We start from the raw sequence: 228,382 nt of genomic DNA, 5'->3' as shown, positions 1-228,382 counted from the left end.
AAGACGATCCGGCTCAGCCAGTGGTCGGGTGCGGTGAACCACTCCATCGCTTCCAGTATCGGCCCGGGATCACGTCCTGACGAGGCGCCGCAGGGTCCGGCCCAGGTGACGTGCGTACGCCCGCTGGAGGAGGGGGATCACGGGGCCGCCGAGCCGGGTGTACCAGGAGGCGGGGCGGCTGAACGCGGTGACCGCGAACCGGACCGTGCCGTCGGGCTCCAGGTGGACCATGAAGGACTCCTCGCCGCACTCCGGGTGCCCGGTGAGGGTGCCGTAGGCGAAGCCGATGCGCTGTTCCTCGTACGCCGTCCAGATCACCGAGCAGGGGGCGCCGAGCCGGAGCGGGCCTAGGCCCGCCGATATCTCGACGGCCACGCCGGGTGCGGCGCGGTCGGAGTCGGCGACGAGGCGCGCGCCGGTGGCGCGGTGCATCCGCCAGGTGGTGACGGCGGCTCCGGCGGCCTCGAAGGCGGCCCGGCCGTGGCCGACGACCGCGCTGTGCCGCAGGTGGTGGTAGCCCTCGGGGAGGGCGGCCGGGTTGCGGGTGGCGGCGACCTCGCGGTAGCTGAGGGTCGGGCGGGGGCGGTCGGGCCGGGACAGGCTGTTCATCAGGCGGGTCATGCCGGAAGCTCCGTTCGCGGGCGGGCCGTGGGGGCTGTGGGGGCTGTGGGGGCTGAGGAGGTCGCGCGGGACGTGTGGGATGTGCGGGGCCTGCGGGTCGGATGGCTCGTGGTCGGATGGGTCGGCGTCGGGTGGTCCGAGCGGAGGCGGCGGTGGGCGAGCAGCGCGCAGACCGCGAAGCCCAGGGCGTTGCCCAGTCCGTGGGTCGCGGCCGTCCAGGTCAGGTCGAGGTGCGGAAGGCCGGTCGCCTCGCCCAGCGCCCAGCTCAGCGCCAGCAGCATGGTGACGAAGAGGACCAGGGCCGAGACGGCGAGCAGTCCCCGGGTGAGGCGGTCGGCCGCCAGGGTGCGGCGCTCGCGCAGGGTCAGGACCGCGACCGCCGTCATGCCGGCCGTCAGGACGACGGCGCCGAGCAGCTCGGCCCAGTCGTCGACGAAGTAGCCGAGCAGGACGAGCAGGGTGCCCGCGGGGACGCTGAGCGCGGCGAAACGGGCGGTGGGGCCGTCGGAGACGCGGCAGAGGAGACCGGCGACCAGGGCGGCGGCGAAGCCCGCGAAATGGAAGTGCGGGACGGTCAGCGCCAGGATGTCGAGGTCGAAGCCGAAGAGCGGGTACGAGGCCCGTTCCGCGACCAGCGCGAGGCCGGCGACGGAGGGCGCGACCAGGGCGGTGAGGACCGCGACCTCGCCCGGCGCGAGGGAGCGGGTCAGGACCAGCCGGGCCGGGGCCTGGAGCGCGAGGGCCAGTGTGGCGAGGGCGTAGACGGCGGCGAGCGCGGTCGAGAGCCCGGAGCGGGGCAGCCACAGGGCGAGAGCGCCGGCGGCGGCGAACAGGGGCCAGGCGCGCCGCAGCGGGTCCCATCCCGGTGGCCGGGGGCCGTCGAGGAGCGCCAGCCCCGTCGGGACCACCCAGAACATGCCGATGGTGACGACCGTGCCCACCAGGACCGACAGTGCGGTCATTGCACATCCCCCCACTTGAACACGTTCAACTGTCGATCCCGAGCGTAGAGGGTTTCTTGAACGCGTTCAAGTGGGGGTGCCGACACGGTCGGCGGCCCTCCGCTTGCGGGGCCCCACGCACTGCGACAGACATGAAGGACTGGCCGGAACCGGGCGCCGTGGCCCGGGGGAGAGAAAGCGGGAGAACCAGTGCGCTCACCCCTCAGCCGGACGCGGCGAACCCCCACCGCTCCCGGCGCGACCCACCCGACCGCTCTCGACGCGACCACCTCCCTGGCGGCTCCGACCACTTCTCGAGCGGCTCCGACCACATCCCCTGCGGCTCCGACCACTTCCCGAGTGGCCCCGCGCGCGGCCGTGGCGCGTTCCGCGCTCGCGGCGCTCACCGCGTCGCTCCTCCTCGCGGGGTGCAGCTCCGTCTGGGAGGGGTCCCACGGCGGCGCCCAGCCCGCCGCGGCCGGTTCGGCGCAGGACGTCTTCCTCCAGCCGCTCGCCGCCCCGGGCCCCGACCCCTTCACCGAGTCCTCGGCCCGGGTCACCGCGCAGACGTCCTCCCCGCCCCGGAGGGGGAACCCCGAGGCCGAGCAGGTCCGCGAGATCACCGGCTCCACCCCCGGTCTCTACGGCGGCACGCGCGCGGAGGGCAGCTGCGACGTCGAGCGGCAGGTCGCGTTCCTCTCCGCAGACCAGGACAGGACCCGTGCCTTCGCCGAGGCCGCCGGAATCCCCGAGACCAACGTCGCCGACTGGCTGCGCGGGCTGACCCCGGTCGTCCTGCGCTCCGACACCCGGGTCACCAACCACGGCTACCGCGACCGCAGGGCCAACGCCTTCCAGTCCGTCCTCCAGACCGGTACGGCGGTCCTCGTGGACCAGTACGGCTCCCCACGCGTCCGCTGCGCCTGCGGCAACCCGCTCCGCACCCCGGCCGCGATCCGGGACGGCATCCACCAGGGCGACCCCTGGGACGGCTTCGACCCCGACCGCGTGATCGTCGTCCGGCCGACCACCACCGTCGTCACCAGCCTGGTCATCGTCAACGCCGCCGACCGCAGCTGGATCGAGCGGGCCACCGGCAGCGACGGGGCCGAGGACCGCAAGCCCGCCGTCGAGCCGGACTGCGACCCGGACGCGTGCGCCCTCGCCGACGCGGCGCGGCCCGACCCGGCCAGGCCGGACGGCGCCACACCCGACCCGAGCGCCCCCGACCGCCGCACGGCCCCCGACTCCGCCTCCCCGGACACCCCCTCCCAGGCGCCCGTCCCGCCCGCTCCGGTCCCCCCGGCCCCGGAGAACCCGCTGCCCGACGCCTCCGGGACCGGGGGCACCGGCACCGACCCGAGCCCGGCCGACCCGAGCCCGGCCGACCCCGACCCGTACCCCGTGCCCGACGAGGATCCGTACCAGGACCCGAACGCCGACCCCCCGATGTGGCCGGACCCGGCCGACCCGTACGCGGAGCCCCCCGGCGAGCAGACCGTGCCGGACGGCGAGCTGCCGCCGGACGAGCTCTTCCCCGCCGAACCGGTCCCGGACCAGCCCGAGACCTTCGAAGGGTGAAACGGATCTTCATGGTGCGCACGGGCGGGGCTGCGCCTAGCGTGGCCCCATGAACGCGGGCAACGGGGGCGGGGATGCGGTCGAGCGGCTCAGCCGCGTCCTTGAGGGAGCGGGCGCCGGGACGGCGCGGATCCTGGCCGAATTCGGTACGGCCTTCCGGATGGGCGGGTTCGACTGGGATCTCACCACCGGCACGATGATCATGGACGAGGCCGCCCTCGACGTCTTCGACCTGGACCGCGCGGAGTACGACGACCGCCCCGAATCGCTCGGCTCGCGGGTCCTGCCGGACGAGGGCCGCCGCCTCGACACCCTGGTCGCGCAGGCGCTCAAGGACGGCAGCGCGGAGTACGGCGCGTACTTCCGCATCCGCCGCCGCGACGGCGGCCACCAGTGGACCCACACCCAGGGCATCGTCCACCGCGACGACACCGGCCGCCCGGTCCGTATCGTCGGCGTCGTCCGGGACGCCACCCATGAACTCACCGAGTCCGCCGCCCGGCTCGGCCTCGACGAGGGGCGGCGCCGACGCGCCGGGGTCGTCGAGGGCACCACGGCCGCCCTCGCCTACGCGCGGACCGTGCAGGACGTCATCGACCTGCTCAACGACTCCCACGCGCTGGAACACTTCGGCGCCGCGAGCCTCGTCATGGGCCTCCTCGACGCCGGCCGCATCCATCTGGTCGCCGAGGGCCCCGAGGGCGCCTTCGTGCCGGGCACCCGGTTCACCCGGGTGGACGAGCCGTACCCGATGAGCGAGGTGATCCGCACCCTGCGGCCGCGCTTCATCGACTCGGCCCGGGACTTCGCCGCCTCGTTCCCGGTGCTCTGGCCGCACATCAGCGGACTCGGCATCACCGCCGCCGCCTATCTGCCGCTCATCGCCCAGGCCCGGCCCATCGGCGCGCTCGGCCTCCTCTACAGCGACAAGACCGGCTTCAGCGAGGACGAGCGGACCCTGCTCGTGGCCCTCGGCAGCAGCATCGCCCAGAGCCTCCAGCGGGCCATGCTGTACGAGCAGGAGCACGACCTCGCCGAGGGGCTCCAGCAGGCGATGCTGCCGCGCCGGATCCCCGACGTGCAGGGCGCCCAGACGGCCGTCCGCTACCGCTCGGCCCGCCTCGGCCGGGACATCGGCGGGGACTGGTACGACATCATCCCGCTCCCCGGCGGGCGGGTCGGCGCCGTCATCGGGGACGTACAGGGCCACGACACCCACGCGGCGGCCGTGATGGGCCAGCTGCGGATCGTGCTGCGCGCGTACGCCGCCGAGGGGCACACCCCGGCCACGGTGATGGCCCGCGCCTCCGTCTTCCTGCACGAACTCGACACCGAACGCTTCGCCACCTGCACGTACGCGGAGGTCGACCTCGGCACCGGAGTCGTCCAGGTGGTGCGTGCCGGCCATGTCGACCCGTTGATCCGGGAGATGGACGGGCGCTGCCGCAGGATCCCCGTGGAGGGCGGACTGCCGCTCGGGCTGTCCGCCGAGTTCGGCCGGCTCGACTATCCGGTGACCACGCTGGAACTGGACCCCGGGCAGACCCTGATGCTCTACACCGACGGTCTGGTCGAGAAACCCGGTTCCGACCTCGACGAAGGCCTCCAATGGCTCTCCGCCCTCGTCCGGCGCGGGCCCGCCGACCTCCAGGAGCTCGCCGACCACCTGTGCGACGTGGTCGCCGACCGGGGTGGCGAGGACGACGTCGCGATCCTGCTCCTGCGCCGCCGGACCGCGACCGCCGCCCACGGGGCGGGCCGGTTCCAGCAGCACGTGGCCCAGAACGACCCCGAGGCACTCAGCTCGGCCCGGCATATGATCAGGGCCGCGGTCCAGGCCTGGGGCGCCGAGGAGCGGGCCGACGAGATCGAGCTGGTCGCCGACGAGCTGATGACCAACGCGCTGATGCACACCGACGGCGGGGCCATCGTGACCCTGCGGATCCTCGGCGGCGCCGAGCGCCGGCTCCGGGTCGAGGTCGAGGACCGCTCCAGCGCGCTGCCCCGGCGCCGCGAGGCGGGGGAGGCGGGCGTGTCCGGGCGCGGGCTCCTGCTCGTCGACCAGATCTCCGACGTGTGGGGAGTGGAGTCACGGGGGAGCGGCAAGTGCGTGTGGTGTGAATTCACCGTGCCGAACTGAGCCCGTCACGGAGAAGTGCGACCGTTAACAGAAGAGTGCGACTGTTAACAGAGCGTGCACTGATCATACTTGACCGTAACTGTCGGTGCGCGATTGACTTCGACTTCCGCTCTCCGCGCAGCACGTACGTGAGGACACCCGTGAGCAGCGAGCTACTGGCACCACTGGACCTGGCCTTCTGGCACCTGGAATCCACCGCGCACCCCCTGCACCTCGGGGCGCTCGCCCACTTCGGCCCCACCCCCACGGACAGCGGCCAGGAGCCGCCGGACGTCCTCGGCCTCCTCGCCCGCCGCGCCGCCGCCGTCCCCCGGCTCCGCATGCGCGTCCGCGACGTCCTGCTGCCCGTCGGCGGCGCCGCCTGGAGCGCCGACCCCGACTTCGACGTGAGCCGCCACGTCCACGAGATCACCCTCCCCGGCGCCGACTTCTCCGCCGAGGCCGCCCGTCTCGCCGCCGAACTCATGGAACGTCCCGTCGCCCGCGGTCTGCCGCCCTGGGAGATGTACCTGCTCAGCGGCGCCCCCGACGGTTCCTTCGCCGTCCTCGTGAAGCTCCACCACGCCCTCGCCGACGGCATGCGCGCGGTCGCCATCGGCGCCGGGATCTTCGACGAGATCGCCGCGGGCCGCCGCCCCGCCGGCCGCGTCCGGTCCGTACCCCCACGCTCCTGGTTCCCCGGGCCCGGACGGCTCCTCGGCATGGCGCGCGACCGGCTCGGCGACCTCGGCCGGGCCGTCGAGGTCGGAGCCTCCGTCGTCCGCGCCAGCCGCCTCGACGGGCGGCCCACCGCCGCACTCGCCGCCGAGTCCAGCGGCACCCGCCGGATCGCCACCGCCTCGCTGCCCCTGGAGCGAATCCACCGGATCCGCCGCACCACCGGCGGTACGGCCAACGACGTCCTCCTCGCCCTCGTCGCCGGGGCCCTCCGCCACTGGTTCGACGGGCGCGGGCTGCCCCTCCCCGCAGCCGACCCCCGGGCCCTCGTCCCCGTCTCCCGGCGCCGGCCCGGCACCCCGCCCGGCCCCGGCAACAGCCTCTCCGGCTACCTCCTCGACCTGCCCGTCACCGAGGCCGACCCGGCGGCCCGGCTCGCCGCCGTCCGGAGCGCCATGGACCGCAACAAGGCCGCGGGCCCCCTCAGGGGCGCCGGGGCCGTCGCCCTCCTCGCCGACCAACTTCCCCCGCTCGCCCACCGCTTCGGAGCCCCCTTCGCCGCCGGCGCCGCCCGGCTCCTCTTCGACCTCCTCGTCACCCAGGTGCCGCTGCCCCGCTCCGCGCTCTCCCTCGGCGGCGCGCCGCTGCGCGCGCTCTTCCCCATGGCCCCGCTGGCCCGCGGCCAGTCGCTCGCCGTCGCCATGTCCCCGTACGGCGGGCAGGTCCACATCGGACTCGTCGCCGACGGCGAGGCCGTCCCCGACCTCGACGCGCTGGCCGACGCCCTCACGGCCGAACTCGACCTCCTGGACCCGCCCGACACGCCGTAGGGGGTGTCCGGACGGCCCCGCCCGGTCCGCGCGGGGGTGTCCGGCAAGCCCCGCCCGGTCCGCGCCGGACACGACCCCCAGGGTGTCCGGCGCGCGGCCCCGCCACCCGTGCGGCAGGGTGGAACCATGCCCGAACTCCCCGAGGTGGAAGCGCTCCGCGCGTACCTCGACACGCACCTGGTGGGCAAGGAGATCGCCCGCGTGCTGCCCGTCGCGATCAGCGTCCTCAAGACGTACGACCCGCCCCTCAGTGCCGTCGAGGGCGCCGAGGTCACCGCGGTCGGACGGCACGGGAAGTTCCTCGACCTCACCGCCACGGGACCCGCCGGCGAGCTGCACCTCCTGATCCATCTCGCCCGCGCGGGCTGGCTCCGGTGGCAGGACCCGCTGCCCTCGGGCCCGCCGAGGCCCGGCAAGGGCCCGCTGGCGCTGCGGACCGCGCTCACCGGCGGCGACGGCTTCGACCTCACCGAGGCGGGCACCACCAAGCGCCTCGCCGTGTACCTGGTGCACGACCCGCAGGAGGTGCCGGGCGTCGCACGGCTCGGACCCGATCCGCTCGCCGAGGACTTCGGCCCCGAGGAGTTCGCCGCGCTGCTCTCCGGCGAACGGCGCCAGATCAAGGGCGCCCTGCGCGACCAGAGCCTCATCGCCGGCATCGGCAACGCGTACAGCGACGAGATCCTCCACGCCGCGAAGACATCACCCTTCAAACCCACCCAGAACCTCACCCCGGAGGAGACCACCGCCCTCTACACGGCGATGCGGACCACCCTCCACGAGGCCGTCGAACGCTCCCACGGCCTCGCCGCCGGCAAGCTCAAGGCCGAGAAGAAGAGCGGCCTGCGCGTCCACGGCCGCACCGGCGAGCCCTGCCCCGTGTGCGGGGACACCATCCGCGAGGTCTCCTTCAGCGACTCCTCCCTGCAGTACTGCCCCACGTGCCAGACCGGCGGCAAACCGCTCGCCGACCGCCGTCTGTCCAAGCTCCTCAAGTAGCCCGACGCCGCGGAGGTGCTCGCGGCCGCCCGTTACACTCCGCCGCATGCTGCGCGTACTGGCCGTCGACGACGAGGAACCCGCCCTCGGGGAGCTGCTCTACCTGCTGCGCGCCGACCCCCGCGTCCGCTCCGCCGAGGGCGCGGGCGACGCCACCGCCGCCCTCCGCAGGATCGGGCGTGCCCTGGAGACCGGACCGGACGGCGACGACGCCGTCGACGTCGTCTTCCTCGACATCCACATGCCCGGCCTCACCGGACTCGACGTGGCCCGGCTGCTCGCCGGGTTCGCCCGCCCGCCGCTCGTCGTCTTCGTCACCGCCCACGAGGGCTTCGCGCTCCAGGCCTTCGACCTGAAGGCGGTCGACTACGTCCTCAAGCCCGTCCGTCGCGAGCGCCTCGCCGAGGCCGTCCGCCGTGTCCATGACCTCGTGCACGCCACCGCGGCCCCGGTCCCGGCGGCGCCCGCCGCACCCGCCGCACCCGAGCAGATCCCCGTCGAACTGGGCGGGATCACCCGCTTCGTCTCCGTCGACGACATCGCGTACGTCGAGGCCCACGGCGACTACGCCCGCCTGCACACCGACCACGGCAGCCACCTCGTCCGCATCCCGCTCTCCACCCTGGAGGAGCGGTGGGCCGCCCGGGGCTTCGTCCGCATCCACCGCAGCCATCTCGTGGCCCTCGCCCGGATCGACGAGCTCCGCCTCGACGGCGGCGCCACCTCCGTACGGGTCGGAGACACCGACCTGGCGGTCAGCCGGCGGCACGCCCGCCCCCTCCGGGACCTGCTGATGCGCCGGGCCGGAGGCTGAGCCGGTCCTGCGCCGCCCCCTACCGCAGGTGCTCCCACCTGCGTAGACTCCACGCGACCCGGGCCCCGAGGGCCGCAAGTCCGACGGAAGCGGACGCCGATGTCCGAGCAGCACCCTCCCCCCGCCTTCGGCCGGGGGGACTCCCAGCGCCGGCCCCGCCGCGAGACCGTCACGTACGCCTCCGCCCACGGCGCCGGGACGACCGTGCCGGGCCCCGCCCGGCGCCGCCCCGTCCACCCGCCGGCCCGCTCCGAGATCGACGAGCAGACCACCCTCGGCCACACCTACGTCCGCTCCCTGATGCGCAGCCAGCTGCGCGCCGCCCTCACCGCCCTGGGGGCGCTCGCCCTGCTCGTCGGCTCGCTGCCGCTGCTCCTCGCGCTGCCCGCGCCCGAGGCCTTCGTCTGGCTCGCCCTCGGTGTCGGGGTGTATCCCGTCGTCTGGGGGATAGCCCACTGGTACGTACGGCGCGCCGAACGCAACGAGCGGGACTTCACCGGCCTGGTCGAACGGTGAAGCACTCCGCGTGAACCAGACCTACGCCGTCGCGGCAGTGACCGCCGTCGTCCTCGCCACCGTCCTCATCGGCGCCCTCGGCCTCCGGATCTCCCGGACGACCTCCGACTTCTACGTGGCCTCGCGCACCGTGCGGCCCGGCCTCAACGCCGCCGCGATCAGCGGCGAGTACCTCTCCGCGGCCTCCTTCCTCGGCATCGCCGGGCTCGTCCTCGTCCAGGGCCCCGCGATGCTCTGGTACCCAGTCGGCTACACCGCCGGCTACCTCGTCCTGCTGGTCCTCGTCGCCGCCCCGCTGCGCCGCTCCGGGGCGTACACCCTCTCCGACTTCGCCGAGGCCCGCCTCGAATCCCCGCAGGTGCGCCGCCTGGCCAGCCTCTTCGTCGTCGGCATCGGCTGGCTCTATCTGCTGCCCCAGCTCCAGGGCGCAGGGCTCACCCTGGAGATCCTCACCGGCGCCCCCGACTGGGTGGGCGGGCTGCTCGTCGCCCTCGTCGTCACCGGCACGGTCGCCGCGGGCGGGATGCGCAGCATCACCTTCGTGCAGGCCTTCCAGTACTGGCTGAAGCTGACCGCCCTGCTCGTCCCCGTCCTCTTCCTGCTCGCCGCCTGGTACGGCGACGGGGCGCCCAGGGCCCGCTTCGACGCCCCTGCCGTGCTGCGCGGCCACACCGTCGTCAAGGTCGCCGACACGGTACGGATCGGGCTCGACGCCCCGCTCACCCTCACCGTCACCGGCAGCGTCGACTCGGTCCCGTACGAGCGGGGGACCGTGGTCCTCGCCCCCGGCACGCATCACGTCCTCGGCGGCACGACCCTCGCCTTCGCCCCGGGAGCGGCCCTGCCCGAGAGGGTCGCCAGCGGTACGGATCCTCTCGGCTGGTCGCAGCCGCTGGCCGGCGGCCGCGACGGACACCAGCTGTACGCCACGTACGGACTGATCCTCGCGACCTTCCTCGGCACCATGGGCCTGCCGCACGTCGCCGTCCGCTTCTACACCAGCCCGCACGGCCGCGCCGCCCGCCGCACCACCCTCGTCGTCCTCGGACTCGTCGGCGCCTTCTACCTGCTGCCGCCGCTCTACGGCGCCCTCGGCCGGATCTACGCCCCCGAGCTCGCCCTCACCGGCTCGGCCGACGCCGCCGTGCTCGTGCTGCCCGACCGCATCCTGGGCGGGCTGCTCGGCGACCTCCTGGGCGCGCTCCTCGCCGGCGGCGCCTTCGCCGCCTTCCTCTCCACCGCCTCGGGGCTCACCATGTCCGTCGCCGGGGTCCTCACCCAGGACGTGCTGCCGTCCCGGGGCGTACGGCACTTCCGCCTCGCTACGCTGCTCGCCACCGCCGTACCGCTGGCCGTGGGGGTGGTCGCCTCGAAGGTGCCGGTCGCCGACGCCGTCGGCCTCGCGTTCGCCGTCTCCGCCTCCTCCTTCTGCCCGCTGCTCGTCCTCGGCATCTGGTGGCGGCGCCTCACCCCGCCCGGCGTGACGGCCGGACTGCTGCTGGGCGGCGGCTCCGCGCTCGCGGCCGTGATGGCGACCCGGGCGGGGCTCGCCCCCGAGGGCTGGCCGCACACCCTGATGGCCTGGCCGGCGGTCTGGTCGGTCCCGCTCGGCTTCCTCACCATGGTCCTGGTCTCCCTGGCCACACCCCGCCGCGTCCCGCCCGGCACCCCGGCGCTCCTCGCCCGTCTCCATCTGCCGGAGGAGATCGCCGGCACCGTCCCCGCTCCCGCCCAGGAGGTCCGCCGATGAGCGGCATCGCCCTGGCCGCGGCGGCCGCCGCCGGGGCCGTACTGCTCGCCGCGGGCTTCGTCCTCGGGCGGTTCGCCGCCCGGCGCGGTGGCCGCGCCGCCGATCCCGACCTCGGCACTCCCGTCGAACGGGCCACCTTCCACACCCTGCACACCGCCTCCCTGGCCGCTCCGCCGCTCCGCGCCGGACTCACCGAGGAGACCGCGCGCAGGGCGGCCGGCACCCTCCGCTCGCTGCTCGGCACCGAGGCGCTCTGTCTCACCGACCGGGGCGCCGTCCTCACCTGGGACGGACCGGGCGAGGACCATCACCGGGCGCACGTCCCGGAGCAGGCCGCCGAGACCCTGGAGACCGGCCGCAGCAGGTCCGTGCACACGGACTGCGCCGACCCCGCCTGCCCGCTGCGCTGGGCGGTGATCGCCCCGCTCACCGGGGAGGACGGGGTGCTCGGCGCGCTCGTCGCCTACGGCTCGCGGGAGTCCGCCGTCCTGGTGCGGGCCGCGACCGAGGTGGCCCGCTGGGCCTCCGTACAGCTGGAGCTCGCCGAACTCGACCGCTCGCGCACCCGCATCGTGGAGGCCGAGATCCGTGCGCTGCGGGCGCAGATCTCCCCGCACTTCATCTTCAACTCCCTCGCCGCCATCGCCTCGTTCGTCCGCACCGACCCGGAACAGGCACGCGAACTCCTCCTCGAGTTCGCCGACTTCACCCGCTACTCCTTCCGCAAGCACGGCGAGTTCGCCCAGCTCGCCGACGAACTACGCTCCATCGAGCAGTACTTGGCGCTCGCCGGGGCGCGCTTCGGGGAGCGGCTGAAGGTGACGCTGCAGATCGCCCCCGAGGTGCTGCCGGTCACCCTGCCCTTCCTGTGCCTCCAGCCCCTCGTGGAGAACGCCGTGAAGCACGGCCTGGAGGACCGGGAGCGGGGCTGCCGGGTCACGATCGCCGCCCGCGACGCGGGTGCGGAGGCCGTGGTGACCGTCGAGGACGACGGCATCGGCATGGACCCGGAGCTGCTGCGCGCGGTCCTGCGCGGAGAGCACCCGGCCGGCTCCGGCATCGGCCTGTCCAACGTGGACGAGCGGCTGCGCCAGGTGTACGGGGCGGAGTACGGGCTTGTCATCGAGACCGGGGTCGGCGCGGGGATGAAGGTGACGGTGCGCATCCCCAAGTACCGCCCGGGCGTGCACCGTTCATCGCCCTGACCGCGCACGGACCGGCAGGGACCGGGCAGGGACCGGTCAGTCAGCGCAGATGCAGGGAGAGATGGGCGAGCGGCAGGCCCAGCTTCCAGGCGGGCAGCCAGATCTGCTCCTCCTCGTCGACGGGGCAGCCGGACGCGTCGTCCGTCCGGCCGTCGAGGTCGGCGGCGCGGACCCAGGTGTCCCGCAGGCCGCGCCACGCGGTCTCCGCGAGCGCCAGGTCGGGGCTGTCGCCGCCGGCCGAGCGCCGCGCGGCGAGCCGCTCCTCGACCCAGGGCGGCCAGGGCCGGTCGTACGCCGTGTGCCGCAGCCACTCGTCGATCCGGCAGGCGGGCCGGCCACCCACCGGCCCGTCCGGTTCCTCCGCGAGGTGGACGGTGAGGGCGAGCGCCTGGAGGCCTGCCCGGTACTCCAGTGAGCCGGGCGCCACGAGGGCGGCGGCCCGCAGCACCTCGTCGGCCAGGTACTCGGCGCACAGCCAGGCCATCGGGACGGCGAGTTCGCCGCCACTCGTGCCGCCGGCGCCGTTCGTGCTCTCGGGGCGCAACGCTCCCACCTTCTCCCGGACATCGGGGGACCCGGACGTGTGGGACCCGGGGAGAGCTTCCTCCGTGGAGGGCGCCCGCGTGTCCCGCTTTGCTCAACTCGCCCGTGTGGTTTCGGATACGTTTCCCGGCCGGATCGGTGCCGGTGGGATTACTGATGTCCGGGGAGGTGTACGGGGCGGGGGAGGCGTCCGGACGGCGGGCGCGCCCGCTCCGACGGCCGCCCGCTCCGACGGCCGCCCGCTCCGACGGCCGTCGGGGTGGCGGCCCCGGGAGGTGGGGCGGCTCAGCCGAGGAGTGCGTACACCGCGGTCGCGTGGGCCGCGGTCTCCTCCGTGCCCTCGGCCGTCATGGCGATGTCGGCGAAGGCCATCCGCTTTCCCGCCTTGGTGAGCCGGGCCCGCACCAGGACGTCGGCCCCGACGACCGCCCGCTGGAAGCTGATGGACTGCTGGACGGTGGTCATGGGCACGAAGCCGCCCCGGGCCGCGGCGACCGCGATCACGGTCGCCGTGTCGGCGGCGGCCATGAGGGCCTGGCCGGACAGGCCGCCGCCCTCCCGGGCGAGCCGGTCCGACCACGGGAGCCGGAGCAGGGCCTCCTGGCTGTCGACCGATTCGACGGTCAGCCCCAGATCGAGCACCCAGGGCGCGAAGTTGTCGGCGAGGATCTTTTCGGCGGCGGCGAGTGTCAGCGTCACGGCGTCATTGTGGGGCCGTGACACGGGGCCGGGCAACGGCCGCGCGGTGCGGCCGGTAGCCGGGCAGCGAGCGGCCCAGCTGCCGCAGCGCGTAGTGGGAGCGGGACTTGACGGTGCCGGCCGGGATGCCGAGGTCGACGGCGGCCTCGTTGACGGTCAGGCCGTGGAAGTAGATCCGGACCAGGACCGCGCGGTGCTCGGGGCTCAGTTCGCGGACGGCCGCCCGTACGTCGAGCGCGGCCTCGGCCGAGGCGGTGGCGTCGTCGGGGTCGGGGGTCACGGCGAGGACGCCGTCCCCGATCTCGGCGGGCCGGGCGAGGCGTGAGCGCCGGGCGTCGATGGCGAGGCGGCGGGCCACGGTGAAGAGCCAGGGGCGCATCGAATCGTAGGGGCCGTCGAAGGCCTCGGGGTGGAGCCAGGCCCGTACCAGGGTCTCCTGGACGAGGTCCTCGGCCCGCTGGCGGTCCCCATAGGTGAGGCCGAGCAGGAAGGAGAGGAGCGCGGGGCCGTGGTCCCGCTGCAACTCCTCGAGGGTCCGTTCGTCGGTGGTTGCCGTTGTCATGCTCCCCGCCTCTCCTGCGGCTCGTCGTCCGGGGCGTATCGGAACCCATTCGGACGGCAAGGGACAGGGAACGGACATCGGTCTGCGACGAACGGTCGCACCGAGCGGCGAGTGGTACGCCGAGCGGTCGCGAGGCGGTCGACCGGAGTCATTGCGTCCGTTTCAGCGTGGTTCCTGACGCTCTGCGGCCTTGACCCTTGACTGCGGCTTTCCCGCGAGATGAATTCGTATGAACAGATGTTCATCCCATGAATCGGGCGGAGTGCCGTACATGACCTCACGCACCAGACCCGCGGGCGTCGCGGCGCTCGCCGCCGTCCTGCTCGCGGCGGCGACCGGCTGCACCGACGGGAGCGGCCCGGCCGGCGGAGCCCCCAGCCCCGAGGCCGCGACCGGGCGACCGGGATCCGCGCGGCCCGCCGCCCCGTCCGCCGCACCCGGCGGGGCATCCGCGCCCGCCGGGTTCACCCTCGTCGCCTCCGGAGACGTCCTCCCGCACGACTCGATCATCCGCCGTGCCGCCCAGGACGCGGGCGGGGACGGCTACGACTTCACGCCGATGTTCTCCGGGGTGAAGCCCGTCGTCTCCCGTGCCGACCTGGCCATCTGCCACATGGAGACCGTGTACGGGAAGGACGGCGGGCCCTACACCGGCTATCCCGCCTTCAAGTCGCCGCCCGAGGTCGCGGCCGCGCTCAAGGCCACCGGCTACGACTCCTGCTCCACCGCCTCCAACCACACCCTCGACGACGGCGCGGCGGGCCTCGGCCGCACTCTCGACGCCCTGGACCGGGCGGGTGTCCGGCACGCCGGGTCGGCCCGAACGGCCGAGGAGGCGGCGCGGCCCACCCTGCTCAAGGCGGGTGGTGCCACCGTGGCCCAGCTCGCCTACACGTACGACACCAACGGCTATCCGATGCCCGAGGGGCAGCCCTGGGCCGTGCAGAAGCTCGACGAACAGAAGGTGATCGCCGACGCCCGCGCCGCCCGCGCGGCCGGCGCCGACGTGGTCGTGGTCAGCGTCCACTGGGGCAGCGAGTGGCAGACCGAACCCGACCAGCGGCAGCTCACGCTCGGTCGCTCGCTCACCGCCTCGCAGAGCGGCGGCCGCCCCGACATCGATCTGATCATCGGAACGCACGCCCACGTGCCGCAGGCCTACGAGAAGGTCAACGGCACCTGGATCATCTACGGGATGGGCGATCAGATCGCCGGCGACATGATCAACCACGCGGGCGCCTACGACCCCCGCGGCAACCAGGGCAGCATCGGCCGCTTCACCTTCGGCCCGCCCAGGACGCCCGGCGGGCGCTGGGAGGTCACCAAGGCCGAGTTCGTCCCCCAGTGGTTCGACACCGCGCGCGGCCGGGTGGTCAACCTCGCCGCCGACGGCTCCGATCCGCACCGCACCGAGATCCGGGACACGATCCGGCAGGTGGTGCTCAGCCGCGGCGCGGCCGAGGACGGCCTGGTGATGGGCAAGTAGCCCGCCACCGACCGCGCGGGCCGGTCAGGGCGGCGACGGGTCCGGTCAACGGCGACGGGCTGGTCGCGGTCGCGGCGAGCCGGTCACGGCGGCGGCCGGCCGGTCACGGTACGACGGTGACCGGCCAGCGGCCCGCCTTCACGAGCCGGACGGCCACGGAGCCCACGAACCGGTGGCCGGCCGACTCGGACGCGCCCACGACCACGGCGTCCGCCGTCAGCTCCTCCGCCGCCTGGACCAGGCCCGCGTAGGCGTCGCCCCGGAAGGTGTGGAACTCCCACCGCATCCGCCAGAGGTCCTTCACCCGCTCCGCGGAGGCGCGGATCTCCGCGACCAGGTCCTGGGCGATCTCCTCGGTGGTCCCGGCCGTCGGCGCGCCCATGGCGGCGCCCGCGGTGATCAACGGCTGCACGTAGACGAGCGCGAGCAGGGCGTTCTGCCGCCGCGCGAGCCCGGCCGCGTAGGCCGCCGCGCGCAGCGAGGAGGCCGAGCCGTCGATTCCCGCCATGATCACTTTCGGACCGTCGGTACCCCGTTCGAACCGACCGGGCTGCTGTTCGCTCACCCTTCGAGGCTATCGGCTCATCGGGTGCTTTCGATGGGGCGGTCGGTGTCGATGAGCCGCGCAGGCTCTCATCCGTATGAACCATTGGTCATGAAAAAGGATCAGATGCCCAACGGGCGCCGTGCGGTGCTGCGGCTCGCCGCCGCCCTCGGGGCCACCGCCACCGTCGGAGTCATCGCGGCGGACCGGCTCGCGGCGCCCGAGCGGGCCGGCGGGACCGCCGCGCCCCCGGCCCCACCCCGCCGGGGAGCGGGCCCCGCCGCGGGCCCGCAGGCGCAGGCCGCCCGGCTGCGCCCCACCTCGTACCGCCTCCAGCCGATGACCGCGTACGCGCCCCCGGCGTACCGGCGGGCCGTGCCCCCGGTCCGGCAGCGGCCCTTCCTCAGCATGTCCGGGGTCGGCCGTTCGATGGTGCTCAGCTTCGACGACGGCCCCGACCCCCGCTACACCCCGGGCATCCTGGAGACCCTGCGCCGCCACGACTGCCGCGCCATGTTCTTCGTCTGCGGCGAGATGGCCGTCGAGAACCCGGACCTGCTGCGGGAGATGGCCGCGGACGGGCACGTCGTCGGCAACCACTCCTGGTCGCATCCCCTCATCCCCAAGCTGCGGCCCTCCCGCATCCGCGACGAGCTCGGCTCCACCAGCGAGGCCGTCGAACGGACCCTGGGGACGGCCCCGCTCTGGTACCGCGCGCCCTACGGGGCCTGGAACCGGCACTCCTTCGAGATCGGGGCCGAGCTGGGCATGGAGCCGCTCGCCTGGACCGTCGACACCCTGGACTGGAAGGAACCCGGGGCCGACACCATCGTCCGCCGCGTCCTCGACGGTGCCGCGCCCGGCGCCGTCGTCCTCTCCCACGACGCCGGCGGCGACCGCGCCCAGAGCGTGACCGCGCTCCGTCGCTATCTGCCCGAACTCCTCGACGCGGGCTACCACATCACCGTCCCCCGACGCTGACCCCTCAGGTACGGGCTCCGGGACGGCTCCGGTAGGGGCTTCGGTACGGGCTCCGGTACGGGAAAGGGCCCCGGCACCACCAGGTGCCGGGGCCCTTCGCCGTACCCGCTAGCGGGTGCCGACCATCCGCGCGTACACGACGACGTTCCCGTCGTAGCCACGCGCGCGCGTGTAGCCGCCGCCGCAGGTGATGACCCGCAGCTCGGGCTGGCCGGTGTCGGCGTACACCTGCACGCCCGGGAAGTTGTCCTTCGAGTACACCTCGAGCCCGTAGATCTCGAAGACCGCGACCCGGCCGTCGTACCGCTCGACCTCGATGTGCTGGCCCTTCTCCAGGGAGCCCAGACCGTAGAAGACCGCGGGGCCCTGCGCGTTGTCGACATGGCCGACGACCACCGCGGTGCCGCGCTGGCCGGGGGAGATGCCGTTCTGGTACCAGCCGGCGAGGTTGGCGTCCTCCGGCGGCGGGGCCGCCACCCAGCCGTCCGGGTCCAGGCCGACGTCCATGATCGGGGCGGCGACCCGGATCGCCGGGATCTTGATCCGGGAGGCGGGGGCGAAGGTCAGCGGCTCCAGACCCTCGGTCGCCCCGTCCTGCGGCGGGGCGACGGGGCGCGCCACCGGACGGGCCGCCGCGGCGGGCTGCGGGGGCCCCAGCGCGACGTCCACTCCGTTGCGCATCATCGCGATCCCGGACAGCATGGCGAGGGCCAGGACGCCCCAGGGTTGGCGTCTCCTGCGCTGGAAGACGCGGAAGTCCTTCGGGGGCATGGTTCTCCCTTCGTGGCGTCGTCAGAACGGTAAAGGCGACCTGACGGACCGTCGCGCCGGGCGGTGCGAACGGGTGGGGGCCGCGTCCGGACGGGTGGCGGGGTCGGGGTACGGGGGTGTGCCGACGGACGGCACGGCAGGCCCGGGCGGGCGGTCCTGCAGACGTCGACGGAGAGCCGGCGGGCAGGGGCGGACCGTCTGCGGGAGCCGACAGGCGGGTGACAAGGGGCTGACCCATCCGAGTAATCGTCAGATAAGCAGCCCACTCCGCCCTGACCTGCGGTTCTTCCTCCTCCGACGGTCCGATTCCGGGCGTGTCGCCTCACCGGGGTGGACCAGTGCCGAAGTGCGCAGCTCGTCATGACTTGTGATGGTTCGTCATGGAAGGCGTACTCGTCGAAACTCCCGGAGCACCGCTTTGGGGCGCCTTCCACTGGAGGTTCAACCATGCGTGCTGCACGCACTCTGGCGGTGACCGCCACCGCAATCGCTGCGGTCGGGCTCGCGGCTCCTCTCGCCGTCGCCACCAACGGGCCGAGCAATGTCCAGGTCAACCCGTTCGACGTTCACGCGGGGTCGACGATCACGATCACCGCCAAGGGCTGCGGTCACGGTGGCACCGTCACGTCCAACGCCTTCCCGGAGACCAACCTCTCGGTCAACTCCAACGGGCTCTCCAGCGCCATCGCCCGTGTCTTCAACAACGCCACTCCGGGCAGCTACAACCTCGCCGTCAAGTGCAGCGACAACTCTCGGGTGGTCACGCACCCGTTCCGCGTCCTCTCCGGCCGCGGCGCGCAGGGTGGCATCGGCGGTTCGCTGGCGCCCAGCTCCACGGAGATGGCCGTCGGCGGCAGCCTGGTGGCCGCGGCCGCGCTCGGCGGTGGTCTCTTCGTCGTCCGCCGTCGCCGTATGACCGGCGCGGGGGTCTGACCGGCCGAACCTCCCGGTCCGGCCCGCTACGCCCGTCGCCCCCGAGTCCCCGGCAGGGACCCGGGGGCGACGGGCATCCGGGGCCCTGCCGGGGGCTCAGTGGCGACGGGTCGCGCCGGAGCGGCGGCGGAGCACATACACGCCGCCCGCCGTGGCGGCCAGCACGAGCGCGCCGCCGGCGGCCAGTTCGAGCGGCTCGAAGCCGCCCACGGAACCGCCGAGACCGCCCTGCACGCCCCGTGGGGGAGTGAGGATGGTGGAGCTGATGGTCGGGGTGGCGGTGGGCGTGCCGCTGATCGTCAGGTTCACGGTGTCCATGATCCCGCCGGTGCAGTTGAACGACACCGTGTACACGGCGCCGCGGCGGGCGTCCCAGTCCACGGTGGCGGTCGCCGCCGACCCCGGTGCGATGGTGACGGTGTCGAAGATGCCGGCCGAGGCCGTCGCCGTACTGGCGCAGCCGGGGGCGCTCAGCGTCACCCGGCCGCCCGGGGCGACGACCGAGGGCGACACGACGAAATCGCCCGGTGCCTTGGCCCGTGCCGCTCGCGGGTTCGGTGCGGGAGCACCGTCCGCCGCGACGGCGGTGGGGGCGGCCAGGGCGAGGGCGGCCGCCCCCAGCAGGGCAGTGGACGCGGCACGTATCGCGCGCATGGTGAATCCTCCGGGTCCCGAGGGGCAGCCGCGGAAGGGGGTTTCCGCGAAAGACCGTGCGTACACCTCGATGTCCGAAACGCTAGAAGCGCACTACCACAGCCGCGATCCCAGGCGTGCGAATGGGGCACGCATGTCCCCCGAGTGGCCCACCCCGGCCGTGTCGCCTCACGGTGTGACCTGCGGGAAGAGATCGGTGAACGGCGCGGCGGTGGCCGAGATCCCCCGGCCGAACGGCGCGTCGAAGTCCCAGATGAGGAACAGCAGGAAGGCGATCAGCACGCTGAAGAGTCCGGCGAGCAGCAGTTCGCGTCCGGTCCTGCGGATCTGCAGGGTGAAGATCAGGCCGACGGTCACCAGGGCGCCGATGATCAGGCCGAACCACACCACGCCCGGCATGGTCGCCCCCGCGTTCTGTCCCCGGGCTCCCCGGGCGTCGTCGGCCACCGCCACCTGGTCGACCAGGGGCTGGTACGCCTGTCCCTCGAAGTCGTTGGCAGGCTGGTAGTCGGTGACGCTGCGCCGCACCTTCTCCAGGAGCGCGGTGCCCTCCTCGCTCAGCTCGCCGTGGTCCGCCATGTACGTCCACTCGTCGTTGACCACAAAGCCGACGTACGCGTCGACATCGGCGCGGATGCGCTCGCGGACCGCCTGCGGGTAGACCTCGACGCGGGCCGAGATCTCGTGCATCGCCTGCGCCTCCTGCCGCACGGTCTCCTGCGCGGCGCCGCGGGCCTCCCAGACACCGGCGATGGCGAGACCGAGGACGATGGCGTAGATCACGCCGATCATCATCGTCATGTACTCGATGACGTCCGGGGTCTCGCTGGGGTCGTCGTCCTCGGTGATCCGGCGGTTGTTGATGACGACGATGGTGACGACGACGGCGCACGCGGCGGCCATCGCAAGGGTGAGAACAAGCCATTCAGACATGGATTTACTCCGGTAAGGATCAGCGGGAGCGGGGGCGCAGGATGGCGGTCGCGAGCACCGCGGGAGCGATGATCACCAGCGTCATCGTGACGACGGACGTCCGGCCGGTCGGCTGGGGGCGCGAGGTGCGCTTGTAGTGGGGGAGCGCCACGGGTCCCGCGGCGGGCGGCCGTGGCTGGGTGGCGGGAGACGCGGGAGGCGCGGGCGGCGCGGGAGCGGGAGGCGGCGCGGGCGCCGGAGCGCTCTCCGGCGGCTCCGGGGCGGGCGGCACGGGCGAGGCCGACCCGGGGCGCGGTACCGGCGGGGTGGCCGGGGGAGCGGGCGGCGTGGTGGTCCGTACGGGAGGCGGGGGTGGCGCCGGGACGGAAGGGGGCCGCGGCGCGGGCGTCGTGGGCCGGGGCGGCGCGGGCGTCGTGGGACGCGGGGGCGAGGGCGGTGGCGGGGTGGGGGTGGGCGAGCAGGCGCCCGGCCCGATGACCGCCACCGAGGTGTTCGAACCGTCGGGCCCGGTGGTGGCATAGGCGCAGGAGTCGGCGGCGGCGGGCACGGGGGTGGCGAGAAGCCATACCAGTGCGAGGGCCGCCAGCGGCCGAGCGAGGAGTGATCCGTACAGAGACACGCCGTCGAGCTTGATCACAGACGCGGCCCGCCGGGGCGGAATCGAGCGGGATTCGCCGGATGGAGCGGATCTCCGGACGCACCGGTTTGACGTTTCGCCTCGCTCGAAGCCGGCCGGGGCGACTCGGCGGGGTCAATGCCCGTGTATCGCGGCCCGGATGGATTCCGGAAGACGGCGGACCGGGTCCGTTCCGGCCTCGGATCGATAACTGTCCGGTTGTCGCCCTGTCGGACGGGAAGGAGAAGGGGGCATCCTGCACCGGCGACCAGACCCCTCAGACGGCAACAACCGAGGTACGGACGGGACCTGGGCGTCCACCGCGGGGAGCCGCACTCGGCCGAAGAGCCGACGCACACTCATATGCACGTGAATTTGCACAGCCTGAAGGCGTGAACTCTTCGTTCCCGAGAGCACGTGCCAATGGCGTGTGACCAAGAACGGACCGCGAATTTCCGTTTCTACTCGCTCTCTCGGCGGGCGATCAGTAGCCTCACCTCGAACACCGGCCGCGAACACCTGGCCGCATCCCCCATGGCGACTTGTTGGAGACATTGATGGAGCGTCCCGCCTGGGCTCCGCCTGGTATCGACATTTCGATGCCGAGCGTGTCCCGTATGTACGACTTCTATCTGGGCGGCTCGCACAATTTCGAAGTGGACCGGGAAGCGGCGCGCAAGGCCATGGAGTTCATGCCTGGCCTGCCCAAGATCATGCAGGCGAACCGTGCCTTCATGCGGCGCGCCGTCCGCCACGCCGTTGACAACGACGTCACCCAGTTCCTCGACATCGGCTCCGGCATACCCACCTTCGGCAATGTGCACGAGGTCGCCCGGACCGCCGACCCCGCCGCGCGCGTCGTCTACGTCGACCACGACCCGGTCGCCGTCGCCCACAGCCGCGCCGTCCTGGAGGGCGACGAGGGCGCCGCGGTCGTCGCCGCCGACCTGCGCAAGCCGGCCGACATCCTCCACAGCCCCGAGGTGTCCCGACTCCTCGACCTGGAGCGGCCGGTGGCGCTGCTCCTCGTCGCCGTCCTGCACTTCCTGGAGGACGAGGACCGGCCGCACGAGGCCGTCACGGAACTGCTCGACGCCCTCGCGCCCGGCAGCCTCCTCGTACTCACCCACGCCTCGTACGAGGGCATCCCGCTCTCAGAGGAGCAGGCCGGCGGCACCGTCGGGGTCTACCGGAACATCCGCAACCCGCTGGTGATGCGCTCCGGCGCCGAGATCACCCGCTTCTTCGAGGGCACCGAACTGATCGAGCCCGGCCTCGTCCCGATGCCCCACTGGCGTCCGGACAGTCCGGTCGAGGAGGAGGACCCCTACGCCTTCTCCGGTTTCGCAGGGGTGGGGCGCAAGGCGTGAAGGTCCCGTCTCAGCCGTCCGGCAGCCTTGCCGAAGCCGACGGCCCGGAGGACAGACTCAGGCGGTTCGTCACCATCTGGAGCCGCGCGATCTTCCCGGTGACCGCCACCTCGCTGACCCGCGCCGAGTTCGAGGGCCATCTGCTGCCGCTGGCCCGCACCCTGTACGACGCGCTGCACGCCCGGCCCTTCGACACGGCCCCGGCCCAGCGCGCCGGCGCGGCCCTCGTCGCCGCCCACTGCACCGACCCGGACGCGCTCGGCCGCAGCCTCGGGGTCGTCGACTCGTACCTGGTGCTCTACTGCGGTACGGAGTCGGACCTGCCGGCCGAGGAGCTCCGGGCCCGCTGTTCCCGGCTCCAGCACGCCATGGCCACCGGCTACGCCCAGGCCCTGCGCGAGCGGACAAGGGCTGAGCAGGAGGCCATCGCACGCTCCGCGCTCTCCGCCCGCAGCGCCGCCGAGATCGCCCTGCACGCCACCGAGAGCCGCTTCCGCGCGGTCTTCGACGGGGCGGCGATCGGCATCGGCATCGCCGACCTCGACGGCAACGTCCTGGAGGTCAACGAGACCCTCACCCGCATGTTCGGCGGGATGGAGGGACCGCTGCGGAGCCGGAAGGTCAGCGAGTGGGTCCACCCGGAGGACGGCCCGCACGTCTGGAAGCTGTACGAGGAGCTGGTCCGCGGCGACCGGGAGTCCTACCGGGTCGAGAAGCCGTACTACCGCGGTGACGGAACGGTTCTCTGGACCAATCTCACCGTCTCGCTCCTCCGCGACGCCGAGGGCAACCCGCAGTACCAGCTGGCCCTCATGGAGGACACCACCGAGCGGCGCCTGCTCCATCTGCGCCTGCGGTACGAGGCCACCCATGACGCGCTGACGGGACTGCCCAACCGCACGCTGTTCTTCGAGCGGCTCGAAAAGGCCCTCGCGCCCGGCGAGAACGCCCGCTTCGGCCTCTGCTACCTGGACCTCGACGGTTTCAAGGTCATCAACGACAGCCTCGGCCACTCCACCGGCGACCGGCTCCTCGTCGAGGTCGCCGACCGGCTGCAGAGCTGCGTCACCGGGCCCGGCGAGATGGTGGCCCGGCTCGGCGGCGACGAGTTCGTCGCCCTCACCACCGGCGCCGGCGGCGAGCAGGACGTCACCGAACTCGCCGACCGCATCCTCGCCGCCCTCGCCACCCCGCTCCGCATCGACGGCCGTGAACTGACCGTCCGCGGCAGCCTCGGCGTCGTCGAGGGCCCGGCCGGCGAACGCACCCCGGCCGAGGTGCTGCGGAGCGCCGACATCACCATGTACCGGGCCAAGTCCGCCGGCGGCAACCGCTTCGAGCTCGCCGACCCGGAGGCCGACGCCCGCGCCATCACCCGGCACGGCCTCACCACGGCCCTGCCGACCGCCCTGGAACGCGGCGAGTTCTTCATCGAGTACCAGCCGCTCGTCCACCTCGGCGACGGCAGCGTGCACGGCGCGGAGGCGCTCGTCCGGTGGTGCCACCCGCAGCACGGCGTACTCGGCCCCGACCGGTTCATCCCGCTCGCCGAGGACACCGGGCTCATCGTGCCGCTCGGCCGCTGGGTGCTCCAGGAGGCCGTACGACAGGCCCGGTTCTGGCAGGCCCGGCACGCCGACGGCGGACCGCTGCGGATCAACGTCAACCTCTCCCCGACGCAGCTGCACCACCCGCGCCTGGTCGCCGACACCGTCGACGTTCTGGAGCGGTCCGGGCTCGAACCGGGCGCGCTCTGCCTGGAGGTGACCGAATCGGCGCTGATCGGCGCCGACGAGGACCTGCTCAAGCCGCTGCGGCAGCTCGCCGAGATGGGCGTGGACATCGCGCTCGACGACTTCGGCACCGGTTACTCGAACCTGGCCAACCTGCGCCGGCTGCCGGTGAGCGTCCTCAAACTCGACCGCTCCTTCACCCGGGGCATGCAGCAGCACCCGGTGGACCCGGTCGACCTCAAGATCGTCGAGGGGATCGTCTCCCTGGCGCACAGCCTGGAACTCGCCGTCACCGTCGAGGGCGTGGAGACCGGAGCGCAGGCCCGCCAGCTCCGCGACCTCGGCTGCGACACGGCCCAGGGCTGGTACTACGCCCGCCCCGGCGCCCCGGACCGCATCCACTCCCTGCTCCTGGCGGACGCGGTCTGAGACCCGGACACACGCAACCGGCCTCCCCGCGCGAAGCGGGGAGGCCGGGACGAATACGGGGGAGGAAAGCGGAGAGGCTATTTCAAGGAGTGGGTAGAAGGAAGCCTCTCCATGGCCTCGCCCCGGAACGACCGTAGCACTCAGGCGGGCAGCAGGTCGCGCAGATTTTCCGGGGTGAACACCCGCGAACCGGGGGCGAGGCCCTCCGGCCGCTCCAGACCGATGTACGTGACCGGTCCGTCCGGCACCGTACGGCCGTCCCACAGCGTCGTCTCCGCCCCCGACTCCTCCATCAGGCCCACAAGATGACGCAGCGTCAGGTGTGTGCGTCCGAGCAGGGCGCGCATCACGACCGAGATCGTCACCCGGTGCCCCTCGACCCGGTTGGCCGACGGCGCTCCCCGCAGATACAGGTGGAGCCAGTGCGCGTGCCAGCGGCCCTCGTCGTCCCGCCGGAAGGCGAGCGGCAGTGCCACCTTGCCGGGGCCGCGCAGATCCGACTTCATCCGGACGGTACGCGGCTCGAACGGCCGGCCCTTCTGCTCGGCCTCGCGCAGCATGTACCCGAAGAAGCCCTCCGCCACCTCGTCGAAGCCCTCGCCGGAGAAGACGTACACCTGCGGGACGATGAACGTGCCCCGCACCGCACCGAGCCGCAGATCGATGAACTCCGAGGCCCCGTCCGGCGCTTCGGTGATGTCGCCGGAGTGCCGGCCCTCGACGTCGGTCAGCGCCGTGTACGACAGCCACGTCACCGTCCCGTAGTCCTCGTCCAGGACGAGCGCCGACAGGTCGAGGTCGGTCGTGTACCGCGCCTGCCGCCAGTACGTGAAGAAGCGCAGCAGCTCCCCCTCGACCGGCGAGACCGAGCCGCGCGGCAGCACCCCGAACCCCGCCGAGGCCGCCCGGCCGCTCAGCGGCAGAGCCGTGTCCAGGACGTCGGGATCGATCAACAGGCGCCCCGGGGAAGGGAGTCGACGCCGGGTCTCGGCGTCGAGGACCGCGATGAGCCGCTCGCGGGCCGCGTCCTCCAGCGGCGCACGCGTGTCCTCGGCGGTCCAGGCCTTGGCCTCCCGGTTCACGAACACCCGGCGATCCCCGCCGCTCCCGCCCGCACGGTTCTGGAGGTGCTCGCGCACCGACAGGACCACCCGGCCCGACACCTCCGGCGCGGCCCGCTCGACGGCGGCGAGGACCGCCTCCCGCTCCTTGCCCTCCGCCGCGGTGCGCAGCAGCCGGTCCAGGGCGCGGAAGAGGCGCCCGGGAGCCGCGGCGGCGAGCAGGTCCGCCGCGGCCGCGACCTCGCCCCGACCGAGCAGCTCCTCCACGCGGCTGTCGAACGACGGCGCCCTCCGCTCGCCCCGGGCGACGGCGAACACCTCGGCGGCGTGCGGCCAGTGCGGGTACTCGTGGGGATGCAGCCGCTCCCCGAGCCGCTTCCACGCCTCCTCGTGCGCGGACACGTCCGACAGCTTGGCCGGGGACGCGGCCACGACCGCGTCGAGCCCCGCGAGCAGGGCGCGGCGGTGCGGGCGGGACAGTGCGCGGAATCGGGTGGGCTCGCGCAGGGTGACATCGCCGTCCGCGAGGGCGCAGGCCAGCCGCAGCACATCGGTCACGGTGTCGAGCAGCGGGGCCGCGCCCACCCGGAGCCGGGCGCGGTTGACGACGGCGCGGTTCTCCCGGACCGGCATCTCCGCGGGCTGGGGGCCGTCCGCGCCGTGCTCGGCGAGCGCGGCCAGATCGCGCAGGTGCTCCTCGCCGAGCGGGGTCGTGCTGCCGGCCAGGGCCAGATAGAGCGCGGTCACCTCGGTGTCGCCGTCCGCGCCGAGGTGCAGCACGGTCAGCCGGTCACCCGCCGCCGCGATCAGCTCGTCGTGCGCGGCGAGCATCTCCTCGTACGTGTGCCGGTACCGACCGTACGACGGGAGGGTCAGCAGGTCGAGGACGCCCGCGTCCAGCTGGTCGAGGGTCGCGTCGCGGGTGTCACGGTCCTCCAGTGCCTCGGCGACGCAGGTCATCCAGAATTCGAGGGTGTCCGGCACGTTGGCCGGGAAGTCGACGAAGTAGACGTTGTGCTGGACGTGGTCGCCGACGATCTCGCGGACCGTGGCCAGGGTGTGGACGGCGGTCTCGACGACCGTCGGCTCGGCGAACCCCGACAGGCGCTCGATCAGCTCGGCCGAGAGCTTGAACCCGGCGGTCATCAGGGCCGCGTCGAACCGCCGCACGGCGGCGGCCCCGTCTCCGGCCGGGCCGGTGGGGCAGGGGAGACGACGGGTGTGCCGGACGACCAGGGGTGCGAGAGCGTGGACCATACGGGCATGCTCGCAGCCGCCGTGCGCCCGCCGCACGCGGATTTCGTCGCCTCAGGCCGGGGCGGCCGCGGCCCGGTCGGGCCCGCCCCGGCGGGAGGCGAGCAGCATCCGCTGGAGCTCCCGCGCCGCCCTCGGCGGTGCCACGTCGCTCCGGTGGGCCAGCGCGATCGTCCGGCGCAGCCCCGGCCGGGCGAGGGCGGTGACGCGCAGGTCCCGGCCCGCCCGCGACGCCACCATCGCGGGGACGACCGCGAGCCCGAGCCCGGCCCGTACGAAACCGAGGACCGCGTCCAGCTCGCCGCCCTCCACGGTGAAGGTGGGCTCGAAGCCCTCCGCCCGGCAGGCCGCCACGGTCAGTTCCCGCAGGTCGTAGCCGTGCCGGAACATCACGAGCGGCTGGTCCCGCAGGTCGGTGATCCGCACCGGGCGCCGCGGCGCCTGAGCCGAAGCCGAGGAGACGACCACCAGGTCCTCCCGGAGCAGCTCCACCGTCGTCAGGGCCGGTGACGGGCTCGGCAGCGGCAGCACGACCAGCGCCAGGTCGAGGGCCCCGCGGGCCAGCTCCCGTACGAGATCGTGCGAGCCGCCCTCCTCGATGAGGAGCTCGATCCCCGGGTGCAGGTCGTGGAAGGCGCGCAGCACGTCCGGGAGCAGGCCCGTGCACAGGCTCGGGGTCGCGCCGAGCCGCACCCGGCCCCGCTTGAGCTGGGCCAGCTCCTGCACCTCGATCCGGGCCGTCTCCGTGTCGGCGAGGATCCGGCGCGCGAGCGGCAGCAGGGCCTCGCCCGCGTCGGTGAGCGTGATGTTCCCCCGGGCGCGGCTGAACAGCTCGGCGCCCAACTCCTGTTCCAGGGCCTTGATCTGCTGGGAGAGCGAGGGCTGCGAGACATGGACACGCTCGGCGGCCCGGGTGAAGTGACGGGTCTCGGCCACGGCGACGAAGTAGAGGAGCTGCTGGAACTGCATGGACCCACCCTAGGCGACATTCATAGGGAAGGCCTATCGAGATCAGCCGGACCATGTCTTGGACCTCTCGGGCCCTTCGGCCCTAGCGTCATGAGCATGGCTCTGGCACCCACGAGGGACCGGACGACGGGCCGCCCGCCGTCCCCCACACCGTCACGCGGATTCCTGTCCTCGACCCTCGGCAAGAAGACGGTCATGGCAGTCAGCGGGCTGCTCATGCTCGGCTATCTCGTCGCCCATGTCGCCGGCAATCTGAAGGTCTTCTTCGGCCCCGAGGAGTTCAACGCCTACGGCCACTGGCTGCGGGTCATGGGCGCCCCCGTCCTGCACCACGAGTGGGCCCTCTGGCTCGTCCGGATCGTGCTCCTCGCCGCCGTCGTGGCCCACGCCGTCTCCGCGTACCAGCTCAGCCGCCGTGACGTGAGGGCCCGCCCCACCGCGTACGTCCACCGCCGCAAGCGCTCCTCGTACGCCACCCGCACCATGCGCTGGGGCGGGATCATCCTCGCCCTCTTCATCGTCTGGCACGTCCTCGACCTGACCACAGGCACCGTCCACCCCGGCGGCTTCGAGGAGGGCAAGCCCTACCAGAACGTCGTCGACACCTTCTCCACCTGGTACGGCAACGTCATCTACATCGTCGCCATGCTCGCCGTCGGCCTTCACGTCCGGCACGGCTTCTGGAGCGCCGCCCAGACCCTCGGCGTCGGCAGCGCCCGCCGCGAGCGCCTCCTGCGACGCCTCGCCGACACCCTCGCGCTCGTCCTGACCGCGGGCTTCATCTCCGTCCCCGTCGCCGTCATGACCGGAGTGGTGAGCTGACATGAGCTTCCTCGACTTCACGACCGGGGAACCGGTCGCCGACGACAAGGCCCCCACCGGCCCCGTCGCCGAACGCTGGGACACCCGCCGCTTCCAGGCCAAGCTGGTCAACCCGGCCAACCGCCGCAAGCATCGCGTCATCGTCGTCGGCACCGGCCTGGCCGGTGGCTCGGCCGGTGCCACCCTCGCCGAACAGGGCTACCACGTCGTCCAGTTCTGCTTCCAGGACTCCCCGCGCCGCGCCCACTCCATCGCCGCCCAGGGCGGCATCAACGCCGCCAAGAACTACCGCAACGACGGCGACTCCATCCACCGTCTCTTCTACGACACCGTCAAGGGCGGCGACTTCAGGGCGCGCGAGTCCAACGTCCACCGCCTGGCCCAGATCTCCGTCGAGATCATCGACCAGTGCGTCGCCCAGGGCGTCCCCTTCGCCCGCGAGTACGGCGGACTCCTCGACACCCGCTCCTTCGGCGGCGTCCAGGTCTCCCGCACCTTCTACGCGCGCGGCCAGACCGGCCAGCAGCTCCTCCTCGGCGCCTACCAGGCCCTGTCCCGGCAGATCGCCGCCGGAAACGTCGAGATGCACGCCCGTACGGAGATGCTCGACCTGGTCGTCGTCGACGGGCGGGCCCGCGGCATCGTCGCCCGCGACCTGATCACCGGTGAGATCTCCACCCACTACGCGGACGCGGTGGTCCTCGCCAGCGGCGGCTACGGCAATGTCTTCTACCTGTCGACGAACGCCATGAACTCCAACGCCACCGCCGTCTGGCGGGCCCACCGGCGCGGCGCGTACTTCGCCAACCCCTGCTTCACCCAGATCCACCCCACCTGCATCCCGCGCACCGGCGACCACCAGTCGAAGCTGACGCTGATGAGCGAGTCGCTGCGCAACGACGGCCGCATCTGGGTCCCGAAGGCCAAGGGGGACACCCGGCCGGCCGTCGACATCCCCGAGGACGAGCGCGACTACTACCTGGAGCGGATCTACCCCTCCTTCGGCAACCTCGTCCCCCGCGACATCGCCTCCCGGGCCGCGAAGAACGTCTGCGACGAGGGCCGCGGCGTCGGCCCCGGCGGGCAGGGCGTCTACCTCGACTTCGCCGACGCGATCCGCCGTATGGGCCGGGCCGCCGTCGAGGAGAAGTACGGCAACCTCTTCGACATGTACGCGCGGATCACCGCGCAGAACCCGTACGAGGTCCCCATGCGGATCTACCCCGCCGTCCACTACACGATGGGCGGACTCTGGGTCGACTACGACCTCCAGACCACCGTCCCCGGGCTCTTCGCCATCGGCGAGGCCAACTTCTCCGACCACGGGGCCAACCGGCTCGGCGCCTCCGCCCTCATGCAGGGCCTCGCCGACGGCTACTTCGTCCTCCCGGCGACCATCAACGACTACCTCGCCCGGCACCCCCACACGGAGCCCCTCACCGACGACCACCCGGCCGTGAAGGAGGTGCTCGCCGAGACGGAGGACCGGCTGAACCTCCTCCTCGCCGTCGACGGCGACCGCACCCCCGACTCCTTCCACCGCGAACTCGGCGAACTCATGTGGGAGTACTGCGGGATGGCCCGCACGGAGGCCGGACTGCGCACCGCCCTCGCCCGGATCCCGGAGATCCGCGAGGAGTTCTGGAGCCGGATCAAGGTCCCCGGGACGGGCCAGGAGTTCAACCAGTCGCTCGAGAAGGCCAACCGCATCGTCGACTACCTGGAACTCGCCGAGCTCATGTGCCTCGACGCGCTCCACCGCGCCGAGTCCTGCGGCGGCCACTTCCGCGAGGAGTCCCAGACGCCCGACGGCGAAGCCGCCCGTCGCGACGAGGAGTTCGCGTACGCGGCGGCCTGGGAGTTCGGCGGCACCGGCACGGCCCCCGTCCTCCACAAGGAGGACCTCACCTTCGAGTACGTCCATCCCACCCAGCGGAGCTACGCATGAGGCTCACCCTGCGCGTCTGGCGCCAGCGGAACGCCGACACCCCCGGCGCGATGTCCACCTACGACGTGGACGGAATCTCCGCCGACATGTCGTTCCTGGAGATGCTCGACACCCTCAACGAGGACCTCATCCTGCGCGGCGAGGACCCCGTGGCCTTCGACCACGACTGCCGCGAGGGGATCTGCGGCGCGTGCAGCCTCGTCATCAACGGCGACGCGCACGGGCCGGAGCGGACCACGACCTGCCAGCTCCACATGCGGTCGTTCCACGACGGCGACACGATCGACGTCGAGCCCTGGCGGGCCTCCGCGTTCCCCGTCGTCAAGGACCTGGTCGTCGACCGCTCCGCCTTCGACCGCGTCATCCAGGCCGGCGGCTACATCTCCGCCCCCACCGGCTCGGCCCCCGAGGCCCACGCGACCCCCGTCCCCAAGGCGGACGCGGACTCCGCCTTCGAGCACGCCGAGTGCATCGGCTGCGGGGCCTGCGTGGCGGCCTGCCCCAACGGCTCGGCGATGCTCTTCACCTCCGCCAAGGTCAACCACCTGAACGTGCTGCCCCAGGGCTCCCCGGAACGCGAGACCCGGGTCCTCGACATGGTGGCCCAGATGGACGCGGAGGGCTTCGGCGGCTGCACCCTGACGGGCGAATGCGCGACGGCCTGCCCGAAGGGGATCCCGCTGCCGTCGATCGCGGCGATGAACCGGGAGTGGTTGCGGGCGCAGCGGAAGACGGCCCGCGGCTGAGGCCGGATCAGGACAGCCTGAGGGCGTGGGCCCCGCCACACGACGCACCCCGTATCGAAAGATCGTTCACAAAACGATCACTTTCTCCGTAAGATCTTCGATTCGGGGTGCTGTCGACCACGCGGACAGCAAGATCAACTCCGTTCAACTCTGTACATTTCATGGCAAGTTGTCCACTTCGCAGCCAACCGGCTTCCGGCGATTTCCGCCCTGGCCTCACCCCCGGGTACTCATGAGGACTGCCGGGGGCATATGACCAACCCCCCGGTCGTACAGACCATTTGGGGGTTTCATGTCCAGCATCACCCGCCGCCGGGTTCTCGGCGTCGCGGCCGGGGCCGCAGGGGCCGCCGCGGGCCTCGCCCTGGCCGGCTCCGCCGTCGCCGACGCTCCCCGAGCCGCCGCTCCCGCGGCCGGACCGGCGCCGGCCTCCTTCGACGAGGTCTACCAGGGCCGTCGCATCAAGGGCGGGCCCGCGCACGGCGGAGGTCACCACGGGGGACATCACGGAGGCGGCTACTCCGTGACGATCGACGGCGAGGAACTGCACGTCATGCAGAACGCCGACGGTACCTGGATCAGTGTGATCAACCACTACGAGCCCGTCGCCACGCCCAAGTCGCTGGCCCGCGCGGCCGTCCGCGAACTCCAGGGCGCCCCGCTCGTACCCCTCACCCTCGGCTGATCGATCCAGGAGCGGCACCCGCCATGACCGTACGCAAGAACCAGGCCTCCCTCACCGCCGACGAGAAGCGGCGCTTCGTCGCCGCCCTCCTGGAGCTCAAGCGCTCCGGGCGGTACGACACCTTCGTCACCACGCACAACGCCTTCATCATGAGCGACACCGACAACGGCGACCGCGTCGGCCACCGGTCGCCGTCGTTCCTGCCCTGGCACCGGCGCTTCCTCATAGAGTTCGAACAGGCGCTGCAATCCGTCGACCCGACGGTCAACCTCCCCTACTGGGACTGGACGGCCGACCGCACCTCCCGCTCCTCGCTGTGGGCGCCCGACTTCCTCGGTGGCACCGGGCGCGCCCGCGACGGCCAGGTGCTCGACGGCCCGTTCGCCCGCAGCGGCAGCCGCTGGACGATCAACGTCCGCGTCGACGGCCGCGACTACCTGCGGCGCGACCTCGGCGCGGGCGGCCGTCAGCTCCCGACCCGGGCCGAGGTGGACTCCGTCCTCGCCATGGAGACCTACGACACGGCCCCGTGGAACAGCTCGTCGGACGGCTTCCGCAACCATCTCGAAGGGTGGCGCGGTGTGAACCTCCACAACCGCGTCCATGTCTGGGTCGGCGGCCAGATGGGCACCGGAGTCTCCCCGAACGACCCCGTGTTCTGGCTGCACCACGCCTTCATCGACAAGCTGTGGGCCGACTGGCAGGCACGCCACCCGCGGTCGCCCTACCTGCCGGCCGCGGGCACCGCGAACGTCGTCGACCTCGGCGACACCATGCGCCCGTGGAACGACGTGACCCCGGCGGACATGCTCGACCACACCCGTCACTACACGTTCGACACGGCGGCCTGACCCCGCCGGAGGTTCGGCAGGACCGTCCGACCCCGCCGGACGTTCGGCATGGTGGCCTGACTCCGCCGGACGGGCCTCAGCTCCGTCCGGCCGGCCCCAGGGCCCGGAGCAGATACGGCGCGGTGCGGCTCTCCGCCGCCCGCGCCACCCGGTCCGGGGGCCCCGCGGCCACGATCCGGCCGCCCTCGTCGCCGCCGCCCGGCCCGAGATCGACCACCCAGTCCGCGGTGGCGACGACGTCCATGTCGTGCTCGACGACGATCACCGAGTGGCCGGCGTCCACGAGGCCGTGGAGCTGCCGCATCAGGACCTCGACGTCGGCCGGGTGCAGCCCCGTCGTCGGCTCGTCCAGGACGTAGAGGGTGGGGGAGCGGTGCGGCCGCTGGAGCTCGGACGCGAGCTTGATGCGCTGCGCCTCGCCCCCGGACAGCTCCGTCGCGGGCTGTCCGAGCCGCAGATAGCCGAGGCCCACGTCGAGCAGGGTGCGCAGGCTCCGCGCGGCGGCGGGCGTGTCGTCGAAGAACCCGGCGGCGGACTCGACGGTGAGATCGAGGACCTCGGCGATGGTGAGGCCCCGCAGCCGCACCTGGAGGGTCTCGGGGTTGTAGCGGGCGCCGTGGCAGTCGGGGCAGGGTGCGTACGTACTGGGCAGGAAGAGCAGCTCGACGGAGACGAAGCCCTCGCCCTGGCAGGTCTCGCACCGGCCTCCCGGCACGTTGAAGGAGAAACGGCCCGCCTTGTAGCCGCGTGCCCGTGCCTCCTCCGTCTCCGTGAACAGCTTGCGCACCACGTCGAACAGGCCCGTGTACGTGGCCAGGTTGGAGCGCGGGGTACGCCCGATGGGCCGCTGATCCACTGTCACCAGACGTCCCACGCCGGAGAGTTCCTCGGTGACCGCGCCGACGAGCGTCGACTTCCCCGAGCCGGACACGCCGGTGACCGCCGTGAGCACTCCCACCGGGAAGGCCGCGTCGACCGACCGCAGATTGTGCCGCGTCACCGGCCCCGTCCGCAGCCACCCGGCCGGTGCGCGCACCTCTCGCGCCGGCCCCGGCTCCCGGTCGAAGAGGAAGCGGCGGGTCGCGGACGCCTCGACTTCGGCGAGTCCACCCGGCGGTCCGCTGTGCAGGACTCGCCCCCCCGTGCACCCCGGCGAGCGGGCCGACGTCCACGAGCCAGTCGGCGTGCCGGATCACGTCGAGGTGGTGCTCGACGACGAAGACGGAGTTCCCGGCGCCCTTGAGCCGGTCGAGCACCACGAGCAGGGACTCCGTGTCGGCCGGGTGCAGACCGGCGGAGGGCTCGTCCAGGACGTACACCACGCCGAAGAGCCCCGAACGCAGCTGGGTGGCGAGCCGCAGCCGCTGGAGCTCGCCGTTGGAGAGGGTGGGGGTGGCCCGGTCCAGACTGAGATAGCCGAGACCGAGTTCGGTCACGGTCGCGATCCGGGCGACGAGGTCATCGGTCAGGACGCGCGCGGTCTCCCCGTCCTCCGCCGCCGTGGTGGAGAGGAGCTCTGCCAGGGCCGTCAGGGGCAGCGAGGCGAGGTCGGCGATGGTCCGGTCCGCGAACGTCACCGCGAGCGACTCCGGTCGCAGCCGCCCGCCGCCGCAGACCGGGCAGGGTGCGCTGCTGAGGAAGCGCTCGGCCTTCGCCCGCAGCGTCGGGCTCTTCGAGTCGGAGAAGGTCCGCAGGACGTAGCGCCGGGCGCTCATGTACGTGCCCTGGTAGGGGCGTTGGATGCGATCGGCGTCCCGTACCGGATGGACCGTGACGACCGGCTGTTCGTCCGTGAAGAGGATCCACTCCCGGTCCTTCGCGTCGAGCTCCCGCCACGGCCGGTCGACGTCGTACCCGAGCGTGTCGAGGACGTCCCGCAGGTTCTTCCCCTGCCAGGCGCCCGGCCAGGCGGCGATGGCACCCTGACGGATCGACAGGTCCGGATCGGGTACGAGGAGTTCCTCACTCGTGTCGTGGATCCGGCCGAGACCGTGGCACGAAGGGCAGGCACCCGCAGCCGTGTTGGGGGAGAAGGCGTCGGAGTCGAGCCGCTCGGCGCCCGCCGGGTAGCGGCCGGCTCGGGAGAACAGCATGCGGAGGGAGTTGGAGAGGGTGGTGACCGTGCCGACGGAGGAGCGGGCGTTCGGAGAGGACCGGCGCTGCTCCAGGGAGACCGCCGGCGGGAGCCCGGTGATCTCGCCGACCGCGGGCGCTCCCACCTGATGGATCAGCCGCCGCGCGTACGGCGCCACCGACTCGAAGTAGCGCCGCTGGGCCTCCGCGTAGATCGTGCCGAAGGCCAGGGACGACTTTCCGGACCCGGAGACCCCGGTGAACACGACGAGTGCGTCGCGGGGGATGTCGACGTCCACTCCGGCGAGGTTGTGCTCTCGGGCGCCGCGGACACGGACGTACGGATCATGGTGGCTTTCGGGCATAACGTGATTTTATCCCTGGGAGCGCTTCCGGCCTGGTCAGGGAGGCAGGGCGGCAGTGCGGCGGGGCGGAAGGGATGCAGCCCTGAGGCCGGTCAGGCGGGTGCGGTCTGGACGGGGCGTGGGCGTCCGCCCACCATGATCTCAGGAAGTACGCCGAGTCCGTCCGCGGCCGGCACGGTGGTCGCGGACGAGAGAAGGAGCGTTCATGGCCACGTCCGAAGCGCGGGATGACGCCCCCGAAGCCGTGGGCAAGACACGGTTCGACGATATCTACGACCGCGCCGACCCCCGGGCGTACTTCACCCGGCTGGCTCCGCTGGAGTACGAGATCCCGCACCATGCCCAGGCCGTGTTCCGGCGTACGGCCGCCCAGCGCGAGGCACTGGCGGACGGCGGCGCCGGCAGGCCGGCGGTGCTGGACGTGTGCTGCTCGTACGGCGTCAACGCGGCCCTGCTGAACCACGACGTGACGCTGGCCGAGCTCTACGCGCGATACACCGGCGAACGGGCCCGGGCGATGTCGACGGACGAGCTCGCCGCCTGGGACCGCGAGTTCTACGCCGCGCGGCGCCGGCCCGAGTCCTATCCCGTGTACGGCCTGGACGTCGCGCCTCGCGCGGTGGCCTACGCGCACCGGGTGGGCCTTCTCGACGCGGGCTTCACCGACGACCTCGAACACTCGAAGCCGGGGCCGGAGCTGAACCAGGCCCTGGAGCAGGTAGGTCTCATCACCGTCAGCGGTGGCGGAAGCTACGTCACCGACCGGACGTTCACCGCGCTCCTGACCGGTGTGCGGCGTCCGCTGTGGGTGAGCGCCTTCGTCCTGCGGACGGTCTCCTACGCGCCGACCGCCGAGGTCCTGTCGGCTCACGGACTGCACACGGCCGGCGATCCCACGCGGACCTGGCCGCAGCGGATGTTCACGGACGCCCGCGAGCGGCAGTACGCGCTCGACACCCTCCGCGACCGGGGAATCGACCCCGTGGGGCGGGAAGACAAGGGCCGCTTCCACGCGGTGCTCCACGAATCCCGTGCGTGAGCGCCGAGGGGCGGATCGGCCGGGTTGTTCGGTGGGCTCCGCCTGAATCCTCGAATTGGATACGGGGGACGTGCAGCTGCTGATCTGCGGATGGGACAGACTGGGCCGCCTGGCACGCGACTACCCCTTGGAGCACGTCGGATGAGCAGCAACGTACTGACCCTGTACGGCGGGCCGAGACGAGTCGACGGCCAGGGGCAGACGAGGGTGGCGGACATGGTGAGCTTCTCCGACGGGTCGGGGCCCGCGCCGTCGGCCGTGTACGTGGAGCGTGAACTGCCGCCGGGAGGCACGTCCGCGTACCTTGCGGCTCGGGGCAGCGGGGCACGTTCCTTCGCCCTGTGGGCCGACGATCAACGCAGGGAGCGGGTCGCCACCGTCGTGACCCTGTCGGCCGGCGGGGGCGTCGCGAGGTTTCAGGTGCTCGGCGCGCACGGCGAGGTCATCGGCACACTCCTGCGCGAGAAGGCGCTCCGCGGCAGGGGCCTGCGCACCCGCTGGACCGTGCACCAGCCCGGCGGCTCCGAAGCGGTCGGCTTCAAGGGGCGGATCATATGGTGGTGGATGTGGTGGCTCTTGCTGCCCCTGATGGTGGTGGTCCTCGTGATCAGCGTCTTCGACAGCGTCCCCGGCAACGAGGGCGGCTTCGCACGCGCACCCCGGCGCATCCGCTGGCGCGCGAACGGGCAGATCCCGCTGGAGTTCAGGTCCAAGGGCGACACACTGCACGTACACGCACCCGGTGTGGACTGGCGGCTCGGGGCCGCGCTGATCGCCCTCCTGCGCAGCTTCAACGCCGGCGCGTGGGACTCGGTGAAGAAGTGACCCGGGGGACGTAGCTCCGGCGGCTGCGTGCTGTGGCAGCGGAAGCTGGTGTTCCGGGGCCGCGTACGGGGAGAACGGGCCTCACCTGTCCGCTGCACGTCGCGCTTGATGCCGTGGGCCCTGGCGTCATCAGGTCGGCGAGACGGCGGTGGAAGCCGGCGCGAAGGTGTCGGGCCAGGTGAAGCGGAGCTTGTAGGGGGTCCCGTTCAGCCGGGATGGCACGCCACCAGGAGGCGAGATCGGCGTCCGGCGGCATCGTGCCCCGCTTTCTCCTCGACTGGTCTCGCTTGATGATCGCAGGTGACCATGAAGACGCTTCCATCCAGTACGACCAGCGTCGTGCGGAGGAGCACGCACGTAGAATGCCACTACGTAGGCAACGTAAGCGCGTCTGTGTTCCGGACATCTCCGTGAGGTCGGATCGGAGGTCGCCTTGGCGGGTTCCGGGGGTACCTCAGGGGTGTCCGCCACGGGCGGGGCGTCCGGATTCGCCGGGCTCGCCGCGGAGAACCGGCGCCTGCGGGAGGCGGCGGCGCGCGGCCATCTGATCGATCTCGCCACCGGCATGCTCGCCGTCCAGCTGGGGCAGTCCACGGCCGACGCCGCCGACCGCCTGGCGGACCTCGCTCGCGCGACGGGCACCTCGCTCGAGGACCTCGCCGCGGACATCGTGAACGGTGCCGCCTCACCCGGAGACCCGCGTGTCGACCCCGGCACCGCACCACCCCGGCCCGCCCGTCGGCTCCGACAGGCGGCGGCCGCCGCCGAGACGGCGGACAGCGTCGGCGAGGCGGCCCTCACCCTCCTGGAGCGCGGGCTCGCGCCTCTCGGCGCGGACAGCGTGTGGCTGTGGCGGTGCGCCGAGGCCGGATACCTGCGGCTCGCCGGATACGCCGGGGTCTCCGCCACGGAGGCGGCGGCATGGCACGGCATTCCTCCGGCGTTCCCGGAGCCCTTCCGTACCGCCCTCGCGGAGAACGCGCCCGTGTGGCTGGGCGGGGGCCCGGCGGACGCCACCGCGCTCCCCGGCGCCTCCGCGGTCGCCGCCCGGGCGCTCGTGCCGCTGCGGCGGCGCGGCACCACCATCGGACTGGCGCTGATCGGCTGGCCGGAGCCCATGGGGTTCGACGTCCGCACGCGGCGGGACATCACCAGGCTGATGGAGGTGGCGAGCACGGTCCTCGACCGGCCCGACTCCCCGGAGGCCACCGCACCCGAGTTCGTGGACCTCCTCGACGCGCTCACCCGCCCCGGGGTACTCCTGCGGACGAGCGGTACGTCCGGAGGGACGACGGTCGAGCACGCCAACGAGGACGCCGTCGTCGCCCTCGGGGGCCCTCTCCCCGCCGACGACAGGTCTCTGCCCCGCGCCTTCCCCCTGGCCCACCGGGAGCTCGCCCGCCTGGTCGGCCGGGCCCACCGCGCCCGGCGCCCCCAGCACGCCGCCCGTCTTCCCGTGAGGGCCCGCACCGGCCCGGAAGGATCCCTCGCGCCACTCCTCGACGTACGGGTCCTGCCGGTCGGTGACGACCGGTCCGTCGTCCTGTGGCACACCGCCGGCGACCCGCGGCTCGCGATGGGACGGGCCGTCGCGAGGCTTCAGACCGTCGCCACGTTCCAGGACAGCCTGGACGGCGGCGAGACCGTGTGGTCCGAGCAGGTGTACGGGATCTTCGGGATGTCCCGGGACGAGGCGCCCGTGCCGCTCCTGGCACTCCGCGGGCGGATCCACCGTGACGACGCCGGGGCACTGACCCGGCTCCTCAGGACGATGACGGAAGGCCGGAAGGGTGCGCAGACGGTGCTTCGCGTCGTGCTGCTCGACGGTTCGGTGCGGCACGTCCGGGTGACGACGGAGCCGCTCCTCGACGGGGACAAGGTCACCGGCTGCGTCGGGGTGTACCAGGACGTGTCGGCGAGCAGACGCACCGAGTTCGCCCTGACGGCGACCTTCGACCAGCTCAACGCCACCCGCGACCAGGCCGACGCGCGTCATCAGCTGGCCCTCCAGCTCCAGCGGGCGATCGTTCCCGAGACCGCCCGCGAGGAACTGCCGGGCGGTCTCGCGGTGGCTGCCCGCTACCGGCCGGCGGAGGAGGAGTACCAGGTGGGCGGCGACTGGTACGACGTGGTGCCGCTGCCGAGCGGCAAGGTCCTGGTGGCCGTCGGCGACATCGCGGGGCACGGGATCGAATCCGTCACCGGCATGGTCGCCCTGCGCAACGCGCAGCGCGCGCTGGCCTTCACCGGTCGCGGCCCCGGACAGCTGATGGGCTGGCTCAACGAGGTCACCCTGCGCACGGGAGGCGGCAGCACGGCGACGGCGGTGTGCGCGCTGTACGACCCGGAGGACGGCGAGCTCGCCTGGTCGAGCGCGGGGCATCTGCCGCTTCTGCTGCTCAGGGACGGACGGGCGACGTTGCTCGACCCGCCGCGGGACATCCTGTTGGGGGCCACGCCCTCGGCCACGTACCAGGAACGCCGGACCCCCCTCCGGCCGGGAGACACCCTGCTGCTGTACACGGACGGGCTGGTGGAGCGGCGCCACGACGGTCTGGGCTCCGGTCTCGGCCGACTGGCCGCGGCGGCGGAGGAGCTCTCGCCGCTGGAGGACCCGGAGCGGCTGGTGGACGGCTTGCTCGCCCTGGTGACGGGCGACACCGGCGACGACACCAGCGTCGTCGCCGTACGCGTCCGGGCGCGGGAATCCGGGGCGACGACGGGCGCAGCCGGTGCGGCGGACGCGGGGGCCGGTGCGGCGGACGCCGGGCGGGGACCCGAGGTGGTCAGTCTGCCGGTCGGTTCGACAGGCGACGCCGGATCTTGACCAGAAGTTCCGCCTGGTCGACCGGTTTGGCGAGGTAGTCGTCCGCGCCCGCCTCCAGGGCGAGGGAGCGGTCGCCCGGCATCGCCTTCGCCGTGACCGCGATGATCGGAAGGTCGGCACGGCCCGGGAGCCGCCGGATCTCCGCGATCGCCCGATAGCCGTCCGTCCCGGCCATCATGATGTCCATCAGCACGAGTCGGACCTCCTCGTGCCCGGCCACCATGTCGATGCCGCTCCGGCCCCCGTCGGCCGTCAGCACACGCAGTCCGTGCGCCGCCAGCACCTCGGTGAGCGCGAAGACGTTCCGTGTGTCGTCGTCCACCACGAGCACGGTGGCCCCGGGCCGCTCCGCGCCCGTGTCGCCGTCGAGCGGGGCCGCGAGGAGACCGTCCCGGTCCTGCCGGGTCTCGGCCGGGGCGGCCGGTGGGACGACGGCCGGTTCTTCGGGGCCCGCGTGCTCGGGGATGTGGAAGGTGAAGCGGCTGCCCCGGCCGGGTGTGCTCTCGACCTCGATGGTGCCGCCGAGGAGCGTGGCCACCTCCCGGCTGATCGAGAGGCCGAGGCCGGTCCCTCCGTACTGGCGCGAGGTGGTGCCGTCGCCCTGCTGGAAGGCGTCGAAGATGCCCTGGAGACGATCGGCGGGAATGCCCACACCGGTGTCGCTGACCCGGAAGGCGAGCACGCGCCGGCCGTCCCGGAGGGCGGCGGGGGTCTCCTCGGGCGAGGTCTGCTCGACAGTCAGCTCGACGCGGCCCTCGTCGGTGAACTTCAGCGCGTTGGAGAGCAGATTGCGCAGTACCTGCCGGAGTCGTGCCTCGTCGGTGGTGAGGTGGGCGGGCACGTCCGGTGCCACGGTCACGACGAATTCGAGGCCCCGTTCGTCCGCGACCGGCCCGAACGTCGTCTCCAGGTACTCCAGGAGCACGGACATGGCGAACGGCTCGTGCCGGACCTCCATCTTGCCCGCCTCCACCTTGGACAGGTCGAGGATGTCGTCGATCAGCTGGAGCAGGTCGGACCCGGCCGAGTGGATGACCTCGGCGTAGTCGACCTGCTTCTGCGTCAGGTTGCCGTCCGGGTTCTGCGTGAGGAGCCGGGCCAGGATCAGCAGGCTGTTGAGCGGGGTCCGCAGTTCGTGGCTCATGTTGGCCAGGAACTCGGACTTGTACATGGAGGTCCGCGACAGCTGCTTGGCCCGGGTCTCCAACTCCTGCCTGGCCTGCTCGATGACCCGGTTCTTCGATTCGATGTCCTTGTTGCGTTCCGCCAGGAGCGCGGCCTTCTCCTGCAGTTCGGCGTTGGAGCGCTGAAGCTCCCGTTGCCGGGCCTGCAACTCCTCCGTACGGGACCCGAGTTCCTCGGCGAGGCTGCGAGACTGGCCGAGCAGCGCGTCGGTGCGCAGGTTGGCGACCAGGGAGCTGAGGACCGCGCCCGCGCTGTCCACGAACCGGTCGAGGAAGTCACGGCGCAGTCCCGTGAGTGGTTGCAGGGAGGCGACTTCCAGCGCTCCGAGGACCTGCTCCTCGACCACGATCGGGAGCACGATCAGCGCACGGGGCTCCGCCGAGCCGATGCCGGAGGAGACCGTGGCGTACCCCGGCGGCACGGGGTCGACGACCAGGGCGTGCCGGTCGCGCGCCGCCTGTCCCACGAGCCCCTCACCGGAGCGGAACCGGCGCGGTTCGCCGCCCTCCGGGACGTCGGGAAGCCCGTACGAGGCGGCCATGACGAGTCCGGGTCCGTGCTCGCCCTCCTCGGCGACGAAGAACGCCCCGTACTGGGCGGAGACCAGTGGCGGCACCTCGGCCATGGTCAGCTCGGCCATCTCCGAAAGGCTGCGCGTGCCCTGGAGGAGGCCGGTGATCCGGGCGAGGCTCGTCTTCAGCCAGTCCTGTTCCTCGTTGGCCCGGGTCGTGGCGCGCAGGGACTCCACCATCGCGTTGATGTTGTCGCGGAGTTCACCGACCTCGCCCGGGGCGTCCACGGTGATGGAACGGGTGAGGTCGCCCTCGGCCACGGCGCTGGTGACCTCCGCGATGGCACGGACCTGGCGGGTGAGGTTCCCCGCGAGCTCGTTGACGTTCTCGGTGAGGCGCATCCAGGTCCCTGAGACGCCCTCGACCTCCGCCTGGCCGCCCAGCTTGCCCTCCGTACCCACCTCCCGTGCCACGCGGGTCACCTCGGCGGCGAACGAGGACAGCTGGTCGACCATGGTGTTGATGGTCGTCTTGAGTTCCAGAATCTCGCCGCGCGCGGAGACATCGATCCGGCTGGTCAGATCTCCCTGGGCGACGGACGTGGTGACCTGGGCGATGTTGCGCACCTGGTTCGTCAGGTTGTCGGCCATGAAGTTGACGTTGTCGGTGAGGTCCTTCCAGGTGCCGGAGACCCCGCGCACCGTCGCCTGACCGCCGAGCTTGCCCTCCGTACCGACCTCGCGGGCCACCCGGGTGACCTCCTCCGCGAAGGAGGACAGCCGGTCGACCATGGTGTTGATGGTCTCCTTCAGCTCCAGGATCTCGCCACGGGCGTCCACCCGGATCTTCTGTGTGAGGTCGCCTCGTGCGACGGCGGTGGCGACCTGGGCGATGGAGCGCACCTGCGACGTGATGTTGTCGGCCATCGTGTTGACGCCGGTGGTGACCTCCTGCCACACCCCGCGCGCCGCGGGTGCGCGCACCCGGCCACCGAGCAGGCCCTGGCCGCCCACCTCGCCGGCGACACGGGTGACCTCCGAGGTGAGCAGGGAGAGCCGCTCGACCATGTCGTTGTAGACCCCCGCGATCTCGCCGAGGACACCGTCGGAGCCCTCGGCAAGCCGTACGGAGAGGTCCCCGTCCCGTACGGCGGTCAGGCCCGCGAGCAGCCGCTGGAGACCGCCGTCGCCGCGTCCTCCGCCCTCCGCGCCGTCGCCGTCCCGGCCCGGCATGCCACGGGGCGTACCGCCGCGGTCCCGGCCCGGCATGACACGGGGCGTACCGCCGCTGGGCTGTGCCGTTCCACGCTCTGCCATGAGAGACCTCGTACGGGGCTGGGCCCGCTGGCTCGGAGACCGGGATGGCGGACCGCTTCCCCGGCCCGCGCCCCACAGCCCACTCTAGGACGCGGCCGGAAGACGAGCCTCCGGGAACGGACCGCCCGACCTCCCCGCGATGTCAGTCGCTGTCCACGTCGGCGAGCGCCTCGGCGACGTCGCCGTAGACGCGGAAGACCGTCCGCGCCCCTGTGATCTCGAGCATCCGGGCCACCGGGGACCGAAGCCCCGCGAGGTCCAGGCGCCCTCCGCCGCCCAGCATCCTCAGGCGTGCCTTGAGCAGCACCTTCAGTCCGGTCGAGTCACAGAACCGCAGGCCCGAGCAGTCGACGACGACACGGCGGGCCGCGGCGTTCTCCTCGAGGGCGTCCCGCAAGAGCGCCGCCGTCTCGTAGCCGAGTTCCCCCGTCACCCTGAGCACGACGGTGCCGGGCGGCCCGCTGGGCGGGACGGCGACGGCGAGCTGTTGCGGCTGGTCCGTGCCGCCGACGATGGACTCCGGTCCGACGTACGGTTCCGCGCGATTGTCATCCTGCATGGCTCGCGAACCTCCTCGCCTGGTGTGCCTGCCGGGCCGAGCTCATGGAGACCGCCCCCCGAGGGAGGCGCGGAGTACGGGCAGGAGCGTCGTCTCCGCCCAGCGGAGGAAGGGCATCTGGTGCGCACCGCCGATCTCCACGAGGGCGAGGTCGGTGAATCCGGCCTCGGCGAAGCGGCGGACCGCGTCCACGACGGCGTCGACGTCATCCCCGCAGGGGATGCTGTCCGCCACGTCTTCGAGGCGCGTCCGCTCGGTCGCTGCGGCGAAACCGGAGGGTAGGGGCAGTTCGGCGTTGAGGCGCCAGCCGCCGAGCGCCCAGCGGAACTGGTCGTGGGCCCGCGACACCGCCGCCGACCGGTCGGAGCCGTAACAGATGGGCAGCTGTCCGATCCGGGGCTTGCCCGCGCCGCCGTGCGCGTCGAAGGCGTCGAGGAGTGCACGCTTCGGTTCGGTGGCGATCACCAGATCGCCGCGGCGCCCCGCAAGTTCGCAGGAGCGGGGGCCCGACACGGCGATACCGACGGGCGGTGGAGTGTCGGGGACGTCCCACAGCTTGGCGTTGGCGACCTGGAAGTGGCGGCCGTGACGTGTCACGTACTCCCCGGTGAACAGGGCGTGGATGATCTCGGCGGCCTCGTCGAGCATGCCGAGGCGGACGCGGGCCGACGGCCAGCCCTCGCCGACGATGTGTTCGTTGAGGTTCTCGCCCGAGCCGAGGCCGAGCCGGAAACGGCCTTCCGACAGCAGCTGCACGGTCGCCGCCTTCTGCGCGACGACCGCGGGGTGGTAGCGGAAGGTCGGGCAGGTCACGAAGCTCATCAGCGGGATGCGGGAGGTGGCCTGCGCGGCTGCACCGAGGACGCTCCACGCGTACGGGGCATGCCCTTGCTCGTCCAGCCAGGGGAACGAGTGGTCGGAGATCACGGAGAAGTCGAACCCGACCCGTTCGGCCTCGACCACGTGTTCCACCAGCTCACGCGGGCCGGCCTGCTCGGTCATCATCGTGTATCCGATGTGCATCATGTCCGGCGACTAGCCGCACCTGGCGTCCCTGAAACGTGCTGTGGGGCCACTGCGGCTGCTGCCGTGCGAGGTGGTGTGGCTCCACGTGCGAGGGGTACCCGCAGGGAGGATCCCGGCGCGGACGGGTGGATTGCCGCGCCCCCTCGACAGGAAGGGCGATCATGTCCCACTCCGACCTCTTCCCCTCCATGGCGGCCGCTGCCGCCCCCTCACTGTGGCTGATCCTGGTTGGTGTCGTGATCGCTGCCGTGCTGATCGCCGCGGTCTGGTGGGGGATCCGTCGGGTGGCACGCCGCCGGCGCCCGACGAGTGTCACGACCGGGCCGGCATCGGAGGCACGGCAGGACTCGTGGCGGACGCCGGAGGACGGGCCCGACCGCTGAGGGAGAGCCGTCCAGGTGATTCAGAGGGTGTCGGCCGCCGTGCGGAGGTCGGCGACGAGGCCCGGCGCCGCCTCGGAGCCGGCTCCACCCTCACTGCTGTCGGGCATCGTGCACCTCCACGGCTCGGGCGTGTCGTTCGCGCCGAAGGCGGCTGCCCGCCGGTCACGGTGGCGAAACGGGAGTGGCCGGGGCTGCAGCCACGTCCACGCCGCCTGTGCCTGCTACCGACGCCTGGATCACCCGGCCCGCGTCATCCTTCGACGCCGGTGGCGTCGTGCGTGGCCCCGACGGGCTTGGACTCGGGGGAGCCGCGCTGGCGGAGGTAGACGGAGAGGACGGCCATCGCCGCCACGGCCAGGAGCTCCGACTGCCAGTTCTGCAGGGACCGGTTCCAGAAGTCGGCGGAGGCGAGGTACGAGTGCCAGGTGACCGGTGCCTGGAGCTGCCGCAGCCGCAGTTCGTTGAAGGCGGCCACACCGGAGATCGACTGCGCCAGCCAGGAAAGCAGGAAGAAGACGGACATGGCCAGGCCGAGCGACCGGGAGTAGACGGCCTGCCGCCAGTCCTTCGTGCCCGCCCAGCGGGGTGAGTCCGCTCGGGCGTGGTCACCCATGCGCTGTTCGCGTTCGCTCTCCGTGCCCGCCTTGTGCAGTGGCTTGGACTCCGGGGAGCCGCGCTGGAGCAGGTAGACCGTGCCGAAGACGTAGAGGAAGAACTGCAGGAACTCCGACTGCCAGTTCTCGGTGACGTCGACGGCGAAGTCCGAGGACATCAGGTAGTCGCCGAGCCCGATCTGCTGAAGTCCTTCGAGGGCGAGCTGTTCGTTGAACTCCGCCCGCCCGGCGACGGCCTGAGCGCCGAGCACCACCAGGAAGGCTGCTCCGAAGCCGAGGGTGAGGCTGTTCGACCGCCAGAAGCCGGGGCCGCTCCGGGCCCGCTGGGCGGTCACCGGTGCATCGCCCCGATCGTGGTGAAGTAGGCGAGGCCCCCCACGATGGTCAGTACGCAGACGGCGAACAGCGTTCTCATGTCACGTCCCCTTCAGGGCGCAGCGGTACGGGGTGTCGCGCCCCGGCTCCGGTACGCATCCGGCGGCAGTGACCCGCCACCCTTTGTCGAACTGGGACAGGAACAGGGTCTCGTTCCGTAGGCGGAGCAGCGCCTGCCTGCCGTAGACGTCGACGCTCCGCACGCTTCCGCCCGCCGGCAGATCCTGCGAGGGCAGTGCCCGCGCGCACGGCTGCTTCTCGTCCTCTTCGAGCTGTTCGCGGCTCTCGGGGGCCAGCAGGTCGCATGCCGCGCCGTAGTCGCCGGAGGTGAGGGCTTCCTCGAAGGTTCGGCCTGCGCGGGTCGCTCCGTCCTGGCGTGCCTGCGGCGCGCCACAGGCGCACAGGACAACCACAGCGGTCAACGTTCCGAAGAGTTGTGGGGCTCTCACTCTCCTCCTCCGGCCGAACCGTCGTGGCGACGACGCCGGACTCGCGGCGCCGGGTTCCACATGTTCCCTTCCGGACGGCCGCAGCAACGCTCGCAAGGCCGAATGCTCACAGACCTCACCTGTTCGAGTAGCCCGACGTGGCTCCGGAGAACGCCTACGCTGAAATCGAGGCCTTCAGCGGAATCGGAGGACACCATGATCGTCCCCGGCTTCATCCTCGTGGTCATCGGCGCCGTACTCCGGCTCACGGACGGGGGCGGTCGGTCGCGAAGTCGGCGGACGCCGTCACTCCTGGTAGTCGGCAGCGGCGGGCGCGGGTGACGGCCATGTCGACATCGAGCCACGAGATCGCCGGGGCCCCCTGCTGGGTCAGCCTGATGGCCCGGGACATGGATTCCGCACAGCGCTTCTACAGCGGCGTACTCGACTGGGAGTTCAGGCCCAGTCGCCTCGGCGCCGGATTCGCGGTCGCCCTCCACGAAGGCGCTCCCGTGGCGGGCATCGGAGCACTTGCCGAGCGCTTCGGCATAGCGGTGGCCTGGACTCCGTACTTCGCCGTCACCGACGCCGATGTCACAGCCGCCCGGATCCGGGAACGCGGGGCCACCATGGCCGTGGGCCCCCTTGCCTTCGGAACCGGTCGGGCCGGCCTGGCCGCCGACCCCGCCGGGGCCGTCTTCGGCTTCTGGGAGGGCGCCGTCGTGCCGGACTGGTCGGTGGGCCGTGGCGGCGCCCCGGCCTGGCTGGAGCTGCGTACACGTGACGTCTTCGCGGCCTCGATCTTCTACGGAGAGGTCCTGGACTGGTCGGGGGAGCGGCCCGGCTGCTGCGTGGCCTCCTACGAGCACGACCACGTCGTTCTGCGCCACGGACACGACACCGTCGCCCGTATCAGCGGCGGGGCGCCCGAAGAAGTGCCGGACCCCCAGGTCCGCCCCCGCTGGCACACGTACTTTCCCGTGCCGGACCTGGAGGAGGCCATCGAGACCGCCAACCGTACGGGAGGGAGGGTCACCTCTCCCGTACGCACGTCCCGCATGAGCCGGTCGGTCGACCTCGCCGACCCCGAGGGAGCCGGGTTCACGGTGGTCGCGCCGCAGGACACGTCGGCCTGAGGAAGGATCAGAGTCCGGCCCGACGGTCGCGATCCGCCACCACAGCGGAGGCCCACCGCGATCACCACGGCGTACGCGGAAACGGCCCCGGGCGTTGCCGCCGGGGCCGAGCCGTCACGGAGCCGTCCTCGTGGTTGTCTGCGACACGAGGGAGGACCGGGTCAGGACTTTCGCTTGCCCTTCATCCTGTCCGTGGCCTTCGACACCATTTCCTCGGCCTCGCCACGCGCCTGCTCGGCGCGTCCCTCCGCCTGCATGCGCTTGTCGTCCATCGCGTTGCCCGCGGTCTCCTTGACCTTGCCCTTGACCTGCTTGGCCTTGCCCTTTGCCTTGCTCATCACGCTGTTCTCCACTTCTGATGGCCCCCGACCACCACCATGCGTCCGGTCCGAGCAGCCCGCAATGTGTGATGGACCGCCCGGTTCGCGACGCTGATGCGGTGGGCCACGGGCCGATGCCGGCCGTGGTTTCCCTCGGGGCGCGAGGGCGTGGCGGAGCGCCCCTCCCAGGGGGTGAACCGGTCAGAGTTCGTCGGGGTCGTGGCGTTCCAGTGGGCTCAGTGCCGGTACCTGGAGGATTTCGCCGTCGATGCCGAAGCGGGAGCCGTGGCAGGGGCATTCCCAGGTCCGCTCGGCGTTGTTGGGGCGAGAACGGCCCATACCGTGGGTGGGGGGCGACGGATCGGTTTGTGTCGTACGGCCGGGCGTCATCCTTCCGTGCGGAATCCATGAACGGACAGGTCCCGGCACGCGATGGGTGTCCCACCCGCATCCTCGGGTAGCCGCAGGGTACGGATCAGGTCGTCCGTTCCGCCCGGCATCGCACCCGACTGGAGGGCCCGTGAGAGGCATCGCCCAGCGCCTGCCTTTGGACGGCCGTACCGTCGTGGTCACGTGTGCGGCCCGCACGGAGTTGCCGCGCCTCGCCGCGTCGGAGCCGTTCGAGTCGACGGGCCCCCTGGGGGCGGGAGAGGCCGTGCCGACACCGAGTACGGCCGCCCTCCATGAGGAGGCCGATCCGTGTTCCGCGTAGATCGGGTTCCTTGTACTCCTTGTACTCCTTGTCTTCGTCGTATTCCTCGTATTCCGCTCACGAAGGGTAGGGACAATGATCCGGAAACTGCAGGCGGTCGCGCTGGACTGCGCCGATCCCGTACGGCTCGCACAGTTCTACGCGGACCTGCTCGGCGGCCGGGTCGTCGCCGACCCGAAGGAGCCCGACTGGGTCGAGGTGCACGGGTTCGAAGGAACGCCGCTGGCCTTTCAGCGGGCGGACGGCTACCGGCCTCCCGAGTGGCCCGGCCAGCAGCGAGGGCAGCAGCTCCACCTGGACTTCGACGTGGACGACCTCGACGCCGAGGAGGAGCGGGCGCTCGCGCTGGGCGCGACCGTGCTGGAGCGGACGGACCACCTTCGGCCGGAGGCCAACTGGCGGGTCTACGCGGACCCGGCAGGCCATCCGTTCTGCCTCTGCCTCCACTGACCCGTGACGGGTCGGCCGACGGCAGACGGCACGGCCGACCCGGGCGGCGCCGGAACGGGGAACGGCAGCTCAACGATCCAGGGTCACCCTGCCCGCAGCACCGTCCACGGTGATCAGCTCTCCGTCGCGGATGCGTGTCGTGGCGTTCGGGACGCAGATCACGGCCGGGATGCCGTACTCACGGGCGACCGTCGGGCCGTGCGCCATCACCGCACCGGTCTCCGTGACGAGCCCGCCGGCCGTGAGGAACAGCGGGGTCCATCCCGGGTCGGTCGTCGGGGCGACGAGGATCTCGCCGGGTTCGATGGACGCGTCGGAGGGGTCGTGGACCACGCGAGCGCGGCCGGTGACCCGGCCGGATGCCGCGCCGACACCGGTGAGCGTGCGGTCGTCGGACGGCGGGGCCGGCAGGAGCGTCTCCACGTCCGTACCGTCCGAGAGGAGGGCGACCGGGACCGTGCGGCGGCGCAGTTCGCGCGCGTGGTCCGTGCGCCGGGCGGCGATCGTGTCGCGCAGGTCGGCGCCGGTCTCGACCACCGTGCGCAGCTCGGGGAGTTCGAGGAACATGACGTCGTCGGGGCGGTCGACGATCCGCTCGGCGTGCAGTTCCGCGCCGATCAGGAGGAGGCGGCGGCGCCGGTCGCGCAGGGCGTACAGACCGGCGAACTTGCCCGCCTCCCGCAGTCCGGTCAACTCCCGCGCGCGGCGGAGGAAGAACCCGGCCAGTCGGCCGCGCAGCGCCCGCTTGCGGCGGGCCCGCCCGGCGAGTTCGGCGAGCATCGACTCCGCCCGGTCCCCGGCTCGGGCGAAGCGGCGGTCCGGGGCCTGTTCGGGGTCGGTGACGCGCAGGCAGTTGGCGAGCATCGTGAACACCGGTGTCGGGTCCTCGGCCCAGCGTGGCACGCCGACGTCGACCTCGGCCGCCGAACGAGTGCCGTAGCTCTCAAGAAAGGCCGTGAGGCCGAAGTCCGGGAGCGCCCCTGCCAGTTGGGCGTCGGCAAGCTGCGCCGGAGGGGTGGTGAGGAGCATCTCACGGTACGGCTCCGCGCTCCGGGCCACGTCCCACAGCGCCAGGTCCATCTCGATCGTGACGTTGTACGGCATACCACCGAGCACCGTGTGGATCTCGTCCTCGCTGGCGACGCCCTTGAGTAGCGGCGGCAGGGCGGCGCAGACAGCGATTCCGCTGACCACCGGCCAGATGATCGCATCGACGCGGGTGCTCGACTCCGCATCCCGCTCGACCAGGTCCAGGAGTTCCGCGGCGGTGGCCGGATCGGTGACCGGCAGCCGGCGGAGGCGTTCGATCTCGCCGAAGACGCGGGCCCGCGCCCGCGCCGGACGGGCCAGCGCACCGAGGATGCCGGCGGCTGCCTTCGGCGCGGTCTTCAAGGCGGCGGCATTGCGCTTACGGGGAGCCTTCCGCGGCGCGAACCGCGGGTCGTCCAGGAGGTGTTCCACGACCTTCTGCGCACGTGGCCCGAAATCGACCGCCATGAGCTTGACCAGCCGTTGCCGCGTCGAGGGGTCGCGCAGCGCGTCGGTCAGGTCGCCGTACAGCCGCCCGCCGATATCGACGATCTCGACCGTGAGGCCGACCGCGGCAAGCATGCCCGCCAGCATCGACTTCAGTGTCGACATGCCCATGGGGGTGGCGGGCTGAAGCATCCCCTGCACGTGGCCGAACTCGACGTACAGCCGCGGGCCCGGCTTGTCGCTCGGCGGGGGCACGGGAAAGAGGGTGGTGATCGGGCGCGCCTGCAGCAGCCACAGCTTTCCGTCGCGGCCGAAGGCCCACTCGATGTCCTGCTCCGCGCCGAGCAGGTCCCTGATCCGCTCACCGACCCCGCGCAGCTCTTCGAGGCGGGCCGGGGAGAGGCAGCCGCGTTCGGAGACCTGCGTGCCGTCCAGTACGTAGTGGTCCGCCGCCTCCTTCCCGTCCACGACCGCCGTCCCCAGTCCCGGGGCGGCGTCGACCACGCTCGCGCTGCGCGAGCCGGTCAGCGGGTCGGCGGTGAACAAGACGCCGGCGACGTCGGCGTCGACCATGCGCTGTACGACGACAGCCATACGGACACGGTCGTGCGGGATGCCGTTGGCCTCGCGGTAGGTGGTCGCACGGTCGCTGTGCAGCGAGTCCCAGCAGGCTTCGATCGCCGCGATCAGCGCCTCGCCGCCGGTGACCCCCAGGTACGTGTCCTGCTGACCCGCGAAGCTTGCGTGCGGCAGATCCTCGGCGGTGGCGCTGGAACGCACTGCGACCGGCCCGCCGCCGAGGCGTTCGTACGCCGCGAGCACCTCGGCGCGCGGCACCTTCCCGCTCGCGTACGCCGTGGTCGTGAGGCAGAAGCCGTCCGGTACGCGCTCGCCGAGGCGGATCAGCCCGGCAAGCCCGGCAGCCTTCCCGCCCACCAGGTCCTGTTGTCCTCCGCTGTCGATCGCCGCCAGCTCGAGCAGGTTCATGCCGACCACCTCCTTCGTGCCGACCACGTTCGCCATGACCGACCCCACCGTTTTCCAATACGACTGCAATGTACATCATGGCAATACGAGTGCAATGTAAAGTGGTCTCATGCCGCGCAAGGTCGATCACCGTGAACGCCGAGAGCTGCTCGCCGACGCACTGATGCGGCTTGCCGCAACAGAAGGACTGGAGGGCGTGAGCCTGCGCCAGGTGGCGGCCGAGGCCGGCGTCTCGACCGGGATGGTGCAGCACTACTTCCGCACCAAGGACGCAATGATGACGTTCGCGCTCGGCATGGTCGCGGACCGGATCCGCGCCCGCTCCGAGGAGGCCGCACTGCCGGCCGCACCACGCGAGGTCGTCCGCAGCGTGCTGCTCCAGATCCTGCCGCTCGACGACACCCGGCGACTCGAGGGCCACGTCGGCCTCGCGTTCCTCGCGTACGCCGCGGTGAAACCCGCGATCCGCACAGAGGTGCGCGAGGGCGCGGCAGGGATGCGCGGGTTCATCGCACAGCAGCTGCGGACGGCCGGAGCGCACGGTATCGACCCCGACATCGGGGCGATCACCCTGATGGCGCTCGTCGACGGCCTCGGCATGCAGCTGCTGTCAGGTCAGTACGCCGACGAGGACGCGGTCGCCGCGCTGGACGTCCAACTCGCCCTCCTCTTCGACGCGCCCGCACCCCCAAGGCACTCAAGTGACGTCCCCGCATGACGCACCCGACACCTGAGGGCCTGAGGGCCTGAGGACCTGAGGACCTGGGGGCCTGAGGACCTGGGGGCCTGAGGACCTGAGGACCGCCCGGACTCTCCGTTTCAGGGACGTCGGGGGTAGTCAGGGTGATCGGCGTAGGGTGACGCGAGGTCGAGCAGGTCGTCGCATGGCCAGGTCTCACCGTCGTACTGGCAGTCGTCGCGGTTGTCCCACGGCAGTTCGGGGTCGCCCGTGGCGGGACTGAGCACATGGCGGGCGAGTACACGTCGCTTGGCCTCGACCTCCCGCAGGAGGCGAGCAGGGTCGTGCAGCGCACAGCTATCGCCGTCGCCGTCGCAGTGTCGGGCCAACTCGGCCTCCTCGTCCAGCCGTTCGTGGAGGAACGTCGCCAGGTCTTGACTCATGGGGTCATCCTGGACGATGCGCCGAGCCTGGTCGCCTGATTTCCATGGCGCGGGCAAGCGTCGGCCGACTGTCAGCCCTCAGGCAGGTGACATCACCGCTGCCCTGAAGGGGAGGGGCTCCATGCCTACCCTGCGTGAGCCCCGTCACGGCATCCCTTGGAGTGAATCCGGGGCGCGCCGGCTCACCCGCCGCCCTGCGGGCGAGCCTACGGAACCGACTGCATCCACGAACACGCCTGCGTCCGCTGCCCGGTCCTGATCGTCGCGGCGGACGAGAAGCCCCGTCTCGAAGAGATCCGCGACAACCTCAAGGACAGGATCGCCGAAGCCGAACGCGAAGGATGGTTCGGCGAAGTCGAAGGACTGTCCACCAGCCTCGCCGGCACCGAAGACAAGATCACCCAGATCGAAGCCCAGCAAGAGAAGGAGCAGTCGCCCGTCTTCCTGGGCCTGCCTAGGCTCTCCCAGCTGGGCGAAGCCAACGAGTAGCCGCCACGGGCGAAGGGGCCACATAAGCGGCCTGCTGCGCCGGTCACGGTCGGCGTGGGTCGCTGGGGTTGCGGCACTCCGCTGCTGTACCGAGGCAGCTACCGCAATGCGGTCGGGTGCACGTGCTTCCAAGCCTCGCGGATTCCATGGAGCAGCGCACGTTGTTCTTCGATCCAACCGCGGTTCACTTCCAGGCTGATGGCCACCCGTGTTGTCTGCTGGTCGGCGACCGTGACAGTGATCTGGTCCTGGTCATCTTCCCGGTGCACGAGCTGGATGCCGATCTCGGCTACTCGGGCGTGCTCGCGCCAAACCGCGTCCCGGCCGGCCTCGACCTCGTCCAGCACGTGCTCCCAGGGAGCGAGGTCGTACGGCTCGACGTAGGTGCGGGTGACTCCGGCCACGAAGTCGTTGTGCACCATCAGCTCGCCGCTGGTGTCGGGGATGCCGGGTGCTGCGGATTCATCGAGTTCGATAGCCACGCTGCCGCCGTACTTGCCAGTCACCCGAAGCAGAGTGAACCGCTCACGATCTTCCATGTCTTGCCCCCGGGGTGTTCGCTCTCCAGCATTGTTGCCGTGCAGCGTACGGGCGCCGCGGCCGGGTGACGGCGTGAGGTCGGCGGAGCGGTTGTGGGCTGGAGCTGTCATGGGGCGAGAGATCATGGCCCCGTATGCTGGCTCCGCGCATTCGGGCAGGTTGTGAGCCTGCCCGTTGAGCCCGAATTGAGGCCAGGCTCAGCCGATGCCGATGCCGATGCCGATGCCGATGCCGATGCCGATGCCGATGCCGATGCCGATGCCGAGCGCGCTCTTGAGCCACGGCGTCGGGGTGCCGCCTGCCACCTTCTAGGCTGGGCCGCGTGACAGCCGACAACCACCGGCCCCTGGCCGTCTTCGACCTCGACAACACGCTCGCCGCGACCGCCCACCGCCAGCAGTTCCTGGAGCGGCGACCCAAGGACTGGGACGCCTTCTTCGCGGCGGCGCCCGAGGATCCGCCGCTGGACGAGGGGATCGCGCTGTGCCGCGAGGCGGCCGAGGAGTGCGACGTCGTCTACCTGACCGGGCGCCCGGAGCGCTGCCGCCGGGACACCCTGGCCTGGCTTGCCGCGCAGGGCCTCCCGGAGGGGCCGGTCCACATGCGCCGCAACCGGGACTTCCGCCCGGCCCGGGTGACCAAGGTGGAGATCCTTCGTCGGCTCGGCGCCGACCGTGCGATCAGGATGCTCGTCGACGACGACCTGCTGGTCTGCGACGCGGCCGAGGCTGCCGGGTTCCCCGTCGTACGCGCCCGGTGGGCGACCCCGTCCCAGGAGCTCAGGGACGCCCAGGAGAAGGAGGGCCGGACGTGATGAGCGCGGATCCGTGCTCCGTGGCACCGACGGTCGTCCGGCTGGACGCCTACGACCGGTCCGAGATCTTCGGGGACGCCGCCGATCCGTTCGGGGTCGACGCATGGGGTCTGGTCTGGCTGCCCAAGGAGCACCACTTCGGGATCAGGGCGGACGGGCGGCTCCTCGCCCACGCGGGGCTCCTCGTCCTTCCGCTGTCGGTCGGTGGGAGCCGGATGGACGTGGTGGGCCTCGGCGGCGTCGCCGTCGCCCCGGACCAGCGGGGCCGCGGGCTCGCCGCGCAGGTGGTGGGCGGGGCCCTCGAACACGCGCGAACGCTGGGGCCCGAGTTCGCGCTGCTGTTCTGTCGCCCGGACGTCTCCGGTCTCTACGCGCGACTCGGCTGGAGCGAGGTGGACGGTGACGTGGAAGTGGAACAGCCCGACGGCCCCGCGACGATGCCCCTGCGGACGATGTGGTTCCCGCTCCGAAGGGGCAGCCGGTGGCCGGAGGGGCCGGTCCGGCTGCATTCCTGCCCGATGTGACGCAGGAGCGTGGCGCACCTCGACTCGCGGCGGTCTCCGGTTCCGTGCAGTGTGGATGGAGTCGGAACGCGAAGGAGAGGCCGCCATGGGAGATCACGTCTACCGCGTCACGGAGATCGTCGGGTCGTCCTCGGAGGGCGTCGACACCGCCATCCGGAACGGGATCACCCGCGCCTGCGAAACGCTGCGCTCGGTCGACTGGTTCGAGGTCACGGAGATCCGCGGTCACGTCGAGGACGGGCAGGTCGCCCACTTCCAGGTGGGGATGAAGGTCGGATTCCGGCTCGAAGAGCCGGGCGCCTAGGGCCTGTCCGGCGGATCTGACCGGACCGGTCCCAGGCACGCCCGGTGCCTGGGACCGTGCCGGGCTGCGGCACACGGCAGAGACCGTCAGAGCATCAGCAGCAGCCGCGTGTTCGGTACGAGCTTCCGGTTCACGCTGGTGCTCTGCACGAAGATCGTGAAGTCGTCGTTGTGGTCCGGCCGGACGCGGGCCTCCGCGTCCGGCAGCCCGAGCAGGGCCCGGGCCTCGGGCCCCGTGTACACCCGGTCGGTCTTCTTCTCCAGCACGGCGATCTGCTTCTTCGCCTGGACCTTCTCCGACTTGCTCAGCTGGTAGAACGCGCCCCCGGCGCGGTAGGTGTGCCCGGATTCCACGACCCAGTCCCGGATGGCCGCGTCGCGGGCCACCGGGATCAGGCGGTACCCCGAGGGATTCACCGGAGCGAGGCCGGCCGCCTTGACGGTGGCCGAGTTCACCGCGTCCGCCCCCGTGGAGAACACCGCCCGCGAGCCCCTGATGCCCTTGGTGCGGCCCACCATGAACTTCTCGGTGGCCTCCTGGATGACCTGCCCGGCCTCCTCCAGTCCCTGGGTGCTGGTGGCGTCCCAGATGGCGACGTTGTCCTTCGGGAAGCCGCTCTGGATGGCCTCGCGCTTGCCCATCTGGTCCGGTACGAGGACGGCCAGCGTCCAGTTGTCCTGCTGCGTCTCGATCATCCGGGCCACGGCCTCGACGAGCGCACGCGGGTCCTTCGTGGGGGCGTCGGGGCAGCGATGGCTCGCGTTCTCCTGGCCGTCGGTGAGCACGAAGGTCAGGAAGCTGTGGTCGCCGTACAGCTGGGCCGTCTGCGCGAGCTCCCGCTGCGACTTCAGCGCGGCCGCGAGCAGGGCCGTCATGCCACCGACCCGGTACAGCTGCTTCAGCGACGGCATCCGCAGGACGTCCTTGTCGTAGATGACGCACTCCACCTTGTCGGCGAAGACGTACACCGTGACGCGGGTCTCCTGGTCGAGTTCCTTCGACCGGCGGGCGAGATAGGCGATCTGCTGGTCGGCGACGTCGACGACCTTGCGGCTCAGGTGCGACATGGACGAGCTGGCATCCAGCACGAGAGCGACGTGGTTGATGTAGTTCTGGGTTCCGGACATGGCAACTCCCCCTGGGTTTTCAAGCGTTCCGACCCGATGGACCTACCGTCTCACCCAGCACTGACAATCGAACGTTTGTCGCTTTCAAAAGTGACTGACAGGTAATTACCGTCGGTAACGGAACAGATGGGGCGACCGTGACGTGCAACGGGATGGTCAAGGACTTGACCATCCCGTTGGTCCAGACCAGAATCCAGGCCACATACCCGCGCGAACACCCCGTTCGGTCCCCCCATGTCGGGTCAGCTCCCCATGCCGCACGATCCTGTGCTGAACCGCAGAAGGTGACCTACGTGAAGAACCGCCATCTGGCCTGCCCCCTGGCAGCCGCCACAGCTCTCGCCCTCGCCGGCTGCGGGATGCTCCCGGGCGGCGGCGGGACGAAGACCGTCAACATCTGGCTCATGCGGGACAGCGTCAGCGAGGACTTCCTCAACCGCTTCACCGAGGCGTACGAGGAGGAGCACGACGGCATCGAACTCCAGGTCACCGTCCAGGACTGGACCGGCATCGGGAAGAAGGTCACCGAGGCCATCCAGGGCTCCGGCGGACCCGATGTCATCGAGGTCGGCAACACCCAGGTCGCCCAGTACGCCGACACCGAGAAGCTCTTCGACCTCACCCTGGAGTCGGTCCGCGACCTCGGCAGCGAGGACTGGCTGCCCGGTCTCGCCGAGCCCGGCAGCATCGGCGGATCCCAGTACGGCATTCCCTGGTACGCGGCGAACCGCATCGTCATCTACAACAAGGACCTGTTCGCCGACGCCGGCATCGACAAGCCGCCGGCCACCCGTGCCCAGTGGCTCTCCGACACCGAGAAGCTCAACAGCAAGGGCTCCCAGGGCATCTACCTCGCCGGGCAGGACTGGTACACCCTCGCCGGATTCATCTGGGACGAGGGCGGCGAACTCGCCACCGACAAGGGCGGCGAGTGGACCGGCGCGCTCACCAGCCCGGCGGCCCAGCGCGGCATGAAGTACTACAAGGAGCTCCAGTCCCTCGGCTCCGGCCCGAAGGACGCCGACGAGCAGAACCCGCCACAGGCCGACGTCTTCGCCAAGGGTGACGTGGCCCAGCTCATCGCCACGCCCAGCGCCGTCGCCGCGATCCTCAAGGCCAACCCCGGCCTCAAGAACAAGCTCGGCTACTTCCCGATACCCGGTGCGACGGAGGACCGGCCCTGTGCCGTCTTCACCGGCGGCTCCGACCTCATCATCCCGGAGAACGCACCCCAGCGCGGCGCCGCCCTCGACGTCGTCAAGGAGCTCGCCGGCGAGAAGTGGCAGACCGAACTCGCCCGCGCCATGGGCTACGTGCCCAACAAGAAGGGTCTCGCCTCCGTCGTCGCCGGCCAGGAGGCGACCGCCGTCATGGCCAAGGGCGCCGCGCGCGGACGCGCCACCCCCAACTCCCCGCAGTGGGCCGACGTCGAGGCCGACAACCCCATCAAGCCCTACATGACGGCCGTCCTCCAGGGCGAGGACCCGATGAAGGCCGCCAAGCTGGCCTCGGCCGAGATCACGGACACCCTCGCCGAATAGCATTCAGCGCCTCCACACCCGCGGGCCCCCGGACGGTCATGTCGAATCCAGTCGGTCACGGAAGAAGTAAGGGGCCGGGCCACCGCTCACACGGTCCGGCGCCGCCCCTTCCCCTTCCGTACGCCGGAGGAGCCCGACATGGCCGCACCGACCCCCACGCTCGCCGTCCCCACCCAGCCGCTCGGCGTCCCCACCCAGCCGCTCGGCGTCCCCGCCAAGACCCAGCCCCTCGTCGAGCAGCACGCGCCCCAGCCCCCCGTCGCGCAGGCGGCGCCGCAGGCCCCGGCCGAGGAGCCCACCCCCCGGTACCTCGTCGGACTCGCCCGCGACCAGGAGGACGTCCGCGCCGCCCAGCGGCTGCGCCACCAGGTCTTCGCCGGCGAGCTCGGCGCCCAGCTCGACGGACCGGAGCCCGGCCTCGACATCGACGCCTTCGACGCGTACTGCGACCACCTCCTCGTACGGGAGGAGACCACCGGCGAGGTCGTCGGCACCTACCGCATCCTGCCGCCCGACCGGGCCGCCGTCGCCGGACGCCTCTACTCCGAGAGCGAGTTCGACCTCACCCGGCTCGCCCCGATCCGGCACGACCTGGTCGAGGTCGGCCGCTCCTGCGTCCACCCCGCCCACCGCAACGGCGCCGTCATCGCCCTCATCTGGGCCGGCCTCGCCCGCTACATGACGAACACCGGCCACAACTGGCTCGCCGGCTGCTGTTCCCTCCCGCTCGCCGACGGCGGCACCCTCGCCGCCGCCACCTGGGACACGGTCAAGGCCAAGCACCTCGCCCCGGAGGAATACTGGGTCACCCCGCACAAGCTCTGGAGCCCCGAAGGCATCACCCGCCCCGAGGGCCGCACCGAGCTGCCGCCGCTGCTCCGCGGTTACCTCCGGCTCGGCGCCTGGGTCTGCGGCGCCCCAGCGCACGACCCCGACTTCGGCGTCGCCGACCTCTACGTCCTGCTCTCGCTGCGCCGGACCAACCCGCGCTACCTCAACCACTTCCTCTCGCTCGCCCCGGCACGGTGAACGGGACCACAGCCCTCTCGCCGTGGCTCCCCACGGCGCCCTGCACCCCGGGCCACTGCGCCGCCCACCCCGAGTCCCTCCACCCCGATTCCGCCCACCGTCGGCACGGCGCCGAAGCGGACCCGGCCGGGGCGGTCCGGGCCGTGGTCCGGCTGATCGCCGGACTCGGCACCGTCCTCCTCGGCCTCCTTCTCGCCCCGCTGACCGGCCTGCTGCCGGCCGCCACCCGGCTCACCCTCGTCCGGTACTGGATGCGGGCGGCGGTGCGCGCCTTCGGCGTCCACGCCCGGTACGAGGGAGCGGCCGCCCCGGCCGACGGCCCGCTCCTCGTCGTCGCCAACCACGTCTCCTGGCTCGACATACCGCTGATAGCAGCCGTCCTGCCCGGCCGAGCGGTCGCCAAGTCGGAGGTGCGCCACTGGCCCGTCCTCGGCACGCTCGCCGCGCTCGGTGGCACCCTCTTCATCGACCGGGACGGGATCATGACCCTGCCCGGCACCGTACGGACCATGGCCGGCGTACTCGGGGGCGGCGGCCGCGTGGTCGTCTTCCCCGAGGGCTCGACCTGGTGCGGACGGGAACGCGGCCGGTTCCGCCCGGCCGCGTTCCAGGCCGCCCTCGACGCCGGTTGCGCCGTGCAGCCGGTACGGATCGACTACCGGCCCACGGACGCCGCCGCGTACGTCGGGGCCGACCCGCTCGGCTCCTCGCTGTGGCGGGTGGTCTCCACCCGCCGGCTCACCGCCGTCGTCCGGCTCCGGGAGCCCCTTCCCGGCGGCCACTATCAGGACCGCCGATCCCTGGCGGCCGCCGCTCAGCGGGCGGTGGCCAGCGACAGCGCGAACCTGCCCTCGCTGTCGGTCCACCAGCGGTCGAGGTCGAGGTCCGCCTCCGCGAGCTCGGCCCGGACGCCCGCCTGACGGAACTTCGCGGACACCTCCGTCCGCATCTCCTCGCCCGCCGCGAACGGCACCACGAGATCCAGCTCAGGGATCTTCACGGTCAGCGCGCGGCGGGCCCGCAACCGCATCTCGATCCACTCCCGCTCGCGGTCCCACACCGCCACGTGGTCGAAGGCGTCCGGGTCGAAGTCCGCGCCCAGCTCCCGGTCGATCACCGCGAGCACGTTCTTGTTGAAGGCGGCGGTCACCCCGGCCGCGTCGTCGTACGCGGTCACGAGCGTGGCCTCGTCCTTCACCAGGTCCGTGCCGAGCAGCAGCGCGTCGCCCGGCGTGAGCATCGCCCGCACGGAGCGGAGGAAGGTGCGCCGCTCGCCGGGCAGCAGATTGCCGATGGTGCCGCCGAGGAAGGCCACGAGGCGCGGCCCCGGCGTCCCGGGCAGCGCGAGACCCCGGGTGAAGTCGGCGACCAGGGCGTGCACATGCAGCCCCGGCCGCTCGGCGAGCAGGGATTCCGCGGCTCCCGTGAGCGCGGACTCGCTCACGTCCACCGGCACGTAGCTGTCCAGGGCGGGCAGCAGCGCGTCGATGAGGAACCGGGTCTTCTCCGAGGAACCGGAGCCCAGCTCCACCAGGGTCCTGGCCCCGGTGGCGGCGGCGATCTCCGGCGCCCGCTCTTTCAGGATCTCCCGCTCGGCCCGGGTCGGGTAGTACTCGGGCAGCCGGGTGATCTCCTCGAAGAGCTCGCTGCCCCGGGCGTCGTAGAACCACTTCGGCGGCAGCTCCTTGGGGGAGCGGTTGAGCCCGTGGAGGACATCGGCGCGCAGATCGGCGCCGGCGGCGTCCGGGGCGAGGGTGCGGGTCAGCTGGAACGGGCTCACGCGGAGGGCTCCTTGAGCGGGGTGAGGGTGACGTCGGCGCGGGTGGCGGTCACGAGCGTGCGCCCGGGGACCTCCCGCCAGCGCGGATCGTCGTCGTACGGTTCGGAGGCCACGACCACCCGGTCGGGACCCGTCAGATACCAGAGGCTGTTCTCCCAGGCGGTCGCGGCGATCAGCGACCCGTCGGTGAGCAGCAGGGTGAGACCGGAGCCGGGGGCCGCCTCGGCGGCCTCCCGCACCGTGTCGGCCAGGGCGGGGCCCGGCGGGTCGCCGGACCGCAGCCGGTGCAGGACGAGCGCCCAGAGCAGCGCCGAGTCGGTCCGTGCCTCGAGTCCGAGCAGCTCGCCGGCCGGGAGGGTCGCGGCGAGCGGCGCGAGCGAGTCCGGCCAGCCCCTGACGGCGCCGTTGTGGCTGAACAGCCAGGGTCCGGCGGCGAACGGCGCCGCGGCGGCCTCCCCGTCGGCGCCCGGCACGGTCGCCCCGCGGACCGCGGCGAGCAGCGCCCGGGAGCGCACCACCCGGGCGAGGTCGGCGAACGAGAGGTCGCCCCAGATGGGGCCGGAGCGCCGGTACCGGGCCGGCACCGGATCGTCCTCGGCGTACCAGCCCACCCCGAACCCGTCGGCGTTCACCACACCGCTGGTCTGTGTACGGGGCTCCCAGGACTGGCGCAGCAGGCCGTGCGCCGGCCGGACGAGCAGCTCTCCCAGTGCCACCGGCTCGCCCACGTAGGCGATGTGACGGCACATCAGTCGAGCTCCGCGCTGCGGGCCGTACGGAAGCCTGAGAAGATCTGGCGGCGCACCGGCAGGTCCCAGTTGCGGAAGGTGCCCCGGCAGGCGACCGGGTCGACGGCGAAGGAACCGCCGCGCAGCACCTTGTGGTCGGGGCCGAAGAACACCTCCGAGTACTCCTTGTACGGGAAGGCGGTGAACCCCGGGTACGGCAGGAAGTCGCTCGCCGTCCACTCCCACACATCACCGATCAACTGCCGTACGCCGAGCGGCGACGCGCCCTCCGGGTAGCTGCCCGCGGCCGCCGGACGCAGGTGCCGCTGGCCGAGGTTGGCGTGCTCGGGACCGGGATCGGCGTCACCCCACGGATAGCGGCGCGAGCGCCCGGAGTCCGGGTCGTACCGGGCGGCCTTCTCCCACTCGGCCTCGGTCGGCAGCCGTCGGCCCGCCCAGCGCGCGTAGGCGTCGGCCTCGTACCAGCTGACGTGCAGGACCGGCTCGTCCTCCGGCACCGGCTCGGTCACCCCGAACCGGCGGCGCAGCCACTGGGCGCCGTCCCGGCGCCAGAACAGCGGGGCCGCGATGCCGTGCTCCCTGATCTGTGCCCAGCCCTCGGGCCGCCACCAGCGCTGGTCCGTGTAGCCGCCGTCGGCCATGAAGGCGAGATAGGCGCCGTTGGTGACCGGCACGGTGTCGATGTGGAAGGCGGGCACGATCCGGGTGTGCGCCGGACGCTCGTTGTCCAGGGCCCACGGCTCCTCCGAGGTCCCCATCGTGAACGGGCCACCGGGGACGAGGACTTCGCCGGGAAGGGGGCCGCTCCGCAGGGGCGGCGGCGGGGGAGCGGTCAGCGCGGCGGGTCCCTTCCGCAGCTGATGGGTGATCAGCATCGTCTCGTCGTGTTGCTGTTCGTGCTGGGCGACGAGGCCGAAGGCGAAGGCGGCGCGGAGCAGCGGACGCTCGTCGAACTCGGCGTGCTCCAGCACGTCGAGGACGCGCAGCCGTACGTCCGCCGCGTAGGTCCGGGCCTCGCCCGGCGCGAGCAGCGGCAGCGAGGGACGGGCGGACCGCGGGTGCTCGAAGGCGTCGTAGAGCGAGTCGATCTCGGGCCGCAGTGCCTCCTGCCCGCCGACGGCCCGCCACAGCCACTGCTCCTCCTGGTTGCCGATGTGCGCCAGGTCCCAGACCAGTGGAGACATCAAGGGGGAGTGCTGGGCGGTGAGTTCACCGTCCTCGACGCAGGAGGTGAGCAGCGCCGTACGGGCCCGCGCGGCGGTCAGGGCGTCCAGGGCGTGCCGGCGCAGGGCCTCGGCGTCCAGCTCGGTCCGGGTCTCCGTCATGACGTCAGCACCTCCAGGTCGTCGGCCGGGCAGCTCCCGGGAACCACGTACCGCTCGTGGAAGGCGGCGACGGACCGCCGCACCTCCTCGCTCGCCCCGATCCGGGGCAGCGCCTCAAGGGCCGCGGCGAACACGGCGAGGGCGGTGGAGTGCAGCTCGGGGTCGGCCAGGCCGTCCCGGGCCGCCGCCAGCCAGAGCGGGTTGCGCGGGGCGGGGGCGTAGCCGGCCCGCTCCGCGAGGGGCTTCACCGCCCGGTACACGGTCTCCGCCGCCGCCGGGTCCTCGAAGACCGCCGTCGTCACGGCCACCGGCACCATCCACCCGTCGGGGCCCGGCTGGGCGTCGACCATCCGCAGCTCCAGATGGCCGCGTGGCCGCACCGGCGGGAAGAGCGTCGTCATGTGGTACCGCAGGTCGTCGGCGTCGGCCGGCCGGGGCAGGCCCGAGCGCAGCCAATCGCGGAAGGTCATCCCCTCCGGCACCGCCCACGGCCCCTCGTCGGCCCGCACGCACATCACCGGGGTGTCCAGGACGTGGGCCGCGTACTCGGCGCGCGGCTCCCCGTCCGGCAGGGGGGCGAGGGTCCGCCGGGGGTCGAGTTCCGTCCACAGGGCCTGCCGCGTCGAGCGCCAGCCGGTACGACGGCCGCCGTGCAGCGGGGAGTTGGCGAAGGCCGCCACGAGCACCGCGCCGAGGAGATGGGCGAGCTGCCAGCGCCGGTGGTAACCGAGCGGCCCCGGCTCCTCCAGGCCCGCGTCCAGGCAGATCTGCACCGACGCCGAGTCGCACATCATCGCCCGCCCGGCGGGGCCCGTCCGGTCGAGCGCGGCCTCCATGGCGTCGTACCGCGGCTCGTGGAGCACCCGGCCGCGCGGCGAGTGCCAGGGGTCCACCCCGTATCCGCTGAGGGTGAGGCCGAGCGGTCCGAGCGCCGACCGTACCGCCCGGAGGTCGGCGGCGAGGGAGTCCAGACATTCCATGAGCGAACCGGCCGGGCGCGAGCTGAGCTCCAGCTGCCCACCGGGTTCGAAGGTCAGGGACGACACCAGCGGCAACGACCGTACGGTGTCGAGGGCCGCCGCGAGCCTCGGCGGCCGGACGGGGACCCTGGGGTCACGCAGCTCGTGGACCAGCCATTCCAGCTCCACCCCCACGGTCCGGGGCGGGCCGGTCTTGAAGCAGATACATCGCAGCAGTTCCTCCGCCTCCGCCTCCGCGAGAGGGGGTTCGCCGCGCCGTATGCCGCTGGACGACATCCGTACACCTCCTGGTCGTCGAGCCGGCCGTCGGGACCGGCCCCGGGAAGTTCTGGTTCCACCTAAAGCCACCGCCGAGCGGCGTGCAAGAGCGCCCCGACGCCGCCGAACGCGCCCCACGCGCCCCCACCCGGCCGGTAACCACCCGGGCCACGGCCTGCCCGGACCCGGCGGGACCCCGGGAAATTCCGTTGTCCCGGCGGGGACGAAACGATCATCCTGAGGGCATGAGTGCACGACTGCGCGCGATCGCGCGGCAGACCGAGGAGATCGTCGCCGCGGGCCACTACCAGGCCCCCGACGGCCGCACCGTCTCCGTCGCCGAGGACCTCGCCGCCGCCCTGGCCGGAACCCGCCTCCACGGCCCCGAGCCCGTCACGGTCACCCCCGACACGGACCGGACGCCCACCCTCGACGTCACCGGCGAGAGCAGCCTCGCCGCCGCCCGGCGGATGACCGCCGCCGACGCGACCCGCCCCGTGGCCGTCCTGAACTTCGCCTCCGCCCGCAACCCCGGCGGCGGCTACCTCAACGGCGCCCAGGCCCAGGAGGAGGCCCTCTGCCGCTCCTCCGCCCTCCACGCCACCCTGCTCCGCGCCCCCGACTACTACACCCACCACCGCGAGGACCGCGACGTCCTCTACACCGACCGGGTCATCCACTCGCCCCGGGTACCCGTCTTCCGCGACGACCGCGGCGCCCTGCTCGCCGAGCTCTTCACCGTCGGCTTCCTCACCTCGCCCGCACCCAACGCCGGGGTCGTCCGCCGCCGCACCCCCGCCCTCGCCGACCGGCTGCCGGCCGTCCTCGCGTCCCGCGCCGAACGGGTCCTGGAGACGGCCGCCGCGACCGGCTACCGGCGGCTCGTACTCGGCGCCTGGGGCTGCGGCGTCTTCCAGAACGACCCCGAACAGGTCGCCGGCGCCTTCATGGCACTGCTCACCGGGGACGGCCGCTTCGCCGGCCACTTCGAGGAGATCGTCTTCGCGGTACTGGACCGAGCCCCGGGCACGCCGACACGGGCCGCCTTCGCCCGGGTCGTCGGGGCGGCCGCCGCCTGACATGCGGTGCTCACACCCCCGTGCCAGGCTGAGGGGATACGGACCACCGTCCGACACCCGTCACGGGAGGCACGATCGTGGGCAAGAAACAGACCCGGACCAACCGGGGAGCCCGTACCGGCGGCCATGAGCACCGCACCGAGGCGACCACGAAGGAAGGGCCCTCGGCGGCTCCCAAGACCGAGACGTCGATGCCCTTGGTGGAGCACGCCTCGCACCGCAAGGAACGGAAGTTCGGCCACAACTGATCCGAAGGGGCCGAAGGGGCCGAACGGGCCGAGCGAGCACCGAGCGAGGCGCGGGGAGCACTGACGGGCGCACGAGGCCGGGGCCCGGCGCCATGACGGCACCGGGCCCCGACCCGTATCCCCTCCTGCCGTGTGTCGGCTACTCCCCGTCGCCGACCTTGATCTCGATGCTCTCCTCCGGCGCCCGCGGCGCCGGAGGCACACCCGTGCCCAGCCGCTCCTGAGCGGCCGGGTTCATCGTGGAGAGCAGCTGCCGGGCCAGACCGAGTCCGGTCCCGCCCATGGTCAGCGCCTTGGCGAACACGTCCGCCATGCCGTCGGCACCGTTGAGAAGCACCATCTGGTCCACGTTCCCGAACGCCGACGCGCCCGCGGAGACGATCTCCGGCCACTTCTCGGCCAGCTGCTGCGCGACCACGGCCTCCTGGTTCTCCGCGAGCGCCGCCGCACGCGCCTTGATCGACTCGGCCTCCGCCAGACCCTTCGCCCGGGTCGCCTCGGCGACCGCGAGCCCCCTGGCGTGCTGCGCCGCCGCCTCCGCCTCACCGGTGAGCCGGGTCGCCGTCGCCTTGGCCGCGCTCGCCAGCTCGGTCTCCTTCGCGTCGGCCTCGGCCGCCGAGATCCGGGCGTCACGCTCGGCCGCGGCCAGCGTCCGGGTCTCGTACGCCATCGCGTCGGCCGGCTTGCGGACCTCTGCCTGGAGCTGCTGCTCCTTGCGGTGTCCCTCCAGCTCGGCCACCCGGGTCTCCTGGACGACGACCTCCTGGCGGGAGGCCGCCTCGGCCAGCGGACCGGCCTGCCGGGCCTTCGCGGACGCTTGGTCCCGCTCGGCCTGGTAGCCCGCCTGGAGGATCTCGCTGTCGCGGGTCGCCTCCGACATGCGCGCCGCGGCCTGCTGCTCGGCCTCGGTCGCCCGCCGGTTGGCCTCGGCCTGCGCGATCCGGGCGTCGCGCTGGACGGCGGCCGCGTGCGGGGCGGCCAGGTTCTTGATGTACCCGGTCGGGTCCTCGATCTCGTGGATCTGCAGCGAGTCGACGATCAGACCGAGCTTCTCCATCTCCGTGCCACAGGCCGACCGCGCCTGCCCGGTCAGTTTCTCCCGGTCACGGATCATGTCCTCCACGGTCAACCCGCCGACGATGGCGCGGAGATGACCGGCGAAGACGATGTGAACCCGCTCGCTCATGAGCTTCTGCTGGTCGAGGAAGCGGCGGGCGGCGTTGGCGATCGACACGAAGTCGTCACCGACCTTGAAGATCACCACACCGCGGACCTTCAGCGGAATGCCCTGGTGGGTGACGCACTCGACGGACAGCTGGGTCTCGTTGAGGTCGAGCGAGAGCTTGCGCACCGCCTGCACACCCGGCAGGACGAGCGTGCCGCGCCCGGTGACGATGCGGAACCCCATGCCCGCGCCGAGGCCCTCGTTCTTGTGGTTGGAGCCGGAGATGATCAGCGCCTCGTTGGGTTCCGCGACGCGCCACATCATCTTGAAGACAATGATGAGAACGGCGAAGGCGCCGACGACGACGCCCGCGAGAATGCCGATGCCCATGGACAAGGTCCCCCTTCACCGGAGCCGGTGCGGATCCGGTGAAGGGAGTGTGCGCCTGTGACCCTCGCCACTCAACGGTTGCGTCAACTGTCGTACGCGGCTGTGACATAGACGGTGCGTGGAGGGAGATGTTCCATGACCATCACCACCGTCCCGACGCCGATCCGCTCCTTCGGAGAGGCCGGATGGGCGAGGAAGTGCTCGGCGCCGCCCCGGATCCGGACGATCACCTCACCGACGAGACCGGGCCCGACGGTGCCGGTCACCCGGCCGAGCAGTCCCACCATCGAGGAGTCCATCGACGCGTCGTCCATGGCTGAACGGTACGTCAGATCCAGTCGTCCAGCGCGGACATGAACCCGTCGAAGTCGTCCCGGTGGATCGTGTGACCCGCCTTCTCCACCGTACGGACGGTGAATCCGCGGCCCGCCAGCATCCGGGCCGCGTCGGGGGAGACCAGCACGCTCGGGTCGGCGAGCGTGACCAGCGAGGGGACGGCGGCGCGGGTCGGCCACAGGTCCGTCCCCACGAACTCCCGCAGGCCGTACGCCGATCGCTCGTCCCAGAGGCGTACGGAGGCCATCTCGGTGTCGAGGTCCACGTCCGGCCAATGCGGGTTGAAGCCCCTGATCTGCTCACGGGTCATGGTCTTCCCGCGGACGAAGAGCTCGGCGCGATAGCCGTCGGGGCCCGCCCCCAGGTGCCAGGCGGGGTCCGAGTAGACCGCGCGGGCCGGCCCGAGCCGGTCGAGGGCCCGCGCGAGCACCAGCCCGCCGAGCGAGTGGCCGACCGCCAACTCCGCACCGGCCGGAAGGGTTTCGACGAGATCGTCGGCGTAGTCCTCCGGCCGGTACGCCGCCGGCCCCGGCGCGCGCCCGCTCAGGCCGTGCCCCCGCAGGTCCACGGCGATCACCCGGTAGCCGCGCTCCGCGAGCGCCGGTCCGACCCGCCGCCAGGTGCGGTGGTCGGCCATGAGGCCGTGGACGAGCAGGGCGATCCGGTCGCCCGAACCCCACGTGGTCGTGTGCAGCAGCACGGTGCGGCCTTTCTGACGGTGCTGGGCGGGCGCCGGACGCGGTCAGCGCACGCTGCGGATGGGGCGCACGGCGAGCGCGCCGAGTACCGACAGTACGGCGGCGACCAGGAACAGGGCCGTGTACCCGCCACTGAGCGAGACGATGAGCGAGGCCACGAAGGGGGCGACGATCTGGGGTCCCGCGTTGGCGACGTTGAGGACACCCATGTCACGGGCGGCGTCCTCGGCCTTCGGCAGCACCATGGTCACCAGCGCGGTGTCGACGGCCATGTAGCAGCCGAATCCCAGGCCGTTGACGACGGAGAAGGCGAGCATCGCCGTCCAGCTCGACGACACGGCCGGGATGAGCAGGGCGACGGCCGCGAGCGCCGCCGAGGCGCCGACGAAGAGCTTGCGCCGGTCGTGGCGGTCCGACAGCCAGCCGCCGAGCACGGTGGAGACCACCATGGCGACCGAGTTGGCCGGCATGAGGATCGCCACCGCCTCCTCGGGGCTCAGCCCGGCGGGCAGGTCGGTGTGGTCCTTCAGGATGTACAGCTGGAACCCGGCCACCGCGAAATAGCCGAGGACCAGCAGGGCCCGGCCGATGAACGCCCAGCGGAAGTCGTGGTCCCCGAGGGCGCTGCCGAAGGCCGCGAGCTGCTCCTTCACCGGCAGCGGGGCCTTCGCGGGCATGCGCCGCTCCCTGGCGCAGGTCGTGAAGAGCACGGCGGTGGCCGCGACGATCGCGCCGAACACGAGATAGCCGGTGCGGTAGTCCTCGGAGAAGGCGGCGCCGATCAGGGCGCCGATGGTCGAGCCGATGGGGAGACCGAGGCCGACGGCCGCCGAGGCCTTGCCCCGGGCGGCCAGGGGGACCCGGTCGGGCACCACGGAGGTCAGGGCCGCCTGGTAGGTGTTCATCACGGCCTGGCCGAGACACCAGGCGATGGTCACCAGCAGGATCGTGTCGACGCTGCCGAGGAGCAGCATCACCGGCAGCGCGAGCAGACCGCCGGCGAGGATCCACGGGTTGCGGCGGCCCGAGCGGTCCGAGAGGGCACCCGCGACCGGGTTGAAGACGGTGGCGAAGATCGCGGATATGCCGGAGACGAGACCGAAGTTGGCCACCTTGTCGGCCGGGTCGATCTCCTCGATCTGGAGCGCGAGGAGGAGCCCGGGGACGCCGATGTACAACGCGTACATCGCGGTGTTCCCGGCGAGGAGCAGGGTCAGCAGCCCACGGGTCGGCCGGCCGGCCGCGGGGGAGCCGGGACCCGGTGCGCCAGTGCCTGGGGCGGTGGAGCCGGGGGAGGAAAGGGCCACGGTGCCCTCCTGGGGAGATCGCCCGACGAGGGGGCGAGAAGCGGATCGAGCGAGTCAGTTACACGTGTCAGTGACACGTGTGAGCATTGTGTAGCACCCGTTTCCGGCCATCCGCCAGACCCTGGGCCGGATCGTTCTGGAAAGATGCCGAAGCGATGAGTCAGCCAACCGAACACACCCCCGAACGCCCCACCGGGCGCGCGGTCCCGACCAGCGCCGACGTCGCCCGTCTCGCGGGCGTCTCCCGGGCCACCGTCTCGTACGTCCTGAACAACACCTCGGCCGTCCGCATCAGCGAGCCCACCCGCCGCCGGGTGCGCGAGGCCGCCGAGGAACTGGGGTACGTGCCGCACGCGGCCGCCCGCAGCCTGCGGGCCGGCCACAGCCGGATGGTGCTGCTGCCGACCTCCCACGTGCCGGTCGGGCCGCTGTACAGCCAGTTCTTCAACGACTTCCAGTGGGCCCTGCGGCGCCTCGACTACACGGTGGTGCAGTACGGCAGCGTCGGCCTGCAGGGCGAGGAGGCCGCCCGCGCCTGGGCCGAGCTCCGGCCGGTGGCCGTGGTCTCGCTCGGCGAGGTCCGGCTGACCGGGCAGGGCGTCGAGATCCTCAAGAGGTCCGGGGCACGCGCCGTGATCACCCTCGGAACCCAGGGCGTCGAGGGCACCCACGCCCTCGTCATGGACCAGGGACGGGTGGGCGAGGTGGCCACCGCCCACCTCGTGGAGAGCGGCCGGCGCCGGATCGGCGTCGTCATCCCCGAGGAGCCGGGCCTCGACATGTTCTCCGGCCCCCGCCTCGAAGGCGCGCGGCGCGCGGTCCGCGGCACCGACGCCACCGTCGTACCCCTGCCGCTGCGGTACGACGAGGAGTCGGCGACCGCGCTCGCGGGACGCTGGCGGGAGCTCGGCCTCGACGCCGTCTTCGCCTACAACGACGAGTACGCGATGCTCCTGATGCGGGCACTCCAGGACGCCGGCCTGGCCGTGCCGGAGGAGACCGCCGTCGTCGGCGCGGACGACCTGCTGCTCGGCCGGCTGCTGCGGCCCCGGCTCAGCACCGTACGGATCGACATGGTGCTCGGGCGTGAACTCGCGGAACTGGTCGACCGGGCCGTACGGGAACCGGAGGTCCCGCCCCGCACCCGCTCGCTCCTCGCCTCGCAGGTCGTGCGGCGCGAGTCCAGCTGAGCGGCGGTCCGCTGAGCAGCGGTCGGGTGAGCGCCTGTCCGGGGAGTCGCTGTCCGGGGAGCAGCCGTCCGGCGGGCGGGCGGCCGAGCGCTTAGCGTCGATGCATGAGCACAGTTCCGCAGCGTTTCGAGATCCTGCTGGTGCCCGCGCACGTCGAGGACCGGGGCGGCGCCGCCGTGACGGACAGCGCCGTGCGCACGGCCGTCGTGGAGGCCACCGGGCGACACGGCGAGTCGGGCTACCCGATCTACGAGGGCCACGGCATCAGGGCCGACATCGACCCCGAGACGCGCACCGTCGAGGCGCTGCTCGTCGACGGACGCGAGCTCGACTACGGCCTCACGGCCCTCGCCCGCCCGGCGGGGCGCGACTGACCAGGGGCGTCCTGTCCCGAAGGGGCCCGTTGACAGGGCGGTCCGACGGGCAGAGACTCTGCGCGCGCGCCAGGACGAAAGTCTTCAGGGCGAAAGTCCGGGCACCAGGCGAACAGAGTCGTTCCGAAGGTCACGTGGGAGAGAACCGATGAGCATCCGCGACGTCTACATCGTCGACGCCGTCCGCACCCCGATCGGGAAGTTCGGGGGCGCCCTCGCCCCGGTCCGTCCCGACGACCTCGCGGGGCACGTCGTCCGGGCCCTCGTGGACCGCACTCCGGCGCTCGACCCGGCGCGCGTCGACGACGTCTACTTCGGCGACGCCAACGGCGCCGGCGAGGACAACCGCGACGTGGCGCGGATGGCCGTGCTGCTCGCCGGGCTGCCCGTCTCCGTCCCCGGCGTCACCGTCAACCGCCTCTGCGGCTCCGGTCTCGAGGCCGTCATCCAGGCGGCCCGCGCCATCGCCCTCGGCGACGCCTCCGTGGCGATCGCCGGTGGCGTCGAGTCGATGTCCCGCGCCCCCTGGGTCCTGCAGAAGCCCGAGCGGGCCTTTCCCGCGGGCCACCAGCAGCTGCACTCCACGACCCTCGGCTGGCGCATGACGAACCCGCGCATGCCCGCCGAGTGGACGGTCCCGCTCGGCGAGGGCGCGGAGCTGATCGCCGACAAGCACGGCATCACCCGCGAGCAGCAGGACGCCTTCGCGCTGGCCAGCCACCGCAAGGCGGCCGAGGCATGGGCGAAGGGGCTCTACGACGACGAGGTCGTCCCGTACCCGGGGGTGGAGCTCGCCCGCGACGAGTGCATCCGCGACTCCACGTCCATGGAGGCCCTCGCCAAGCTGAAGCCCTCCTTCCGCCCCGAGGGCGGCACGGTCACCGCGGGCAACTCCTCGCCGCTCAACGACGGCGCCGCCGCCCTGCTGCTCGTCGACGAGGACGGGCTGCGCGAGACCGGCCGGGAGCCGCTCGCCCGGATCCGTACGTCAGCCGTCACCGGCATCGAGCCCCAGCTCTTCGGCCTCGGCCCGGTCGAGGCGGTCCGGCGGGCCCTGGAGAAGTCGGGTCGTTCCTTCGCCGACCTGCGGACCTTCGAGCTCAACGAGGCCTTCGCGGCCCAGTCCCTCGGCTGCCTCGCGGAATGGCCGGAACTCGATCCCGAGATCGTGAACCCTCGCGGTGGAGCCGTCGCCATCGGCCACCCGCTGGGTGCCTCGGGCGCCCGCCTCGCCGGCTCGGTCGCCCACCAGCTGGCGGCGGCCGGCTCGGGCACCGGCCTCGCCGCCCTCTGCATCGGCGTCGGCCAGGGCCTCGCCCTGGTCCTGGAGCGCTGAGCCCCCGGACGGCACGCGACGCGACGGGGGTACGGCGCTGAGCCCCCGGACAGCACGCGAGGGGGGTACGGGAGCGGCTCCCGTACCCCCCTCGCGGTGGATCACTTCTGCTGGGCGTCCTCGACGGACTTGCGGACCTCGTCCATGTCCAGCTTCCGTGCCTGACCGATGACGTCCTCCAGCGCGGCCTCCGGCAGGGCTCCGGGCTGGGCGAAGATCGCCACGTTGTCGCGCACGATCATCAGCGTCGGGATCGAGCGGATCTCGAAGGCCGCCGCCAGCTCCGGCTGCGCCTCGGTGTCCACCTTGGCGAAGACCAGGTCCTCGTGGCGCTTCGAGGCGGCGTCGTAGACCGGCGCGAACTGACGGCAGGGACCGCACCAGGATGCCCAGAAGTCGATCAGGACGAATTCGTTCCCGCTCACGACCTCGTCGAAGTTGTCCTTGGTGAGCTCTACGGTACTCATGCTGTCTGCCTCCGACGTGCGTGAATGGTGGAATCCTGGCTGATTCCCGAGACGGCACGGGAACACTAGGGCGTCATGCCGAGCCTAACCCCGCGAGCCGACGAACACGGCCTCGTTACCAGCCATCAGGACCCGTGCGCGCGGACGCGGTGGGCCGTGTCGCGCAGCCACAGGCCGCTGCGCTTGGGCGTACGGGACTGGGTGGCGTAGTCGACGCGGACGAGCCCGAAGCGCTTGTCGTAGCCGTACGCCCACTCGAAGTTGTCCAGGAGCGACCAGGCGAAGTAGCCGCGGACGTCGGCGCCGCGGGTGCGGGCCTCGGCCACGGCGGCGAGGTGGGACGCGAGGTAGGCGGTGCGGCCGGCGTCCTCGACGAAGCCGTGGGCGTCGGGCACGTCCTCGTACGCGGCGCCGTTCTCGGTGACCACCATCGGCGTGCCGGGGTAGTCGCGGGAGATGCGCAGCAGCAGGTCGGTGAGGTCGTGCGGCATCACCTCCCAGCCGAGGCCGGTGACCGGCAGGCCGCCGTGCGGCACGTTCCTGGTGACGGGGATCCCGTGTGCGTCGGTGGTGGCGCCGTCCTCGTCGACTCCCGATGTGCGCATCGAGCGGTAGTAGTTGACGCCCAGGGTGTCGACGGGGCTGCTGATGATCTCCAGGTCGCCGTCCCTGACGGGGATCTCCACGGCGTGGGCGGCGAGGTCGTCGACGAGGTCCCGCGGGTACCGGCCGCGCAGGATCGGGTCGAGGTAGAAGCGGAATCCGAGGGCGTCGGCCCGGCGTGCGGCCTCGCGGTCGGCCTCGGAGCCGGTGACGGGCCGGCTGGTGCCGAGGAGGTGGGTGACGGCCAGGTCGAGGGGCCGGCGGGCGGCGGAGCGCAGGCGCTGGACCGCGAGTCCGTGGGCGAGGTGCAGATGGTGCACGGCGCGCACTCCGTCGGCGAAGGAGCGGCCGCCGGGTGCGTGGACGCCTTCGACGTGGCCGAGGACGGCCGAGCAGAACGGTTCGTTGAGGGTGGTCCAGTGGGTCACGCGGTCGCCGAGGCGCTCGTGGACGAGTTCCGCGTAGTCGGCGAACCGGTGGGCGGTGTCGCGGGCGGGCCAGCCGCCGGCGTCCTGGAGCTCCTGGGGAAGGTCCCAGTGGTACAGGGTGAGCCAGGGGGTGATGCCGCGCGCGAGGAGCTCGTCGACGAGGCGGTCGTAGAAGCCGATGCCGGCCGGGTTGACCGAGCCGCGTCCGTGGGGCTGGACCCGGGACCAGGAGACGGAGAACCGGTAGGTGTCGAGCCCGAGGTCGGCGAGGAGCGCGACGTCCTCCGGCATGCGGTGGTAGTGGTCGCATGCCACGTCTCCGGTGTCGCCGTTGTCGACGGCCCCGGGGACACGGCAGAACGTGTCCCAGATCGACGGTGTGCGGCCGTCCTCGTCGGTGGCTCCCTCGATCTGGAAGGCGGAGGTGGCGGCGCCGAAGCGGAAGTGCGGGGGGAGGAGGTCGATGAGCGCGTCGTGGTGGGCGGTGACGGACGGGGCGGGGGCGGTCACGGGTTCCTCCGGGTGCCGGGGGGCGGACGGGAAAGCGGCCCGGGCGCCCTCGCGGGCGTCCGGGCCGTGTGCGGGACGGGGCCGTATGCGCGACCGGCTCTTGTACGGGAGACGGCTCAGGGCAGGCGGTGGTCCGCGTTCAGCACGGCACCGCGTTCGGGGCGGTACAGGTCGAAGCCCCGTGTGTCGCACTGCAGACCGCCGACGATGCAGTGGTCGACGAGGGCCTTGAGGGTGCGCTCCTCCCACGCGTTGAAGAAGTCGTAGTGGAAGGAGTAGCCGCGGCCACTGGCCAGGCGGACCTGGCTCATGTCGCCGTTGACCGGCCACGCCATCTTGAACTCGATCATCGGCAGGGCGACCGGGTGGGAGGCCGGGCACATGTTGTCGTTGGTGCCGGGCTTGACCACCGGGTAGGCCATGTGGCTCTTGTGGTCGGGGGTGTCGAGGTACCGGCCGTCCCAGCAACTGGGTGCCTGCATGCGCAGGTTGAGCTGGACGTCGGGCCGGCTCGGACAGCTCGCCGGGATGTCGGTGTTGAAGAAGCTGTCACCGCACTCCCAGCCCTCGACGAAGCCCTTGTGGCCGCGGAACTCCTGGGCGGTCTGCATCGGGTTGCCGACCACGTACCGCAGGCCCTTGGGGAAGGGCCGCACGCTCCGGTAGTCGGTGACGCCCGCCTTGTAGTAGATGACCTGCGGGCCGACGGGCAGGATCTTCTGGTCGCCCTTGTACAGCGAGGGCATCCAGTACGCGGAGGCGTCCGCGGGCGCCTTGCAGGTGGTGCTGCCTCCGTAGAGCGAGGCGGTGGTGCTGGCGGCGTCGGTGGAGGTGTTGCCCATGAACGTGTGGTCGTGGGACTTCCCGAACTGGCCCGGGTAGACGATCGGGTCGTCCGGCGCGGTGTGGGTGACGGAGCAGCCGGCCTGGAACTCGTGATGGTAGGCCGGGGGCGGGGTGGCCGTGGACGGGGTCACCCCGGTGACCTGGGGTACGGCCGGGATGTAGCCGTCGCCGTCGGCGTCGTCCGCCGAGGGGAGCGCGGAGGCCCCCATGACGTGGGCCTTGGCGGCGCCCGCCGCGTGCGCCCCGTGGGCGCCGCCGGCCGGGGCGGTGGTCTCCCCATGGGCCGTGGCGGCGGTGTAGGTGTCGACGGTCAGGGCGGAGATGCCCAGGGCGGTGGCGAGCAGTAAGGCGGACAGGGTCCGGCCGCGGATTCTCATGGTGGTCTCCTCGTTCTCCTCAGGGGGTCAGCTGTAGATGCCGAACTCGTGGAGCGAGTAGCCCCAGCCGGTGCCGCGCGCGGTGAGCTGGAGCCGGACGTACCGGGCGGTGGCGCCGGTCTCGACGGTGTCGATGTCGCCGTTGCCCGTCGTGGTGGTGTGAATGGTCCGCCAGGTGTCGCCGTCGTCGGAGACCTGGACCTCGTAGGCGCGGGCGTATGCCGGGTCCCAGACCAGCTGGAGGCGGTTGAAGGAACGGACCGAGCCGAGGTCGACCCGGATCCACTGCGGGTCGCTCCAGTCGCTGGCCCAGCGGGTGGTGGTGTTGCCGTCGGTCGCGTGGGTCGCCGGGCAGGGGCAGTCGCCGTAGGAGGCCTGCGCGGAGGAGGCGGTGGTGGGCCGGTTCAGGGCGATGTTGGTGCCGACGACCGGCGGGGCGACGACCTTGACGGACTTCGTCTCGATGCCGGCGTTGCCGCGGCCGTCCTCGGCCTGTACGTAGACCTTCCACACGCCGAGCTTCTCGGGGGCGGTGACGGCGAAGGTGCCGTTGCCGAGGGAGCGGTACTGCGCGTCGATCAGCCGCTTGTCGCCGTTGGCGTAGTTGCCGCTCAGGAGGATCTTGGTGGTGACGGGGTCGCCGTCGGGGTCGCGGACGTCGGCGCGGACCGTGAACTCGCCGCCGGCCGGGGCGGATCCGGCGGGGGTGACCGTCATGTCGCCGATCACCGGCGGGGTGTTGTCGCCCGTGACGGAACCGGTGTACGCCTTCTTGAGGGCGTAGTACGAGAGGCCCTTCAGGCCGTCGGGCAGCAGGTTGAACCAGACGCCGCCGAAGTCGTGCTCGATCCCGTAGTGGAAGACGGTCGCGCCGAGGGCGACGCCCCGGTGAGCGGTGACGCAGTTCCAGGCCTTGGTGTATCCCTCGGCCTTCTGGACGTCGGTGGGCTCGTCGGGGACGCCGTTGGCGTCGTCGGGCACCTCCCACTCGCCGGCGGGCCCGGTCTCGGTGATGATGTACGGCTTGGTGTAGCCGCCCTCCACCCAGTCCTGCCGGACCCCGCAGATGTCGCCGTACGCGTTCATCGAGTACAGGTCGAGGTCGGGCGCGTTGCGCTGGTAGTACGGCCAGGCGCCGGTCCACGCGTCCGTGGAGGTCACGGGGTGGTCGGGGTCGATGGAGTGGATCCTCTTGGCGACGTCGTTGACGAAGGTCGTGTACGCGTTGCGCTGGGCCTCCAGCTCGGTGCCGCCGTAACAGTTCTGCAGGCCGAGGACGGACTCGTTCCCGACGTTCCACATGAGGGTGGCCGGGTGGGACTTGTAGGTCTCGACCCACTTCGCGAACTCGGTGAGCATGGTGCTCTTGTACGCGCTGTCCGTCACGTAGTCGACGCAGCCGCCGGAGCCCGGCCCGCCGCCCGGCTGGAGCCAGAAGCCGTTGATCACCTTGACGCCGTGGGCGGCCGCGGCGTCCAGCAGCGGCTTGGTGCCGCCGTCCGTTCCCCAGGTGCGGACGGTGTTGACGCCCATGGACTTCACGTCCGGCATGTAACGGGGGGCGTCGGCCATCGCGGGGCCCCAGGTGACGCCCTTGACGGTGTACGGCTGCCCGCCGACGGTCAGTTGCCAGTCGCCCTGGCTGCCGGTGACGCGGACGGCGCCGCCCGGCTCGGGCTGGGTGGTCCCGCCGCCGTACACCCGGAACTCCCACAGGGAGTAGCCGTAGCCGGTGCCCCGGGTGACGCCCTGGAGGCGCACGTAGCGGCCCGTGCCGGTGAGCGCGAGTTCGTCGGTGCCGCCGTCGCCCGCGGTCACGGACTTGACGGTGCGCCAGTCGGTGCCGTTGTCGGAGAGCTGGATGTCGTACGCCTTGCCGTAGGCGCCCTCCCAGTTCAGGACGACCCGGCTGACGTCCGTACGGGCGCCCAGGTCGACCTGGATCCACTGGGCGTCCGTCCACTGGCTGGCCCAGCGGGTTCCGGTGAGGTCGCCGTCGAACGCGGCGGACGCCTTCCAGGCCTCCCCCTCGGCCGAGGACGCGGTGGCGGTCTTCCCCTGGGAGAGGAGGGTCTCGGCGGCGGCTGAGGCTGCGGCCGCGGTCGCCGCGGTCAGCACCGTGGCGGAGGAGAGGGCGGTGGCGAGCAGGGCCCCGACGGAGACGAGCGAGGCGGTCGTACGGATGCGGGCGCGCCTTCGTGCCGTGGGGGTGGTGGTCGCGGTCATGGCGGCTCCTGGACGGAGTACGGGACGGGGAGGGGATCGCCTCCCGGGCGGCGCGGCGGGGACTGGGCGCCGCTCGGAAGGGGTGCGGGGGCCGGGACGCACCGCACGGCGGGGCGTCCCGGCGGGACCGTCAGGGGAAGGAGACGACGGTGGACGGCACGGTGGAGGTGCCGGCGGGGATGGTGGACGCCCCGGTGTCGTTGATGACGTGGTTGTAGTGGCCCATTCCGCCGAGGGACACCACCAGGAGGCTGTGGAACCTCACCCCGGGCTTGACCGGGGCCTTGAAGCCGTGGTCCTGGACGATGGTCGGGTCCACGTTGTAGTTGCAGTAGCTGCCGAGGCCCCACGCCTCGTGGGTGTTCACGGAGTCGTCGACCCGGTAGGCGGCGTACCCCTTCGTCGTGCCGTTCTGGATGGCGGCCTGGTTGGGGGCGTCGTACGCCTTCTCGTTCTGGTAGAAGATCGTGCGGCCGCGCTCGCCGTACCACTCGACGTCGTACTTGTTGAAGTGCTCGACGAACAGGCCGGTGGCGAGCACGTCGTCGCCGTTGACCCGGACGCCGTAGTCGGCGCGGTTGGTCTCCCAGCCCCAGCCCTCGCCGTGGTCGGCGCGCCACACCCAGGTGTGGTCGATGATGGCGTCGTCGCTGTTCACGACCATGCTGGTGGTGGCCTTGCCGGCGCCGGCGCCGCCGATGCGGATGTAGACGTCCTGCACGGTGGTGGGGTTGGCGGCGTGGTCGGCGGAGGAGTTCTGCGGGCCGAGCTCCAGCAGCGTCGGGGAGTTGACCGGGCCGGCGTCGATCAGAAAGCCGGCGAGCCGGACACCGTCGACGTCGGCGACCTTCATGGCGGTGACGCCGTTGTCCGGGATGATCGTGGCGAGGCCGAGGCCGAGCACGATGGTGTTCGCCCGGTTCACGTTGATGGTCTGGTCGACGTGGTAGACGCCCGGGGTGAACAGCAGGTGCAGGCCCTGGGCCAGCGCCTGGTTGATCGTCGCGGCGGTGGCGCCGGGCTTGACCACGTAGAACTGGCTCAGCGGGACGGACTCGCCCTGTGGGGTGCCGTTGGCCCAGCTGGTGCCGCGGGCGTTGACGCGCTTGGCGGGTGCGAAGACCTTGTACTCGGTGCCGTCGAGGTAGAGATAGGGCTTCTCGCGGGAGATCGGCGTCGTGTCGAGCGTGGTGTAGCGGGGCTCCGGGAAGGAGGTCGCCGGGGCGCCCTCGACGCCCGAGAAGGTCTGGTTCCAGACGCTGTTGGACCAGCCGCCTATGGAGCTCTCGCGGGTGTACCACTGCTGCTGGGAGTAGTTGCCGACCTGACCGTCGATCCTGGAGTCGGCGATGTAGCCGCCGCTGGCCCAGCCGTAGCCGTTCGGCGCCAGGTTGAGGCCGCCCTTGACGTGCATCCGGCGGAAGGAGGACGCCTGCGAGACGGCCCACCGGTTGGTGCCGTTGACCGGGTTGAGGGTGAGGCCTTCGGCGCCGCGCCAGAAGTTCTGGGTGGCGTTCCCGTTGAACCAGCCGGCGTCGACGGTCACGTCACCGTTGATGGTGGTGTCGCCGGGGCGCAGCCCGAGGCCGGCGATCTGGGTGTAGAAGCCGATCTGGGCGTTGAGCCCGTTGTACGTGCCGGGCTTGAAGAGGAAGGCGTGCCGGCCGCTGCCGAACTGGGCCGACTCCTGCTGCTGGAAGACCTGGTCCAGCTTGGCCTGGATGCCGGGCGTGGCCGGGTCGATGACGTGGACGTTGGGGCCGAGGTCGCCGCCGCCGGGAAGCGTCGGGCCGGTGCCGCCGGTGGTGCCGTAGACCTGGAACTCCCAGAGGGAGAAGCCGTATCCGGTCGCCCGGGTGAGGCCGTTCATCCGGATGTAGCGGCCGGTGCCGGAGAGCGTGACGTCATCGGTGCCGCCGTCGCCGCCGGTGACCGAGGTGACGGTGCGCCAGTCGGTGCCGTTCTCGGACGCCTGGATGTCGTAGCTCTTGCCGTAGGCCGCTTCCCAGGTGAGGACGGCATGGCTGAGCGTGGCGCTGCTGCCGAGGTCGACCTGGATCCACTGGGCGTCCTGCCAGGCGCTGGCCCAGCGGGTTCCGGTGAGGTTGCCGTCGACGGCGGCGGAGGCGGAGAAGGCGCCGCCCTCGATGGAGGAGGCGGTCGCGGTCTTCCCCTGGGAGAGCAGGGTGGGTGCCGCTTGTGCCGTCGTGGCGGGGGCGAGGGCGAGCAGGCTGCCGGCCAGTGCGGTGACAAGTGCGCCGACGGTGGTCCGGCGGACGCGTGAGGCGGGTCGCCGGAAGACCGGCGGGGACCCGACGGAAGACATGGGGTCTCCTCTGGATACAGGGGGGGAATGTGGGAGAGCGCTCTCCGAAACCTTGCCCGCAGGGCGAGTTGACGGTCAAGGCGTGTGACATGACTTTTCTTTTGGCTTTCATTAAGTGTCGACCTCAACGGGTTCCGGGTGGCCGTGGACCGTCCTCCCACCGGACACACGGCACCGTTAAGGTGCGTGGGTGGGGAATCGAGCACCGACTCTGGAAGACGTCGCACGTGAGGCGGGGGTATCGCGCGCGACGGTGTCCCGCGTCGTCAACGGCGTGCGCAACGTGGCTCCCGACATCCAGCGGAGCGTGCGCGACGCCATCGCCCGCATCGGCTACACGCCCAACCAGGCCGCCCGTTCCCTGGTCACCCGGCGCACCGGAACGGTCGCCCTGGTGCTCTCCGCCACGGGCAGGTCCTTCACCGCGCGGGTGTTCTCCGACCCGTTCTTCGGACGCGTGGTGGACGGCGTCCTGCCGGTCCTGCGCCGCCGGGCGATCCAGCCGGTGCTGCTCGTCGCCGAGTCCGAGCAGGCAAGGGCCCAACTCGTCGAGTACCTGCGGCAGGGCGGCGCGGACGGGGCCCTCGTCGTGCCGCTGGACGAGCACGACCCGCTCCCGTCGATGCTGATGGCGGCGGGCCTGCCCACGGTGCTGTTCGGCCGCCCCCGCGACGGGGAGCGGTGCGGCTACGTCGACCTCGACAACCCCGCGGGCGCGCGTCTGGCGGCCGAGCACCTCTGGGCCACCGGCCGGCGGCGCCCGGCCGTCATCGCCGCACCGGCCACCGCCCCCACGGCGGACGAACGCCTCGACGGCTTCCGGGAGGCGATCGCGGCGCACGGGGTGGCGTCGGTCCCGGTCGTACGGGGCCGGTTCACGGTGGACAGCGGCCGGCGCGCCATGGCCAGGCTCCTGAAGGGCCATCCCGAGATCGACGCCGTGTTCGCCGCCAACGATCTGATGGCCCAGGGCGCCTGTCAGTACCTGAGCGAGCGGGGGGTTTCCGTCCCGGGCACGGTGGCCGTCGTGGGCTTCGACGACTCGGTGGCGGCGCGGAAGGCGCGCCCGCAGCTGACCACCGTGCGCCAGCCGGTGGAGCGCATGGCGACCGCGATGGCCACGCTGCTGGTCGAGCAGCTCGACGGCGCCCGGTCCGAGCCGGCCTCGAAGGTCTTCGAACCGGTGCTGGTCGTACGCGAGTCCACCTGACCTCCCGGTGCCGGGCACCGGAAGGCCGTCCCGTGGTCACGGGGCGGCCTCCCGGCGGATCACGCTACGGGGACCCGGTCAGCCCGAGGTCGTCTCCCGGTGGGCGCGGACGAGGGCCGCGTACCGCCGGCCGCTCGTCTTGAGGGTCCTGACCTGGGTGTCGAAGTCGACGTGGACCAGGCCGAAGCGCTTGTCGTAGCCGTAGGCCCATTCGAAGTTGTCGAGGAGGGACCAGGCGTAGTACCCGGCGAGCGGGACACCCTTGCGCAGGGCGCGGGCGCAGGCCGCGAGGTGCTGCTCCAGGTAGCGGGTGCGCTCGGGGTCGTGGACCTCGCCGTCGGGGCCGACGGTGTCGGGGAAGGCCGAGCCGTTCTCCGTCACGTACAGCTTCCGTACGCCGTACTCCTCGGTGAGCCGCAGGAGGAAGGCCTCCAGGCCACCCGCGTCGATCTGCCAGTCCATGCCGGTGCGGGGCACGTCGGGGAGCCGTATCTCGCGGGCGTGCGGGACGGGTCCCGTCGGGTCGTCGGCGACGGTCACCGGGAAGTAGTAGTTGAGGCCGTGCCAGTCCAGGGGGGCCGCGATGACGTCCAAGTCGCCGGGCTTCTCGGGCAGTTCGACTCCGTACAGCTCGCGCATGTCGGCGGGGAAGCCGCGTCCGTAGATCGGGTCCAGCCACCAGCGGTTGGTGTGGCCGTCCGCGCGGGCGGCGGCGGCGAGGTCTTCGGGCCGGGTGGAGGCGGGCGCGACCGTCGAGTGGTTGGTGACCAGGCCGACCTGGACGCCGGGGGCGGCGGCGCGGACGGCCTGGGTGGCGAGGCCGTGGGCGAGGAGCAGATGGTACGAGGCGCGGACGGCGGCCGTGAGGTCGGTGAGGCCCGGGGCCATCCGCCCCTCCAGATGGCCGATCCATGCCGAGCAGAGAGGTTCGTTGAGGGTGGCCCACTGCGTGACGCGGTCGCCGAGCCGCTCGGCGACGACGGAGGCGTAGGCGGCGAGGTGCTCGGCGGTCTCGCGGACCGTCCAGCCGCCCCGGTCCTGGAGGGCCTGCGGCAGGTCCCAGTGGTAGAGGGTGACGGAGGGGGTGATGCCGGCGTCGAGGAGTCCGTCGACGAGCCGGTCGTAGAAGTCGAGCCCGGCCGCGTTGACGGGGCCGTCGCCGCCGGGGACGATGCGCGGCCAGGCGACGGAGAGCCGGTAGGCGTCGGTGCCGAGGCCCTTCATCAGGGCGATGTCCTCGGGCCAGCGATGGTAGTGGTCGCAGGCGGTGTCGCCGTGGTCGCCGTTGTCGATCGCACCGGGGACGCGGGAGAAGGTGTCCCAGATGGAGGGGGCACGGCCGTCCTCGGCCACCGCGCCCTCGATCTGGTACGCGGAGGTGGCCGTGCCCCAGGCGAAGTCCGGCGGGAAGGCCTCCAGGTCGAGCGTGGTGCGGGAATCGGTGGATTCGGACACGGGGAACCTCTTCGTGATGGGTGTGGAGAGGGACGTCACTTGACCGCACCTGCGGTGAGGCCGGCGACGAGATAGCGCTGGAGGAGCAGGAACCCGACGACGACGGGGACGCTCACCACGAGGGAGGCGGCCATCACCTGGTTCCAGTAGACGTCGTTCTGGGTGGCGTAGCCCTGGAGTCCGACGGCGAGGGTGCGGGTGGTGTCGTTGGTCATGACGGAGGCGAAGAGGACCTCGCCCCAGGCGGTCATGAAGGCGTAGACGGCGACGGCGATGATGCCGGGGGACGCGGCCGGGACGATGACGCGGAACAGCGCGCTGATCGGGCCGCAGCCGTCGACCTTGGCCGCTTCGTCGAGCTCGCGCGGGATCGAGTCGAAGTAGCCGGTCAGCATCCAGATGGAGAAGGGCAGCGAGAAGGTCAGATAGGTGAGGATCAGGCCTTCGCGGGAGCCGAAGAGGGCGATGCCGGTGGCGTTGCCGATGTTGACGTAGATGAGGAAGAGCGGCAGCAGGAAGAGGATGCCGGGGAACATCTGGGTGGAGAGGACCGTGACGGTGAAGACCCGCTTGCCGCGGAAGGTGTAGCGGCTGACCGCGTAGGCGGCGAAGATCGCGACCAGCACCGAGAACACCGTGGCCGCGCCCGCGACGACGATCGAGTTCACGAAGTAGTCGGCGAGCGGGACGGTCTCCCAGATGTCGACGTACGGGCGGAGGGTGAGCCCGGAGGGGAACCACTCGAACTTGCCCGAGACGTCCTCCAGCGGCTTCAGGGAGCTGGAGATCATGACGTACACCGGCAGCACCACGAAGGCGGTGAGCAGGGTGAGGAAGATCCGCCGGGCCCAGAGGAACGAGCGGGGTGCCGCCATGGGGGAGCGCGGGGCCGCGCGCCGGGATGCGTGCTCAGACATCGGAGGTCTTCCTTCCGCGGCTGGTGAGCAGGAGGTAGACGCCCGTGACGACGAGGAGGAAGAGCAGGAGCAGCACGGACATGGCGGAGCCGGTGCCGAAGTTCCACGTCTGGAAGGACGACTGGTAGATGTGGAGCGAGATCAGGTCGGCGGCTTCGGGCGCCGCCTTCCCGAAGAGCACGAACGGCGTGTTGAAGTCGTTGAACGTCCAGAGGAAGAGGACGAGCACGAGGACCTGGTTGACGGAGCGCAGCGACGGCAGGGTGATGTGCCGGATCTGTTTCCACACGCCGGCCCCGTCGAGGGCCGCCGCCTCGTACATGTCCCGGGGGATGTTCTGCAGTCCCGCCATGACGGTGAGGAAGGCGAACGGCCAGCCCTTCCACACGGAGACGATCAGCAGGGCCCAGAAGCTGTTGTCCCCGATGAGCCAGAAGGCGGGGCTGTCTCCGATGCCGAGCTGGTCGTGGAGGACGTGGTTGACCAGGCCGTTGTCCCGCTGGAACATGAACGCCCAGGTGATGACGGCGGCGTAGACGGGCAGCGCGTACGGGACGAGGAACAGGGTCCGCAGGAAGCCGCGGCCCCGGAAGTTCTCCTGGAGGAAGATCGCGGCGGCCGTCCCGAGGAGCCAGCACAGGCCCACGGAGAGGACGGTGAACAGACACGTCGTCAGGAAGGACTTCAGCAGCGCCTGTCCGACGGGGGCGTCGAAGTCGATCGCGACGGTGTAGTTGTCCAGGCCCGACCAGGGAGCCTCGTTCCAGTTCCGGATGTAGAACTGGGTGAGCTCCTTGAAGCTCATGGCGATGCCCATGAGCATCGGTACGAGGTGGACGAGGAGTTCGAGGAGCAGGGCGGGCAGGAGCAGCAGGTAGGGCAGTGCGATGCGGCGACGCCCGGAGCGGCGTGGTGCGCGTGCCTCTCCGGGTGTGGCCTTGCGCACCGCCGGCTCGGTCGGGTGAGCGACGGCGGTTTCGGTCATGGTGGGGCGGCCTACTTCTTGGGCATCTGCTGCTGGGCCTTTTCGAGCCTGGCCTTCACGGACTCCGTGGTGACCGGACGCCCGGCGGCGGCGTCGGCGAAGAGCTCCTTGACCGCGGTGCCCACGACCGTCTCGAACTGCGACTCCTCGGGGACCTGCGGCAGGGCCGCGGCGCTATTGGCGAGGGTGTCGCGGATGACGGCGAGCGAGGGGGCGCCGAAGCCGGGGTCCTTCTGGGCGCTCTTGACCGGCGGGACGGAGCCGTACGCCTTGTTGAGGACGATCTGCTCCTCGTCGCTCGTCATGTACTTCACGAACTTCAGCGCGCCGTCGAGGTTCTTGGTGTTCTTGAAGACGGCCAGGTTGATGCCGGCGACCATCGAGTTGGTCTGGGCGCCCTGACCGGGCTTGCCCGACGGGACCGGGGCGGGGACCACGCCCCACTCCTCCGGGCCCATGCCCTGGGAGGAGAAGGTCTGCTGCGGGGTCTGCCAGAGGACCATGCCGGTCTTGTTCTTGGCGAAGTCGCTGAGGGACTGGTTCTGGGCGTACTCGGCGTTGCCCGGGGCGACGATCTTCTGGGCGGCCATCAGGTCGATGTACTGCTTGACGGCGGCGACCGCCCCGTCGGAGGTGAAGTCGGGCTTGCCGTCGGCGGTGAAGAAGTCGGCACCGTGCTGCTTGCCGAGGACGAAGACCTGGTGGATGTTGTTGGAGAGGTTGGAGCCCTCGACCCCGATGCCCGCCTTGCCGTCCTTGCTGAGCTTCTTTCCGGCGGCGATCACCTCGTCCCAGGTGGTCGGCGGCTCGGCTATGCCCGCGTCCTTGAACATCTGCTTGTTGTAGTAGAGCGCGTAGGCCATCGAGTAGAGCGGAACGGCGGCCGGGTCCTTGCCCGGGACGCCGGTGGAGCCGAGCGCGGAGTCGACGAAGCGGTCCTTGCCGCCGATGGCCTCCAGGTTCTTCGCGTCCCAGGGCAGGAGGGCGCCGGTGGACTGGAGCGAGGCGCTCCAGGTGTTGCCGATGTTGAGGATGTCGGGGCCCTGCCCGGAGGTGGTGGCGGTGAGGATGCGGTTGAGGAGGTCGGACCACGGGATCACCTCCAGCTTGACCTTGATCCCCGTCTCCTTCTCGAACTGGTCGAGCTCGGGCTGCAGGACCTTCTTGTCGACCTCCAGGCTGGCGCCCTGGTTGGAGGCCCAGTACGTGAGGGTCTTCGGCGACGACTCGCTCCCTTCACCGCCGCCGCAGGCGGTGGCGGTGAAGGCGAGGGAGAGGGAGACGGCACCGGTGACAGCGGCTCTGATTCTGCGCATGGCTCCTGGGCCCTTTCAGGGACGAGGGGGGCGTGCCGATGGGCTGAGCTTCTGGAGGCCTCGCCGTGACATCGGCTTAATTTAGGATGTGAGTTAAACTCCATGAGAAGGTCGCGTCAAGGCTTGTGCTGCGGGTATGTTGCAACGAACGACTTCAGAGACGGGGACCAAAGTGCACGCGAGAACTGGCCGCACGGTGCGTGACCTGCGGCGTGAGAACCGCACCGCCGTTCTGCGCAGGCTGTACTTCGACGGACCGATGAGCCGCCTCATGCTCGGCCCGGCGACCGGACTCAGCTCGGGCTCCGTCAGCAACGTGGTCGCCGAACTCGTCGCCGACGGCCTCGTCGAGGAGGCCGGCAGCGTCGACTCCGCCGGCGGACGCCCCCGTACCCTCGTCAGGATCAGCCCCGCCAGCGGCTTCATGATCGGCGTCGACATCGGCGAAACCCGGGTCAGGATCGAGCTCTTCGACCTCACCCTCACCGAACTGGCCCGCACCGAACGCCCGTTGGCCTGCTCCGGACCCCGCACCGCCCGCTACGACGTCGACCTCGTCGTCGACCACCTCCGCGAGGGCATCGCTGAGGTGCTGCGCACCGCGGACGTACCCGCCGACCGCCTCATCGGCGTCGGCGTCGGCGTCCCCGGCATCGTCGCCCGCGACGCCGAGGACGGTGCCGTCGTGCACGGCCAGACCGTCGGCTGGGACGCCGTCCCCTTCGAACGCCTCTTCCGCGCCGCCGTCGATCTGCCCGAGGACGTCCCGTACTGGATCGACAACGGTGCCAAGACCCTCGGCCAGGCCGAGATGTGGTTCGGCGCGGGCCGGGGCGCGCACAGCGCCGTGGTGGTCCTCTTCGGCTCGGGCGTCGGCGCGTGCGTGGTCACGGACCCGATGGGGCCGGGCCGGGCGATCGAGTGGGGTCATCTGACGGTACGGGTCCGGGGGCGCCGCTGCCGCTGCGGAGCCCAGGGCTGCCTGGAGGCGTACGCCGGTGCCGAAGCCCTCCTGGAGCGGTGGCGGGAGGCCGGCGGGGTGCCCCCGGCGGGCGCGGACGAGGAGACGGCCCTGACGGCGATGCTGGCGGCGGCGTACCCGGTGGAACCGGGGACGGAGCCCGACGCCACGGCGCTCGCCGTCCTGGCGGAGACCGCCGAGTACCTGGGCGCCGGGTTCGCCGACCTCATCAACCTCTTCCAGCCCGAGCGCATCCTCGTCGGCGGCTGGGCCGGCCTCCAGCTCGGCACCCGCTTCCTGGAAACCGTGTCCGGCTACGCACGGGAGTACGCCCTGGAGTACCCGGCCAGCCGTACCGGCATCGGCCTCGGCACCCTCGGTCCGGAGGCGGTCACGGTCGGCGCGGCCCTGCTTCCCCTGGTCGACTTCTTCGCCCAGGGAGGCCGGCGCCCCGAGAGCAAGCCCGTCACCCCCGCTCCCGCCTGGCAGTCGGCCCTCCAGGACCGGGTCTCTCCCTGAGGCGCCGCGATCCTCTCCGGGACGCCCGCCTGCCCCGCCGGGGACTCGATCCGCACATCGGCGTAGTGAGCCGTGCTGTCCGGCACCGCTGAGCCAGACTGTCACCCATGACACGAACGGTGGAAAGCGAGCACGCGCACGAGTACGACGTGGTGGTCCTGGGGGCGGGCCCGGTGGGGGAGAACGTCGTCGACCGGGTACGGGCCGCCGGCCTCAGCGCCGCGATCGTCGAGAGCGAGCTGATCGGCGGCGAGTGCTCGTACTGGGCCTGCATGCCCAGCAAGGCCCTCCTTCGCCCGGTGATCGCCCGCTCCGACGCCCGCAAGGTGGCGGGCCTGCGCGAGTCGGTCTACGGCCCCCTCGACGCCCTGGACGTCTTCGCCCACCGGGACGAGGTCGTCGGCGACTGGACGGACGACGGCCAGGTGGACTGGCTGGACTCGATCGGCGTACGGATCTTCCGGGGCCACGGCCGTCTCCTCGCCCCGCGCCGGGTCGAGGTCGCGGGCCCCGAGGGCGAGCGCCACGTCCTCACGGCCCGCCACGCGGTCGCCGTCTGCACCGGCAGCCGCGCCGTCCTCCCCGATCTGCCCGGCCTGTCCGGGGCGCGTCCCTGGACCAGCCGCGAGGCGACCAGCTCCGACCGGGTGCCGGGGCGGCTGATCGTGGTCGGCGGGGGAGTCGTGGGCGTCGAGATGGCGACCGCCTGGCACGCCTTCGGGTCGAAGGTGACGATGCTCGTACGGGGCGGGGGACTGCTGCCGCGGATGGAACCGTTCGTCGGCGAGCACGTGGCCGCCGCACTCACCGCGCGCGGCGCGGACATCCGTACCGGCGTCTCGGTCAGCGCGGTGGTGCGCGACGGCGGCACGGGACCGGTCACCGTGGTCCTGGAGGGCGGCGACCACGTCGAGGGCGACCAGGTGCTCTTCGCGACCGGCCGGGCCCCGCGCACCGAGGACATCGGCCTGGAGAAGGTCGGCCTGAAGCCGGGCTCCTGGCTCGACGTCGACGACAGCCTCAAGGTCACCGGCACCGACTGGCTGTACGCCGTCGGGGACGTCAACCACCGCGCGCTCCTGACCCACCAGGGCAAGTACCAGGCCCGGATCGCGGGGGCCGCGATCGCCGCCCGCGCGACGGGCACCGGGACCCTGGACGAGTCGAGTTGGGGCCCGCACGCGGCCACCGCCGACCACGCCGCCGTGCCGCAGGTGGTGTTCAGCGACCCCGAGGCCGCCGCCGTCGGACTCTCGCTCGCCGAGGCCGAGCGGGCCGGCCACCGGGTCCGGGCCGTGGACCTCGACATGAGCCAGGTCGCCGGGGCCGGGCTCTACGCCCAGGGCTACCGGGGGCACGCCCGGATGGTCGTCGACCTCGACCGCGAGGTGATCCTCGGCGCGTCCTTCGTCGGCCCGGGCATCGGCGAGCTGGTCCACTCCGCGACGGTCGCGGTCGTCGGAGAGGTCCCGATCACCCGCCTGTGGCACGCCGTACCGTCGTACCCGACGCTGAGCGAGGCGTGGCTGCGCCTCCTTGAGGCCTACCGGGGCTGACGAACCGTCAAGGAGTCGCCCCCTACGGCATGTCGCCGGCACCCGGGGCGTACGGGACGACCAACGCCCGTACCGCCGAGCGGGCCACCTCCAGGGCGGGCCGCGGATCACGGCCGGACTTCTGGCCCAGCACGACCCGGGTGCTCAACCCGTCGAGCAGGGCCAGGAGTTCGGAGGCGCGCGCCGCCGCGTCGAGCGGGGCGAAGCGCCGGCGAGCGACGCCGGCGGCCAGCAGCGCCTCCAGGTCCTCGTGCCAGCCCCGGTCCAGCTCCTCCTGGGCCTCGCCGAGCGCATTGTTGCCGGGGGTACGGGCCCACAGCTCGATCCACAGGGTCCAGCGCGGATCGCGCGGCCCGCGCGGCAGATAGAGCAGCAGGAACCGGTCGAGCTTCCGCTCGGCCGTGATCCGCCGGGACAGCAGCGCGCGGCGCTCCTCGGCGAGCGCGGCCTCGCTCCACCGGAGGGCGGCGAGCAGCAGCAGGTCCTTGCTGCCGAAGTAGTACAGGATGTGGCCGCCGCTCGTGCCGAGCCGCTCCGCGAGCGCCGACATCGTGAGCGAGGAGAGGCCGTCCTCGGCGATCGCCGTCATGGCCTCCTCCAGCATCCGTTCCTGGGTGACGTGCCCGTCCCGCCGTCGTGCCGCCCCTGCCACCGCCACTGTCTCCGTTCCGCCGATGCGCCGTGCCTTTGCCGGTTCGACCTTAATCGCAACCGCTGTAGGCCTTGACGTGGCCGGAACTCATCGCACATCTTGAATGCCATTCAAGAACTTAGAACGTCATTCAAGACGACGTTGACGACGTTGACGACGTCGACGACGTTCACGGCAGCGTTCACGACAGGAGGTGCGGTGTGCTCGGACACGAGACGACGCCTGGGGCCACGGGGACCACGGCGACCACGACCCGGGACGAGGTGTTCCAGGTCGAGGAGCACGGGATCGACCCCATCCCCGACGCCGAACGGCACGGCAGCGCCAAGGACGTCTTCTGGCTCTGGTTCGGCTCGAACCTCACCTTCACCTACGTCATCAACGGCGCCCTCGCCGTCGCCTTCGGGCTCTCCTTCTGGCAGGCCATCGCCGTCGTCGTGATCGGCGGCCTCTCCTTCCTCGCCATCGGCGCGGCCGGTCTGAGCGGCGTCCGCACCGGCACCGCCACCCTCGTCATCTCCCGCGCCGCCTTCGGCCTGCGCGGCAACTGGCCCGCCGGTCTGCTCAACTGGATCGTCAGCATCGGCTACACCATCGTGAACACGGTGGTGGGCACCCTCGCCCTCGAAGCCTTCTTCGCCGACCTCGGCTGGAGCGGCGGCTCCGGCACCCGCGCCCTCGCCCTCGGCATCACCCTCGCGCTGACCTTCGCCGTCGCCCTCTGGGGCCACGCCACCGTCCAGTTCGCCGAACGCTGGATGGCCTATGTCCTCGCCGTCGGGTTCGCCGCCCTCCTCGTCCTCGTCCTGCCCGGCGCCGACACCTCCGCGCCCTCCGCAGCACCCGGCGCCGCCGGCTGGAGCCTCGCCTTCGTCGTGATGCTCGCCGGCCCCTTCTCGTACCTCCCCATGCCCGCCGACTACACCCGCTACCTGCCCCGCGCGACCTCCCTCAAGGCCGTGACCTGGAGCGGAGCCCTCGGCGGCTTCGTCTCCTCCGTCGCTCTGGGGGTCGCCGGGGTGGCCGCCGCGACCCAGGTCGACATGACCGACGCCGTCGCCGGCACCGAGAGCCTGCTCCCCGGCTGGTTCCAGCCGCTCTTCCTCGCCCTGGTCCTCGGCGGTTCCGTCACCAACTCGATCATCACGCTCTACTCGTCGAGCCTGAACCTCCAGGTCCTCGGCATCCCCTGGAGCCGCGCCCGCGCCATCGTCATCAGCGCCGCCGTGACGGCCGCCGGCTCCCTCGGCGCCCTCTTCCTCACCGACTTCACCACCTCGCTCCTCTCCTTCCTCTCCCTCCTGATCATCGTCTTCGCCCCCTGGGGCGGGGTCTTCCTCGCCGACATGGTGCTCCGCCGCTGCACGTACGACTCCGCCGGACTGCACGTGAGCACCGGCGGCGCCTACTGGTACCGCTCCGGCTGGCACCCGCCCGGCCTGATAGCGCTCCTCGCGGGCCTGCTCTTCTCGGCGCTGACCTGCGACTCCGAGCTGTGGACCGGCCCGCTCGTCGCCCCGCTCGGCGGCGCGGACCTCACCGTGCTCGGCGCGGGAGTCTCGGCGCTCGTGTACGTGCTCCTCGCGCGCCGGACGGTCACGCCGGTCCACCCCTGAGCCTCCTGGGCGCCCCGAAACCGCCCGCACACCCCTCGTACGTACGTCACGGAGTCACCCCGCATGAACGGCACCACCGCCCCTTCCACCGCCCCGTCCGCCACGCCTTCCACCGCCCCGTCCGCCACGCCTTCCCCCGGCCCGTCCGCCACGCCTTCCCCCGCCGACCTCCTCCTCGCCGGCGCGCGGATCCACACCGTCGACCCCGCGCTCCCCGAGGCCCAGGCCCTCGCCGTCCGTGACGGCCGGATCGTCTGGATCGGCTCCGACGCGGAGGCACGCGCCTGGGCCGGGCCCGGCACCCGGATTCTCGACGCCGGCGGACGACTCGTCCTGCCCGGCTTCGTCGACGCCCACAACCACGTCCGCCTCGGCTCCGACGACGCCTGCGTCCAGCTCGCAGGCGCCCGCACCCTCGACGCGATCCACGACCGCATCCGCGCCTGGCACACCGCGCACCCCGAGGCCGAGTGGATCGAGGCCGAGGCCTTCGACTACTCCGCCGTCCCCGGCGGGCGGATGCCCACCGCGGCCGACCTCGACCCGGCCACCGGCGACACCCCCGCCCTCGTCCTCAGTTACGACGTCCACACCGCCTGGCTCAACACCGCCGCCCTCCGTCGCCTCGGCGTCGACCGCGACCACACCGACCTCCCCTTCGGGCGGGCCGTCACCGACCCGACGACCGGCGAACCGACCGGATTCGTCAAGGACTTCGCGGTCAAGGGGCTCTCCCGCGCCGGCCACCGCGCCCTGCGCGACCTCGGCGTCCCGTGGGCCGCGCCGGACCGGCAGTACGGCCGGCTCGTCAAGAGCCTCGACGACGCCATCGCCTTCGGCATCACCACCGTGGTCGAACCCCAGAACTCCCTCGACGACCTCGCCCTCTTCCAGCGCGCCCGCGCCGAGGGCCGACTGCGCTCCCGGATCGTCGCCGCGCTCTTCCACCCGCGCGGCACGACCGACAGCTACCTGGACGAATTCCAGGCCGTGGCAAAGGAGTTCGCGGACGACAGGCTGCGGGTCGGACCGCTCAAGCTGTACATCGACGACGTCGTGGAACCCCGTACGGCCGCCCTCCTGGAACCGTACGCGGGCTGCGCCCACCACCGCGGCGACACCTTCTACCCGCCCGAGGAGTTCGCCGAGCTGCTCACCCGGCTCGACGCGCGCGGCTTCCAGTGCTTCGTCCACGCCACCGGCGACCGGGGCATCCGGACCGTGCTCGACTCCGTCGAACGAGCCCGCGCGGCCAACGGGCCGCGCGACGCACGCCACCAGATCGTCCACGTCGAGTGCCTCGACCCGGCCGACACCCCGCGCTTCGCCGAACTCGGCGTCGTCGCCTGCATGCAGCCCCGGCACGCCGCCCCGGACATCGCGGGACCGGGCCAGGACTGGGCGGAGAACGTCGGCCCCGACCGCTGGCACAAGGCCTGGCCGCTGCGCAGCCTGAGCGAGGCGGGCGCCGTCCTCGCCCTCTCCAGCGACTGGAACGTCGCCGAGATGGACCCCATGGTCGGCATCCACGCCGCCGTGACCCGCCGCCCGCCCGGCGGCGGGGAGGCGTGGACGGCGGGCGAGACGATCGACGTCGAGACCGCGGTCGAGGGCTACACGATGGGCTCGGCGTACGCGAACTTCCTGGAGCACGAGCGGGGTTCGCTGACCGTCGGCAAGCTCGCCGACTTCGTCGTCCTCTCCCGCGACATCCTGCGCATCGCCCCGGAGGAGATCCCGGGCACGGTGGCGGAGACGGTCGTGGTGGGCGGCGAGGTGGTCGTGGAGCGCTGAGCGGGGAGCACACGGACGGGCTTCGACCCGGGTGGGGATCGTACGGCGGTGGTGCCGGTCAGTGGCCGCCGTCCGCGGTCCTCACCGCCATCCGGCGCTCGAAGGTGAGACCCGCGTCCCGGGACTCGTACACCCCGTCCCCGGTCGCGACGAGCAGGCGGCGGGCGTCCACGACCGTGAGTGCCTGCGGGGCTCCGCCCGGCATGGCGGAGACCCGGGTCCAGCCGGCGCCCCCGCCCGTACCGCGGAAGAGGACGCCGTCGGGATCGACGCCGAAGAGTGCGCCGGGGGCACCCCACGAGAGGTACGCGAGGACCCGGCCCGCACCGGGGGCGAAGGTCCTGCCGCCGTCCGTGCTGCGGGCCACGCCGGACTCGGTGGAGGCGAGGACCGTCCCCGGGTCGGCGGGGGAGACGGCGATGTCGAGGGCGCGCAGCGCCGCGCGGTCGTCCCAGGTGACGCCGTCGGCGCCGGGTGTGTAGAGGCCCTGGTGGGTGGCGACGTAGAGGCTCTCGCCGCGCAGTCCGAGCCCGTGGATGTGGCTGAGGGGCGCGGCGGGGCCGGCGCCGGGGGTCCTGGCGCCGGAGGACCGACCGGAGGATTCGCCGGACGACGCGCACGCGGTGAGGGCGAGGGCCAGGGCGAGGGCGAGGGCGAGGGCGAGGGGCAGGGCTGCAGCGGAGGCAGGTGGGCGCGAGAAGTGCGTGGTCATCGTTCTTTCGCCAGGGAGCAGGGGTACGGCGGCGGGGCGGCTCGTCCCGGAGAGGGACGAGCCGCCCGTGGCGCGCGGACGTGTCCGTACGCCGTTCGCCGTGTGCGGACGGGAAAGGGGAGCCGGGTCAGGGGGAGCCGGGCCGGATCAGAGCCGGTCGAGGACCTTCTTCAGGGCGGCGACCTCGGCGGACTGGGTCCGTACGACGTCGTCGGCGAGCGCCTTGGCGGTGGGGTTCTCGCCGTTCTTCTGCTCGTCCTTCGCCATGTCGACGGCGCCGTCGTGGTGGGCGATCATCAGCTCGGCGAACTTGCGGTCGAAGGCCTTGCCCTTGACGGCGGCGAGGTCCTTCATGTCCTCCTCGGACATCATCCCGGCCATGCCGTGACCGCCCCCGCCGCCGGCGCCGTGACCGGCGGACTCGGGCTTGCCCCAGCCCTTGAGCCAGGCCTTCATCTTCTGGATCTCCGGGTCCTGGGCCTGCTCGATCGCGGTGACCAACTTCTTGACCTCGGGGTCCTCGGCCCGGCCCTCGGCGAGCTTCGCCATCTCAAGGGCCTGCTCGTGGTGGGGGATCATCATCTGCGCGAACATGACGTCCGCGTCGTTGAAGGCACCGGGAGCGGCCGCGGGGTCGCCGGAGCCGGAAGCGGCGCCGGACGGGGCGGCCGAAGCGGAACCGGAGGCGGACGCCGTGGCGGAGGCGGACGCCGTGGCGGACGTAGCGCCGCCGTGGTCCATCCCGCTCGTGCCGTCGTCCGTGCCGCAGGCGGTGAGCAGCAGCCCGGTCGCGGTGGCGGCGCCGACGAGGGCGAACTTCCTGGCGGTGCGATGGGTGAAGGAACGCATGGGTGATACCTCGTGTGCTGGTCGTACAGACGGAAAAGGGCAGGCCGAAGGCGTTCACGGGCAGCGCGGGGCGCCCGCGGTGGCGGTAGGGCCTAGATCCGCAGGACGGACAGCTGGGCGAGGTCGGGAGCTCGGGGCGGTGGCGCGTGCGGCCCCAGCGCGGGCGTCAGGCGCGCGAGCAGCGGGGCGAGCCAGTCGGGACGGCGGCCGAGCGCGGCTCTGACGAGCCCCGCGAACAGCCAGCCGGCGAGGACGGCCACGCACAGGGTGGTCATGTCCATCCCCGAACCCGGCTCGTGCCCGGTGTCGGAGCCGTCGTCACCGGGGGGAGCGACGGAGTGGTGGGCGGAGACCGAGCCGGTCCCCGTACCCCCGCCGGAACCCTCGGGGTGGCCGACGGCGTGCATCAGGAACACCCCGAGCGCGAGCACGACGACGAGCAGAAGGCGCGCCAGGGCACCTTCTGCTCGTCTGCGGCGTTCCGCTCGGTGTGTACGCACGGCCAGGACCTCCCAGCCGCCGAATATACCGGACGGGGGTATCAGGACCGCGTCAGGCCGGCGGTGTCTCGCCCGCCATCGCGGCGGCCATCCGCAGGTGCGGCGCGGCCTCGTCGGCGCGCCCCAGGCGTTCCAGGGTGCGGCCGAGCATCAGCCGGGCGTAGTGCTCGACCGGGTCACGCTCCAGGATCGCCCGCAGCTCGGTCTCGGCCCGGGAGAGCTGGGCGGAGTGGTAGTAGGCCCGCGCGAGAAGGAGCCGCTGGGCCGTCTGCTCCGGGTGCTCCTCGACCAGTCCGGAGAGGATGCGGACGGCGGTTCCGTACTCCTTCGCGTCGAAGAAGAGCCGGGCGCGGTCCCAGCGTTCGCCGGCCGTTCCGAACTCGTAGTACGTGTCGCTCACTTGCTCGCCCTTTCCCGAGGCCCGGATCTGCCACCCTGTGGGGTGGTCGACCACGTCAACACACCGAGATGGTTGAACATTCCACAATGGTGGCCGTCTCCGGACAGGAACAGGTTGAGCATGAGCAATCTTGATCGTCAGGCCGCGCTGACCGTGTGCGGCGGCCGCGGATTCGTCGTCGCCGAGCCGGTACGGGAACTCCTCAGCCCCCGCCACGTCCAGCTCGGTGAGTCGACCGAGGTCCGCCGACTGCTCCCGAACCTGGGCCGCCGGATGGTCGGGGCCTGGGCGTTCGTCGACCACTACGGCCCCGACGACATCGCCGACGAACCGGGCATGCAGGTCCCGCCGCACCCCCACATGGGCCTCCAGACCGTCAGCTGGCTCCACGACGGCGAGGTCCTGCACCGCGACTCCACCGGCAGCCTCCAGGCCATCCGGCCGCGCGAGCTGGGCCTGATGACCTCGGGCCGGGCCATCTCCCACTCGGAGGAGAGCCCGCGACCGCACGCCCGCTTCCTCCACGGCGCGCAGCTCTGGGTGGCCCTCCCCGACGCCCACCGCCATGTGGAGCCGCACTTCCAGCACCACGCCGACCTGCCCCGGGTCACGGCCCCGGGCCTGACGGCCACGGTGATCCTCGGCGAGCTCGACGGCGCCGCCTCGCCGGGTACGACGTACACCCCGATCGTCGGCGCCGACCTCGCGCTCACCTCGGGCACGGAGACGCGCCTCCCCCTGGACCCCGACTTCGAGTACGCGGTCCTCGCCATGTCCGGCGAGGTCCACGTCGACGGCGTCCCGGTCCTGCCCGGCTCCATGCTCTACCTCGGCTGCGGCCGCACCGAGCTTCCCCTCCGCGCGGTCTCCGACGCCGGACTGATGCTCCTCGGCGGCGAGCCGTTCGAGGAGGAGATCGTCATGTGGTGGAACTTCGTCGGCCGATCCGGTGACGAGATCGTGCAGGCGCGAGAGGACTGGGAGAAGGGCTCACGGTTCGGCGAGGTGCATGGTTACGACGGTGAGCGCCTGACCGCCCCGGAGCTGCCCGCCACCCCGCTGAAGCCGCGCGGACGAGTGCGCTGACCTGGGGAAACGTATGTCCGGGTGAGCCGCACTCCAACCGGCGGCCGCCGTGCGGGACCCTTGATCCGCTGCCTGTCTTGTGGTCGGGGATCAGGGGCCTGCTGGGTGCGGGAGGCACCGAGCGGAGTCTCGGGTTCAGGCACGTGTGACAGGGTTTGGTCGGATCGATGCTGACCTTTTGCTGACTCATCTGACGTGCAGTCAGGTGATGATCCTTGCTGCTGCCGTTGCAGGTGCTGGTGCGTGCGGAGGGCCGCACCGTCGTCAGAGAGGGCGTGGGCGCACGCGACGGCTTTGCTGAGGTGATGTGTGCGTGGGGGGCGTCGCCGACGTCGCCCCCGTGCCAGATCTGCCGTGCGGATGCCGAGCTCGGCGTCCGCGCCTGAGCGGGTGCACCCTGGAGGCATGAGCATCGCTCCGATAGTCGTCCACCCACCCTCGCCGACCGGCGGCCGCAGGGTTACGGTCCGCCAGGGCGGCATCCTCGGACTCGCCCACAGCGACCGAGACGTCGTCGAATTTCTCCGACGGGCCGGCCTGGAGGACGCCGAGGAGCTGCTCGATGATCCCCGATGGGTGGAGTGGCGCGGAGTGAGGGCGCACGAGTACGAGGCCGCCTGAACGCGGCGAGGGCTCGGAGCGATGGGTATCCGCCCTCGTTCGGAGACGTCGAGGCGTGTTGCCCGTCGGCGGCGTCAGAGCAGGTGCTGGTTGGGCGCCTGGGCGGTCTCAGCCTGGTCGGGCAGCTCGATGACGACGACACCGGCCTCTTCGAGAAGTTCCGTCCCGTCGGCGCCGGGGACGAAGGTGTCGGGCTCGCGCCAGGCGGTGACGACGCGGCGGAGCCCGGCGTCGCGGATTTCAGGCGGGGTGGAGGACGATGCGGTCGAGTGCGGCACGGAACTCGGCGACGCCCTCTTCACGGGGCGCGAAGGCGAGCGTTCGGTCGAGTCGGTCGAGCTGTCCGATGATGCGGGCGGAGCCGGTCTCGGCAGCGATACCGGTGGCCTGGATGCCGATTCGGGCGGCGAGCCCTATGTCTCCGTACTCGGCGTGGGCGCGGGCGGCGCGCGCGAGGTAGACGCCGCGGTCGCGTCGGTACGTAGCGGGAAGGGCGGCGATGGCTCTGTCGAAGCCGACGGCGGCTTCCTCGTACGCTCCGAGCGCGGCGAGGGATCGAGCACGTGCGGTGCTGACGTACGCGGCGTCGAGCCAGGACCCCCAGACGCCGTCGGCATCGGCGCGTCCGAGGAGACGGAACGCGGTGTCGTACCGGCGGTTTGCTTCGTCACCGTCCCCGAGTATCGCGTGCGCGTGCGCCTCGTGCAGGACTGCGATGACTTCCAGACGGCTGCCGGGCCGTGCGGTACGCCGGGCGGCCGAGGCGAGACCCAGGGCATCGGCGGGGTGGCCGGTGTCGACGGCGAGCTGCGCCTTGCGCCCGAGGACGTACGCGGTGAGGTCGGTGTCGCCGGTGACGTGGGAGGTGTCGAGGGCCCTCGCGGTGTGCCCGTGGGCGGTCCGCTCGTCGCCGATGTCCTGGGCCAATCAGCCGGCCGGTTCCTCGAATCGGGTCTCCAGCGCAAGGAGCTTGAAGGCCTGCGTGCCGCGAGCCGCCCTGCGGCGAGCAGCGAGAGCGGACAGGTGCTGCTGAAGGGCCGGAAGGACGTGCCGGGGGCCGATCAGGTCGTCCGTCTGAATCATCACCCGCCGAAGCTGCGCGAAGTAGTCGGCGGGGACGGCGACGGCCTTCACCACGGACGGCGTACGCCCCCGCTTCCCCGGCCGCGGACTGCGGCTTCCCGCTCGCCTCCCTCGCCGTCGAGGACCACCGGACGGTCGTCCTGGCCGCCGACGGCCAGGACGACCTCGTCCTATGGGCGATCACGGTCACTAGGTCCCACTCCCCGCTCGGACGGGCGGACTACGCATGAAGCTGCCCCGCTTCCGCTGCCCCGTGCCCGAGCACGCTGCCGCGTGCATACTCGAAGCACTGTCCGACAGAACCGGGTCGAAACCGCCGCGGGCGCGGGCTGACCGCCCAGCCCGCGCAGCCCGAGCAGTGTCTTCGTATCCGGCTACTGCGGCCGGCGGACGTGATGCGTGGATCAGTTGCCATGGACAAGCCCGTCCCAAGGCCGGAGGCTCCATCGCGGCGCCACGAAGAACGTAACGGGGCAACGCATGGCGGCACACTGCACCGACCCATGGCAAGACCCTCTGGACCGAAGCGGACATCCACGGATGACGGACACCCCAGATGCCCTTCGCATACAGGCGTCAGATGGGCAACGCGTGAAGCTTCTTGCCGTGCAGGGCGAACACCCGCTTCCCGTCCGTTGCCACCAACCAGGCGTGGTAGTCACCGGATCCATCGTTGAACGTCCAGCGCACGGCACCGGTCTTCGCGTCGATGGCGATCACACCGCCCTGCTCGTCCAGGTCCGTGGCCGCGTACAGGACATCGCCCGCCTTCACATACTGCCGTGGCACCATGAGATTCGCCTCGGCGAGCGCTTCCGACTTCCATACCTCCTTACCGGTACGGGGATCGAGAGCCCGCAGGGAGCGGCCACTGTCGGCAATGTAGAGCACGTCGTCCAAGACGGCCGGTTCCTTGAAAGCGACGTAGCTCTCGGCCGTCTGCACCGACCACTTCACCGATCCGTCCGCCAGACTGAAGGCCTGGAGCTTCGGCCCCTGCGGAACGATCACCAGGCTCTCGTACACGGCGAAGAAGCCGTAGTTGGTCTTGGTGGTCTTGTGCGTCCACACCTGATTCCCGGTGGCCGTGTCACGGACCGTGAGGTTCTTCTTGAAGTCGGTGTAAACGAGGTAGCGGCCCCCGGCGTGGGCGTGGATGCCGTTCCCCTCGGTGCCGAAATCGCGCCGTTCCTGCCACGCCAGCTTGCCCGTATCACTGTTCAGGGCCGCGATCACGTTGGTCTTGGACGAGCCGTCGGCCTCCAGGATCTCGGCGATGACATACACCTGCTGGTTGTCCACCGCGATCGGCCTCGGCTGCCGGTAGCCTTTGCCCAGGTGGCTGCGCCACGTCTCCTTACCCGAGGCCGGGTCATAGCCGGAGACGGTGCCGTCGTACCGGGCGCTGGCCAGGTACAGCGTGCCGTTGCCGAGCAGCATCGATGCTCCGGGGACCGCGCCACCCTCCAGGGACCACCGCTCCCTGCCTGACGCGGCGTCCAGGGCCGCCAGCGGTTTACCGCTGGCGATCACCACACCGCTCGCGACCACCAGTTCGTCGTTGTCACCGTAGGTCTGGGCAGATGTCGTTCTCGTCCACAGCGGCTCGGGCACGTCCTTGCCGCCTCCTTCGACCGGCGAGTCGCCGCCGGCCGGCTCGCCGGGACCGGAACTGCCGGCCTCACCGGTGCTGCCCGAACGGTCGGCGCCGCCGGTGCCGGCGTCGTCATTGCGGCAGCCGGCCGCGCCCGCTGTCAACATGGCCAGCGCGCCCCCGCCGCCGGCCAGCCGCAATGCGCGCCGCCGGGAGAATCTGCCAACCGGCACATCGTCGCGTCGCATGGTCATGCCGCTTTACCCCCGTGGAGTCGTCTATCGAAAAAGGTGCGTCGCGGGCCGACGCCACGCCGTACAGACATGCGAATCCCGCGGCCGGAACGTTATCCGCCGCGAGAGGCCGTAGGCATCGTCGGTTACCAATCGGGACGGCTTCGTGAACCAATTGGGACACCAGGACGACGGTGGGGACCCTCGTCCGATGACCAGCGAGTGCGCGCGCACGCCCGCCCACGGGCCGGTACGGGCCGGGTCCGTCAGATAGACCGTCTGCATGCCTACGGGGTACGGGTCGGCGGGCGCGCGGGCAGCCAGAGGATTCGACACAGCACGGGCGCCCCCGGCCATCGTTGCCTCCAGCAATCAAGCGGGGAGCGAAGAGCAGCATTGGCCGATTTCACGGTTCTGACCGTGATTCCGTGAATGATCATGATGTGTTGCGCGGCGGAGCTGGACGGTGTGGTCCGCGACGCGCTCCTGTTCGACGGATGTCTGTGGCTCGATCGGCCGCGCCGCCCAGGTCCTCGACCTCGGCCTCGCCGCCTGAACGCCAACGCGTGGGCCGACGCCGTGAAGGACGGTCACGCGCAGCTGTTTCAGGGCGAGATGAAACCCGTCGACGAGGCGCAGCTGAACGTGTGGAAAGAGGCGATCACGATTCCCGCGGCACCTCGATATCCCGGCCTCACCGACGCGGCCTCGCCGAGCAGGCCGGGGCGAGGCGCAGCGTCGAGACTGCTGTGAACCGAGCACCGTCCGTCGCCCGTGAGCGCGTCACCTACCTCGACGGCCTGCTGGGGCGCCTGGTCGTGAACGGCGAGCACCACGGCGAGCCGCTGTGGGCGGCCATGACCGCCCCCTTCGACATCAACAACCGCTGCCCAGTCCTCAATGTCCCCAGCGGACACTCCAGTTGGGGGCTGCCCACGGGAATCCAGGTCCTCGGCCACGCCTACGACGACCCGGCCGTCTTCCGCATCGGCAAGGCCCTGGAGCGCCTCCGCCCCTGGACCTACACCCCGGACCACCGGCCCTCGGTCGGGCCGAGGTAGCGGATGTGGGGGCGGCCTTCCCGGTCGGGGTGGGTGATGGAGGCGCGGACGCCGTAGACGTCCGCGACGAGTTGTTCGGTGAGGACCTCCCGCACCGGGCCCGTGGCCACCACGCGGCCCTCGCGCAGGACCACGAGATGGTCGCAGTGCATCGCGGCGAGATTGAGGTCGTGCAGGGCCATGACGCAGGTGAGGCGCAGGCCCGAGACCAGGGTCATGAGGTCGAGCTGGTGCTGGATGTCGAGGTGGTTCGTCGGCTCGTCGAGGAGCAGTTCGCGCGGTTCCTGAGCGAGGGCGCGGGCGATCTGGACACGCTGGCGTTCGCCGCCGGAGAGGGTGCGCCAGGTGCGGTGGGCCCGTTCGGTCAGTCCGGTGCGGGCGAGCGCGGACCGTACGGCTTCCTCGTCGGCGGTCGTCGCGGGCGACCAGGCCCTCCGGTGCGGGATGCGGCCGAGGCGTACGGCGTCGGCCACGGTGAGGTCGACCTGGGTGTCGGCGTGCTGCTCGACGACGGCGACGCGCCGGGCGAGCGCACGGCGCGGCACGGAGCCCAGCGGGGCGCCGTCCAGGGTCACCACACCGGTGTCCGGCACGAGGACGCCCGCAAGCAGGCGCAGCAGGGTCGACTTTCCCGAACCGTTCGGGCCCAGCAGCCCGGTGAGCGTGCCCGGTCGCGGTGCCAGGGTCACGCCGTCCAGGACGAGCGCACCCCCGGCCGTACGGGAGACACGTTCGGCGCCGAGCCCCGTACCGGCGCCGGCGAGGGGTGGAGCGTCGGTCATCGGGGGCTCCTGGTGCGGTACAGGACGAGGACGAACGCGGGGACGCCGATGAGCGACGTCACCACGCCGACCGGTACCTCCTGCGGGTCGAGCACGGTACGGGCGAGGGTGTCGGCCCAGACGAGGAAGACCGCCCCGGCCAGCGCCGTCAGCGGCAGCAGCCGGGCGTGACCCGGGCCGGTGAGCGCGCGGACCGCGTGCGGCAGGACCAGGCCGACGAAACCGATCGCACCCGCCGAGGACACCAGGACGGCGGTGAGCAGGGCGGTGACCGAGAGGAGGACGAGGCGGGTCCGCGCCACGGAGACGCCGAGCGTCGCCGCCGCGTCCTCGCCGAAGGCGAAGGCGTCCAGGGTGCGGGCGTGCCCGCCGCAGACCAGCAGTGCGCCGGCCAGGACGGCCGCGCACACCCCGACGTCGGTCCAGCCCGCCCCGCTGAGCGAGCCGAGCAGCCAGAAGAGGATGCCCCGGGTGGTCTCCGCGTCGGCGGCGGTCATCACCACGAACGAGGTGAGCGCGGAGAAGAGCTGCATCGCCGCGACCCCCGCGAGGACGACACGGTCCGTCGACCCGCCCAGGGTGTGGCTCAGCAGCAGGACCAGGGCGAAGGAGCAGAGCGCGCCGAGGAAGGCGCCTCCGGCGACGGACAACAGGCCGCCGCCCGCACCGAGGACGACGACCGCGACCGCCCCGGTCGAGGCGCCGGAGGAGACGCCGAGGACGAACGGGTCGGCGAGCGGATTGCGCAGCAGGGACTGCATCACCGCGCCGCAGACGGCGAGTCCGGCGCCGCACACGGCCGCGAGGAGAGTGCGGGGCAGCCGCAGGTCCCAGACGATGCCGTCGCGGATCGCGCTCAGTCCGGACGGGTTCCCGCCCAGGTGGGAGACGACGACCGACCAGGCGTCGGCGACGCGGATGTCGGCCGGTCCGATGGTGAGGGCGAGGGCGACGGAGGCGCACAGGAGGACGATCCCGGCCGCCCCGGCGATCGGCGGGAGCGCCCGGGAGGGAAGGGAGACGGCCGGCCCGGGGCGCTTCCGGCCCGTCCCGGCCACAGCGCCCGGCGTGGACCCCGTCACTTCGCGAGCCCGTACGTCCGCAGCGCGGCGGCGACCTTCTCGATGCCCTCGACGGTACGGATGGTGGGGTTCATGGCCTGGCCGCTGAGGACCACGTACCGCTTCTTCCGTACCGCCGTCATGTTCCGGGTGACCGGGTGCGATTCCAGGAACTCGATCTTCTTCGCGGCGCTCTCGGCCGACTGGGCCTTGCGGGTCAGATCGGCGATCACCAGCACGTCGGGATCGCGGTCGACGACCGTCTCCCAGTTGATCTGCGGCCACTCCTCCTTCGTGTCGTCGAAGACGTTCTTCACGCCGAGCGTCCCGCTGACGATCCCCGGCGCCCCGCAGCATCCGGCCATGTACGGCCCCTGGGAGTCGGAGAACCAGTACAGGACGGACGCGTCGCCGTAGTCCGCACCGGCCCTGGCCTTCTCCACCCGGGCGCGGAGCTCCCCGACGAGCTTCTCGCCGCGCTCCGGCACGCCGAAGATCCTGGCCAGGTCGCGGACCTCGCCGTACACGGTGTCCATGGTCAGCGGCTCGGTCCGCACGCCGTCGCCGTCGCCGCTGTTGTCCTTGCCGACGCAGTCGGCGGGGGAGACGTACGTGGGCACGCCGAGCTTCGTGAACTGCTCGCGGGGCGCCACACCGCCCTTGCCCACGGTGTAGAGGAAGGAGGCGCTGACGAAGTCGGGCTCGGTGTCGAGGACCTTCTCGAACGACGGGTAGCGGTCGGCGAGCCGGGGGACGGCGGCGTTCGCCTTCTCCAGGCCCTTGAGGACCGGGTCCGTCCAGGTGGCGGTGCCGACCATGCGGTCGGCCAGGCCGAGCGAGAGCAGGATCTCGGCCGAGCCCTGATCGAGGGCGACGGCCCGGCGGGGCGCGCGGTCGACCTCGACCCGCTGCCCGCAGTTGTCCGGGAGGACGGTGCGGCCGGAGTCCGTGGCCTGCGCCCCGGACGAGGGCGTCGCACCGCCGGAGCCGGAACCAGAACCGGAGCCGGAACCAGAACCGGAGCCGGAACCGGAACCGCAGCCGGTCAGGAGAACGGCGCCGGCCATGAGCAGCACGGCGGAACGGACGGGGCGTGCGAGGGGCGCGGCGGAACGGACAGGGTGTGCGAAGGGCACGGAAGGAGTCCTCTGCGTCACGGCTCATGCGCGGAGCCTGTCGTACGGTGCTCCCCGGGCGGCGATGCCCGCCCCCCGGGCCGCCAGCAGGTCTTCGGACTCGGGGTCGTCCGGACGGAACGCCTTCCCAGGCCCTCATGGGGCCCAGTGGCCGATGCTCCGCCCGTCACCCTCACCGCTGCGCGTCAGCTCCGGATTCCCACCGGATTCCCTGACCCGTGCACATACCGTGTCGATACGTACAGAGGTGCGACTGGCCCGGGCAAGCTACCACAGGTCGATCTTCGTCCGACCCCGGGCCGCCTATGGAGCGCGTCGCTCAGGACTCGCCTCGCTCAGGACCGGCGTCGCTCAGGACTCGCCTCGCTCAGGACTCGTGTCGCTTCATGTCGTCGCGCGCCTTCCGCGCGCTCTCGTGCACCCTCTCGATCGCCGCTCGGGCCTTGGCCGCCATCCGGTCGGCCTCGCCCTCCGCCTCCAGGCGCGAGTCGCCGGTCGCCTTCCCGGCGACCTCCTTCATGGCCCCCTTGCCCTTCTGCACGGTGCTCTTGCGCATGATCGGGTTCCTTCCGTCGAATCCCACGCCGGGTCCGCTTCCCTTCCACGGGCGGCTGCCCCTGATGCCGGGATTCATGCGACAGGCCCCGGCGCGCGCGGCTCGGTCAGCCACCGGTGCGCCGTGCGTACGGACCGTCAGTCCGCCGTGCGCCGCGCCGCCGCGCTCCTCCGCCGGGCCACCGCCCGCAGCAGCAGCCGCATCAGGCACACCGCGGTGACCACCCACACCGCGGCGAAGAGCCACAGCGGGCCGGACGACGTGGACGCGACCGCGAGGAGGAACAGGGCCACGCAGGCGATTCCGAGGACCGTGGTGAACCAGCCGAGGCGATGCCGCAGGACCGCGCCCCAGGTGCCTCCCGCGCTTCCCGTACCCGCGCCGGTGTTTCCGAGCGAACGCAGTCTGCGGGTGAGGGACGCATCGCCCCGAAGGCCTTCCTCGATGCCCTCGAGGATCTTCCGTTCCTGATGGGTGAGCTTGGGATTGGGATCGTGCATGACGAACTCCCGTCGAGCATCGAGCGGTCCGGCGGTCACGCCCAGGCGGTGCGCAGACGGTCCTGGTGCGCCGCGAGCCACGTGCCGAAGTCCTGGAGGGCGGGGTTGAGGCCCCGGACGGCGTCGATGTCCCGGGCTTCGATGAAGTGCTGCTCGCAGTCCGTGTAGTACTGGAACATGTTCCCCGACTCGTCCGCGCCCGGGAATCCCTGCGCACGCCATTCGTCCGGAGCGAGGGGGCGGTAGCGCACCGGTTCGCCGAGCGCTCCCGTCAGGGCCGCGGCCATGTCGGCGACCTTGAGGTGCTCGCCGGCGATGCTGACCGTCGCCGCGATGAGATCCGTACCGCGTGCGAAGACGGCCAGTGCCGTCCTTCCGACGTCGTCCACGGCCATCCCGGAGAGCCTGGCTTCGCCCATCGGGTACGCCAGCCGGAGGGCGCCGTCCGTGTCGCGCTGCGCGGGGAAGAATTCGAACAGGTTCTCCCAGAAGAAGGTGGTGCGGAGGAACGTCGTCGGCACGCCCTCGTCGAGGAAGTAGTGGTCCGCCTCCGCCTTGCCGTCGAAGTGCGGCACCTTGTAGCGCTCCTGCAGCGTCGGCATCCGCTCGTCCTCGCGCGGCACGCACTCACGGGTGTCCTCGAGCGTCGACCAGATCGCGTGCTGCACCCCCGCGTGCGAGGCGGCCTGGGCCATGGCTTCGGCCTGGGCCTTCTCCCGCTCCGCGGACGTGTGCTCCCAGAAGTTCGTGACCAGAAAGGCGCCGTACGCGTGCTCGAACGCGGGGCCGAGGCTCGACGGATCGTCCATGTCGCCCCGTACGATCTCGGCGCCCAGCCGCTTCAGCTCCGCGGCGGGCTCCCCGTCGGGGTGCCTCGTGACGGCACGGACCGTGAAGGCTCCGTCGCGGTCCGCCAGAACGGCCCGAGCGAGGCCCCCGCCCTGCTGACCGGTCGCGCCGAACACCGTGATGATCTTCTTGGCGGTCATGACTGGAATCGCCTCACAGCTGCGTGCGGAACCCGTGGAGCCCGAGGACTCCCTCCCTGGCATGTTCCCGGGAACGGCCCCCGCATGCGACGACCGGCCCGGCAGCTAGGCCCCGGTCCGTAGGGGGAAGGTCACCAGGAGTCACACCTCCTTCGGTGACCGTCCCAGTGCTCGGATCGCGGGTACGGAGAGCATGACCCCGATGAGGGCGATACCCATGACCGACGAGAAGAGCAGCACCCTGTCCGCGCCGTACGCCTCCGCCGCCGGGCCGGCCAGGGCTCGGCCCAGGGGGATGACCATGATGGAGCCGGCCACGTCGTAGGCCGAGACGCGGCTCAGGACGGCGAGCGGGATGTGGGACTGCACGCTCGTCGCCCACATGACACCCCAGAACGCGAACCCGCAGCCCGCCACGACCCCGGTGAGCGCCGTCACCGTGAAGGACCAACCCAAGGCCGGTGCCAGGGGGTTGAGAGCGAAGAAGAACATCGCGCAGGCCCCCGCGACCAGGGGGCGGCGGGGGCGGACCCGCATGCCGAGCAGCCCGCCGACGATCGTGCCGGCGCCGTCGGCCGAGGCGATCCAGCCGTACCCGCCGGCACCGTGCTGTTCGGTGAGCAGCGCGGCGCCGAGCGGCAGGGCCGGACCGAAGACGAACAGGCCGTACACCGCCCACACGGCGATGACCCCCCACAGCCAGGAGCGTGACCTGAACTCGTGCCAGCCCGTGGCCAGTCGGTGCCACATCGGGTCGTCGCTCTCGTCCTTGGCGGTGCCGAGCCTGCGCAGCGGCGCGAGGCCGAGCGCGCTCAGCGCGTACGCCGCCGCGATGACCACGAAGGAGCCCGCCACGTTCCAGTAGGCCACGAGAAGGCCCGCCACACCCGGCCCGAGCAGGGTGCAGATCGCCTCGGAGATCCGCAGCAGCGCGTTGGCCCGCTGGATGTCCTCGGCGACCTGGGGGACCAGACTCGCCAGACCCGGCTGGAACATCGCGGTCGCGGCGCCGCTGAGCGCGAGGAGCACCATGATGTGCCACAGCCGTACGTCCGAGCCGATGAGCAGCACCGCGAGCGCCAGCATGGCCACCATGCGTACCACGTCCGCGCCGACCATCATCACCTGCGGGGTGAACCGGTCGGCGAGCACGCCGCCGAACAGGACGAGCAGCACGATCGGCGCCATCCACGCGGCGAGCGAGTAGCCCACACCCGCCGCCCCGTACCCCGCGCCGAGTACGGCGGTCGTGAGCGACACCATCAGCATGCCGTCGGCGAGCAGCGAGGTGCTGCGCGCGGTGAAGAACAGCCGGAAGCGACTCGATCGCCATGGGCTGGGGGGAGTGCCCTGCTGCCGCTCTGCGGTTGCCTCGTCCATCGTCATGTCACATCCCGGTCCCGGCCGGTCCCTTCCGTGAGAATCTGCTGCCGGAGCCAGGCACTGGTCCGGTCCGCCTCCGCCGGCGGGTGGTGGACGATCACGTACCGGCGCGGGGCCAGTACTCCGGGGCGGCCGGGGAGCGCGTCCATCAGTGCGGTGTGGGCCTGTGCCGGTGTCAGCGGGGTCCCGCCGGTGGCGATGTACGCCGTCAGGGCCCCGTCCTGTGCCGTCGTGCCGTCCGGGGCCGTGGAGTCCGGCTCGCCGCCGTCCGGGGCCGCGGCGTCCGGCCCGCTCCCGTCCGGGGCCGTGGCGTCCGCGGTCACGTGCACGGGCAGGCCCTCCAGGGCCTCGCTCAGCGCCTGCGCCACGAGCGGAGGCGACGTCCACGATCCGTCGACCCGGCACCACCGCGGTCCGCGCTCGACCGGACGGACACCCGTGACCTCGGTCAGTGACGTGAGCGGTACGTCCCCGGTGGCGGCCGCCTCCAGGAGTCGTACGAGACCGGTGACGAAGGCCTCCGCCTCGTCCCGCTTGAACAGCGCGGGATCCAGCCAGGTGCTCAGGTGGAGCAGCGGTTCGGTGGCGTGGACGAACGTCAGGACGCGGGTCGGCAGCACCTGGTCCGGGCCCCAACTCAGCTCCGGATCAGGGCCATTGGCCGTGTCTTCCTTCATGGCCGTCGCGGGCAGCGTGCTGACGTCGTTGAAGACGACATCGCGCGCGAACCGGCTGCCCCGCTCGTGCGTCGCCCTCCCGATCATCTCCCAGAGGGCCACCGCGTCGAACTGACTGTGCCGGTACGCGTTGAGCGCCGCCCCCCAGGCCTTCCTGAGCAGCGCGTCGAAGGTCGGCACCCGGACGTCGAGGGAGAGCAGCGCGTCCTGGGACAGGGTGTTCACCGAGCGGGCGAGCCGGGGGTGGTAGCGGTTGGAGGTGGGGACGGCGGCCACGCATGCGGGCTGGTCCGTACGGTGGGCGACGAGTGCGCACCACGCGGTCAGCAGCACCGTGGACGGCATGCCTCCGGTGCGCTCGGCCACGAGCGCCAGGGCCCGCGCGGCCCGCCGGGAGCGGAGGGTGAGCCGCGGAGTCCGTACCTCGGTCCCCTCGGCGCCCGGCTCCGCGAACATGGCCTGGGGTCCGGTGCGGATGATCCGTTCCCAGTACCGCAGTGAGGCCTCGGACTTGCGGAGCCCGGCCGGCGCCGCCTCCTCGGCGGCGAGGCCCAGTGGAGTGAGGGAGGCCGGCGGCGGGAGGGTCTCGCCGGCGAGCAGGCTCAGCCACTCCTCCTTGAGGACCGCGAGGGCGCTGACGTCGGTCACGGCGTGGCTCGCCGCCATGGCCACGAAGACGGGTGCGCCGGACCGGGCGAGGAGAGAGATCCGGAGGGGGAAGTCCCGGTCCAGCCGGAAGCGTTCGGCGCGGGCCAGACGGGCCAGCGACTCGGCGTAGCCGGCGGGGTCGTCGGGCAGCTCCTCGTGATCGAGGACGGCGACCGTGAACGCGCCCTCGGAAGCCACCACTTGCTCTCGCGGCGCGCTGTCGGCGGCGTGCGGGAACGTCGTACGCAGCGCCTCGTGCCGTACCGCGAGCGCCCGGAGGGCCTCGATCGCGGACTCCGTCCGGGTCCCCTCGGGGACGGGCCACACATCGTGGATGTTGATGTGCTCGGGCTCGTCCCGCAGCATGCAGCGGATCATGTTGGCCTGCCCCATGGTGACGGGGCCCCGGCGCTCCTCGCCCCCGGCGTACGCGACCGTGCGGGTGTGCGTGCTCGTCGGGTGGACCGCCCGGCTCGCGCGGGTCAGGGCCTCCCACGCGTCGGTCAGCAGGGCGAACTCCTCCATGTCCTGCCGGGCCTGGTCGAGGAGCTCTTCCCGGAGCGGGGCGAGCGCGTCGGCGGCCGTGGCATAACGGCCGCCCAGGGCGCGGTAGGAGCGGTCGAGGACATCGAGCCGGTCGGCGTTCTCCGACCGGTCCACACGAGTGCTGTCCCTGACGAACCCGGCGACGGCGGAGGGCCTGACGTGGCCCTCGGCGTCGAGCAGGGCGTCACCGGCCTCCTTCATCGCGGTGTACACCGCGTCGAAGTGCGGTGCGGAGAGCAGGAACTTGGCGAACCGCAACTGGTAGGCGAGGAAGCCCTCATCGGAACGGCGTTCACTCGTATGGAAGTTGACGATGTGTCGGTTGTGCAGGACGCCCGGCAGGCGGGCGTCCTGGACCAGATGGATGAGGAAGTAGTCGCTGCCGATGGTGTCGGTGGCAGGCGGCAGCGGCACCCGGCCGTACACCTCGCGGTCGATGGCGATGTTGCACATGTCCACGCGCGTCGGGCTGACGCTCATGAGCGTCGTCCGGTCGCCGGTGTACGCGGCCGTTCCGGCGCCCCGGAAGGACTCCGCGATCAGGTTCCTGCGCCAGATCTCCGGATAGCCGGAGGGGATCGAGAGGCCGACGACGTCCTCGTAGATTTCCGGGTCGAGACGGCGGATCTCCTCGACGTCCACGGACATCTCGCCGACGAAGGAGCCGCCGACCAGGGCCACCGGCCGGTCGGCGCAGGCGGGGTCGAGCCTGCTCCGGGAGACCAGGCCGGTCACGTCGGCGGCCCGCAGCCCCAGTGCCGTGAGCTCGTGGTGGATCGGGAAGACCGGTTCGCCGTCCAGGTACTGGTAGCGGCTGTCCGAGTCGCGGCGGTGGACCGACGTGCACCCCAGGCCCTCCGCGAGGAGGAAGGCTCGGTTGGTGCAGGCGCCGTAGGAGACACGGTCCGGCAGCATCAGGCCGAGCACGCGGTCCGGTGCGGAGACGCCGGACCGGGCGATCACCGCCCGCAGGAAGGTCCGCTGCTCGTCCTCGTCGACGTGGTGCACGTCCACTCCGGGGGCCGTGGGCAGCGAGGCGACCACCTCGCGGTGCTCGGCGACGGTCGCCGCGTCGGAGGAGTCCAGGACGAGGAGCCGTACCTCGACGCCGAACGAACGGGCGCCGTACGCGGCCTCCTCGGCCACGGCCCGGATGGTCGCGGCACAGGGCCGGTCGGTGGGCAGGGTCAGACAGACACGGCGCACGCCGGCTCCCCGCCCTGGCCGTCGGCCGTCGGGGCTTCCCCCGCGTCCTTCCACGAGGTGAGTCCCAGCAGACGGCTGCCGAGCTCGTTCAGGGTGGCCGTGGGGTACCGCTCGGACTCGTGGAGTACGGGGTCCCCGACCAGGGTCCGGTTCCAGCGCGGGGTCCGCAGGTGCCGCCAGGAGTCGACGCGGGACCGCTTCAGCCGCTCGTGCTCTTCGAGCGCCGGCATCATCGAGAGGTACTGGACCGCCCGTACCTGGTCCTCGGACACGTTGCGCGCCACGCCGTGGGCGAGCAGGCCGTTCCAGATCAGCAGGTCGCCGGGGTGCAGGTCGGGGCGTACGACGGGGTACTCCGCGCGGTCCACGGCGGGGCGCAGCGGGTCGCGGTCGGCCGGCTGGGCGACCTTCCACTCCTCGAACCGGCGGAACAGTTCCGGGTCGCACTGGAAGCCGCCCGACTCCGGCCGGGTGTCGTTGAGGGCGATGATCCCCTGCACCCGCTGCGGAGGGACCCCGAGGGTGGTGTCGATGTCCCAGTGCAGCTCGATGTCGAAGCCGCGGTCCGTGGGCTCGATGAGGGCGCGGTCGCGGTTCCCGACGTTGGGCGGGTTGAGGTTGAGCCGGTCCTGGGTGACCCACAGCTCCTCGCAGTCCCAGACGTCCACGAAGGCGTCGTAGACGCGTTGGGCCTGGCGGTTGTCCCAGAGGAGCTGGTGGTGGTACGCCTCCACGAAGCCGTAGACGTGCAGCTGCTGGTCCAGTTCGGAACGGAAGGGCCGGTCCTCGTACCAGCTCTCCGGCCTGTCCGGGTCGAGGCCCTGGAAGTCCCAGGTGAAGTCGAGCAGGCGCTTCGCCGCCTCCGCCGGGACCGCCTCGCGGACGATGACGTAGCCGTACGTCTGCCAGTGCGCGAAGTCCTCCTCGGACAGGACCCGCAGCGGCCGTGACTTCTTCAGCTCCCGCAGCGTGGTCTGGGCGAGGTAGGACTCGCCGTCGGCGCTGAAGTAGGGCAGGTCCGAGGCCGCCCGGTGGAGGCGGGGGCGGCGGCGGGGGCGATGGGGTGCGGGCGTCGTCATCTGGTCCCTCCAGGGCGGGAGTCGGGGCACGCGTTCCCCGGCCGGTGGACAGCACGGAGAAACCCTCGGCGCGGAGCCGGGGGCGAGTGGCATGGACGGACGGAAGGGCGGACGTCGGGGGACGGAACGGACACACGGCGGCGCCGGGCGTGGGGTGCGAAGGCCACGCCGTTCCGAACGATTGGTTTAGACCATACCCGTTGTCAAGTGACGTATCAATATGCGGAGTTGCATGTGACGGCCCATCGACTTTGGTCTAGACAACCTGTGCGAGGCTGGCCTAGTGTCCCCCTGCGCGGTCCGGTCCCGCAGGGATGTCGGCCGGCTTCATCGCTGCTGCGCTTCGCGGTCGACGGCGACCACATCCAGGGGCGTTCACCCGTATCTCGGTTCGCCCACGCCCAGAGGGAGCGGTTTCCATGAGCACACCCAGCGCCACGGCCCTGCCGGACGGCGGCCTGAAGAGCCCGGGCGCGGGCCTGATCACGCTGGACCCGGTCCGGACCGCGCTCCTGCACGGACTCGACGAGCTGCTCACCGGCCTCGCCGCACGGCTCTCGGCGCCGGAGGTCGTCGGCCCGCCGCTGCTGTCCGTGGAGGGCCTGACGCGCCTCGACTTCTTCCGTAACTTCCCCCATCTCGGCGTCTCCGCGGGGCGCTTCGCCCCGGACGCGCTCGACGGACTCGCGACCGGTGAGACGCCGGGGGAGCTGCCCCTGCGGCCGACCGGCCATCTGCTGCCGTCCGCGACCTGTTACGGACTGCTGCTCTCCCTGGAGGGCCGGGACGTCGGCGAGGAAGGCCTCCGCCTCTCCGCCACGGGCCGCTGCTTCCGCAACGAGACCCACTACGACGGCCTGCGCCGCCTGTGGGGCTTCCACATGCGCGAGGTCCTGTACCTCGGCACCAAGCAGGGCGCGGTCGAACACCTGGAGAGCGGAGCCGAGTTCATCCTCGAAGCGGCCACGCTCCTCGGTCTCGAGCTGAACAGGGCCGTGGCCGACGACCCCTTCTACGACAAGGGCGGCTCGCGAGCCAGGCTGATGGCACTCGACCCGGTCAAGCACGAGTTCTGCGCCCCCGACGGCACGGCCATCGCCTCCGTGAACCGGCACCGCAACTTCTTCGGTGAACGGCTGGACATCCGCGCGGGCGCGGAGGGTCCGGCGTACAGCGCCTGCGTCGCCTTCGGGATCGAGCGCTGGATCCACGCGATGATCCTCGCCCACGGCACGCCCGAGCGGGCCCTGGAGCGGCTCCGTGACGTGCGCGACACCCGCGACACCCGCGACGTCCGCGGCATGCCCGACGTCCGCGTCTGAGACGAGGCGGCGCGCGCCGGACACCTCCCACCTTCACATCTCACGTCCCTTACCCCGAATCCCCGCGACAGCGGTGAGCAAGGAGCGACCCCTCCCCATGGAACGCATCGCCGAGTGGCTGCACGAGAAGAACCCCGGCCTCGACGGCCCGATCGCCCACGACGAGGACCTCATCGAGGCGCGTCTCATCGACTCGATGGACTTCCTGGAGTTCATCGACCTCCTGGAGGAGCTCTCCGGGAACACCATCGACCTCCAGGAAGTCACCATCGACGACTTCCGCACCCTCGGCCGCGTCCGGGAGCGCTTCCTGAGCGCCGCCGCCGGCTGAGCGCCCCCCGATGACGGGCGGTTCGGAGCCGGACCGGGCCACGGCGCTGGCCATGGTGGCGACGACCCCGGAGGTGCAGGCCCACCCGGAGCTGGACGAGGGCCTGCTGGCCTCCTGGGAACGGAAACGGCTCGCGGGGATACGACTGCCCGGCCGCCGCGACGACGTCGTGGCGGCGCGCCTCCTCGTGCGACTGTGCGTCGCCCGGGTCACCGGTCTGCCGCTGGACACACCTGCCCTCGCCCAGCTGTGCCCAGGGTGCGGCGGGCACGGCCATGGGCGCCCGTACCTGCACGGCCGCCCCGGGGTCGGCGTGAGCCTCAGTCACGCCGACGGTCTGGTCGCGGCAGCCGTGGGACCGGGCGCGATCGGCATCGACGTGGAACCCTCGACGCGTCGCCCCGGCCCCGTACACGTACTCCGCCGTCTCCTCCCCGAGGCGGACCTCGCGGAGGCCACGACCCCACCGGATTCCGGTCCGGCGCTGCTCCGCCTGTGGGTCCGTGCGGAAGCCCGGCTGAAGGCGGGCCGGACCGGCCGGACCGATGAGGCCGGCCCGGGCGACCTCCGCCTCGTGGAGTGGACGGACCGGCCCCGGGCGGCCGTCGCCGCGGTGGCCTGCACGACGGGGATCACGATCGCCTCGCCCTGACGTCAGGTCAGGCGGTCGTCCAGCGGCGCACACCCTCGGCGTCGCAGGTGAGCCATGTGCCGTCGCCGAGCGGCACGACGGTGACTCCCGGCCGCCGCCCGTAGTCGAGTGCGGCGAGGGGCATGAGCGTACGGGCGTCGAGGAGGAGGTGGACGCCCTCCTCGGCCCATGGTTCCTCCGCCGCCACGACCAGGAGCCGCCCGTCGTCGACGAACCCCGGGGTGTAGCCGACGAATCCCCATCCCTCGGGGAGGATCTCGCCGGACTCGACGAGGACGTCGTCGGCGCCGTCCTGCGTACGGCAGAGATAGCCTCCGCCGACGTCCTGGCCGATCAGCACTCCGCCCGCACCGAGGCCGACGTGGGGTTCCACGGAGGTGCCCGCCGCTCGGACGTCGAGCCCGGCGACGGTGCGGGTGACCAGGAGACAGTGGGTGCCGTCCTGGCCCATGGAAGCGGTGAGCAGAACCTCGGGGCGTGCGTCCGGGAAGTGTTCGAAGGCGTACATCGCCGAGAAGGACGACAGAACGTGCTCGGCGAGCACCTCACCGGTGGCCAGGTCGAGGGCGCGGCAGATGTCACCCGCGTAGGACCCACCGGGTCCGTGCGGCCCGGCCATGGCCGCCAGAAGGACCCGGCCGGCCGGGTCGGGCGCGCAGGCGCCGGAGGCCTCGGGCGAATGCCGCCAGCCCTCGTGGCGGTGCTCCCAGCGGACGGTCCCGTCGGCCTCGTACACGGTGACGGACTCACGGCCGCTGACGGCCAGCGCGCCTTCGGGGAGCGGTGAGCAGTACGTGCCGGAGGCGTCGTCCGGCGCCGGGTCCGGCCACGTGGATCGATCGGTGCGCACCCGGGACGGATCGGCGTCGACCCTGCCGACGGTGATCGTGCCTTCGTGCCGGGTGACGAGCCAGTGCCCGCCCGCGCGCAGGAGCAGGCCGTCCATGTTCCCCAGCGCCTCGGTGATGCCGGGCAGGGACGCGAGGGGCTCCTGGGCGAGCAGCCGTACGGGTACGCGGGGGTGGTTCACCTACGGGTTCCTGGCGTCGATCGTCCGTACGACATGGGTGAGGACCTTCTCGCTCCGGTTCTTGTCCGACTCGGGGGTGTGCGCCGACGCCGTCCGCCGTGGACATGCCGTCCACCTCGGACCGAGGACGCCGAGTGAGTGCCCATTCTGCCGGTGGCCGCACCGCCGATCGGGGAGTTCCCGGCACCGGGCCTGTGATCCTCACGACAGGAAGTCGTCGTGGGTGGTAGGTCGGTGGGATGCAGCCAGGCACCTCACCGACGGTCACGGTCAGCCCCTTCCTCCGTTCGGCCGCCGCGTACGCGTGGCGGCTGCTCGTCGTCGGCGCGCTCGTCTACAGCCTGTTCGCGGTGCTCGGACGGTTCCACGAGATCGGCGTGGCCCTCTTCCTGGGACTGGTGATCACCGCGCTGCTCCGTCCCCTCGCCGATGTGGTCGCCCGGGGGCTGCCCCGGCCGTTCGCCGTGGCCCTCACCCTCCTCGGCAGCATCGCGCTCGTCCTCGGCGTGCTCGCGCTCGTCGGCGAGGCGGTGGCGGGGGAGCGGACGACCCTCGTACGCGAGTTCCGGGAGGGGGTCGGCCGGATCGAGGACTGGCTGGAACGGCCGCCGTTCCGGCTGAACCCGGGGGCGTTGGGCGACCTCCAGGCCAAGATCGGGGATTTCGTCTCCAGCCATCGTTCGGCCGTGGTCAGTGAGGCGCTGAGCGGTGCCCATCATGTGGTGGCCGTGCTGACGACGCTGGCCCTCGCGGTGTTCTCCGCCGTGTTCTTCATCCACTCCGGCGACCGTCAGTGGGCCTGGTTCCAGAAGCAGCTGCCGGGGTCGGTCCGCGAGCGGGTGGCGGTCGGCGGACGCGCCGCCTGGCGTACGTTCACCGGCTACACCCACGGGATCGTCCTCGTGGCGGCGGTGAACGCGGTGCTCGTCGGGATCGCCCTGTGGCTCCTCGGCGTCCCGCTCGCGGTGCCACTCGCCCTCCTGGAGTTCGTCGCCGCGTTCGTGCCGCTGATCGGCTCGCCGATCGCCCTGGCGGTCGCCGCCGTCGTGGCGCTGGCCTCGAAGGGCCCGCTGGTGGCCGCGATCGTGATCGGTCTGATCGTGGTGATCGGCCAGATCGAGGGACACCTCCTGCACCCCCTGGTCATGAGCTGGGCGGTACGGCTCCACCCGCTGGTGGTCGCGATCTCGGTCATCGCGGGCTCGATCGCCGCCGGCATCGTGGGCGCCGTGGTGGCCGTCCCGCTGGTGTCGGTCGTCTGGTCGGTGCACACGGCGCTACGGGACGCGCGCGCGGTGACGGTGGAGTCCGACGCGGCGACGTCCGGGGCCGACGCGGGGTCGTGATCACGGCCTCAGGCGACCACTGGGTCCCGTAGCGGTACGGACAGCGCCCTGAGGCAGTCCGTCAGGGCCGCCGTGACGGCGCCGAGCGGGAACCGCGCGGCGAGCTGCCCGTCGGGGCGTACGACGAAGCCGGTGGCGCCGTCGGGGAGGTAGATCCGCGCGAACTCCCCGGCGGTGTCCCGGTATGCCGGAGCACCGACGGCGGGGGCGGCGCCCGGATCGGCGTCACGGGGGAGCAGGGTGATGACGTCGAGCGGCAGCCGTTCGCCGGCGGCGGCCCTCGCCGCCGCCACCGCCCGCGCCAGGCCGGTGACATCGGCCCCGTACAGCACGGCCACGTGCCCCGGGCGGTCGCGCAGGACGTCGAGGAGTCGTAGCGGGTGGACGGCGATCGGTGTGGTCAGACCGCCGCAGTCCGGGGCCAGGTCGCCGGGCTGCGGCGCGTCGACCGGACCGTACGGGGCCCCGGCGAGCGGGCCTTCCCGGTAGTCGACGAGCAGTTGGGCCTCGCGGAGCAGCAGGGTCGTCAGGTCGGCCGGGTCGTTCTCGATGCCCCGGGTGGCGTGCCGCACGGTACGGCCGACGACCTCCTCGCCCACCGGGCGGCGCTCGGCGTCATAGCTGCCGAGCAGCCCGGGGCCGGCCTCGCCCCGCACCACGAGGGCGAGCTTCCAGGCCAGATTGGCGGCGTCCTGGATACCGGTGTTCATGCCCTGGGCGCCGGTGGGCGGGTGGATGTGCGCGGCGTCGCCCGCGACGAAGACCCTCCCCTCGCCGTAACGGCCGACGATGCGGTGGCTGATGCGGAAGACCGACGACCAGCGCAGATCGGAGAGCCGGGCCGGGCCCGGGGCCAGCCGGTCGACGACGGCCTGGAGGTGGGGCAGACCGGGGCCGCGACCGCCCTGGAGACCGTGGGCGAGCCCGTCCGACGTGGGAGTGCCCCCGGCAGCCGGCCGCGCGTCCCCGGCCGGGTCGGTCGGTACGGCCGGTTCGGTAGGTGCGGAGGGTTCGGTCGGTACGGCCGGGTCGGTCGGTTCGGCCAGTTCGGGCGGCACCTTCATCGACATCCGGTAGCGGCCGGCGCCGGGCAGCGGGATGCAGACGAGGACGTCGTCGAGGGACCCGTCGGCTGCACGGTGCTCGGAGCGGAGCGCGTACCCCCTGGGCAGGCCCCAGTCGGCCTCCGCCACCACGTCCCCGAGCATGTACGCCTCCGGGAACGCGCCGCCCTCGTACGACAGGCCCAGCGTCTTGCGGACGACGCTGTGGGCCCCGTCGCAGCCGATCAGATAGGGGACCCGCAGCTCCTCGGTCGCCCCCGACGCGGTGCGCAGCAGTGCGGTGACCCCGTCCGGGTCCTGGACGAACGAGACGAGTTCGGTGCCGCGTTCGATGGTCGTCCCCAGGCCGGCGACGTACTCCTCCAGGAGCCGTTCGGTCTCGTACTGCGGCAGCGCGGCGAAGCCGTACGGGACGTCGCGAGGCAGCTCCAGCGCGAGTCGCGCCGTCTCCGCGCCGTTGACGTACGTCAGTTGGCCGCGCAACGGTACGGCGGCCTCCAGGACGGCACGGACCAGGCCCATCCGGTCCCACAGCTCCAGGGTGCGCGGCTGGATCCCGACCGCCTTGGCGTACGGGAGCCTGGCCGGCAGCCGGTCGACGAGCCGACAGCGCACGCCGTGCCGGCGGAGCTCGGCGGCGGCGCTCAGGCCTACGGGACCCGCGCCCACGATGAGTACGTCGGTGGTGGTGCCGGTGTGCGCCACGGGTGCCCTCCAGTGCCGGCCGGCTTCTCGCCAGATCCCGTTCTCCATGGTCACCCGCGGCTGCTCGTTCGGCGAGCCGTGCGTCCCGCACGTCGAACCCGCGTACGGAACCGGCCGAGGTCTTCGGGCGTCCCTCCCGGGCATGAGCGAGAACCCCGCCATGGAGCCGGACGGCGTCACCGAGGCCACCCCGGCTACCGAGGGCAGCGACGAGAGAGCAGTAGGAGGCGACTCCGACGACGGTCCGTCCCAGGGCGCCGTCGGCTGTCTGCTCGCGGTCGCCGGGGTCACCGTCGCCGGGGTCTTCGCGCTGCCCCGAGCCGCGTACAGCATCGACGGAGGGTTCGAGGCGCACGCGCGGGACTGGAGCGTCATCCTCGTCGAAATGCCGCTGATCCTCCTCGCCGGACTGCTCGTCCCGCCCATGACCTGGGCGGCGGCGACGCGGTGGCTCCGCCCGTGGGCGGCGTTCCTCGTCTGCGCCGCCGTCGTCGCGCTCGGCCTCTGGGGTGTCGCGGCGGTGTGGCATCCCCGGCAGGGGCCCGATCCGGGGTACGGGCCCGGCATCTGACAGTCCTGTGAGCAGCGATAGCGTGCCGGGCGGCAATCCCTCCGGGGACGTAGGAAGGAACGAGGAATTCATGGCACAGGAACAGATCAGACCGTCCGTCGTCTCCCACCCGGTCGGCCATGTCGTCGGAGGCCGCGAAGAGGTACGCGACGACGAGTGGGGCGCGGTCGAGTCGGTCATCCGGCTGGACGCGGAGGCCTTCGGCCCCGAGGCGCTCGCCGGCCTCGACGCCTTCTCGCACCTGGAGGTCGTCTACCACTTCGACCGCGTACGACCGGACGCCGTCGAGACCGGGGCCCGTCACCCGCGCGGCAACACGGAGTGGCCGCTGGTCGGGATCTTCGCCCAGCGCGGCAAGAACCGCCCCAACCGCCTCGGACTCTCCCGCTGCGTGCTGCTGCGCACGGACGGCCTGGACGTCCACGTCCGTGGCCTCGACGCGGTCGACGGCACGCCGGTCCTCGACATCAAGCCGTACATGGCCGAGTTCGCCCCGCAGGGCCCGACGACTCAGCCGGCCTGGGCGGACGAGATCATGCGGCACTACTACTGAGCCGCTGAGGCCGCCGCCTGTCCGGCCGTACCGCGGTCGGGCCGGGCGCCCCCCCGACGTGGTGGACCCCCCCCGACGTGGCGGGCTTCAGGTTCCCACGATGCCCCGGACGACTCCCAGTTCCAGGAGGTCCCGGGGGCGCAGGCGGAGGTGGTCCGCTGTCGTGGCGGATTCCTCCGGCGGGCGCTTGAGGATCGACGCGGCCGCCTCCGGGGCGATCACCGAGAAGTAGCTGTCGGGGGTGGCCCAGAGGTTGTCGGGGGCGGCGAGGGCGAGTGCGCCGCCCGAGCCTCCCTCGCCGATGAGGAGCGAGGTGACGGCGACGCGCGCGGTGGCGACGGCGGCGAACAGGTCGGCGATCGCGGGGCCCGCGCCGGCGCGTTCCGCCGCCGGGTCGTTGGCCGCCCCTGGTGTGTCGACGAGGGTGAGGACCGGGATCCCCAGCCGGTCGGCGAGCCGTACGAGCCGGGCGGCCGTACGGAAACCGGCCGGGCGGGTCGCGGTCCCGCACTGCGCCGCGTACGCGACCGTACGGCCGTCGGGGAGCCGTCCGAAGCCGCACCGCATCCCCGGGTCGACCCCACCGGCGCGGTCGCCCGAGATCTCCTCACAGACGGAGAAGTGCGCGTCGAGGTACGCGCCCGCCCGGGGCCGTTCGGGGTGCCGGGCCCGGGCCACCGCCTCCCGGCCGCTCGCGGCGGGCGGGGTGTCCGGGTCGCCGAGCGCGCGCGGCGGCGCCGCCGGCCCTTCGGCGGGACGCGTGAGCAGGGAGAGCCAGCGCCCGAGGGTGCCACGGAGCGCGCCGGGTGCCACGATCGCGTCGATGTGGCCGTGCGCCAGTTGCGCCTCCGCGGTGTACGCGGCGGGGTCCGCGTCCGGCGGGCGTACCCGGGATCCGGCGAAGCCGACCTGGGCGCCGGGCAGCGCGAGCACCACATCCGATCCGGCGCCCAGGGTGGCCCAGCCGCCGCCCGTCGTCGGGTCCCGCAGGACGGCGATCTGCGGCAGCCCGGCGGCCCGGGTGAGGGCCGACTCGCCTGCCAGGAGCTGGAGTTGGAGCAGGGCCCGCATGCCCTCGTGCATCCGGCTGCCGCCGGTGGCCGGCAGCACGACCACGGGCAGCCGTCGCGCACGGGCCTCCGCGTGGGCCGCGGCGGCACGCGCGCCCGTCCGCTCCCCGAGGGAGCCGCCGAGGAACCCGAACTCGAAGGCGATCAGGACCACTCGTACCCCGTCGATCTCGCCCGTGCCGCAGATCACCGACTCGGTCTCGTCGGTACGCGCGGCCGCGCGCGCGTGCGCCGCGGAGTAGCCGGGCCAGCCCAGCGGCCCGTCACCCGTCAAGGGCCCCTCCATGAAGGCGAATTCGGTGAAGTCGTCGCCGGCGACGAGGGCGATCGCCTCGCGTGCCGTCGTCGGGTCGCTCATCGGGACCTCGCAGCTCGTCGACGGAATGGACCGCCACCGTAGCGTCCGGCGGTCCGACGGCTCCGGCCCGCCCCGACCCCGCCCGGTGGGTGCGCGCCCCCGCCGTCCCCTTGCCGTCCCCTTGCCGTCCCTGTTGTCCCCGCCGTCCCTCAGGCCAGGATGCCGCTCCCGTGCGGCGCGTACAGGTCGAGGAGCCGGACCCGGGTCACCTGGAGGCGGTGGGCCAGGATCGCGCCCACCCAGAACATGACCGAGGCCCCGAACTCCGCGTCCGAGCGGCACATCGAGCGGACGGCCGGGGCATTGAACTCATGCGCACGGACCGGCGTCATCGCCTCCGCCCCCGACTGGCACAGATACGGCGGGAACAGCCACGACAGGCCCACCAGCTCACCGTGGCGCAGGGTCTCGATCACCGGCGATCCGCGCCCCGGCACCCTCGCGTCGAGCGTCACCGCGCCCGTCTTCACGATCCAGAACCGGTCGGCGTGCTGCTGCTCCTCGAACAGCCGGTGACCGGACTCGAAGTACACGTCCTCGGCGAAGGCCATCAGGCGCTCCCGGTGCTCCAGCGGCAACGTGCTGACCTTGGGTGCGGCACTGCTCATGGCGGACCCTCCTCGCACACTCGGCTCCCACCCCCAGTGTCCGCCAGCCCGCCCCCACGCGCGCGTACGCCCGCTCCGTCCTGACACGCGGGCCCGCCGTCCCTCCCGTAGCGTGACGGAGGAGGTACGGGGCGTCAGCAGGGGCGGGATTCGCCGCACACAGGTCCAAGGTGATCACCGAACTCCACCGCCGCGGCCACGACCGGCTCCACGCCGTCGAGAACCCGCTGACCTCGCTCGCCGACGACGCCGAGCGCACCCGGAGACGGTCCGGCAGGTCGACGGGCCCGTCCTGCTCGTCGGCCACTCCCACGGCGGCGCCGTCATCACAGAGGCGGGCGACCTGCCGAACCTGACCGGCCTCGTCTGCATCGCCGCCTTCGCCCAGGACCTGACCCAGGAAGAGGCCCTGGTCATGGCCGTCACGCGGAAGGCGCCGCTCGCCTCCACGTTCGGCGACGACGTCACCGCCCCCGCCTGGCGGGCGAAGCCGACGTACGACCCTCCCGACTCGTCGAGGTCTGCGACCTGATCGAGCCGGCCGTACGCGAGACCGGCGCCTGACGGGGCCCGCCTCCTCCACCTCCACGCGACCCCCGGCACCCCGCCGGGGGTCACGTGCGTGTCCCCCTCCGGAGTGCGGGGGCCGGGCGGAGGGCGGAGCATGAACGTGAGAAGGAGCGGCAAGCGGGGGCGTGAGCCAGGAGGGTGACATGCCCGTCCCGGAAGGCGGAGACGCGCTCGTCGTGCTGCGCGAGGTCGACAAGCACTTCGGAACCCTGCACGTCCTCCAGTCCATCGACATGACGGTCCACCGCGGCGAGGTGGTCGTCGTCATCGGGCCGTCCGGCGGGGGAAAGTCGACGCTCTGCCGGGCGATCAACCGCCTGGAGACCATCGACAAGGGCGAGATCGTCATCGACGGGCGTCCCCTGCCGGCCGAAGGGCGCGAACTCGCCGCCCTGCGGGCCGACGTCGGCATGGTCTTCCAGTCCTTCAACCTCTTCGCGCACAAGACGGTGCTCGACAACGTCACCCTGGGCCAGATCAAGGTCCGCAAGAAGGACCGGAAGGCGGCCGAGGAACGCGCCCGCGCCCTCCTCGACCGGGTCGGGGTCGCCAACCAGGCGGACAAGTACCCGGCCCAGCTCTCCGGCGGCCAGCAGCAGCGCGTGGCGATCGCCCGCGCCCTCGCCATGGATCCGAAGGTGATGCTCTTCGACGAGCCGACCTCCGCGCTCGACCCCGAGATGATCAACGAGGTCCTGGAGGTCATGCAGCAACTCGCCAGGGACGGCATGACGATGGTGGTCGTCACCCACGAGATGGGCTTCGCCCGTTCCGCCGCCAACCGCGTCGTCTTCATGGCCGACGGACGGATCGTCGAGGAGACGACCCCGGACGAGTTCTTCAGCAACCCGCGCAGCGACCGTGCCAAGGACTTCCTGTCCAAGATCCTCCACCACTGAGCCACGGCACGGCAGCCGCCCGACCAGCAGCCCCAGGGGTGATCCTCATGATCATGAACCCGACCAGGACCGGCGGGCCCGACGCCCGGACCCGCAGGGCGACCGGCAGGACCGGCAGGACCGTCAGGACCGGCAGGGCCGCCGTGGCCGTCGCCGCGGCCGTCGTCCTCTCCTTCACCTCCGCGGGATTCGCGAACGGCGCGACCGGAGCCGTGCCACGCGACCACAACGGCGAGGAGATCACCGTCGGCATCAAGTACGACCAGCCCGGCATCGGCCTGAAGACCCCGGACGGCACCTACACCGGCTTCGACGTCGACGTGGCCACGTACATCGCCAAGGAACTCGGCCACGACCCGTCCGACATCGTGTGGAAGGAGGCCAAGAGCGCCGACCGGGAGACGCTGCTCCAGCGCGGCGACGTGGACTTCATCGCGGCCTCGTACTCGATCAACGACGAGCGGGCGGAGAAGGTCGACTTCGCGGGCCCGTACCTCCTGGCCCACCAGGACGTCCTGATCCGGGCCGATGACGACTCCATCAAGCAGCCGTCCGACCTCAACAACAAGCGGCTCTGCTCGGTCACCGGCTCGACGTCCGCGCAGAACGTCAAGGAGAAGCTCGCCCCCGACGCCCAGCTCCAGGAGTACGGCGGTTACTCCGAGTGCCTGACCGGACTCGAGAACGGCGTCATCGACGCCCTCACCACCGACGACTCGATCCTCGCCGGATACGCCGCGCAGAGCCAGTTCAAGGACAAGTTCAAGCTCGGCGGCTTCAAGATGAGCAACGAGAACTACGGCATCGGCGTCCAGAAGGGCAGCGACCTCAAGGACAAGATCAACACCGCCCTGGAGAAGATGGTCGCCGACGGTTCCTGGGACGCGGCGGTCAAGAAGAACTTCGGCCCCGCGAACTACCAGAACGAACCCGCCCCCAAGATCGGCGTCGTCGTGAAGTGAGCGGGCCGTCGTGTTCGACTTCCTCCAGGGGTACGACCTGCTCGGAGCCTTCTGGGTGACGGTGCAGCTCACCGTCTACTCGGCGATCGGCTCCCTCGTCTGGGGGACGCTGCTGGCGGCGATGCGCGTCAGCCCCGTCCCCCTCATGCGGGGCTTCGGCACCGTCTACGTCAACGTCGTCCGCAACATCCCCCTCACCGTCATCATCGTCTTCACCTCGCTCGGCCTCTTCCAGACGCTCGGCGTCAGCATGGGCGCCGACCGGTTCACCACGATCAACTTCCGGCTCGCCGTCCTCGGCCTCATCGCGTACACCAGCGCCTTCGTCTGCGAGGCGCTGCGCTCCGGCATCAACACCGTCCCCCTCGGCCAGGTCGAGGCCGCCCGCGCCATCGGACTCAGCTTCCCCCAGATCCTGCGCATCATCGTGCTCCCGCAGGCCTTCCGCTCCGTCGTCGGCCCCCTCGCCAACGTCCTCATCGCCCTCACCAAGAACACCACCGTGGCCGCCGCGATCGGGGTCGCCGAAGCCGCCCTGCTGATGCGGGAGATGATCGAGAACGAGGCCCAGCTCATCCTCATCTCTGCGATCTTCGCCCTCGGCTTCATCTGTCTGACCCTGCCCACCGGCCTGTTCCTCGGCTGGGTGGCCAAGAAGGTGGCGGTGAAACGGTGAAGACCAAGCCCACCGTCCTCTACGACGTCCCCGGCCCCCGCGCCCGGCGCCGCAACCTCCTCTGGACGCTGCTCTTCGTCGTCGCGCTCGCCGCCGTCGTGTGGTGGGTCGTGGCGAGCCTCGCCGACAAGAACCAGCTCGAATGGTCCAAGTGGGCCCCGTTCTTCACCGATGCCCGGGTCTGGGAGACGTACATCCTCCCCGCCCTCAAGAACACCGTGATCGCCGCCGGACTCGCCATGGTGATCGCCCTGCCGCTCGGCGCCCTCCTCGGCATCTCCCGCCTCTCCGACCACCGGGCCGTACGCGGAGTGGCGGGCACCGTCGTCGAGTTCTTCCGCGCCATCCCCGTTCTGATCCTCATGCTCTTCGCCAACGCGGCCTACTCCGAGTTCACCGACATCAGCCCGGAGACCCGCCCGCTGTACGCCGTCGTCACCGGCCTCGTCCTCTACAACGCCTCCGTACTCGCCGAGGTCGTCCGCGCCGGCATCCTCGCCCTCCCCGCGGGCCAGACCGACGCGGCGAAGGCCATCGGCATGCGCAAGGGCCAGACCATGACGTACGTGCTCCTCCCGCAGTCGGTCACGGCCATGCTCCCCGCGCTGGTCAGCCAGCTCGTCGTCATCGTCAAGGACACCGCGCTCGGCGGCGCGATGCTCGGCTTCTCCGAACTCCTCGCCTCCGTCCGCCCGATGAGCGCCAACTACGGGGCCAACACGATCGCCTGCTTCACCGTCGTCGCCGTGCTCTTCGTCATCCTCAACTTCGCGCTCACCACCTTCGCCTCCTGGCTCGAAGGGCGGCTGCGGCGCGGCAAGAGGTCCACGGGTGCGGTCGTCGGAGCTGGGGCCGTGGAGGAACTGGCCACGCCGGGCGAACACATGGGTCCGACCGACGAGTCCAAGTGACCCCCACCCCCCCCACCCCCCCCCACCGGACGCCCGGTTCGGTGCTGATGCCTAAGGAGCGGAGGCGTTCTTCGGAGAGGCACCACGCTCCGGGGAGGCAACGCCCACCGGCCCCGTCGTGCCCCGGCTCAGTGCGCCCGGCCACCACGCGACGGGGCCGAGGTCCCTTACGAGAGCGGGTACGAGCAGCGAGCGGACGACGAGCGTGTCCAGGAGGACGCCGAACGCGACGATGAAGGCGATCTGCACCAGGAAGGCGAGCGGAATGACGCCCAGCGCCGCGAACGTGGCGGCCAGCACCACACCGGCGGACGTGATGACGCCGCCGGTCGCGGTCAGCCCGCGCAGGACGCCCTCGCGGACCCCGTGCGTCAACGACTCCTCCCGCACCCGGGACATCAGGAAGATGTTGTAGTCGACGCCCAGCGCGACCAGGAACACGAATCCGTAGAGCGGGACCGAGGAGTCCGCGCCGCTGAAGCCGAACACGTGACGGAAGACCAGGGCCGAGACCCCGAGGGTGGCGAGGAAGTTCAGAGCCACCGTGGCCACGAGCAGCAGCGGCATCAGGACGGAGCGGAGGAGGCCCACCAGGATGGCCAGGATGACGGCGAGCACCACCGGCACGATCAGCCTCCGGTCGCGCTCGGCGGTCCGCCGGGTGTCGTACCGCTGAGCCGTGTACCCGCCGACGACGGCGTCCGCCCCCGGCACCGCGTGCACGGAGGCGCGGAGCCGTACGACCGCCGCCTCGGCCGCGTCGCTGTCGGCGGCGTCGGTCAGGGTGACGTCGATCCGGACCCGTCCGTCGACGACCAGCGGTGCTCCGGCCCCGGGTCGGCCGGAGGCGGTGACAGCCACGGCCGAGTCCACCCCTTCGACCCGCTCGGCCACTGAGGTCACCCGGGCCGCCGCGGCCGCGTCGGCGATCACGACCGCCGGGTTGCCGGCCCCACCGGGAAAGTGCCGGCCGAGGGTCTCCTGGGCGGCGACGGAGGGGGCGTCGTTGACGAAGATCTCGTCGAGCGGAACACCCTTGGACTCCAGGACCGGCGCGAAGGCGGCGCAGGCGAGCAGCCCGGCGAGCGTCACCGCCCACACCTTGCGGGGAGCCCGGTCCACCAGAGCGGCCACGCGGCGCCAGATCCCGTGGCCGCCGCTTCCGGACTCGGACGGGCGGGGGCGGGCGGGCCAGTACGCGGCGCGGCCGAGCAGGACCAGGACGGCGGGGAGGAAGGTCAGCGTGCTCAGCACGGCGCAGACGATGCCGATGGCGCCCACCGGGCCGAGGGCCCGGTTGTTCGTCAGATCACTGAACAGCAGGGCCAGCAGGCCGAGCGCCACGGTGGCCGCGCTCGCCGTGACGGGACCGGCGGACCGGCGCAGCGCCGCGCGCATGGCCGGGACGCGCTCTCCGTCGCGTCGGGCGAGTTCCTCGCGGTAGCGGGCGGCGAGCAGCAGTGCGTAGTCGGTGGCGGCGCCGATGACCAGGATCGACAGGATGCCCTGGACCTGTCCGTCGACCCGGACGACGTCGTGGTCGGCGAGCACGTACACCACGGCGCAGGCCAGGGCGAGCGCGAGCACCGCGCCGACGATGATGATCAGGGGCAGCAGCACGCTGCGGTACACGAGCAGCAGGATGAGCAGCACCGTGACCAGGGCGACCGCGAGCAGCAGTCCGTCGATGCCGGCGAAGGCGTCCGACAGATCGGCCTGGGTGGCGGCGGGCCCGGCGAGCCACACGGTGGTCCCGGGCACGGTGGAGGCCGCCCGGTCGATCGCCCCGAGCGTGGGCGTCAGCTCCTCGCCGAGGTCGGGGCGGAGCTGCACGACGCCGCGCAGCGCCTCCCCGTCCTCGGACGGGAGCGCCGGCGTCGGGGTGCCGACGACCCCCGGTCGCCCGGTGAGCGTGGCCAGCGCGCGCGTGGCCGCGGACCGTGTCTCCGGGCCGACGGGTCCGCCGCCCGGTGAGGTCCAGACGACGAGCGCGGGGAGCGTCCCGTCCTGACGGAAGGCCCGCTGGGCCTCGATCACCCGGGTGGACTCGGCACTGCGGGGGAGGAAGGCGGCCTGGTCGTTGGTGGCCACCTCCCCGAGCTTTCCCGCGTACGGGCCGAGGCCGCCGCCGACGGCGAGCCAGAGGACGAGCAGGACGAGGGGCAGCAGGCGGGCGGCCCATCGAGGGGGGCGGGGCATGCGGACTCCAGGGCAGGGGTCTCTCGACATGGAAGAGGTATCTCAAGCAGAAAGAATCTCAATGATCGAGAGAGATTGAAGCATGGGGAGACCGCGCGAGGGGGCGTGGGGTGCCGAGAGGTCGCCTGGAGCGGGGTGACGAGAGAGTGCCGGGGGACGAGGAGGTGGCGAGGCGCCGGGCGTCTCGGTCAGCGGCGGGGCACGTGCAGGTCGCCGAGTTCCTCGTTCAGCGCGTCGAGGAAGCGCACGGCCGCGGCGAGCTCCTCCGCGTCGAACCGGAGCCGGGCCCGCTCCGCCGCCTGCGCCAGCGGCATGAAGTAGCTGCGTGCGGCGGCCTTCGCCCCCTCCACGTAGTGCACATGGACGACCCTGCGATCGGCGCTCTCCCGGGAGCGGCGGATGTGCCCGGCCCGTTCGAGCCGGTCGAGACAGGCCGTGACCGCCCCCGAGGTCAATCCCAGGTGCTCCCTCAGCCGACCCGGCGTCAGCGGCTCCGGGCTGTCCAGGACGACCGAGAGCGCCTGCACGTCCGTGGGATGCAGCCCCTGCGCGAGCGCGAAACCATGGACCAGCCGATTGATCTCACCGTTCGTCCGCCGCAGCGCGCGGGCGAAGCTCTGCGCATCACCCGGCGCGCGCCCGTGCGCGGTCCCACCGGTCTCGGGTTCTTCTGTACTGGCCACACGATCAGCCTATAGAAGCCGGCCCGCGCATCCGCAGCGGCCGTACCCGCGGAAGAGAAACGGGAGAGAAGCGGAAGAGGACAGGAGGAGGCGCCAGCCCCGGCAGGAGGAAGCCGAACCCCCGGCCGGCGGGCAGCCCGGCACCCCCACCGACAGCGGAACGGAGCAGATCCATGAGCGACGCCTCAAGGCACGAGCAACCGGGACCGGCACCGCTGTGCCTGGTCACCGGCGCCGGCGGCTACATCGGCGGCCGCCTCGTCCCCGCACTCCTGGAGGCCGGTTTCCGGGTGCGGTGCCTGGCCCGCACCCCCGCGAAACTGCGCGACCACCCCTGGGCCGGGGAGGTGGAGATCGTCCGGGGCGACGTCACCGACGCCGAGACCCTCGCTCCCGCCTTCCGCGACGTCGACGTCGCGTACTACCTGGTGCACGCCCTGGGCGCCGGGCGCGGCTTCGAGCGCACCGACCGCACGGCGGCCCTGACCTTCGCCGGACAGGCCCGCGCCGCCGGTGTCGGCCGCATCGTCTACCTCGGCGGCCTCACCCCTCGCGGCGTCCCCGACCGGGAGCTCTCGCCGCACCTCCGCTCACGCGCCGAGGTCGGCCGCATCCTCCTGGAGTCCGGGGTCCCCACCACGGTCCTCCGCGCAGCCGTCATCATCGGATCCGGCTCGGCCTCGTTCGAGATGCTCCGGTACCTCACCGAACGCCTGCCCGTGATGGTCACCCCGAGCTGGGTCCGCACCCGGATCCAGCCGATCGCCGTCCGGGACGTCCTGCGCTACCTGGTCGGCAGCGCGCGCATGCCCGCGGAGGTCAGCCGGGCCTTCGACATCGGCGGCCCCGACATCCTCACGTACCGCGGCATGATGCGCCGCTACGCCGCCGTCGCCGGGCTGCCGCGGCGGCTCATCGTCCCCGTGCCGGTCCTCACCCCCCGGCTGTCCAGCCACTGGATCGGACTGGTCACCCCGGTGCCCCGGTCGATCGCCCGCCCGCTCGCGGAGTCGCTCCGGCACGAAGTGGTCTGCGACGAGCACGACATCGCCGACTGGGTGACGGACCCGCCCGACGCCCCTCTCGCCTTCGACCGGGCGCTCGCCCTCGCCCTCCGGCGGGTTCGCGAGGCCAGGACCACCACCCGCTGGTCCTCGGCGTCCGTGCCCGGCGCGCCGAGCGATCCCTTGCCGACCGACCCCGACTGGGCGGGCGGCAGCCTCTACACCGACGAGCGCGAACTCACCGTCGATGCGTCACCGCAGGCGCTGTGGCGGGTCGTGGAGGGCATCGGAGGGGAGAACGGCTGGTACTCCTTCCCCCTCGCCTGGGCCGTCCGCGGCCGGCTCGACCGGCTCGTCGGCGGCGTCGGTCTGCGCCGGGGCCGGCGCGACGCCCTGCGCCTGAGAGCCGGGGACTCGCTGGACTTCTGGCGGGTGGAGGAGATCGAACGGGGCAGACTTCTGCGGTTGCGCGCCGAGATGCGACTCCCCGGCCTCGCCTGGCTGGAGATGTACGCCGAGCGGGACGGAAGCGGGGCGACCCGCTACCGCCAGCGGGCCCTGTTCCACCCCCACGGCCTGGCCGGCCACGCCTACTGGTGGAGCGTCGCGCCGTTCCACGCCGTGGTCTTCGGCGGCATGGCCCGCAACATCGCGCTGACGGCGGAGGCGAGCGAGGCGGAGGGGACGACCGGGCGACCCGAGCCCACGGGGAGTGCCGCCTCGGAGCGTGGTGCTCCGTAGCCCGCGAATGGCCCGTCGCCCGCATCCGGCGCGCCCCCGCAGGCCGAATGACCCCCGTACGCCAGTAGAGCGACCATCGGACCGGCGCGGCGCGGCGCCTCGCCGAGCCGGTCGGTGATCCCTTCCAGGAGCGGTGCCATGAACGTCTCGGTCGTCCTGTTCACCTCGGACCTCCGCGTCCACGACCATCCGCCGCTGCGTGCCGCGCTGGGCGGGGGAACGAGGTCGTCCCCCTGTTCGTACGGGATCCGGCCGTGGCCCGCGCGGGCGGCCACACGGCGCCGAACCGGGCCGCGTTCCTCGCGGACTGCCTCGCCGCTCTCGACGCCGGACTGCGCGAGCGCGGTGGCCGGCTCGTGGTGCGCTCCGGCGACCCCGTCGCCGAGGTGTGCGCCCTCGTGCGGCAGGCCGACGCCGACGACGTCCACATGGCGGCCGGATGCAGTGGGTTCGCCCGACGCCGTGAGGACCGGCTCCGGCGCGCCCTGGAGGCGGACGGGCGGCGCCTGTACGTCCATGACGCCGTCGACACCGTGCTGCCCACGCGCGCCGTGACACCGGGCGGCTCCGACCACTACGCGGTGTTCACCCCGTACTTCCGCCGCTGGTCGCGCGAGCGGCTGCGAGAACCGCTCGCGGCGCCGCGAGCGGTCCGGACGCCCCCAGGCGTCCGCTCGGATGACCTTCCGGCCCGCGCGAGCGTCGCGTCCGTCTCCGAGGGCCTCGCCGCGGGCGGTGAGCGGGAGGGCCGGAGGCGGCTCGCGGCCTGGCTGGCACGGGGCGTCGACACGTACGAGGAAGGCCACGACGACCTCGCGGGCGACGCGACGTCCCGCCTCTCGCCGTACCTCCACTTCGGCGCCGTCTCGGCGGCCGAGGCGGTCCACCGGGCCCGGTCGCGTGGCGGGCCGGGCGCCGAGGCGTTCGTACGCCGGCTCTGCTGGCGGGACTTCCACCGCCAGGTCCTCGCCGCGCGCCCCGACGCCGCCGCCGACGAGTACCGCACCCGTCACGACCACTGGCGGCGAGGGAAGGAGGCGGACGCCGACCTCCGGGCGTGGCGTGCGGGCCGCACCGGCTACCCCGTGGTCGACGCCGCGATGCGGCAGCTCGCCCACGAGGGCTGGATGCACAACCGGGGGCGGCTGCTCACCGCCTCGTTCCTGACCAAGACGCTGTACATCGACTGGCGCGAGGGAGCGCGGCACTTCCTGGACCTGCTGGTCGACGGCGATGTCGCCAACAACCAGCTCAACTGGCAGTGGATGGCCGGCACGGGCACCGACAGCCGCCCCAACCGGGTGCTCAACCCGGTGACCCAGGGCAAGCGGTACGACCCGGACGGCGCGTACGTACGGCGATGGGTACCGGAACTCGCCGGACTCGAAGGCCCCGCGGTCCACGAGCCGTGGAAGCTCCCCGGCCTCGAAAGGGCCCGCTACGACTACCCGGACCCCGTGGTCGATCTCGCCGACGGCCTCGCCCGCTTCCGGCACGCCCGCGGCCGGGACCGGACGGTGTCGCGGTCGTCGTCCGTGCCGCGGCCAGGACTAGACGGTGTCGCGGTCGCCGGTCCGTGCCGTGATGTGGAGACCGCGCAGCAGGGACAGGGCCTCCCGTAGGCCGGCCAGGCGCAGCATTCCCGGTCCGGGGGTCCTGCCCGCCCAGCCGGGGCCCGCGAGGAGGACCGTCGTCCGGGACCGGGCGCCCCTGACGCCCCATGAGGTGTCGGCGACGTGGCGCGCCAGGGGGTGGTCCGCCGTCGAGCGCGCCTGGGCCCACAGCGTGACCGCGGCGGGACCGGTCCTGCGTACCGCCTGGTCGAGCGCCTCCGGCGGCACGGCCGCCCCGAACATCAGGGTGGGGACGCCGAGTTCGGCCAGTCCGGCGGCGAGCGCCTCCAGCGGGAGGGTGTGCTGCTCGTGGGGCACACAGGCGAGCAGGACCGGGGGAGTGGCCGCCCCCGGGGTTCCGGCACGGCCCGCCGAGCCGACCCGGCGCAGTGCTGTCGAGACGTGCCAGGACAACAGGTGCTCCACTTCGACGTAGCGGTCCTCCGAGGTCTCCCACGTGCGGCCCACGGCATGCAGGGCCGGCGCTAGGCCGTGTCCGTAAAGTCGACGGATCGTTGGTCCGTTCGTGGTGCGTAGGCATGAACTGACGGATGAGTCCTGGTCGTTGATCGCTCCGCTGCTGGCGCCGGGCCGAATGGGCCGGCCGGTGCGGGACCGGCGTCAGGTGGTGAACGGGATCTTGTGGAAGCTGTCCACCGGGGCCGCCTGGCGTGACCTGCCCGAACGCTACGGACCGTGGAAGACGGTCTACGAACGCTTCCGGCACTGGTCCGCTGACGGCACCTGGGACCGCCTCCTGGCCCATGTGCAGCAGCACTCCGACGCCGTCGGAGCCGTCGACTGGACGATCGTCTGTGTGGACTCGACCACGGTCCGGGCGCATCAGCACGCGGCCGGGGCCCGAAAAGGGGGCCCTGGGAAGGCGAGGCGCTCGGCCGGTCGCGCGGCGGGTTGACCAGCAAGATCCACCTGGCCTGCGATGGCCAGGGCCGCCCCCTCGCCTTCACGATCACCGGCGGGAACGTCAACGACTGCACCCAGTTCGAGCCGGTCATGGACCGGATCCGTATCGCGCGGCCGGGGCCGGGCAGGCCCCGGACCCGGCCCGAGCGGGTGGTGGCGGACAAGGGCTACTCGGCCCGCAGGATCCGCGCCTATCTGCGTCGACGCGGCATCGCGGCGGCGATTCCCGAGCGGATCGACCAGATCAACGGGCGCATCCGCCGCGGCGAGAGCCGCTGCCGCCTGGACAGGGCCGCCTACCGGCGGCGCAACGTGGTCGAACGCTGCTTCAGCCGGCTCAAGCAGAACCGGGCCCTGGCCACCCGCTACGACAAACGCGCCGTCCACTTCCAGGCCATGGTCACCCTTGCCTGCCTCCGCCTCTGGCTCCCATGACTTTCCGGACACCCCCTAGTACCTCCTCCCACGCGGTGACCAGACCGTGCCGCGCGATCGCGGACTCCAGCAGCTCGTCCATGGCCCCGGAGTCGAGTCTGACGGCGGCGCGGCCCAGGCCCCGCAGCTCCCGTCGTACGTCGCCGAGGGCGGGGCGGGCTTCCCGGGCCGGGGCCGGGTCGGCCGTGACGGGCGCGACCGGTACGGCTCCGGCCCGGGCGCTCCTGGCCGCCTCCGCCGGAGGGATTCCGGACGCCGTCAGCCGGCACATCTCCTGGAGGACCGCGATGTCGGCCGGGCTCCATCGCCGGTGCCGGCCGCTCTCATGGGCGGCGGGGCCGATGCCGTAGCGCCGGTCCCAGGAGCGCAGGGTGGTGGGCGCGACTCCCAGGCGGCGCGCGACCGCGCCGCTGGTGAGACCCGGCGAGGGTTCGGTCATGAAGCCACGATACGACGCACGACCGTTGCGAATGGCGCGGTCGCCGTGCCGGGACGGAGCCTTGTGGGGGCCCGCGAGGGCCCGCACTCGACCGGTCCTCACCGGTCCCGGCCAGAGGAGGCACGTCGCCATGACCGTACCGGGTGCCGTCGCCGGGCCGTCGCTCCCGAGCGGCGCGCCGGCCCCGTCCGACCGCGAGCTCGCCGAGGGGTTCGTGCGGGGCGACGAGCGCTGTCTGGCCGCCGCGTACGCCCGGTGGCACGGACTCGTGCACACCTTGGCCGCTCGCAGCCTCGGGGACGTCAGGGAGGCCGAGGACGTGGGCCAGCAGGTCTTTCTCGCGGCCTGGCGAGGCCGGTCCGGCTACCGGCCGGAGCGCGGGCCGTTCCCCGGCTGGCTCGTCGGCATCACCCGGCGGAAGGTCGCCGACACCCTCTCCGCCCGCACCCGCCGCCGGGAGCTGGTGGCCGCCGCCGGGGCGCGACTGCCCGTCTCCGGTGCGTCCGCCCCGGACCACGACACGGTCCTCGACCGGATCGTCGTCACCGGCGAACTCGCCAAACTTCCCGCCGCACAACGCGAGGTACTCGCCATGGCCTTCTACGGAGACCTCACACAGGTCCAGATCGCCGAGCGCACCGGAATGCCGCTCGGCACCGTGAAGAGTCACGCGCGGCGCGGTCTCGACCGGATGCGCCGTTCGCTGAGCCGGACGTCGGGCGGCCATGAGACGGCCAGGGGGTAGGCGTCGGGACACCACCGGCGTCACCCTTCCCGGTGAATCGACCCAACCGAAGCGCCGACGATGCCGAATGAGGAGCATGACCCTCTCCGAGCCCCCACGCGGGCCGACCCGCACGGACCGACTCCTGGCCGCCGTGGGCGGGCTGCTCGCCGGATACGTCTCCCTCGCCGTCGCGGACCTCGCCGCCTACTGGGCACGGCCCGAGGCGAGTCCCGTGACCGCCGTCGGCGGCGCCGTCGTCGACCAGACGCCGACGGCCGTCAAGGAATGGGCGATCCGGGAGTTCGGCGAGAGCGACAAGGCCGTTCTCCAGCTCGGCATCCTGGTCATCCTCGGGGTCCTCGCCGCGGGGATCGGGCTCCTCGCCCTGCGCCACCGGCTGCTGGGCTCGGCGGCGGTCGGCGCGTTCGGCCTCCTCGGCGCCCTGGCCGCCGTCACCCGCCCCGACTCGGACTCCGCGCTCGACGCCGTGCCCTCACTGGCGGGCGCCGCCGTCGGCGCAACCCTGCTGTACGCCCTGACCGGCCTCCTCGCACGGAGCGCCGGTACGGGATCGGCGGCCGCTCGCGCCGACCGCCGGACGTTCCTCGTCGTCGCCGCCTCCGCCGGCCTCGCCGCGACCGGCGCCGCCGCCCTCGGCAGGGCGGCCGGCAACCCCGTGGAGGAGAACGCCGCCGCGTCCCGCGCGGCCCTGCGCCTGCCCCGGCCCGCGTCCCCCGCGCCGCCCGTACCCGCCGGAGCCCAGCTCCGGGTCCCCGGCATCAGCCCCTTCGTCACCCCGAACCGCGACTTCTACCGCGTCGACACCGCGCTCGTCGTCCCCCGGGTCAACGCCGACCGCTGGCGGCTGCGCGTCCACGGCATGGGCGTCCGCGAGGAGCTCACCGTCACCCTGCGGGAGCTCATGACCCGGCGGATCGTGGAGCGGGACATCACCCTCGCCTGCGTCTCCAACGAGGTCGGCGGCCCGTACGTCGGCAACGCCCGCTGGCTCGGCGTGTCCCTCGCCGACCTCCTGCGCGAGACGGGCGTCCGGCCGCCCTCCGCAGGCGGACCCGCCGACCAGCTCGTCGCGCGCTCCGTCGACGGCATGACCATCGGCACCCCTGTCGAGCAGGTCATGGACGGCCGCGACGCGCTGCTCGCCTTCGGCATGAACGGCGAACCCCTGCCCTTCACCCACGGCTTCCCCGTCCGCATGCTCGTCCCCGGCCTCTACGGGTACGTCTCCGCCTGCAAGTGGATCGAGTCGATCGAACTCACCACCTTCGCCGCCTACGACGCCTACTGGGTCCCGCGCGGCTGGGCCGCCCAGGCCCCCGTCAAGACCCAGTCGCGCATCGACACCCCCCGCTCCTCCGCCCGCCCCGCAGCGGGCACCGTGATGATCGCCGGGGTCGCCTGGGCCCAGCACCGGGGCATCCGCCGGGTCGAGGTGCGCATCGACGACGGCCCCTGGCAGGACGCCGAACTCGCCGCCGAGGACAGCAGCGACACCTGGAGGCAGTGGCAGTCCCCGTGGCGGGCGGCCCCGGGCCGGCACACCCTCACCACCCGCGCCACCGACGGCACCGGCGCCACACAGCCCGAAGAGCGCACCGGCACGATGCCCGACGGGGCGCAGGGATGGCACTCGGTGGTCGTGACCGTCCAAGAGGGGTAGCCGTCAGGCCCGAAGCGAGGGAGCCGTGACGGTCGACGTGAGGGAGCCGTGACGGTCGACCTGGGGGAGCCGTGACGGTCGAGGGGCGTAGCCGTGACCGTCGAAGGGGGTAGCCGTGACGGTCGGGGTGCGGCATCGTGACGGTCGGGAGGGGGTCGCCGCTCCGGTCCGGGCAGCGTAACGAACCGGTGCCGACCGCCCGTTCGTCGCTCTCATGAGGGAGACTGCTCCCGTGCGTGGACATCTGCCGGACGAGAACCCCGGTTTCGTGGGACGCCGCACGGAACTGGAGCGCGTGTCCGCCGCGTTGGCGGAGCACCGCCTCGTCACCGTGACCGGCGTCGGGGGAGTCGGGAAGACCCGGCTCGCGCTGCGCGCCGCGCACCGTGCCGCCGAGCTGTACCCCGACGGTGCCTGGTGGACCGACCTCACGCCGCTCGACGGCGACCGGCTCCTCGTCGCGCTCGTCGCCGACTCCGTCGACCTCTCCGACCACACCCCCGGCATGGCGGCCACCGGACTCTGCCGCCGGCTCGCCGAGGAACGGCTGCTGCTCGTCCTCGACTCCTGCGAGCACCTCGCCGAACCCTGCGCACGGCTCGTCACCGAACTGCTCGCCGCCGCCCCGGGACTCACCGTCCTCGCCACCGGCCGGCGTCCCCTCGGCGTCGCGGGGGAGCGGGTCGTCGCCCTCGACCCGCTGCCGCCCGCCGGGGGCGACGCCCTGGAGCTGCTCCGCCGGGCCGCGGGTGAGGAGTTCACCGCCGCGGGCCCGGCCGGCGAGATCTGCGTACGGCTCGAAGGCATCCCGCTCGCCCTGGAGCTGGCCGCCGCCCAGATCCGCCTCCAGGGCGCCGAAGCCGTCCGGGACCAGCTCGGCACCCGCTTCGACACCCCACCCTCCGCCCGCTTCGACCTCCTCGCGCACACCGAGCGGGTCTGGCCGAGCCGCCATCAGACCCTGCGGGCCGCCATCGGCTGGAGCCATGAGCTGAGCGCCCCGCTCGAACGCCTCCTCTGGGCCCGGCTCTCCGTCTTCCGCGGCCCCTTCGACCTGGCCTCGGCGACCGCCGTGTGCATCGGCGGCCCGCTGAACCGGGCGACGCTGCCGGGAGCCCTCGACGGGCTCGTCCGCGCCTCCGTGGTCCGCCCGCCGGACGCGGGCGGCCGACTGCGGATGCTCGACACGATCCGCGCCTACGGGGCGACCTGGCTGGACCGCACCGGCGAGACCGGGACGGTCGCCGACCGGCACGCCGCGCACTTCCGGGGGCTCGCGCGCCGGGGGGAGACGGAATGGCACGGTGCGCGCCAGCTGCGCTGGTACCGGACCGTCGACGCCCACCACACGGACCTGCGCACCGCGTTCGACCGGCTGCTGCGGACCGACCCCGACGCCGCCCTCGACCTCATCGGTTCGGTCGCCTTCGCCTGGTCCTGCCGGGGCCGTCTCCGCGAGGCCCGCGACGGCCTCGAACAGGCCCTGCTCCTGAGCGGGGCACGCGGCCGCAGCCGGGCCCGCGCGTTATGGGCGCTCGGTGTCACCCTCGTACTCCAGGGGGAGTTCGGCCCCGCGCAGGAGGTGAGCGAGCGCTGTGCCCGGGAGGCCCGGTACACGGAGTACACCGAGGGCACGGAGTACGCGGAAGACGCCGGGGACGCGGGGAACGCCGGGGACGCCGACGGGGCCGGGCGCACGGCCGACCACGGCCGCCCCGGTGACCTGACCCTCGACGCCGCCGCCCTCGCCGGACTCCTCGCCCTGACCACCGGCCGGCCGATGGCCGCGCACGTCGTCGTGGGCCATGTGCTCGACGCCGCGCAGGGCGGCGCCGCCGACTCCGCCGCCCGGCTCCGCTGCCACCTCGTGGGCGTCTTCGCCCTGACGGGCCTCGGCCGGCTCGGTGAGGCCCGTGACCGGGCGCTGGCCCTGCGGGACCTGTGCGAGGAGCTGGACGAGCACTGGACCCGGACGGCCCTGGAGTACCAGCTCGCCCTCACGGGTCTCCTGGAGGGCGACCCGGCGAGCGCGGCCGGACACGCGCGCGCGATGCTCGCGGGCACGCGAGGACTCGGCGCGAGCCTGGGGGTGGCCCTCGGGCTCGACGTCCTCGCCACCGCTCTCGCGGCGGCCGGCGACGGCGCGCGGGCGGCCGACGTCTCGGGCACGGGAGAGGCGTACTGGCGTTCCACCGGCCAGCCCCGACGCGGCCTGCCCGGCCTGCGGGCGCTCCACGAGAAGTACACGGACACCGCCCGCGCCACGATCGGTGAACCGGCCTACGAGGAGATCTTCGTACGAGCCCTCACCGGCCTTCCCCAGGACGGCCTGGACCGGGCCCTGGGAGACCCCCGGCAAACCTGAGGCGGCGCGCCGGGGGCCGGTCCGTGTGAAGGTGCCGGGCGGCGGGCCCAAGGTGCCGGGCGCCGGGCCGCGGGCGCACCATGTGGGCATGGACGGATCCCTGAGTGGTCTGAGTGACATCAGCACACCGGGACGCGTGGCCGGGCCGGACGAGGGCGTCTCCATGCAGGAGCTGGCCCTCGCCGCCCGCAATCACGGACTGCCCCTGGAAGCACTGCGGTACGACGTCACACCGCCCGGGCTGCACTACGTCCTGGTCCACTACGACATCCCCGACACCGGCGCCGACGGCTGGCGGCTCACCGTCGGCGGCCGCGTGCTGCGGCCCCTCGCCCTCGACCTGGACACGCTCCGCGCCCGGCCCTCCGTCACCCGCCGGGTCACCCTGGAGTGCGCCGGGAACGGCCGCGCCCGGCTCTCGCCCCGGCCGGTCAGCCAGCCCTGGCTCGTCGAGGCCGTCGGAACCGCCGACTGGACCGGCGTCCCCCTCGCCGCGCTCCTCGCGGAGGCGGGAATCGCGGAGGACGCCGTCGAGGCGGTGTTCACCGGCGCCGACCACGGGGTCGAGCGGGGCGTCGAGCAGGACTACCGCCGGAGCCTCCCCCTCACGACCGCCGCCGACCCGGCCCGGGACGTCCTCGTCGCGTACGCCATGAACGGGGCGCCGCTGCCCCCGCAGCACGGCAGCCCGCTCCGGCTCGTCGTCCCCGGCTGGTACGGCATGGCCCATGTGAAGTGGCTCCACGACATCACGCTCACCGACACCCCGTACACCGGCTTCCAGCAGGCCGTGGCCTATCGCGTACGGCAGGAGCCCGAGGACCCGGGGGCGCCCGTCACCCTCATCGCGCCCAGGGCCCTGATGGTGCCGCCCGGATTCCCCGACTTCATGTCCAGGACCCGGGTGGTCCGCCCCGGCCCCGTTCCGCTCACCGGCCGCGCCTGGTCGGGCCACGGCCCGGTCACCCGCGTCGAGGTCAGCGAGGACGGCGGGGCGGTCTGGACCGAGGCGGAGCTCGTACGGGATGCCGGGCATCCCTGGGCCTGGTCCGCCTGGCGCACCGTCTGGACGGCGACCCCGGGCCTGCGCCATCTGACCGTGCGGGCCACCGATGCCGAGGGCAACGTCCAGCCGGTCGTCGAGCCCTGGAACCGCGGCGGATTCGCCAACAACCTCGTCCAGCGGGTCGAGGTCCTCTGCACCCCGGACGCGACCGGGGCCTGAAGGCGGCGGAAACCGTCGAGCCGTGGACCGTCGAGCCGTGGACCGTCGAGCCCTGGACCGCCGCGCCGTGGACCGCCGCGTCGTGGACCGTCGAGCCCTGGCCGCCGCGCCGTGGACCGTCCCGCCGCTGGTGGGGGCCGGGGGCAGCGCGGCGCGCCCCGCCCCCGGTTGCGTAGAGTCGACTTCCGCAGCCCCTGAACCTGACGAGGAGACCTCCGTGACCGACCCGGCGTCCACCGCCCTCCAGCAGCAGATCGCCCGGGACCTCCAGGTGGCCGAGACGTTCGACCCGCGGGCCGAGATCGAGCGCCGCGTGGCCTTCCTGACCGAGCGGCTCACCTCCACCGGTCTGCGCTCCCTCGTCCTCGGCATCAGCGGCGGCGTCGACTCCACCACGGCCGGTCGCCTCTGCCAGCTCGCCGTGGAGCGGGCCCGCGCCGCCGGACACGAGGCCACCTTCTTCGCGATGCGCCTGCCGTACGGCGTGCAGGCCGACGAGAAGGACGCGCAGACCGCCCTCGGCTTCATCCGCGCCGACGAGGTCCTCACCGTGGACGTCAAGGCCGCGAGCGACGCGGCCCTCGACGCCGCCCTCGCCGGTGGCGTCGGCTTCCGTGACGCCCACCACCAGGACTTCGTGCAGGGCAACATCAAGGCCCGCCAGCGGATGATCGCCCAGTACGCGGTCGCCGGAGCCAACGACGGGCTCGTCGTCGGCACCGACCACGCCGCCGAGGCCGTCTCCGGCTTCTTCACCAAGTTCGGCGACGGCGCCGCCGACGTCGTCCCGCTCACCGGACTGACCAAGCGGCGCGTCCGCGCGGTCGCGGCCGAGCTCGGCGCCCCGGCCGAGCTGGTCTGGAAGACCCCCACGGCCGACCTGGAGACCCTCGACCCGGGCAAGCCCGACGAGGACGCCCTCGGTGTCACGTACGACGACATCGACGACTTCCTGGAGGGGAAGCCGATCGCCGAGGCCGCCTTCGCCACGATCGTGCGCCGCTACGAGCTCACCGAGCACAAGCGGCAGCTGCCGATCGCACCCTGAGCGCGAGCGGCAGCTGCCGATCGCACCCTGGGCGCCCCGCCCGCCCCGCGCGCGTCACCCTGAGCGGCGGGCGGCGGGCACTCGGCGGATCCTGGAAGGGGTGCCTCGGAACGGGCCCCCGGAAAGGAGCACGCCATGTTCGGCGAAACCCCGGCTTTCAGCGGTTTCTCGGTCGACGACCTGGACGCCGCCCGGCGCTTCTACGGCGAGACCCTCGGGCTTGAGGTGGGCGAGGAGGGGCAGGGCGACATGCGGATGCTCTTCCTGACCCTGGCGGGCGGGGCCCGGGTCTTCGTCTACCCGAAGGACAACCACACCCCCGCCACCTTCACGATCCTCAACTTCCAGGTCGACAACATCGACGGGGCCGTGGACGAGCTGACGGGACGCGGAGTGACCCTGGAGCGCTACGACGGATTCGAGGCCGACGCGAAGGGCATCGTGCGGGTCGACGGCGGACCGGCCATCGCGTGGTTCAAGGACCCAGCGGGCAACGTCCTGGCGGTACTCCAGGAAAGCGGCGGCTGACCGGCGTCGCCCGGATGTCGACCCGGCCCGTCCGGCGGCGTCGCCCGGATGTCGACCCGGCCGTCCGGCGGCGTCGACCAGGCGCCGACCCAGCTGTCCGGCGGCGTCGCCCGGCTGCCGACCCAACCGTCCGGCGGCCTGCCGGGGCGCCGACGTAGCCCTCCGGCGCCGTTGCCGCCCCCGAACGGACCGGCCCGCGTGCGCCCCGGCCCCGTACCGCCTCGAATGGGAGGGTGATCGCGCAGCCCGACGACTGCCTCGCCCGCAACGAGTGGATCTGCGGTGCCTATCTCTCCACCCGGAGCGAGATCCTCACCGACGCCGTCGTCCAGCACCTCCAGCTGACGGCCGTCTCCGTCGCCCTCGGCCTGGTGCTCGCCCTCCCCCTCGCGGTCGCCGCCCGCCGGTGGCGTCCGGCGGCCGGGCCGATCCTCGGGGTCACCACGCTCCTGTACACGATTCCGGCGCTCGCGATGTTCTCGCTGCTCCTGCCCGTGTACGGACTGTCCGCCGCCCTGGTCGTGGCCGGCCTCGTCCTGTACTCCCTCACCCTCCTCGTCCGGAACATCCTGGCCGGGCTCCGCGCCGTCCCCGAGGAGACCCGCCAGGCCGCCCGCGGTCTCGGGTACGGGCCCGTCCGGCTCCTGCTCGCGGTCGAGCTGCCGCTCGCCGTACCCGCCGCCATGGCCGGGCTCCGGATCGCCACCGTCTCGGCCGTCTCCCTCGTCACGATCGGCGCGATCGTCGGCCACGGCGGACTCGGCAACCTCATCTACTCGGGCATGAACACCTACTTCAAGGCCCAGGTGCTCACCGCCTCCGTGCTCTGCGTCGTGATCGCGGTCGCCGCCGACCTGCTCCTGCTCGGCGCGCAACGCCTGCTCACCCCCTGGACCCGCGGGCAGGCCGCATGACCGCCGCCGCGACCCGCGGGCGGGCCGCATGACCACCACCTCCCGCACCCGAGGGCGGGCCGTATGACCACCCTCGCCGACGCCTGGTCCTGGCTCACCACCTCCGCCCACTGGTCCGGCGAGAACGGCATCGGGCACCGGCTCGCCGAGCACCTCTTCCTCACCGTCGTCTGCCTCGCCATCAGCTGTGCGATCGCCCTGCCCGTCGCCCTCGTCCTCGGGCACCTCGGCAAGGGCGGCGCGCTCGCCGTGAACCTCTCCAACGTCGGCCGGGCCGTTCCCACCTTCGCCGTCCTCGTCCTTCTCCTCCTCAGCCCGATCGGCTCGTACGGAGAGTGGCCGACGATCATCGCGCTCGTCCTGTTCGCCGTCCCGCCGTTGCTGACCAACGCGCACGTGGGGATGCGGGGCGTCGATCCCGACGTCGTACGGGCCGCCCGGGGCATGGGCATGACGGGCCGCCAGACCCTGACCCAGGTGGAAGTGCCGCTCGCGCTGCCGCTGATCCTGACCGGTGTGCGGATCGCCGCCGTCCAGCTCGTCGCCACCGCCACCGTCGCCGCGCTCGCCGGCGGAGGCGGGCTCGGCCGGATCATCACGGCAGGGTTCAACCTCGCCTCCACCCCGCAGGTCGTCGCCGGGGCCTGCCTCGTCGCCGTACTGGCGCTGCTCGTGGAAGGGGTCTTCGAGGGTGTCCGGCGCCTCACGCCCGTCGGCGTACGGAGGAGCGGCACGTGACCGGACCGCCGCGGCCGCTCCGGGCCGCCCGCCTCGGCCTCCTCCTGGCGGCCTGCGCCGTCCTCGGCGGCTGCGCCGCGGGCCCCTCCCTGGAGGCGCAGGGCGAGGTCACGGCTCCGCCGGGGGACAGCCGCCATCTGACCGTCGGCTCGGCCGGCTTCACCGAGAGCGATCTGCTGGCCCAGATGTACGCACTGCTCCTGGAGGACGCCGGATACGGTACGAAGATCCTCTCCGTCACCAACCGGGAGCTGTACGAACCGGCCCTGGAGCGCGGTCAGATCGATGTCGTGGCGGAGTACGCGGCGACCTTCGCCGACTGGCTGAGCGCCAAGGCCAACGGGGCCGACGCACCGACCGTCGGCTCGCCCGACCTGGACGCCACGATGAAGGCGCTCCGCGGGCTCGCCACACCCCGCGGGCTCACCGTCCTCGACGCGGGCCGAGCCGTCGACCAGAACGCCTTCGCCGTCACCACCGCCTTCGCCGCCGAGCACCGCCTCAAGACCCTCAGCGACCTCGGCGCCACCGGCCTCCCCGTACGCCTCGCGGCGGGTGACGAATGCGTGAGCCGCCCGTACTGCGCCCCTGGTCTCAGGGAGGTCTACGGCATCGACGTGACCGCCGTCGACCCCAAGGGCGTCGGTACCACCCCGGCCAAGCAGGCCGTCCGGGACGGCCAGGACCAGCTGGTGCTCACCACGACCACCGATGCCACGCTCGACGAGTTCGGGCTCGTGCTGCTCGCCGACGACAAGCGCCTGCAGAACGCCGACAACATCGTCCCCGTCGTCAACCGCGCCCGCGCCGGGAGCGAGGGCGTCACCCGCGCGCTCTCCCGCCTCAACGCGGTGCTCACCACGGCCGATCTGAGGCTGCTCAACGAACAGGTGGACAGCTGGCGGCGCCTCCCGGAGGACGTGGCGCGGGCGTACCTCCAGGAGAAGAAGCTCGTTCCGGCCACCTGAACCGGGGTTCACGTTCGGGAACCAATCCCACGTACCTGACCCTGAGTTCTTGTCATGCCCCTTGCGGGTGCGCACCGGGGGCTGCTATCCATCCGATAGGAAACTTTCCTTCCAGTCAATCGTTCCGGGAGACCCCCATGACTTCGGCACGATCCGTACGACCCCGCCCCGGAATCGCCGGGCGACCCACCGTCCGACGCCTCGGCGTCGCCGGAACCGCCCTCGGCGCCCTGCTCCTCGGCCTCGCCGTCACCCCGCCCACCGCGACCGCCGCCCCCGTCACGTACGAGGCGGAGACGGCCACCGTCTCCCAGGGCGCCGTCGAGTCCAACCACACCGGATTCACCGGCACCGGATTCGTCAACTACGACAACACCACCGGCAGTTACGTCCAGTGGAACGTCAACGCGGCCCAGGCGGGCACCGCGACCCTCACCCTGCGCTACGCCAACGGCACCACCACCGACCGCCCCATGGACATCGCCGTCAACGGCGCCGTCGCCGCCTCCGGCAAGTCCTTCGCCGGCACCGGCGCCTGGACCAGCTGGGCGACCACCACCGTCACCACCACCCTCAAGGCCGGCGCCAACACGATCCGCGCCACCGCCACCACCGCCAACGGCGGCCCCAACGTCGACCAGATCAAGGTCGACAACGCCACCACCCCGCCGCCCACCGGCACCACCCCCGCCGCGATCAACGGCCAGCTCACGGTCTGCGGCACCAAGCTCTGCAACACGTACAACAAGCCGATCCAGCTGCGCGGCATGTCCAGCCACGGCACCCAGTGGTACAGCCAGTGCCTGACCGGCGGCTCGCTCGACGCCCTCGCCAAGGACTGGAACGCCGACGTCCTGCGCGTCTCCACATACGTCCAGGAGGAGGGCTACGAGACCGATCCGCGCAAGTACACCGACCTCGCCCACTCCCTCATCGAGCAGGCCACCGCGCGCGGCATGTACGTGATCGTCGACTGGCACATGCTCGACCCGGGCGACCCGCACTACAACCTCGCCCGTGCCAAGACCTTCTTCACCGAGATCGCCCAGCGCCACGGCTCCAAGACCAATCTGCTGTACGAGATCGCCAACGAGCCCAGCGGCGTCGCCTGGTCCCGCATCAAGAGCTACGCCGAGCAGCTCATCCCGGTCATCCGAGCCAAGGACGCCGAGACCCCGATCCTCGTCGGCACGCGCGCGTGGTCCTCGTTCGGAGTCTCCGAGGGCGCGAACGAGTCCGAGGTCGTGTCCAACCCGGTGAACGCGACCAACATCATGTACACCTTCCACTTCTACGCGTTCTCGCACCGCGACGAGTACCTGAACACCCTCTCCCGCGCCGCCGACAAGCTGCCCGTCTTCGTCACCGAGTTCGGCACCCAGAACTACGCCGGCGAGGGCAGCAACGACTTCGCGATGTCGCAGCGCTTCCTCGACCTCATGGCCACCAAGAAGATCAGCTGGGTCAACTGGAACTTCTCCGACGACGAGCGCAGCGGCACGGTCTTCAAGACCGGCACCTGCGACGCCGGCGGCCCCTGGGCGGGCACCGGCTCGCTGAAGCCCGCCGGCGTCTGGATCCGGGACCGCATCAGGACGGCGGACAACTTCCCGACCTCCTGACGCCCCTCCTCCGGTACGCCCCCGCCATGTGATCCACTGTCCTGGCGGGGGCGTACCGAACAGGAGCAGGAACAGCGTGACCACCTACCGGCAGCCGGGACTCGTCCTCACCGACCACCGCTTCCCCGTCCCCCTCGACCACGCCCGCCCCGACGGCGAGCGGATCGAGGTCTTCGGCCGTGAGGTCGTCGCGAGCGGCACCGACGGCCCGGACCGCGAGCGGCTCCCCTGGCTGGTCTACCTGGAGGGCGGTCCCGGCTTCGGCGCCCGCCGGTTCATCGGTCCGCAGGCCTGGCTCGGCCGGGCCGTCCGGGAGTTCCGGGTCCTCCTCCTCGACCAGCGGGGCACCGGCCGCTCGACCCCCGCCAACCGCCAGACGCTGCCGCTCCGTGGCACCCCCGCCGAGCAGGCCGACTACCTCGCCCACTTCCGCGCCGACTCGATCGTCAAGGACTGCGAGCTCATCCGGCGCCGACTCACCGGCGGCGCCCCCTGGACCGTCCTCGGCCAGAGCTTCGGCGGCTTCTGCGCCACCCACTACCTCTCGACCGCGCCCCAGGGCCTGGAGCGCGTCCTGATCACCGGCGGCCTGCCCTCCCTGTACGCCACCGCCGACGAGGTCTACCGCGCCGCCTACCCCCGTATCAGCCGCAAGAACGAGGCCCACTACACCCGCTACCCGCAGGACGCCGAACGGGCCCGCGCCGTCGTCGCCCACCTCCTCGACCACGAGGTCACCCTGCCCGGCGGCGGCCGGCTCACCCCCGAGGCCTTCCAGTCCCTCGGCATCCTCCTCGGCTCCGGCGAGGGCACCCACCAGCTCCATCTGCTCCTGGAGGGCGCGTTCGTCCCCACCCCCGGCGGGCCCGCGCTCGCCGACGCCTTCCTGGAGCAGGTCCAGGCCCAGCTGTCGTACGCGGGACACCCGCTGTACGCCGTGCTCCACGAGGCCATCTACGCCCAGGGGACGGGCCCCACCGACTGGGCGGCCGAGCGGGTCCGCGCCGAGTACCCCGAGTTCGACGCCCGCACCGCGCTCTCCGAGGGCCGGCCGCCGCTCTTCACCGGCGAGACCGTCCACCCCTGGCACTTCACCACCGACCCCGCCCTTCGCCCGCTCCGCGAGACTGCGGAACTCCTCGCCGCCCGCGCCGACTGGGCCCCGCTGTACGACCCCGAGCGCCTGGCCGCCAACCGGGTCCCGGTCGCCGCGGCCGTCTACCACGACGACATGTACGTGGACACCGGCCACTCCCTGGACACCGCGCGCACGATCCGCGGCCTGCGCACCTGGGTGACGGACGAGTTCGAGCACGACGGGGTACGCGCCGGGGGACCCCGCGTCCTGGACCGGCTGCTCGCGCTCGCCCGCGACGAGATCTGACCACCCAGGGGTGGTGCGAGCGCGGCCGGCGGCGCGCAAAAGTCCAAGGGGTGAGCCGCCTCTGCTCATGGAGTGCAACGTAGGGATGCCGGTAGAACTCGGTCCGGGCTCCGTGCGGGGGCCTTCCGAGGAGAGGACCCGGACATGAGCACCCATGTCAGCGCGGAGATCGCCGGCCAGCCCGACTGCTGGCGCCGCGCCGCCGAGATCGCCGACCGCGACGCCGACCTGCTGCCGGCCCGCGGCGAGCGGGTGGCGGTGGTCGGCTGCGGCACCTCGTACTTCATCGCCCGCGCCTACGCGGCGCTGCGTGAGTCCCTCGGCGCGGGCGAGACCGACGCGTTCCCCGCCTCCGACTCCACGCCGCTCGGGCGCGGTTACGACCGGATCGTGGCCCTCAGCCGCTCCGGCACCACCACGGAGGTCGTCCAGCTCCTCGCCGGCGCGGCGGGACGCCTCCCGACCCTCGTCCTCACCGGCGTGCCGGACAGCCCCGCCGGGCAGCTCGCCGACCGGGTCGTCGACCTGGGGTTCGCCGACGAACGCTCCGTCGTCCAGACCCGGTTCGCGACCACAGCGCTCCAACTCCTGCGCGCGGGACTCGGGGTGGACCTCGGGCCCGCCATCGCCGACGCCGAGCTCGTCCTCTACGAGCGGCTGCCCGCCGCGTGGGAACGGCGCGGACAGTTCACGTTCCTCGGCACCGGCTGGACCGTCGGACTCGCCGACGAGGCGGCCCTCAAGCTGCGCGAAGTGGCCCGCGTCTGGACGGAGTCGTACGCGGCGATGGAGTACCGCCACGGCCCGATCAGCATCAGCGACCGGTCCAGCCTGGTGTGGTGCCTCGGTCCCGCACCCTCGGGACTGAAGGACGAAGTGGAGTCCACGGGCGCCCTGTTCGCGGCCGACGCGATCGACCCGGTGGCCGCGCTCGTCCGCGCCCAGCGGCTCGCGGTCGCGCTCGCGGTGCGCCGCGGACTCAACCCGGACCGGCCGAGGAACGTCTCGCGTTCGGTGATCCTTTCCGGAGCGTTCCGCCCGACCGCGTCGGAGGCGGCCCGTATCCTGCGGTCATGACCGGAACCGATGTCACGGACCTCGCGGAGATGCCCGGCGACTGGCAGCGCGCCCTCGCCGTCGTCGCCCACCCCGACGACCTGGAGTACGGCTGCGCGGCGGCCGTCGCCGCCTGGACGGACGCCGGCAAGGAGGTGGTCTACGTCCTCGCGACCCGCGGTGAGGCCGGCATCGACACGATCGCCCCGGACGCCTGCGGTCCGCTGCGCGAGCGGGAGCAGCGGGACAGCGCCGCGGTCGTCGGCGTGGACACGGTGGAGTTCCTCGACCACCGCGACGGTGTGATCGAGTACGGGCTCGGGCTGCGCCGCGACATCGCCGCGGCGATCCGCAGGCACCGCCCGGAGCTCGTCATCACCCTCAACCACCGGGACACCTGGGGCGGGAGCCCCGGCGCCCCCTGGAACACCCCCGACCACGTGGCCGTGGGCCGGGCCACGCTCGACGCGGCCGGGGACGCGGGCAACCGCTGGATCTTCCCCGAACTGGCCGACGAGGGACTCGCGCCCTGGAACGGGGTGCGCTGGGTGGCGGTCGCGGCGTCCAGCACCCCGACCCACGCGGTGGACGCCGCCCCGGGCCTGGACCGCGCGATCCGCTCACTGCTCTGCCACCGCGCCTACATCGAGGTGCTGACGGACGAGGACCCGGAGCAGTACGTCCGGTCCTTCCTCACCGCGACGACGAGCCAGGCCTCCGCCCGCTTCGGCGGCCGCCCGGCGGTGGCCTTCGAACTCTTCGGGCGCTGACGGAGCGGAGCGCGGGGCTTGGTCGTCGGGGGCGGCGGGCCGGCACGTGGGGGCCCGCCGTCAGGGGCGCCGGGTCAGTACGCGGGTGGTGCTGCCGTCGTCCTCGGTGATGTCCCGGACGTGCTCGAATCCGATTTTGCCGAGCAGCTTCAGCGAGGCGACGTTGGGCTCGGCCACGGTGGCGTGCACCTCGGCCAGGCCGAGCGTGCCGAAGCCGTGGGCCACGAGGGCCTCGACCACCTCCGTACCGAGCCCCGAACCCCAGGCCGCCGTGGCGAGCGCGTAGACGATCTCGTGCCCGCCGACGTCCTCGGACGGCTTGATCTCGGCATGCCCGACCAGCACCCCGTCCCGGCGCACGGCCCAGACGGCGAACAGCTCCTGGGCGTAGACCTTCGTGAAGATCCGCCCGAACAGAGCCCGGTCGTCCTCCTCGGGCGCAGGGCCGCCGTCACCCATCCACGCCGACACCTTCGGATCCTGGAAGATCGCCACGAAGGCCTCCTCGTCCGCGGGGACGTAAGGCTCGAGCAGGAGGCGTTCGGTGCGCAGCGTCGGGATCATGAACGGCGACGCTACCCACCGGGCACCGATCGGGCAATCGACTTTCGCCGGGGGGGAACGGTGCTGTCCGGTCAGCCCATCGGAGCGGGCTTCAGCACCGCGAAGGCCGCGCCGAAGGGGTCGGCGAGCCAGGCGATGCGGCCGACGTCCGGGATGTCGGCCGCGGGCATCAGGACCGAACCGCCGTTGCCCTGTGCCGCCGTGACGATCGCGTCCGCGTCCGCGACGTCGAAGTAGACGATCCAGCGCGGGCCCTCGTTCGTGTCCTGGAGTTCGGCGGTGCCGCCGAAGGAGGCGTCCTGCTGGTCGCCTTCGGCGGTGGAGAGGACCCGGTACTTCATGCCGGGGGCGTCCATCTCCGCCGACCGCCAGCCGAACAGGGTCCGGTAGAACGCCACGGCACCCTCCGGATCGGCGGTGTGGAGTTCGACCCAGACGAGGGTGTTCGTCGAGGACGTCCGGTCGAGTCCCTTGGTCGTACCGGGCTGCCAGATCGCGAACTGAGCGCCGCCCGGGTCGGTGAGGGCACCCATCCGCCCCGCGTCCATGACGTCCATCGGCGCGACGCGTACGGTGCCGCCCGCCGACTCGGTGTCCTTCGCTGTGGCGTCCGCGTCCGGGGTCTGGAAGTACACGGTCCAGGCGCTGCTCGCGCCCTCCTCGGTGAGCGGCCCGAGTGCGGCGACCGTCCTGCCGTCCTGCTGGAAGAAGCCGTAGCCGCCGGCTTCGGGACCCGCCGAGAGGAACTCCCAGCCGAAGACGGCGGTGTAGAAGGCGGCCGCCGCCTCCGTGTCGGGGCTGCCGAGGTCGATCCAGCAGGGAGAGCCCTTGGTGAACTGCGTACCGAGCATGGGAGGTGTCCCGTCCTTCCGAGGTCCGATGCGGTGCCGTTTCCGGCCACCACGACCGATCCTCGCCCCTCCTTCCACCCGGCGCAGCCTCAACCGCCGCGGTTCATCCGACCGGCCGACCGGCCACCTTCTCCTCCAGGTCGCCGAAGACCAGCTCGTTGTTGAGCGCGGCGGCGGCGCGGTAGCCCCGGCTCACCGCGTTGACCACCTGTTCCTGCGGTCCCGTCACGTTCCCGGCCGCCCACACGCCCGGCACGCTCGTCCGCCCCACCTCGTCCACCGCCACGAACTCCCCGAACGGGGTCTCGCGCAGCTCCGCGCCGAGCTGCCGCAGCACCCCGTCCCGGGCCGCCAGGCGCGACGCCGCGGCGAAGACCACCGAGCGGGCCACGGTCCGCCCGTCGGCGAGCCGCACCCCGGTCAGCCGGTCGTCCTCCACCGCGAAGCCCGCCACCTCGCCCCGCTCGACCCGGACGCCCGCCGCGTCCAGGAGCGCCGCCTCGTGCTCCGACGGCTCGGCCGAGGTGTGCAGGAACAGGGTCACGTCCTTCGACCAGTGCGCCACCATCAGCGCCTGGTGCGCGGGCATCGTGGGATGCGCGATCACCCCGAAGGCCTCGTCACGGACCTCCCAGCCGTGGCAGTACGGGCAGTGCAGCACGTCCCGTCCCCACCGCTCGGCCAGCCCGTCGATCGCGGGGAGCTCGTCGACGAGCCCCGTCGTGACGACGAGCCGCCGTGCGCCGACCGTGTCCCCGTCCGCCAGGGTGAGGACGAAGCCGCCCTCCCCGTCCGCTGCCGCGCCCGTCACCTCGCCGGTCCGCAGCTCGACGCCGTACCCGGCGACCTCGGCCCGGCCGGCCGCCAGATAGTCGGCCGGGCTCATGCCGTCCCGGGACAGGACGCCCTGCATGTGTGCGGTGGGCGCGTTCCGCGGCTCGCCGGCGTCGACGACCAGGGTCCGGCGCCGGGACCGGCCGAGCACCAGGGCGGCGCTGAGCCCCGCCGCGCCCCCGCCGACCACCACTGCCTCGTATGTGTTCTCCAGGTGTGCGTTCATGGGCCGAGCGTCACCCGAGTCCACGAGAAGAGCAAGCAAGCTTGCCGTTTCTGCAAAACTGGACGTATGACCGAAGACGATCGCATCGACGCCGTGCTCAACGAGGTCGGCCCCCGGCTCCGCCGGGTCCGCCGCGACCGCGGGGTGACCCTGGCCGAGCTCTCCGCGGACACCGGGATCTCCGTGAGCACCCTCTCCCGGCTGGAGTCCGGGCAGCGCAGGCCCAGCCTCGAACTCCTCCTGCCGCTCGCCCGCGCCCATCAGGTCGCGCTCGACGAACTGGTCGGCGCCCCGGCGACCGGCGACCCCCGGATCCGGGCCAAGCCGATCGTGCGCCACGGCCGCACGATGTTCCCGCTGACCCGGCAGCCCGGCGGCCTCCAGGCGTACAAGGTCATCCAGGAGAGGCCGCAGCAGGAGGAGCCGGAGCCGCGCGTCCACGAGGGCTACGAATGGCTGTACGTGCTCTCCGGCAGGCTCAGGCTCGTCCTCGGCGAGCACGACGTCGTCCTCGGCCCCGGAGAGGCGGCCGAGTTCGACACCCGAGTCCCGCACTGGTTCGGCCCGACGACCGACGGCCCGGTGGAGTTCCTGAGCCTGTACGGGCCGCAGGGGGAGCGGATGCACGTCCGCGCCCGCCCGAAGAAGTCCGACTGAGTGGTTCCCCTGGGAGCAAGCGACCGCTTAGTATGCGACCGACCGCTCGGTACGGAGGAGGCTTCCGGATGCAGGCATGGCGTGTGTACGAGAACGGGGAACCGCGCGCGGTGATGCGCCGCGAGGAGGTGGCACCGCCCACGCCCGGCGACGGCCAGGTCCTCCTCAAGGTCCGCGCCGCGAACGTCAACTTCCCCGACGCGCTGCTCTGCCGCGGCCACTACCAGATCCGCCCCCCGCTGCCCTTCACCCCCGGCGTCGAGGTCTGCGCCGAGACCGAGGACGGCCGTCGCGTCATCACCACCGCCGCCCTCCCGCACGGCGGCTTCGCCGACCACGTCCTGGCCGACGCCCGCGGGCTGCTCCCCGCGCCCGAGTCGCTCGACGACGCCGAGGCCGCCGCGCTCCACATCGGCTACCAGACCGGCTGGTTCGGCCTGCACCGCCGCGCCGCCCTCCAGGAGGGCGAGACCCTCCTGGTCCACGCGGCGGCCGGCGGCGTCGGCAGCGCCGCCGTCCAGCTCGGCAAGGCCGCGGGTGCCACCGTCATCGGGGTCGTCGGCGGACCGGAGAAGGCCGCCGTCGCCCGCGCGCTCGGCTGCGACGTGGTGATCGACCGGCGCTCGGAGGACGTCGTCGCCGCCGTCAAGGCCGCGGCCGGCGGCCGCGGCGCCGACGTCATCTACGACCCCGTGGGCGGCGAGGCCTACCAGCAGTCCGCGAAGTGCGTCGCCTTCGAGGGCCGGATCGTGATCGTCGGTTTCGCGAGCGGTACCGTCCCGGCGCCCGCCCTCAACCACGCACTGGTGAAGAACTACTCCGTCCTCGGCCTCCACTGGGGCCTCTACGCGGCGAAGGACCCGGCCTCGATCGGCCGCTGCCACGAGACCCTCACGGCCTATGCGGCCAAGGGCCTCATCAAACCCCTCATCGGCGAACGCGTCCCCTTCGCGGGCGCGGCGGACGCCGTCCAGCGGGTCGCCGACGGCACCACCACCGGCCGCCTGGTCGTCCTCCCGGAAGGAGCCCACGCATGACCGACGCCGAGGAACTCCTCGTACGCACCAGGAAGTTGCTGGACGAGCACCCGCCCGCCACGACCGACCGCACCGACTTCCTGCGCGCCCGTTTCGACGCCGGCCTCGCCTGGGTGCACTACCCCGTCGGACTCGGCGGGCTCGACGCGCCCCGCGCGCTCCAGGCCGTCGTCGACGCCGAACTCGCCGCCGCCGGGGCCCCCGACAACGACCCGCGCAAGATCGGCATCGGCCTCGGCATGGCGGCCCCCACCGTCCTCGCCCACGGCACCGACGAGGTCAAGCGGCGCTTCCTCCGCCCGCTGTGGGTCGGCGAGGAGGTCTGGTGCCAGCTGTTCAGCGAGCCCGGGGCCGGATCCGACCTCGCCGCGCTCGCCACCCGGGCCGTCCGCGACGGCGAGGACTGGGTGGTGGACGGGCAGAAGGTGTGGACCTCCAGCGCCCACACGGCCCGCTGGGCCATCCTCATCGCCCGCACCGACCCGGACGCCCCCAAGCACCGGGGCATCACCTACTTCGTCTGCGACATGACCGACCCCGGTGTCGAGGTCCGGCCGCTGCGCCAGATCACCGGCGAGGCCGAGTTCAACGAGGTCTTCCTCACCGGCGTCCGCATCCCCGACGCCCACCGCCTCGGCGAGATCGGCGACGGCTGGCGGGTCGCCCAGACCACCCTCATGAACGAACGGGTCTCCATCGGCGGAGCCCGTATCCCCCGCGAGGGCGGCATGATCGGGAAGGTCGCCACGACCTGGCGCGAGCGCCCCGAACTGCGCACCCACGACCTGCACCGGCGCCTCCTCGACCACTGGGTCGACGCCGAGGTCGCCCGGCTCGCCGGGGAACGGCTCCGCCAGCAGCTCGTCGCAGGCCGCCCCGGCCCCGAGGGCAGCGCCATGAAGCTCGCGTTCGCCCGCCTCAACCAGGCCATCAGCGGCCTCGAAGTCGAACTCCTCGGTGACGAGGGCCTGTTGTACGGGGAGTGGGAGATGCGCCGCCCCGAACTCGTCGACTTCACCGGCCGCGACGCCGGCTACCGCTATCTGCGGTCCAAGGGCAACTCGATCGAGGGCGGCACCAGCGAGGTGCTGCTCAACATCGTCGCCGAGCGGGTCCTGGGCCTGCCGCCCGAGCCCCGTAACGACAAGGACGTCGCCTGGAAGGACCTCGCCCGATGACCGAGACGACCGAGACGGCCGAGCCGTCGCTCGACCTGCTCTACTCCGAGACCGAGGACGACCTGCGGGCCGCCGTTCGCGCCCTGCTCACCGACCGGGCCGGCCACCAGGACCTGCTCGGCCGGATCGAGACGGACAGCCCCTACGTCCCCGGCCTGTGGAAGTCCCTCGCGGGCGACATCGGCGTCGCCGGACTGCTCGTCCCGGAGAAGCTCGGCGGCCAGGGCGCGAGCCACCGCGAGGCCGCCGTCGTCCTGGAGGAGCTGGGCCGCGCGGTGACCCCGCTGCCCTACCTCACGAGCGCGGTGGTGGCCACCGAGACCCTGCTAGCCCTGGCGGGGGAGAGCGACGCGGCGGCCGGACTCCTCGCGGAGCTGGCGGGCGGCCGCACGGTCGCGGTCCTCGCCGTACCGCTGTCGACCGCGCCCGAAGCGGAACTCCCGCTCGGTGAGTCGGTCGCGGCGGTCGCCGACGCCACCGCCGCCGACGTGTTCCTCGTCCTGCGGGCCGACGGCCTGTACGCCGTACCCGCCGACGAGGCGACCGTCGAGCCGCAGACCCCGCTCGACCTCACGCGTCCCCTGGCCGCGGTCACCACCGGCGCCGGGAGCGGAGCCCGGCTCGCGGGACCCGACGCGGCCCGCGCGGCGGTCCGGCGCGGCCTGCTCGCCGGGGCAGGACTCCTCGCCTCGGAGCAGCTCGGCCTCGCCGAGTGGTGCCTGGAGGAGACCGTCCGATACACCCGTGAGCGCCACCAGTTCAACCGGCCGGTGGGCTCCTTCCAGGCGCTCAAGCACCGCATGGCCCAGCTCTGGCTGGACCTCGTGGGGGCCCGGGCGGCGGCCCGCGCCGCCGCCGACGCCCTCGCCACCGGCAGCGCGGACGCCCCGCTGATCGTGGCCGTCGCGCAGGCGCACTGCTCCAAGGTCGCCGTCCGGGCGGCCGAGGAGTGCGTGCAGCTGCACGGCGGGATCGGGATGACCTGGGAGCACCCGGCGCACCTGGCGCTCAAGCGGGCCAAGTCGGACCAGATCGCGCTCGGCTCCACGGGCCGGCACCAGGACGCGATCGCCGCCCTGGTGGACCTCCCGGCCCCTGCGTAAGGAGCCACTGCCTTCTGCGAGGCCCGGGGCGAGGCGCGGGTCGGCACGGCCGGTATCCGGCCGTGCCGACCGACTTCGGCGACACTCTGAATGCGCCCCCTTCACGCCCCATCGATGCGCTGCGTGCGCCTCCGTGGTCCTCATATGCCTTACAGAGCAAGCCAGTTGAAGGTTGAACCGGCATCGTGTGGAAACCCGCCACGGCCGCGTTCCCTCGATCGGTTGGTGATCGCGGCCCGCTCGGCCCAGCAGGCCTTGTCAGACGCTCGCCGTCTGTGGATCGCTGGGTCACGCCGGTCGACGAGCGTCGCCTGAGGAGGCTGAAGGAGGTTCGCTCGACTGGTGGTGGAGAGCAGGGGCGTCTGCGCTCGACACGAGCGGGAGCGATCTGCTGGGGGGAAGCGAGAGACCTTCGACCTCGAAAGGCGAGACCTTCATGGCACTTCCCCCCTGCGATGGCGGGCATTGCAACACCGTGGATCCGGAGATCCAGGCCGCGTGCACGGCAGCCGGCTGGCCGGGCGGCACCCCCGTTCCCACCCGTGACATCAACGGCGTGCTCTGTACCTGTCCGTGCTCCTGTCTGGCGTTCGGGACGATGGTGGAGGGCAGTAACGCGTTCAAGGCGATCGAGACGTTCGTCGTCGGGGACGAGATCATGGCCACGGGTGTGGACCTGGACTGGTCCCCGCGACCGGTCGTGTTCTCCGCGGGCACCACGGGTGCCTCACGGCAGAAGAACACGGTCCTGGTCCGGTACCAGAACACCGCGATCGCGGTGACCCACGACCATCTGTTCCTCCTGGCCGGCGAGGACAAGGAACTCAAGCGCGCGGACCGGCTGACGACCCAGGACCGGCTCGTCTCGCCCGACGGCCAGGCCGTGGAGATCAAGGGAGTTCACATCGGCGAGTACCTGGCCGGGTTCCACCACGTCGCGGCCACGAACACCGACCCGATCGGCGAGGGCCTGGAAGGGCACCTGCTCAACACCAACGGGATCGTCTCCGCCGACTACGCCGTCCAGGTCACCGCGCTGAGCCAGAGCGTGGCCGGGTTCCGCGCGGACCGCAACGAGTCCGCGCCCGTGGTGGGCTCGGACGAATACATCGCGGCCCATGGCCGGGAGTGTCTGCAGACCCCGGAACTCCCCGCGGGTTTCGACGGTCAGAGCGCGATCTCGATCGCGAGTGTCAACGCCGCCGACGCGGACCTGGCCAGCGGCACGTTCATCCCCGCCGAGGCCACCCTCGTGCGTGTTCCCGACGACGCGTGCAGCTTCCTGCCCCCTGACGTCGCCGAGGCGAAGAAGGCCTCCCCGAAGCGGAGTTTCAGCGACGCCACCTCACGCGAACTCGCCGAGAACCTCATCACCCACCACCGCGCGTTCTACCCCGACGTCACCTACCACCTCGACTGGGCGAGCACCGAGGTCAATGCCTATGCCTGGGTCGAGAACGGTGTGAGGCACGTCGACCTCAAGGGCGGACTCGTCCGCGACATGGACCTGGAGATCGAGGGCGTTTCCCTCGTCCTCGCTCACGAACTCGCCCACCACTACGGCGGCCCGCCCGTCGGCGGCAGCGGACTGTCCTGCGAGGGACAGGCCGACTACCGCGGTGTCAGCGTCGTCATGCGCAAGGTGTGGTTCCAGGAGCACTACTTCCTGATGGCGGACCCCGCCATCGCGCAGATGGCCGCCTTCTTCGGCGTTCCCAACAGCCCCACCGCCCCCGGCGGCAGCGCCGGCTGCGCCCACCCCGCAGGCGCCTGCCGCATCGCGACCTACCACGCCGCCGTCACCTTCACCGGAAAACCCGCCTGCGCAGGCTAGCGGACCGGTCGCCCACCTTCGGGTGAGCGGGCCGTGAACGGGCGCTCGACCGGGATCGCCTTCCCGGTCGAGCGCCCCCCTGGAGTCACCACCACGAATCCGGAAAGCGAGTGTGTCGGTGAGTTTTCCGACGGAAGCCGAGTCTCTCTTCAAGGAAATCGTCCGTTCCGTTATGGACGCGCCGGATCCAATCGATGCCGTGCGGGCAGCTGCGGGAAGAGGGGCCGCCGACTCGTTGTCCCCGAGTCCGCTGCGGAGCGCAGTCGAGAAACGTACTCTGATCGACGAGATCTTCAAGGCCCACGGCAAGGTCAAGTCCTATTGGATGCAGGAGGACGGGGTCAGTATTGACCAGGTCCCCTTTGTGTTCATGTTGAACAACATTCGTGGGCTATTGGACGACAATTACCTCTACCCGGCGGTAAGGGAATTCCTGCCGGATGGCGATGCGCTGGTGGAGAGGTTCCTTGTCGATGATCACGAGGTTCATCGAGGGCATTTCGAACTTATCGCGCTTCGCCAGGACGGAGAACTCGCCTCGTTCCTCGAACGGACCAGGACGCTCGCCCCCCTTGTCCTGGAGAACATTCGTGCCCACGAGGAGGAAATGGTCCTTCCGCTGCATGATGCCGCTCCCGCGGAGAGGCTGGTCGCGTTGGGCGCCGAGGCCCGCGAGGAGCTCGCTGACTTCTACCTCTGGTTCTAGTCGTACGCGAAGGTGGCCGCCAGGAATCCTGGCGGCCACCTTGTTCGCGCGGTCTACGGGGCTTCGACCGAGTCCGTGATCGTGAACCCTCTGCCGGTTTCCCGGGCCTGCGGTCCCGCGTCGTAGTCGGATACGGATCCCGTCACCCAGAGGGATTCCGACTGGAGAGCGGTGGTGGCGTCGAAGTCCGAGAGGCCCCTCCCGTGCCAGGTGACACGCGAGACCGTGGCGACGAGGACCTCCGACGCGTCGATGAGCTCGAAGCAGAACGTGGGCGGGATGAAGCTGCGTACCCCGTTGTCCACGACCCGGACCGGCCGATCGACCTGCTGGTCAGTCACTCTCCGCTGCCCATCGGCCGTCAGGGCAGCTCTCGGTGGGCAGCTTCGTCTTGCGGCGCACGTCGCAGCCGCACAGCCCGCACACGCTCTTCTCCCGGGCGGCTGTACCTGTCAGGCGGTACAGCTTGCTCGTGGACGGAAGGGACAGGTGCTCACAGCCCCGACAGGCGTCCATCCGCTTCTCGTGCACCTCGTCGGAGACCCGGCCGAAGCCGGACGCGGCCCAGCGCGCCATGGCGACGCTCGCGCGGGACAGCAGCTCTCCGGTGCGGATGGCCGAAGGCGCCGGTTCGGCGGTCTCAGGACCCAGCAGGAGGTCCAGCATCATGGGGTCGGTCCGGCACATTTCGAGGTGGTGGAGGTAGAAGGGGTCCTCCGTGATGCGTGTCAGCACCGATTCCGTCAGCCGCTGGGGCGGGATCCCCAACTGCCGCGCGATGCTCGCGGGGCTTTCCTCCGGGGCCGCCGACGCGTCCTGAGAAGCATGCGATGTGGCCATCTTCGTTCCAGACTCCTTGGTCCGTACCGATCCCGGATCGGATCGATGCTCGGTCACGTTCGTTCACCGCTTCTCTGCCGCTAGCCTGCGCAGGCGGGTTTTCCGGTGAAGGTGACGGCGGCGTGGTAGGTCGCGATGCGGCAGGCGCCTGCGGGGTGGGCGCAGCCGGCGCTGCCGCCGGGGGCGGTGGGGCTGTTGGGAACGCCGAAGAAGGCGGCCATCTGCGCGATGGCGGGGTCCGCCATCAGGAAGTAGTGCTCCTGGAACCACACCTTGCGCATGACGACGCTGACACCGCGGTAGTCGGCCTGTCCCTCGCAGGACAGTCCGCTGCCGCCGACGGGCGGGCCGCCGTAGTGGTGGGCGAGTTCGTGAGCGAGGACGAGGGAAACGCCCTCGATCTCCAGGTCCATGTCGCGGACGAGTCCGCCCTTGAGGTCGACGTGCCTCACACCGTTCTCGACCCAGGCATAGGCATTGACCTCGGTGCTCGCCCAGTCGAGGTGGTAGGTGACGTCGGGGTAGAACGCGCGGTGGTGGGTGATGAGGTTCTCGGCGAGTTCGCGTGAGGTGGCGTCGCTGAAACTCCGCTTCGGGGAGGCCTTCTTCGCCTCGGCGACGTCAGGGGGCAGGAAGCTGCACGCGTCGTCGGGAACACGCACGAGGGTGGCCTCGGCGGGGATGAACGTGCCGCTGGCCAGGTCCGCGTCGGCGGCGTTGACACTCGCGATCGAGATCGCGCTCTGACCGTCGAAACCCGCGGGGAGTTCCGGGGTCTGCAGACACTCCCGGCCATGGGCCGCGATGTATTCGTCCGAGCCCACCACGGGCGCGGACTCGTTGCGGTCCGCGCGGAACCCGGCCACGCTCTGGCTCAGCGCGGTGACCTGGACGGCGTAGTCGGCGGAGACGATCCCGTTGGTGTTGAGCAGGTGCCCTTCCAGGCCCTCGCCGATCGGGTCGGTGTTCGTGGCCGCGACGTGGTGGAACCCGGCCAGGTACTCGCCGATGTGAACTCCCTTGATCTCCACGGCCTGGCCGTCGGGCGAGACGAGCCGGTCCTGGGTCGTCAGCCGGTCCGCGCGCTTGAGTTCCTTGTCCTCGCCGGCCAGGAGGAACAGATGGTCGTGGGTCACCGCGATCGCGGTGTTCTGGTACCGGACCAGGACCGTGTTCTTCTGCCGTGAGGCACCCGTGGTGCCCGCGGAGAACACGACCGGTCGCGGGGACCAGTCCAGGTCCACACCCGTGGCCATGATCTCGTCCCCGACGACGAACGTCTCGATCGCCTTGAACGCGTTACTGCCCTCCACCATCGTCCCGAACGCCAGACACGAACAGCTGCACGTACAGATCTTCCCGTCAGGGCCCTTGGTGGGAATGGGGTATCCAGCCGGCCAGGCGATGTCTCGACAAACTTCCGCAATCTCCGGGTCAAGGGTATGGCAGTGCGCAGGGGTGCATTGGGGAAGCGGCACGAACGGCCATCCTTTCGTCTATTCGGCAGTTCTTTCCGAATATGCTGCCCGCCTTCTCTCGCCCCGTCGATACCGAGTTCCTGAAGTTCCATCAATTGGCTCAGAGATCTTCAAATACGTATTCCTGGGGAGATGTGCGGTTGCGCCCGTGGAATCGAAGGGCCATCGTGGAAGACGGGGAGTCAGGAGAGTTGTATCCATGCCTGACATCGAAACCGTCGCCTTCCTCGACATAGGCGGCACGGTCGGATCCGTCCGCGTGTCGTCGAACGGCCGGGAGAACGTGGATCTCCTCGTCTACCCGTACGTACCCGGCGTGCTGGCGGATCTCCGCGCCAGGGACGTACGCCTGGGAATCCTCTCCGATCGAGGCACCGTTCCCGAGGCCGCCGTCAGCGCGGCGCTCGATCGTGCCGGTCTACTGCCCTCTTTCGAGCCCGAGTTGATCCTGTACGGGAAGAAGGACTCGACTCTGCTCTTCGAGCAGGCGGCGGTCGCGGCCGGAGCGGGCACGGCCGGCGAGAGGCCACGACTGCTGTTCGTCGGAGAGGACGCCGCCGAGCGGGCCTTCGCCCTCCGCGCCGACTTCCTGGTCGCGCCCCATCCGAGCCTCGCGCTCACCGTGCTCGACGGCGGTGCTCCGCTGCGCTATCTGCGTATCCGCGTGCCCGCGGGAGCGAAGGACGGGGACTGGCGGGCGGCGCTGCGGTCGCAGCCCGTGGTTCCGCTGCACATCGCCGCGGCGGGCGGAGATGCGTACGAGGTCGAGGTGTACGCCGTCGCGGATGTTTCGACGGCTCTGCGACTGGACGATCTCGGCTTCTTCGTCGACCGCCTCGGCCGGGACGACGAACCGCTGACGACCGATCTCTACCTGCTGCGTGACGACCGCCGGAGCGCCGCCGGATTCGGTTCGGGCGCCGGGAACTCCGCCGACCGCTTCGGCGGCGCCTCGGCGGCGCGGCGCGTGCTCAGTTCCACGATCGAGGGGCTGGTGATCGCGATCCCCGGCGGCGGTTCGGTGGAGCGATACCACTTCCGGGACGCGCGGCACGGCCACAACTCCAAGCTCGTTCCCGCGCCTTCGCTGCTCGACGCGCGTGCCCGTGGGGAGGGCCTTTCCTCCGCTTTCCCCGCCTTCGCGGCCCCCTCGTTGACCACCGCCGAAAGGGAATTGATCGAGCGTCACGTCACGACCGCGCGCATCGAACGCGAAGTGGCGCGCCACTCCGGCGTGGAGCCGGTCGCGGGGGACACCATGATCCGCAGTCGGCACATCCACCACCCGGACAACGTCGTCGCGGTGCGTGCCCTGGTCGACGACATCACGGCGGAGGCAGCGGGCCGACTCGCTGTCCGGACGCACCCGTTCATCCACGAGGGGCGTGCGTACGAGAACGTCGAGGCGGTCCTCGCGGGCACGGGTGCCGATGCCGACGGCGTCGTCCTGGTGACCGCGCACCTGGACTCGACCGCCGCGCGGCAGCCCGGCTACCGCGCCTCCGTCGACCCGGCCCCGGGGGCGGACGACGATGCCAGCGGCGTCGCCGGAGTCCTCGCCGGCCTTACGGCGATACTCGGCCTCGTGGACGAGACCGAGCCGCCTCGTCGGCGCGAGGTCCGCTTCGTGCTCTTCAACGCCGAGGAGCACGGCCGGGTGGGGAGCATCGCGTACGCCCGGGACCAGGCACTGCTCGACACCGACATCGTGGCGGTGCTGCAGATGGACATGATCGGCCACGATGTCGCGCCGCCGGCCACCTTCGAGCTGCACGCCGGTTTCACGCTCTCCGACGACGTGCAGACGCGCTCGCTCCGCATCGCCGACCTGATGGCGGCCATGGCCGCGCAGATCTCGCCGAGCCTGCCGCCCGCGCAGATCTACCCCGGGCCGGGTGGCGGGGCGGACCCCGCCCAGGAGCGGAGCGACCACTACAGCTTCCACGTCCAGGGATATGCCGCCTGCCTCGCGTCGGAGGACTTCTTCGCGGGCCCCGGCCCCGGAACGATCCCGGAGCCCAATCCGAACTACCACCTGCCCGCCGACCGGACGGTCAATCCCGGCTACGCGCGCGACATCGCGCGGGTGGTGGCCGCGGCGGCGTGGACCGCCATGACGCGGTAGGGGCGGACCTCCTCACGTAGTAAGGGGCCCACTGCAGCCTCACCCCTTTACATACTGTTTAATTGCAAGCTGTTCGCAATAACAGTTGATCTCCAAAGGGGTGTGGACACGATGACCGCCCGATTCCTCCGCGGCACGGCCGCCGCGACGCTCGCGGGGGCCGTGGCCCTCACCGCGGCGGCCTGCTCGAACCCCGGCTCCACCGCCGGGGCCTCCGGCGGACCCAAGGATTCCGCGGTCGTCGGCATCGCCTACGAGCCCGAGACCCTCAGCCCCCTCCTCGGCTACGGCAAGGACGGCAACTCCAAGATCTTCGACGGGCTCCTCGCCTTCGACGCCGACATGAAGCTGCGGCCGGCGCTCGCCACCGAGCTGCCGCACATCGGCGACGGCGGACTCACCTACACGTACACCCTCCGCGACGGGGTCACCTTCAGCGACGGCGCCCCGTTCACGGCCAAGGACGTCGTCTTCACCTACCGGACGATCCTCGACCCGAAGACGAACAACGCCTCGCGCACCGAACTCGACGCCCTCAAGAGCGTCGAGGCGGTCGGCGACGACACCGTCGTCTTCCACCTCAAGTACCCCTACGCGCCCTTCGCCGAGCGCACCGTCCACGCCATCGCCCCCGAGCACGTCGTGGCGAAGCAGGACGTCAACACCGGCGCCTTCACCACCGAGCCGATAGGCACCGGCCCCTACGTCCTCACCGGCTGGTCCAAGGGCGAGAAGCTCAGCTTCAAGGCCAACCCGACCTACTGGAACGGCGCGCCCGCGGTGAAGAAGTTCACCATGGCGATCATCAAGGACGACGACGTCCGCGCCACCCGGCTCCGCGCCGGCGACCTCGACGGCGCCGTCCTGCCGCCCAACCTCGCCGCCGGATTCAAGGGCGACAAGGCGAAGAAGACCTGGCGGGCGAAGACCTACGACTACCGCACGGTCACGCTCCCCACCCACCACAAGGTCTCCGGCGACACCGCCGTCCGCCGCGCCCTCGACATCGCCGTCGACCGGCAGGCCATGGTCGACAAGATCCTCGAAGGCGCCGGAAAGCCCGCCTACGGGCCCGTCCCCACCGACAGCCCCTGGTTCGCGAAGGGCACCGAGCGCCGCCACGACCTCGCCGGCGCGCAGAAGATCCTCGACGAGGCAGGCTGGAAGCCCGGCCCCGACGGCATCCGCGTCAAGAACGGCGTCCGCGCCGCCTTCCCGCTCTGGTACCTCTCCGGCGACAAGCTCCGCCAGGACCACGCCCTCGCGTATGTCTCCGACGCCAAGAAGGCCGGCATCGACATCACCGCCCAGGCCGGCACCTGGGAGGTCATCGAGCCCCGGATGAAGACCGACGCCGTCCTCGCCGGCGGCGGCGCGCCCGGCGACCCCGACTTCGACCAGTACCTGCTCCTGACGTCGAGCCTCGCCGGCGACGGCTTCAACAACATGGCCTGGTACGACAACAAGGCCGTCGACCGCGCCCTCCAGGACGGCCGCCGCACGAACGACCTCACCAAGCGCCGCGCCGCGTACGACACCGTCCAGCGCGAACTGGTGAAGAACCCCGGCTACACCTTCCTCACCCACATCGACCACCTCTACGTCGTCAACGACGCATGGGACGGTCCGAGCACCCAGACCGAGCCGCACGACCACGGTCTCGCCTCCGGCCCCTGGTGGAACGTCGAGACGTGGAAGCCGAAGAGCACCGGAGCGACGAAGAAGTGAGCCACAGCCTCCCCTGGGGGGCCATGGCACGGATGACGGGACGGCGCGCCCTGGCCGCCGTCCCCGTCCTCCTCGCCGTCACCCTCGCGGTGTTCGCCGTCGCCGAAGCCTCCCCGTTCGACCCCGTCAAGGCCTACGCCGGCACCGCGGGACTCACCGCCTCGCAGGAGAACCTCGACCAGCTCCGCGCCAACCTCGGCGTCGACCGGCCCCTCCTCACCCGCTGGTGGGAGTGGCTCACCTCCGCCCTCACCGGCGACCTCGGCGACTCCGCCGTCATGCGCCGGCCCGTGGCCGAGGTCATCGGGGAACGCCTCGGCTGGTCCGTCCTCCTCGCCGTCACCGCGTTCCTCATGGCCATCGCCCTCGGCACCCTCCTCGGTGTCCTCGCCGGGCGCCGCCGCGGCGGCCTGATCGACCGGGCCGTCAGCTCCGTCGCGTACACCCTGGAAGCCGCCCCCGCCTTCTGGCTCGGCCTCCTCGCCATCTGGTTCTTCGCGCTGAAGCTCGGCGCGCTGCCCGCCGGCGGGCTCACCGACACCGCCAGCGACACCGTCACCTTCGACCAGGTCGCCCGCCACCTCGTCCTGCCTGCGCTCGTCCTCGGCATCTCCCAGCTGCCGTGGTTCTTCCTCTACGTCCGCCAGGGCGTCGGCGACGCCCTCGACGAGGACCCCGTACGCGGCGCCCGCGCCCGCGGCCTGCGCGAACCCACCGTCCTCACCGGCCATGCCCTGCGCTCCGGGATGCTGCCCATGCTCACCCTCATCGGCTCCCGCGTGCCCGAGCTGATCACCGGCGCCCTGCTCGTGGAGACCGTGTTCAGCTGGCCCGGCATCGCCGCCGCCACCGTCCAGGCCGCGACCTCCGTGGACTTCCCGCTGCTCGCCGCGCTCACGGTCCTCGCCACCGCCGCCGTACTCCTCGGCAACCTCCTCTCCGACCTCCTGTACGGACTCGCCGACCCGAGGGTGGGCTTCGATGGCTGACCCGCGCACCCACCGCCTGCGGCTCTGGAGCTCCGCCCTCGTCGTCGGCGTCGTCCTCCTCGCGGTCCTGGTCGTCCCGCCGCTCGTCCAGCTCGACGAACAGGCCGTCGACCTCTCGCGGAAACTCCTCCCGCCGTCCTGGGACCACCCCTTCGGCACCGACGACCTCGGCCGTGACCTGCTGCTGCGCTGCGTCTACGGACTGCGGGTCTCGCTGCTCGTCGGCCTGGTCGCCGCGCTCGTGGCCACCGTCGTCGGCACCGCCGTCGGCGCGGCCGCCGGGGCGCTCGGCGGCTGGACCGACCGCACCCTCATGCGGCTCGTCGACGCCTTCTCCTCCGTGCCGCACCTGCTGCTCGGCATCTTCGTGGTCGCCCTCTTCCGGCCCGGCGTCTGGCCGGTGATCGCCTCCGTGGCCGTCACCCACTGGCTGTCCACCGCCCGGATCGTGCGCTCCGAGGTCCTCTCCCTGCGCACCCGGCCCTTCGTCGAGGCCGCGATCTCCGGCGGCGCCACACGGTGGCGCGTCACCGTCCGCCACCTGCTGCCCGCCGTCCTGCCGCAGGCGGGACTCGCGGCCGTCCTGATGGTCCCGCACGCCATGTGGCACGAGTCGGCGCTGTCCTTCCTCGGCCTCGGCCTCCCCAGCCACCAGGCGAGCCTCGGCAACCTCGTCCAGAACGCGCGCTCCTCGCTCCTCGCCGGATACGGCTGGCCGACCCTCTTCCCCGGCGTGCTGCTCATCGTCCCGACGCTCGCCATCGCCGGCCTCGCGGGCGTCTGGCGCGACCGCCTCAACCCGCGCCGCCGATCGGAGCTGATGCTGTGACCGCCGAGAACGTGCTCCGCGCCCTCGAAGCCGTCTCCGCCGAACGGGCGGAGGGCGCGGTCCTCAGCGTCCGCGACCTGAGCGTCCGCTTCCGGCTGCGCGGCGGCCGGACCGTCGAGGCCGTCAGCGACGCCGACTTCGACCTCGGCGCGGGGGAGTGCCTCGCCCTCGTCGGCGAGAGCGGCTGCGGCAAGTCCGTGCTGGCCTCCGCCCTCCTCGGGCTGCTCCCCGCCAACGCCGAGACGTCCGGTACGGCCCTGCTCGCGGGCCCCGAGGGCGCCGACGCGACCGACCTGCTCGCGGTCGGCGAGAAGACCCTCGCCCGCACCGTACGGGGCCGCCGCGTCGGGCTCGTACCGCAGAGCCCCGCCGCCCACCTCACCCCCGTCCGCACCGTACGGTCCCAGCTGGAGGAGACCGTCCGCGCACTCACCGGAACCTCCCGCCGGGCCCGCCGGAAGGCCGCCGAGGACGCCGCGGAGCGGGCCGCCTTCCCGGCCGGGCACCTCGACCGGTATCCGCACGAGCTGTCCGGCGGGCTCGCCCAGCGCGCCGCCACCGCCCTCGCTCTCATCGGCGACGCGCGGTTGCTGCTCGCCGACGAGCCGACCACGGGCCTCGACCGCGACCTCGTCGACCGCACCGTGGACGAACTGCGCCGCCATGCCGACGACGGCCGCGCCCTGCTCCTCATCACCCACGACCTGGCCGCCGCCGCACGCATCGCCGACCGGGTCGCCGTCATGTACGCGGGCCGCATCGTCGAGATCGCCCCCGCCCACCGCTTCTTCGGCCCCGCCGGCCCCCGCCACCCGTACGCCCGAGGTCTGCTCGACGCGCTGCCCGACCGGGCGTTCACCCCGATCCCCGGCATGCCGCCGGAGCTCTCCGCGCTGCCGGAGGGCTGCGCGTTCGCCCCACGCTGCCCGCTCGCCACCGAACTCTGCGCCGACCGCCCCGCGTTCACCGCCGGCCTGGCCTGCCACCACCCGGAGCACCCCCGTGCTTGAACTCGACACCGTCACCGCCGGATACGACCGCCGCGCCCCCGTATTCCGCGGTGCCTCGCTCACCGTCGCCCCCGGCGAGTCCGTCGGACTCCTCGGCCCCAGCGGCTGCGGCAAGTCCACCCTCGCCCGGGTCGCGGCCCTCCTCCACCGCCCGGACGCGGGCCGCCTCGTCCTCGACGGCACCGAGGTCACGGCCTGGCGGCACCGGGCGCCACGCGAACTCCGCACCGCCGTCGGCGTCGTGTTCCAGCAGCCCCGCACCGCCGCCGACCCGCGCCTCACCCTCGCCGACCTGCTCGTCGAACCCCTCCGCGCCACCGGCCGGCGAACCGAGGCGGCCGCCCGCCTCGCCGAACTCGCCCCGGCCGTCGGCCTCACCCCCGACCTCCTCGGCCGCCGCCCGCACGAGGTCAGCGACGGCCAGCTCCAACGCGCCTGCCTGGGCCGGGCCCTGGCCCTGCGCCCCCGCTGGCTGGTCTGCGACGAGATGACCGCGATGCTCGACGCCTCCACCACGGCCGCGCTGGTCGCCGCCGTCGAGACCTACCGCGCCGAGACCGGCGCCGGCCTCCTCGCCGTCGGCCACGACCGTGTCCTGCTGCACCGCTGGTGCGACCGCACGGTGGAGTGGAAGGACTGCCTGCCCGCCGAGGAGCGCGCGTGACCCCGGAACCCCGGTGGACCCCGGAGTCCCCATGGACCCCGGTCACCGAGGACGACCCCCTGGACGGTCTGCGCGCCGCCCTCGCCGCCGCCGACTGCGGCTACGAGCCGCGGTCGGGATACCAGGACCACTGCTGGATCCTCCACCCCGTGCACGACGACGGTGTACGGCTCCGCTGGGACCAGGTCCTGTCGCGGGAGGGCCGACGGCTCGCCGACTGGCCGGGGACCCTGTCGTACCTGGTCTTCGAGGGCGTGGCGGGCGCGGACGACCTCGACGGGCCCGATCCGGCGGAGCTGGACCGCGCCACCCTCGCCCGGCTCGTCGGACATCTGGCCAGGAGCGGGCCCCTGGGCCCCGACACTCCCTGCGGCGCCGCGCAGCCCCCCGTGATGAACCGTCCGGGTGAGGAAGTGGCCGCCCGGCGCGGCCGGCTCGGTGACGCGCTCGCCCACCACGACGCCATGCCCGACTTCCGGTTCCCCGCCACCTGGTGGGCGGCCGACGGGAGTTGGCTCGTCCTCAGCGACGTGGACCTGAGTGCGACGGAGGTCTTCGGGACCTCCGCCCTGATCGAGGGACTGCTCGCCGACCCGGAGCTCGACGCGGTCCGCCGCCCGCGCATCGCCGAGACCCGCGACGGCTGACACCGGCCGGATCTCACCCGTATGGCCGCCCCGCCATTCGCCCGGACGGATCGCGCATTCCGTCACACTGTCCGCCGAACGCCGCAATTCCGGTGCGGCGACGGAGGGACGTGAACGCGATGGCCGTTTCCATTTCTGTCGTGGTGCTGCTGCTGGTGCTGGCCGTGATCTTCCTGCGGAACGGCGGACTCAAGGTCACCCACGCACTTGTCTGCGCCCTGCTGGGCTTCTTCCTCGCCGGCACCAGCATGGCGCCGACCATCCACAACGGGGTCGCCGCCACCGCCAACGTGGTCTCCAGCCTCAAACCGTGATCATTGCCCCGTCATGAACCGCCTGTGAAACACAGGGCAGTTGCATGTACATCTCACGGACTCGGGCCTAGCGTCGGCCGCCGGTGCGACAGTTTGTCAGCAACCCGAGGAGCCGCATTGGCCACCCACCCGCCCCGAAGACGAGCCCGCGCGCTCACGCTGACCGCGCTCGCCGCCGCCCTCCTGGTGGGCTCCGCCCCCGTCGCCCAGGCCGAGGAGATCCCCCTCGGCCTGGGCCACCGCCTCGTGGAGCACTACGAGGGCGCCCCCGCCACCGCGCGGCCCGTGCCGGGCAAGGGCACCGCCCAGCACCCGTACCTCGCCCCCAACGGGCGCAGCGGCATGCACGCCGACGGCGCGGGCAGCGGCACCCACCCCTACCCGGGGCCGCTCGGCCGCGACCCGCGCGTGGACAGCGAGAAGATCGCCCCCGTCGGCGGCGAGTGCGCCACCGTCACCTTCGACTCCGGCGGCCGGCTCGTCACCGTGTGCGGCACCTTCAGCGGCTTCCTGCTGAAGCTGCTCGACCCGCGCACCCTGGACACCCTCGCCGAGTACAAGCTGCCGCAGCGGTCCTCCACCGTCGAGGCCGTCACCCGCCTCGACTTCGAGAGGATCTTCAAGGACACGTCCGGCGGCGCCTACTTCTACCTCGACCACCAGGACCGCGTCGTCCTCGCCGACTCCCGGCAGCACATCCAGCGCATCGCACACCGTCAGAGGGCCGACGGCAGCTGGGAGTTCGTCGTCGAGAACGACTGGGACCTCACCTCCCTCGTCCCGCACGACTGCGTCACCTGGACCAACCTCTTCCCCAGCGGCGTCTGCGACCCCGTCACCTCCGTCATGCCGGACTGGGACGGCCGCATCTGGTGGGTCACCCGCCTCGGCCGCGTCGGCACCGTCGATCCGGCAACCGGTGCGCTGCGAGCGATCCGCCTCGACGGCGAGGAGATCCAGAACTCCTTCTCCGTCGCCGAGGACGGCGTCTCCCTCGTCACCGACCACGCCCTGTACAGCTTCGACGCCGACGCGGACGGCGTCCCGCGGGTGCGCCGGCGCGAGCCGTACGACCGGGGGACCGGGACCAAGCCCGGTTCGGTGAACCAGGGTTCGGGCACCACCCCCGACCTCTTCGGCCTCCACGACGAGTACGTCGCCATCACCGACAACGCCGACGACCGGATGAACGTCCTCGTCTACCGCCGCGGCGCCGACGTCCCCGCCGCCGAGCGCCTCGTCTGCACGGTGCCGGTCTTCGGCTCGGGGGCGTCCACCACCGACAACTCCCTGATCAGCTGGGGCAACAGCCTCGTCGTCGAGAACAATTACGGCTACGAGAACCCGAGTTCGCTCCTCCTCGGCCGCAGCGTCGTCGGCGGCGCCACCCGGATCGACGTCCGCGCCGACGGCAGCGGCTGCGACACCGTCTGGGAGAGTGACGTCCGCTCGCCCTCGACCGTCCCCAAGCTCTCCACCGCCAACGGACTGCTCTACTTCTACGAGAAGCGCCCCCACTCCTGGGGCATCGACGCCTGGTACCTCACGGCCGTCGACTTCCGCACCGGCGACCGGGTCTTCAGCCGCTTCACCGGCACCGGCCTCGCCTACGACAACAACTGGGCCCCGATCACCCTCGGCCCCGACGGCACCGCGTACGTCGGTGTCTTCAACGGCATCGTCGCGGTCCGCGACAGCGCCTGACCGGCACGCCTCCGCCCCGGGACCGGAGCCCCGGGGCGGAGGCGGCATCCCGTGGCGGTCAGACCATCTCGGGCATCTCGCCGACCGTGGTCCTGACGTCGATCACGGCGAAAGCGGCACCCTGCGGATCCAGGATCGCCGCGAAGCGCCCGAAGGGGCTGTCCATCGGCCCGAACAACTTCTGCCCGCCGAGACGTTCGGCCGCTTCGACGGCCTTGTCGCAGTTGTCGACGGCGAAGTAGATCTGGATGTACGAGGGGATCTCCGGCGGGAAGTCCTCCGCCGTCATCTTCATGCGTCCGAGCACCGGGTCCGCGCCGAGGTCGAAGACCCGGAAGTCCATCTGCTCGTCCTGCAGCTTCTTCGAGTTGTAGCCGAAGACGGCGGTGTAGAACGGGTCGGCCTTCGCCGGCTCGCGGGTGAAGACCTCGGCCCAGACGTACGCGCCGCTCTCACCCTCCAGCTCGAAGCCCTCGTGCTGCCCTGCCTGCCAGATGCCGAACGCGGCGCCCGTCGGGTCCAGCGCGATGCACATCGACCCGAAGTCGCCGACCTGCATCGGCTCCATCAGGACGGTGCCGCCCGCGGCCTTGATCTTCTCCGCCGTGGCGGCGACGTCGGGCGACGCGAAGTACAGGCACCAGGCCGACTGCTCCGCACCGTCCTGCCCCGGCATCGGCGGGACGACGGCCGCGACCGCCTTCCCGTTCTTGTAGGCCTGCGTGTAGTTGCCGAATTCCGTGGAGGACTCGCCGAAGGTCCAGCCGAGCACGTCGCCGTAGAACGTCTTGGCAAGCTCGACGTCCTTGAACATCGCGTCCGCCCAGACAGGCGTGCCCTCAGGTCGTACGGCCATGACGGTGACTCCCGTTTCCGATTCGATGTCGTGTTCCTGTGAGCCACGCTAGCCACGCTCGCCCCCGCCCGCTCGGTGACACGACGCGACCGTTCCGAATGCTGCGACCATCGAGGCCATGAGGACACAGGGGGACCACGCGATGATCGAGGTACCGGCGGGCCGGGTCACGCTCTCGGACCGGCGTACGGAGCGGAGCTGGACGGTCGACGTCGGCCCGTTCGTCCTGGGCTCCGTCCCCGTCACGCGGGGACTGTACGAGCAGGTCATGGGCGCGAGGACGAGTACCGCACACGGCGGCCGGCTCCCGGTCGAAGGGGTGTCCTGGGGCGACGCGATCCGTTTCTGCGACGCGCTGTCCGTACACGAGGGGCTCCGCCCCGCCTACCGCGTCCCGGCGGACGACGCCGGCGCCGAGGCACCGGACTGGGACCTGACCGCCGACGGCTACCGCCTCCCCACCGAGGCCGAATGGGAACACGCCTGCCGCGCCGGGACCACGGCGCCGCGCTACGGGCCGCTCGACGAGATCGCCTGGCACCGCGGCAACTCCGGCGAACGCCTTCATGAGGTCGGCGGCCGCCGCCCCAACGCCTGGGGCCTCCACGACATGCTGGGCAACGTGTGGGAGTGGTGCTGGGACGTGTACGACGCCGAGGTCTACGGCAGCTACCGGGTGCTGCGCGGCGGCGGATGGTTCGACGAGCACTGGAGCTGCCGGGCCTCGGTCCGCCGCCGCAGCCACCCGACCCTGCGGATCGACGACGTGGGCTTCCGGCTCGCCCGCACCCTCCCGAGCCGGACGAGCCAGAGCGTGTAGCGGTGGAACAGCTCAGCCCCCCGTAATAAGTACCCATAACCCCTTGAATCGGGCGCGAAAAGGAGGAAACTCGTTCTTACACCGGACAACCGGAAAGAGCCGCACCCGCCGACGGAGACGTCCGAAGGCCCGCGTGACCCTTGTCTTGGCTCTGGCCAGGCCCCCGGCGGGGCCGGTCGGGCACGGAGCCGTCGGCGACGGCCGACGACCGCGCGAACCGACACGGACCGTCGGGGACTGTCATGCCCGGGCCCGCTCCTGCGGTACGGGCGGAACCACGGCGACCGGGCAGTGCGCGTGGTGCAGCACCGCGTGGGCGACCGAGCCGATGAGCAGCGAGCCGAACCGATGCCGGTGGTGACGGCCCACGACCACCAGACCGGCGTCCCGCGAGCCCTCCACCAGCACTCCCGCCGCGTCCCCGGGCAGCACCGTCCGCACGAGCCCGACCTCCGGCCACCGCTCCGCGAACGGCCGCAGCCGCTCCTCCTGCTCCCGTTCCGCCTCCCGTACGAACTGCTCCGCGTCGTCCGCGAGGGGGAGCGGTGGCGGCACCTGGAGCGCCGGCGCCGGGGCGACGACGAGACTGGTCGGCTGCGGGGGCAGCCGGAAGGCCGTCACGGCCTCCAGCGATACGCCCCGGTGGCGCGCCGCCTCGAACGCGAAGTCCACCACCTCGTCCGGAGTCTCCTCCGGGTGCAGACCGAGCAGCACCCGGCCGCCCTCCGCACCGCCCTCCAGGGCGGCCGCGCGGGCCTCGTGCGGGACGACGACGAGCGGACAGGGCGCCGTCGCGGCGAGCGTACGGCTGGTCGAGCCGAGCAACAGGCTCGCGAAGCCGCCGTGCCCGCGGGAACCGGTCACCAGGAGCCGCGCGCCCCGAGCCGCCGCCGGCAGGGCGTCCGTCACGGAGCCGTCGAGCGACTCGTACCGTACGGGCATGGAGTGCCCGCGCTTCTCGACGACCGTCCGTACGGCGGCCATGACCGCGTCGGGCAGCTCGGGGGACGGCCCCAGCGAGGCGATTCGGGCGGCGCCGAGCTGGAGGGCGTCGGAGCGCACATGGGCCACGACCAGCGGCGATCCCAGGTGCTCGGCGGCGCTCAGGGCCCATTCGAGGGCCCGGAGACTGTGCTCGGACCCGTCCACACCGACGACGACGGGCGGCTCGGACGCGGTGTTCGTGTCACTCATGAGGGAATGGATCCCGCGCCCGCGCGTGCGCCACACCGGTCAGGACCGGTCACGACCGATCCGAGGGGAAACGACGGCGGACCGGTACCGACGGCGAAGCCATCGGTACCGGTCCGGCGGTGAAGCGGTCAGGCGCCCTGCTGGCCTCGGGCGCGCGCGGCGCGCTCCGCGTCGCGCTCCTTGATGCGGACGGTCTCCTTGCGGACCTCCGCCTGGGTGGCGCGCTCCTTCTGCAGCCACTCGGGAAGCTCCTGCCGGAGCTCCTCGATCTGCTCGGTGGTGAGCGGGTCGGTGATGCCACCGCGCGCGAGACCGGCGATGGAGATGCCGAGCCGCTGCGCGACCACGGGGCGGGGGTGCGGACCGTTCTGCCGGAGCTCCTGGAGCCAGGCCGGGGGATTGGCCTGGAGCTCGTTCAGCTCGGTGCGCGAGACGACACCCTCCTGGAACTCTGCGGGGGTGGCCTCGAGGTACACACCCAGCTTCTTCGCCGCGGTGGCGGGCTTCATCGTCTGGGTGCTCTGGTGCGACGTCATGGTGTCAAGGGTATCGAGCGTGCGGGCGAGTTCCGACCACGGCAGCTACCGGTAACCTGGCGGAGTGACAGGCTCGGACGCTTCCCCCGCGGATTCCCCCTCTTTCCCCTCCTCCTCCCCTTCCTCCTTCAGGCTCGCCTACGTGCCCGGAGTGACGCCCTCGAAGTGGGTGCGGGTCTGGAACGAGCGCCTGCCCGACGTACCCCTGACGCTGCTCGCCCTGACGCCCGCCGAGGCCTTCGGCGCCCTCCGCGAGGGTGCGGCCGACGCCGGTCTGGTCCGGCTCCCCGTGGACCGGGACGACCTGAGCGCCATCCCGCTCTACACGGAGACGACGGTCGTCGTCATCCCCAAGGACCACCTGCTCGCGGCGGCGGAGGAGGTCACGGTCGAGGACCTCGCCGAGGAGCTCGTCCTGCACCCGCTCGACGACACCCTCGGCTGGGAGCAGCTGCCCGGCCTCCCGGCGAACGAGCGCCCCGAGACGACCGCCGACGCGATCGAGCTGGTCGCGGCGGGCGTCGGCGTGCTCGCCGTGCCGCAGTCCCTCGCCCGGCTGCACCACCGCAAGGACCTCACCTACCGGACGCTGACCGAGGTCCCGCAGTCGCGGGTGGCCCTGTCGTGGCGGGCCGCGGACGAGGCGCCCGACCTGGTGGAGGAGTTCATCGGCATCGTGCGCGGCCGCACGGTGAACAGCACCCGGGGCCGTCGCGCCGAGGCCCAGAAGGGCCAGAAGCAGCCGAAGGACCAGAAGGAGCGGAAGTCCGGGGCCAAGCCCGGCCGGTCCGGGAAGCCGGGTGCCGGCTCGCGTACGGGCAAGCCCACGGCCCGGAAGCCCGGCGGTGCCGGAGGTTCCGGCCGGGGCCGGACCGGCGGGAAGCCCCGCAAGCGGTCCTGACCCGCTGCCCGTCCGTACGGCGGACGCCGCTCCTTCGGAGGGGCGGGTGCTCGGCATACTGACCCCTCCTGATCATCGAGATCACCCAGGAGGAGCTTTGGCCGCCAGTTTCAGGACCGTCGTCGAGGTGGGAGCGGATCATCTCGCGCAGGCCCGGTCCATCGACCGGGTGTTCCAGGAGGCGATCGCGCCGGCGACCGTCAACTTCGACTTCGAGGCGATCCGGGAGGCCGCCGCGGCCGTCCCGGACAGCACCGTGGTGAAGATGGTGCGGGGCTGGGGGCTCCAGGAGTACGCCCCCGTCCTGGTCATGGTCCTCTCCCTCAAGGAGGCCGTCCGGCAGGCGCTTCCGCCGGAGTGCGCGGAGGCCGGGTTCTGGGCCACCGTCGAGCGGGAGCTCGTCCAGGCCTTCACCGGCCTCGCCGCGCAGGAGGGGCAGCCCGGTCTCTCCTTCTACGAGGAGTCGGGGGAGCGGACCCGGTTCTACCGGGACCTGTTCTTCGCCCTGCAGGACGAGGAGACCGGGGAGCACATGTACGCCCTGGCCTTCTGCGTCGACGTGACCGTCGAGCTGCCGAAGGCGCGGGCCGTCGCCCTGGAGCTGACGGACATCGTGCCGTTCGCGGTCCGGCTCAACGCGATCGTGGTCCGCCAGGCCCTGGACCTCGTGGCCTGACGTCCCACGTCGCGGTGGATCGCCGGCCCGCCGTCCCGGGCCGGACCTTCAGACCTTCAGATCTTCAGACGTCGGCGGCTGCCCCGCGCCGCCGCGACGAGCTCCGGCAGCGTGGCGAGCTTGACCCGGGGGCGACCCGCCTCCCGGCCCCTGGCCCGCTCGGTCCGGTCGATGGCCGCGAGACCGCGCGCGTCGACGAGATGGCGGCTGCGCTTCCGCGCGAGTCGGTGGAAGTCCCGTGCCGTGCCCGTCGGCGTCGGCAGTGCCCCGGAGACCGCGTCCGCGAGCAGCGTCCCGACGGTCTCCTCCGCGCAGGCCCGATTGGCCCCGATACCGCCGGAGGGCCCGCGCTTGACCCAGCCGACGACATAGCCGCCGGGCAGCCCGGCCACCCGCCCGGCCTCGTGCGGCACCGTCCCGGTCGCCTCGTCGAAGGGCAGCCCCGCCAGGGGGACCCCCCGGTAGCCGATCGCCCGGACGAGGAGACCCGCCTCGATCTCCGTACCGGACGGCGATCCGTCCTCCGTGACCCGGACCGCGCGGACCGCGTCGGTGCCGACGGCCTCGACCGGGGCGGAGTGGAAGCGGAGCACGATCCGGCGCCGGTCCGGTGCGGGGGCCCGAGTCCAGTCCACCGTCTCCCGCGTCACGTCCCTCAGCAGCGCGGCCTTCTCCCCGTCCGCCGCCGCGTCCACGGTCGCGCCGGTGCGCGGGTCCCGGTCGTCGACGACCAGGTCCACCCCCGGGAGGTGCTTCAGGGCGAGCAGTTCGGAGCTCGTGTACGCCGCGTCCTCGGGGCCCCGGCGGGCGAGCAGGACCACCTCGCTCACCCGGCTGCCGCGCAGGGCGGCGAGGGCGTGGTCGGCGATGTCCGTACCGGCGAGGGCGTCGGGGTCCGTGACGAGGACCCGGGCGACGTCGAGGGCCACGTTGCCGTTGCCGACGACGACCGCCCGCTCGGCGGTGAGCCGGACGGCGTCCGCGCCGGTCTCGGGATGCGCGTTGTACCAGGAGACGACGGAGGTCGCCGAGACGCTGCCGGGCAGGTCCTCGCCGGGGATGCCGAGCCGCCGGTCGGAGGGCGCGCCCACCGCGTAGACCACCGCGTCGTGGTGCGCGGCGAGTTCCTCGACGGTGACCTCCTTGCCGATCTCCACCCCCAGCCGCATCCGGACCCGGGGGTGGGCGTGGAAGCGGGCGAAGGTCTCCCCGGCGCCCCTGGTCGCCGGGTGGTCCGGCGCCACGCCGTACCGCAGGAGTCCGCCGGCCACCGGCAGCCGGTCGATCAGGGTCACCTCGGCGTTGGTGTGGAGGAGGAGGTCCTCGGCGGCGTACATGCCCGCGGGTCCCGTGCCGACGACCGCGATCCGCAGCGCGGCGAAGTCGGCCGGCAGTGAGCGGGGGAACGAGGGCGCGCCCCACGGGTGGAAGTTGGGCGAGACCAGGGCCGGTTCGGGCGTCCGGTCCGTGTAGTAGCCGGCGTTGATGGCCTCGTACTCCCGCAGCCGTCCGGTGAGCCGGTCCGCCGGGAAGATCGCGTCGACGGGGCAGGCGTCGGCGCAGGCGCCGCAGTCGATGCAGGCCTCGGGGTCGATGTACAGCATCTCCGTGGTGCCGAAGTCCGGTTCCTCGGGCGTCGGATGGATGCAGTTGACCGGGCAGACGGCGACGCACGTGGCGTCGTTGCAGCAGGTCTGGGTGATCGCGTAGGTCATGTCGTCGGCTCTGCTCTGCTCTTCTCGGAGGGGCTCGGCTCGGAGGGGTCAGACGAGGTGGGCGCGCTGGTAGAAGAGGAGCGCGGGCCGGGTCAGCATCCCGACGTCGGCCAGGAACTCCATGAGTCCGGAGCAACTGGCGCGCAGCTGTGCCTTGTAGTGCTCGTTGGCGGCCGCCTCGCGGCGGGCCCGCTCGGGGTCGAGTCCGGCCCGTACGTACACCTCCGGGTTCACCAGGCTGGTGATGATGTAGTACGCGGCGATGGCCACGACGAGGGCCTGGAAGTGCCGGCGGGCCCTGCTCGCGCGGGCGAGGGCGCGGCGCGTCTCGTCCCGGGCGAACTTCATGTGCCGGGACTCCTCGACGACATGGATGTTGCTGATGGTGCGGACGAAGGGGACGACCCGCTCGTCGCGCATCCAGTCGCGCTGCATGACGTCGAGGACCTCCTCGGCGACGAGGATTCCGGCGTACGCGGCCTCGCCGAAGCCGACGGTCTTCATGAAGCGCCCGAGTTCGAGCACGGCCCGCTTGGGCCGGTACGCGGGCGCGCCGAGCTTCTGGGAGCCGCGGGCGAACATGATGGAGTGCCGGCACTCGTCGGCGATCTCGGTGAGGGCCCACTGGAACCGGGGGTCGGTGTGGTCCATCAGGTAGATGTCGCGGAGCACCATCTGCTGGAGGATCATCTCGAACCAGATGCCGGTGCTGGCGACCGAGGCGGTCTCCTGGCGGGTCAGCTCCTTGCGCTGCTCCTCGGTCATCTCGTTCCAGTAGGCCGTGCCGTAGAGGGAGTTCCACTCGGGGCTCTGGCCGTGGAAGTCCTTGTCGAGGGGGGTGTCCCAGTCGACCTCGACGGCGGGGTCGTACGACAGCTTCGCGGCCGACCCGAGCAGCCGCTCGGCCGTGGAGCTGTCGAACCGACCCTCGTTCTCCGGGCGAACGGTGCTGCTTGCCATGGTGCGGCTCCTTGGATCGCGCGATCGGCGGCTCGAACGCTTATTAGACTGTGCGTCTAGCAAGCTTGTTGGACGGAACGTATAACAAGGGGACCCGGTGGGCCTACCCCTCGGTGCGGACTTTTTCCCGCGGGTACGCGAAACGGGGCCGGAACCCCGTGGGTTCCGGCCCCGTCAAGGGGTCACGCCGTGTCGGAACGGCAGTGTCAGAAGGTCAGGTTCCAGGCGTCGATCCTGCCCGTGTCCTGGCTCGCGTTGTCGTTCACCCGGAGCTTCCAGACACCGTTCGCGACCTCCGCCGAGGCGTTGACCGTGAACGTCTGGACGAGGTTGTCCGTGCCGCCGCCGGCCCGGTTGTGGACCGTGTAGACGGTGCCGTCCGGCGCCACCAGATCGACCTTCAGGTCACCGATGTAGGTGTGCTTGACGTCCACGCCCACCTTGAGCGTGGCCGGCGCGTTGCCCGTCACGCCGCTGACCGTGATCGGGCTCTCCACCGTGGCGTTGTCGGCGATCGCGACATCGGTGAGGTTCTCGAAGTACTTGCCGGGCGGCGGAGTGGTGCCCCCGACGGCCTTCAGGGCGTCGACCGCGCCCTCGCCGAAGAAGCCGTTCTTGGTCGTGGTGCCCTTGCAGCGGGTGTCCGAGGGGCACGCGCGGTCCGTGGCCTGGACGCCCAGCTGGTCCCGGATCTGCGCCGGGGTGAACGAGGGGTTCGTGCTCGCGATCAGCGCCGCGACGCCCGCCACGTGCGGGGACGCCATCGACGTGCCGTTCATGTTGCCGTACTTGCCGCCCGGGAGCGTCGAGTAGACGCCGGAGGCGCCGTCGCCGCCGGGGGCCGCGATGTCGATCACGCCGTTGCCGAAGTTCGAGTACGAGGCCTTGGCGCCGCCGTTGCCCTGCGCGGCGACGGTCACGACGCCCGGGAGCTCCGTCGGGATGTCGATGCAGGCGTTGGTGATGGTGCGGGTGACCGGGGTCGAGTCGTTGGGGGACTCGGAGTCGGTCGTCTTGTTCGCCAGGTCGTAGTTGGAGTTGCCGGCGGCGGCGACCTGGAGCGATCCCTTGCCCTCGGCGTACTCCTGGGCCCGGCGGACACCCTCGATGATGGCGCCCTGGTCCACGTTGTCCGGGCAGTTGAACTGCCACGGGTCCGTGTAGTAGCTGTTGTTGGTGACCTTGAAGCCGTGGTCACCGGCCCACATGAAGCCGCAGATCGTGTTCTCCGCGAAGAACAGGCTGCTGGACGGCTCCGCGATGCGGACGGAGGAGATCTTCACGCCCGGCGCGACGCCGATGACGCCCTTGCCGTTCTTGGCGGCCGCGACGGTGCCGGCGACGTGCGTGCCGTGGGTGCCGACGTCACGCCAGGCGCCCGCGCGGGTGTCCGCCTTGCCGTAGGCGCAGGAGGCCGAGTCGGCGGCGTTGAAGTTCGGCGCGATGTCCTGGTGCTGGTCGTCCACGCCGGTGTCGAGGATGCCGACCTTCACGGTCGCCGAACCGGTGGTGACCGCCCAGGCCTGCTCGGCCTTGATCTGCGTCATGTCCCAGCGGTTCGACTCCGTGAGCGTGGTCGTCGACTGCGCGGGGTTGGCCGGGAGCGCCGGGTTGTAGGCGTCGGCGGGGACGTCCGAGGTGCGGGTCGCCCCGACCTGCTGGACGCCGCCGACCGTGCGCATCGCCGAGGCGAACGACGCGGACGTCGAGTGCGCCACGATCACGCCGATCGCGTCATAAGTGGCGAAGACCGAACCGCCGTTGCTCGTCACCGCGCCGCTGACCGCCGAGGTGCCGCCGGGTGCCGTGATCACCAGGTACGCGCGGGTGCCCGCGGCCCAGGCGGCCGGAGCCGCTGCCGGTGTCGTCGTGCTGGTGCTCTGCGTCGCCCCCGCCGAACGGGCCGCGACGGGCTCCGTGTCGGTCGGTGCTGCCTGGGCGAATCCTGCGGGAGCGGCGAGCGCCACGGTCGTACCGAGCGCCGCGGCGGCCATGGCCGACGTTCTCAACCGGCTGGATATGAGGGAAAACAATGCGTCCTCCGATGACCCGGTGGCGCGGGTGGCGCCCGCCGGGCCCTGTGATGTGTGGGGTGGACGCAAGATCCCAGAGTCGCGAGGCGGAAGGAAGCATTCTGTCCAAGAAGCCCGTTCGCGTTACGCACTGTTGACCGAACGAGGCGATTTCCTGGACAGCTGTCCATGTATAGTGGACATCTGTCCAGGAAATCCCGGGCGGTGAACGCGAGGAGACGACGGTGGAGACGACGGCGAACGTGCTGGTGGGCCTGGTGGCCGCCCTGCACGCGTACATCCTTGTTCTGGAGATGTTCCTGTGGGAGAAGAAGCCGGGACGCGGCCTCTCCGGCTTCGACGCCGACATGGCCCGCGCCACCGCACCGCTCGCCGCGAACCAGGGCCTCTACAACGGCTTTCTCGCCGCCGGACTCGTCTGGGGCCTGATCGCCGACGACCCGACCGGCTTCCGGGTCCAGGTCTTCTTCCTCGGCTGCGTCGTCATCGCCGGTCTCTACGGCGGTCTCACCGCCAACCGCCGCATCCTGGTCGCCCAGGCACTCCCGGGAGCGCTCGCCCTCGGCGCCGTCCTGCTGAGCCGGTGACCCGGCCGTGACCGCGACACCCGGAGACCCCCGGGCGGCCAGGACACGGGCCAAGCTGCGACAGGCACTCTTCGACGAGTGCGCCGAGCACCCGCTCGCCGACGTCACCATCGCCACGCTCGTACGCCGGGCCGGCGTCGGCCGCGCCACCTTCTACGTGCACTACAGCGACCTGGAGGCACTCGCCGTCGACGCCTGTGCCGACGTCGTCCGCGACGCGGTGGACGCCCTGCACGCCTGGCGCGGCACCCCCGACCCGGCGACCCCGCCGCCCGCGCTGCTCGACTTCCTCGCCGAACTCGCCCCGCACGCGGGCCTCTACCGCACCCTGCTGCGCCCGGGCGGCGGCGGACCGCTCGGCCTCGTGCTCCATGAGGACCTGCGGGCCCGCAGCTTCCACGAGCGCAGCCTGGCCGGTGCCCCCGAGCCGGAACTGATCGCCTCGGCCGTGGCCGCGACCTTCGCCGGTGTCCTCGCCGACTGGCTGCACGGCCTGGTGGAGGGTGACTCCGACCGGATCGCCCACCAGATCTGGCGCCTGCTCGTCACCCTGCACCGCACCCCGCTGGGGTAGCGCGAGCCGGCCGGGGTGAAGGTGCCGGCTCAGACGGGGTGGTGGCGCCCCCAGCGCCGGTTGACGACAGGGGGCGCGATCCCGACCGCCGCCATGATCGCGGCGGCGACCCAGTACCGCGTCCCCTGCCCCAGCGCCAGGACCGTGACGATGCCGATCCCGGTGCCGAAGCTCAGGCTCAGCGAGGGCCACCAGGCCGCGCGGCGCAGCAGTCCGGGCACGGAGTAGAGGGTCACGATGAGCCCGGCGAACGCCGCGAACTCGTACCAACCGCCACCCTCGGGGAGGCTCCAGCCGACCCCACCCCTGGTGCCGCGGCTGTGCTGCTCGGGCACCATGTGGACCGCGCCCGCCGCACCCCAGCAGATCGCGCTCGCCCCCACGGAGCCGATGGCGGCCCGCCACCCCTCGCTGATCATGCGCCGGATGCTACAGCCCGTGCCCGGTCAGGCGTTCGACTACTTCAGGTACGGGCCCGCCGTGCCGATCCTGCCGGGGCCGTTCAGGACGTACACCCGCAGGTTGCCCTTGCCCGGTGCGCCGACCGAGAGCATGCCGTTGGAGACGGTTTTCACGTCGCCGGAGACCGCGTCGGTGTAGGTGCCGTTCGGGATGCCCGTGTACGTGGCGCCGCCCGAGACCGTGACCAGGGCGAAGCTGTCCGTACTCCCGCTGGTGTAGCGGCGCTTGAACGCCATACCGCCCGAGATGCCCTCCGTGGAGTACTGGCCCGTCTGGAGCGCGGGGACGGCCCGGCGGATCTGGTTGAGCCGCTGCACGTGCTTCACCAGGGGCTGCTCCAGCGTGGTCGCGACCGCGCCGGACGCCGACGACACCTGGGAGAAGCCGGAGGCCGTGACCGAGCCGGCGACATGGTCGCCGAAGTACGCGCGGCCGGTCGTGGCGAGCGGGCAGGACGGCCCGCAGTCGATCTTCTTGCCCTTCTGGAACTCGATCTCGGAGCCGTAGTACAGCGTCGGGATGCCGCGGAAGGTCCACATCAGGGACATGTTCTCCGCCCAGGCGTCGGTGCCGCCCGTGTACCGCTCGCTCGACTTGTTGGGCCCGTAGTCGTGGCTGTCGACATAGACGACGTTGTAGGTGGCGTCGTTGTAACTGTCGTCCGAGTCCTTGCCGTTGGAGAAGGCGTTGTACGCGTCACCGAAGTTCATGTGCATGCGCATGTCGATGACGTTCATGCCGGAGAAACGGCTGTGGTCGGGCGTGTGGTAACTGTTGCCGTTCAGGAAGGCGTTGGTCGAGGTGGGCTGGCTGCCCGTGCCCTGTTGCTGCTCGTAGTCGTACATCTCCAGGGCGGCCTTGGTGTCGTCCGCGTCGTACTCCTTGCGCTCCTTCCAGGTGAAGAACTGCGCCGAGTGGTTCACCGAGCCGCGGTTCCACTTGTCGTTCACGAAGGCGGCGACCTCGCCGAAGACGAAGAAGTTCTTCGCGGCCTCGGCGCCGTGGCTCTGCGTCACCCGCTCCTGGATGGCCGGCAGGAAGCGGCGGTTCCAGGTGGTCCGCGGGATGTGCACGGCGGTGTCGACGCGGAAGCCGTCGACGCCCATGTCGATGTACTTGTCGAAGGCGCCGATCAGATAGTTCTGGACGGTCGGGTTCTCGGTGTTGAGGTCGGCCAGGTCCTCGTGCAGCCAGCACGAACGGGAGTCCTCGCCCTCCCAGTTGCCGATCCAGCACTGGTGGAAGAGCGCCTTCGGGAACATCCCGGACGTAGGGCTCGGCCACTGGCAGTTGTAGACGGTGTACCCTTCGGCGCTCTTGCCGCCGGTGGGCTCGCCCCAGTTGAGGCAGGTGTTGCCGGCGGGCTCGGCCGTCGACCACAGGTCACCGTTGTAGTACGACTTGCCGGTCTTCGGGTCGATCGTCAGGCCGTCGTACTCGAAGCCGGGCTGCTTCTCGTCGTAGTACCAACTCCACTGGCTGTCCCGCACGCCGTACACGGTGGGCGTGAACAGGCCCTTGGCGCCCCAGCGCGAGGAGTGGTTGTAGACGACGTCCTGGTAGATCTTCATGCCCTTGGCGTGGGCGGCGTCGATCAGGTCCTGGTAGGAGGCGCCGGCCGACTCCAGACGGGGGTCGACCTTGTAGAAGTCGTAGCCGTGGTAGCCGTGGTAGTCGTAGTCCGAGCGGTTGAGGACCACCGGGGTCACCCATATCGCCGAGAAGCCGAGGCCCTTGACGTAGTCCAGCTTCTGGATGAGGCCCTTGAAGTCGCCCCGGAACATGGGGTCGTCGTTGGCCGCGTTGCCCGACTTGGTGTGCTGGCTGCCGCCGCGGTTGTTCGACGGGTCGCCGTCGTTGAAGCGGGCGGTGAGCACGAAGTAGATCGGGTCCTTGCGCGGGTCGGTGCCGAGGGGCTTCCCGGTGCCGGGGCCGGCCGGCTTGTCCCCGGTGGTGGCGGTCGCGGGCGCGGAGGTGGCGGAGACGTTGCCCGCCGCGTCCACGGCCCTCAGCGTGTAGGTGTACGCGGTCCGTTCGGCGAGGCCCGTGTCGGAGAGAACGGTGGAACCGACATCGGTGACGACCGTCCCGCCGCTGCCGCCGACCCGCGTGACCTGGTACTTCGCCACGCCCTTGTTGTCGGTGGCGGGGTCCCAGGTGAGCAGCACCGAGGTGCCGTCCGCGGCGGCGGTGACGTTCGCGGGGGCGGTCGGGGCCTGGGTGTCGGGTACTTCGGCGGCGCACGGGTCGGCGGCGTTCGCCGTCACCGCGTTGTTCCGTACGGTGCTGACGCCCGTGCCGATCGTGTAGTCGGCGCCGCCGTTGTTGTCCCAGGTGCCGTTGCCGTTGTTGAAGGCGGCCTTGAGGGAGGTGGCCGGGCCGAGGTCGACCTCCCGCTTCCACCAGCCGGCGCAGGCGGACTGCATGCCGGCGCCGGGGGCCGTGGTCCAGGCGCCACCCGCGGGCTGGTAGTGGATGTTGGCGGTCGACCAGCCCAGGGCCTCGGTCGAGTAGTAGACGGTGGCCTTCGCCCCCGGCGTCGGGGTCGGTCCGGGCTCGGTTCCGGCGCAGGGGTCGGAGTGGGCGATCACTCCGTCCTTGACGGTGATGGCACCGGTGCCGAGGGCGTAGTTCCGGCCGCCGTTGTTGTCCCAGGTGCCGCTGCCGTTGTTGAAGGTCGCCTGGAGGCCCGTGGCCGTACCGAGGGTGACGGTCTTCTTCACCCAGTCCGTACAGGCCGCCTCCATGGCCACACCGGGGACGGTGGTCCACGAACCGCCGTCGGGCGCCCAATGGAGCTTGTACTGCGCCCAGTTCTTCGTCTTCGTCCAGTAGAAGACGGTGGCGGTGTTCTCGGCGGTGGCCGCGACCGGGGCGGTGCGCGGGGCACCGCCCGAGGCGGGTCCGGCGGACGGTGCGGTCACCAGGCCGAGGACGCCCGCGGCGACCCCGAGAGCGGCCAACGGCCGGAGGGGGAGCCGTCTGTGACGGCGTGTCAGTCCGTGATTTCGTGACAGTCCGCGTGTGCGTGTCATCCGAATCTCCAGGCAGGGCCGCGCGTCACCGGGCAGAGCTCTGCCCCGGACGGGAGTCGAAGCCCTATGGAAACGCTGTCGGAAAGTTGCAGAAACATCTTGCGTGGCCGGAACGTATCGCCGTGCGGCGGTCGCGTAAAGGGGTCAGGCAGAACTGCGGACGCACGGATGTGTGGAAAAGTGGTCGTCTCTGTTGATCGCGTACCCGGCGCAGGAAGGCCTCCGATGAAGCTCCCCACCCCCCTGTACGTGATCAACGAAGGGCTGGCGTTCCTCCTGGAGTTGGCGGCGCTGACCGTCCTCGCGTGGTGGGGCTGGGAGAGCGCGGAGGCCTGGGCTCCACGCCTCCTGCTCGCCGTCGCCGCGCCTGCGGCGGCAGCCGTGCTGTGGGGGCTCTTCGCCGCCCCGAAGGCCCGGGTGCGCATACCCGTGGCGGGCGTCCTGGCCGTGAAGGCGCTGGTGTTCGGTGCCGCGGCGGCCGCCCTCTACGCGCTGGGGCGCCATGACGGGGCGATCGCCTTCGCCGTCGTGGCCCTGGTCAACACCGGCCTCGCGACGGTGGACCGCCGGGCTCGCGCGGCGGCCTGAACCGGTCGGTGACGCCCCCTCAGGGGCGCGGCCAGGGGCGCCCCTCCAGCCGCTCGATGTCCCGGTTGAAGCGTTCCAGGAAGGCCGCGAAGCGGGCCACGTCCTCGGGTGACCACTCCTCCATGACCCGGTCAAGACCCTCGATGTTCGAGTTCCGGTCGGCCTCCAGGCGTCGCTCGCCCTCCTCCGTGATCCGGAACTTGCGGGCGATACCGCCCTCCGGGTCGGGGATGCGCTCCACGACCCCGGCGCGCAGCATCGCCGCGGTCTGCCGGTTGAGGGTGGAGGCGTCGAGCCCGAAGGCCTCGCTGAGCTGCCCGATGGACATCGGCCCGTGCATCCGGATACGGCTCAGCAGGACGTACGCGCTGCGGTCCAGGTGACCACCGGCGGCCCGGGACCGGGGTGCGTACAGATGGGCGTGCCGACTGAGCAGCATGGTCTCGAACTCGACCAGGTGAAGGGGTTTGTCCACGGGCTTGTCCATGAGGCCATTGTCCCTCGCCGTGATCCAGTATGCATCATGCACAATTTGTGCATGGGCCCATCGATGTGCACTATGCATATGAAGCCACGGTGGACGACCGCCGTGGACGATCGAGGGAGAACAACGTGGACGGCACCAAGCCCGACGCCCGACCCGGAGGCGTCGTCGGCGTCCTCGCGCTCGCGGGCATCGTGGCCGCACTCATGCAGACCCTGGTGGTGCCGCTCATCGGCGACCTGCCCAAGCTGCTCGACACGACCGCGTCCAACGCCTCCTGGGTGATCACCGCCACCCTGCTCGCGGGCGCCGTCGCCACCCCGGTGGCCGGCCGGCTCGGCGACACCCTCGGCAAGCGACGGGTCCTGCTCGTCTCCGTCGTCCCGCTGATCGTCGGCTCGGTGGTCTGCGCGCTCGCCTCCTCCGTCGTCCCGATGATCGTCGGACGCGGCCTCCAGGGCCTCGGCATGGGCGTCGTCCCGCTCGGCATCAGCCTGCTGCGCGACATCCTCCCGCCCGAGAAGCTGGGCGGCTCCATCGCCCTGATGAGCGCCTCCATGGGCGTCGGGGGCGCCCTCGGCCTGCCGTTCTCCGCGGCCGTCGCCGAGAACGCCAGCTGGCGCGTCCTCTTCTGGGTCGCCGCCGCGCTCAGCGTCGTGGTCGGCCTCCTCATCTGGCGCGTCGCCCCCGCGGGACGCCGCGCCGCCGCACCCGGCCGCTTCGACGTACCGGGCGCGCTCGGCCTCGGCGTCGGGCTCGTCGCCCTGCTGCTCGCCGTCTCCAAGGGCGCGACCTGGGGCTGGGGCAGCGGCACCACCCTCGGCCTCTTCGCCGTCGCGGTGGTCGTCCTGCTCACCTGGGGCTGGTGGGAGCTGCGTACCCGCGACCCCCTCGTCGACCTGCGCGTCACCGCCCGCCCGGTCGTCCTGATGACCAACCTGGCGTCGATCCTCGTCGGGTTCGCGATGTACGCGCAGTCCCTGGTCGTCCCGCAGCTCTTCCAGTTGCCCGAGGCGACCGGTTACGGTCTGGGCCAGTCGATGATGGCCATGGGCCTCTGGATGGCCCCCGCGGGCCTGATGATGATGGTCCTCGCACCGCTCGGCGCCAAGCTCTCGGCCGCCCGTGGCCCCAAGGTCACGCTCTCCGTCGGCGCCCTCGTCATAGCCGCCGGATACGGTTCCTCACTCGCCCTGATGGGCACCACCTGGGGCCTGCTCGTCGTGACGCTCATCTGCAACACCGGTGTGGGACTCGCCTACGGGGCCATGCCGGCGCTCATCATGGGCGCCGTCCCGCAGGAGGAGACCGCCTCCGCCAACAGCTTCAACACCCTGATGCGGTCCATCGGCACCTCCGTCTCCGCCGCAGTGATCGGTGTCGTCCTCGCCCAGCTGACCACCACCCTGGGTGGCCACGCGCTGCCGTCCGAGGACGGCTTCCGCGTCGCCATGCTCATCGGCTGCGGCGTCGGCCTGGTGGCCGCGGTCGTCGCCGCCCTCATCCCGAGCCGGCTCGCCGCCGCGCCGACCGGCGACCCGGAAGGTACGGAACCCGCGCGGCGCGCCACCACCGAGGCCGCGGCCTGAGCGACCCGAACCGACGAACGACGGGCGGTGCGGGCCCGGGGCCTTCCCCGGGTGCGCACCGCAGACCGGGCGTGCGCCGCGGACCGGGCGTGCGCCGCGGACCGGGCGTGCGCCGCGGACCGGCCCCGCGCCGCGGACCGGCCCGCCGCCGCCGACCGGCCCCGCGCCGGCGGCCTGCCCTCGTGGACCGGGCCCCGCGGACCGAGCGGGGTCAGCCCTTCTCGTCGTCTGCCGCCTCCAGGGCGAAAAGGGCGCCCTCGGGGTCCCGCACCACCACCGTCCGGCGCCCGTCGGCCTCCTCGGGACCGCGTACCCCGCCCCAGTCGCCGCCGGGCACCACGGTCCCGCCATAGGCCACGACCGCCACCGCCGCCGCCTGCGGATCCGGCACCCGGAACCGCACGAGCCAGCGCGGACGCAGCTGCGGCCGGGGCGAGCCGGACTCGACCGGCCCGCTGTTCAAGCGGGCCACGGCCTCACCGTCACGGCGCAGCACCACCTTGTCCTGCTCGTACGAGACCTCGAAACCGGCGGGTTTCTCGTCCGCCCAGCGCAGCACCTCCCCGTAGAAGACGGCCGCCTCGAACGCGTCGCGGCTGTGCAGTTCCAGCCAGGCCGGCGCCGAGCGCATCCCGATGTGAAGCCGGTTCTCCGTCCGCCCCTCCCAGACGCCGAACGCCGCCCCCTCGCGGTCGGTGGCGAGCGCGGCGCGCCCGTGCGGCGGATAGGGGACCGGACCCACGCCGACCGTGCCGCCGCGCTCCCGGATCCGCGCCACCGCCTGGTCCGCGTCGTCCACCGTGAAGAACGCCGTCCAGGCCACCCGCAGGGACAGCTCGGCCGCCACGGCCGCGATCACGGCCACGGGCTGCTCGTCGAGCCGGCCCACGGCGTACTCCCGCTCCCCGCCGTCACCTCGCCGGAACGTCCAGCCGAGCACGGCCCCGTAGAAGCGCTCCGCCGCGTCGAGATCCCGCGCGGTCAGACTCAGCCAGCACGGCGCTCCCGCCACCTCTCCGGTCGTCGGCCCCGACACCGGCACCACCTCCTGATCCGTCCTGCTCGCCCAGTGCGTCGTGCGCCCCTTCCCCGGTCCACCGTTCCCCATGCGCGCACTCACCCGAGTGCCGCCGATGACCATCCGCCCGGGTGCGCCGACCGCCGGCGGCGAGGGATACCGTCCGATCATGAGCAGTCCGCAGCCCCCACTCCGTGACACCCCCGGGACCGGGACGACCCCGTCCGCCCCGCCGCTCCTGCTGCGGCCCTGGGCGTACGAGGACGCCGAGCCGCTCGTACGTCATCACCGGGACCCGCATCTGCGTGCCTGGCTCGCCACCCACCTGGACACCACCCGGCAGGCACGCGCGTGGGTGTACGCCCAGAACGCGGGCTGGGCCGCCGGGGCCAGGGCGGCCTTCGCGATCGTCGAGGACACGGCGACGGGGCGCACGGCGCCGCTCGGCCACATCGGCGTCACCCGGGAGGGAGCGGCAGCCGTACGCGTCGGCTACTGGACCGCGCCCGAGGCACGCGGGCGCGGGATCGCCTCCCGGGCGCTCACCCGCGTCGCCCGCTGGGTCACGGACGAGGACAGCCCCTTCGCCGGACGCACCCCGGAACTCGTGCACGCCGTCGGCAACGAGGGATCGTGCCGGACCGCCCTCGCCTGCGGCTTTCCCCTCTCCGGAACGCTCCCCGCCGCCCCGCCGGCCCGGCCACGCGCCCAGCACCTCCACACGGCGGCCGTCCCCCGGACCCCGCACCGGGCTCAAAGCGCCGCGCGGGCCGCGTAGGCGCGTACGTCCGCGTCGGGGTCGTCCGACGCCCCCGCGAGTGCCGTCCGGGCCTCGGGTTCGGCCCGGTGGACGAGGAGCGAGAGGACGGCGGCCTTCCGGACGTCCGCGTTCGCGTCGGCGAGCGCCTTCGCGAGCGCCGGAACGGCCGGGGCGGCCGGCGCGGCCCGCAAGGCGGTCGCGGCGCCCGAGCGGACCTGCCAGGCCGGATCGCCGAGGGCGGCTTCGGCGCGTGTCGCGTAGCGGTCCGGGCAGCCCGTTCCGGCCAGGGCGGCGAGTGCCGCGCCCCGGACCAGCGGGTCCGGGTCGTCGAGCAGCGGCCCGAGCGGCTCGGGCGTCGGATTCCGCACGGCTGCCAGCCCCCGGGCCACCGCGATCCGGACCTCACGGGCCGGATCGGCGGCCGCCCCCGCCAGCTCCGTGACGGCGTCCACCGAGACCAGGGCCCGGACGGCTTGGACGCGTACCTCGACGGTCCTGTCGGCGAGCGCCCCGCCGTACAGGCCGGAATCCCCGAGCCGCAGCGCCCGCAGGACCTCCAGCGCGGCGGACCGCACGGCCGCGTCGGGCACGGCGAGCGCGTCCCGCAGACCGGCACCGAGCTCCGGCCCGGCGGGCAGGACCTCGACCAGCTCGCGCAGGGCGGCCGACGCGGCGGCCCGTACGAGCGGCGACTCGTCCCGGAGCCGCGCGGCGAGCACCGGCCCGGTACCGGTCGGCGCGGTCTCGCCGAGAGCGGTGACGGCGGCAGCCCGGACAGCCGGATCGTGGTCCTCCAGATACGGGCCGAGGGCGTCGAGATCGGGCGAGTCCTCGACGAGGGAGAGGAGTCGGAGCAGGCGGGGGTGGGGGGCCGCGACCGCCGGAACCTCGACCGGGGCCGGGGCCTCCGCGTGCGGCCGCGCGGCCGGAGCCGCCTCCCGGGGGCCGGCCGTGGCGACCGGCACCAGCTCCACCTCGCCGAGGTGCCGCTCCGGACCGCCCGGCGGCGCGAACTCGGGCACCGGCACCAGATACGGCTCCACCGGACGCGCCGTGAACACCATCGTCCCGGACGGGGACTTGCGGAGATCGAGGTGGTGCAGCCAGCTCGTGTCGTCCCGCTCCGGGTGGTCCAGCCGCTCGTGGTACAGACCCCAGCGCGACTCGGTCCTGGCGAGCGAGGCCCGCGCCGCCATCTCGGCGCAGTCCCGGATGAACGACACCTCCGCGCACCGCATCAACTCATGAGCCGTACGCGCCCCCATCCCGGCGATCTCCTCCGACATCCGGTCGAACGCCTCGACGGCCAGGGAGAGTTTCGCGCCCGTCTTCGGCGGCGCCACGTAGTCGTTGACGAACCGCCGCAGCTTGTACTCGACCTGGGGCTGCGGCGGCCCCTCCGGACGACGCAACGGCCGGTAGACGAGTTCATGGGCGGCAGCGAGCTGCTCGTGCTCCAACTCGCCCTCGTACGCCGGGTACTGGGAGGCGTCCTCACCCGCCAGGTCACCGAAGACGAACGCGCCGATCATGTAGTTGTGCGGTACGGAGGCCAGGTCACCGGCCGCGTACAGCCTCGGCACGGTCGTCCGGGCGTGGGAGTCCACCCGTACCCCCGACGCCGAATGACCGCCGCACAGGCCGATCTCCGAGATGTGCATCTCGATGTCATGGGTCCGGTAGTCGTGCCCGCGGCCCTCGTGGAAGGTGCCGCGCGTGGGCCGCTCCGTGGTGTGCAGGATCGACTCGACGGCGCCGATGGTCTCCTCGGGGAGATGGCTCAGCTTCAGGTACACCGGGGCCCGGTCCGACGCGAGTTCGGCCGCGAACTCGGCCATCATCTGCCCCGACCAGTAGTCGGACTCCACGAACCGCTCGCCGTGCCGGTTCACCTGGTAGCCCCCGAAGGGATTGGCGACATAGGCGCAGGCCGGGCCGTTGTAGTCCTTGATCAGGGGGTTGATCTGGAAGCACTCGATCCCGGTGAGCGCCGCACCGGCGTGGTACGCCATGGCGTAGCCGTCACCGGCGTTCGTGGGGTTCTCGTACGTGCCGTACAGATAGCCGGAGGCCGGCAGGCCGAGGCGCCCGCAGGGGCCGGTGGCCAGGATCACGGCCCCCGCCCGGACGACGACGAACTCGCCGGTGCGGGTGTTGAACCCGGCGGCGCCGACCGCCCGGCCGTCCTCGGGGTGGGTGAGGACGCGGACCGGCATGACCCGGTTCTCGATCCGGATCCGCTCCCGCATCTCGCGCCGCCGCAACTGCCGGTAGAGGACCTTCTTGACGTCCTTGCCCTCGGGCATCGGCAGCACGTAGGAACCGGACCGGTGCACCTGCCGGACCGCGTACTCGCCGTGCTCGTCCTTCTCGAACTTCACCCCGTACGACTCCAGGCGCCGGACCATGCCGAAGCCCCGCGTCGCCGTCTGCCGGACCGTCGACTGGTCCACCAGGCCGTCGTTGGCGCGGGTGATCTCGGCGACGTAGTCGTCGGGTTCGGCGCGGCCCGGCACGACCGCGTTGTTGACGCCGTCCATGCCCATGGCGAGGGCGCCGGAGTGCCGGACGTGCGCCTTCTCCAGGAGCAGGACGTTCGCCCCGTGCTCGGCGGCGGTCAGCGCGGCCATCGTGCCGGCGGTGCCGCCGCCGATGACGAGCACGTCGCAGGACAGCTCGGTCGCGTCGGCGAGATCGGGCACGGTCAGGGGGATGTCCACGGGGTGCCTTTCGGAGCTTCGGGGGGCGGGGGGTCGGGAGTACGCGGTTCGCGAGTTCGCGAGTTCCCGGCTTCGCGAGCGTGTCGGCGGTGCCGGTGTCGGCACCGGTGGCGTTCCGGCGGGCCGTCGGGCGGCCTCTCAGAGGGAGTCGAGGACGCGGCGGCGCAGCGCGGCCGTGTCCGGCGCCTGTCGGGCGTCACGCGAGCGCGGGTGCGGCACGTCCAGGACGTCGCCGGTCGCGAACAGGGCGACCCGGTCGCCGAGATGGAGCGCCTCGTCGACGTCGTGGGTGACGAACACGACGGTCGCGCCCGTGCCGCGCAGGATCTCCACCAGGAGGTCCTGCATCCCGGCACGGGTGTGGGCGTCGAGCGCGCCGAACGGCTCGTCCATCAGGACGGCCCGGGGGCGGGCCGCGAGGGCGCGGGCCAGCTGGACGCGCTGCCGCTGCCCGCCGGACAGCTGGTGCGGGAGCCTGCGGGCGTGCCCGCCGAGACCGACCCGCTCCAGCCACTCCTCCGCCGCGCGGCGCCGCTCGGCGCGCGGCACCCGCCGGATGGCGAGGGGCAGTTCGACATTGGCGCGGACCGAACGCCAGGGCAGCAGCGCGTCGTGCTGGAAGACCACGGCCCGGTCGGCGCCGGGCCGGCGGATCGGCTCCCCGTCCTGGGTCACCCGCCCCTCCAGCGGGGGCAGCAGCCCGGCGAGCGTGCGCAGCAGAGTGGTCTTGCCGCAGCCCGAGGGGCCGACCACGGTCAGCAGCTCGCCGGGGGCGATCCGCAGCTCCACGGGGCCGGGCACGGCGGCCCCGTCGGGGTGGCCGAGACGGACGCCGTGCAGGGCGAGTTCCGCACCCGCGGGGGCCGTCGGTGTCGTCGGTGCGGGCGGCTTCGCGGACACGGCGGACGGGCTCACGGTGCTCATGGAACCGGCTCCTTCTCGGGACGACGGACAGCGGAAGGGGTGGGTACGGGGGTGGTCGCCGCACGGACGGGCCCGCCGGCCGGGACCCGGGCGGTCGGGCGCGGCAGCCACGCCGTGACCCGGCGGCCCAGCGTCTCGACCGCGGTGGAGGTGAGCCGGCCCAGGACACCGATCGTGGCCATGCCGACGAAGACACCGGGGTAGTCGACGACCGTGTAGTCCTGCCAGGTGCGGTAGCCCACCCCGTACTCGCCGGAGATCATCTCCGCCGAGATCACACAGATCCACGAGACGCCGATGCCCACCGACAGACCACCGAAGATCCCCGGCAGGGCGCCCGGCAGCACCACGGAGAACAGCACCCGGGCCCGGCTCCCGCCCAGGGTGAGGACCGCCTCCTCCCACACCGGGTCGAGGGCTCGCACGGCGTGCCGGGTCGATACGAGCACGGGGAAGAGGGCCGCGGCGCAGGTGATGAAGATGATGCCCTGCTCGTTGGTCGGGAGCAGCAGGATCGCGACCGGCACCAGGGCGATCGCCGGGATCGGCCGCACCACCTCGACCAGCGGGCCCAGGATGTCGGCGGCCCACCGGGACCGGGCGACGGTCGTCCCGGCGGCCACCCCGAGGACCGCGGCGAGGAGGAAGCCGACCGCGATCCGCCGCAGACTGTGCCCGATGTCCTGCCAGTACGTCTCGGTGCCGATCCGGTCCCCCAGGGCGGAGGCGACCTCGACGACCGTGGGGAACTGCTCGAACCGCAGCCACAGATCGGCGTCGAAGGCGGTCAGCAGCTGCCACAGTCCGAGGGCCGCGAGTGGCGAGGCGACCCGGACCAGCCGGCGACGGGCACGCGTGACACCGGTCCGGCGGCGGCCCGCGCTCATGACGCGAGCCTCACGGCGTCCGCGTACGGGACGATGCGCGCACCGGCGTGCCCGGAGAGGTACCGCTCGGCACCCGACCGGGTGACGAAGGCCCGCCACGTGGTGCCGTCCACGACCCACACCGCCCGGTCCGCGAACCACAGCGTCCCCGTCGCCGCGTCCGGCACGTAGGCGGCCCGCACGGCGGCCCCCTTGACGGCCTTGAGGAGCGCGCCGGGACTGTCGAAGGTACGGACCGAGTTCTGGCCCTTCAGCCACAGCTCGGACTTCGGACCGGCCGCCCGCGGGTCGGCCGCGTGCTCGGCCGTCTTCGGGTCGGCCGCCTTCGGATACGCGAGGTCCGGCACCGCCCGGCGCAGTGGCGCCGCGTCGACGAACGCGTCCACGTCGACGTCCGTCACCAGACCGGCCTCCTTGAGGACCGGCACGTCCTCCTTGAGCGCGGCGATCAGCTCCGGGCGGAGCGCCGGGTCGAAGGTGGCGATGCCCTGGGCGCCGTTGTAGAGGTAGACCACCTCCGCGGGCAGCCCGGTCTCCTTCGCGACCGACTCGGCGGCGGCGACCGGCTGCTTCCGCAGGTGATCCGTGGCGCGGTTCTGCGCCCGCAGGAAGGCGTCGAGGACGGCGGGACGCCGCTGGGCGAACTCCTCGCGGACGGTGACCCCGTGGAAGGTCGGCAGGTTCAGCTCGGCGCCGTCGTACAGGGCCGTCGCCTTGCCCTGGAAGGCGAGCAGGCCGGGCCAGGCGACGAACTGGGACAGTGCGTCGACGCTTCCGGCCGCCAGGGCCGAAGCCCCCACGCTCGGCTGCTGGTTGAGTTTCTGTACGTCCGTCGCGGGGTCGAACCCGGCGCGCCGCAGGGCTCGTACGAGCGTGCCGTCCGCGGCCGAGCCGACACTGGTGGACACCTTGCGGCCCTTCAGGTCCGCGAGCGACCGCAGGGGCGAACCGAGGGCGGTGACCACGGTGTTGAGGCCGCCGCGCAGGTTGTAGCCGGTGACCGAGACAAGCCGCGTCGGTTCCTTGAGCTGCTTCCCGCGTGCCGCGTTGATCAGCAGCGGGAAGTCGCCCATCGAGCCGATGTCGATCTTCCCCGCCGTCATCTGCGCCGTGATCGGCGCCCCGGTCGCGTAGTCCTGCCACACCACCCGATACGTGAGGCCGTCCTCCCGGCCCCGGTTCGCGAGCTCCTCCTCGAAGTAGCCGAGGGCACGCAGCAGGGTGCCGGCGGTGACGGTGTTGATGGTCTTGGACTGGTAGCCGACGGTCACGGTGACCGTCTTCCCGTCGGAGGAGCTGCCGGCGTCGGTCCCGCCGCACGCGGTGGCGAGGGGAAGGAGAAGAGCGAGGGGGAGGGCCAGCCGGTCGGCCGCCCGGTGGCGGAGCAGGAGAAGTCTTCCTCGGGACATGGGAGTTAGGCCTTTCACCGGAGCAGGTAGGGCATGTTGACGGTGACCGCGCCGGTGGGGCAGCGGGCGGCGCACGGGCCGCAGTACCAGCACTCGTCCACGTGCATGTACGCCGTGCCGTCCTCCTCGCGGATCGCGAGCGAGTCCAGCGGACACATGTCGACGCAGAGCGTGCATCCGTCGATGCACTTCGACTCGTCGATGGTCACGGGCACGTCGGCGCGCTGGGGGACCAGAGGCATGGCTGTCTCCAGGAAGGGGTTCGGCAGGAAGGGGAGGAGCGGGAGAGGCCGAAGCGGCCGGGAGAGGCCGAAGCGGCCGGGGGAGGCAGGCGATCAGAGGGAGCGGCGGAGGATCCCGCCCATGGTGATGCGGTCACCGCGGAACCGGATGAACTCCAGGTCCACCGGCCGGCCATCGGGCAGACAGGTCAGCCGCTCCAGCATCAGGACGGCTGCCCCGCGCGGAGCCTGGAGCACGGCGGCGGAGTGCGCGTCGGCGTTGACGGCCTCCAGGGTGATCTCCGCGTGCCCGAGCGGGCCGCCGGTCAGCTGCTCCAGGAGCCAGAACACATCCGTGTTCTCCAGGTCGCAGCCGAGGAGTTCGCCCCCGATGTCCATCGGGAGGTAGGACAGGTCGAGGGAGAGCGGCAGACCGTTGAGCCGGCGCAGCCGCTCGACGCAGAGCACGTCGGAGTGTTCCGGCAGCCCGAGCCGGTGGGCCACCGGGCCCGGCGCGCCGACCGGCCCCATGGTCCGGACCTCGTTGGTGACCTGCCCGTGCTCGCGCAGCGTCTCGGCGAGCCCCTGGAGCCGGTCCAGGCCGTGCGGGTACTTCTCGCAGACCACCACCGTGCCGACCCCCGGCTGCCGTTCGACGATCTGCTCGCCGCGCAGCAGGTCGAGCGCCTGCCGGACGGTGTTCCGGCTGGCCCGGTAGTCGGCCCCGATCACGTCCTCCAGCGGAAGGATCCCGCCGGGGAAGCCGCCCGCCAGGATCTGATGGCGCAGCAGGTCGGCGAGCTGCCGCGCCCGGTCCGCACGCAGCCGCAGACGGCGGGCGGCGGCGACGGGGCGGGCGGCGGAGGCGGGTTCGACGGGCATGGCAAGGAACGTAGCGGCGGGCCGCGCCGGATGGTGTTGCGGCAGTATTGCGCCACCCGACCTCCCGTACGCACCGCTCTGACCTGCGGTGATTCCGGGATGGCACAGACATCCGCCACCCTGCGGCCCACCACGTGGACGGACGGCTGCCCACCATGCGGGAAGGTCAGTCGGCCCGGCCCTCGACCTGGGCGTGCAGGGCGACGGAGAGATGGTGGTGGAGCGCGCCGAGCACCGGCTCACCCGGGGCGAACAGGCCGGTGGCGAGCTTCCAGTAGCGGGTGATCACCGGCCCGTCGCTCCGGGCGAGCAGCGGGAGCAGCCCGCGCCGGAAGCCGGGGGAGTCCACCGTCCCGCGCGCGTGGGCGTAGGCGGCGACGAAACAGTCCAGCGCGCCACCCGCGCCCCCCTCCCGCAGGGCGCGCCCGGCCGCCAGCTCCGCCGAGGCCAGGGCGTACGCCTCCGCCAGACCCTCGTACAGCACCGCCGGCCGGTACTCTCCGGCCGGCAGCGGCGGCGCCGGCCGCGACTCCGGCCGTTCGACACGCGGATCGGACACCAGCGCGTGCAGCCGGGCGAAGTCGAGGACCTGCCCGGGGCTCGGCTCCTCCGGCAGCCTCGGCACCACCGAGTCGAGCACCGTGGACACGACCCGCGCCGGCAGCCGTACGGGCAGGATCCGACGCCAGAACCGGGCCAGGGCCGCCGTGTCGGGCGGCACGGACACCGCACCGAGCAGCCGCAGCCGCTCGGTCCGCTCACCGGCCGGGCAGTCCTGGAGCAGCCGCAGCGAGGCCTCGCGCCAGCGCAGCGCTGTCAGTTGGGACCCCACCTCCCGCAACTGCCCCGAGACGACCTCCTCCAGGGCCTCGTCCCGTTCGAGGGCACGCTCGACCGCCGGGACGGGCAGGTCGAGGGCGCGCAGGGAGCGGATCAGCCGGAGCCGGTCGAGCGCCCCCGCCCCGTACCGGCGATGCCCGCCGGAGCTGCGTCCCGCCTCGGGCAGCAGGCCCCGGTCGGAGTAGTACCGCACGGTCTTCACACCGACGCCGGCCCGCCGGGCGAGTTCCCCTATGCTCCACAGTCCTTCGGACACCACGAAGTGAGCCTCCCCTGAGGGCCTCAGGGCCCTTCGGCAGGTGCCCTTCCAGACGGTCGTCCCCAGTGTGATGCACGGCCCCTCCCGGGAGCCCTCCAGGTATGCGGCGAGGGCCGCTCCTTCGTGTCTCACGGCTCCTTGAATCTCCCCCAGGGGGAGTTCCTAGCGTGGCGGCGAGACATCCCCCAGGAGTTGCGAGGAGACGATCATGACCGCGTTCGTGCTGGTGTCGGGCCCCTTCACCGGTGGCTGGGTCTGGGAGGAGACCGTGTCCCGGCTCCGGGCGGCGGGCTCGGAGGCGTACCCGGTGACGCTCCCCGGCATGGGGGACCGGCGGATCGACGCCGGGACCGGTGTCGATCTGGAGACGCACATCCAGGACCTGGTGCGGCTGATCGACGGCATCCCGGCCTCCCGGGTCGTGCTCGTCGGGCACGGCTACGGGCTCCACCCCGTCCTCGGCGCCGCCGACCGGCGCCCCGCACGCGTCGCCCGGATCGTCTCCCTCGACACGGGTCTGCCCGAGGACGGCGAGGCTGCCGCGCGCTCCGTGCCCGACCCCGAGGTACGGACACGGCTGGCGGCGGACGGTGACGGGACCGAGGAGGCCGGGACCGGTGGTGACGGGAGCGGCAGGGACGGCACCGGCGGGGACGACAGGTGGCTCGCGCCGCCGGGGCCGGGCGGCTGGTCCCGCTGGGGCAGCACCGAGGGTGTCCCGGCAGAGGCGCTCGAACGCCTCGAACGCCTCGCCTCGCCGCAGCCCGTGGGCACGCTCACCCAGCCGCTCCGGCTGACCGGCGCGGCCGCCGCCCTGCCGACCACCGGCGTGCTGTGCACCGCCAACGGTTCCAGCGTCGACCTGGTGCAGATGCTGGTGGACTCCGGACCGCCCCGGTTCCGGGCGCTCGCCGACGACAGGATCCGCTTCATCGACATCGCCACCGGGCACTGGCCGATGCTCTCCGCGCCCGAGGAACTGGCCGAGGCCCTGTGCGGGGCAGCGGCCGGGGAGGGGCATCGGGTCACCGCGCCCGAGCCCACGCACGAGCAGCCGACGCACCTCCTGCCCTTCCTCCTCGACGTACCCGAGGTGCCGCGCGAGCGGCGGGGGCGGGTCGACCTCCACCTGCCCGTCGACGCCCGGCCACCGGTCGACGTCCAGCCACCGGTCGATGCCGCCCGGCCCCGGCCGGCCGTCGTCTTCGTCCACGGCGGGCCGGTCGCCGCCGACCAGCGGCCCACACCACGGGACACCCCCTTCCTCCTCGGGTACGCCCGCTACGCGGCGAGCCTCGGCGCGGTCGGCGTGACCGTGGACCACCGGCTGCACGGCATCGCCGACTTCCCCCGCGCGGCCGAGGACCTCGCCGAAGCCGTCGCGCTCGTCCGCGCCGACCCACGCGTCGACGAGGAGCGGATCGCGCTCTGGTTCTTCTCCGCCGGCGGGCTCCTCGCGGCGGACTGGCTGGCCGCGCCCCCGCCGTGGCTGCGCTGCCTGGCGGCGAGCTACCCGGCTCTGGCACCGCTCCCCGGCTGGGGCGCGGTGGAGTCCCGCTTCCGGCCCGTCGACGTCGTGGGTACGGCGGAAGGGCCGCCGATCGTCCTGACACGGGCCGGGCGGGAGCACCCGGCCTTCGCGGCGACGGTCGAGGAGTTCCTGTCCGCCGCCGGGAGGAACGGGGCGGACATCGAGATCGTCGACGTTCCGCACGGCCACCACAGCTTCGAACTGGTCGACCCCACCGAGGAGTCCCGCGCGTGCGTGGAGCGGGCGATGCGCTCCGTTCTCGGGCATCTGCGGGACTGACCGGCGGCCGGCCGGCCCGCTCAGCGCGCGTACACGAGACGGCCGCCCACGTACGTGCGCTCCACCCGGGCCTCGGCGATCTCCTCCGGCGGCCCCGTCAGGATGTCGCGGTCCAGGACCACGAGGTCGGCGAGGTTACCGGGGCGCAGGCTGCCCGCGTCGTCGTGGCCGTTCGCGTGGGCGGAGCCGGCGGTGTACGCGGCGAGCGCCGTGGGCAGGTCGAGGCGCTGCTCCGGCAGGAAGACGCGGTCGTCGGTGGTGCCGGGCTCCCGGCGGTTGACGGCGACGTGGATCCCCGCGAGCGGATCGGGGCTGCTCACCGGCCAGTCGCTGCCCGCGACGAGGGTGGCACCCGCCCGCACCAGATCGCCGAACGGGTACTGCCAGGCGCTGCGTTGCGGACCGAGGAACGGGATGGTGAGTTCGTCCATCTGCGGCTCGTGCGCCGCCCAGAGCGGCTGGATGTTGGCCAGGGCGCCGAGCGCGGCGAAGCGGGGGAGGTCGTCCGGGTGGACGACCTGGAGATGGGCGAGGTGGTGGCGGTTGCCGCGGCGCCCGTTGGCGGCGACCGCGGCCTCCAGCGCGTCGAGGGCCTCGCGGACGGCCCTGTCGCCGAGGGCGTGGAAGTGGACCTGGAAGTCGAGGGCGTCGAGCTCCGCCACGTACCCGCGCAGCGCCCCCGGGTCGACGAAACTGAGTCCGCTGTTGGCGGTGGCACAGCCGCAGCCGTCCAGATAAGGGGAGGTCATGGCGGCGGTGAAGTTCTCCGCGATGCCGTCCTGCATGATCTTCACCGAGGTCGCCCGGAAGCGGCCGTGGCTCAACTTTTCACGCAGCGCCACCAGTTCGGGTATCTGCTCGGACCCGCGCTGCCGGTCCCACCAGAGCGCCCCGGCCACCCGGGCGGTGAGCGAGCCGTCGCGGGCGGCGGCCGCGTAGGCGTCCGACGGGTCGGCCCGTCCGCTGAACGCGCCCAGGAGCGCGTCCTGCCAGCCGGTGACGCCGAGGGAGTGCAGCAGCTCCTGGGCACGGAGGAGCCCCGCGAGGCGGTCCGCCGGAGTGCCGGCCGGCACGAGGCGTGTCACCAGCGTCGTGGCGCCTTCCTGAAGCATGCCGCCGGGCGTACCGTCCGGCTCGCGCTCGATGCGCCCGTCGGCGGGGTCCGGGGTGTCGGCGGTGATCCCGGCGAGTTCGAGGGCCTTCGTGTTCGCCCAGGCGCCGTGGTGGTCCCGGTTGGACAGCAGGACCGGCCGGTCCGGGACGACGGAGTCGAGCAGCTGCCGGGTGGGCAGTCCGCCCGCGAAGCTCTCCATCGACCAGCCGCCGCCGGTGATCCACGTGTGCTCCGGATGCGCGTCGGCGTAGGCCCGGACACGGTCGAGGTACTCCGGGACGCCGACCGTGCCCGTCAGATCGCACTCGGCCAGTTCCGAACCGCCGAACACCGCGTGGACATGGGCGTCCTGGAACCCCGGGAGCAGCAGCTTCCCGGTCAGGTCGACGCATTCGGTCCGAGGGCCGATGAGCTCCCGCACCTCGTCGTGGCCGACGGCGACGATGCGGTCGCCGACGACCGCGAGCGAGCTCGCCCGGGTGCGGGCGGGGTCGACCGTGAAGACGGGTCCGCCGGTGAGGACCAGATCGGCCGAGGTCATGGGGGTGCTCCTGGGGGGCGTGCGACGGCGGGTTCCGACGCCATGCAATCCGCACCGCCGTATACACGTCAATGGTGTCGACATAAGGGCGGGCAAGGTCGAACGAGTCTGCGTACGGCCACTCGACGCCGCGCTCGGCGCCGACCCCACCGCCCTCTACCGCTACGTCCGCAACGCGGACGCGTTCGGCCCGGCGTTCGCTCCGGCGTTCGCTTCGGCGTTCACCCCCCGGAAATAGTAGCCATGTACATAGTAGCCATGTACGGTATCCAGTGTGAGTTCAGCAACCAACGGCGCCACGGCGGGATTTCTGGTCTGGCGCTTGTCGATGAAGTGGCGTGTGGCCGTCGACCGGGCGGTCGCTCCGCTGGGCCTGACCCATGCCCAGTACGTGGTGATGGCGTCGTTGTACGGCATGTCGCGCTCCGGGCTGCGGCCCAGTCAGCGTGGCCTCGCCGACCGGACGGGGATGGAGCCGTTGTACGTCTCCAAGCTCGCCCGCGCCCTGGAGGCGTCCGGACTCCTGGATCGGACCCGCGACCCCGACGACCCGCGCGCCATGCAGCTTTCGCTCACCGAGCAGGGGCTCGACGTCACACGTCGGGCGATCACGGTCGTCCAGCGCCTCCTGGACCAGTTGCTCGCGCCGCTCGGGGGCCGGACCGGCCCGCGTACGCGGGAGTTCACCCGCGAGCTGGCGATCCTGCTCGACGCACCTCTTGATCCGCACACCGAGAACGACGAGGAGCAATCATGACCACCACCACCGCACCCCGCGCCAACAGCCGGGCTCTGGCCCTGGCGCACCACGCGGCGCGAGCCTGCCTGGAAGGCGTCCTGACCCGTCACGGCATGACGTTCCACCAGGGTGTCACCCTCCGGGCCGTCGTGGCCGCGGGCGAGTCCATCGGCCGCGACGAGCTCGTCGGCGAGGTCACCGGTCATCTGAAGATCGATGCGTCGGTCGTCTCCGGCGTGATCGAGGAGCTGACGGCCGCGAAGGTGCTGGAGGCGGCGCCGACGGACCAGGCCCGGGTGCGACTCACGGACACCGGAAGGGAGTTGTACGAGGTCACCTCGGCCGCATCCGCCGAGATCTCCGCCCGGCTGTACGCCGGCATCCCGGACGAGGACCTGGTGGTCGCGGGCCGGGTGCTGACCCTGGTCACGGATCGCGCGAACGCCGAGCTGGCCGCCGGCGCCTGAGGCTCCGTACGGCCGCCGCCCGCGCGGCGCGGGGGGCGTTTCCTAGAGCGGGCCTCCCCGGGTCCCGCCGAGTGGCCGGTCGCATCCAGGGCTTCGACGAGACTCAGGGCGGGGCAGCCCAGCAGTACCGTCAGCGTGCGTTGCTGCAGTTCCGTCAGCGGTGTCACGAACACCGCCGCGTCGGCACGGACCTCCTCGCACGCCGAGGCCACCTCGCGGACCTTGCCGGAACGCAGCAGGGTCCGCGACGAGAACGGCAGGGCCATCTTCGCGACGCCGCCGTCCGAGACGCCGCGCCGCTGGACGAACCGGCCCACGATCCGCGCGCCGCGTGCGGCCAGCGCCATGGCGGCCGCGTCCATGAGCGCACCGAAGTGCTTCTCCTTCGCGGAGAAGTACCCGACGAGCACGACACGAGCACCGTCGACCGGCGGCAGGTTCGACTGCACCGGCTGGGCCGGGGCCGGTCCCGTGGTGCGGCGGGCCGGACGCCGGTCGCGTCCTCGGTGCCGGTTCTCGTGCTGGCGCATGGCTCGGAGGCTAGGCGAGCGACCACCGGCGGCGACACGCCTTTTCACGCGCCTGATGCGGGCATGCCGGCAGGTACGGGCAGGGTGACGCCCGCCATCGCCGGAGGACGCCGGTTCTGATCAACTCTCCCCATGCGTCGTACTCGCCTCAACCGCCTCAACCGCCTCAACCGCCTCAACCGCCTCACCCGTCTCAACGGCTTGACCCTCCCCGCCGTCGCCGGGCTTCTCCTGCTCACCGCTTGCGGAACGGAGCAGGGCGGGGCCGAGGCATCCGGGACCACGCCACCACCCGCCTGCGGGCCCGGATCGAACCCTTCCGCGAGCGCCGTCATACCCACGGCGTCCGTGGCACCGGACCAGGACGGCGTCACGATCATCGGGACGGGCGGAGGCGCCGACTCCGGTGGCTCCGCCCTTCCCTGCGCGGCGTACACCCTCACCAGCCGGGAGACCCGGCCCTTCACCTACGTCGTCACCGTCGGCTTCCGGTCGGAATCGGGCCGGGCGCTCAGCGACGTCGAGGACACCGTCGAGACCGTCGCCCCCGGCCATACGGTCCGGCGTACCGTCACCGCCTCCGACATTCCCCCGGACGCCGCCGGAGGGGTGCAAGCGCGCATCGTGAAGGTGCGGAGCTTCCCGGCCGCCGAGGCGCCGAACGAGGGCGGGACCTGCCCGCCCACGGGTGTGCGGGTGTACGCCGACGACGGCGACGCAGCCATGGGGCTGCGGGTCGTCGGACTCCACCTGGAGAACTGCGGCACGCGGCCGTACCGGCTCAACGGCTATCCCCGTATCGAGATCCGCGACGAGGACCACGACCGCGTCGGAAGCGTGTCGATCGTCCAGGGCGGCGAAGCCATCGCCGGAGGCACCGGCGCGGACGGGCCGCCGCAGCCGCTCGAACTGCTGCCGGGCGAGCGAGCCCGCGCCGGACTGGTCTGGCGCAACACCGTCGAAGGGGGAGTCGACGGCCCCGTGAACGCCCCCTACGCGCGCGTGTGGGTGAAGCCGGGCGCCGCCCCGGTGACGGTGATCCCCGAACTCGACCTCGGCACGACGGGGAAGCTCGGCGTCGGGCCCTGGAAGAAGGATGAGGAGTAGGGCCAGGAACCGGAGGGGGAAGCGAGCCGGTCACGCCGCCCCGCCCTCCGCGTGTCACGGGTGCGAGAACACGCCCACCATCCGGGTGTCCGGGTTGCTGCTCATTCCGACGATCGCGCCCCCGTCGGCGCGGTTGGCACGCGCGTGCGTGCCCGCGTACCCCTCGTCGGTGAGGAAGACGCCGAGCGCCGCGATCCAGTCGTCGACCTCGCCGGTCGCGGGGTCGTACACGGGCTCCGGCCGCGGTACGACCCGTTCCTGCGCCACGTAACCGCCGCGCTCGACCGCGACGCGCACCGCCTTGTCCCATTCGGCGTCCGTGGACTCCCAGCCGACGAAGGTGTCAAGGCCGCCGTACCCGGCGCCCGGCTTGAGGATGAGCTGCTCCCGCCGCTCCCGGCAGAGGTCGACCACTTCGGCCGGAACGGAGCCGTGCAGCGTACGGCTCCACGGCAGGACCCGGTCGACGAGGGCCCGCTCGTCGGCGTCGAACGAGCCGCTCCCGCGCGGGTCGGTGAGCAGCGCGAGGGCGCTCTTGTTCGCGTAGAAGCCGCTCTCCAGCGACGTGAACAGGATGGTCCGGCCGGCCTGGTGGGCGCGGAAGAACGGTTCCGCCACGTCGGGGCCCGCCGGGTCGTCGAGCAGCTGACTCGCCGCGAAGTTCCGCAGGACCAGGTCCAGCGGGGTGCCGTTCAGGGTGAGTTTGCCGTCGGACCGGGTGCGTACGTCGTCGATCTCGCCGATCCGCACATCGATGCCCTGCTCGGCCATCGCCTCGACCGTGGCGCGCATCAGCGTTCCGTACGGGGCGATGCCGCCGCGCCCCTCGATCAGCCCGACCACCGGGTCCCCGCCACCGGACTGCGCCGGCCTGGCACGGTCCCGCAGGACGGTGGCCGTCCGCGCGGCGATGTCCACGTGGTCGAGCCCGTGCACGCGCGCGAAGTCCGCGAATGCGGGCACCCGCAGCAGCCTCTGGTTGAACACGGCCATGTCGACGCCACCGACCTCGCTGCCGAGGTTGAACTCCAGGAGCTTGTACGCGGTGCCGTCGTGGTACGCGTCGGCGCGGCCGAACTTGGCCGGGACGCCGGAGCCGCCCCGGCGGAGCAGAGCGGCGAGCGTGGGGTCGATCCCGACCTCCGCCGCGTACCGGTCGAGGTCCCCGTCGAAGAGCCGGAGCGGCAGCGACACGAGCAGCTCGAAGAGCCCCTCCAGGTCCCGCGCGAACGCGGCCGTCTCCGAAGCCCGTACGAACCAGGGCCGGGGCAGCATATGCGCGCGCCACGCATCCTCGAATGCCGGAGGCAGTTCGGCCCGTGCCACGGCCTCGGCGAGCCCGCGGTTCCCGCCCAGGCACTCGGCCACGTGTATCCGGCTCAGGTCGGTCATCTGCCGCTCGCTTCCCTGAAGGAATCGGGTACGTGCTCGGAACGGCGCGCAGACTACCGCGCGGCACACCGCCACCGCGTTAGCGGAACGTGAGTGATTCGTGAGTGGCGGCGGGGAGAGTGGTGGCGGACCGGGGCGGGCCGTGGGGGCCTGCTCCGGTCCGCGCTGCGGTCCGCTCCGGTCCGCGCTCCGGTCCGCTCCCCAATCCGCGCTCCGCACCGCGTCGAACCGCGCCTCGCGCGGTCGGTCAGCTGGTGACCGTCACCATCGTGGCCGCCGTGACCGCGAGCATCGCGGCCTGCATGTCCCGGATCGCCCGCCGCACGCCCTCCGCGGCCCACTGGCCGGCCGTCAGCTCCTCCAGGCGGGCCGCGACCTCCTTGCGGGGCACGTCGGGGAACGCGAGGCGGTGGAGCTTGGCACCGTGGATCAGGGCGAGGAGGCCCGTGGTGCGGGCGCTGTGGGTCGGCCCGGTGGCGAGGACCGTGTGCAGCCTGGCCCGCAGCTCGCGTTCCACGGTGCCGTCCGCCTCCGGGTAGCGGGCCACGGGGAAGAGGCCCATCACCCGCTGCCGCTCCTGGCGCACCAGGCCGCGCTCGCGGAGGCTCTCGACCGTGGCCTTGACGGCCTTGGTGTGGTCCTTCGTCAGCCACTCGGTGACCTTCGGGGCCCTGCCCTTCTTCGCGCACCACGTGTCGACCTGCCGCAGTCGCTCGTCGAGCAGCGGCACCTCGGTGGGCGTCGCGTCCGTCACCCGCAGCCGCCCGTCGTCGACCGACACGCGCCCTGCCAGCACGAGATCGAGCAGGATGCCGCCCGCGACCGCCCACGCGGCGGCCTGCCGCTCCTTCGCGACCCCGGACACGTCGTCCAGGGACAGCAGCATGATCTCCTCCGCGAGCGTGACCGCCACCCCGTACCCCTCACCTTCCGCATGCGACCTCCGCATGCGCGCGTGTGCGGTGCCACGATACGGTCGACCGTCCCCCGGCACCCTTCGAACCTGAGGACGAGTGGAGCACCGATGCGGTTCCCGCCGGTGGGCGTCCGCCCGCTGTGACCTGCGTCGTTCCCCGGGCGCGGTGGAATTCTGGCCGTCCCTTGGTCTGGACCACAGCGGGCCGGGGCGTCAAGCTCTCGCTATGGACTTGGAGCTGAGACACCTCAAGACGATCCGGGCCATCGCGGACGCGGGCAGCCTCACGCGCGCCGCGACCGCGCTCGGGCTCGCGCAGCCGGCGCTCAGTGCTCAGCTCAAGCGGATCGAACGGGCCCTGGGCGGCGCCCTGTTCGAGCGCGGCCGGGAGGGCGTACGGGCCACGGCACTCGGTGACCTGGTGCTCGAACGGGCGCGGGTGGTGCTGCCCGCCGTCTGCGAGCTGCAGGAGGAGGCGGTGCGGTTCGCCAGGAGCGGGGCGGAGGGCTACCGGCTCGGCGGCACCCACGGGCCGCTGCTCGGCGGCCTGGTCGACCGGATCGCGCGCGAGGACCCCGGTGCTTCTGTCACCACGTACATCTCCTGGTCGGAGCGTGAGATCGCCGGCGGGGTCGCCGACGGCCGCCTCGACTTCGCCCTCGTCGGCGTCTGCGGCGAGAGCGGTCCGCCCGAGGCGGGACGGCTGGCCTGGACCGAGGTCGCCCGCGACCCGGTGTACGTGATGCTGGCCGCCGACCATCCGCTGGCGCCCCGCACCGAGATCGACCTGGCCGAGCTGGCGGCGGAGGCCTGGACCGACGTACCGGGCGACGGCTGCTTCGGCGACTGTTTCGCGGCAGCCTGCGTACGGGCCGGGTTCACCCCGGCGTGCGTGTACGAGACGGACACCGCCTCCTGTGTCCATCTGGTGCAGGTGGGCCGGGCCGTCGGACTCTGCCGGGCCACCTTCCCCGTCACCCCGGGCCTCGTGACCCGTCCTCTCGCGGGCGCCCCGCTCATGTGGCGGCACCTGCTCGGCTGGCATCCCGAAGGGCGTGCGGTCTCCCGGTCCGCCGCCGTCCTCGGCCACACCCGGGCCGCCCACGCCGAGGCGCTGGCGACCAGCGCGGGCCGGCTGCACACGGGGGTTGCACCCCCGGCATAACGTCATGGCAGGGGCCAACCGGCAGCTGCCGTCTCCTCGTTGCGATCCCTACGGTTCCAGCAGATCCCCACCGAGATCAGAGATCAGAGATCAGAGATCAGAGATCAGAGATCAGAGATCTGGGGTCCGAGATCCCCGAACCGTGATCCGAGAACCGAGGAGACTCCCCATGCTCCGACGACACGCCCGCGCGGCGTGTACCGCCCTCGTCGCCGCCGGAATGGCGCTGGCCGGGCTCCAGGCCGCCGGCTCCGCCGCCGCGGCCCCCGACGCCCGGGACCCGCACCGCGCCCCGACCGTCCAGACCGCCGCCCGGACGCTGGGCGCCGACTCCGCCCGGCCGGAACTGCTCGACGCCATGCGGCGCGACCTGGGACTCACCCACTCCCAGGCCCTGACCCGCCTCGCCAACGAGGCCGAGGCCGGCGCCACCGCCGCCCGGCTCCGCCAGGGCCTCGGCGGCGCCTTCGCCGGTGCCTGGGTGGACGGCGCCGAGGCCGGCACCCTGACCGTGGCCACCACCCGCGCCGCCGACGCGACCGCGATACGGGCCACGGGTGCGCGGGCCCGGCTCGTGACGCACAGTCTGACCGCCCTGGAAGCCGCCAAGCAGCTCCTCGACCGGTCCGCGGGCACCGACGCGCCCGTCCGCTACGTCGACGTCCGCGCCAACGTCCTGGTCGTCGAGGAGACCCGGGCGGGCGCCGGGGCGCGGCTCGTGAAGGCCACCGGCGTCCCGCGCGAGCTGGTCCGCGTCGTCCGCACCGGCCAGGCACCCCGCCCGCTGTACGACATCCGGGGCGGCGACGCGTACTACATGGGTGGCGGCGGCCGCTGCTCGGTCGGCTTCGCGGTGACGCGGGGCACCACCCAGGGCTTCGCCACCGCCGGTCACTGCGGCCGTGCGGGCACCACCACCAGCGGGTTCAACCAGGTGGCGCAGGGCAGCTTCCAGGGCTCGGTCTTCCCCGGCAACGACATGGCCTGGGTCGCCACCAACACCAACTGGACCTCCACCCCGTACGTCAAGGGCTCCGGCGGCGCGAACGTCCAGGTGACCGGTTCGGTGCTGCAGCCCGTCGGCTCCTCCGTGTGCCGCTCCGGCTCGACGACCGGCTGGCACTGCGGCACCGTGCAGCAGCACAACACGAGCGTCACCTACCCCGAGGGCACCATCTCCGGGGTGACCCGTACGACGGTCTGCGCCGAGCCCGGCGACTCCGGAGGCTCGTACATCTCCGGCAGCCAGGCCCAGGGCGTCACCTCCGGCGGTTCCGGGAACTGCTCCAGCGGCGGCACCACCTTCTTCCAGCCACTGAACCCGCTGCTCCAGAACTACGGCCTCACGCTGAAGACCACCGGCACCGACCCGGGTCCCGGCCCGGGCGAGCCGGAGCCGGGCGGCACCTGGGCGGCCGGCAAGGTCTACGCGGCCGGTGACGTGGTCACCTACGGCGGCGCGAGCTACCGCTGCCTCCAGGGCCATCAGGCCCAGGCGGGCTGGCAGCCGCCGAACGTCCCGGCGTTGTGGCAGCGCCTGTGACCCTGGCCGAATAGTGACCAGGGGTGCCGCGTACCCGAGGGGGGTGTCGCGGCACCCCCTCGCGTTCCCCGTAGGATCACCGCGATCTTGATCAGCGTTCTTGACCAGCGTTCTTGATCGACAACAGGGTGCCGTCCTCGGAACGGCACGTGCGCCTCACGGGGGAGTCGGCACATGAGCAGGTTTCGGGCAGTCGTGACGTCGGTCGTTCTGGCCTCGTCCGTGGCGGTGACGCTGGCGGGCTGCGGCACCGCCGAGCCCGCCGGCACCGAGGGGCCGGCGGCGCGGCCCTCGGCAGGCAAGCAGTCCCCGGGCGCCGAGAAGCTCGCCGCCGACCCCGGCACCCGCTACACCGCCATCGCCGTCCCCCAACTGGAGGGCATCGTCTGCGACGAGGGCGACGGCGGCTTCCACTACGGCAGCGACCTCGACATGAGCGTCCACGGAGACGACGGCCTCAAGGAGATCGAGGGCGACAGCCACGACGTCGCCGACGAGGTGTCCTGCTTCGGCAGCCCGCGCAACGTCCTCCGCAAGGGCACCATGTCGGCGTCGGCGCCCATGTTCACCGCCAGGACCAACCTGTACGAGAACGTGCCCGACCCCACCGCCGCGCTGAACAGGATCTTCGACGCGTCCGTGGAGCTCGCGACGGGCTACGGCCGCGACTTCACCGGCGAGCCCCGGACCGTCACGAGCAGCGCCCTCGTCGTGAAGTGCCGGCAGAACGTCACCGACACCTTCCCGATGACCACCTGCTTCTGGGCGAACCACGGCGCGGCCGGCGTCGTGGACTTCTTCCCGGCGGACGCGCAGTACATCCCCATCGACTCGGCCGTCCCGTGGACCCAGGCCTTCGTGGCCGGCGCACTGGCGAAGTAGCCGGCTGGGGCCGGGCGGGCCGCCCCGCCGCCCGGGCCGCGCGGCCGTCAGGCCTCGGCCAGACCCCCGCGGCCCGTCACGCCTCGGCCAGACCCCTGCGGCCCGTCACGCCTCGGCCAGACCCCCGCGCGCGATGACCTCCGCGTACCAGCGGGCGCTGTCCTTCAGCGTCCGCCGCTGCGTCGCGAAGTCCACGTGCACGATGCCGAACCGCTTGCTGTAGCCGTACGCCCACTCGAAGTTGTCCAGGAGCGACCACAGGAAGTACCCGCGGACGTCCGCCCCGTCCGCGAGCGCGCGGTGCACCGCCGCCAGATGCGCGTGGAGGTACGCCACCCGCTCCGGGTCCTTCACCTGGCCCGAGGGGTCGGCGTAGTCGTCGTACGCCGCACCGTTCTCGGTGATCACCAGCGGTACGTTCGGCAGCTCGTCCCGCAGCCGGATCAGCAGCTCGTGCAGCCCGTCCGCGTCCACCGGCCAGTCCATCGCCGTACGCGGCCCCGGCGCCGGCTCGAAGCGGACGTGCCGCTCCGCGCCCGCCCAGGGCGAGGGCGACTCCGAACTGCCCGCCCCGACGACCGAGGGGGAGTAGTAGTTGATGCCGAGCGAGTCGATCGGCGCGGCCGCCGTCGCCAGATCGCCGTCCCGCACGAACGACCAGTCCGTGACCGGGGCCGTGTCGCGGACCAGGTCCTCCGGGAGCCGGCCGTGGAAGACGGGGTCGAGGAAGATTCGGTTGCCGACCGCGTCGATCCGGCGCGCCGCGTCCAGGTCCTCCGGCGCCTGCGAGCAGGGCCGTACCGCGTGGAGGTTGAGGGTCAGCGACACCTCGGCCGCACCGGGCAGCGCCCCGCGCAGGGTGCGCGCCGCGAGCCCGTGCGCCAGGTTCAGGTGGTGGGCGGCGCGGAGCGAGGCGAGGGCGCTGGTGCGGCCCGGGGCGTGCACACCGTTGCCGTAGCCGAGGAAGGCCGCGCACCAGGGCTCGTTCAGCGTGGTCCAGGTCGCCACCCGGTCGCCGAGGGCGTCCGCCATGATGGCCGCGTACTCGGCGAACCGGTACGCGGTGTCCCGCTGCGGCCAGCCGCCGGCGTCCTCCAGCTCCTGCGGCAGGTCCCAGTGGTAGAGCGTCGCCACCGGGCGGATGCCGGCGTCGAGGAGGCGGTCGACGAGCCCCCGGTAGAAGTCCAGGCCCTTGCGCACGGCGGGGCCGCGTCCGGTGGGCTGCACCCGGGGCCAGGCGATCGAGAAGCGGTAGTCGGTCACGCCGAGCCGCCGCATCAACGCGACGTCCTCGTCGACCCGGTGGTAGTGGTCGGCGGCGATGTCACCGGTGTCACCGTTGCGCACCTTGCCGGGCGTACGGCTGAAGGTGTCCCAGATGGAGGGGGTACGGCCGTCCTCTCCCGCCGCCCCCTCGATCTGGTAGGCGGCCGTGGCGGTGCCCCAGCGGAAGCCCTCGGGGAAGCGGAGGCCGGTCGTCGTGTCGGTACGGGCGTCGAGCGCGGTCATGGGGTGGGAACTCCCTGGAGTGAGAGGTCTGGGGGATGGGAGAGGCGGCGTCGGGGGGCGCGAGGCGGAGGGGCGAGGAGTCAGCCCTTGACCGCGCCCTGCATGATGCCGCCGACGATCTGCCGGCCGAGCAGGCCGAAGACCAGCAGCACCGGCAGGGTGCCGAGCAGCGTGCCCGCCATGATCACGGACTGGTCGTGGACGTAGCCGCCGCCGAGCTGGCGCAGGGCGACCTGGACCGTGGGCTCGGAGGAGGTGAGGGCGACGACCGGCCAGAAGAAGTCGTTCCAGGCGGCCATGAAGGTCAGCAGGCCCAGGACGGCCATGCCGGGCCGGGCGATCGGCACCACGATCGACCAGAAGATCCGGGCGGTGGACGCGCCGTCGACCCGCGCCGCCTCGATCAGCTCGTCCGGCAGCGTCTGCACCAGGTACTGGCGCATGAAGAACACCCCGAAGGCCGACACCAGGCCCGGCAGGATCACCGCCTGGAGCTGGTTCACCCAGCCCAGCTCGGCGATCAGCATGAACAGCGGGATCACGCCCAGCTGCGGCGGGATCATCATGGTGCCGACGGTGATCGCAAGCAGGGCGCCGCGGCCCCGGAAGCGGAGCTTGGCGAAGGCGAAGCCGGCGAGCGTGCAGCACAGCACGGTGCCGAGGGTGATCGAACCGGAGACGATGAAGGAGTTGAGCAGGGCCTTGCCGATGTCCGCCTCTTCGAGGACCGCCTCGAAGTTGCGGATCAGGTTCGGGCCCGGCAGCAGCGTCGGCGGCACCTTCGCCAGATCGGCGTTGGAGCGGCTCGCCGCGACGATCGTCCAGTAGAAGGGGAACGCGGAGAAGAGGACGGCGACGACGAGGATCCCGTACGCGAGCGGACCCGCGTGCAGGGTACGGCCGGCCCGGGAGGGGCCTCGCGTCACGGTGGGACCGGGCGTGCCGTCGGCCCGGGAAGGGCCTCGCGTCACGGTGGCGGCGGGCGCGGTCATCGGCCGGCCTCCTTGCGGGAACGGCGGCGCGCGATCAGGGCGTTGACCCCGACGAGCACCACGATGAGCAGGAACATCACCCAGGCGATGGCGGCGGCCCGGCCCAGATGGAAGAAGCCCCAGCCCTGCTCGTACATGTACAGGCCGAGCGTCTGGTACTGGTGCGAGATACCGCCCGAGATGGACCCTTCGAGGAGCAGCGGTTCGCCGAACAGCTGGGTCGCGCCGATCGTCGAGACGATGACGGTGAAGAGGATCGTGGGCCGCAGCCCCGGCAGCGTGACGTGGAAGAACTGGCGCCAGCGCGAGGCCCCGTCCATCGCGGCGGCCTCGTACAGCTCATGGGGGATCGACTGCATGCCGGCCAGGTAGATCAGTGCGTTGTAGCCGGTCCAGCGCCAGATGACGACCGTCGACACGGCGATCTGCGAGGCGACCGTGCCGTTCTGCCAGTCGACGGGGTCGATGCCGACCAGGCCGAGCGCGTAGTTGATCAGGCCGAAGTCCCGCCCGAAGAGCTGGGCGAAGACGAGGGTGGCGGCGGCCACCGACGTCGCGTACGGCAGGAGGACCGCGGTCCGCAGGAAGGTGCGGCCGCGCATCTTGTAGTTCAGCAGATGCGCGAGCCCGAGGGCCATGACGAGCTGCGGCACGGTGGAGAGCACGCCGATGGTGAACGTGTTGCGCAGCGAGAGCCAGAAGTACTCGTCGCCGAAGAGCGCGGTGTAGTTGCCGAGGCCGCGCCATTCCATGTCGCCGGGTGTCTGGAGCTCCACCCGGTAGAGCGAGACGAAGGCCGTGTAGAGCAGCGGGAAGAGACCGAAGGCGACGAACAGGGTGAAGAACGGGGCGAGGTAGGCGTACGGCGAGAACGACTGCCAGGCCCGCCGGGCGGACCCCCGCCGCGCGGGCGGCGGGACCGGCTTCGGCGGGGCCGGCGTCTCGGATGCGGTGAGGGTCACGGCGCGGCCCTTCGGAGGAGTGGAGGAGACGTGGCGGGGCGGGATCCGTCGGCGCAGGTCAGCCGATGGTGTTCGCGACGCCCTTCTTCGCGTTCGACCAGGCCTTCTCCGGCGACGTCCCCTTCCGCTCGACCTCGCTCAGCGCGTTGGTGATCTGCTGCGCGATGTTCTGGTCGTGCACGCCGAGCACCTGCACCGGGGCCGCCTTCGCCGCGTCACCGAAGATCTGCCCGATGGGGGCGTCGGAGAAGAACGGGTCCTTCGCACCGGCGACCTTGTCGATCGCGCCGGTGGCGGAGGGGAAGTTGCCCTGCTTCTGGAAGAGCTTCGTCTGCTGCTCGGGGGCGGTGAGCCACTTCACCAGCTCGTACGCCTCCTTCTTGTGCTTCGCCGCCTTCGGCACCGCCAGGTAGGAGCCGCCCCAGTTGCCGGCGCCGCCGGGGAGCGTGGCGACGTCCCACTTGCCCTTGCCGGCCTCACCGGCCTGGCCCTTGATGTAGCCGAGCATCCAGGCGGGGCAGGGGATGGTGGCGAAGGAACCGGCGGCGAAGGCCTGGTTCCACTGCGGGGACCACTGGTCGAGCTTGGCGCTCAGCCCGTCCTGGGCCGCCTGGACGGAGTGGTCCCAGGCGGTGCGCAGGGCGGGGTTCTCCTCCCAGATCAGTTTTCCGGAGGCGTCGTAGTACCGCTCCTTCTCCTGCCCGATCATGATCGAGTAGAGGCTGCCGACGCTGTCGAGCCAGGCGCTCTTGCCGGGGGCCTTGGCCTTGTACTGCTTCCCGAGGGCCAGGTAGCCGTCCCAGGTGGACCACTTCTTGGCGAGCTCGGCGCGGTCGGTGGGGAGTCCGGCCTGCTTGAAGAGGTCGGTGCGGTAGCACATCGCCTCGGGACCGACGTCGGTGCCGAGGCCGAGGACCTCGCCGCCCTTGCCGCCGGCCGCGGCCCACTTCGCCGGGGCGAACTGGTCCTTGAGGGAGTCCGCGCCGTACTTCCTGAGGTCCTCGAACCGGTCGGCCTGCTGCTGGGTGACGGAGGCGATCCGGCCCACCTCGATGCCCTGCACGTCGGCCAGGCCGGCACCACCGGCGAGCCGGGTCTGGAGGGACTTCCAGTAGTCGGCCTCGTCCTCGGTGTCCGTCTGCTTGATGGTGACACCGGGGTGGAGCTTCTCGTACTCGGCGTACAGTCCCGCCTCCTTGTACCCGAAGGAGCCGAACAGGTCGACGGTGATGGTGACCTCGCCTCCCGCGCCATCGGCGGACGTGTCGTCCGACGCACCCCCGCAGGCGGCGAGCAGGGCCCCGGTGAGCGCGACCGCCCCCAGGCGGACGACGGCTCTCCTGGCGGTGGTCGTGACGGCGGCTCGGGCGATGGGCATGGGAAGCCTCCCTTGGCTCCGGAACGAGCGAGAGCGACTGAGAGCGCTCTCAAGCGTGCGGGGGGAGCGTGCCTGGGGCGGGGCCCATCCGTCAAGGCTCGAAGGCGTAACGGACGGGAAGAGCCCTCAAGTCCGGCCTGTGTTCAATCTCTTGACACACATGTTTCGGCGGTTTTACGTTTCCGGCGTCTTGAGAGCGCTCTCTCGCAGCGATCGCTCGAAGCGTCCCCTGCGAACTCGCCCCTTCTCTCCGCGTATCCCTCCCCGCGCATCCCCTTCGTGCCCCACTCGTCGCGACGACATGAGGTGCCGTACATGCCAGCCCCCCGCACAAAGCCGGCCGCCGCGCTGGTCCTGGTCTCCGCCCTCACCGCCCTGGGACTGGGCTCGGCCGCCGCCCCCGCGGCAGCGGCCACCATCCCCACGGGCGCCGGAAGCTACTCCGACACCCGCCCCGCCGGAACCTCCGGCCCCACCACCAACACCGGCGCACCGGTCGCCCCCAAGGTCACCCCCGCCGCCCAGGGCAAGCCGGTCCCCACCAACGACTGGTGGTCGTCCCTCGCGTTCCAGCGCTACGGGGACAACCCGTACTCCACCCCCATGTACGGCCACCCACTCACCTACCAGGCCGTCGCCGGCGGCCTGGAACTCGGCTACCCCACCACCCCCGCCATCGTCGGCGACGGGCGCCAGTACGAGTTCGCCCACAAGGCCGACCTCACCCTCGGCCTCACCGGGCTCAACTCGCCCGACACCAAGGCCGACGCCTGGTCCGACTGGACCGTCACCCCCTACTGGTCCGACGGCGCCCGCACCCTGCGCACCACCATCGGCCACGGCATGCCCTTCGTGTACGCCAAGGGCAGCGGCGGCGACGCCCGGATCACGACCGCCGGAGCGCCCGCCGTCTTCGCCGACCAGGGCAACGTCCTCGGCATCACCGTCGCCGGCCACCACTACGCCCTCTTCGCGCCCAGCGGCACCGACTGGACCGTCTCCGGCTCCAGCATCACCGCCGGGCTCGGCGGCAAGGACTACTTCTCCGTCGCCGTCCTCCCCTCCACCGACGCGCTCGCCACCTACCGCAAGTACGCCTACAGCTTCGTCACCGGATCCACCGTGAGCTGGAGCTACGACGCCGGCACCGTCCGCGCCACCTACGCCCTCACCACCGAGGCGAAGGAGGGCACCGAGCGCGGCACCCTCCAGGCGCTCTACCGCCACCAGTGGCTGAACACCAGCGACCCGCTCACCCCGTACACCTACGTCTCGCCCCGCGGCACCATGAAGGTCCGGGAGTCGGCGTCCTTCACCACGAGCCAGAAGGCGGCCGCCACCCTGCCCGGACTGCCGGGCGGCGCCGGTGTCGACACCGCCCGCCTGCGCGGCTATCTGAACGAGGTCGCGAACTCCGCCGACCCGTTCTCCGGAGCCGTCGACACCTACTGGACCGGCAAGGCGCTCGGCAAGCTCGCCCAACTGGTCCCGCTCGCCGACCAGATCGGCGAGACCGCGCTCCGCGACAAGCTCCTCGGCCAGATCAAGGGCCGGCTCCAGGACTGGTTCACGGCCGGCGGCGCCAACGAGTTCTCGTACGACACGGCCTGGAAGACCCTCACCGGATACCCGGCCTCGTACGGCAGTGACACCGAACTCAACGACCACCACTTCCACTACGGCTACTACGTGTACGCCGCCGCGATCGTCGCCCAGTACGACGCGGGCTGGGCGGCGGACTCCGCCTGGGGCGCGATGGTGAAGACCCTGGTCCGCGACACCGCCAACCCCAGCCGCACCGACACCGCCTTCCCCTTCCTACGTGGCTTCGACGTCTACGCCGGACACAGCTGGGCCAGCGGCCACCAGGGCTTCGCCGCCGGAAACAACCAGGAGTCCTCCTCCGAGTCGACCAACCTCAGCGCCGCCCTCGTCCTCTGGGGCTCGGCCACCGGCAACACCCAACTCCGCGACCTCGGAACGTACTTGCTCACCACCGAGGGCGAAGCCATCGCCCAGTACTGGTTCGACGCCGACCAGCAGGTCTTCCCCGGCGCCTTCCAGCACGACACCGCCGGCATGGTCTGGGGCAGCGGAGCCGCCTACGCCACCTGGTGGACCGCCAACCCCGAGGAGATCCACGGCATCAACGTCCTTCCTGTGACCGGTGGTTCACTCCACCTCGGCGGACACAAGGACGCCGTCCGCCGCAACATCGCCGAGATGGAACGCGAGAACCCCGGCCCCGCCGTCGAATGGCGGGACATCCTCTGGGAGTTCCAGTCCTTCGCCGACCCGGCCGCGGCCAAGGCCAAGTGGGACGCGGGCCACGCCGGTTACACCCCGGAGGCCGGTGAGTCCAAGGCCCACACCTACCACTGGCTCACCACGCTCGACAGGCTCGGCGCCCCCGACGCGACGGTCACCGGATCCATCCCGACCTCCGCCGTCTTCGCGAAGGGCACCGCACGGACGTACGTCGCCCACAACCACGGCGCCACCGCCCGTACCGTCACCTTCTCCGACGGCAAGTCCCTGTCCGTGCCCGCGCGTTCCACCGCCACCGGCACGGGGACGGGAGGCACGGACCCCGACCCGGAGCCGTCCACCGGCAACACCTTCCAGCTCCGCACCGGCGGCACGCTCACCACGGCCACCGGCGCCACGGCCGGCAGCGACACCGTCCTCTCCGCGCAGGGCGGCAACCACGACGGCACCCCCAACCGGCCGGTCGTCTACGAGGCCAGGGGAGTCAACGGCACGCTGAAGGCAGGTGGTTCCACCGCCTTCCGCCTCCAGATGGACGCCGGAACCGCCGTCGGTCTCGGCCAGCAGGCCCGGATCAGCTACGACCTCACCGGTGACGGCACCTTCGAACGGACGGAGACGTACCACTACTTCGCGACCGACCCGGTGACCGGCTGGGAGGAGTACGCCCAGTCCCGCGGCCTCAAGTCCGCCACCGGAACGCTCGGCAACCTGACGGGCGGCACGGTGCGCCTGGAGGTCTGGAGCGCGATCGGCAACGGCGACTCGCGCGTCCAGACGGGCACGGACCGGTCGGTGGTGGTCATCCCGTACGACTGACCGACCGGTCCCCTCGGGGAACGGAGCGGCGGGCCGGGTTCCTCCTCACCCGGCCCGCCGTCCCACGTACTCCCGCCCGCTCCGCCCGGCGCCTCAGGCCGAGTCGCGGAGCACGAGCGACGTCGGCGTGACGACGGACGCGGGGACTCCCGGGCCGGTCCCGTCGAGCAGCCGCATCAGCAGCTTCACCATCAGCCGGCCCATGTCCTCGATGTCCTGGTGCACGGTGGTCAGGGACGGGGAGGTCCTGCGCACCACCGAGGCCATGTCGTCGAAACCGACGACCGCCACGTCCTCCGGCACCCGCACCCCACGCTCGCGCAGCGTCAGCAACGCGCCCGAAGCCATCAGGTCGTTGGCCACGAACACGGCGTCGAGGTCCGGCCTCCGGTCGAGCAGCTCCGCCATCGCGCGGGCACCGCTCTCCTCGGTGAAGTCGCCCCGGCACAGCAGAGCGGGATCGGCGTCGATCAGCACGTCGCGATAGCCGTGGAGCCGGTCGATCGCCGACGTCTGGTCGTCCGGCCCGGAGATGTGCGCGATGCTCCGCCGGCCGAGATCCACCAGGTGCCGCACCGCCTCACGGGCGCCCCCGCGGTTGTCGCAGTCGACGAACGGCACGGCCGGACTCGTACCGGGACCCGGCCGCCCGCCGTAGACCACCGGGATACGGGTCCGGTCGATGACGGCCGGCAGCGCGTCGTCGTTGTGCAGCGAGAAGGCCAGCGCGCCGTCGACGTGCCCGCCCCCGAGGTAGCGGGCGATCCGGTCGTGATCCCCCGGTCCCTCCACCCACAACAGCACCAGCTGGGCGTCGTGCGCGGTCAGCTCCCGGCTGATGCCCCGTACCTGCTGCTCGAAGAACGGGTCCGAGAAGATCCGGAACTCGGGCTCCGCGATGATCACCGCCACGGCGCCGTTGCGCCGGGTGACCAGCGTGCGGGCCGCGTGATTGGGCACGTAACCGAGCTCGTCGACGGCCCTGCGCACCTTCTCGACCAGCGGAGGCCGTACGCCCGCGCCGCCGTTGACGACCCGCGAGGCCGTGGCGCGGGACACGCCGGCGCGAGCGGCGACGGCTTCCAGCGTGGGGCGGGGCCCCGTGGTCTGCTCGGGCAAGGCGTGCGCTCCTCGGCTGCGTGGGTGGGGCTGGGGTGTCCGCGTGCGGTGTGCGTTCCTGTGCGGATCAGGATATCTGTAGGACCCACCCTCTGAGAGCGCTCCCAGAGCGAACCCTCTCCCACCACCCGGGAGAGGTGACGCCGGCACCCTTCGCCGAACCGGCCGCCCGCGCCGGCTGCCACGCCTCCGCGAAACTCCGTTGCCGCCCCTCCGGCGGGCTGACTAGCGTCACAGCCCTACGACATGTAGCTCAGCAGCAGAGCACCGGGCTCGGGACCCGGAGGGCGCGGGGGCGGAACCCGCCATGTCGGCTTATGGACACACACGCTGACAAGCAGCTTCCGATCGTGTCGCGCTCCTACGCGGAGGGGCAGCTGGCCCGTGCCTTCGTCACCGCGCTCCACCACACGGACCCCGCCACGCGGGCGCGTGCCGAGGAACGGGCCGGCGGCTGGCGCCGCGTGCTCGCCGGCATGGCCGACGGCACGCTGCGGATCGGCTCGCGGACACCGGCGCGCGGCCTGCCGGCCTGGGTGACCCTCGAGGTGCTGCACGGGGGCTTCGCCACGGGCGCCGCCCGCGCCGGTGGCCCTCTCCTGCCGTACGAGGTCGAGGCGGCCCGGAAGGCCGGCGTCCCGGAGGACAGGGAAGCCCTGTTCGCCCATCGCCTCACCGAGGCAGGCCTCGCGGAGCTGTGGGCCCTCCTCGACAGCACCTGCTACGAGGTGACCGTCCCCGAGGAAGCCGCGCTTCTCACCGTGGCCTGGCTCGTACGGGCCGGGGAAACCGACGCGGCCCTCGAACTCGTACGGGAGATCGGCCCGTTCGCGGCCACGCTTCGGTTCACCCCGCGCCCGACCGCCTCCCGGGCGCCCGACATCGACGCCGTACAGCGCCGTACGGTCGCGCAGGCCGGAGCCACGCTGTCCGGCCGCGGCCCGAACATCGCCGTCGAAACCCAGCGCGAGGCGCTCGCCGTCTGGCGGCCCTTCGAGGACGAGCTGCTCGGGCACTGGTTGGAGACGGCCGGCCCCGACCACCGGGTCCTCGACCGCGAACCGGGCACCGGATGGCACGAGCGCGGCGCCGCCCTCCTCGACCGCTACCGGGTCCTGGCCCAGGAGCACACGCTGTGCGGTCGTCACCGCGACCCCAAGGGCAACCCCGAGATCCTGCGCGGAGCCCTGGAGGAGACGACGGCCGGGCGCCCGCTCGACGCGCGGCGGCTCGGGCTGCTGCGGCACGCCGTCACCTCGATGGTCCGCAAGCGGGGCCTGCCCGGCTCGGAACGGCACACGGCGGTACGGAGCGCCCAGGCGGCCCAGGCCGCGCTGCCCTCCCACCAGGACATCGCCCGCCTCGTCGCCCACCGGATGTCGGGCCTCCCGCAGGAGACCGGCGCGTCCGACGTGACCGAACTCGTCGCACCGGTGACGGAGGCGGAGCAGCGCCGCTCGGGCCTGCCCGCCGGGACCGCCGTGCCGCCCGCGATCCGCCGCGTGGTCGAGACGGCGCGGAGCGCGCCGCTCCGCACTCTGGTGGAGCTCGGCGTGGTGCCCTCCGCGGAGGTGATGGCCGAGCTGGTTCCCCAGCTCGTCGCCGCCGAGACCGCCGCGGCCTACCGGGACGCTCCGCTGCGCGCGCTGACGGCCGCGAACTACCGGGCGTTCCGCAACCGCCGCTCCCTCCTGATGCTCGACCTGGAGCGGCAGATCAGGCCCGAGGAACTGCCCTGGGTCCGCGCGGTATCGGCACAGCGTGCCTCGGACACCCGCGTGCGTGCCTCCGCGCACACGACGCTGCGCCGGCTCGCCGAGGTCGCCGTGGACGGCTTCCCCGGCACCCTGCTGCCCAACCCGCTCGTCCGTGAACTCGCTGTCCTCGCCCGCCGGACCGACCTGGACGCCCCTCTGGTCGAGGAACTGGCCGCGGACATCTTCATGGGTACCTTCAGCCGGAAGTTCCAGGCAGCGGCGGTGGTTGCGGGGGAGCTTCTCGGCGGTGGGTCGCTGTACGAGCGGTACTACGGCATCGACTACGCGGCCGTTCGTGCCCGGGGCGACGGCGGTGTCGGACGCGGGGCGACCCGGCGGAAGGCCGCGGTGGAAGCACCGGAGTTCGCGGCACTGTGCCATGAGCGGGCCGGTGCGCGAGGTCTCCACAGCGTGGCGGAGAACGGCACGGTCATCGAACAGGCCCAGATCCTGACGACCCACAACCTCGCCACCCTGGTCCACCGCGTCGGCATCGCGCCCGACACCGGCTGGGTGGATCTGGCCCGGCGCTGCTTCGTGACGGTGTGCCGTCTGACGGGGCGGGCGCACCACGAACAGCGCCCGCTGGGAACGGTCAAGGATGCCGCGTACGCCTGGCGGCAGATGCTGTTCCACTTGTCGCTGTGCGACGAGAAGGAGGCGGCCGGGGCAGTGGCCTGGACGCGAGAGGAGGCGGCACGCCACCCCGCGCACGTGGCCGCCCGGCTGGCACCGGCCCTCGTGGGTCTGCGGCTTGTCGTCGACGGCGGTGCCTTCGCCGCCGACGGTACGGCGGACGCCGGTCGGGCCCGCAGGCTGACCGGCTGGACCACCACGGGCGGACACTGGCTGGGCGAGGGGCCGGTGGGGCCGGCTGGTCGGTGAGCCTGCACCGGGGGTGAACCGGAGCGTCGGTGGGCCCCGTCCGGACGGGGGACGTGCGGAGGTGCGTGCGCCTCGTCTCGGCGATGAACACCCCGTTGCTTCGGGCCTGTCAGTGGTGCGTGCGACGATCCCGTCATGATCGCCTCGCTCGAAGCCCTGGTGCCCGCCAAGGGCAGCACGCACGTCTCGACCACGTACGCCGACTGGGTCGCCGCCCATGATCCGGACGCCACTGCGGCGGCCCGCGACCTCAACGAGGCCATGGGAGCCGAACTCAACCGGTCCTGGACGAAGCCCGGCGCGTTCGTCGACACCATGGCGTGGCGGGCGCGGCAGTTGCCCACCGCGCACCTGCCGTGGTTCTGGGACACCGTCGGGCATCGGCTGATCGGTTACGGGAGCCGTCCCGGCGGCCGGGCCTACGTGGCCGCGCGGGCCGCCGAGGCCGAGCACGGGCTGGCCGTGGACCCGGCCTACCGTCGGGCCAACGGGCTGTTGTTCGCCCGCGGCGGGGCCATGCCCGCCAAGGAGTTCGGGGCCCATCAGAAGTTCCTCGCCGAGTCGCTCGAACCCGTCGAGGCGCACGCAGCGCTCGGGGAGTTCCTGACCGCCTGGGCCGGGTCGAAGGCCGATCTCCCGGCCGACCTCGTGCGCCGCGTCCGGGCCTCCGCCAAGGCCGCCGGGCACGGGGACGACGAGGTCGCGCGCGTGGTGGGCGCGATTCTGTCGGTCACCCGGAAGAAATCCGTCCCGGACGCCCTTCTCATCGGCGCCGAGCCGGTCCTGGCGGCTCATCCGCCGACGGACGAGATCGCCGCCGGACTCGTCGAGGTCTTCCCGGAGAGCGTCACCGACGGCGGGGCCTGGCTGCGGGTGCTGATCGGGTGCGGCGCCACGGAGGCGATGGAAGCCGGACGGCTCGTGCCGGAGGGCGGACTGCACCGCTGGGTCGGCCACTTCGTCCACATGTACCAGTACGCACGACAGCCCCGCGGCGGAGTCGGGCGCCAGCAGCTGCCGCCCGAGTTCCTCGACCTCGTCGGCAGGCTCGGGCCGCGTCTGCGGGCCGCGGGCGACGCGTTGACCGTGCACACCACCCGCCACCACTACCAGGGCTTCGACGCCGACGTCCTGGACGCCTGTCTGGCCGCCGGGGTCACCGTCGTCGACCCCGGCCCGGAGACCCGGATGCGCTTCTGGGACGAGAAGTCCCGGCGCGACCTCACCGCCCTCGCCGCCGACCCCGTCTTCGGCCCCCGCCTCGAAGGCACCGTGCACGCCGGCCTGAAGCCCCAGTGGTACGGCGCACCCGCGCGCAAGCCCGGATCGGCCGTGACACTGCTCCCCGGCAACGAGGGCATCGCCCACGAGGTGGCCGGGCGGGTCGGCAAGCTCGTCGACGCCGTCGGGGGCGGCGGCATGGCGGGCGCCGAGGAGTCCGTCGCCGAGCTGGAGACCCTCCTCGACCGGCCTACGGTGACGGCGCTCGGCGGGATCGCCGACGCCCTCGCGGGCGCGTCCGCCGACGGCGCGCTGCGGCGCTCGCTCGCGGCGGGTCTGCCGGAGGAACTCGCCTGGCCCGCGCTGGAGGCCGTGTACGAGGAGTTCGCGGCCGACGCCGTCCGCGCCGCCGGGAAGCCGGACACGGACACGGACACGGACACGGACACGGCCGGGGAGCAGGACGCGGCCGGGGAGCCGGACGCTGCCGGAGAGCCGGACGCGGAAGGTGCGGCCGACGCGATGTTCGGCGCCGTCGACGCGATCGGTGCCGCCGGACTTCCCGGCGTGGCCGGTGTGACGTCCACCTGGCCCGTGCTGACGGTCTTCGGGCGCGAGCGTGCCGTCGCCGTCGCCCCGGACGGAGTGCGCGGCTCCTGCCGGTTCACGGTGCCGGAGGAGGCGACCATGTTCGCCGTCCACTACGTCGGCGGCTCGTTCCTCGTCAGCTGGAGCCTCAAGCCGCGCCCGTACTACTGCGACACCGCCGTCTGGGCCGACCGCCCCGAGGAGCCGTTCACCCCGGAGGAGTTCGGCGGCCTGGTGCCCTTCGGCGGCAGCCTGGACGGGGCGTACGGCTTCCAGTTCGAGACCGCCGACGGAGGCGGGCGGCACGGTGGCCTCCGGGTGACGCGGCCCGGCGGCACGGAGGGGATCGACCGGGAGGAGCTGCAGCTGAGCGACGGCACCCGGATCTGGACCAACGCCGTCTACGGGCGGCGGCCGTGGGAGGTCGTCGACCCGGTCACCGGCGAGCGGCAGGGCGCGACCCCGCTGCCCGACTTCCCGGGCCGCCCCGCGAGCACCGATCCGGCCCTGGAGCCCTCCGAGGCGGACAAGACCCTCGCCCGCGAGGCGCTGCACCTCGCGCCCCTGCCCGCCGGCATGACCGACTCCACGCTCGGCAGCCGCGACGGACTCGTCGGCACCCGGGTGCTCTTCCGCACCCGCTACCGCGACAACGCGCCCGACCACTACCTCCTGGAGAGCATCGACGGACGCAGGGCCCGCTTCGACATCGACCGGCCGGGACAGGAACCCTGGGGACTCTGGGCGGCGCCGGAGGGCGCGGTGGAGGACGTCGTCCTCGCCGAGGCGCAGACCCGGACGGGCGTGCGCGCGTACGCCGCCGACGGCGCCCTGCTGTGGGAGCTGGACGGCCACCACTCGCCCGCCCACCCGCGCGTGAAGCCGGCCCGCAGGGCCACCGTGTCCCACGGCGTGGCTCTCCCGCCCGCCTTCTGGTACCTGCTGCGGACCCGGGACCCGGCCGGCTCCAAGGCGCTGCGGACCGTGGAACAGGCGACGGCCGACACCCTCCTGACCGCCGCCCTCGACGGCGCGGCGGCACTGCGCGCCGCCGTGGCACGGGAGTTGCCCGAGGCCACCGCCCCGGTCCTGGTCGAGGCCGTCGTCGCGGTGGCCGAGCGGGCCGCCCGCGTGGAGGAGCGACGGCGCGCCCTGCACCGGCGCGTCACCCTGCTCGCCGAGGCGCCGCCCGTCCTGCCGAGCCGCGCGGTGCCGGACACCGAGCTGATGCCCGCGCTGTGCGGTCTCGTCGTGGACGGCAAGGACGACACCTGGCGGCGGAGCCGGGACGTCGCCCAGCCCGCGACCCTGAGCGCGCTCGCCGCCGACGGCGCCTGCCTGGCCGGGACGATCGTGGAGGAGGTCCGGCGGCTCTCCCCGCCCGCCCTGCCGCACGACTGGTCGCAGCTCCTCGGCGCGATCGACGCCGTCGCCTGGCGCGCGGCGGTCGCCCCGACCCCGGACCCGGAACGGGCCGCCCTGCGCGCGCTCCTGGAGACCTGGGCCGACCAGCCGTTCGCCCGCGAGGGCAGCCGGTGGTGGGTCGGCCGTACCCCCGGGGCCGAGAGCCTGGACGGACTGAGGGAAAGCGGGACCACCGTGGCGTCCGCCGCGCGGTGGGACGCCGGGGACGCCTGCTGGTTCGTCGCCCCCGCCACCGACACGACGGAGGACGACCCCGTGCCGGCGGCGGTCGCCGAGGCCCGGCTCGTCCGGGTGGAGCGGGACGACGCGGCCCGGCTGCGGGCCCTCCTCGCGGCGATCGACGCGCACGGACCCCTCCCCGTGCCGGAGTCGGCGGCGGCGCGGTTCGCCGAACTGACGGGCGTACGCCGGCCCGTGGCCCGGCTCGTGGTCGCCGGACTCGTCGGCCGCGCCGACCGGGACGAGGACCGCTCCCTCGCCCGCAAGGCCCCGTACAAGGCCAGTCCGATGACGGCCGAGGCCTACGAGAAGCTCCGCGCGCGCCTCGGGGGCGCCGGACGGAGGGCCGTGCTCGCGGCCGCGCTGCCCGACGACACGGCCGAGCTGTGGCGGCCCGGCGGTGTCGACGCGGCCGTGGAGCGGATGGCGGCCGTGTGGCGCGAGCGGATCGGGGGGCTGCCCACCGTGCACGACGAGGCGGCCGACACCCTGGAGGCCGACCTCGGCCTCTCCGAGGTGTGGGCACGACGCCTCGCGGGCGGCTACGAGGCCGCCGAGGACACGACCGTACCCGCCGCCGACTGGGACCTCGCGGCACCCCGGTACGGCCTGGGCGTGGAGGTGAGGGCCCTGCCGCCGGCGGGACCCGAGCTGCCCTACGGCACCCCGGTCGGCCTCGCGATCGAGCGGATCGCGAGCGCGCTGGTCTGGGCGTGGACCGACCGGCCCGTCGGCGACCCGGCGGTGGCCGGTGCGACGGCCCTGTACGAGCGACTGCGGGCCGAGCTGTCCCGTCCGGAACTCCTCGTCGAGCTGCCCGGCGGGCGGGTCCAGGACACCTCGGCACGGATCGCCGAGCGGTTCGGGCCCGCGACGCTGCCGGTGTCCCTGGACCGCCGGAAGGAGGAGGGGGAGATGCCGACCATGACGGCCTACGACTCCGGCCCCCTGGTGGTGTGCGCACCCGGCGGCAACGCCTTCCTGCGGCCCGCCGAGGTCACCGGTCCCGAGGCGTGGCGCCGGGTCCGCGAGGTCACCGACCTCGCGGAGGAACTGGACCGGGTGGCGCCGCTCCTCGTCGGCGGCGGGCTCGACCGGATGATGCGGCGGGCCGGCTCCGGAGCCGTACCGGACGGCGCGTACGAGGCGGATCCCCGGCAGTCCTGTCCGGAGCTGGTCGCGCGCGTGGCCGACGAGCTCGGCGCCGGGACGGACGCGGCCGCCCTGTACCTCCAGCTCGCGACGCTCGCGGCACCCACCGACCGCAACGTACGCAGGTGGAACGGCTGGACGAGCAAGCGGCACGCGGAGGTCCGGGCGGAACTCCTCGCCACCGGCGCGGTCCTGGAGGCCAAGCGGGCACGGGCGGGCCGGACCCTGTTCCTGCCCGGCGAGTGGACCGAGCTGAAGTCCCCGCACCTGCCCCTGGAGAAGGTGAAGCTGGCCGGCCACCGGGTGCGCCCGCTGTGGAGCAACCAACTCCGGTCCCCGTTCGTACGGTTGCTGCCGACGGCCCCGCTGCACGAGATGTTCGCGGAGGCGTGGGAGCGAGAGCGGGAGCAGCGGGCCTGACGCGGGCGGCGGTGGTCCCCGCGCCCCAGCGCCCGGACCAGCGCCCGGACCACCGCCCGGACCACTGCCCGGACCACTGCCCGGACCACTGCCCGGACCACTGCCCGGACCACCGCCCGGACCACTGCCCGGACCACCGCCGGGACCACCGCCTCCTGGCGTGTCCCAACGCTCTTGCTACGTAAGGCGATCGCCCGTTACGGTGCCGAGCCGTCAGCCATCATGGAGTACGCACGCGCCGTTCCGAGCGCCCACCGAGAGGGTCACCCGCGATGAGTCTGCGGTTCACGCTTCAGCCCAACCCCACTCCCACGAGTGCCGAGCGGCGCGCCGAGATCCTCACCGACCCCAAGTTCGGCCAGTACTTCACCGATCACATGGCCCGCGCGGTGTGGACGGCGGACCGCGGATGGAACGACGCAGTCGTGGTCCCGTTCGCCCCGATCCCCATGCACCCGGGCGCCGCGGTCCTGCACTACGCGCAGGAGATCTTCGAGGGGATGAAGGCCTACCGGCACGCGGACGGATCGGTCTGGACGTTCCGCCCGGAGGCCAACGGCGAGCGGTTCGCGCGCTCCGCACGGCGCCTCGCCCTTCCCGAACTCCCGCTGCCCGCCTTCCTCGAATCGGTCACGGCGCTCGTCCGCGCCGACGAGGCCTGGGTGCCGTCCGGTGAGGAACAGAGCCTCTATCTGCGCCCGTTCATGTTCGCATCGGAGGCCTTCTTCGGTGTCCGGCCCGCCGCCGAGGTCACCTACATGGTGATCGCCTCACCTGTCGGCCCGTACTTCTCCGGCGGCGTCAAGCCGGTCTCGATCTGGCTCTCCACGGAATACACCCGCGCCGGGCGCGGCGGCACCGGGGCCGCCAAGTGCGGCGGCAACTACGCGGCGAGCCTCGCGCCGATGCTGGAGGCCGGAGAGCACGGCTGCGACCAGGTCTGCTTCCTCGACGGGACCGAGGGGCGTTACGTCGAGGAACTCGGCGGCATGAACCTGTTCTTCGTCACGGACGACGGCCGCCTCGTCACACCGGAACTCGGCACCATCCTGGAAGGCGTGACGCGGGCGTCCATCCTCTCCCTCGCGAAGGAGATGGGCCTCGACGTCGAGGAGCGGGCCGTCGATATCACCGAATGGCAGGAGGGCGCGCGGACCGGCGCGATCCGCGAGGTCTTCGCCTGCGGCACCGGCGCCGCGGTGACCCCGGTCGGGCGTCTCGTCTGGACCGACGGCGAGGTCGTCGCTCCGGACACGGGCGCCGAGGACTCGGTGACGATGCGTCTGCGCCGCCGCCTGGTGGACATCCAGTTCGGCCGGGCCGAAGACCCCCACGGGTGGATGCGGCGCCTCGTCTGACCGCCCCGGCCGCCGTGTCCGTGTCCTCCTCGCGCCGTCATGTGCGCGTCGCCGCGCGGAGCGCCGTACGAGCGGCCCGGTAGGCCGTGGCCGCGTCGGGGTGCGGCGCGGCGGCCGGCTGCCAGCCGCCGTAGCGCTCCACGTACGGGTGCCAGCGGCGATCGGGGCCGTACCGCAGCTGGACCCGCGCGGGCGCGTCGGTGAGGTGGTTGTGGTGGCGCTCCACGGGGGCGGTGGGGGAGGGACGGAGGGACTGGACGGCGTGCTCGGCGGCGGCGAGGACCTCGGGGTCGGCGGGCAGCGGCGCGAGGCAGGTGGCGACGGCGGGCCGCCCGCCCCACCGGTGGGCCGTGGCGAGAAGTCTCAACCGGCCCGGCGGGACGCCGAGGTGGTGGGCGGCACGCTCGAGATGGGAGTCCCCGTTCTGGGCGACGAAGCGGACGATGTCCGCGGTGACGTCGTCGACGCCGTCGGCGGCGGCACCGTACGGGGCTGCGGCGCCGTCCGCGAGCGCGCCTTCGGGACCGTCCAGCAGAGCCGCCGCACGGAGCGCCGCGTCGGCGACGAGGGCGCGCAGCACGTCGAGCCCGGGTAGCGGCGCCGGTGGCGGCTCGCTGAGGCCGTCCAGTACGGAAGTGGGTTCGGTGGAGGTGGTCACGACGGGTCTCCCAGGCTGACGAGGTCGACGAGTTCGCGGTCGGAGAGCCGGGCGATTCCGGCGTCCCCCGTGCCCAGCACCGTCTCCTGCAACGCTCGTTTGTGCGCGAGGAGCTGATCGATCCGGTCCTCGATCGTGCCGCGGGTGACGAGCCGGTGGACGGTGACGGTCCGCCGTTGCCCGATCCGGTGCGCACGGTCCGACGCCTGGTCCTCCACGGCGGCGTTCCAGCTGCGGTCGAAGTGCACGACGTGGCTGGCCCGGGTCAGGGTGAGGCCGGTGCCGCCCGCCTTGAGGGACAGGACGAACAGCGGTGAGCGGCCCGCCTGGAAGGCGTCGACGAGCTCCTGTCGCTGCCGGGTGTCCTGTCCGCCGTGGAGGAACAGCGGGCGGTGGCCGAGGTGCGTGAGGTGCTCGGTGAGCAGTCGGCCCATCGTGACGTAGCTGGTGAAGACGAGCGCTGCCTCGCCGCGCGCGGTGATGGCCTCGACGAGCTCGCCGAGGGCTTCCAGCTTGGCCGACCGCGCGGTGAACTCCCCTGCTCCGGACGGGCCGGGATGGTCCTCACCCCAGTAGTGCGCGGGATGGTTGGTGATCTGCTTCAGGGCGGTGATCAGCTTGAACACCAGGCCGGAGCGGGCGAGGGAGGGGGAGTGGGCGAGCTGTTCCATCGTCTCGCGGACGACGGCTTCGTAGAGGGCGACCTGCTCCGCCGTGAGTTCGACGATCCGCCGTGTCTCGACCTTCGCGGGCAGTTCGGGGGCGACATGCGGGTCGGTCTTCCGGCGGCGCAGGAGGAACGGTGCGATGAGCCGGGCCAGGGCGTGCGCGGCCGGGCCGTCCGGATCGCGCTCGGCGGCGGCCGCGTACCGGGACCGGAAGGACTTCAGCGGGCCGAAGAGGCCGGGGTTGGCCCAGTCGAGCAGGGTCCACAGCTCGGAGAGGTTGTTCTCGACCGGGGTGCCGCTCAGCGCGAGCCGCGTGGTGGACGTGAGCGCGTGCAGGCGGCGGGCGGTGGAGGAGGCGTGGTTCTTGGCGTGCTGTGCCTCGTCCGCGATCACCATGTCCCAGCTTCGGGTGGTG

At 72.4% G+C, this 228,382-nt stretch carries 204 protein-coding genes, 1 tRNA gene, 7 pseudogenes and 1 riboswitch (2 of these 213 running past the window's edge); of the genes and pseudogenes, 110 read left to right on the top strand and 102 right to left on the bottom strand.

Features of this window, described 5'->3' with window-relative positions:
* The 3 genes in view from N5875_RS03385 to N5875_RS03375 are tightly spaced (at most 22 nt apart) and all read right to left on the bottom strand, a layout consistent with a single transcriptional unit that may run on beyond the window.
* Positions 1-47, bottom strand: the beginning of a protein-coding gene (locus N5875_RS03385) for a lipase maturation factor family protein (protein ID WP_338491715.1). 1,381 nt of this gene lie to the left of the window's left edge; 47 of the gene's 1,428 nt are visible here — the first part of the coding sequence; it begins with the start codon at positions 45-47; its stop codon lies off the left edge, out of view.
* Between the two features lie 22 nt (positions 48-69).
* Positions 70-621 carry a DUF1990 domain-containing protein gene (locus tag N5875_RS03380; RefSeq protein ID WP_338491714.1) on the bottom strand — a complete coding sequence of 184 codons (552 nt, stop codon included), beginning with the start codon at positions 619-621 and terminating at the stop codon, positions 70-72.
* Positions 618-1,574 (bottom strand): YndJ family protein, encoded by a 957-nt coding sequence (locus N5875_RS03375; protein WP_338499072.1) that lies wholly within the window; start codon positions 1,572-1,574, stop codon positions 618-620. Before N5875_RS03375 ends, N5875_RS03380 begins: the two co-directional genes overlap by 4 nt.
* A gap of 348 nt (positions 1,575-1,922) precedes the next feature.
* Between N5875_RS03375 and N5875_RS03370 the strand changes: the two genes are divergently transcribed.
* The 8 genes from N5875_RS03370 to N5875_RS03335 all read left to right on the top strand — a co-directional run bounded on the left by N5875_RS03370 (position 1,923) and on the right by N5875_RS03335 (position 12,054).
* A complete protein-coding gene (locus tag N5875_RS03370; RefSeq protein WP_338491712.1) occupies positions 1,923-3,143 on the top strand; it encodes a DUF6777 domain-containing protein in 1,221 nt (406 codons plus the stop codon).
* A 160-nt stretch (positions 3,144-3,303) separates the two neighbouring features.
* Positions 3,304-5,283, top strand: a complete 1,980-nt coding sequence (locus tag N5875_RS03365) for a SpoIIE family protein phosphatase (RefSeq protein ID WP_318212037.1) — start codon at positions 3,304-3,306, stop codon at positions 5,281-5,283.
* 140 nt (positions 5,284-5,423) lie between these two features.
* Complete coding sequence (locus N5875_RS03360) at positions 5,424-6,770, top strand: wax ester/triacylglycerol synthase family O-acyltransferase (protein WP_338491710.1); 1,347 nt, start codon at positions 5,424-5,426, stop codon at positions 6,768-6,770.
* Between the two features lie 126 nt (positions 6,771-6,896).
* Positions 6,897-7,769 carry a DNA-formamidopyrimidine glycosylase family protein gene (locus N5875_RS03355; protein WP_318211991.1) on the top strand — a complete coding sequence of 291 codons (873 nt, stop codon included), beginning with the start codon at positions 6,897-6,899 and terminating at the stop codon, positions 7,767-7,769.
* A gap of 46 nt (positions 7,770-7,815) precedes the next feature.
* Positions 7,816-8,583 (top strand): LytTR family DNA-binding domain-containing protein, encoded by a 768-nt coding sequence (locus N5875_RS03350; protein ID WP_318211990.1) that lies wholly within the window; start codon positions 7,816-7,818, stop codon positions 8,581-8,583.
* Positions 8,584-8,682: 99 nt separating this feature from the next.
* On the top strand, positions 8,683-9,099 hold the full coding sequence (locus N5875_RS03345) for a hypothetical protein (RefSeq protein ID WP_318211989.1): 417 nt from the start codon (positions 8,683-8,685) through the stop codon (positions 9,097-9,099).
* 10 nt (positions 9,100-9,109) lie between these two features.
* A complete protein-coding gene (locus N5875_RS03340) occupies positions 9,110-10,849 on the top strand; it encodes a cation acetate symporter (RefSeq protein WP_318211988.1) in 1,740 nt (579 codons plus the stop codon).
* A complete protein-coding gene (locus N5875_RS03335) occupies positions 10,846-12,054 on the top strand; it encodes a histidine kinase (protein WP_338491707.1) in 1,209 nt (402 codons plus the stop codon). The genes N5875_RS03340 and N5875_RS03335 overlap by 4 nt, the downstream gene beginning before the upstream one ends.
* A 40-nt stretch (positions 12,055-12,094) precedes the next feature.
* Here the strand turns inward: N5875_RS03335 and N5875_RS03330 are convergent, their stop codons facing one another.
* The 3 genes from N5875_RS03330 to N5875_RS03320 form a co-directional block, all read right to left on the bottom strand.
* Positions 12,095-12,598: a hypothetical protein gene (locus N5875_RS03330; protein ID WP_318211986.1), complete on the bottom strand. Its 504-nt coding sequence runs from the start codon at positions 12,596-12,598 to the stop codon at positions 12,095-12,097.
* A 284-nt stretch (positions 12,599-12,882) separates the two neighbouring features.
* Positions 12,883-13,296, bottom strand: coding sequence for a PaaI family thioesterase (locus tag N5875_RS03325; RefSeq protein WP_318211985.1), 414 nt, complete (start codon positions 13,294-13,296; stop codon positions 12,883-12,885).
* Between the two features lie 4 nt (positions 13,297-13,300).
* Positions 13,301-13,858, bottom strand: a complete 558-nt coding sequence (locus N5875_RS03320) for a sigma-70 family RNA polymerase sigma factor (RefSeq protein ID WP_187621285.1) — start codon at positions 13,856-13,858, stop codon at positions 13,301-13,303.
* A 271-nt stretch (positions 13,859-14,129) separates the two neighbouring features.
* Between N5875_RS03320 and N5875_RS03315 the strand changes: the two genes are divergently transcribed.
* A complete protein-coding gene (locus N5875_RS03315) occupies positions 14,130-15,344 on the top strand; it encodes a CapA family protein (RefSeq protein ID WP_318211984.1) in 1,215 nt (404 codons plus the stop codon).
* 103 nt (positions 15,345-15,447) lie between these two features.
* Here N5875_RS03315 and N5875_RS03310 read toward each other — a convergent pair whose 3' ends face one another.
* Positions 15,448-15,909 carry a universal stress protein gene (locus tag N5875_RS03310; protein ID WP_318211983.1) on the bottom strand — a complete coding sequence of 154 codons (462 nt, stop codon included), beginning with the start codon at positions 15,907-15,909 and terminating at the stop codon, positions 15,448-15,450.
* A gap of 105 nt (positions 15,910-16,014) precedes the next feature.
* On the opposite strand from N5875_RS03310, the gene N5875_RS03305 reads away from it, so the two are divergent.
* Positions 16,015-16,869: a polysaccharide deacetylase family protein gene (locus tag N5875_RS03305; protein ID WP_338491704.1), complete on the top strand. Its 855-nt coding sequence runs from the start codon at positions 16,015-16,017 to the stop codon at positions 16,867-16,869.
* Positions 16,870-16,977: 108 nt separating this feature from the next.
* On the opposite strand, the gene N5875_RS03300 is transcribed toward N5875_RS03305, so the two are convergent.
* The gene (locus tag N5875_RS03300) at positions 16,978-17,640 is read right to left on the bottom strand and encodes a class F sortase (RefSeq protein ID WP_338491702.1); all 663 of its coding nucleotides are present in this window, start codon (positions 17,638-17,640) and stop codon (positions 16,978-16,980) included.
* A 447-nt stretch (positions 17,641-18,087) separates the two neighbouring features.
* Here N5875_RS03300 and N5875_RS03295 point away from each other — a divergent pair, with 447 nt between their 5' ends.
* Entirely contained in the window at positions 18,088-18,573 is a 486-nt protein-coding gene (locus tag N5875_RS03295) for a hypothetical protein (RefSeq protein WP_318211980.1), read from the top strand.
* 96 nt (positions 18,574-18,669) lie between these two features.
* On the opposite strand, the gene N5875_RS03290 is transcribed toward N5875_RS03295, so the two are convergent.
* The 3 genes from N5875_RS03290 to N5875_RS03280 form a co-directional block, all read right to left on the bottom strand.
* Positions 18,670-19,227, bottom strand: a complete 558-nt coding sequence (locus tag N5875_RS03290) for a hypothetical protein (protein WP_318211979.1) — start codon at positions 19,225-19,227, stop codon at positions 18,670-18,672.
* A gap of 168 nt (positions 19,228-19,395) precedes the next feature.
* On the bottom strand, positions 19,396-20,160 hold the full coding sequence (locus N5875_RS03285; RefSeq protein WP_318211978.1) for a hypothetical protein: 765 nt from the start codon (positions 20,158-20,160) through the stop codon (positions 19,396-19,398).
* Positions 20,161-20,179: 19 nt separating this feature from the next.
* Complete coding sequence (locus N5875_RS03280; RefSeq protein ID WP_338491699.1) at positions 20,180-20,311, bottom strand: hypothetical protein; 132 nt, start codon at positions 20,309-20,311, stop codon at positions 20,180-20,182.
* A 28-nt stretch (positions 20,312-20,339) separates the two neighbouring features.
* On the opposite strand from N5875_RS03280, the gene N5875_RS03275 reads away from it, so the two are divergent.
* The 3 genes from N5875_RS03275 (at position 20,340) to N5875_RS03265 (ending at position 24,308) form a co-directional block, all read left to right on the top strand.
* On the top strand, positions 20,340-20,681 hold the full coding sequence (locus N5875_RS03275; RefSeq protein WP_338491697.1) for a hypothetical protein: 342 nt from the start codon (positions 20,340-20,342) through the stop codon (positions 20,679-20,681).
* A gap of 652 nt (positions 20,682-21,333) precedes the next feature.
* Entirely contained in the window at positions 21,334-22,146 is an 813-nt protein-coding gene (locus N5875_RS03270; RefSeq protein WP_318211976.1) for an SAM-dependent methyltransferase, read from the top strand.
* Positions 22,143-24,308, top strand: a complete 2,166-nt coding sequence (locus N5875_RS03265) for an EAL domain-containing protein (RefSeq protein WP_318211975.1) — start codon at positions 22,143-22,145, stop codon at positions 24,306-24,308. Before N5875_RS03270 ends, N5875_RS03265 begins: the two co-directional genes overlap by 4 nt.
* Before the next feature lie 140 nt (positions 24,309-24,448).
* Here the strand turns inward: N5875_RS03265 and N5875_RS03260 are convergent, their stop codons facing one another.
* The gene (locus tag N5875_RS03260; protein WP_338491695.1) at positions 24,449-26,626 is read right to left on the bottom strand and encodes a hypothetical protein; all 2,178 of its coding nucleotides are present in this window, start codon (positions 26,624-26,626) and stop codon (positions 24,449-24,451) included.
* 51 nt (positions 26,627-26,677) lie between these two features.
* Positions 26,678-27,592, bottom strand: a complete 915-nt coding sequence (locus N5875_RS03255) for a LysR substrate-binding domain-containing protein (RefSeq protein WP_318211973.1) — start codon at positions 27,590-27,592, stop codon at positions 26,678-26,680.
* Positions 27,593-27,787: 195 nt separating this feature from the next.
* Between N5875_RS03255 and N5875_RS03250 the strand changes: the two genes are divergently transcribed.
* The 5 genes from N5875_RS03250 (at position 27,788) to N5875_RS03230 (ending at position 32,644) form a co-directional block, all read left to right on the top strand.
* Positions 27,788-28,414, top strand: a complete 627-nt coding sequence (locus N5875_RS03250) for a succinate dehydrogenase (RefSeq protein WP_318212036.1) — start codon at positions 27,788-27,790, stop codon at positions 28,412-28,414.
* 1 nt (position 28,415) lies between these two features.
* Positions 28,416-30,362: a fumarate reductase/succinate dehydrogenase flavoprotein subunit gene (locus N5875_RS03245; protein WP_338491693.1), complete on the top strand. Its 1,947-nt coding sequence runs from the start codon at positions 28,416-28,418 to the stop codon at positions 30,360-30,362.
* Complete coding sequence (locus N5875_RS03240; RefSeq protein WP_338491691.1) at positions 30,359-31,108, top strand: succinate dehydrogenase/fumarate reductase iron-sulfur subunit; 750 nt, start codon at positions 30,359-30,361, stop codon at positions 31,106-31,108. Before N5875_RS03245 ends, N5875_RS03240 begins: the two co-directional genes overlap by 4 nt.
* Before the next feature lie 292 nt (positions 31,109-31,400).
* Positions 31,401-31,793 carry a tyrosinase cofactor gene (locus tag N5875_RS03235; RefSeq protein ID WP_328941147.1) on the top strand — a complete coding sequence of 131 codons (393 nt, stop codon included), beginning with the start codon at positions 31,401-31,403 and terminating at the stop codon, positions 31,791-31,793.
* 23 nt (positions 31,794-31,816) lie between these two features.
* Positions 31,817-32,644, top strand: a complete 828-nt coding sequence (locus tag N5875_RS03230; RefSeq protein ID WP_318211969.1) for a tyrosinase family protein — start codon at positions 31,817-31,819, stop codon at positions 32,642-32,644.
* A 76-nt stretch (positions 32,645-32,720) separates the two neighbouring features.
* Here N5875_RS03230 and N5875_RS03225 read toward each other — a convergent pair.
* A pseudogene (locus N5875_RS03225) lies at positions 32,721-35,082 on the bottom strand (excinuclease ABC subunit UvrA).
* 205 nt (positions 35,083-35,287) lie between these two features.
* Here N5875_RS03225 and N5875_RS03220 point away from each other — a divergent pair.
* From N5875_RS03220 to N5875_RS03210, 3 genes are all read left to right on the top strand, one after another.
* A complete protein-coding gene (locus N5875_RS03220) occupies positions 35,288-36,121 on the top strand; it encodes a hypothetical protein (protein ID WP_318211967.1) in 834 nt (277 codons plus the stop codon).
* A gap of 141 nt (positions 36,122-36,262) precedes the next feature.
* Entirely contained in the window at positions 36,263-36,946 is a 684-nt protein-coding gene (locus N5875_RS03215) for a hypothetical protein (protein ID WP_318211966.1), read from the top strand.
* A 460-nt stretch (positions 36,947-37,406) separates the two neighbouring features.
* The gene (locus tag N5875_RS03210) at positions 37,407-39,773 is read left to right on the top strand and encodes a SpoIIE family protein phosphatase (RefSeq protein WP_338491689.1); all 2,367 of its coding nucleotides are present in this window, start codon (positions 37,407-37,409) and stop codon (positions 39,771-39,773) included.
* Here the strand turns inward: N5875_RS03210 and N5875_RS03205 are convergent.
* From N5875_RS03205 to N5875_RS03195, 3 genes are all read right to left on the bottom strand, one after another.
* Complete coding sequence (locus tag N5875_RS03205; protein WP_318212035.1) at positions 39,733-42,702, bottom strand: HAMP domain-containing protein; 2,970 nt, start codon at positions 42,700-42,702, stop codon at positions 39,733-39,735. The genes N5875_RS03210 and N5875_RS03205 overlap by 41 nt on opposite strands.
* Positions 42,703-42,928: 226 nt before the next feature.
* Positions 42,929-43,345: an STAS domain-containing protein gene (locus N5875_RS03200; protein WP_338491688.1), complete on the bottom strand. Its 417-nt coding sequence runs from the start codon at positions 43,343-43,345 to the stop codon at positions 42,929-42,931.
* Between the two features lie 42 nt (positions 43,346-43,387).
* Entirely contained in the window at positions 43,388-44,371 is a 984-nt protein-coding gene (locus tag N5875_RS03195) for a TIGR03557 family F420-dependent LLM class oxidoreductase (protein ID WP_338491686.1), read from the bottom strand.
* Positions 44,372-44,532: 161 nt separating this feature from the next.
* Here N5875_RS03195 and N5875_RS03190 point away from each other — a divergent pair, with 161 nt between their 5' ends.
* Positions 44,533-44,754 (top strand): DUF6479 family protein, encoded by a 222-nt coding sequence (locus N5875_RS03190; RefSeq protein WP_318211962.1) that lies wholly within the window; start codon positions 44,533-44,535, stop codon positions 44,752-44,754.
* 250 nt (positions 44,755-45,004) lie between these two features.
* On the opposite strand, the gene N5875_RS03185 is transcribed toward N5875_RS03190, so the two are convergent.
* Positions 45,005-45,703 carry a DUF6766 family protein gene (locus N5875_RS03185; RefSeq protein ID WP_318211961.1) on the bottom strand — a complete coding sequence of 233 codons (699 nt, stop codon included), beginning with the start codon at positions 45,701-45,703 and terminating at the stop codon, positions 45,005-45,007.
* Positions 45,704-45,784: 81 nt separating this feature from the next.
* On the bottom strand, positions 45,785-46,156 hold the full coding sequence (locus N5875_RS03180; RefSeq protein ID WP_318212034.1) for a hypothetical protein: 372 nt from the start codon (positions 46,154-46,156) through the stop codon (positions 45,785-45,787).
* A gap of 362 nt (positions 46,157-46,518) precedes the next feature.
* Between N5875_RS03180 and N5875_RS03175 the strand changes: the two genes are divergently transcribed.
* Positions 46,519-47,307, top strand: coding sequence for a VOC family protein (locus N5875_RS03175; RefSeq protein ID WP_338491684.1), 789 nt, complete (start codon positions 46,519-46,521; stop codon positions 47,305-47,307).
* A gap of 161 nt (positions 47,308-47,468) precedes the next feature.
* Here the strand turns inward: N5875_RS03175 and N5875_RS03170 are convergent, their stop codons facing one another.
* Positions 47,469-47,645, bottom strand: coding sequence for a CsbD family protein (locus N5875_RS03170; protein ID WP_318211959.1), 177 nt, complete (start codon positions 47,643-47,645; stop codon positions 47,469-47,471).
* A 183-nt stretch (positions 47,646-47,828) separates the two neighbouring features.
* Positions 47,829-47,948, bottom strand: a pseudogene (locus tag N5875_RS03165) (Rieske 2Fe-2S domain-containing protein); the annotation flags it as partial.
* A 466-nt stretch (positions 47,949-48,414) separates the two neighbouring features.
* Between N5875_RS03165 and N5875_RS03160 the strand changes: the two are divergent.
* Positions 48,415-48,789: a VOC family protein gene (locus N5875_RS03160; protein WP_318211958.1), complete on the top strand. Its 375-nt coding sequence runs from the start codon at positions 48,415-48,417 to the stop codon at positions 48,787-48,789.
* Between the two features lie 69 nt (positions 48,790-48,858).
* Here the strand turns inward: N5875_RS03160 and N5875_RS03155 are convergent, their stop codons facing one another.
* Positions 48,859-51,288 (bottom strand): PEP/pyruvate-binding domain-containing protein, encoded by a 2,430-nt coding sequence (locus tag N5875_RS03155; protein ID WP_338491683.1) that lies wholly within the window; start codon positions 51,286-51,288, stop codon positions 48,859-48,861.
* Between the two features lie 73 nt (positions 51,289-51,361).
* Between N5875_RS03155 and N5875_RS03150 the strand changes: the two genes are divergently transcribed.
* A complete protein-coding gene (locus N5875_RS03150) occupies positions 51,362-51,970 on the top strand; it encodes a TetR family transcriptional regulator C-terminal domain-containing protein (protein WP_338491682.1) in 609 nt (202 codons plus the stop codon).
* 101 nt (positions 51,971-52,071) lie between these two features.
* On the opposite strand, the gene N5875_RS03145 is transcribed toward N5875_RS03150, so the two are convergent.
* The 3 genes from N5875_RS03145 to N5875_RS03135 form a co-directional block, all read right to left on the bottom strand.
* On the bottom strand, positions 52,072-52,374 hold the full coding sequence (locus tag N5875_RS03145; RefSeq protein ID WP_318211955.1) for a DUF6221 family protein: 303 nt from the start codon (positions 52,372-52,374) through the stop codon (positions 52,072-52,074).
* Positions 52,375-52,518: 144 nt separating this feature from the next.
* Positions 52,519-52,794 (bottom strand): hypothetical protein, encoded by a 276-nt coding sequence (locus N5875_RS03140; RefSeq protein WP_338491681.1) that lies wholly within the window; start codon positions 52,792-52,794, stop codon positions 52,519-52,521.
* Positions 52,795-52,961: 167 nt separating this feature from the next.
* On the bottom strand, positions 52,962-53,513 hold the full coding sequence (locus N5875_RS03135) for a DUF5959 family protein (RefSeq protein ID WP_338491680.1): 552 nt from the start codon (positions 53,511-53,513) through the stop codon (positions 52,962-52,964).
* Between the two features lie 212 nt (positions 53,514-53,725).
* Between N5875_RS03135 and N5875_RS03130 the strand changes: the two genes are divergently transcribed.
* From N5875_RS03130 to N5875_RS03120, 3 genes are all read left to right on the top strand, one after another.
* Positions 53,726-54,217, top strand: a complete 492-nt coding sequence (locus tag N5875_RS03130) for a hypothetical protein (RefSeq protein ID WP_318211952.1) — start codon at positions 53,726-53,728, stop codon at positions 54,215-54,217.
* A complete protein-coding gene (locus N5875_RS03125; RefSeq protein WP_338491677.1) occupies positions 54,217-54,741 on the top strand; it encodes a GNAT family N-acetyltransferase in 525 nt (174 codons plus the stop codon). Before N5875_RS03130 ends, N5875_RS03125 begins: the two co-directional genes overlap by 1 nt.
* Before the next feature lie 85 nt (positions 54,742-54,826).
* The gene (locus N5875_RS03120) at positions 54,827-55,045 is read left to right on the top strand and encodes a dodecin (protein ID WP_338491675.1); all 219 of its coding nucleotides are present in this window, start codon (positions 54,827-54,829) and stop codon (positions 55,043-55,045) included.
* A gap of 86 nt (positions 55,046-55,131) precedes the next feature.
* On the opposite strand, the gene N5875_RS03115 is transcribed toward N5875_RS03120, so the two are convergent.
* Positions 55,132-56,172, bottom strand: coding sequence for a vWA domain-containing protein (locus N5875_RS03115; RefSeq protein WP_338491674.1), 1,041 nt, complete (start codon positions 56,170-56,172; stop codon positions 55,132-55,134).
* 293 nt (positions 56,173-56,465) lie between these two features.
* Between N5875_RS03115 and N5875_RS03110 the strand changes: the two genes are divergently transcribed.
* The 3 genes from N5875_RS03110 to N5875_RS03100 all read left to right on the top strand — a co-directional run bounded on the left by N5875_RS03110 (position 56,466) and on the right by N5875_RS03100 (position 59,662).
* Positions 56,466-57,713 (top strand): extracellular solute-binding protein, encoded by a 1,248-nt coding sequence (locus N5875_RS03110; protein WP_318211948.1) that lies wholly within the window; start codon positions 56,466-56,468, stop codon positions 57,711-57,713.
* Between the two features lie 138 nt (positions 57,714-57,851).
* The gene (locus tag N5875_RS03105) at positions 57,852-58,742 is read left to right on the top strand and encodes a GNAT family N-acyltransferase (protein ID WP_338491672.1); all 891 of its coding nucleotides are present in this window, start codon (positions 57,852-57,854) and stop codon (positions 58,740-58,742) included.
* Positions 58,739-59,662, top strand: coding sequence for a lysophospholipid acyltransferase family protein (locus N5875_RS03100; RefSeq protein ID WP_338491670.1), 924 nt, complete (start codon positions 58,739-58,741; stop codon positions 59,660-59,662). Before N5875_RS03105 ends, N5875_RS03100 begins: the two co-directional genes overlap by 4 nt.
* Here the strand turns inward: N5875_RS03100 and egtD are convergent.
* Genes egtD through egtA form a run of 4 tightly spaced genes read right to left on the bottom strand, consistent with a single transcriptional unit; the run spans position 59,557 to position 63,852 of the window.
* A complete protein-coding gene (egtD, locus tag N5875_RS03095; RefSeq protein WP_318211945.1) occupies positions 59,557-60,522 on the bottom strand; it encodes an L-histidine N(alpha)-methyltransferase in 966 nt (321 codons plus the stop codon). The two genes, N5875_RS03100 and egtD, sit on opposite strands and share 106 nt — an antisense overlap.
* The gene (gene egtC / locus N5875_RS03090) at positions 60,519-61,271 is read right to left on the bottom strand and encodes an ergothioneine biosynthesis protein EgtC (RefSeq protein ID WP_318211944.1); all 753 of its coding nucleotides are present in this window, start codon (positions 61,269-61,271) and stop codon (positions 60,519-60,521) included. Before egtC ends, egtD begins: the two co-directional genes overlap by 4 nt.
* Positions 61,271-62,596 (bottom strand): ergothioneine biosynthesis protein EgtB, encoded by a 1,326-nt coding sequence (gene egtB, locus N5875_RS03085; RefSeq protein WP_318211943.1) that lies wholly within the window; start codon positions 62,594-62,596, stop codon positions 61,271-61,273. The genes egtC and egtB overlap by 1 nt, the downstream gene beginning before the upstream one ends.
* Positions 62,593-63,852 carry an ergothioneine biosynthesis glutamate--cysteine ligase EgtA gene (gene egtA / locus N5875_RS03080; protein WP_318211942.1) on the bottom strand — a complete coding sequence of 420 codons (1,260 nt, stop codon included), beginning with the start codon at positions 63,850-63,852 and terminating at the stop codon, positions 62,593-62,595. Before egtA ends, egtB begins: the two co-directional genes overlap by 4 nt.
* Before the next feature lie 227 nt (positions 63,853-64,079).
* Here egtA and N5875_RS03075 point away from each other — a divergent pair, with 227 nt between their 5' ends.
* A complete protein-coding gene (locus N5875_RS03075) occupies positions 64,080-64,913 on the top strand; it encodes a TIGR02452 family protein (RefSeq protein WP_338491669.1) in 834 nt (277 codons plus the stop codon).
* A gap of 77 nt (positions 64,914-64,990) precedes the next feature.
* A complete protein-coding gene (locus N5875_RS03070; protein ID WP_318211940.1) occupies positions 64,991-65,161 on the top strand; it encodes a hypothetical protein in 171 nt (56 codons plus the stop codon).
* Positions 65,162-65,300: 139 nt separating this feature from the next.
* Here the strand turns inward: N5875_RS03070 and N5875_RS03065 are convergent, their stop codons facing one another.
* From N5875_RS03065 to N5875_RS03050, 4 genes are all read right to left on the bottom strand, one after another.
* Positions 65,301-66,716 carry an SPFH domain-containing protein gene (locus tag N5875_RS03065; protein WP_318211939.1) on the bottom strand — a complete coding sequence of 472 codons (1,416 nt, stop codon included), beginning with the start codon at positions 66,714-66,716 and terminating at the stop codon, positions 65,301-65,303.
* Between the two features lie 83 nt (positions 66,717-66,799).
* Positions 66,800-67,030, bottom strand: coding sequence for a hypothetical protein (locus N5875_RS03060; RefSeq protein WP_266971690.1), 231 nt, complete (start codon positions 67,028-67,030; stop codon positions 66,800-66,802).
* Between the two features lie 14 nt (positions 67,031-67,044).
* Positions 67,045-67,752 (bottom strand): alpha/beta hydrolase, encoded by a 708-nt coding sequence (locus tag N5875_RS03055; protein ID WP_318211938.1) that lies wholly within the window; start codon positions 67,750-67,752, stop codon positions 67,045-67,047.
* Between the two features lie 42 nt (positions 67,753-67,794).
* Entirely contained in the window at positions 67,795-69,057 is a 1,263-nt protein-coding gene (locus N5875_RS03050; protein ID WP_338491662.1) for an MFS transporter, read from the bottom strand.
* Positions 69,058-69,212: 155 nt separating this feature from the next.
* On the opposite strand from N5875_RS03050, the gene N5875_RS03045 reads away from it, so the two are divergent.
* The 3 genes from N5875_RS03045 to N5875_RS03035 all read left to right on the top strand — a co-directional run bounded on the left by N5875_RS03045 (position 69,213) and on the right by N5875_RS03035 (position 71,957).
* Entirely contained in the window at positions 69,213-70,247 is a 1,035-nt protein-coding gene (locus N5875_RS03045; protein WP_338491661.1) for a LacI family DNA-binding transcriptional regulator, read from the top strand.
* 104 nt (positions 70,248-70,351) lie between these two features.
* Positions 70,352-70,621, top strand: a complete 270-nt coding sequence (locus N5875_RS03040) for a hypothetical protein (RefSeq protein ID WP_187621251.1) — start codon at positions 70,352-70,354, stop codon at positions 70,619-70,621.
* Positions 70,622-70,769: 148 nt separating this feature from the next.
* On the top strand, positions 70,770-71,957 hold the full coding sequence (locus tag N5875_RS03035) for a thiolase family protein (protein WP_318211934.1): 1,188 nt from the start codon (positions 70,770-70,772) through the stop codon (positions 71,955-71,957).
* A gap of 101 nt (positions 71,958-72,058) precedes the next feature.
* Here the strand turns inward: N5875_RS03035 and trxA are convergent, their stop codons facing one another.
* From trxA to N5875_RS03010, 5 genes are all read right to left on the bottom strand, one after another.
* On the bottom strand, positions 72,059-72,424 hold the full coding sequence (trxA, locus tag N5875_RS03030; protein WP_318211933.1) for a thioredoxin: 366 nt from the start codon (positions 72,422-72,424) through the stop codon (positions 72,059-72,061).
* Positions 72,425-72,549: 125 nt separating this feature from the next.
* Entirely contained in the window at positions 72,550-73,920 is a 1,371-nt protein-coding gene (locus N5875_RS03025) for a GH1 family beta-glucosidase (RefSeq protein ID WP_338499070.1), read from the bottom strand.
* Positions 73,921-74,081: 161 nt separating this feature from the next.
* Positions 74,082-75,188, bottom strand: coding sequence for a DUF1996 domain-containing protein (locus N5875_RS03020; RefSeq protein WP_338491659.1), 1,107 nt, complete (start codon positions 75,186-75,188; stop codon positions 74,082-74,084).
* A 27-nt stretch (positions 75,189-75,215) separates the two neighbouring features.
* Complete coding sequence (locus N5875_RS03015) at positions 75,216-77,414, bottom strand: discoidin domain-containing protein (RefSeq protein WP_338491657.1); 2,199 nt, start codon at positions 77,412-77,414, stop codon at positions 75,216-75,218.
* 130 nt (positions 77,415-77,544) lie between these two features.
* Positions 77,545-79,740, bottom strand: a complete 2,196-nt coding sequence (locus tag N5875_RS03010) for a discoidin domain-containing protein (RefSeq protein ID WP_338491655.1) — start codon at positions 79,738-79,740, stop codon at positions 77,545-77,547.
* A 190-nt stretch (positions 79,741-79,930) separates the two neighbouring features.
* Between N5875_RS03010 and N5875_RS03005 the strand changes: the two genes are divergently transcribed.
* Positions 79,931-80,950: a LacI family DNA-binding transcriptional regulator gene (locus N5875_RS03005; RefSeq protein ID WP_338491654.1), complete on the top strand. Its 1,020-nt coding sequence runs from the start codon at positions 79,931-79,933 to the stop codon at positions 80,948-80,950.
* A 78-nt stretch (positions 80,951-81,028) separates the two neighbouring features.
* Here the strand turns inward: N5875_RS03005 and N5875_RS03000 are convergent, their stop codons facing one another.
* Genes N5875_RS03000 through N5875_RS02985 form a run of 4 tightly spaced genes read right to left on the bottom strand, consistent with a single transcriptional unit; the run spans position 81,029 to position 85,623 of the window.
* Positions 81,029-82,405, bottom strand: coding sequence for a GH1 family beta-glucosidase (locus N5875_RS03000; RefSeq protein WP_318211928.1), 1,377 nt, complete (start codon positions 82,403-82,405; stop codon positions 81,029-81,031).
* Between the two features lie 35 nt (positions 82,406-82,440).
* Positions 82,441-83,280 (bottom strand): carbohydrate ABC transporter permease, encoded by an 840-nt coding sequence (locus N5875_RS02995; RefSeq protein ID WP_318212032.1) that lies wholly within the window; start codon positions 83,278-83,280, stop codon positions 82,441-82,443.
* Between the two features lie 34 nt (positions 83,281-83,314).
* A complete protein-coding gene (locus N5875_RS02990; RefSeq protein WP_318211927.1) occupies positions 83,315-84,307 on the bottom strand; it encodes a sugar ABC transporter permease in 993 nt (330 codons plus the stop codon).
* A gap of 11 nt (positions 84,308-84,318) precedes the next feature.
* A complete protein-coding gene (locus N5875_RS02985; protein ID WP_318211926.1) occupies positions 84,319-85,623 on the bottom strand; it encodes an extracellular solute-binding protein in 1,305 nt (434 codons plus the stop codon).
* Between the two features lie 172 nt (positions 85,624-85,795).
* On the opposite strand from N5875_RS02985, the gene N5875_RS02980 reads away from it, so the two are divergent.
* Together N5875_RS02980 and N5875_RS02975 are read left to right on the top strand one after the other, a co-directional pair.
* A complete protein-coding gene (locus N5875_RS02980; RefSeq protein WP_338491652.1) occupies positions 85,796-87,103 on the top strand; it encodes an ROK family transcriptional regulator in 1,308 nt (435 codons plus the stop codon).
* Positions 87,104-87,210: 107 nt separating this feature from the next.
* A complete protein-coding gene (locus tag N5875_RS02975; protein ID WP_318211924.1) occupies positions 87,211-88,659 on the top strand; it encodes an NAD(P)/FAD-dependent oxidoreductase in 1,449 nt (482 codons plus the stop codon).
* A 22-nt stretch (positions 88,660-88,681) separates the two neighbouring features.
* Here the strand turns inward: N5875_RS02975 and N5875_RS02970 are convergent, their stop codons facing one another.
* A complete protein-coding gene (locus N5875_RS02970; protein WP_338491650.1) occupies positions 88,682-89,311 on the bottom strand; it encodes a TetR/AcrR family transcriptional regulator in 630 nt (209 codons plus the stop codon).
* Positions 89,312-89,511: 200 nt separating this feature from the next.
* Here N5875_RS02970 and N5875_RS02965 point away from each other — a divergent pair, with 200 nt between their 5' ends.
* Both N5875_RS02965 and N5875_RS02960 read left to right on the top strand, forming a co-directional pair.
* Complete coding sequence (locus N5875_RS02965; RefSeq protein ID WP_318211922.1) at positions 89,512-90,927, top strand: cytosine permease; 1,416 nt, start codon at positions 89,512-89,514, stop codon at positions 90,925-90,927.
* A gap of 63 nt (positions 90,928-90,990) precedes the next feature.
* Positions 90,991-92,721, top strand: a complete 1,731-nt coding sequence (locus N5875_RS02960) for an amidohydrolase family protein (protein WP_338491649.1) — start codon at positions 90,991-90,993, stop codon at positions 92,719-92,721.
* A gap of 58 nt (positions 92,722-92,779) precedes the next feature.
* On the opposite strand, the gene N5875_RS02955 is transcribed toward N5875_RS02960, so the two are convergent.
* The 4 genes from N5875_RS02955 to N5875_RS02940 form a co-directional block, all read right to left on the bottom strand.
* On the bottom strand, positions 92,780-93,433 hold the full coding sequence (locus N5875_RS02955; protein WP_338491648.1) for a hypothetical protein: 654 nt from the start codon (positions 93,431-93,433) through the stop codon (positions 92,780-92,782).
* 147 nt (positions 93,434-93,580) lie between these two features.
* Entirely contained in the window at positions 93,581-94,282 is a 702-nt protein-coding gene (locus N5875_RS02950) for a DUF305 domain-containing protein (RefSeq protein WP_318211919.1), read from the bottom strand.
* A 92-nt stretch (positions 94,283-94,374) separates the two neighbouring features.
* Positions 94,375-94,782: a DUF6153 family protein gene (locus N5875_RS02945; RefSeq protein WP_318211918.1), complete on the bottom strand. Its 408-nt coding sequence runs from the start codon at positions 94,780-94,782 to the stop codon at positions 94,375-94,377.
* Positions 94,783-94,834: 52 nt separating this feature from the next.
* Positions 94,835-95,182: a tetratricopeptide repeat protein gene (locus tag N5875_RS02940; protein WP_318211917.1), complete on the bottom strand. Its 348-nt coding sequence runs from the start codon at positions 95,180-95,182 to the stop codon at positions 94,835-94,837.
* 120 nt (positions 95,183-95,302) lie between these two features.
* Between N5875_RS02940 and N5875_RS02935 the strand changes: the two genes are divergently transcribed.
* On the top strand, positions 95,303-96,268 hold the full coding sequence (locus tag N5875_RS02935) for a pirin family protein (RefSeq protein WP_318211916.1): 966 nt from the start codon (positions 95,303-95,305) through the stop codon (positions 96,266-96,268).
* 405 nt (positions 96,269-96,673) lie between these two features.
* Complete coding sequence (locus N5875_RS02930; RefSeq protein ID WP_318211914.1) at positions 96,674-96,889, top strand: hypothetical protein; 216 nt, start codon at positions 96,674-96,676, stop codon at positions 96,887-96,889.
* A gap of 74 nt (positions 96,890-96,963) precedes the next feature.
* On the opposite strand, the pseudogene N5875_RS02925 reads toward N5875_RS02930, so the two are convergent.
* From N5875_RS02925 to N5875_RS02910, 4 genes and pseudogenes are all read right to left on the bottom strand, one after another.
* Positions 96,964-97,122 (bottom strand): annotated as a pseudogene (locus tag N5875_RS02925) (5-amino-6-(5-phosphoribosylamino)uracil reductase); the annotation flags it as partial.
* Positions 97,123-97,129: 7 nt separating this feature from the next.
* Positions 97,130-97,816 carry a DNA-binding protein gene (locus N5875_RS02920; protein WP_338491647.1) on the bottom strand — a complete coding sequence of 229 codons (687 nt, stop codon included), beginning with the start codon at positions 97,814-97,816 and terminating at the stop codon, positions 97,130-97,132.
* Positions 97,817-98,023, bottom strand: a complete 207-nt coding sequence (locus tag N5875_RS02915) for a hypothetical protein (RefSeq protein ID WP_338491645.1) — start codon at positions 98,021-98,023, stop codon at positions 97,817-97,819. It lies immediately after the preceding gene.
* A gap of 525 nt (positions 98,024-98,548) precedes the next feature.
* Complete coding sequence (locus tag N5875_RS02910) at positions 98,549-99,820, bottom strand: PQQ-binding-like beta-propeller repeat protein (RefSeq protein WP_338491644.1); 1,272 nt, start codon at positions 99,818-99,820, stop codon at positions 98,549-98,551.
* 411 nt (positions 99,821-100,231) lie between these two features.
* On the opposite strand from N5875_RS02910, the gene N5875_RS02905 reads away from it, so the two are divergent.
* Together N5875_RS02905 and N5875_RS02900 are read left to right on the top strand one after the other, a co-directional pair.
* Complete coding sequence (locus N5875_RS02905) at positions 100,232-100,552, top strand: hypothetical protein (protein ID WP_338491643.1); 321 nt, start codon at positions 100,232-100,234, stop codon at positions 100,550-100,552.
* Positions 100,549-100,860 carry a hypothetical protein gene (locus N5875_RS02900; protein ID WP_338491642.1) on the top strand — a complete coding sequence of 104 codons (312 nt, stop codon included), beginning with the start codon at positions 100,549-100,551 and terminating at the stop codon, positions 100,858-100,860. Before N5875_RS02905 ends, N5875_RS02900 begins: the two co-directional genes overlap by 4 nt.
* Here N5875_RS02900 and N5875_RS02895 read toward each other — a convergent pair.
* The 9 genes from N5875_RS02895 to N5875_RS02855 all read right to left on the bottom strand — a co-directional run bounded on the left by N5875_RS02895 (position 100,821) and on the right by N5875_RS02855 (position 111,423).
* The gene (locus tag N5875_RS02895; protein WP_338491641.1) at positions 100,821-101,642 is read right to left on the bottom strand and encodes an ABC transporter ATP-binding protein; all 822 of its coding nucleotides are present in this window, start codon (positions 101,640-101,642) and stop codon (positions 100,821-100,823) included. The genes N5875_RS02900 and N5875_RS02895 overlap by 40 nt on opposite strands.
* Complete coding sequence (locus N5875_RS02890) at positions 101,639-102,634, bottom strand: iron chelate uptake ABC transporter family permease subunit (RefSeq protein ID WP_338499069.1); 996 nt, start codon at positions 102,632-102,634, stop codon at positions 101,639-101,641. Before N5875_RS02890 ends, N5875_RS02895 begins: the two co-directional genes overlap by 4 nt.
* Positions 102,635-102,720: 86 nt before the next feature.
* Positions 102,721-103,770, bottom strand: a complete 1,050-nt coding sequence (locus N5875_RS02885; RefSeq protein WP_338499067.1) for an ABC transporter substrate-binding protein — start codon at positions 103,768-103,770, stop codon at positions 102,721-102,723.
* 157 nt (positions 103,771-103,927) lie between these two features.
* A riboswitch (cobalamin riboswitch) is annotated at positions 103,928-104,052 on the bottom strand.
* Positions 104,053-104,206: 154 nt separating this feature from the next.
* Entirely contained in the window at positions 104,207-104,395 is a 189-nt protein-coding gene (locus tag N5875_RS02880; RefSeq protein ID WP_318211909.1) for a CsbD family protein, read from the bottom strand.
* Between the two features lie 137 nt (positions 104,396-104,532).
* Positions 104,533-104,895: a hypothetical protein gene (locus N5875_RS02875; RefSeq protein ID WP_338491640.1), complete on the bottom strand. Its 363-nt coding sequence runs from the start codon at positions 104,893-104,895 to the stop codon at positions 104,533-104,535.
* A gap of 35 nt (positions 104,896-104,930) precedes the next feature.
* Positions 104,931-105,884: an NmrA/HSCARG family protein gene (locus tag N5875_RS02870; RefSeq protein WP_318211907.1), complete on the bottom strand. Its 954-nt coding sequence runs from the start codon at positions 105,882-105,884 to the stop codon at positions 104,931-104,933.
* Positions 105,885-106,025: 141 nt separating this feature from the next.
* Positions 106,026-107,270: an MFS transporter gene (locus tag N5875_RS02865; RefSeq protein WP_318211906.1), complete on the bottom strand. Its 1,245-nt coding sequence runs from the start codon at positions 107,268-107,270 to the stop codon at positions 106,026-106,028.
* A complete protein-coding gene (locus N5875_RS02860; protein ID WP_338499065.1) occupies positions 107,267-110,284 on the bottom strand; it encodes a DUF6271 family protein in 3,018 nt (1,005 codons plus the stop codon). Before N5875_RS02860 ends, N5875_RS02865 begins: the two co-directional genes overlap by 4 nt.
* A 41-nt stretch (positions 110,285-110,325) precedes the next feature.
* Positions 110,326-111,423: a phytanoyl-CoA dioxygenase family protein gene (locus N5875_RS02855; protein ID WP_318211905.1), complete on the bottom strand. Its 1,098-nt coding sequence runs from the start codon at positions 111,421-111,423 to the stop codon at positions 110,326-110,328.
* A gap of 419 nt (positions 111,424-111,842) precedes the next feature.
* Between N5875_RS02855 and N5875_RS02850 the strand changes: the two genes are divergently transcribed.
* From N5875_RS02850 to N5875_RS02840, 3 genes are all read left to right on the top strand, one after another.
* Positions 111,843-112,745 carry a hypothetical protein gene (locus N5875_RS02850; RefSeq protein WP_338491637.1) on the top strand — a complete coding sequence of 301 codons (903 nt, stop codon included), beginning with the start codon at positions 111,843-111,845 and terminating at the stop codon, positions 112,743-112,745.
* Positions 112,746-112,842: 97 nt separating this feature from the next.
* Positions 112,843-113,076 carry an acyl carrier protein gene (locus N5875_RS02845; RefSeq protein WP_187621233.1) on the top strand — a complete coding sequence of 78 codons (234 nt, stop codon included), beginning with the start codon at positions 112,843-112,845 and terminating at the stop codon, positions 113,074-113,076.
* Between the two features lie 10 nt (positions 113,077-113,086).
* A complete protein-coding gene (locus tag N5875_RS02840; RefSeq protein WP_338491634.1) occupies positions 113,087-113,728 on the top strand; it encodes a 4'-phosphopantetheinyl transferase superfamily protein in 642 nt (213 codons plus the stop codon).
* A gap of 7 nt (positions 113,729-113,735) precedes the next feature.
* Here N5875_RS02840 and N5875_RS02835 read toward each other — a convergent pair whose 3' ends face one another.
* A complete protein-coding gene (locus N5875_RS02835; RefSeq protein WP_338491632.1) occupies positions 113,736-114,758 on the bottom strand; it encodes a hypothetical protein in 1,023 nt (340 codons plus the stop codon).
* A 239-nt stretch (positions 114,759-114,997) separates the two neighbouring features.
* Between N5875_RS02835 and N5875_RS02830 the strand changes: the two genes are divergently transcribed.
* Positions 114,998-116,104 (top strand): AI-2E family transporter, encoded by a 1,107-nt coding sequence (locus N5875_RS02830; RefSeq protein ID WP_318211901.1) that lies wholly within the window; start codon positions 114,998-115,000, stop codon positions 116,102-116,104.
* Positions 116,105-116,112: 8 nt separating this feature from the next.
* On the opposite strand, the gene N5875_RS02825 is transcribed toward N5875_RS02830, so the two are convergent.
* Positions 116,113-117,873: an FAD-dependent monooxygenase gene (locus N5875_RS02825; RefSeq protein ID WP_338491631.1), complete on the bottom strand. Its 1,761-nt coding sequence runs from the start codon at positions 117,871-117,873 to the stop codon at positions 116,113-116,115.
* Between the two features lie 142 nt (positions 117,874-118,015).
* On the opposite strand from N5875_RS02825, the gene N5875_RS02820 reads away from it, so the two are divergent.
* Positions 118,016-118,444, top strand: coding sequence for a hypothetical protein (locus N5875_RS02820; protein WP_338491630.1), 429 nt, complete (start codon positions 118,016-118,018; stop codon positions 118,442-118,444).
* A gap of 70 nt (positions 118,445-118,514) precedes the next feature.
* Complete coding sequence (locus N5875_RS02815) at positions 118,515-118,997, top strand: SAM-dependent methyltransferase (protein WP_318211898.1); 483 nt, start codon at positions 118,515-118,517, stop codon at positions 118,995-118,997.
* An 87-nt stretch (positions 118,998-119,084) separates the two neighbouring features.
* Here N5875_RS02815 and N5875_RS02810 read toward each other — a convergent pair whose 3' ends face one another.
* Positions 119,085-120,425 (bottom strand): carboxyl transferase domain-containing protein, encoded by a 1,341-nt coding sequence (locus tag N5875_RS02810; protein WP_338491629.1) that lies wholly within the window; start codon positions 120,423-120,425, stop codon positions 119,085-119,087.
* A gap of 149 nt (positions 120,426-120,574) precedes the next feature.
* Positions 120,575-121,033, bottom strand: a complete 459-nt coding sequence (locus N5875_RS02805) for a cyclic nucleotide-binding domain-containing protein (RefSeq protein WP_318211896.1) — start codon at positions 121,031-121,033, stop codon at positions 120,575-120,577.
* A 152-nt stretch (positions 121,034-121,185) separates the two neighbouring features.
* Here N5875_RS02805 and N5875_RS02800 point away from each other — a divergent pair.
* The 5 genes and pseudogenes from N5875_RS02800 to N5875_RS02780 all read left to right on the top strand — a co-directional run.
* A pseudogene (locus N5875_RS02800) lies at positions 121,186-121,529 on the top strand (alpha/beta hydrolase); the annotation flags it as partial.
* Positions 121,530-121,746: 217 nt separating this feature from the next.
* Entirely contained in the window at positions 121,747-122,502 is a 756-nt protein-coding gene (locus tag N5875_RS02795; RefSeq protein ID WP_318211895.1) for an amino acid ABC transporter ATP-binding protein, read from the top strand.
* A gap of 53 nt (positions 122,503-122,555) precedes the next feature.
* Positions 122,556-123,464, top strand: a complete 909-nt coding sequence (locus tag N5875_RS02790) for a glutamate ABC transporter substrate-binding protein (RefSeq protein ID WP_318211894.1) — start codon at positions 122,556-122,558, stop codon at positions 123,462-123,464.
* Positions 123,465-123,474: 10 nt separating this feature from the next.
* Complete coding sequence (locus N5875_RS02785; protein WP_318211893.1) at positions 123,475-124,140, top strand: amino acid ABC transporter permease; 666 nt, start codon at positions 123,475-123,477, stop codon at positions 124,138-124,140.
* Positions 124,137-125,051 carry an amino acid ABC transporter permease gene (locus N5875_RS02780; protein WP_318211892.1) on the top strand — a complete coding sequence of 305 codons (915 nt, stop codon included), beginning with the start codon at positions 124,137-124,139 and terminating at the stop codon, positions 125,049-125,051. Before N5875_RS02785 ends, N5875_RS02780 begins: the two co-directional genes overlap by 4 nt.
* Positions 125,052-125,102: 51 nt before the next feature.
* On the opposite strand, the gene N5875_RS02775 is transcribed toward N5875_RS02780, so the two are convergent.
* Positions 125,103-127,250 carry an MMPL family transporter gene (locus tag N5875_RS02775; protein WP_338491627.1) on the bottom strand — a complete coding sequence of 716 codons (2,148 nt, stop codon included), beginning with the start codon at positions 127,248-127,250 and terminating at the stop codon, positions 125,103-125,105.
* A gap of 188 nt (positions 127,251-127,438) precedes the next feature.
* Positions 127,439-127,933, bottom strand: coding sequence for a MarR family winged helix-turn-helix transcriptional regulator (locus tag N5875_RS02770; RefSeq protein ID WP_318211890.1), 495 nt, complete (start codon positions 127,931-127,933; stop codon positions 127,439-127,441).
* A 173-nt stretch (positions 127,934-128,106) separates the two neighbouring features.
* Here N5875_RS02770 and N5875_RS02765 point away from each other — a divergent pair, with 173 nt between their 5' ends.
* Positions 128,107-129,678, top strand: coding sequence for an SDR family oxidoreductase (locus N5875_RS02765; RefSeq protein WP_338491624.1), 1,572 nt, complete (start codon positions 128,107-128,109; stop codon positions 129,676-129,678).
* Positions 129,679-129,816: 138 nt separating this feature from the next.
* Positions 129,817-131,189: pseudogene (locus N5875_RS02760) on the top strand (deoxyribodipyrimidine photo-lyase); the annotation flags it as partial.
* 39 nt (positions 131,190-131,228) lie between these two features.
* Here the strand turns inward: N5875_RS02760 and N5875_RS02755 are convergent.
* A pseudogene (locus N5875_RS02755) lies at positions 131,229-131,780 on the bottom strand (transcriptional regulator); the annotation flags it as partial.
* Positions 131,781-131,886: 106 nt separating this feature from the next.
* Between N5875_RS02755 and N5875_RS02750 the strand changes: the two are divergent.
* Together N5875_RS02750 and N5875_RS02745 are read left to right on the top strand one after the other, a co-directional pair.
* Entirely contained in the window at positions 131,887-132,207 is a 321-nt protein-coding gene (locus tag N5875_RS02750) for an IS5 family transposase (protein ID WP_338499063.1), read from the top strand.
* Positions 132,093-132,650 (top strand): IS5 family transposase, encoded by a 558-nt coding sequence (locus N5875_RS02745; RefSeq protein WP_338499061.1) that lies wholly within the window; start codon positions 132,093-132,095, stop codon positions 132,648-132,650. Before N5875_RS02750 ends, N5875_RS02745 begins: the two co-directional genes overlap by 115 nt.
* Positions 132,651-132,666: 16 nt before the next feature.
* Here N5875_RS02745 and N5875_RS02740 read toward each other — a convergent pair.
* Positions 132,667-133,089 (bottom strand): annotated as a pseudogene (locus N5875_RS02740) (MerR family transcriptional regulator); the annotation flags it as partial.
* Between the two features lie 130 nt (positions 133,090-133,219).
* On the opposite strand from N5875_RS02740, the gene N5875_RS02735 reads away from it, so the two are divergent.
* The 13 genes from N5875_RS02735 (at position 133,220) to N5875_RS02675 (ending at position 148,115) form a co-directional block, all read left to right on the top strand.
* Positions 133,220-133,834, top strand: coding sequence for a sigma-70 family RNA polymerase sigma factor (locus N5875_RS02735; RefSeq protein ID WP_338491623.1), 615 nt, complete (start codon positions 133,220-133,222; stop codon positions 133,832-133,834).
* Positions 133,835-133,910: 76 nt separating this feature from the next.
* The gene (locus N5875_RS02730) at positions 133,911-135,497 is read left to right on the top strand and encodes a molybdopterin-dependent oxidoreductase (protein ID WP_338491621.1); all 1,587 of its coding nucleotides are present in this window, start codon (positions 133,911-133,913) and stop codon (positions 135,495-135,497) included.
* 232 nt (positions 135,498-135,729) lie between these two features.
* Positions 135,730-137,862 carry a regulator gene (locus N5875_RS02725; protein ID WP_338491619.1) on the top strand — a complete coding sequence of 711 codons (2,133 nt, stop codon included), beginning with the start codon at positions 135,730-135,732 and terminating at the stop codon, positions 137,860-137,862.
* Positions 137,863-137,950: 88 nt separating this feature from the next.
* Positions 137,951-139,087 carry a sulfite oxidase gene (locus tag N5875_RS02720; RefSeq protein ID WP_318211883.1) on the top strand — a complete coding sequence of 379 codons (1,137 nt, stop codon included), beginning with the start codon at positions 137,951-137,953 and terminating at the stop codon, positions 139,085-139,087.
* Positions 139,088-139,304: 217 nt separating this feature from the next.
* Complete coding sequence (gene nadE / locus N5875_RS02715; RefSeq protein WP_338491616.1) at positions 139,305-140,135, top strand: ammonia-dependent NAD(+) synthetase; 831 nt, start codon at positions 139,305-139,307, stop codon at positions 140,133-140,135.
* 135 nt (positions 140,136-140,270) lie between these two features.
* The gene (locus N5875_RS02710) at positions 140,271-140,663 is read left to right on the top strand and encodes a VOC family protein (protein WP_318211881.1); all 393 of its coding nucleotides are present in this window, start codon (positions 140,271-140,273) and stop codon (positions 140,661-140,663) included.
* 233 nt (positions 140,664-140,896) lie between these two features.
* A complete protein-coding gene (locus N5875_RS02705; protein WP_338491613.1) occupies positions 140,897-141,577 on the top strand; it encodes an ABC transporter permease in 681 nt (226 codons plus the stop codon).
* 63 nt (positions 141,578-141,640) lie between these two features.
* Positions 141,641-142,315: an ABC transporter permease gene (locus N5875_RS02700; RefSeq protein ID WP_338491611.1), complete on the top strand. Its 675-nt coding sequence runs from the start codon at positions 141,641-141,643 to the stop codon at positions 142,313-142,315.
* A 44-nt stretch (positions 142,316-142,359) separates the two neighbouring features.
* Complete coding sequence (locus N5875_RS02695) at positions 142,360-143,283, top strand: ABC transporter substrate-binding protein (RefSeq protein ID WP_338499059.1); 924 nt, start codon at positions 142,360-142,362, stop codon at positions 143,281-143,283.
* Between the two features lie 137 nt (positions 143,284-143,420).
* Positions 143,421-144,905 carry a cellulase family glycosylhydrolase gene (locus tag N5875_RS02690; protein WP_338491609.1) on the top strand — a complete coding sequence of 495 codons (1,485 nt, stop codon included), beginning with the start codon at positions 143,421-143,423 and terminating at the stop codon, positions 144,903-144,905.
* A gap of 76 nt (positions 144,906-144,981) precedes the next feature.
* Entirely contained in the window at positions 144,982-146,289 is a 1,308-nt protein-coding gene (locus N5875_RS02685; RefSeq protein WP_338491607.1) for an alpha/beta fold hydrolase, read from the top strand.
* 144 nt (positions 146,290-146,433) lie between these two features.
* Positions 146,434-147,366, top strand: a complete 933-nt coding sequence (locus tag N5875_RS02680) for an SIS domain-containing protein (protein ID WP_318211876.1) — start codon at positions 146,434-146,436, stop codon at positions 147,364-147,366.
* A complete protein-coding gene (locus N5875_RS02675; RefSeq protein WP_338491605.1) occupies positions 147,363-148,115 on the top strand; it encodes a PIG-L deacetylase family protein in 753 nt (250 codons plus the stop codon). Before N5875_RS02680 ends, N5875_RS02675 begins: the two co-directional genes overlap by 4 nt.
* 60 nt (positions 148,116-148,175) lie before the next feature.
* Here the strand turns inward: N5875_RS02675 and N5875_RS02670 are convergent, their stop codons facing one another.
* From N5875_RS02670 to N5875_RS02660, 3 genes are all read right to left on the bottom strand, one after another.
* The gene (locus N5875_RS02670; RefSeq protein WP_338491603.1) at positions 148,176-148,679 is read right to left on the bottom strand and encodes a GNAT family N-acetyltransferase; all 504 of its coding nucleotides are present in this window, start codon (positions 148,677-148,679) and stop codon (positions 148,176-148,178) included.
* A 71-nt stretch (positions 148,680-148,750) separates the two neighbouring features.
* Complete coding sequence (locus N5875_RS02665) at positions 148,751-149,530, bottom strand: VOC family protein (protein ID WP_318211873.1); 780 nt, start codon at positions 149,528-149,530, stop codon at positions 148,751-148,753.
* A 103-nt stretch (positions 149,531-149,633) separates the two neighbouring features.
* Entirely contained in the window at positions 149,634-150,590 is a 957-nt protein-coding gene (locus N5875_RS02660) for an NAD(P)/FAD-dependent oxidoreductase (protein ID WP_318211872.1), read from the bottom strand.
* A 66-nt stretch (positions 150,591-150,656) separates the two neighbouring features.
* Between N5875_RS02660 and N5875_RS02655 the strand changes: the two genes are divergently transcribed.
* From N5875_RS02655 to N5875_RS02630, 6 genes are all read left to right on the top strand, one after another.
* Positions 150,657-151,247: an XRE family transcriptional regulator gene (locus N5875_RS02655; RefSeq protein ID WP_338491602.1), complete on the top strand. Its 591-nt coding sequence runs from the start codon at positions 150,657-150,659 to the stop codon at positions 151,245-151,247.
* 68 nt (positions 151,248-151,315) lie between these two features.
* Positions 151,316-152,284, top strand: coding sequence for an NADPH:quinone oxidoreductase family protein (locus tag N5875_RS02650; protein WP_338491601.1), 969 nt, complete (start codon positions 151,316-151,318; stop codon positions 152,282-152,284).
* The gene (locus tag N5875_RS02645; protein ID WP_338491600.1) at positions 152,281-153,462 is read left to right on the top strand and encodes an acyl-CoA dehydrogenase family protein; all 1,182 of its coding nucleotides are present in this window, start codon (positions 152,281-152,283) and stop codon (positions 153,460-153,462) included. The genes N5875_RS02650 and N5875_RS02645 overlap by 4 nt, the downstream gene beginning before the upstream one ends.
* Positions 153,459-154,565 (top strand): acyl-CoA dehydrogenase family protein, encoded by a 1,107-nt coding sequence (locus N5875_RS02640; RefSeq protein ID WP_318211868.1) that lies wholly within the window; start codon positions 153,459-153,461, stop codon positions 154,563-154,565. Before N5875_RS02645 ends, N5875_RS02640 begins: the two co-directional genes overlap by 4 nt.
* Before the next feature lie 436 nt (positions 154,566-155,001).
* A complete protein-coding gene (locus N5875_RS02635; protein WP_338491597.1) occupies positions 155,002-156,399 on the top strand; it encodes a hypothetical protein in 1,398 nt (465 codons plus the stop codon).
* A 118-nt stretch (positions 156,400-156,517) separates the two neighbouring features.
* A complete protein-coding gene (locus tag N5875_RS02630) occupies positions 156,518-157,105 on the top strand; it encodes a hypothetical protein (RefSeq protein WP_318212961.1) in 588 nt (195 codons plus the stop codon).
* A 53-nt stretch (positions 157,106-157,158) separates the two neighbouring features.
* Here N5875_RS02630 and N5875_RS02625 read toward each other — a convergent pair whose 3' ends face one another.
* The 3 genes from N5875_RS02625 to N5875_RS02615 all read right to left on the bottom strand — a co-directional run bounded on the left by N5875_RS02625 (position 157,159) and on the right by N5875_RS02615 (position 159,261).
* On the bottom strand, positions 157,159-157,446 hold the full coding sequence (locus N5875_RS02625) for a hypothetical protein (protein WP_318212960.1): 288 nt from the start codon (positions 157,444-157,446) through the stop codon (positions 157,159-157,161).
* Positions 157,439-157,945 carry a hypothetical protein gene (locus N5875_RS02620; protein WP_318212959.1) on the bottom strand — a complete coding sequence of 169 codons (507 nt, stop codon included), beginning with the start codon at positions 157,943-157,945 and terminating at the stop codon, positions 157,439-157,441. Before N5875_RS02620 ends, N5875_RS02625 begins: the two co-directional genes overlap by 8 nt.
* 80 nt (positions 157,946-158,025) lie before the next feature.
* Positions 158,026-159,261 (bottom strand): hypothetical protein, encoded by a 1,236-nt coding sequence (locus N5875_RS02615; RefSeq protein WP_338491594.1) that lies wholly within the window; start codon positions 159,259-159,261, stop codon positions 158,026-158,028.
* A gap of 361 nt (positions 159,262-159,622) precedes the next feature.
* On the opposite strand from N5875_RS02615, the gene N5875_RS02610 reads away from it, so the two are divergent.
* From N5875_RS02610 to N5875_RS02570, 9 genes are all read left to right on the top strand, one after another.
* A complete protein-coding gene (locus N5875_RS02610) occupies positions 159,623-161,548 on the top strand; it encodes a M28 family peptidase (protein WP_338491592.1) in 1,926 nt (641 codons plus the stop codon).
* A gap of 111 nt (positions 161,549-161,659) precedes the next feature.
* Complete coding sequence (locus tag N5875_RS02605; protein ID WP_338491591.1) at positions 161,660-163,276, top strand: ABC transporter substrate-binding protein; 1,617 nt, start codon at positions 161,660-161,662, stop codon at positions 163,274-163,276.
* Entirely contained in the window at positions 163,273-164,265 is a 993-nt protein-coding gene (locus N5875_RS02600; protein WP_338491590.1) for an ABC transporter permease, read from the top strand. Before N5875_RS02605 ends, N5875_RS02600 begins: the two co-directional genes overlap by 4 nt.
* Positions 164,258-165,094 (top strand): ABC transporter permease, encoded by an 837-nt coding sequence (locus N5875_RS02595; protein ID WP_318210585.1) that lies wholly within the window; start codon positions 164,258-164,260, stop codon positions 165,092-165,094. The genes N5875_RS02600 and N5875_RS02595 overlap by 8 nt, the downstream gene beginning before the upstream one ends.
* Positions 165,095-165,105: 11 nt before the next feature.
* On the top strand, positions 165,106-166,104 hold the full coding sequence (locus N5875_RS02590) for an ABC transporter ATP-binding protein (RefSeq protein WP_318210604.1): 999 nt from the start codon (positions 165,106-165,108) through the stop codon (positions 166,102-166,104).
* On the top strand, positions 166,097-166,768 hold the full coding sequence (locus tag N5875_RS02585) for an ATP-binding cassette domain-containing protein (protein WP_318210584.1): 672 nt from the start codon (positions 166,097-166,099) through the stop codon (positions 166,766-166,768). The genes N5875_RS02590 and N5875_RS02585 overlap by 8 nt, the downstream gene beginning before the upstream one ends.
* Positions 166,765-167,415 (top strand): hypothetical protein, encoded by a 651-nt coding sequence (locus tag N5875_RS02580; RefSeq protein ID WP_338491587.1) that lies wholly within the window; start codon positions 166,765-166,767, stop codon positions 167,413-167,415. Before N5875_RS02585 ends, N5875_RS02580 begins: the two co-directional genes overlap by 4 nt.
* Before the next feature lie 119 nt (positions 167,416-167,534).
* Positions 167,535-167,729: a hypothetical protein gene (locus N5875_RS02575; RefSeq protein ID WP_015038168.1), complete on the top strand. Its 195-nt coding sequence runs from the start codon at positions 167,535-167,537 to the stop codon at positions 167,727-167,729.
* A 117-nt stretch (positions 167,730-167,846) separates the two neighbouring features.
* Positions 167,847-169,433 (top strand): hypothetical protein, encoded by a 1,587-nt coding sequence (locus N5875_RS02570; protein WP_338491583.1) that lies wholly within the window; start codon positions 167,847-167,849, stop codon positions 169,431-169,433.
* A gap of 58 nt (positions 169,434-169,491) precedes the next feature.
* Here N5875_RS02570 and N5875_RS02565 read toward each other — a convergent pair whose 3' ends face one another.
* Positions 169,492-170,289: a VOC family protein gene (locus N5875_RS02565; RefSeq protein ID WP_318210580.1), complete on the bottom strand. Its 798-nt coding sequence runs from the start codon at positions 170,287-170,289 to the stop codon at positions 169,492-169,494.
* A 118-nt stretch (positions 170,290-170,407) separates the two neighbouring features.
* Between N5875_RS02565 and N5875_RS02560 the strand changes: the two genes are divergently transcribed.
* Entirely contained in the window at positions 170,408-171,109 is a 702-nt protein-coding gene (locus N5875_RS02560) for an SUMF1/EgtB/PvdO family nonheme iron enzyme (protein ID WP_338491581.1), read from the top strand.
* A 240-nt stretch (positions 171,110-171,349) separates the two neighbouring features.
* On the opposite strand, the gene N5875_RS02555 is transcribed toward N5875_RS02560, so the two are convergent.
* Entirely contained in the window at positions 171,350-172,303 is a 954-nt protein-coding gene (locus tag N5875_RS02555) for a universal stress protein (RefSeq protein ID WP_338491580.1), read from the bottom strand.
* A gap of 128 nt (positions 172,304-172,431) precedes the next feature.
* Positions 172,432-172,839, bottom strand: coding sequence for a DUF5997 family protein (locus N5875_RS02550; protein ID WP_318210577.1), 408 nt, complete (start codon positions 172,837-172,839; stop codon positions 172,432-172,434).
* 64 nt (positions 172,840-172,903) lie between these two features.
* Here N5875_RS02550 and N5875_RS02545 point away from each other — a divergent pair, with 64 nt between their 5' ends.
* Together N5875_RS02545 and N5875_RS02540 are read left to right on the top strand one after the other, a co-directional pair.
* A complete protein-coding gene (locus N5875_RS02545; protein WP_318210576.1) occupies positions 172,904-173,740 on the top strand; it encodes a LysR family substrate-binding domain-containing protein in 837 nt (278 codons plus the stop codon).
* A 97-nt stretch (positions 173,741-173,837) separates the two neighbouring features.
* The gene (locus N5875_RS02540) at positions 173,838-174,416 is read left to right on the top strand and encodes a Type-2Aa cytolytic delta-endotoxin (protein WP_318210575.1); all 579 of its coding nucleotides are present in this window, start codon (positions 173,838-173,840) and stop codon (positions 174,414-174,416) included.
* A 56-nt stretch (positions 174,417-174,472) separates the two neighbouring features.
* Here N5875_RS02540 and N5875_RS02535 read toward each other — a convergent pair whose 3' ends face one another.
* The 3 genes from N5875_RS02535 to N5875_RS02525 form a co-directional block, all read right to left on the bottom strand.
* Positions 174,473-176,131: an FAD-dependent oxidoreductase gene (locus tag N5875_RS02535; protein ID WP_338491578.1), complete on the bottom strand. Its 1,659-nt coding sequence runs from the start codon at positions 176,129-176,131 to the stop codon at positions 174,473-174,475.
* Between the two features lie 48 nt (positions 176,132-176,179).
* Entirely contained in the window at positions 176,180-177,091 is a 912-nt protein-coding gene (locus tag N5875_RS02530) for a diiron oxygenase (protein ID WP_338491576.1), read from the bottom strand.
* 206 nt (positions 177,092-177,297) lie between these two features.
* A complete protein-coding gene (locus N5875_RS02525) occupies positions 177,298-179,085 on the bottom strand; it encodes a S8 family serine peptidase (RefSeq protein WP_318210572.1) in 1,788 nt (595 codons plus the stop codon).
* Between the two features lie 263 nt (positions 179,086-179,348).
* Between N5875_RS02525 and N5875_RS02520 the strand changes: the two genes are divergently transcribed.
* Both N5875_RS02520 and N5875_RS02515 read left to right on the top strand, forming a co-directional pair.
* On the top strand, positions 179,349-179,711 hold the full coding sequence (locus N5875_RS02520; RefSeq protein ID WP_030313028.1) for a DUF1304 domain-containing protein: 363 nt from the start codon (positions 179,349-179,351) through the stop codon (positions 179,709-179,711).
* 7 nt (positions 179,712-179,718) lie between these two features.
* The gene (locus N5875_RS02515; RefSeq protein WP_318210571.1) at positions 179,719-180,285 is read left to right on the top strand and encodes a TetR/AcrR family transcriptional regulator; all 567 of its coding nucleotides are present in this window, start codon (positions 179,719-179,721) and stop codon (positions 180,283-180,285) included.
* Between the two features lie 29 nt (positions 180,286-180,314).
* On the opposite strand, the gene N5875_RS02510 is transcribed toward N5875_RS02515, so the two are convergent.
* Positions 180,315-180,704 carry a hypothetical protein gene (locus N5875_RS02510; protein WP_318210570.1) on the bottom strand — a complete coding sequence of 130 codons (390 nt, stop codon included), beginning with the start codon at positions 180,702-180,704 and terminating at the stop codon, positions 180,315-180,317.
* A 39-nt stretch (positions 180,705-180,743) separates the two neighbouring features.
* Complete coding sequence (locus N5875_RS02505; protein WP_338491569.1) at positions 180,744-183,782, bottom strand: carbohydrate binding domain-containing protein; 3,039 nt, start codon at positions 183,780-183,782, stop codon at positions 180,744-180,746.
* A gap of 225 nt (positions 183,783-184,007) precedes the next feature.
* On the opposite strand from N5875_RS02505, the gene N5875_RS02500 reads away from it, so the two are divergent.
* Positions 184,008-184,370 (top strand): YrdB family protein, encoded by a 363-nt coding sequence (locus N5875_RS02500; protein WP_338491567.1) that lies wholly within the window; start codon positions 184,008-184,010, stop codon positions 184,368-184,370.
* A 19-nt stretch (positions 184,371-184,389) separates the two neighbouring features.
* Here N5875_RS02500 and N5875_RS02495 read toward each other — a convergent pair whose 3' ends face one another.
* Positions 184,390-184,857 carry a MarR family transcriptional regulator gene (locus N5875_RS02495; RefSeq protein ID WP_318210567.1) on the bottom strand — a complete coding sequence of 156 codons (468 nt, stop codon included), beginning with the start codon at positions 184,855-184,857 and terminating at the stop codon, positions 184,390-184,392.
* A gap of 125 nt (positions 184,858-184,982) precedes the next feature.
* Here N5875_RS02495 and N5875_RS02490 point away from each other — a divergent pair, with 125 nt between their 5' ends.
* Positions 184,983-186,443, top strand: coding sequence for an MFS transporter (locus tag N5875_RS02490; protein ID WP_318210566.1), 1,461 nt, complete (start codon positions 184,983-184,985; stop codon positions 186,441-186,443).
* A 211-nt stretch (positions 186,444-186,654) separates the two neighbouring features.
* Here N5875_RS02490 and N5875_RS02485 read toward each other — a convergent pair whose 3' ends face one another.
* Positions 186,655-187,479: a VOC family protein gene (locus N5875_RS02485; RefSeq protein ID WP_318210565.1), complete on the bottom strand. Its 825-nt coding sequence runs from the start codon at positions 187,477-187,479 to the stop codon at positions 186,655-186,657.
* A 151-nt stretch (positions 187,480-187,630) separates the two neighbouring features.
* Here N5875_RS02485 and N5875_RS02480 point away from each other — a divergent pair, with 151 nt between their 5' ends.
* Positions 187,631-188,239, top strand: coding sequence for a GNAT family N-acetyltransferase (locus tag N5875_RS02480; RefSeq protein WP_338491563.1), 609 nt, complete (start codon positions 187,631-187,633; stop codon positions 188,237-188,239).
* Here N5875_RS02480 and N5875_RS02475 read toward each other — a convergent pair.
* The 7 genes from N5875_RS02475 to N5875_RS02445 form a co-directional block, all read right to left on the bottom strand.
* Entirely contained in the window at positions 188,215-190,941 is a 2,727-nt protein-coding gene (locus tag N5875_RS02475; protein ID WP_338491561.1) for a fumarate reductase/succinate dehydrogenase flavoprotein subunit, read from the bottom strand. The two genes, N5875_RS02480 and N5875_RS02475, sit on opposite strands and share 25 nt — an antisense overlap.
* Positions 190,942-191,079: 138 nt before the next feature.
* A complete protein-coding gene (locus N5875_RS02470; RefSeq protein ID WP_318210562.1) occupies positions 191,080-191,865 on the bottom strand; it encodes an ABC transporter ATP-binding protein in 786 nt (261 codons plus the stop codon).
* Positions 191,862-192,752, bottom strand: coding sequence for an ABC transporter permease (locus N5875_RS02465; protein ID WP_318210561.1), 891 nt, complete (start codon positions 192,750-192,752; stop codon positions 191,862-191,864). Before N5875_RS02465 ends, N5875_RS02470 begins: the two co-directional genes overlap by 4 nt.
* Positions 192,749-194,161, bottom strand: coding sequence for an ABC transporter substrate-binding protein (locus N5875_RS02460; protein WP_338491559.1), 1,413 nt, complete (start codon positions 194,159-194,161; stop codon positions 192,749-192,751). Before N5875_RS02460 ends, N5875_RS02465 begins: the two co-directional genes overlap by 4 nt.
* Before the next feature lie 14 nt (positions 194,162-194,175).
* Entirely contained in the window at positions 194,176-194,403 is a 228-nt protein-coding gene (locus tag N5875_RS02455; RefSeq protein WP_318210559.1) for a ferredoxin family protein, read from the bottom strand.
* Positions 194,404-194,496: 93 nt separating this feature from the next.
* A complete protein-coding gene (locus N5875_RS02450; RefSeq protein WP_338491556.1) occupies positions 194,497-195,264 on the bottom strand; it encodes a GntR family transcriptional regulator in 768 nt (255 codons plus the stop codon).
* Between the two features lie 166 nt (positions 195,265-195,430).
* Positions 195,431-196,363 (bottom strand): MerR family transcriptional regulator, encoded by a 933-nt coding sequence (locus N5875_RS02445; protein WP_338491554.1) that lies wholly within the window; start codon positions 196,361-196,363, stop codon positions 195,431-195,433.
* A 208-nt stretch (positions 196,364-196,571) separates the two neighbouring features.
* On the opposite strand from N5875_RS02445, the gene N5875_RS02440 reads away from it, so the two are divergent.
* Complete coding sequence (locus N5875_RS02440) at positions 196,572-198,173, top strand: alpha/beta fold hydrolase (protein WP_338491552.1); 1,602 nt, start codon at positions 196,572-196,574, stop codon at positions 198,171-198,173.
* 20 nt (positions 198,174-198,193) lie between these two features.
* Here N5875_RS02440 and N5875_RS02435 read toward each other — a convergent pair whose 3' ends face one another.
* Entirely contained in the window at positions 198,194-199,828 is a 1,635-nt protein-coding gene (locus tag N5875_RS02435; protein WP_338491550.1) for an amidohydrolase, read from the bottom strand.
* 274 nt (positions 199,829-200,102) lie between these two features.
* Between N5875_RS02435 and N5875_RS02430 the strand changes: the two genes are divergently transcribed.
* The 4 genes from N5875_RS02430 to N5875_RS02415 all read left to right on the top strand — a co-directional run bounded on the left by N5875_RS02430 (position 200,103) and on the right by N5875_RS02415 (position 202,671).
* A complete protein-coding gene (locus N5875_RS02430) occupies positions 200,103-200,585 on the top strand; it encodes a MarR family transcriptional regulator (RefSeq protein ID WP_338491548.1) in 483 nt (160 codons plus the stop codon).
* Positions 200,582-201,034: a MarR family winged helix-turn-helix transcriptional regulator gene (locus tag N5875_RS02425; protein ID WP_318210553.1), complete on the top strand. Its 453-nt coding sequence runs from the start codon at positions 200,582-200,584 to the stop codon at positions 201,032-201,034. Before N5875_RS02430 ends, N5875_RS02425 begins: the two co-directional genes overlap by 4 nt.
* A 71-nt stretch (positions 201,035-201,105) precedes the next feature.
* A complete protein-coding gene (locus N5875_RS02420; RefSeq protein ID WP_338491546.1) occupies positions 201,106-201,684 on the top strand; it encodes a hypothetical protein in 579 nt (192 codons plus the stop codon).
* Between the two features lie 12 nt (positions 201,685-201,696).
* Positions 201,697-202,671 carry a DUF4232 domain-containing protein gene (locus N5875_RS02415; protein ID WP_338491544.1) on the top strand — a complete coding sequence of 325 codons (975 nt, stop codon included), beginning with the start codon at positions 201,697-201,699 and terminating at the stop codon, positions 202,669-202,671.
* A 54-nt stretch (positions 202,672-202,725) separates the two neighbouring features.
* Here N5875_RS02415 and N5875_RS02410 read toward each other — a convergent pair whose 3' ends face one another.
* Both N5875_RS02410 and N5875_RS02405 read right to left on the bottom strand, forming a co-directional pair.
* A complete protein-coding gene (locus N5875_RS02410) occupies positions 202,726-204,063 on the bottom strand; it encodes a hypothetical protein (RefSeq protein WP_338491542.1) in 1,338 nt (445 codons plus the stop codon).
* Positions 204,064-204,310: 247 nt separating this feature from the next.
* On the bottom strand, positions 204,311-204,976 hold the full coding sequence (locus N5875_RS02405) for a GPP34 family phosphoprotein (RefSeq protein WP_318210549.1): 666 nt from the start codon (positions 204,974-204,976) through the stop codon (positions 204,311-204,313).
* Positions 204,977-205,205: 229 nt separating this feature from the next.
* On the opposite strand from N5875_RS02405, the gene N5875_RS02400 reads away from it, so the two are divergent.
* From N5875_RS02400 to N5875_RS02390, 3 genes are all read left to right on the top strand, one after another.
* Complete coding sequence (locus tag N5875_RS02400; RefSeq protein ID WP_318210548.1) at positions 205,206-206,144, top strand: LysR family transcriptional regulator; 939 nt, start codon at positions 205,206-205,208, stop codon at positions 206,142-206,144.
* Positions 206,145-206,313: 169 nt separating this feature from the next.
* A complete protein-coding gene (locus N5875_RS02395) occupies positions 206,314-207,687 on the top strand; it encodes a carbohydrate-binding protein (RefSeq protein WP_338491540.1) in 1,374 nt (457 codons plus the stop codon).
* A gap of 174 nt (positions 207,688-207,861) precedes the next feature.
* A complete protein-coding gene (locus tag N5875_RS02390; protein ID WP_338491539.1) occupies positions 207,862-208,569 on the top strand; it encodes a hypothetical protein in 708 nt (235 codons plus the stop codon).
* Positions 208,570-208,674: 105 nt separating this feature from the next.
* Here N5875_RS02390 and N5875_RS02385 read toward each other — a convergent pair whose 3' ends face one another.
* The 4 genes from N5875_RS02385 to N5875_RS02370 all read right to left on the bottom strand — a co-directional run bounded on the left by N5875_RS02385 (position 208,675) and on the right by N5875_RS02370 (position 213,410).
* Positions 208,675-210,078: a GH1 family beta-glucosidase gene (locus tag N5875_RS02385; RefSeq protein ID WP_338491538.1), complete on the bottom strand. Its 1,404-nt coding sequence runs from the start codon at positions 210,076-210,078 to the stop codon at positions 208,675-208,677.
* A gap of 80 nt (positions 210,079-210,158) precedes the next feature.
* Positions 210,159-211,070 (bottom strand): carbohydrate ABC transporter permease, encoded by a 912-nt coding sequence (locus N5875_RS02380; RefSeq protein ID WP_338491536.1) that lies wholly within the window; start codon positions 211,068-211,070, stop codon positions 210,159-210,161.
* Positions 211,067-211,906, bottom strand: coding sequence for a sugar ABC transporter permease (locus N5875_RS02375; RefSeq protein ID WP_318210603.1), 840 nt, complete (start codon positions 211,904-211,906; stop codon positions 211,067-211,069). The genes N5875_RS02380 and N5875_RS02375 overlap by 4 nt, the downstream gene beginning before the upstream one ends.
* Positions 211,907-212,090: 184 nt before the next feature.
* Entirely contained in the window at positions 212,091-213,410 is a 1,320-nt protein-coding gene (locus N5875_RS02370) for an extracellular solute-binding protein (RefSeq protein ID WP_318210543.1), read from the bottom strand.
* Positions 213,411-213,725: 315 nt separating this feature from the next.
* Between N5875_RS02370 and N5875_RS02365 the strand changes: the two genes are divergently transcribed.
* On the top strand, positions 213,726-216,497 hold the full coding sequence (locus N5875_RS02365; RefSeq protein WP_338491534.1) for a glycosyl hydrolase: 2,772 nt from the start codon (positions 213,726-213,728) through the stop codon (positions 216,495-216,497).
* Between the two features lie 93 nt (positions 216,498-216,590).
* Here the strand turns inward: N5875_RS02365 and N5875_RS02360 are convergent, their stop codons facing one another.
* Entirely contained in the window at positions 216,591-217,616 is a 1,026-nt protein-coding gene (locus N5875_RS02360) for a LacI family DNA-binding transcriptional regulator (protein ID WP_318210541.1), read from the bottom strand.
* Between the two features lie 242 nt (positions 217,617-217,858).
* Between N5875_RS02360 and N5875_RS02355 the strand changes: the two genes are divergently transcribed.
* The 4 genes from N5875_RS02355 (at position 217,859) to N5875_RS02340 (ending at position 226,641) form a co-directional block, all read left to right on the top strand.
* Positions 217,859-217,930 (top strand) — tRNA-Pro (locus N5875_RS02355).
* 3 nt (positions 217,931-217,933) lie between these two features.
* Entirely contained in the window at positions 217,934-220,258 is a 2,325-nt protein-coding gene (locus tag N5875_RS02350; protein WP_338491533.1) for a hypothetical protein, read from the top strand.
* Between the two features lie 135 nt (positions 220,259-220,393).
* Complete coding sequence (locus N5875_RS02345; RefSeq protein WP_338491532.1) at positions 220,394-225,283, top strand: hypothetical protein; 4,890 nt, start codon at positions 220,394-220,396, stop codon at positions 225,281-225,283.
* A 272-nt stretch (positions 225,284-225,555) separates the two neighbouring features.
* Positions 225,556-226,641, top strand: a complete 1,086-nt coding sequence (locus tag N5875_RS02340) for a branched-chain amino acid aminotransferase (protein ID WP_338491530.1) — start codon at positions 225,556-225,558, stop codon at positions 226,639-226,641.
* 37 nt (positions 226,642-226,678) lie between these two features.
* Here the strand turns inward: N5875_RS02340 and N5875_RS02335 are convergent, their stop codons facing one another.
* On the bottom strand, positions 226,679-227,299 hold the full coding sequence (locus N5875_RS02335) for a hypothetical protein (RefSeq protein WP_338491529.1): 621 nt from the start codon (positions 227,297-227,299) through the stop codon (positions 226,679-226,681).
* Positions 227,296-228,382, bottom strand: the end of a protein-coding gene (locus tag N5875_RS02330) for a DEAD/DEAH box helicase (RefSeq protein ID WP_338491528.1). 3,302 nt of this gene lie beyond the right edge of the window; 1,087 of the gene's 4,389 nt are visible here — the last part of the coding sequence; its start codon lies beyond the right edge, outside the window — the gene reads right to left on this strand; the stop codon is at positions 227,296-227,298. The genes N5875_RS02335 and N5875_RS02330 overlap by 4 nt, the downstream gene beginning before the upstream one ends.

It is taken from the genome of Streptomyces sp. SJL17-4 (genome assembly GCF_036826855.1).
Lineage (GTDB): Bacteria > Actinomycetota > Actinomycetes > Streptomycetales > Streptomycetaceae > Streptomyces.
This window is presented reverse-complemented; position numbering and strand designations above follow the sequence as displayed.

Coding starts and splice junctions, on each gene's coding strand:
- N5875_RS03285 (WP_318211978.1), bottom strand. CDS start 20,160: ATGTCTGAATGGCTTGTTCTCACCCTTGCGATGGCCGCCGCGTGCGCC.
- N5875_RS02350 (WP_338491533.1), top strand. CDS start 217,934: ATGGACACACACGCTGACAAGCAGCTTCCGATCGTGTCGCGCTCCTAC.
- egtA (WP_318211942.1), bottom strand. CDS start 63,852: ATGTCGTCCAGCGGCATACGGCGCGGCGAACCCCCTCTCGCGGAGGCG.
- N5875_RS03020 (WP_338491659.1), bottom strand. CDS start 75,188: ATGAGAATCCGCGGCCGGACCCTGTCCGCCTTACTGCTCGCCACCGCC.
- N5875_RS02460 (WP_338491559.1), bottom strand. CDS start 194,161: ATGTCCCGAGGAAGACTTCTCCTGCTCCGCCACCGGGCGGCCGACCGG.
- N5875_RS03200 (WP_338491688.1), bottom strand. CDS start 43,345: ATGCAGGATGACAATCGCGCGGAACCGTACGTCGGACCGGAGTCCATC.
- N5875_RS02605 (WP_338491591.1), top strand. CDS start 161,660: ATGACCGCCCGATTCCTCCGCGGCACGGCCGCCGCGACGCTCGCGGGG.
- N5875_RS02790 (WP_318211894.1), top strand. CDS start 122,556: ATGAACCCGACCAGGACCGGCGGGCCCGACGCCCGGACCCGCAGGGCG.
- N5875_RS03230 (WP_318211969.1), top strand. CDS start 31,817: ATGACCGTACGCAAGAACCAGGCCTCCCTCACCGCCGACGAGAAGCGG.
- N5875_RS02495 (WP_318210567.1), bottom strand. CDS start 184,857: ATGGACAAGCCCGTGGACAAACCCCTTCACCTGGTCGAGTTCGAGACC.
- N5875_RS02955 (WP_338491648.1), bottom strand. CDS start 93,433: ATGACCACGCACTTCTCGCGCCCACCTGCCTCCGCTGCAGCCCTGCCC.
- egtB (WP_318211943.1), bottom strand. CDS start 62,596: ATGACGGAGACCCGGACCGAGCTGGACGCCGAGGCCCTGCGCCGGCAC.
- N5875_RS03350 (WP_318211990.1), top strand. CDS start 7,816: ATGCTGCGCGTACTGGCCGTCGACGACGAGGAACCCGCCCTCGGGGAG.
- N5875_RS02365 (WP_338491534.1), top strand. CDS start 213,726: ATGCCAGCCCCCCGCACAAAGCCGGCCGCCGCGCTGGTCCTGGTCTCC.
- N5875_RS03320 (WP_187621285.1), bottom strand. CDS start 13,858: ATGACAACGGCAACCACCGACGAACGGACCCTCGAGGAGTTGCAGCGG.
- N5875_RS02735 (WP_338491623.1), top strand. CDS start 133,220: ATGACCGTACCGGGTGCCGTCGCCGGGCCGTCGCTCCCGAGCGGCGCG.
- N5875_RS03355 (WP_318211991.1), top strand. CDS start 6,897: ATGCCCGAACTCCCCGAGGTGGAAGCGCTCCGCGCGTACCTCGACACG.
- N5875_RS02615 (WP_338491594.1), bottom strand. CDS start 159,261: ATGGTGGAGGGCAGTAACGCGTTCAAGGCGATCGAGACGTTCGTCGTC.
- N5875_RS03035 (WP_318211934.1), top strand. CDS start 70,770: ATGAGCATCCGCGACGTCTACATCGTCGACGCCGTCCGCACCCCGATC.
- N5875_RS02345 (WP_338491532.1), top strand. CDS start 220,394: ATGATCGCCTCGCTCGAAGCCCTGGTGCCCGCCAAGGGCAGCACGCAC.
- N5875_RS02950 (WP_318211919.1), bottom strand. CDS start 94,282: ATGCGTTCCTTCACCCATCGCACCGCCAGGAAGTTCGCCCTCGTCGGC.
- N5875_RS03170 (WP_318211959.1), bottom strand. CDS start 47,645: ATGAGCAAGGCAAAGGGCAAGGCCAAGCAGGTCAAGGGCAAGGTCAAG.
- N5875_RS02610 (WP_338491592.1), top strand. CDS start 159,623: ATGCCTGACATCGAAACCGTCGCCTTCCTCGACATAGGCGGCACGGTC.
- N5875_RS02555 (WP_338491580.1), bottom strand. CDS start 172,303: ATGAGTGACACGAACACCGCGTCCGAGCCGCCCGTCGTCGTCGGTGTG.
- N5875_RS02680 (WP_318211876.1), top strand. CDS start 146,434: ATGAGCACCCATGTCAGCGCGGAGATCGCCGGCCAGCCCGACTGCTGG.
- N5875_RS02830 (WP_318211901.1), top strand. CDS start 114,998: ATGCAGCCAGGCACCTCACCGACGGTCACGGTCAGCCCCTTCCTCCGT.
- N5875_RS02480 (WP_338491563.1), top strand. CDS start 187,631: ATGAGCAGTCCGCAGCCCCCACTCCGTGACACCCCCGGGACCGGGACG.
- N5875_RS02805 (WP_318211896.1), bottom strand. CDS start 121,033: ATGAGCAGTGCCGCACCCAAGGTCAGCACGTTGCCGCTGGAGCACCGG.
- N5875_RS03315 (WP_318211984.1), top strand. CDS start 14,130: ATGACCTCACGCACCAGACCCGCGGGCGTCGCGGCGCTCGCCGCCGTC.
- N5875_RS03145 (WP_318211955.1), bottom strand. CDS start 52,374: ATGAGTCAAGACCTGGCGACGTTCCTCCACGAACGGCTGGACGAGGAG.
- N5875_RS02440 (WP_338491552.1), top strand. CDS start 196,572: ATGACCGCGTTCGTGCTGGTGTCGGGCCCCTTCACCGGTGGCTGGGTC.
- N5875_RS02750 (WP_338499063.1), top strand. CDS start 131,887: ATGGGCCGGCCGGTGCGGGACCGGCGTCAGGTGGTGAACGGGATCTTG.
- N5875_RS03365 (WP_318212037.1), top strand. CDS start 3,304: ATGGGCGGGTTCGACTGGGATCTCACCACCGGCACGATGATCATGGAC.
- N5875_RS03155 (WP_338491683.1), bottom strand. CDS start 51,288: ATGGCGAACGTGGTCGGCACGAAGGAGGTGGTCGGCATGAACCTGCTC.
- N5875_RS02815 (WP_318211898.1), top strand. CDS start 118,515: ATGGCACAGGAACAGATCAGACCGTCCGTCGTCTCCCACCCGGTCGGC.
- N5875_RS03150 (WP_338491682.1), top strand. CDS start 51,362: ATGCCGCGCAAGGTCGATCACCGTGAACGCCGAGAGCTGCTCGCCGAC.
- N5875_RS02395 (WP_338491540.1), top strand. CDS start 206,314: ATGCTCCGACGACACGCCCGCGCGGCGTGTACCGCCCTCGTCGCCGCC.
- N5875_RS03205 (WP_318212035.1), bottom strand. CDS start 42,702: ATGCCGGGCCGGGACGGCGACGGCGCGGAGGGCGGAGGACGCGGCGAC.
- N5875_RS02645 (WP_338491600.1), top strand. CDS start 152,281: ATGACCGACGCCGAGGAACTCCTCGTACGCACCAGGAAGTTGCTGGAC.
- N5875_RS02650 (WP_338491601.1), top strand. CDS start 151,316: ATGCAGGCATGGCGTGTGTACGAGAACGGGGAACCGCGCGCGGTGATG.
- N5875_RS02465 (WP_318210561.1), bottom strand. CDS start 192,752: ATGAGCGCGGGCCGCCGCCGGACCGGTGTCACGCGTGCCCGTCGCCGG.
- N5875_RS03255 (WP_318211973.1), bottom strand. CDS start 27,592: ATGCAGTTCCAGCAGCTCCTCTACTTCGTCGCCGTGGCCGAGACCCGT.
- N5875_RS02410 (WP_338491542.1), bottom strand. CDS start 204,063: ATGACCGACCTGAGCCGGATACACGTGGCCGAGTGCCTGGGCGGGAAC.
- trxA (WP_318211933.1), bottom strand. CDS start 72,424: ATGAGTACCGTAGAGCTCACCAAGGACAACTTCGACGAGGTCGTGAGC.
- N5875_RS02810 (WP_338491629.1), bottom strand. CDS start 120,425: ATGAGCGACCCGACGACGGCACGCGAGGCGATCGCCCTCGTCGCCGGC.
- N5875_RS03120 (WP_338491675.1), top strand. CDS start 54,827: ATGGGAGATCACGTCTACCGCGTCACGGAGATCGTCGGGTCGTCCTCG.
- N5875_RS02710 (WP_318211881.1), top strand. CDS start 140,271: ATGTTCGGCGAAACCCCGGCTTTCAGCGGTTTCTCGGTCGACGACCTG.
- N5875_RS03295 (WP_318211980.1), top strand. CDS start 18,088: ATGCGTGCTGCACGCACTCTGGCGGTGACCGCCACCGCAATCGCTGCG.
- N5875_RS02655 (WP_338491602.1), top strand. CDS start 150,657: ATGACCGAAGACGATCGCATCGACGCCGTGCTCAACGAGGTCGGCCCC.
- N5875_RS02865 (WP_318211906.1), bottom strand. CDS start 107,270: ATGACGATGGACGAGGCAACCGCAGAGCGGCAGCAGGGCACTCCCCCC.
- N5875_RS02525 (WP_318210572.1), bottom strand. CDS start 179,085: ATGGCCGCCGCGGCGCTCGGTACGACCGTGGCGCTCGCCGCTCCCGCA.
- N5875_RS02995 (WP_318212032.1), bottom strand. CDS start 83,280: ATGGCGGCACCCCGCTCGTTCCTCTGGGCCCGGCGGATCTTCCTCACC.
- N5875_RS03075 (WP_338491669.1), top strand. CDS start 64,080: ATGAGTGCACGACTGCGCGCGATCGCGCGGCAGACCGAGGAGATCGTC.
- N5875_RS03065 (WP_318211939.1), bottom strand. CDS start 66,716: ATGGGCATCGGCATTCTCGCGGGCGTCGTCGTCGGCGCCTTCGCCGTT.
- N5875_RS03240 (WP_338491691.1), top strand. CDS start 30,359: ATGAGGCTCACCCTGCGCGTCTGGCGCCAGCGGAACGCCGACACCCCC.
- N5875_RS02985 (WP_318211926.1), bottom strand. CDS start 85,623: ATGCGCAGAATCAGAGCCGCTGTCACCGGTGCCGTCTCCCTCTCCCTC.
- N5875_RS02500 (WP_338491567.1), top strand. CDS start 184,008: ATGAAGCTCCCCACCCCCCTGTACGTGATCAACGAAGGGCTGGCGTTC.
- N5875_RS02560 (WP_338491581.1), top strand. CDS start 170,408: ATGAGGACACAGGGGGACCACGCGATGATCGAGGTACCGGCGGGCCGG.
- N5875_RS02455 (WP_318210559.1), bottom strand. CDS start 194,403: ATGCCTCTGGTCCCCCAGCGCGCCGACGTGCCCGTGACCATCGACGAG.
- N5875_RS02795 (WP_318211895.1), top strand. CDS start 121,747: ATGCCCGTCCCGGAAGGCGGAGACGCGCTCGTCGTGCTGCGCGAGGTC.
- N5875_RS02665 (WP_318211873.1), bottom strand. CDS start 149,530: ATGCTCGGTACGCAGTTCACCAAGGGCTCTCCCTGCTGGATCGACCTC.
- N5875_RS03125 (WP_338491677.1), top strand. CDS start 54,217: ATGAGCGCGGATCCGTGCTCCGTGGCACCGACGGTCGTCCGGCTGGAC.
- N5875_RS02765 (WP_338491624.1), top strand. CDS start 128,107: ATGAGCGACGCCTCAAGGCACGAGCAACCGGGACCGGCACCGCTGTGC.
- N5875_RS03270 (WP_318211976.1), top strand. CDS start 21,334: ATGGAGCGTCCCGCCTGGGCTCCGCCTGGTATCGACATTTCGATGCCG.
- N5875_RS02840 (WP_338491634.1), top strand. CDS start 113,087: ATGACGGGCGGTTCGGAGCCGGACCGGGCCACGGCGCTGGCCATGGTG.
- N5875_RS02690 (WP_338491609.1), top strand. CDS start 143,421: ATGACTTCGGCACGATCCGTACGACCCCGCCCCGGAATCGCCGGGCGA.
- N5875_RS02640 (WP_318211868.1), top strand. CDS start 153,459: ATGACCGAGACGACCGAGACGGCCGAGCCGTCGCTCGACCTGCTCTAC.
- N5875_RS02415 (WP_338491544.1), top strand. CDS start 201,697: ATGCGTCGTACTCGCCTCAACCGCCTCAACCGCCTCAACCGCCTCAAC.
- N5875_RS02850 (WP_338491637.1), top strand. CDS start 111,843: ATGAGCACACCCAGCGCCACGGCCCTGCCGGACGGCGGCCTGAAGAGC.
- N5875_RS02930 (WP_318211914.1), top strand. CDS start 96,674: ATGAGCATCGCTCCGATAGTCGTCCACCCACCCTCGCCGACCGGCGGC.
- N5875_RS02730 (WP_338491621.1), top strand. CDS start 133,911: ATGACCCTCTCCGAGCCCCCACGCGGGCCGACCCGCACGGACCGACTC.
- N5875_RS03010 (WP_338491655.1), bottom strand. CDS start 79,740: ATGTCTTCCGTCGGGTCCCCGCCGGTCTTCCGGCGACCCGCCTCACGC.
- egtC (WP_318211944.1), bottom strand. CDS start 61,271: ATGTGCCGTCACATCGCCTACGTGGGCGAGCCGGTGGCACTGGGAGAG.
- N5875_RS02675 (WP_338491605.1), top strand. CDS start 147,363: ATGACCGGAACCGATGTCACGGACCTCGCGGAGATGCCCGGCGACTGG.
- N5875_RS03105 (WP_338491672.1), top strand. CDS start 57,852: ATGGCCGCACCGACCCCCACGCTCGCCGTCCCCACCCAGCCGCTCGGC.
- N5875_RS02470 (WP_318210562.1), bottom strand. CDS start 191,865: ATGAGCACCGTGAGCCCGTCCGCCGTGTCCGCGAAGCCGCCCGCACCG.
- N5875_RS03260 (WP_338491695.1), bottom strand. CDS start 26,626: ATGGTCCACGCTCTCGCACCCCTGGTCGTCCGGCACACCCGTCGTCTC.
- N5875_RS03060 (WP_266971690.1), bottom strand. CDS start 67,030: ATGGACGACGCGTCGATGGACTCCTCGATGGTGGGACTGCTCGGCCGG.
- N5875_RS02390 (WP_338491539.1), top strand. CDS start 207,862: ATGAGCAGGTTTCGGGCAGTCGTGACGTCGGTCGTTCTGGCCTCGTCC.
- N5875_RS02510 (WP_318210570.1), bottom strand. CDS start 180,704: ATGATCAGCGAGGGGTGGCGGGCCGCCATCGGCTCCGTGGGGGCGAGC.
- N5875_RS02660 (WP_318211872.1), bottom strand. CDS start 150,590: ATGAACGCACACCTGGAGAACACATACGAGGCAGTGGTGGTCGGCGGG.
- N5875_RS03045 (WP_338491661.1), top strand. CDS start 69,213: ATGAGTCAGCCAACCGAACACACCCCCGAACGCCCCACCGGGCGCGCG.
- N5875_RS02820 (WP_338491630.1), top strand. CDS start 118,016: ATGAGCGAGAACCCCGCCATGGAGCCGGACGGCGTCACCGAGGCCACC.
- N5875_RS02885 (WP_338499067.1), bottom strand. CDS start 103,770: ATGGCCGGCGCCGTTCTCCTGACCGGCTGCGGTTCCGGTTCCGGCTCC.
- N5875_RS03015 (WP_338491657.1), bottom strand. CDS start 77,414: ATGACCGCGACCACCACCCCCACGGCACGAAGGCGCGCCCGCATCCGT.
- N5875_RS02565 (WP_318210580.1), bottom strand. CDS start 170,289: ATGGCCGTACGACCTGAGGGCACGCCTGTCTGGGCGGACGCGATGTTC.
- N5875_RS03305 (WP_338491704.1), top strand. CDS start 16,015: ATGCCCAACGGGCGCCGTGCGGTGCTGCGGCTCGCCGCCGCCCTCGGG.
- N5875_RS02960 (WP_338491649.1), top strand. CDS start 90,991: ATGAACGGCACCACCGCCCCTTCCACCGCCCCGTCCGCCACGCCTTCC.
- N5875_RS02550 (WP_318210577.1), bottom strand. CDS start 172,839: ATGACGTCGCACCAGAGCACCCAGACGATGAAGCCCGCCACCGCGGCG.
- N5875_RS03290 (WP_318211979.1), bottom strand. CDS start 19,227: ATGCGCGCGATACGTGCCGCGTCCACTGCCCTGCTGGGGGCGGCCGCC.
- N5875_RS02880 (WP_318211909.1), bottom strand. CDS start 104,395: ATGCGCAAGAGCACCGTGCAGAAGGGCAAGGGGGCCATGAAGGAGGTC.
- N5875_RS02855 (WP_318211905.1), bottom strand. CDS start 111,423: ATGACGACGCCCGCACCCCATCGCCCCCGCCGCCGCCCCCGCCTCCAC.
- N5875_RS02935 (WP_318211916.1), top strand. CDS start 95,303: ATGAGCAATCTTGATCGTCAGGCCGCGCTGACCGTGTGCGGCGGCCGC.
- N5875_RS02905 (WP_338491643.1), top strand. CDS start 100,232: ATGATCATGATGTGTTGCGCGGCGGAGCTGGACGGTGTGGTCCGCGAC.
- N5875_RS02450 (WP_338491556.1), bottom strand. CDS start 195,264: ATGCCCGTCGAACCCGCCTCCGCCGCCCGCCCCGTCGCCGCCGCCCGC.
- N5875_RS03215 (WP_318211966.1), top strand. CDS start 36,263: ATGAGCAGCAACGTACTGACCCTGTACGGCGGGCCGAGACGAGTCGAC.
- N5875_RS02575 (WP_015038168.1), top strand. CDS start 167,535: ATGGCCGTTTCCATTTCTGTCGTGGTGCTGCTGCTGGTGCTGGCCGTG.
- N5875_RS03250 (WP_318212036.1), top strand. CDS start 27,788: ATGGCAGTCAGCGGGCTGCTCATGCTCGGCTATCTCGTCGCCCATGTC.
- N5875_RS03335 (WP_338491707.1), top strand. CDS start 10,846: ATGAGCGGCATCGCCCTGGCCGCGGCGGCCGCCGCCGGGGCCGTACTG.
- N5875_RS02535 (WP_338491578.1), bottom strand. CDS start 176,131: ATGACCTACGCGATCACCCAGACCTGCTGCAACGACGCCACGTGCGTC.
- N5875_RS03300 (WP_338491702.1), bottom strand. CDS start 17,640: ATGCCCCCGAAGGACTTCCGCGTCTTCCAGCGCAGGAGACGCCAACCC.
- N5875_RS02425 (WP_318210553.1), top strand. CDS start 200,582: ATGACCACCACCACCGCACCCCGCGCCAACAGCCGGGCTCTGGCCCTG.
- N5875_RS02775 (WP_338491627.1), bottom strand. CDS start 127,250: ATGCCCCGCCCCCCTCGATGGGCCGCCCGCCTGCTGCCCCTCGTCCTG.
- N5875_RS03380 (WP_338491714.1), bottom strand. CDS start 621: ATGACCCGCCTGATGAACAGCCTGTCCCGGCCCGACCGCCCCCGCCCG.
- N5875_RS02620 (WP_318212959.1), bottom strand. CDS start 157,945: ATGGCCACATCGCATGCTTCTCAGGACGCGTCGGCGGCCCCGGAGGAA.
- N5875_RS02385 (WP_338491538.1), bottom strand. CDS start 210,078: ATGACCGCGCTCGACGCCCGTACCGACACGACGACCGGCCTCCGCTTC.
- N5875_RS03190 (WP_318211962.1), top strand. CDS start 44,533: ATGTCCCACTCCGACCTCTTCCCCTCCATGGCGGCCGCTGCCGCCCCC.
- N5875_RS03135 (WP_338491680.1), bottom strand. CDS start 53,513: ATGACAGCTCCAGCCCACAACCGCTCCGCCGACCTCACGCCGTCACCC.
- N5875_RS03175 (WP_338491684.1), top strand. CDS start 46,519: ATGTCGACATCGAGCCACGAGATCGCCGGGGCCCCCTGCTGGGTCAGC.
- N5875_RS02975 (WP_318211924.1), top strand. CDS start 87,211: ATGACACGAACGGTGGAAAGCGAGCACGCGCACGAGTACGACGTGGTG.
- N5875_RS02435 (WP_338491550.1), bottom strand. CDS start 199,828: ATGACCTCGGCCGATCTGGTCCTCACCGGCGGACCCGTCTTCACGGTC.
- N5875_RS02595 (WP_318210585.1), top strand. CDS start 164,258: ATGGCTGACCCGCGCACCCACCGCCTGCGGCTCTGGAGCTCCGCCCTC.
- N5875_RS02380 (WP_338491536.1), bottom strand. CDS start 211,070: ATGACCGCGCCCGCCGCCACCGTGACGCGAGGCCCTTCCCGGGCCGAC.
- N5875_RS03345 (WP_318211989.1), top strand. CDS start 8,683: ATGTCCGAGCAGCACCCTCCCCCCGCCTTCGGCCGGGGGGACTCCCAG.
- N5875_RS02505 (WP_338491569.1), bottom strand. CDS start 183,782: ATGACACGCACACGCGGACTGTCACGAAATCACGGACTGACACGCCGT.
- N5875_RS02635 (WP_338491597.1), top strand. CDS start 155,002: ATGGCACTTCCCCCCTGCGATGGCGGGCATTGCAACACCGTGGATCCG.
- N5875_RS02340 (WP_338491530.1), top strand. CDS start 225,556: ATGAGTCTGCGGTTCACGCTTCAGCCCAACCCCACTCCCACGAGTGCC.
- N5875_RS02700 (WP_338491611.1), top strand. CDS start 141,641: ATGACCACCCTCGCCGACGCCTGGTCCTGGCTCACCACCTCCGCCCAC.
- N5875_RS02895 (WP_338491641.1), bottom strand. CDS start 101,642: ATGACCGACGCTCCACCCCTCGCCGGCGCCGGTACGGGGCTCGGCGCC.
- N5875_RS03115 (WP_338491674.1), bottom strand. CDS start 56,172: ATGTCCGGAACCCAGAACTACATCAACCACGTCGCTCTCGTGCTGGAT.
- N5875_RS02400 (WP_318210548.1), top strand. CDS start 205,206: ATGGACTTGGAGCTGAGACACCTCAAGACGATCCGGGCCATCGCGGAC.
- N5875_RS03160 (WP_318211958.1), top strand. CDS start 48,415: ATGATCCGGAAACTGCAGGCGGTCGCGCTGGACTGCGCCGATCCCGTA.
- N5875_RS03245 (WP_338491693.1), top strand. CDS start 28,416: ATGAGCTTCCTCGACTTCACGACCGGGGAACCGGTCGCCGACGACAAG.
- N5875_RS02720 (WP_318211883.1), top strand. CDS start 137,951: ATGGACGGATCCCTGAGTGGTCTGAGTGACATCAGCACACCGGGACGC.
- N5875_RS02670 (WP_338491603.1), bottom strand. CDS start 148,679: ATGATCCCGACGCTGCGCACCGAACGCCTCCTGCTCGAGCCTTACGTC.
- N5875_RS03220 (WP_318211967.1), top strand. CDS start 35,288: ATGGCCACGTCCGAAGCGCGGGATGACGCCCCCGAAGCCGTGGGCAAG.
- N5875_RS03040 (WP_187621251.1), top strand. CDS start 70,352: ATGAGCACAGTTCCGCAGCGTTTCGAGATCCTGCTGGTGCCCGCGCAC.
- N5875_RS02910 (WP_338491644.1), bottom strand. CDS start 99,820: ATGACCATGCGACGCGACGATGTGCCGGTTGGCAGATTCTCCCGGCGG.
- N5875_RS02370 (WP_318210543.1), bottom strand. CDS start 213,410: ATGCCCATCGCCCGAGCCGCCGTCACGACCACCGCCAGGAGAGCCGTC.
- N5875_RS02875 (WP_338491640.1), bottom strand. CDS start 104,895: ATGCACGATCCCAATCCCAAGCTCACCCATCAGGAACGGAAGATCCTC.
- N5875_RS02990 (WP_318211927.1), bottom strand. CDS start 84,307: ATGACCGAAACCGCCGTCGCTCACCCGACCGAGCCGGCGGTGCGCAAG.
- N5875_RS03235 (WP_328941147.1), top strand. CDS start 31,401: ATGTCCAGCATCACCCGCCGCCGGGTTCTCGGCGTCGCGGCCGGGGCC.
- N5875_RS02845 (WP_187621233.1), top strand. CDS start 112,843: ATGGAACGCATCGCCGAGTGGCTGCACGAGAAGAACCCCGGCCTCGAC.
- N5875_RS02530 (WP_338491576.1), bottom strand. CDS start 177,091: ATGGCAAGCAGCACCGTTCGCCCGGAGAACGAGGGTCGGTTCGACAGC.
- N5875_RS03195 (WP_338491686.1), bottom strand. CDS start 44,371: ATGATGCACATCGGATACACGATGATGACCGAGCAGGCCGGCCCGCGT.
- N5875_RS02870 (WP_318211907.1), bottom strand. CDS start 105,884: ATGACCGCCAAGAAGATCATCACGGTGTTCGGCGCGACCGGTCAGCAG.